This is a genomic window from Mesorhizobium yinganensis, from assembly GCF_040081985.1.
Lineage (GTDB): Bacteria > Pseudomonadota > Alphaproteobacteria > Rhizobiales > Rhizobiaceae > Kumtagia > Kumtagia yinganensis.
The window spans coordinates 1-227662 of sequence record NZ_JBEBMH010000008.1; the positions used below are offsets into that span (position 1 = coordinate 1).

Here is a 227662-nt window from a genome sequence, read left to right on the forward strand (position 1 = left end):
CAGGCCAAGGGCTTTGTCGTGCTGCCGAAACGTTGGGTCGTGGAGCGCAGCTTCGCATGGTTTAACCGCTGTCGGCGCCTGGCCAAGGACTGGGAATGCCTCAACGCAAAGGCGCTTGCCTTCCTCAAACTCGCCTCCATCCGACTTATGATCAGAAGGCTTTGTAATCCATCATAAAGTGTCCGAACTGACTCTTAGGTTCGCTTAGTACATATGCGGACAGGTAGCTATGACCGATGAACGCAAAATGACGCCCCCGCCGGCGAATTGGGCAACTTTGTGGCAGCAAAGGCACACTCGGTTAGCCGGAGGTTAACGCCACGTGCTGGCATCAGGGCTCGGCACCCTCTGCTTTGGTAGGCTTGCCGCTTCGCGCAAATCCTGAAAGGTTGCCGCCCGCAATTACAGCCGGAGAACCCGCCCCATGAAGACACGCGCCGCCGTGGCCGTTGCCGCTGGAAAACCGCTTGAGATCATGGAGGTCGACCTCGAAGGTCCGCGCGAAGGTGAAGTTCTGGTCGAGGTCAAGGCCACAGGCATTTGTCACACCGATGAATTCACCCTGTCTGGCGCTGACCCGGAAGGCCTCTTTCCCGCCATCCTCGGCCACGAGGGTGCCGGCGTCGTGGTGGACATCGGCAAGGGCGTGACCAGTCTGAAGAAGGGCGACCACGTCATTCCGCTCTACACGCCGGAATGCCGGCAATGTCCGTCCTGCCTGTCCCGCAAAACCAATCTGTGCACCGCCATCCGCGCGACCCAGGGCCAGGGCCTGATGCCGGACGGCACCAGCCGCTTCTCGATCGGCAAGGAAAAAATCTTCCATTATATGGGCTGCTCGACCTTCTCCAACTTCACCGTGTTGCCCGAGATCGCGCTGGCCAAGGTCAATCCGGCCGCGCCCTTCGATAAGATTTGCTACATCGGCTGCGGCGTCACCACCGGCATCGGTGCGGTGATCAACACGGCGAATGTCGAAGCCGGCGCAACGGCGGTGGTGTTCGGGCTAGGCGGTATTGGCCTCAACGTCATTCAGGGTCTCAGGCTCGCGGGAGCCGACATGATCATCGGCGTCGACCTGAACAACGACAAGAAGGCCTGGGGCGAACGTTTTGGCATGACGCATTTTGTCAATCCGAAGGAGATCGACGGCGACATCGTCCCCTATCTGGTCAATCTCACCAAGCGCGGCGCCGACCAGATCGGCGGCGCCGATTACACCTTCGACTGCACAGGCAACACCAAGGTGATGCGGCAGGCGCTGGAAGCCTCGCATCGTGGCTGGGGCCAGTCGGTCGTCATAGGCGTCGCAGGCGCCGGTCAGGAGATTTCGACACGGCCGTTCCAGCTTGTCACCGGGCGCGTCTGGAAAGGCACGGCCTTCGGCGGTGCGCGTGGCCGCACCGACGTGCCAAAAATCGTCGACTGGTATATGGACGGCAAGATCGAGATCGACCCGATGATCACCCACACGCTGACGCTGGACGAGATCAACGAGGGTTTTGACCTGATGCATGCCGGTGAGAGCATCAGGAGCGTGGTGGTATACTGAGGCCAGAATGTCGCCCGTCATCTATGTCGATGCCGATGCCTGCCCGGTAAAGGACGAGGTGGTGAAAGTGGCCGAACGGCTTGGCCTCGTCGTCACCTTCGTCTCGAATGGCGGACTCAGACCATCGCGCGATCCGATGATCCGCAATGTCGTCGTGCCTAAATCGGCCGACGCCGCCGACGACTGGATCGTCGACAACGCGCAAGCCAACGACATCGTGGTGACGGCCGACATCCCGCTTGCGGCACGGGCCGTGGGCCAGAACGTGCACGTTTTAGGACCGACCGGAAAGCCGTTCACGCCGGAGAACGTCGGCATGGCGGTGGCGATGCGCGATCTCAAGCAGCATCTTCGGGAAACCGGCGAAAGCAAAGGCTACAATGCCGGTTTCGCGCGCGAGGACCGCTCGCGCTTTCTCGGCGCGCTCGACCAGATCGCGCGACGCGCCATCGCCGCAGCCAAGAGCGCCACATGACCCGGCACAACCGTAACGCTTCGTTCTATATCGCGCTGACGGCTGGGGTGGTCGTCCTCATCGCCCTGCTGCTGATCGCGCCGGCCTATGCCGTCACGGCCGCCGCGAATGTCTTCTTCCTCGCCTATCTCGTGCAAAGCGCTGTCAAGCTCCGGCGCCTAAGCGCCTCCTACCTGCATAAGCATGCGGCACGTGTCGACGTGCCGGAATGGGTGATCTTTGTAGTGACCCTCTTTGCCGTCGCTGTGACGGTCATATCCCTGTTTCGCCTGATCAATGCGGCAGACCACCCGACGGTGCTGCAGCTCGCCCTGGCATTGGCGTCGGTGGCGCTCGGCTGGGTGACAGTGCATACCATGGCCGCCTTCCACTACGCTCACGTCTATTGGGCACCGGTGCACAGACGCTCCGACGGCGTGGCGATGCGGCATGGCGGGCTGGAATTCCCGCAGACGCCCGAGCCATGCGGCTACGAGTTCGTGTATTTTGCTTTCGTCATCGGCATGACGGCGCAAACGTCGGACGTGGTAATAACCAACACCGACATGCGCAAGCTGAACATGCTGCATGCGGTGGTGTCGTTCTTCTTCAACACGGTTCTGGTGGCTGCCGCTGTGAACCTTGCCGTCAGCTTCGGCGGATAAGCGCGCGAACGGTCCGCGTCGGGACGACTGATCCAAAACGGCGACTGCCGACGGAAGGCAGCCTTCCTGAGACACCACCGCGAATACTCGTGTGTGATCAGGCGAACTGTCTCGTGCTGGTGAAACATTCGACCGTTCCACTACGTATTGCCCTTCAGGACACCTGCGCAATGCGCCGGCTGGTCCGAAGGAGCGCAGACCATGACACCGTCACAACACGAATCCACCACGGAGGGGCACGCTGCGGATTCCCAAGAGCCGTCACTGAAACCCGGCAAGGGGCCTCTGATCTACCGGCAATATTTCTGGACCAGGGCATCGCACTGGCTCTGGGCGGTAAGCCTGTTCTTCCTGCTGCTGTCCGGCCTGCAGATATTCAACGCCCACCCGGCGCTTTACCTCGGCGATCAGTCAGGGTTCGGCTTCGACAACGAAGTATTGTCGATGCGCGCCGAAAATACGGCGACGGGGCCCGTCGGCCACACCATCATTCTCGGCCACGCCTTCGATACCTCCGGCCTGCTCGGCCTGTCATGGGAAGACGGACAACCGATGGGACGCGGTTTTCCCGCCTGGGCGACGATCCCCTCCTATCAGGATCTGGCGACCGGCCGCGTCGTGCATTTCTTCTTCGCTTGGATGCTGTCGGCGACACTTATGCTCTGGCTGCTGGGCAGTTTGATCAATGGCCACCTCCGTCGCGATTTGCTCCCCAGCCTGTCCGACTTAAGGAACCTGCCGCGCGACTTCGCCGATCATGTGCGCCTGCGCTTCCATCACGGCCGCGACTACAACACGCTGCAGAAATTCGCCTATGGCGGCGTGCTGTTCCTTCTCTTGCCGTTGATGATCGCCACGGGGCTCGCCATGTCGCCGACCATGAATGCCGCCGTGCCCTGGCTTCCCGAAATCCTCGGCGGACGTCAGACGGCGCGTACCATCCATTTCCTGACCATGCTGCTGCTTGTTGGCTTCTTTATCATCCACATGTTGATGATCCTCGCTGCCGGTCCGTTCAACGAACTGCGTTCGATCGTCACCGGCTGGTATCGGACCGACCCACAAACGTCCGCGGAAGTGCAGACCGAAGGGAGATCATGATCATGAGCACCTTTCGCATCAACCGCCGGAAATTTCTTTCGGCATCGAGCGTGGCGGCTTCGTCAATGCTGCTGTCCGGTTGCGACATTTTCGATGGACTGCCCGCGGGTGGCAACGTCCGCAACGTTCTGGAGAGCGCCAACGACCTGACCTATCGCGTACAGCGGCTCTTTGCTGGCCGCGACGCGCTGGCCCAGGAATTTTCCGAGGCCGACATCCGTCAGCCGCAGCGGCCGAACGGCATCACCGCGCCGGACGATTCGGTCTACAAGGAGCTGCTTTCCAGGAATTTCGCCGACTGGCGCCTTGAAGTCACCGGCCTCGTCGGTAAGCCGCTGTCATTGTCGCGCGACGAACTCCAGAAGATGCCGGCGCGCACCCAGATCACACGCCACGACTGCGTCGAAGGCTGGAGCTGCATCGCCAAGTGGACGGGCACGCCGCTGGCCCTGGTGCTGGACGAAGCGAAGGTAAAACCGCAGGCGCGCTTCGTCGTCTTCCACTGCCTTGATACGATCGAGCGCAGCCTGTCGGGCGACGTCAAATATTACGGCTCGATCGACCTGGTCGACGCGCGGCATCCGCAGACCATCCTGGCCTACGGGCTGAACGACAAGCCGCTCCCTGTCGAGAATGGCGCGCCGCTACGAGTGAGGGTCGAGCGCCAGCTCGGCTACAAGATGCCGAAATACGTCAATCGCATCGAATTGGTGGACAGTTTCGCCGCCATGGGTTTCGGCAAGGGAGGCTATTGGGAGGATCGCGGCTACGATTGGTTTGGTGGCATCTGATGCTATTTTCTTGCCTTTCCAATGGCTTAAACGAAAAGCCCGATCAAACGGTTGTGCATGAAGGCTTGTTGCGACATGCTTGTCCTGCCGCCATCGGATCGAGCGGCGTCAATCAACACAAGACCAAGGAGGTGCGCCGGTTGCCGGAAAGCACAAACATTTTCGACGAAAAGCCCGACTTTGACACGATCGGCGGACGCCTCTCACGCGCTCGCGAATCCGCCGGGCTCGACATCAAGGGCTTAGCATGGCGTCTCGGCGTCGGCGACGAGTCGATCCGGGACTGGGAAACCGATCGGTCCCAGCCTGACGCACGATTGCTTACAAAGATGGCGGGCCTGCTCAACGTCAGCCTGTCATGGATATTGCATGGCGTCGGCACGTCGCCCGACGAGCCCGACGAGCCCGTGCTGATTGAATCCGTCGGCACGCAACTCGACCGGCTCAAGCATCTGAACGTCGAAACCGGGCACCTCATAACGCGGCTTGAAAGCGATCTCGAGCGACTGCGGCAGCCGGTCGCGTTCCTCGACTACGCCCCATAGTCCTCGTTTGAGTTGTGCTCGCGCAGCCCCGACCGGATCGGCCAACATCGATGACTGCTCAGCCGATCGCCTCGCAATAGTGCGTTTGCAAAGGGCGCCTGCGCGGTTGCGCTATCGCCGACGTACCGCTCGACGGGGCAAATCCAAGTAGACGATGAGAGGCGGCGCGAGCCGTCGGAGCACAAACCTTGGCATCACGCAGATGCTCTCACCCTGCCCGAAGGATCGAATCGCCCGTATCGGCCCACGACGCGCCCGCGAACCGATACGGGTCGCAACCGAATCGTCGATCAGGCGACCTTGTCCCCGCGTCCATCGCGCCTGCAATTCCGCTCTTCATCTCGTTCATCGCGGCACACCGCAACGGGCGCGTTGCGCCGGCGACCCGGCCGCTCGACCGCCTCTTTGTCTTGGAAATAACAAACCGGTCTTGAGATTGCGCAAAGGAGGGTGGTTAGCGATCTGTTTCAGCCACGGCCCCTGATGACAAAGGCGGGTCGCTGGGCTAAATACGACTCGTCGGAGGTTCCGCAAGGGCCTCGCCGGTTCGCGGGAGAGAGCAGCGACGCTGCCGCCGAAGGGGAAATCGCCCGAAATCTCTCAGGCAAAAGAACCGCAACCGGTCAAGACACTCTGGAAAGTCGGGGCCGAAAACCCCGCGCCGAAGGTGTAAGCGTCGCCGACAGAGTTCCGGTTGCGCGAGTCTCTCAGGCTTCAGACAGAGGGGCACGGAATGGCCGCTTCAGCGGCCGGATACGTGCGCTCTGGAGAAGCAATGACCGACCTCGGCCAAAAGAAACTTCCGCTCGAAGACATGCATCAGGCGGCCGGCGCGCGCTTCGGCCCGTTCGCCGGCTGGTCGATGCCGCTGCAATATGCCGCCGGCGTGATGAAGGAGCACCTTCACACCCGCGAACATGCCGGCCTGTTCGACATCTCGCACATGAAGTTGTTTACGGTTTCCGGTGCGGGCGCCTCCGCGCTGCTGTCGAAAGCCTGCCCGATCGACGCCGAGGCGCTGACCGAACGGCAATCCAAATACACCTTCTTTCTCACCGAGACCGCCGGCATCATCGACGATCTTATCATCACGAGGCTCGGCCCGACGCGCTTCATGGTCGTCGCCAACGCCGGCAACGCCGCCGAGGACGAGGCGCACCTGACGGCGCTGGCGGAGGATTTCGACTGCAAGGTTACGCCGCTCGACCGCGTTTTCCTGGCGATCCAGGGACCGGAGGCCGAAGCCGTGCTCAAGGCCGCCGGTGTCGACGGCTCGGCCTTCGCCTTCATGACCGGCTTCGAGCCGCGTGAAAACTGGTTCATGAGCCGGTCCGGCTATACCGGCGAGGACGGTTTTGAGATCGGCCTGCCCGAGGCGGATGCACGCAACCTCGTCGCAAAACTGCTCGCGGACGAACGCCTGATCTGGATCGGGCTCGCCGCCCGCGACAGTTTGAGGCTGGAGGCCGGGCTCTGCCTGCACGGTCAGGACATTTCCAAGGACACCGATCCGGTGGCGGCCGGTCTGCTCTGGGCGATCCCGAAGACCCTGCGCACCGAAGGCACCTTCATTGGCGCCGAACCGCTGCACAAGAAGATCGCGCTCGGCGCTGGCGAAAAACGGGTCGGCCTGAAGCCGGACGGCCGCCAGCCGGTGCGAGCCGGCGCCTCGCTCTTCGACGAGACGGGCGCCGCCGTCGGCCGCGTCACCTCCGGCGGCTTCGGCCCTTCGGCCGGCCATCCTGTCGCCATGGGCTACCTCGCCGCCCCGCTCGCCAAATCCGGCGCAAAAGTTTTCGCCGACGTTCGCGGCACAAAAGTGCCGGTCGACGTCCATTCCCTGCCCTTCACCCCACACCGCTATCGCAAAGGATGACCCCCATGCCGCAGATTTTCTACACCGAAGACCATGAATGGATCCGCGTCGAGGGCGACACGGCGACCGTCGGCATCACCGATTACGCGCAGGAACAGCTCGGCGACCTGGTCTTCGTCGAACTGCCGGAGGCCGGCAAGACGGTGAAGAAGGGCGACGTGGCGGTGGTCGTGGAGTCGGTCAAGGCCGCCTCCGACGTCTATGCTCCGGTCGACGGCGAGATCGTCGACGCCAACGGTGCGCTGTCCTCCGAGCCGGCGCTGGTCAATTCGTCCGCCACCGGCGACGGCTGGCTGTGGAAGATGAAGCTCGCCGACAAGGGCCAGCTCGAAGGCCTCATGGACGAGGCCGCCTACAAGAAACACATCGGCTGAGGCATTCACTATGACCCAGAAATCCGAATTCGCGGGCCGGCATATCGGCCCGGGCATCGCCGAGACGCGCGCCATGCTGGCCTCGCTCGGCGTGCCGTCCCTGGAAACGCTGATCTCGCAGACCGTGCCGCAGTCGATTCGGCTCGGCCGGCCGCTCGACTTGCCGGCGCCCGCCACCGAGGCCGAAGCTCTCGCCGAGCTGGCGCAAAAAATGTCGGCCAACGTCGTGCTCAAAAGTTTCGTCGGTCTCGGTTATCACGGCACCCATGTGCCGCCGGTCATCCTGCGCAACCTGTTCGAGAACCCGGCGTGGTACACGGCCTATACGCCCTACCAGGCCGAGATCAGCCAGGGCCGGCTGGAACTGCTGTTCAACTACCAGACACTGGCGGCCGAACTCACCGGACTGCCCGTGGCCTCCGCCTCGCTGCTCGACGAAGCGACCGCACTGGCCGAGGCGGTCGGCATGGCGGTACGCCATCACAAGGACAAGCGCACGAAGATCGCCTTCGCCAACCAGCCGCATCCGCAGACCCGTGACGTCGTCGAGACCCGCGCCGAGCCGCTGGGCTGGGATATCGACGGCGACACGATCGACGACAACACGGCCGCCCTCGTCGTCGCCTGGCCCGACACGTATGGCGTGTTCGGCGACCATTCCGAAAAAATCGCCGAGGCTAAGGCCGCCGGCGCGATCGTCATCTTCGTCGCCGATCCGCTGGCGCTCACCATCATGCAGACGCCGGCCAGCCTTGGCGCCGACATCGCGGTCGGCTCGATGCAGCGTTTCGGCGTGCCGATCGGTTTCGGCGGCCCGCACGCGGCCTATTGCGCCGTATCCAACGCGCTGACCCGGCTGATGCCGGGTCGCCTCGTCGGCCAGTCGGTCGACACCAAGGGCCGGCCCGGCTACCGGCTTGCCTTGCAGACTCGAGAGCAGCACATCCGCCGCGACAAGGCGACCTCCAACATCTGCACCGCGCAGGCGCTGCTGGCCAATATGGCCACCGCCTATGCGATCTGGCACGGGCCGGAAGGTCTTCAGGCCATCGCGAACCGCGTGCATGGGCTGGCCGCGCGGCTCGCCGCTTCGCTGAAGGCTGCAGGCCACACGGTTCTGGGCGACCATCGCTTCGACGCCGTGACGGTGGAGGTGAAGGGCAACGCCAAGGCCCTCGCCAAGTCGGCGCAGAAGGACGGCCGGCTGCTGCGCATGGTCAATGAGGACCTTGTCGGCATCAGTTTCGACGAGACGTCCACGGAAGCCGATCTCGAAGCCATCGCGGCGGTTTTCGGAGCAAAGGCTGAGGCAACCGCCGGACGCGCCCTGCCCGGCGCGCCGCGCCCGCTGAAAGGCTTTTTGACCCAGCCGTTTTTCCACGAGAACCGCTCGGAAACCGAGATGATGCGGTTCCTGCGCAGACTGGCAGACAAGGACCTTGCGCTCGACCGCACCATGATCCCGCTCGGCTCCTGCACCATGAAGCTCAACGCCGCCGCCGAGATGATCCCGGTGTCGTGGCCCAACGTCGCCAATCTGCATCCCTTCGCGCCAAAGGCGCACTCGAAGGGCTACAAGTCGATGACCGACGATCTGGAGCGCTGGCTCTCCGAAATCACCGGCTTTCACGCCGTGTCGCTGCAGCCCAACGCCGGCAGCCAGGGCGAATATGCCGGCCTGCTGGCTATCAGTCGCTATCACGCCTCGCGCGGCGACGCGAACCGCACAGTCTGCCTGATCCCCTCCTCCGCCCACGGCACCAATCCGGCAAGCGCTGCGATGGCCGGCATGGACGTCGTGGTGGTGAAATGCACCGACAGCGGCGACATCGACATGGACGACATGCGCGCCAAGGTGGAGCAGCACAAGGCCAATCTGGCCGCGCTGATGATCACCTATCCCTCGACGCATGGCGTGTTCGAGGAAGGCGTCAAGGACCTGACCAAACTGATCCATGACAATGGCGGGCAGGTCTATCTCGACGGAGCCAACCTCAACGCCCTGGTTGGTCTTGCCCGGCCCGGCGACATCGGCGGCGACGTCTGCCACATGAATCTGCACAAGACCTTTTGCATCCCGCATGGCGGCGGCGGGCCGGGCGTCGGGCCGATCGGCGTGGCGAAACATCTTTCGCCGTTCCTGCCCGGCCATATCGACCACGGATCGACGCATCCGGTCTCGGCGGCACCGTTCGGCAGCGCATCGATCCTGCCGATCACCTGGATGTATATCCGCATGATGGGCAGCATCGGGCTGAAGAACGCCACCGAAATGGCGATCCTCAACGCCAACTACGTCGCCAATCACCTGAAGGAGTTCTTTCCGGTGCTCTATGCCGGCCGCAACGGGCGCGTGGCGCATGAGTGCATTTTGGACACCCGCGTTCTGAAGGACAGCGCCGGCATCGGCGTCGAGGACGTCGCCAAGCGGCTGATCGATTACGGCTTCCACGCGCCGACCATGTCATGGCCGGTCGCCGGCACGCTGATGGTCGAGCCGACTGAATCCGAGCCCAAGGCCGAGCTCGACCGCTTCTGCGACGCGATGATTTCCATCGCCCGGGAAGCGGCAAAAGTGGCGTCGGGCGAATGGCCGAAGACCGACAATCCGCTGGTCAACGCCCCGCATACGTCGGCGGAAGCGCTGGCCGGCGAGTGGGCGCATGCCTATTCGCGGCTGGAGGCGGCCTACCCCGCGGCCGATCCGAACGTCTCGGCGAAATATTGGCCGCCGGTGTCGCGCATCGACAATGTCGCGGGCGACCGCAACCTCGTCTGCTCCTGCCCGCCGCTGGCGGACTATCTCGGCGCGGCGGAGTAGTTCGGCCCAACCCGAAAAACGTTCGCGCGAGTGCGACGTTCAAACGGAAACGCAGGGGACAGTTTACTTTCTTTCGGCAGAAAGGCCGCAGCGGTCCAGACATTGCGCTGGCCGAAAAAAGTAAACTGTCCCCAGCACTTACATCGGCTCGACGGCAAACGGCCAACCGATTTCGGCTTATCGACCAGCCGATACATTCCTCTTGCGTGTCACCTTGCGGCCTCTCCCAAAGGCTGGCATTCCGCGCCGCGCCGCGTAGTATCGCGCGACGCATACCGGGAGGACGCATTGCAGACCAAGAAGATCATCAACGACGGCAACAGGGCCGTCGACGAAATGCTGGAAGGCGTGCTCGCCGCCCATCCGAACCATCTTTTCGCCGTCCCCGGCAGCCCGCGTTCGATCGTCGCCAAGAGCGGCCCGCGCCCCGGCAAAGTCGGCATCGTCATCGGCGGCGGCTCGGGCCACGAGCCGACCTTTTTGGGTTATGTCGGCAAAGGTCTGGCGGATGGCTGCGCGGTGGGCAACGTCTTCGCCTCGCCCCCGCCGGACCCGATCCTCGAATGCGCCAAGGCGGTCAGCGGCGGCGCCGGCGTGCTGTTCCAGTACGGCAACTATGCCGGCGACGTCATGAATTTCGACATGGCCGCCGAGATGGCCGCCATGGACGACATCGAGGTACGCACCGCGCTCACCACCGACGACGTCGCCACCTCCGTCAAGGCGAAGCGGCGCGGCGTCGCGGGCAATTTTTTCGTTTTCAAGGCGAGCGGCGCAGCCGCCGACAAAATGCTTTCGCTCGACGAGGTCGAGCGCATCGCCCGCAAAGCCAACGACCAGACGTTCACCATGGGCGTCGCGCTGGCGCCCTGCTCGCTGCCGCAGACGCGAAAACCGAATTTCGAGATCGGCGGCGACGAGATGGAGATCGGCATGGGCATCCATGGCGAACCCGGCGTCCAGCGCAGCAAGCTGAAAACCGCCGACGAGATCGTCGACGCGATGCTCGACCGCATCTTTTCCGAGATGGCGCCCTCGAAAGGAGACAAGGTCGCCGTGCTGGTCAATTCGCTGGGCTCGACCCCGCCCATGGAACTGTACATCATGAATCGGCGGGTCAAACGGCGGCTGGACGACATCGGCGTCGGCGTGCACGCAACCTGGGTCGGGCCATACTGCACCTCCCTCGAAATGGCCGGCGCCTCGGTGACGCTCCACCGTCTTGACGGCGAGTTGAAGGAGATGCTGGACCATCCCTGCGATTGCGCCATGTTCCGCGCCGGCTGATTTTTTGCTCCTCGGCAATCACAATACGCCTCAGAAATCCGAGATCGTTGCATGACCGAAATTACTTCCGCTTGCCTAGTCGCCATGTTCGAAAAAATCGCCAAGGCGATCGAAGCCGAGAAGGACAGGCTGTGTGCGCTGGACGGCGTGATCGGCGACGCCGATCACGGCATCGCCATGGCGCTGGGTTTTTCCGCCGCCCGCGACGCGGTCACGGCTCTCGACCCCGCAGCCGATCCGACGACGGTGTTCAGCACCGCGGCAAAATCCTTCCTGAACGCCGTCGGCGCCTCCTCCGGCCCGCTTTACGCCACCGCCTTTATGCGCGCCGGCGCTACTGTCAAAGGTAAGCGAGCGCTGACCGACGCCGATTTCGTCGCCGCCTTTCAGGCCATGGCAAAAGGCATCCAGGACCGCGGCAAGGCCGAGCGCGGCGAAAAGACCATGATCGACGCTTGGCTGCCTGCCGCCGATGCCGCAGGCGAACGCTTCGCCGCGGGCGGCGATCTCGGCGCCTCGCTCGCCGCCGCCTTGGAAGCTGCAAGGGCCGGCGCCGACGCGACCAAAAAAATGGTCGCCGCAAAGGGCCGCGCCGAGCGCCTCGGCGAACGCTCGCTGGGTCATATGGATCCGGGGGCTGCCTCGGCAGTTGTGGTGATCGAGGCGATGAGGGAGGCAGCGACCAACTGAATCCCTCCCCCTTGCGGGGAGGGTCGTCGAACAAATTTCGCAAAGCGAAGTTTGCGAGACGGGGTGGGCTCGCCGCAGGCCAGAGTACGTCTTGAACTACCCACCCCCGCGTCAGAAGCCTCGCCTTGCTCAGCTTTCTCCGCGACCCTCCCGCAAGGGGGAGGGTTGAAACCGCGCTACCCGATCGCCGCCGACGCCCGCTTCAAAATGTCGATATACCCCTCCGCCTGCCAGGCGGAGCGCCCGATGAACAATCCGTCGACATGCGGCTGTGCGATCAGTTCGGCGGTGTTGCCCGGATTGACGCTGCCGCCATAAAGCACCGGCGGCGCGTCCGGCATGATCCCACCGGCCACCTGCTTGATCAGCGCCTGCTGCTTGTCCGCATAGTCGGCGCTGGCCGGGATGCCCTTTTCGCCGATCGCCCAGACCGGCTCATAAGCGAACAGGATCTGCGTGGATTTGCCTGCATCATCAAGGAATTGCAGCGCCCCCCTCACCTGCTCCGCCAGCACCTCGTCCGCCCTGCCCGCCTCGCGCTCGGCAAGCGTCTCGCCGACACAGATCAGCGGCACGAGGCCATGCCGCACCGCCGCCGCCGTCTTCAAGCCAACGGTACGGTTCGTCTCGCCAAAATGCTCGCGCCGCTCGCTGTGGCCGAGTTCGATCCAGTCGAGTCCGCAATCCTTGAGCATCGGCGCCGAAATCTCGCCGGTCCAGGCGCCGGCATCTTCCCAATGCATGTTCTGCGCGCCGACCTTGATACGGCTGTCCGCCAGCGCTGCCTTGACCTGCCGGCCCACCGTGAAGGGCGGGATCACGAATGGCTGGATGCGGGCTTCGAAATCCGGAAGGAACACCTTGACCGTTTCGGCAAATTTCAAAGCTTCCGCCAGGGTCTTGTTCATCTTCCAGCTCGTGCCGATGAAATAGGAAGCCAAGGTTTCGTCCTTTCAATCGATTGATACGGATGAATGCAGCAGGAAGCCCGCAAGGGAAACCGCGAACTTCGCCAAAATCGGCAAAAGCACTGTTTTTCCAGCGGATTTTCTTTTAAGGGCTCGGGCGCATCCAGATTTTTTGCCCCAACGTCAGGAGATAGACTGTATGGCCCGGATCACCCTTCGCCAGTTGCTCGACCATGCCGCCGAGCACAGCTACGGCGTGCCTGCCTTCAACATCAACAATATGGAGCAGGCGCTGGCGATTATGGAAGCGGCCGACGCGGTCGACGCACCGGTGATCCTCCAGGCCTCGCGCGGCGCCCGCGCCTACGCCAACGACATCATGCTGAAGCACATGATGGACGCCGTAACCGAAATCTATCCGCACATCCCGGTGTGCGTGCATCTCGACCACGGCAACGAGCCCGGCACCTGCATGACCGCGATCCAGTCGGGTTTCACCTCGGTGATGATGGACGGCTCGCTGAAGGCCGACGGCAAGACGCCGGGTGACTGGGACTACAATGTCGGCGTGACCAAGGCGGTGACCGACATGGCGCATCTCGGCGGCATTTCGGTCGAGGGCGAGCTTGGCGTGCTTGGCTCGCTGGAGACCGGCATGGGCGACAAGGAGGACGGCCACGGCGCCGAGGGCAAGCTCTCCCACGACCAGTTGCTGACCAACCCGGACGAGGCCGTGAAATTCGTCGCCGAAACCAAGGTCGACGCGCTCGCCATCGCAATGGGCACCTCGCATGGCGCCTACAAGTTTTCCCGCAAGCCCGACGGTGCCGTGCTTGCCATGCATGTCATCGAGGAAATCCACAAGAAACTGCCGAACACGCATCTGGTCATGCACGGCTCGTCATCGGTGCCGGAGGATCTTCAGGAGATCATCAATCGCTACGGCGGCAAGATGAAGCCGACCTGGGGCGTGCCGGTGGAAGAGATTCAGCGCGGCATCAAGAACGGCGTGCGCAAGATCAACATCGACACCGACAACCGCATGGCGCTGACCGGGCAGATTCGCAAGGTTCTGAGCGACGACCCGACCGAATTCGACCCGCGCAAGTACCTCAAGCCGGCCATGGCGGCGATGACGAAACTCTGCAAGCAGCGGCTGGAAGAGTTCGGCACGGCCGGCAATGCGCAAAAAATCAAGCCGCTGCCGGTGTCGGATATGGCGAAGCGATACAAGAGCGGCAGCCTCGATCCGAAATTCGGATAGCAAGTCATCACACCGCCCAAAAAGCATCGCCGGTGCGCGCACCGGCGATGCACGACCTCATATCGGCTAACCCCGGCGGTGAAGTTCCGAAACGACCTCGCCGGACACCGCGTCAGTAACGCCGCGGCCTTCGCCAAGGTCTTCCAGCATCCCCCGTCCCCTTTCCAGGTTTCTGACCATCAGGGGTCGGGCTGCAACAATGCTTTCCATGCTATCCCACTCGCCGATCATGCAATAGGAACGATCACCCGTCTTGATGAGCGAAGCGCTGCGCAGGCCGGCAAGGTCCGATCGGTCGACCTCTCTGTTCAGGCGAAGAAATTCTTCCTCGAATTCCGGCCTGACGCGATAACGAACAACATTGAATGCGGTCATATCCTCCCCCCTTGGCTTCAATGTTCCGCAACATCCCGAGCACAATACTCAGTAGATCAGAACAAAAAGACCATAGCACTCATCTGGCACCGGCACACGCCGGTGCCACGACAAATCCAAGGAGAGAGAGTCCCGAAAAGCCGGACGGAGTGGCATACTCCGTCCGAACTCAAGCCTGTTTGGGCGTTACGCGTTCGCGGCCGCAACCGCCCGCTTCGCCATGACAACCACCAGATTGGCGCGGTATTCGGCCGAGGCGTGCAGGTCGCTCATCAGCCCGGCGCTCGGCACGGAGATGCCTTCCAGCGCGGCGGCGTCGAATTTTTTCGCCAGCGCGGCCTCCATCGGCTTCGAACGAAACACGCCGCCCTCGCCTGCGCCCGTCACCGCGACACGCACGCCATCCTTGGTCTTGGCAACGAACACGCCGGTCATGGCGTAGCGCGAGGCCGGGTTTGGGAATTTCGAATACCCAGCTTTTGCCGGCGCGGTGAAGGTCACGCCGGTGACGATCTCCCCGTCCTTCAGCGCTGTCTCGAACAGGCCGGTAAAGAACTTGTCCGCCGAAATCTCACGCTTGTTTGTGACGATATTGGCGGCAAGCGCAACCAGAGCCGCCGGGTAATCCGCCGCCGGATCGTTGTTGGCGATCGAGCCGCCGATCGTGCCGCGATGGCGCACATGCGGGTCGCCGATATGCGCGGCCAGATGGCAGATTGCCGGGCAGACGGATTTCAGCTTGGCGTTGGTGGCTACCTCGGCATGGGTGGTCGCCGCGCCGATGGTGACCGTCTTGCCGGACACGGTGATGCCCTTTAGGTCGGCGATATGTGTCAGGTCGACGAGGTCGGAAGGCGCGGCCAGCCGCGTCTTCATCGCCGGGATCAGCGTCATGCCGCCCGACAGGAATTTCGCCTCGCCCTGCTTTGCCAGTTTCGCCGCATCGGCGACGGACGAGGCGCGGTGGTAGTTGACTTGGTACATGGATTTTCTCCCTGTGGAGGGCAGTAGTGAGTAGGCAGTCGGACTAACCCCGAGCTGTGCCGCCCTCGTTACCTCCCTACTGCCGACTGCCTATTCCCTATTGCCTCAATTCTTCGCCGCCCTTGCCGCCGCCCAGACCTTCTGCGGCGTCGCCGGCATGGCGAGTTCGTTGGTGCCGATCGCGTCGGTGATGGCGTTAATCACCGCCGGCGGCGAGCCGATGGCACCGGCCTCGCCGCAGCCCTTGATGCCCAGCGGGTTGCCCGGACAAGGCGTGTTCGAGGTCGAGACCTTGAAGGACGGCAGATCGTCGGCGCGCGGCATGGTGTAGTCCATGTAGCTTGCCGTGATGAGTTGCCCGCCGGCATCGTAATGCGCGCCTTCGAGCAGCGCCTGGCCGACGCCCTGGGCGATGCCGCCATGCACCTGGCCCTCGACGATCATCGGGTTGATGACGTTGCCGAAATCGTCCGCCGCCACGAACTGGATGATTTTCGTGACGCCCGTATCCGGATCGATCTCGACCTCGCAGATGTAGCAGCCTGCCGGGAAGGTGAAATTGGTCGGATCGTAGAAGGCGCCTTCCTTCAAGCCCGGCTCCATGCCCGAGGGCAGGTTGTGGGCCGTATAGGCGGCAAGCGCCATCTGGAACCAGGGCACGTTCTTGTCGGTGCCAGCCACCTTCAGCGCCCCGTTCTCGATGACGATGTCGGCCTCGTCGGCCTCCATCAGGTGCGCGGCGATCTTCTTTGCCTTGGCCTCGACCTTGTCGAGCGCCTTGACGATCGCCGACATGCCAACGGCCCCGGAGCGCGAGCCGTAGGTGCCCATGCCCATCTGCACCTTGTCGGTGTCGCCATGCACGATCGACACGCTCTCGATCGGCACGCCGAAGCGTTCAGCGACAAGCTGGGCGAATGTAGTCTCATGGCCCTGGCCGTGGCTGTGCGAGCCCGTCAGCACTTCCACTGTACCGACCGCGTTGACGCGGACCTCGGCGCTTTCCCACAGGCCGACGCCGGCGCCAAGCGAACCGACAGCCGCCGAAGGCGCGATGCCGCAGGCCTCGATGTAGCAACTCATGCCGATGCCGCGCAGCAGGCCGTTCTTGGCGGCGGCAGCCTTGCGAGCGGGGAAGCCGGCATAATCGGCGGCCTGCATCGCCGCGTCGAGCGAGGCGGCATAGTCGCCCGCGTCGTAGCACATGATCACTGGCGTCTGATGCGGGAACTGCGTGACGAAGTTCTTGCGGCGAAGCTCGGCCGGGCTGACGCCCAGCTCGCGCGCCGCCGTCTCCATGGTGCGCTCGACCAGATAGGTGGCTTCCGGCCGCCCTGCCCCGCGATAGGCATCGACAGGCGCGGTGTTGGTGTAGACCGTGCGCACGTTGGCGTGGATCGCCGGGATGTTGTACTGGCCGGACAGCAGCGTCGCATAGAGATAGGTCGGCACCGACGACGAGAACAGCGACATGTAAGCGCCGAGATTGGCAATCGTGTCGACCTTGAAGCCGGTGATCCGGTTGTCCTTGTCGAAGGCCATCTGGACTTCGCTGACATGGTCGCGGCCGTGCGCGTCGGTCAGGAAGCTTTCGGTGCGGTCGGCCACCCATTTTACCGGCACGCCGGTTTTCTTCGACGCCCAGAGGCAGACGAGTTCTTCCGGGTAGATGAAGATCTTCGAGCCGAAGCCGCCGCCGACATCCGGCGCGATGACGCGCAGCTTGTTCTCCGGCGCGACATTGTAGAAAGCGCTCATGACGAGGCGCGCCACATGCGGGTTCTGCGAGGTCGTCCAGCAGGTGTAATGGTCCTCGCCTTTGTCGTAATGGCCGAGCGCGGCGCGCGGCTCCATGGCGTTGGGCACCAGCCGGTTGTTGACGATCTTCATCGTCGTGACATGCGCGGCCGCGGCAATCGCGGCGTCCGTCGCCTTGGCGTCGCCGATCTCCCAGTCGTAGATGAGGTTATTGTCGGCCTCGGGATGAAGCTGCGGCGCGCCCTTCTTCAGCGCGTCTACCGCGCTCGAAACCGCCTTCTTCTCCTTGTAGGTGACCTCGACAGCCTCCGCCGCGTCACGCGCCTGACCCTTGGTATCGGCAACCACGATCACCACCGCGTCGCCGACATACCGCACCCGGTCGAACGCCAGCGGCGACCACGCGCCCATCTTCATCGGCGTGCCGTCCTTGGAATGGATCATCCAGCCGCAGATCAGATTGCCGATGCCGTCGGCCTTGAGCTCTTTACCGGTCAACACGCCGATGACACCCGGCATGGCCTTGGCTTTCGAGACGTCGATCTTCTTGATTTCCGCATGCGCGTGCGGGCTGCGCACGAACGCGGCATGCTTCATGCCGGGCACGACCATGTCATCGACATAGCGCCCGTTGCCGGTGATGAAACGTTTGTCTTCCTTGCGCGCAACGCGTGCGCCGATGCCTTCGATACCCATGAGAGTTCCTCCCGAATCTTGGACCAGGCAGTCGGCAATAGGCAGTCGTGAAACGCACCCTTCGGCGCCGAAATCATCCTACTGCCGGCTGCCTACTCACGACTGCCTTCCGTCTCACGCCGCCTTCTTCGCCTTGCCCTTGCCAGCCTTCGACATCGCCTCCGACGCCGCGAGGATCGCCTTGACGATGTTGTGGTAGCCCGTGCAGCGGCAGATGTTGCCTTCCAGCTCGGCGCGCACCGTCGCCTCGTCGAGGCCGTCGGGATGGCGGTTGATCATGTCGGTGGCCGACATGATCATGCCCGGCGTGCAGAAGCCGCATTGCAGCCCATGATGCTCCTTGAAAGCGGCCTGCACTGGATGCAGGTCGGCGCCGTCGGCGAGCCCTTCGATGGTCACCACCGTGGAGCCGGAAGCCTGGGCTGCGAGCATGGTGCAGGACTTGACCGCTTTGCCGTCGACATGAACGACGCATGCGCCACATTGCGAGGTGTCGCAACCGACATGCGTGCCTGTCAGGCCCAGATTTTCCCGCAAGAAATGAACGAGCAGCGTGCGGTCCTCGACGGACGCGCCCACCTTTCGGCCATTCACGGTTAGAGTAACGTCCGACATATTGCCTGCCTCCCTCGGTAGGTATTCTGCGCGGTCGGCTCTCCGGCGTCCCGCGGATCGAACTCATGCGTTCGAGGCGCAAACAACGCGATCCTCGCCGCTCCGGTCGAGAATGCAGCCGCCCCCCGCGAACCGTATATTGTACTTAAGACGATACGGTCCGTTGCCACAGCATTGCAAAACTCCGGCGTCCGGACAAGAATGCATTCGGCACCTGCGTGCACGACACGCAAAACGAAGGGCCGGAGGAAAGGCTGGAGGAGTTGGCGCGAGTCTGCTCAAAGACAAGTTACGGCTGCGGGTTGACTGTGCTCAGCACGGATAGGCCGGATGCGCAGGCGTTCGCCCGGGAAGTGGCCCGCACGGCCGCCACGACGGGCGCCGGTTTCGCCCTGTTCTTCTTCTCGCAAAGCCTTGTGCGCGCAGCGGATCTTTCCGCCGCGATTTCCCGTCACGCGCCGGCACTTCGTCACGCCGGATGCTCGACCGCCGGAGAAATCACGCCGGGCGGTGTCGAGGAAGGCCAGATGCTGGCCATTCTTTTCCCTGCCGAAAGCTTCACCATCGCCAGCGCGATGATTCCCAACCTGTCCGGATCCGGCATGGAATCGATCGCCGCGCAGGTCGGCGCATTGCGGCGCTCGCTTGCCACGCATACCGGCCGGCTGTCGTCCGACAATGCGTTTGCACTCTGTCTCATCGACGGCCTGTCCTTCGCCGAGGAATCGGTAGCGTCGGCAATCCACTGGGGTCTGGATGATATTCCGCTGGTCGGTGGGTCGGCCGGAGACGATTTGCGTTTCCAGGCAACAACGCTGATATCCGACGGCGTCGCCGCCACCGATTGCGCTGTGGTCATCCTGATGGCGACCGATGTGCCGTTCCATGTCTTCAAGACCGAGAATTTCGTGCCGACCAACGAGAAACTGGTGGTCACCGCTTCCGACCCCAACCGCCGGGTCGTCCACGAGTTCAACGCTACGTCAGCTTCCGAGGAGTTCGCGCATGCCGTCGGCGTCATGCCTGACGCGCTGACGCCCATGAGCTTCGCGTCGCATCCGGTTGTCGTGCGTGTCGGCGGCGAATATTACTGCCGCTCGATCCAGAAGCTGAACACCGACGGTTCGCTCTCCTTCTTCTGCGCCATCGACGACGGTATCGTGCTGTCCATCGCCGAGCCGACCGACATGGTCGAATCGACACGTTCGGCACTCGCGGATGTCGGCAACAAGGTCGGCGGCATCGACGTCATTCTGGGTTTCGATTGCGTGCTGCGCCGGCTGGACGCCCGCAACCGCCAGGTGCTGCGGGATATTTCGGACCTTTACCGGACAAACAATCTCATAGGCTTCGGCACCTACGGCGAACAATATCGCACAATGCACCTCAACCAGACGCTGACCGGCATCGCTTTCGGCCACCGCCACGCGGCCGAATAGGAGTCTGCGGCGTGCTTGTGGACGAAATCACCGACATCCAGCGGCTGCGCAAGATCAATGCGGCGTTGATCTCGCGCGTCGAGCGGGCGATGGACCAGCAGGGCAACGCGTTCTCGCTGTTCCAGACCGCGATCAACCTCGAAAGCCGGGTTCGCAACCGCACCGAGGAACTCCGCTCCACCTTGCGGCGGCTGGAGGAATCCAACGTCGATTTGTTCGCTGCCAAGGAAGCCGCGGAACTCGCGAACCTGTCGAAGACGCGCTTCCTCGCCGCCGCCAGCCACGACGTGCTGCAGCCGCTCAACGCCGCCCACCTTTCGGTCTCGGCGCTGTCCGAGTTGCAGACGACCGAGGAAGGCCGCCGGCTGGTCGGCCAGGTCGAGCGTTCGCTGACCACCATCGGCAATCTCTTGCAGACGCTGCTCGACATTTCCAAGCTCGACGCCGGCGTGGTCATGCCTGAGATCGCCGAGATCCCGCTGGACCAACTCTTCTCCTCGATAAAGTCGGATTTCCAGCCGATCGCCGAGCAGAAGGGCCTGAAATTCCGCTTCCGCGCCAGCAACGCGATCGTCCGTTCCGACCGGACCATGCTGCACCGACTGTTGCAGAACATCGTCTCCAACGCCGTCCGCTACACCCGCGCCGGCGGCGTGTTTGTCGGCGCGCGGCGACGCGAGGGAAAGGTAAGGATCGAGATCGCCGACACCGGCTGTGGCATCCCGCAAGATCACCGCGACGCCGTCTTCGAGGAGTTCCACCGGGGTCCAGGCGCGATCGAAAGCGATATTTCGGGCGCCGGCCTCGGGCTCGGCCTGTCGATCGTGCGCAGGATGGCTGACGCGCTCGGCCACCGCATCGGCTTCTCGTCGGTGGTCGGGCGCGGCACGGTCTTCTGGCTGGAGGTGCCGGCGATGGCCGCTCGCCCGCCGGTGATCGTCGAGCCTGCCGCCGACACCAAACGCCCGCGCGGCTACGGCCTGTTCGGTACGAAAGTCTTGCTGGTCGAGAACGATCCCGGCGTCGCCGAAGCGATGATGGCACTGCTACAGCGCTGGCAATGCGCGGTGCGCCCGGCCGCGTCCTCCGACGAGGCGATCCGGGCGCTTGGCGACACCGACTGGGTTCCGGACGTCGTCATCGCCGACCAGCATCTGGAGGGCGGCGACCTTGGCAGCCAAACGATCGGCGAGGTGCGGTCCTATCTCAGACGCGACGTGCCGGCACTGATCATCACGGGCGACGGCTCGTCCGCCCTGGCGCAGACCGCCCGCGCATCAGGCATCGAACTGATGCGCAAGCCGGTCAAGCCGGCGCAATTGCGGGCGCTGCTGGCGCATTTGCTCGCTTAGGGCAGTAGGCAGTAGGCAGTAGGCAGTAGGCAGTAGGAGAAAAATATCGATACCAAGCTCGATAGAAAGACCTCTCTTTACTTTAACTACTGCCTACTGCCCACTCCCTACTGCCTCAAAACCCCTGCTCCCGAAACAAATCCGCATTGTCGAGCTTCGAAACCTCGATGACAGCCTGAGTACGGCTGTAGACGTTGAGCTTGCGCAGGATCTCCGAGACATGCGCCTTCACCGTCGTCTCGCCAACCTGAAGCTCGTAGGCGATCTGCTTGTTGAGCAGTCCCTGCCGCAGCATCTGGAGCACGCGCAATTGCTGGGGCGTCAGCTTTGCCAGACGCCGCACCATGTCGGCGCGGTCGGCGCTCTCCGGTTCTGGCGGACGCTCGCCATAATTCTCAGGAACATAAACGGCACCCTCCATGACGGAGCGAATCGCCGCCGCGAGGTCGTCCTTGCGCACCGATTTCGGAATGAAGCCGGCCGCGCCATAAGATAGCGCCTCCGAAACGATCTTCGGCTCCTCATGCCCCGACACGACGACGACCGGCAGACGTGGATGCCGGGTGCGCAATTGAAGCAGGCCCTCGAACCCATGCACGTCCGGCATGCTGAGATCGAGTAGTGCGAGATCGAAGGCCAGCGGACCTGAGAGCACCTCCAGCGCCTCCGCGATAGACTTCGCCTCGACCGTATCCACATCCGGATAGGCCATGCGAACAGCGCTGTGCAGCGCCTCACGGAACAGCGGATGATCGTCGATGATCAGGAAGCGCGTGACCTCGCTGGTCTGGCTCATGGAGTGGCTTCTCCCTTCGAATTTTTCTTGAATGCCACCTTTTCAGAGTTTGCGGCCTGATCAAGCGGAGAATTTGCCGGCGACGTGTTCAGACGGGGCCATTCGCACTCCATCTTGATGATACGGCGCTGTCGAAGCCGCTCGATTCTTGTTGCCGTGTAGGGCTGCAAGGTCCGGCGCAAGCTGCTGATGTTCCAGTACCAGGCGAAGCAGCGGCACGTACCTGCAAAAAATCTCGCGCAGGAAGTCAGGCGGTGCGGCGCGCCCGCTTTTCGTAAAGCATGACCAGCGTGTCGGCGACCAGCGCCGGCTTGTCCTCGCCCTCGATCTCCATGACGTTGCTGGCTTTCATCAGGTATTGGCCCGGTCCTTTGCCCTCCATCGACAGCAGCGTCGTGCGCAGCCTGACGCGCGCGCCGGCCCTGACCGGCGCCAGGAAGCGCACATGGTCGATGCCGTAGTTGAAGGCGCCTTGCGTATTGTCGGGCAGGATGCGCATGTCCTGGATGAAGAAACCGATGAGCGAGAGCGAGAGATAACCGTGCGCGATGGTTGTCCGCAGCGGGCTTTTTCGGCGCGCCTGCTCGACGTCGACATGGATCCACTGGCGGTCGCCCGTGCATTCGGCAAACTGGTTTATCCGCTCTTGGTCGACCGTGACCCAGTCAGACACCCCTAGTTCCTGGCCGATGAGCCCCCAGAGTTCCTCAAATGTCGGCGCCGTTTCCCGCATTGCGTTGCCTTCGTCCAGTTCGACGCATGTGCTTTTAGCCGGTTGCGCGGCAATCGCAAGATTTGGACGCGGGCCCCGGCGCGCTCCGGCCGGACGGGCTCTAACAAACACCAGAATTGGCAGATCAATTCGCCAGCAACAGGCGCTCGGCGCCGTAAAGGACGAGGCCGGCAAGGCCCCCGATCAGCATGCCGTTGAAACGGATATATTGCAGGTCGCGGCCGATGTTGAGTTCGATCAGACGGGTAAGCTGCGCGAGATCCCAGCGCTTGACCTGGTCGGCGATGAAACCCGAGACGCCGCTCTTCTGGCTTTCGACGAAGGCGGCCAACGACACCACGAACCCCTTGTTCATGTCGGCGCGGATGTCGGGATCGCTCGCAAGATGCCGCCCGACGCTGACGAACATGCCGGCGAGATGCGTGCGGATCGCCGAACGCGGCGCCGCCAGGTCCTTTTCGATGATCGCTCGTACCCCGCCCCAGAGTTCGGCGCCCAGCGACCTCAGTTCCGGCCGGGCCAGCAGGTCGTGTTTCAGCTTTTCGGCGCGCTCGGCATAGTCCGGCGAATTGCGCAGCCGCTCGACGAAACCTTCGACAAAACGGTCGAACTCGCGGCGCAGCGGGTGATCGGGATCGCCCTTCACGTCATCGAGGAAAGTCGCGGCCGAGGCGACGATCTTCTTCAAGAGATAGGCGTCGGCGCGGAACAGGTTGAACAGCGACGGCAGTTCGGCGCGGATCTTTTCACGCAGCGACTCCAGCGTCTTCTCATCGCTGAAGGTCTTGGCCAATGCCCCAGTAAGCTCGTCGAGCAGCTTCTGGTGCCGCCCTTCGGCCGTGACCGCCGCAAGCAGGCCCGCCGCCAGCGGCGCCACCGGCACCTTGTCGACCTGCTCGACGAAGCGGCGCGCCGCGAAGTCCTTGAGGCCGGACTGCTCGATCGCTGTCAGAGTCTGCGGCGCGAGCCGTGCCACGAAGGCGGCAAGGTCGGCGGCGCGCTCGGGGTCGGACAGCCAGTCCGCGACCAGTGCCGCGAAATCCACCTCCTCCAGCTTGTCTTTCACCGGAGCCGGTGCCAAAAAATTCACTTCGATGAAGCGCCCGAGATTATCGGCGATGCGCGCCTGGTTCTCCGGGATGATCGCCGTATGCGGGATCGGAAGTCCAAGCGGCCGCCGGAACAGGGCGACCACCGCATACCAGTCGGCAATGCCGCCAATGGTCGCTGCCTCGGCGAAAGCGGCGACGAAACCCAGCCAGGGCCAGCGCGATTGCAGCAGCCGCGCGGCGACAAGGACCGCCAGGCAAACGCAGAGTGCCGACGTGGCGTAGAACTTTGTCCGCTTCAGCGCCGCCAGCTTCTCCGCTTCCCGCGCTTCGGCCGCCGGCATCTGGATTTCGGCATTGGCGGACATTCCTGATTCACCCTTCTCGAAACCATAACGCCTGACAAACGTCCGCCAGCGAATTCCATATAGGGACCACCAGCTCAAAACCCCGGCACAATCCAGCTTTCTCCCGCGAAAAGCCCTCGGTTCAACCTGAACCCGGTCGAAAAATGACCGACATCAGGCGAACCACTTCAGCGTGGGTAACGGATGGTTGGCGTGCCAAAGGAATACCATGCGGGCGTTCAGACCGCGGAAAGCCTGCGTGGCCTCATCCGAACGATGTCAGGATTGGCCGCTGGCGGCCTCCATCTCGGCAACCCATGCTTAGTTGCACGTGGCACGTCATCGTGCACAGCGGCAGACATCTTGAGGGGAACCGACGGCCCCCGCCAATTGCTCAGCGGGGCGGGCGGCACCTTCCGCTCCTTGACGAAAGCCGTCGCCTTATTGGCTAAGCGTTTGTCTCCCGTCGCAATATCAGATCCGCTGGCGCGGATCGGTCGCGTGGCCGTTTTACCGGATGGTAAGTCGGCTGGATCACGCGCGACGGTGACAGAGGTACAGGCCGATGACTGGCCCCATTGTCGATTTCCATTTTGTGCCAATTGGAACTTTTCAAGCCGCGACTTTTTGAAGCAGAATGGAACAATCCTGCTGACGAAGCAGAATTGCCGATCTGGATGCGCGCAATGAACATTCTTCTCAAACGCATAGTCGACCGGATTGTCAGGGTTGGAAATCTGAAGATCACCGGGCCGGATGGAACGACCACCAGCTTCGGTGACGGCAGCGGGCCGGCGGTCCACATGCATGTCAAAACGCCTCACGCGGAGCGCGCCATCACGCTGCACCCGACGCTGGCGATCGGCGAGACCTTCATGGACGGGGAACTCGATTTCCCGGAAGGCGACGTGCTGGCTTTCCTCAAACTCGTCTACGAGAATATGGGACCGATGGGCGGCAACGATGCGCTGACGCGGGCGATCGAAAGCCTGCGTGTTGCCTTCCGCCGACTGCAGCAGGTCAACACCCACGCTCGGTCGAAGCGCAACGTACAGCGCCACTACGACTTGTCGGGCGACATCTACAAACTCTTTCTCGACGCCGACATGCAGTATTCCTGCGCCTATTTCGAGCGCCCGGACATGACGCTGGAAGAGGCGCAGCTTGCCAAGAAACGCCATATCGCCGCTAAGCTCAGGCTGAAGGCCGGCCATTCGGTGCTCGACATCGGCTCGGGATGGGGCGGGCTCGGGCTCTACATCGCCAAAAATTTCGAGGCGGACGTGCTGGGCGTGACGCTGTCGACCGAGCAACATGCGGTCTCGACAGAGCGGGTGCGGGCCGAAGGGCTCGAGGACCATGTCCATTTCGAGATCCGCGACTATCGCGATCTCAACGAGCGTTTCGACCGCATCGTCTCGGTCGGCATGTTCGAGCATGTCGGCGTCAACCACTACCGCACCTTCTTCGAAAAATGCGCAACGCTGCTGAAGCCCGATGGCGTGATGCTCCTGCATTCCATCGGCCGCTTCGGTCCGCCTTCGGCCACCAACGCCTTCATCCGAAAGCATATTTTCCCAGGCGGATATATTCCGGCGCTGTCGGAGGTGATGCCGGTGATCGAAAAATCCGGCCTGATGGTCGGCGACATCGAGATATTGCGCCTGCACTATGCCGACACGCTGAAGCATTGGCGCGAGCGTTTTATGGTCAACCGTGACAAGGCGAAGGCGATCTATGACGAGCGCTTCTGCCGCATGTGGGAGTTCTACCTCTCAGGTTCCGAGGCCGCCTTCCGCTGGCAGGACCTGATGGTTTTCCAGATCCAGTTGACGCGCAAGAACGACACAGTGCCGGTCACGCGCGGCTATATGGAAAAGTGCGAAAAGGCGCTCGCCATGCACGAGATGGGCCATCGCGAGATGGACCAGCGGGAAAAAAAGCCGAAAAACCGCAGCCGGAAGGTGTCCGATCGGGATTGACGAACAATTATGCCAACGCCCGGATGATCGTCTTGAAACGCTGCGTCAAGTTCGGAAGATGCAATTATTTCATAGGGTTGACGCGAAATAATCGTGAAAGCGGTGCCGCCTGCCTGACGCGCGCCCCTTTTGAGCTGACGCTACGGCTTCATCAACGCAGTTCTGGCTGACCGCATAGGCTTTCGGCCTGACGCAGTTCCATAAATTCCCAGACAGGCGAAACGCCTACGCCCCCGCGACGTAAAGGGGCAATGAACTCGACGAAACACATCCACCCTGTCGCATGGAAACGGCAAAAGGCTGCGGGAGCGAAACGTTGTCCGGGCCAGAAATCAGACAGCACTCAAAGCTCCCGCAGAAAAACCCTCCTGCGCGGAGCTTGGGCCGGATGAACTGCCACGCGCCTTGCGGCTTCAACGAGGCCCACGTACTTCCAAGCATGTGCTGCCGGAGTAACACCATTTTGCGCCTGGAAAAAGGCGAAATCCGTCATTGGCACCTTTTGGCGGGCATGGGCGCCGATCTCCCGGCCGCAACTGGACGCAGCCGCGGGCTTGAGCCTGACGCCGCCCCCTGTCACATAGGGCGTATCACCGGGCAGAGCCTATGACCTATCTGATCTACGCGGCGGCCGCGCTTGCCGAGATTGCCGGTTGCTTCGCATTCTGGGCGTGGTGGCGGCTGGACAAATCGCCACTGTGGCTTGGTCCCGGCCTGCTGTCGCTGGTCTTGTTCGCCTGGCTGCTGACGCTGGTGCAGGCAGACGCGGCCGGCCGCGCCTACGCGGCCTATGGCGGCATCTATATCGCTGCATCGCTGCTGTGGCTTTGGCTTGCCGAAGGCGTGCGTCCGGATCGCTGGGATTTTGCCGGCGCCGCCATCTGCCTGGCGGGCGCCAGCGTCATCCTGTTCGCGCCGCGCGGAGCCTGACGGTGGAATTGCCCACAGCACTCCGCCAGGCAGTCGACCGGCTGCTGGAGCGCACGCCGCTCGCGGACCTGCAGCGGGCTTCCGGAATCCTGTCGGCCCGCTACCGCGCCGAACTGCGCGACGGCCGCCCGCACCTCGACGGCGCGCTTGCGGTGAAAGCCTATCTGGCGACGCGCCTGCCTGCCACCTATGCGGCGGTGCGCGCCACCTTCGCGAGCGTCGCCGACGGCATGCCGGACTTTTCGCCGGCCTCGCTGCTCGACATCGGCGCCGGCCCAGGGACGGCATTTTGGTCGGCGGCTGACTGCTGGCCAAGCTTGAACGCCGCCGTGCTGGTCGAGGCAAGTGCGGCGGCACGGAGTGCCGGGGAGACGCTGGGCCGGGAAAAACCCGCTATGTCCACCCGCTGGCTCGCCGATGACGCAACGCGCGGACTGCCCGATCTCGCGCCCGCCGACCTCGTGACGCTGTGCTACGTACTCGACGAACTCGACCCAGCCCAGCGCGCCGCTCTGGTCGAGCGGCTGTGGGCGCTGACGGCCGGCGTACTGGTGATCGTCGAGCCGGGCACGCCGGCCGGCTGGCAAAGGATTTTGGCCGCACGCGACCGGCTGATCGCCGCCGGCGCGCATCTCGTGGCGCCCTGCCCGCACGAAAACCCTTGCCCGCTCGCGCCGCCCGAATGGTGCCATTTTTCCCGCCGCGTCGCCCGCTCGCGGCTGCATCGGATGGCCAAGGGCGGCGACGTGCCGTGGGAAGACGAAAAATACATTTTCGTCGCCGCCGCGCGGCAGCCCGCGCGGCCGCCACGGGCGCGGGTTATCGCACCGCCGCGCGGCGGCAAAGGGTTGGTGACCTTGAAGCTTTGTCAGGCCGACGGAAGTGCTGCCGAACTCAAGCTGAGCAAGCGCGACGGCGACAATTTCCGCATCGCCCGGCGGCTGGACTGGGGGGATGCCGTGCAGCAGGATTTCGCCGGGAGTAGTTGAGGGCCGAGCGCGCCGCCAGTCGTTGAACAGCGCCACTGATGCGCTGGCCGTGTCTCGAACTGGATGTCTGAGTTGGGTGAATGCGGCCCGGCAGCTTCGAACCTCAGATATCTCTTGGTGGACCTTCAGGTCGGTCCTAGTATCGTCGCGATGTGACCACGGCAGACGCCCAAGATAAACGATGTGGCCTGGAAGAATGGGCCGCTGCCGACCTTGGTTTGATCCATTGGAAAAGACATCCTGCGTCACGTTATGATCGCAAGCCACGCCGCCCTCGACGAGACTTCACGCCGCCTGATGATGGAAATCGGCCCAGCGTGGGGACAGGATATTTTAAAGCACCGAGATATCGTGTTGCGCGCATACGGCCCCGTGCTGGAGTGTGCGCCCAAGGGGGGCATTTCGGTCACTCGCGACATTGCATACGGTCCGCATGCGCGGCAGGTCTTGGACTTGTTTGTGCCTTCAGGCGTGGCCGATGCGCCGGTTGTGGTTTTTGTGCATGGCGGTGTCTTTGTCCGTGGCGACAAGCGAGTGAGCAGCGAAGTCTACGACAATGTACTGTACTGGTTTGCCAGACACGGCTTCATCGGCATCAACATCGAGTATCGCCTGGCACCCGAATCGCAATGGCCAAGCGGAGCCGACGACTTGGGTTTGGCTATAGCTTGGACCCGTGCTGAGGTGGCACGGCACGGCGGAAAACCGGATGCGATCTTCGCCATCGGCCACTCGGCTGGCAGCACCCATGTCGCTACATATGCGTACGACCCGGCGGCAGGCTACTTCGGGCGAGGCCTCGCGGGCATCGTGCTGCTTTCCCCGCGCGTCCGCATCGACATTTCGATGGAGAACCCATTCGCAGCGAACGTGCGTTCGTATTTCGGCGACGACGAATCGGTATACGAGGCGCGCTCCCCGGTAACGCATGCGGCGATCAGTCCGCTACCTGTGATGATTGCGATCGCCGAGTTCGAGAACCCCCTCTTGGATGTCTACGGTTTGGAACTGGCGTATCGCATCGCGGCTGCACGCCGCCGCGCACCGCGTTTCATGCGTCTCACAGGGCATAACCACATTTCTTTGGTGGCGCACTTCAACACGGTCGAGGACACTCTTGGGCGCGAGATCAAGGAATTCACGCGTCGCCTTGTCTGAGACAACGTCTTGATATTCTGGGCTTTGGCAGGTGGGCCGAAGCGAGACGTCGCTCTTAACCGACGACATTTGGCTCGTCGTCGCCAGTGGCCCGGAGGAAGGACTGCGTTCGGGTCGGAGTTACGTACCTGAGACGACTTACTTGAGGTCTGTAGCGGACCGGTAGCTTCCACATTTGATTCTTCGACTACGGGCAGCGGGCGCACGCGCATCATTACCAGCAGCGGTCTGAAATAGACGCCCGACTGTCTAAAAGTGCGATGCGCTCAGGAAAACTTAGCTACTTGACGAAGTTTTCTCTTGCGTCACCGACAGATCGCGCGATAGTTAGCAGCATGGCTAAGCATGATCCGGATCTCTCTCTGCTCTTCCACGCGCTCGCCGATCCCACCCGCCGGTCGATCCTGACCCGGCTCGCCGCGGGGCCTGCACGGGTGACGGATCTGGCTGGCCCCACCGGGCTGCGTCTGCCCACGGTGATGCGGCACCTCTCCGTGCTCGAGGAGGCGGGGTTGATCGCCACGTCCAAGGACGGGCGGATACGCACCTGCGCCATCGTGCCCGAGGCGCTGCAACCGATGCGGACTTGGCTCGACGAGCAGCGGGCCATCTGGGAGGCCCGGCTCGACCGGCTGGACGCTTTTGTGATGAACGTGATGAAGGAACGCGCAAAATGAACCTGAACATGGGCCCAAGAAGCACGATCAATGCGGCGCCGGATAATGGGAGCAACCGCTTTGCAACACTGACCTTTGAAAAGGACGTGGCCGCACCGTTGCCGGTGCTGTGGCAGGCGTGGACGGCTCCCGCCGCGCGGGCAGTGTGGGCCGCGCCCACGTCCTCGGTCACCGTGGAATTCCTGGAGGCCGACACGAGGGTGGGCGGACGCGAAGTCTCGCTCTGCAAAGTGGACGGCCAGCCGGACATACGTTGCGAGGTCGGCTGGCTGGCGTTGCAGCCGGCGGCGCGCAGCGTGAACTACGAAGTGGTCTCGTCCAAGGGCGTGACGAAATCGGCGGCGCTGGTGACGGCGGCTTTCTCAGGCACGGGCGAGCGCAGCCGGCTTGTCGTGACAGTGCAGCTTTCCTCGCTGGCCGAGGATATGGAGGCAGGCTACCGGCAGGGATTTGGCGCAGGCCTCGATAATCTCGCAGGCGCGGCCGAGCGGACGATGGTGCTGCAGCGGGTCATCCGGGCGCCGCGATCCGTCGTCTGGGGCGCGTGGATGAACCCGGAGACGCTGCCGCAGTGGTGGGGGCCGGACGGGTTTTCCTGCCGAACGACGCGGATCGACCTCAGGACAGGCGGCGAATGGGTGTTCGACATGATCGGGCCCGACGGCACGGTCTATCCGAACCATCACCGCTATGGCGAGGTCAGGCCCGAAGAAGGCTTTGGTTATGCGCTGCTGTGGGGTGAGAACGGGCCGAAACATGCCGACGCCTGGGCTTCGTTCGAGGATGAGGACGGGGCGACGAAGGTGACGTTGGGCATGTTGTTCAGCACCGAGGCCGAGTTCCAGGAGGCGAAGGGTTTTGGCGCCGTGGAACTGGGCTTGCAAACCTTGGGCAAACTGGAGCGTTTCATCCTATCCCGCTGAAATGCCGTGACTTCCGTCGGCTTGAGTTGGACTTGTTGAAGAGACCCGCGTTCATGCCGCGTCGCCCGTTAGCGGCTGCACCGACTGGCCAAGAGCGGCCACGTGCCATGGAAAGACGAAAAATACATTTTTTCGTCGCCGCGGCGCGGCAGGCCGTCCGGCCGCCACGGGCGCGGGTCATCGCACCGCCGCGAGGCGGCAAGGGCTTGGTGACACCAAAACTCTGCGAGGCGGACGGCAGTGCCGCCGAGCGCCGGCTCAGCAAGCGCGACGGCGAGCATTTTCGCATCGCCCGGCGGCTGGACTGGGGAGATCCGGTGCAGCAGGATTTCACCGGGAAGAGTTGAGTGCCAAGGGCCGCGCCGTTTAAGGCAACTCGGTCGATTTTTCGGCAGTGCGGCTAACGAGCGAGTTGTTGTTCCCCAACCATAAACGATGGCTTTCGCACTGGCCGTCGTCGGCTGCGCCCGATATTAAATCACTACGAAATCCGCATAGGAAATGGTGGGCCGGCCGGTTAGTACCGCAAACTGAATTAAGACGTTGTCGGCGAAGTTGTAGTAGAATAATTTGCCCGTGTCGGTTTCATAGACGATGCGGTCGTCATAATCACTATTAATCCCGGTCGTGTTTGCCGTGAAGTCGGTAGGGCGTAGTGGGCCGGTGGCCAAATTTTCGAATTCGCTGAGTGCCGATTTGGCCAGTTGGATCGTGTCATCGGTGGCCGCGAAATCGGCGATCGTGACAATATTACCGTTCCAGACTAACGGGTCGGTGAAGAGGAAAACATCCTTGCCGGCGCCGCCGGTGAGCGTGTCCCTGCCGGAGCCTCCATTGAGGGTGTCATTGCCGGAACCTCCGTAGAGGATATCGTTGCCCGCGCCACCGTCGATCCGGTTGTTGACCGCGCTTCCCGAAAGTGTATCGGCGAAGCTCGAGCCGGACAGATATTCGATGGAGGAGAATGTGTCGCCTGCGGCATCACCTGTGTTTATCGTGGGACTGGTGAGGCTCACCTTCACCGCCGCGCCGGCTCCCGCATAGGATGCGACATCGTTGCCGGTGCCGCCGATGAGTTTGTCGGCGCCCACGCCGCCGATCAGCGTATCGTTGCCGTCGCCGCCCGTGATCGTATCGTTGCCAGCGCCGCCGCTGATCCTGTTGTTGAGCGCGTTGCCGGTGAGTGTGTCGGCGAAGTTGGAGCCGGTCAGATTTTCAATGGAGGAGAATGTGTCGCCTGCGGCGTCGCCGGTATTGGTCGCGGGACTGATGAGGCTCACCTTCACCGCCGAACTCGCAACCACATAGGATGCGACATCGCTGCCGTTGCCTCCGATGAGTTTGTCGGCGCCCGCGCCGCCGATCAGCGTATCGTTGCCGTCGCCGCCCGTGATCGTATCGTTGCCAGCGCCGCCGCTGATCCTGTTGTTGAGCACGTTGCCGGTGAGTGTGTCGGCGAAGTTGGAGCCGGTCAGATTTTCAATGGAGGAGAATGTGTCGCCTGCGGCGTCACCAGTATTGGTTGCGGGACTGATGAGGCTCACCCTCACCGCCGAACTCGCAACCACATAGGATGCGATATCGGTGCCGGTGTCGCCGATGAGTTTGTCGGCGCCCGCCCCGCCGATTAGTGTATCGTTGCCCCAGCCGCCGTCGAGAAAATCTTTGCCAGCTCCGCCGTTGAGATTATCATTGTCATAGACGCCGTAGAGCGTATCGTTGCCATCGGCGCCGACAAGCGTGTCGCTACCCTCTTGGCCCTGAAGCCAGTCATCGCCGGTACCGCCATTGATCGTGTCGTTGCCCTCGTAGCCGTCCAGATTGTCGGCTCCCGCTCCGCCGGAGATCCTGTCGTTTCCCGCGAACCCAAAGACGAGGTCTCCAAAGGGCGTGCCTATGATACTGTCGTCGCCGCCGAGCAACAGGCCGAGAAAACCCAGGCTGTTTTGCGCAACCGCGAAATTGGCGGCGGCGGCGGCAGAGACCGCCAGCCCTGTGATCTTCAACGCTGTGTCGCCCCGCTCTACATACTCGAACGAGGTGATTGTGCCGCCCGACAAGACTCTATTCGAGTTATTCGTGACGTAATTAAAGCCGTCCCCCTGAAAGCGCATATAAAAATCATTATCATCGTAATATTTTGCGGACGTTGACGTCAAGGATGTAGATTCGTAGTACCATAGTGCCCCAACATTAAAGGCGTCGACATACTGACTACTGAAGAAACTCAGCCTATTTGTCGTACCACCAGTAACAACGGCCATTGCAGCTTCTCCTAAATATTCTGTGACGAGCTATGAAAAAGTGACTCATCGTGTATCGCAAGCCCGTAGGCGTCCTCAATTTTGCAGGTACAGGAATTGAGCGCTTCACCCTGGGGGGTGAATTCAACGACCGGATGATTTGGCAGCGGACGCTCCTTGCTTTCGCCGCAACCCAACGCACTTTCCAATCCGCTCAGGCTGTTTTATGTTCTCGCGGTCGGGTGCGCGGACATTCCGCTGCAGCGAACTCAGAGTGTTGCGGGCACAATGTTACTGTTGGGGGCTGGAGTTCTGTCTTTGTCTGGAAAGCGGGTGTGGTTTGAGACATGAACCACACGAACCGCGTCGACGATTGTCTGATCGATATGGTATATGCTGCGGTCCTCGGCGAGGCCACGTGGGCCGACTTCTTGGCGGAGTTAAGCAAGGCCCTGCCTGGTGGGCGGACGACACTGTTCTACCACGATGCATCCGAGAGAAAAGGCGCGTGGGAACTGAGCTACGGCTTTGATGAGACGACGCTGTCCGACTACGCGAATTACTATTGCCGCATCAATCCCTGGATGGCCAAGGCGGCGATCAGACAGATCGGACTCGGCGTGGTCGCTGAACAGATGCTGCCAGCCGCTGATTTCCGGAAGACTGAATTCTACAGCGATTTCTACCGTCGGATGGGAGTACATTCAGCCGTCGGCGTAACCATAGTCCGCGAGCGCGGACGCTCGTTCCTGCTATCTACGTTGACCAGCCGGGCCGATCCAGACGAAAACAGAATAGCCGCCGATCGCCTGACGATACTCGCCCCTCACTTGCGCCGGGCATTCAAGCACTTCAGTAGAGACCACACCAGCAAGCAAATAAGCGAGATCGGAGCCCCGCTGTTGGACGCGATCGACATTGGCATGATCGTTGTCGGAGAATACGCAGTCGTTAAGTTCACATCCGGCTCCGTTCAAAGCCTTATCGAACAGGGTAGTTGCGTGAGGCTAACCCGCCTTGGTAGGGCGAAGATCTGTTGTCCGGAGACGGACAGGCTGCTTCAAGCGATGCTCAACCGGACGTATGACGGCTCGGGAGTAGCAAGCGCGATCGTCGGTTCGGTCAAACTCACACTCATACGCGTGAACAAGGACCGTTTCTCTGCCTATTTCGAGGGGCCGACAGTGCTGCTGCTGCTGGAGCCTATTGCGAGCGGTCGACGGCGCCCGACGAATATCAAGCACTTAGCTCTTACCTATGGCCTCACCGCTGCGGAGACGCGGGCGTTGGCGAGTTTGGCAGATGGCAAGAGGGCGAGCGAGATCGCAGAGACCGCCATGCTCTCGCGAGAAACGATCAGAACACAGATTAAGAGCCTCTATGCTAAGATGGGCGTCGCCAGCCAGCTAGACTTGCTGCGAATAGTTGGAAGCTGACAGCGAACATTGCGCACTAAGCGCACGACACCGAAAATCTTTAGTGCGAGTTTATTTTGAATATTCACGGATCGATCCCTTTGTGCTTAGGCTGCGAATTTCCATCATCAGGCCCTTGAGTTGCTTAGCAAATTGTACACGGTGGTTGAGGCGAAGAAGTGTGGTTTGAGGCTGGTCGGCTCTTTGTTTTTAACGTAAACTGAGAAATGCAGTCGGGCATTCAAACCGAACTGTTGTCGATCCTCTCAAGTAATTCCGGCAATTCCCCAAGATGAGAAAGCTCGCGAAAGCGCGGCGCACCGACCGGGGGCTCGACATGCTCGAACACCCAGGTCAGCGGATGCGGGACGAAGACGCCCCAGCTACCGGCGAGGATGGCAGGGACCACGTCGGATTTCAGCGAATTGCCGACCATCATCGCATGGTCCGCGCCGTCGCCGTGGCGGGCGAAGATGCGCTCATAGGTCGACGCCGACTTGTCGCTGACGATTTCGACCGCGTCGAAAAAATCGCCCAGCCCGGACTGCGCCAGTTTTCGTTCCTGGTCGAACAGGTCACCCTTGGTGATCAACACGATGCGGTAGAGGCCCGCCAGCCGCTCGAGCGTCTCGGCGGCGTGCGGCAAGGTCTCGACCGGATGCGATAGCATCTCGCGGCCGGCCTCGAGGATCTGGCCGATCACGGCGGCGGGCACCCTGCCCTCGGTCACCTCAAGCGCGGTCTCGATCATCGACAGCGTAAAACCCTTTATGCCGAAACCGTAATGCGCGAGGTTGCGCCTTTCCGCTTCCAGCAGCCGGGCGAGAAGGTCCTTGGGCTCGGCGTGGTCGGCCAGCAACGCCTGAAACCGCTCCTCTGTCAGCCGGAAGAACTGCTCGTTCTGCCAGAGCGTGTCATCGGCGTCGAAGCCGATCGTCGTCAGCGCGGCCATCTGATCATCCCTGTGCCGGGGATGGCCTATCGTGCCGCCGGCGGCAAGACAACCGGGTTCAGCTTTCCAGCGACGCCTGCCGCGCCTCTTCCAGAATCCAGTCGCGGAACGCGGCGATGCGCGGATCGTCGGCCGCGGCGGTCGGGTAGGCCAGATGATAGGCGAATTCCGGCCTGACCTTGATGCCTAGGTCGAAGGGCCGCACCAGTCGTCCTTCGGACAAGTCGTTGGCGACCATGGAGAAATCGCAGAGCGCCACCACGCTGCCCTCGATCGCCGCCTGGATGACATAGGACGAGGAGGCGAACAGCACGCAGCGGCTGTCGTCGAAATCCTCGACGCCGGCGGCCGCCATCCACATTCGCCAATTCGGCCAGGTGACGCCCTGGCGCGACCATTCGATATGGACCAGCGTGTGGCGCAGCAAGTCGCGCGGCACTTTCAGGGGCGGGCCGGATTTCAGCAGGCGCGGGCTGCAGACCGGAAAGATCACATTGTCGAAAAGCCTATGCGTGGTGACGCCCGGATATTTTCCCATGCCGAAGCGGATCGCGACGTCCACATCGTCGTGATCGAAATCGCGCAGATCGTAGGAGATGTCGAAGCGCAAGTCCATGTCCGGCCATCTTGCCCGGAACCGGTCGAGCCGCGGCACCATCCATTTGGAAGCAAACGTCCCGTCCATGGTAAGCTTGAGGTGCGTCAAGCCGCGCGACAGCTTTTTCGCCCGGGCAACGGCCTTGGCGAGCCCTTCAAGCGCCTCGACCGCCGCCTCGTGAAAAACCGCGCCCGCCTCGGTCAGGCGGATGCTGCGACTGCTGCGGACGAACAGCGCCATGCCGAGTTGATCCTCGGTCTCCTTGATCTGGTGGCTGACCGCAGCCGGCGTCAGTCCTAGCTCCTCGGCCGCGCGCGAAAAATTCAGGTGGCGGCTGGCCGCGTCGAACACCTTCAGCGCACGGGTTCCGGGGATGTGCAGCGTCATGGCATCTTCAAAGGAAATTTATAGATCGAACAAATATTGCTCGTTTTTCGTTTTCGTTTCAACGGCGTATTTTGAGGCTAGATAATAGCCTCTGAAAGGTTTTTGAGATGTCCGCCTTCACCATCGCTGCCAACCGACGCCGGGATACCCGGCTGTCGTCGCTGGCGCTGCGCCTGCTGGAATCCTTGCACGCGGCGATCTCGCGGCATCAGGCGATCGACGAACTGGCCAAGCTGTCCGACCACGACCTGCAAGACGTAGGGCTGGAGCGCCGCGACATCGCCGCGCGGATCGACATGGAAATGAGCCGGATCAGCCTGCGGGCGCTTGGGCGCTAGGAATTTGAGCGAGAGATCGGGTTAAAACACCGTGTGGGCAGCGGACTGCCATCCGGGCGCTCGTCGATCATCCCGACAGGGGCCCCGGCACCTACGAGGAGGTAGGCTGGTGCCGGAGGAGATCTGCCTTTTTCCGGGCGAACTGGGGTTCGGTCGGAGACAACTCGGCAGCTTTTAAGAAGGATGCCTTAGACCGTTCCCTGTCTCCGATCCGCTCAAGGGCGATACCAAGGTTGAAATGCGTCCTAGCAACGTTTGGTGCGATCTCAATGCTCTGGCGGTGCAGATCAACCGCCTCTGTCAAAAGCCCAAGCGTTCCGAAACAACTCGCCAGCGCATGCCGAAAGAGCATGTGTTTCGGCTTCAAGGCCACGGCGGCAGACAAATGCGGCAGCGCCTCGCCGGCTTTTCCGGCCTTTACCAGAGACCAGCCTACAAGGTATTGACAATAATCAGATTGATGAAAAACTGATAGAGCGTTCCTACCGATTGTTGCCGCTGAATTCCAATTTTCTTCTTTCACTTCATAAAAACTTCGAAGAAAAAGCTCAGGAAACTCTTTGTGTTGCAGCAGGCACCCACTCGCAGATAGCTTAGAGAAGGGCTTATTTGAAATAAACTCATTCAAGTGCGTTAGCATAATCCCGATCTCCAGCAAGTATACTGCCACAGCGTGCTCGACATGCCGAAGCGTTGTAATTTTGACGTGGGGCACGTCCGGAATTTTACTCGCACAGTATATGTCTCCCGGCTCCATTTCGCCGTAAAAGAAAAAAGTCGGTGCCGGCGATCTCGCGATATGATTGGACAGGTCGGGATGGATCACCTTGGTCGCGGGATGCATCAGTTTTTTGCTGCGGCTGTGCGGCAGTCTCAGAATGGTTGATGGTGCATAAGCAAGGACACGGGCGCCCAACAACGTACCGTAGAGGGTTGCTCCATACGCCCCCATGGAACTCCCGCATGTGTAGATTTCGGATGCTCCGAGAAATTCCGCCCACTTGCGGATCGTGGCTGCGGTTTCCTCGATGGACGATCCCAACCCAGGCACCCCTGCCTGATAATATTCGTCTCTGGGGCCATTGTTTATGAACAGCCGGTGGCAGTCGAGTTTGTTACCGTTCTTCCAGAAGTCGAATGCTCCCGCCCGGGTGCCCGCGGCGGAAAAAAAGACAATCAGCTTCGACGACGCAGGGTGACTCACGACTTCAAAGGTGTCGCTTTTGAAGGCAGTTGGTGGCCGGCGCGCTACATCCATACTCTCAATCCCCGCTTGTCGAGGACGCAACCTAGCGATGAAGGCCCGCAGCTTCAATGCAAAGCTGATCAGCCCGCAGGCATGGGACGGTAATATGTTTTCTTTTTGTTCCAAAATTCATTTCCGCTAAACTGAGTTTCCGATTCGGGTCAACGGCTAACTTTCCACTGAAAATTTTGGACTGTGAATCCGGTGCATCGAAGCCCGATAGTTCACATTGACTAAACGCGTTCTGGTAACCGGAAGCCAAGCGGGATTTGAGGCAGGACGATATGGCAGAGGCAGCACGCAAATTCGCAACGGCGGAAGCGCCGCTCTATCGCGAGGCGCCGAACAACATCGAGGCGGAGCAGGCGCTGCTCGGGGCGATCCTCGTCAACAACGACGCATTCTACCGCGTCTCGGATTTTCTGAAATCCGCGCATTTTAACGAGCCGCTGCACCGCAAGATCTTCGAAGTAGCCGGCGAACTGATCCGGATGGGCAAGATGGCCAATCCGGTGACCATGAAGACGTTCCTGCCGGCCGACGAAAAGGTCGGCGACATGACCGTCATGCACTATCTGGCGAGGCTGGCGGCGGAGGCAGTGACGATCATCAACGCCTCTGACTACGGCCGTGCCATATACGACCTCGCCACGCGCCGGGCGTTGATCACCGTCGGCGAGGACATGGTCAACATCGCCTATGACGCGCCGGTCGACATGTCGCCGCAGGAGCAGATCGAGGATGCCGAGCGGCGGCTGTTCGAGCTGGCCGAGACCGGCCGCTACGATGGCGGCTTCGAGAGTTTTTCCGACGCCATCAAGACGGCGATCGACATGGCCAGTGCCGCCTACATGCGCGACGGCCACCTGTCCGGTATCGCAACGGGAATGCGCGACCTGGACAATCGGATGGGCGGCCTGCAACCGTCCGACCTCATCGTGCTGGCCGGACGCCCAGGCATGGGCAAGACCTCGCTGGTCACCAACATCGCCTTCAACGTCGCCCACGCCTACGAGCCGGCGCAGCAGGCCGACGGCTCGTTCAAGGCAAAGAATGGCGGCGTGGTCGGCTTCTTCTCCCTGGAAATGTCGTCCGAACAGCTCGCCACCCGTATCATTTCCGAGCAGGCGGAGGTGCCCTCCTCCAAGATTCGCCGCGGCGACCTGACCGAGGCCGATTTCGAAAAACTGGTCAGTTGCACGCAGATGCTGCAGAAAATTCCGCTGTTCATCGATTCGACCGGCGGCATTTCCATCGCCCAGCTCGCGGCGAGGGCGCGGCGGCTGAAACGTCAGCGCGGGCTGGACGTGATCGTCATCGACTACATCCAGTTGATGACCGGATCGTCGAAACGCGCCAGCGAGAACCGCGTGCAGGAGATCACCGAGATCACCACCGGACTGAAAGCGCTTGCCAAGGAACTCGCCGTGCCGATCATCGCGCTGTCGCAGTTGTCTCGCCAGGTGGAAAGCCGCGAGGACAAGCGGCCGCAGCTCTCGGACCTGCGCGAATCCGGCTCGATCGAGCAGGACGCCGACGTGGTTATCTTCGTCTACCGCGAGGAATATTACCTCAAGAACAAGGAACCGAAGCCCGGCACCGACGAATACATCAAATGGGAAGGCGCAATGAACGAGGCGCGCGGCAAGGCCGAGGTGATCGTGGCCAAGCAGCGCCACGGACCCACCGGAACCGTTGGGCTGGGCTTTCAGGGCGAGTTCACGCGCTTTTTCGACCTTGCGGAGGATTCTCATTTGCCGGAGCGGTACGAGTGATCCGCACGATCGATGGGAATTTTCCGCAAATCATGCAATATATGAAAATCATGCAATATATGTAAGACGCATAAGATGCATGAAAGGACGCGGATATGATCAAGGTCAGCTCGGCGGAATTCCAGCGCAACATCGGCCGCTATCAGGATATGGCCATGACGCAGCCGGTTTTCGTCACGCGGAACGGGCGGGAACGCACGGTAACTGTTTCGGTCGAGGAGTATCGTAGGCTCAAGCGGCGGGATCGGCAGGTGCTTCGGCTCGAGGATTTCACCGAAGAGATGATCGCTGCAATAGAGGCCAGCGAGCCGTCGCCGGAAGCCGAAGCCTTCAATCATGAATACAAAGGCTGATTTTGGCGACCCTTCCGAAGCCGATCCCAGGATTGGTCATTCGTTACAGCTATCTATGGGCCAACGAATATGACGTCGGCCGGGAGGAGGGTCGCAAGGACAGGCCTTGCGCCATAATCGTGGCCCTGGAGACCCACGAAGGTGCGACGTCCGTCGTCGTGTTGCCGATATCGCATGCTCCACCCGCCGATGGCACATCCACGATCGAGATCCCATCGGACACCAAACGCCGTCTGGGTCTGGACGACGAGCGCTCCTGGGTTGTTCTTTCCGAAGCCAACCAATTCGTCTGGCCCGGTTTTGACCTGCGTTTCTCAAGACCGGGCGACGCATCGAGCGTCGCCTACGGGGAACTGCCCGCGAATTTCTTCCGCGATCTGCGCGCTGCATTCGTCAAGGCACTTCGCGAGAAACGCATCCGTCTGGTCTCCAGGACGCAATAAACAATGGCCAAATCCCGCGTCCAGTTCATCTGCCAGGCTTGCGGCAACGTCACGTCGCGCTGGGCGGGCAAGTGCGAAGCCTGCGGCGAGTGGAACACGCTGGTCGAGGAAGGTACCGCCGGCGGCATCGGCAGCGGGCCGGCGTCGATGCGCTCGACGCGCAAGGGCCGCGCCGTGGTGCTGACCTCGCTTTCCGGCGAGATCGAGGACGCGCCGCGCATCGCGAGCGGCATTTCCGAACTCGACCGAGCCACCGGAGGCGGTTTTGTCCGTGGATCGGCGCTGCTGGTCGGCGGCGATCCGGGCATCGGCAAGTCGACGCTGCTCACCCAGGCGGCGGCGGCGCTCGCCCGGCAGGGGCACCGAATCGTCTATGTCTCGGGCGAAGAGGCTGTGGCGCAGATCAGGCTGCGCGCCCAGCGCCTCGGCGTGGCAAATTCATCGGTCGAACTCGCCGCCGAGACCAATGTCGAGGACATATTGGCAACGATCGCCGACGGCAAGCGGCCGGACCTGGTGATCCTCGATTCGATCCAGACGCTGTGGACCGACGCCGCCGAATCGGCACCGGGCACCGTCACCCAAGTGCGCGCGGCGGCGCAGACGCTGATCCGCTACGCCAAGTCGACTGGGGCGGCGATCGTGCTGGTCGGCCATGTCACCAAGGAGGGCCAGATCGCAGGCCCGCGCGTCGTCGAGCACATGGTGGACGCCGTGCTCTACTTCGAAGGCGAAGGCGGGCACCACTATCGCATCCTGCGCACGGTGAAGAACCGATTCGGCCCGACCGACGAGATCGGCGTCTTCGAAATGTCCGACAAGGGGCTGCGCGAGGTGTCCAACCCCTCCGAACTCTTCCTCGGCGAACGGCACGCGGCGGCGCCCGGAGCGGCTGTATTTGCCGGGATCGAGGGTACGCGGCCCGTGCTGGTCGAAATCCAGGCGCTGGTCGCTCCTACCTCGCTCGGCACGCCGCGCCGCGCCGTGGTCGGCTGGGACGGGGCGCGGCTGGCCATGGTGCTGGCCGTTCTTGAGGCGCATTGCGGCGTGCGCTTCGGCACGCATGACGTCTATCTGAATGTAGCCGGGGGCTACCGGATTTCGGAGCCGGCCGCCGATCTGGCGGTTGCGGCGGCCCTCGTCTCGTCCCTTACCGGCCTTGCCCTTCCCGCCGATTGCGTCTATTTCGGCGAAATCAGCCTTTCGGGTGCGATCAGGCCGGTTGCGCATGCGCAGCAGCGTCTGAAGGAAGCGGAAAAGCTGGGCTTTGGACAGGCGGTCCTGCCGCGCGGCAGCGAGGAACTGGGCAACGGCACGGGTGCTGCCTCGTTCCAGCCGGCGACGTTGACGGACCTTGTGGTCCGGATTGCCGGTTCGCTCAGGCGCGACGCGGACGACTGATCGGAAGCGGGCGGCGCGACGGGCCATGAAGTGGGGATTGAATGCCGATAACGCTGCTTGACGGAATCCTCGTCGGCTTTACGCTGGTTTCCGCGATGCTCGCCATGGTCCGCGGCTTTTCGCGCGAGGTGCTGTCGATCGTCTCCTGGGCCGCGGCAGCCGCGGCGGCGTATTTCTTCTACAAGCCGGTGCTGCCCTACGTTCAGCCCTATATCGACAACGACCAGATCGCCATGGCTGCCGCCGCCGGCATCGTGTTCGTCGTGGCGCTGATCATCGTCTCTCTGATCACCATGAAGATCGCCGACCTGATCATCGATTCGCGCATTGGGGCGCTCGACCGGACGCTGGGTTTCCTCTACGGCGCGGCGCGTGGCGTTCTGGTCGTCGCCGTGGCGCTGCTTCTGTTCAACTGGCTGGTCGGCAGCCAGCAGCCGCCATCGGTCGCCAACGCCAAGTCGCGGCCGATGCTGGAAAGCATCGGCAAATGGCTTGAAAGCATGTTGCCGGAGAATCCGGAGGGTTCGATCCTCAAGAAGATCGTCCCAGGCGAGGCGGAGCCTGACGCGCAGCAGCCGGACGCGCCCGCCGCTGACGCACCGCCGGCCGAACCGGCACCGGAGGCGCCCCCGGCCGATACGGCGCCCGCCGGGCAGCCGCCGGCGGAGACGCCGCCGGCAAACAATTGACGTGACGGAGCGGGGCCGCGTTCATGCGGCCCTTTCCGTATCAGCGGCCCGTATTCCCATCTCGATCGGCTGGCAGGATATCGCTGTGCCGCTGACTGGCCCTTGCGACGGCAAGGCCTCCAGCTTCTTGTTAAGCTTTCCCTTTGTGCGCTGCGATAAAATGCCAGTGGCATTACCGGGGACGTTGCCCTATATGACGGTTTTCCGACAGCAAGGTGGCGTTCCCCCGATGGCAGACGCATCCAGTTCCCTCGCCGCCGAGGCCGATGATCATTTTCACGATGAGTGCGGCGTGTTCGGTATCCTCGGCAGGCAGGATGCGGCGGCGATCGTCACGCTCGGCCTGCACGCGCTCCAGCATCGCGGCCAGGAAGCGGCGGGCATCGTCTCTTTCGACGGCACGCAATTCCATGTCGAGCGCCATGTCGGCCTGATCGGCGACACCTTCACCAAGCAGTCCGTCATCGACCGCCTGCCCGGAACCCGCGCCATCGGGCATACTCGTTACGCCACCACCGGCGGTTCTGGCCTGCGCAACGTGCAGCCCTTCTTCGCCGAACTCGCCGAGGGCGGGCTGGCCATCGCCCATAACGGCAACATCACCAATGCGATGACCGTGCAGCGGGTGCTGCAGAAGCAGGGTTCGATCTTCTCGTCCACCTCCGACACTGAGACGATCCTGCATCTCGTCGCCACCAGCAAGGAGCGCGACACCAATTCGCGCTTCATCGACGCAATCCGCCAGCTCGAAGGCGCCTTTTCACTAGTGGCGCTGACCGCCAAGAAGATGATCGGCTGCCGCGATCCGCTCGGCATCCGGCCGCTTGTGCTGGGCGACCTCGACGGCGCCTGGATCCTCGCTTCCGAGACCTGCGCGCTGGACATCATCGGCGCGCGTTTCGTGCGCGACCTGAAACCCGGCGAGATGGTGGTCGTCACCTCGAAAGGCATCGAGAGCATTTTTCCGTTCGAGCCGCAGAAATCGCGATTCTGCGTGTTCGAATATGTCTATTTCGCCCGCCCGGATTCTTCCGTGGAAGGCCGTAACGTCTACGACGTGCGGAAACGCATCGGCGCCGAACTGGCGCGCGAGAATCCGGTCGAGGCCGATATCGTCGTACCGGTGCCGGATTCCGGCACGCCGGCCGCGATCGGCTTCAGCCAGGAAGCCGGCATCCCGTTCGAGCTCGGCATCATCCGCAACCATTATGTCGGCCGCACCTTCATCTCGCCGGGCGATTCGATCCGCCATATGGGCGTGAAACTGAAGCACAACGCCAACCGCAAGATGATCGAAGGCAAGCGCGTGGTGCTGGTCGACGATTCGATCGTGCGCGGCACCACCAGCCAGAAGATCGTGCAGATGGTGCGCGACGCCGGTGCCAGGGAAGTGCATATGCGCATCGCCTCCCCGCCGACGCGCGCCTCCTGCTTCTATGGCGTGGACACGCCGGAGAAAGCGAAGCTGCTGGCCTCGCGCATGTCGGTGGAGGAGATGGCGAGTTTCATCCGCGTCGATTCACTCGGCTTCCTGTCGCTGGACGGGCTCTACCGGGCGGTCGGTGAACCCGGCCGCGACAACGACCAGCCGCAATTCTGCGACGCCTGTTTCTCCAACCAGTATCCGACGCGCCTCCTCGACTTCGAAGGCCACGACAATGTGCGGACCTTGTCGCTGCTGGCGACGGGCGGGCAATAATCGATCAAATCGGCGCCGACGTTCGCTGCCGGCGCCGTACGATGCGCAGGCCGACTTACATGGCCATCTTTTCGCATTCCTTGGCCGCTTCCGCGGAAGAGGTGTCGACCATATAGGCCTTGCCGTCAGCGCCAGTCATGATCATGACGCAATGATCCAGCGGCTTCGCCATTTTCATGGCCTGATCCATCATTTTCTGGTCCGACATCATCATCGTGCCCATGTGGCCGTCCGGCATGATGGTCACAACCTCGCCTCCCTGCATCATCTTCATCATGCCCATGGCATCGGTCTTCATGGCGTCCTGCGCAAGGCCGGGCAGCGCGCTCGAAGTGATGAGCAGGAGCGCAAGCGATGTGGTTCTGATCATGGAATTGTCCTCCGGTTGGTCGGCGCTGCGGCAGGCAGGGCCCAACGAGAGGTTCGCTCGGGTTAGTCTGGCGTTACCGGATCACCGAATCGTGAGGCCAGAGTCGGGTTCCGCGTTGAAGCCTTGGTCAGGTGGCCCAAGGCTGCCAGACGCCGAGGCGCGGGACCGTCAAGCGCTCGCCCGGCCCGTGAACCGCCGCGTAGAGCAGGCCGGCCAAGAAGGTAAAATGGTCGACGAAGAAGCCGAATTCCGCCTGGTTGCCTTGCCAATGCGACGGGCCGTGGAAGGCGAAGGCGAGGAAAATCACATAGACGCCGGCCAGTAGCGCGGCTTCCGAGAAGAACGCCCCGGTCAGAAAGGCCAGCACGAGCGCCACTTCGAAGATGGCAGCCAGCCAGGCGAGAAGCAGCGGGAACGGAAAGCCGGCGGCGGCGATGTAGCCTGCGGTGCCTTCCATGCCGGCAAACTTGAACGCGGCCGCCATCGCGAAGACCCCGGCGAAAATCAACCTTGCCACCAGAATTGCTACTGTCCTGCCCATGCGTTCGATCCTTCGATGATGCTGACGAGCCAAGGACGCAGGATGGCACCGCTTTCCGACATGCCTCTTGCAAATTCGCGTCTCGACCTGAACACGGGAGGACGGCTTCAAGGTTCGGGGTTTCGCCTGCCACAGATTCGTCCTATCTGGTGCCGCCTGTCCCGCTCGAACCGGATGCCTGCATGTCCCCTGCCCTCGACCTCTCCGGCCGTATCGCCCTCGTCACCGGCGCCTCGCGCGGCATCGGCTATTTCACCGCGAAACATCTGGCGGCGGCCGGCGCGCATGTGATTGCGGTCGCCCGTTCGGTCGGCGGGCTCGAGGAGCTCGACGACGAGATCAAGGCGGCGGGCGGCCAGGCGACGCTGGTCCCGTTGGACATCACCGACATGCCGGGCATTGATCGCCTGGGAGCGGCCATCCATGAGCGCTGGGGCAAGCTCGACATCCTGGTCGCCAATGCGGCCATCCTCGGCGTCATCTCGCCGATCGGTCATGTCGAGGCAAAGACCTTCGAGAAGGTGATGACGGTCAACGTCACCGCGACGTGGCGGCTGATCCGCTCGGTGGACCCGTTGCTGCGCGCCTCGGATGCCGGCCGCGCGGTGATCCTGACGTCCAGCCTTGCACACAGCGCGCGCGCCTTCTGGGCGCCCTACGCCGCATCGAAGGCGGCGGTCGAGGCGCTGGCACGCTCCTGGGCGCATGAGACGGAAAACATGCCGCTCAGGGTCAATTGCTTCGATCCCGGCGCCACCCGCACCGCCATGCGCGCGCAAGCCGTGCCAGGCGAAGACCCGATGAGCCTGCCCCATCCATCAGATGTGGCGAAAAAGATCCTGCCCCTGACCGGTCCCGGTTTTGCCGGCACCGGTCTGATCTACCAGTCGAAATTCGACAGATTGCTACGCTACAAGAACCCCGAGCCCGTATAGCTTCCGTCTGCGCCAATCCTACCCGCGGTCTGGTGCAGCGCAATGAACGCGACCACCCTTATAGGCTGATGCCGTCTCGACCCGCAATCGCGGTGTCGCTCCGGTGCCTCCATGGCGAATGCAACAATCGTCGATCCTGCAGACCGTGTGCTGCTCGGCATCCTGCTGACCAGCGTCGCCTATGCTCTGTTTTCCGCGCAGGACGCGGCGATCAAGCTCCTGGTGGCCGGCATATCGGTCTGGCAGGTGATGTTTTTCCGCAGCGTCGTCGTGCTGGCCGGCTGCCTGGCCAGCGGGGGCACCCCGCTGTTTCGCGACGCCATCCGTTCACCCATCGTCAAGCCGATGCTGCTGCGCAGCGTGCTCACCTTGTCGGCTTGGCTCTGCTACTACACGGCCGCGAAATATCTGCAGCTCGCCGAGATGACGACCATTTATTTCGCCGCGCCGGTGATCGTCACGACACTCTCCGTCCTCATCCTGGGCGAGCAGGTGCCGCTGCTGCGCTGGGGTTCGGTGTTGCTGGGCTTCATAGGCGTCTTCATCGCCTGCGATCCGGCAAAGCTCGGCATCACAATGCCGATCCTGCTGGTGCTGGCGGCTGCCTTCCTCTGGGCGCTGGCGATCGTGCTTCTGCGCAAGATCGCGCAGCAGGAACGGACGATCGTCCAGCTTGTCCTTAACAATTTGTTCTTCCTGGTCGCAGCCGGTGTGCCGATGGTCTTCGTCTGGCAGACGCCGTCCCTCTACCAGTTCGTGCTGCTGCTTACGGTCGGCGTGCTAGGCGGCGCTGCGCAACTTGCCCTGTTCGATGGCATGAAGCGGGCGGCGGCTTCCGTCATCGCCCCATTCGAATACACGTCGCTGGTCTGGGCGTTCGTTTTCGGCTACCTGATCTGGAACGATGTGCCGCGTCCGGAGGTGTTCGTCGGTGCCGCCATCATCGTTTTCGCAGGCCTGATCGTGATTGGCGGCGAACATTTTCGCAAGCGTGCCTGAATGGAATGGGGCGCCGTCAAAAATATCCGAAAAAATATCTATCGCCGATGGAACAAACCTTCCCAATCAACGTTTGGGGGCAGACGGGCAATCCCCCTTATGCCCACCCCCCGCCCGTCATCCCTTAAAGCCAGCCTCGCGGCTGGCTTTTCTTTTGGGTTGGCGCAGCCTTTTGGCCCGCTCGCGCATTGACGCTGATGACGGATCGACTACCCTTCCGGCGCGGTACCCTGTGAAGGGTGACGGCTCTATGGCGGGTTGGGAGGCGCGGCATGATCCTGACTGGCGTTGTTGTTGGCGTGATCGCCGCCGCTTACATCGCGGCGAGCTTGTCGATTATGGTTCGCCTCGGCGTTTCTTTGCGTCAGGCGCTTCTCTACCTGCCGCTAAAGCTCTTCTACCGCATCGACGATCGGCGTATCCGGCTTGCCCGCGAGGCAGAGACGCCTGTCATCTATGTGGTTACTCACCAGTCACGGCTCGATCCAGCGCTGATGCTGTCGCTGTTGCCGGACGACACGCTGCATATCCTCGATGAGGACTCGGCGAAGGCGATCTGGCTGGAGCCCTGGCGTGAACTGGCAAGGACGATCGCCTTCAATGCCGAGCACGTCTTCGTCAGCCGCAGGCTGGTGCGCGTCCTGAAACGCAAGGGCCGGATCGCGGTCTATCTGCCGGAGAACGTCGAGCCGGACACGCGCGACTTCCGCCTCTATCGCGCCGTCTCGCGGATCGCGCTGCAGGGAGACGCGCGCATCGTGCCGGTGATTATCGACGGATCGCGTCATCTTCCCTTCTCGCTGGTCGACGACGACCAGGCGCCGCGGCGTCTGCTGCCGAAATTACGCATCGGCACGCTCGAACCGCTGACCATCAATGAGATGACGGCGCGCGCCGGCGCGGCGACCACCACCGGTTCCAACGCGCTCTTCGACCGCATGGCAGAAGCGCGTAGCGTCACCGCCTTCTCGCGCCGCACCCTTTTCCAGGCGGTTCGCTCGGCCGCCAGACGCTTCGGCGTCGACCGGCAGATCGTCGAGGACGCGGTCAGCGGCACGCTCACCTACCGGCAATTGCTGATGGCGGCGCGCATCTTCGCCGGCCGCTTTGCCCGCATGACCGCACCCGGCGAGGCAGTTGGGCTGCTTCTGCCAAATTCCAACAGCATCGCCATTTCACTATTGGGTCTGATGTCGGCTGGCCGCACCGCCGCGATGATCAACTATACGGCGGGGCCGGCGAACGTAACCTCGGCGGTGCGCACCGCCTTGATCCGTACCATCATCTCGTCGCGCGCCTTCATCGAGAAGGCCGGACTGGAGGACATCGTCGAGGCCGCGAAGGCCGGCGGGGCGCGGCTGGTCTGGGCGGAAGACATCCGCGACGGCATCACCGGCTTCGACCGGCTGGTGGCTGCATCATGCTGGCAGAGCCCGGTCAGCAGCCAGGACCCCGCCGCGCCGGCCCTGATCATGTTCACCTCCGGCTCCGAAGGCGCGCCGAAGGCGGTGGTGCTGTCGCACCAGAACCTTATCTCCAATGCAATGCAGGTCGAGGCACGGCTGGCCATCGGGCCACGCGACTTCCTGATGAACGTGCTGCCCGTATTCCATTCCTTCGGCCTGCTCGGCGGGCTGATCCTCCCCCTGCTCACCGGCGTGCGCACCCTGCTCTACCCGTCGCCGTTGCACTACAAGCAAATCCCGCAGGTCGCGGCGAAACGCCGTCCGACCATCCTGTTCAGCACCGACACCTTCCTGTCCGCTTATGCCAAGGCGGCGGATGACGACGATTTCGTCAGCCTGCGCTTCGCGGTGGCCGGCGCCGAGCCGTTGCGGGCCGAAACGCGGCGCGTGTGGAAGGAACGCTTCGGCACCCGGTTGCTCGAAGGGTTCGGGCTGACCGAGGCAGCACCTGTGGTCGCCGTGAGTACGGGAACGCATAATCGCGAGGCTTCGGTCGGGCGCCTGCTGCCCGGCGTGCGCGTGCGGCTCGAGCCGGTCGAAGGCATAACCGACGGCGGCCGCCTCTGGATCAGAGGGCCGAACGTCATGATGGGGTACATGTCGGCCGACAAGCCGGGCGTTCTGCGGGAATTGCCCGAAGGCTGGCACGACACCGGCGACATCGTCTCCTTCGACCGCGAAGGCTTCATCACCATACGCGGGCGCGCCAAGCGTTTCGCCAAGATCGCCGGCGAAATGGTGTCGCTCGGCGCGGTGGAAATGTTGGTGCAGTCGCTGTGGCCGGAGCATCGGCACGCGGTCGTCGCGGTGCCGGACAAAAGGCGTGGCGAGCGCATCGTGCTGGTCACCACCGCGGCGGAGGCGGACGCCGCCGCGCTTCGCCGCGCCGGCAAGGAGGCCGGCCTCGCCGAACTGGCGGTGCCCCAAGACATCGTCAAGGCCGATGAAATCCCGATCCTGGGGACCGGTAAGATCGACTATCCGTCGACCCGGCGGCTGGCGATCGACCGGCTGGGTCTCGCGGCCGCCGCCTGAGAGCAATCAGACGGCAGTTTCAGCGGGCGGCGTGGCCGGTTCCTTCGCCGCTTCGACAACCGCCCGGCGCGAATAGGCCCGGATGCTGAACGGCAGGAACAGGAGGTAGGCGACGACGCCGACCGACAGCGTTTCCCAGGTATAGGTGAAAAGCAGCAGAGCGACGAAGACGACACCGAGAATCATCGGCATCACCGTATCGCCGGGCACGCGGAGACGCTTGCCGGACCACACCGGCAGGCGGCTGACCAGCAAGAATGCTACCAGAATGGTGAAGCCCGAGCCGATGAAAGCCGCCATGCGGCTCGGCTCGAATGCACCGACGAAGATCAAATAGACCGGCAGCAGGACGATGACCGCTCCCGCCGGCGCCGGCACGCCGACAAAATATTCGCCCTGCCAGGCCGGACGGGTCTTGTCCTCGTCCAGCACGTTGAATCGTGCCAGCCTCAGCCCGCAGGCAATGGCAAACAACAGCGCCGCGATCCAGCCCGGAGAGCCGGCACGATCGAGCAGGTAAGCATACAGCACGAGCGCCGGAGCGACCCCGAAATTGACGATGTCGGCCAGCGAATCCATCTGCGCGCCGAATTTGGAGGTCGCCTTGAGCATACGGGCGATACGGCCGTCTATGCCGTCGAGGAAGGCGGCGATCAGCACCATCACCACCGCCGTCTCGAAGCGATTCTCGAAGGCCAGCCTGATTCCCGACAGGCCGGCGCAGATCGCCAGCACCGTGATCAGGTTGGGCAGCACCAGCCTGAGCGGGATTTCGCGGATGCGCGGGCCACCATGACCGTGCGGCTCGAAACGCTGGAACGGACCGGGCACCGTCTACGACACCCTGACCAGCGGCGCGGCGGGGTTGCCGCCGAACTCGGCAATGACGGTCTCGCCGCCCACGGCCGTCTGGCCCACGGCGACACGCGGCGTCGCCTCCGGCGGCAGGAAGACGTCGACACGCGAACCGAAGCGGATCAGGCCGAAGCGCTCCCCAATGCCGATGTTTCCGCCCTGTTCGGCCCAGCAGACGATGCGCCGCGCCACCAGGCCGGCGATCTGCACGGCGGCGACCGTTCCGTTCGGGCTGTCGATGACGAGGCCGTTGCGTTCGTTCTCGCTGCTGGCCTTGTCCAGTTCGGCGTTCAGAAATTTTCCCGGGCGGTGCTCGATCTTGGTGATGCGGCCGCGGACGGGCGCGCGATTCACATGGCAGGAGAAGACGTTCATGAACACGGAGATCCGGGTCATCTCGGCGCCGCCGAGACCGAGTTCGCGCGGCGGAACGGCAGGACCCACCGCGGAGACAATGCCATCGGCGGGACTTACGACCAGACGGTCGTCGGCCGGCGTGACACGCTGCGGATCGCGAAAAAAGTAGGCGCACCAGGCAGTCAGGATCAGGCCGAGCCAGAAAAGAGTGGTCGAGAAGATGCCCAGTACCAGCGTCACCACGGCAAAGCCGCCGATGAACGGCCAGCCTTCGCGGTTGATCGGCACGAAGGCGTTCTTGATTGTTTCGACGAGGGACATTGGCATCCGACAGTTTGCTAACGGTGCCGCCTATTTAGGGGATGGGGACGCGGGTGGCAACGCGACTGCGGCCATAAGCACTGTCATAGCTGCGGCACACTGGGTAACTCTCCCTCACCCCACCTCCGGCGTGCGGCGGCGCACGATGACGCCGAGGTCGTCCTCCTGCCGAGCGATGCGCAGGCGTTCCTCCGCCTCGGTCGCCTCGCGCTGGCGCGCCCACATCGAGGCGTAGAGGCCGTCCTTGGCAAGCAGGTCGATGTGATGACCGCGCTCGGCGATCCGGCCGTCTTTCAAGACGATGATCTCGTCGGCGGAAATCACCGTCGACAGGCGGTGGGCGATGACGATGGTGGTGCGACCGCGCGACACCATGTCGAGCGCGGCCTGGATTTCCAGCTCCGTATGCGAATCCAATGCCGAGGTGGCTTCGTCCAGCATCAGGATCGGCGGGGCCTTTAGGATCGTGCGGGCGATCGCCACGCGCTGCTTCTCGCCGCCGGACAGCTTCAGGCCGCGCTCTCCGACCATGGTTTTGTAGCCTTCCGGCTGGTGCGCGATGAAGGGGCCGATCTGGGCGAGGTCTGCAGCCTTGCGGATGTCCTCTTCCGATGCATCGAAACGTCCATAGCGGATGTTGTAGGCGATGGTGTCGTTGAACAGCACCGTGTCCTGCGGAACCATTCCGATGGCACCGCGCAGGCTTTCCTGGGTGAGGTCGCGAATGTCCTGACCGTCGATCGATATCTGCCCAGACTGGATGTCGTAGAATCGGAAGAGCAGACGCGAAATGGTGGATTTTCCCGCGCCGGAGGGGCCGACGATGGCGACGGTCTTGCCGGCAGGCACATCGAAGCTGATGCCCTTCAAAATCTCGCGCTTGGGATCGTAGGAAAAATGCACGTCGCGGAATTCGACGCGGCCCGGACCCACGGCAAGCGGCTTAGCGTCGGGCTTGTCGACGATCTCGGCGGGGACATCCAGCAGGTCGAACATCTGCTCGATGTCGGTCAGGCCCTGCCTGATCTCACGGTAGATGAAGCCGATGAAATTGAGTGGCACCGAAAGTTGCATCAGCATGGCGTTGAGAAAGACGAAGTCGCCGATGGTCTGCGTGCCCGCCTGCACCTCGCGCGCCGACAAAAGCATGATAATCAGCATCCCCGCGCCAAAAATGACGCCCTGGCCGAAATTCAGCCAGCCGAGCGAGGTCCAGGTTTTGGTTGCCGCCGCCTCGTAGCGGGCCATGGAATGATCGAATCGGTTCGCCTCCATGCGCTCGTTGTTGAAATATTTCACCGTCTCGTAGTTGAGCAGCGAGTCGATTGCCTTGGTGTTGGCGTCGGTGTCGCTGTCGTTCATCTCGCGGCGGATGGCGATACGCCAGTCGCTGGCCCACACCGTGAACCAGGTATAGAGCGCCACCGTGACCGCCACGACAGCGACGTAGATCCAGCCATAGGCGACGGCGAAGATGACTGCCGTCAGCGCGAATTCGAGGATAGTCGGCAGCGTGTTCAGAATGGTGAAGCGGACGATGGTCTCGATGCCCTTTACGCCGCGCTCGATGATGCGCGAAAGACCGCCGGTGCGGCGTTCCAGATGGAAGCGCAGCGATAGGTCGTGCATGTGAACGAAGGTCTTGTAGGCGAGCTTGCGAACTGCATACTGGCCGACGCTGGCGAACAGCGCGTCACGCAACTGGTTGAGGCCGACCTGGATCAGGCGCACGAGATTGTAGGCGATCACCAGGGCCGCCGGCACCAGCAGCCAGTCCGGAAGCGGCGGCGTGCGCGCGTGGTCCCCGACCAGCGCGTCGGTCGACCATTTGAAAAAATACGGGACGGCGATAAGGACCAGCTTGGAGACGACGAGATAAACCGTCGCCCAGACGACGCGCATGCGCAGATCGCCGCGCTCGGCCGGCCACATGTAGGGTTTGAGGTTGAGCAGCGTCCTGAGCGTCGAGCCGGACTCCGCCGAGACTGTCTTGTCGGCCAATTTTTTCTTCCCTGTTTCCGCAGCCGTTTCCGCCGCAAGGGGCGGCCGGCGCGGATCGTTGGTACCTATCCCAGACTCATGACACGCGATTCGGTGCAGCCGGCCCGCCGCGATGGGCAGCAGGAGGCGGCGAGCGCCGTGATACGTTTGGCCGTGTCCGACAGGGCCTCATGGTCGAGTTCATATATGGAGCGCTGGCGCTCCTGCCGCACCCGCACCAGTCCGGCCTCGACGAGCACCTTCAGATGCTGCGAAACGGTGGACTGGGCGAGATCGAGGCGCCCGACGACATCCTTGCAACAGCAGCGGTCGGCGTCCGCCAGGTGTTTCAGAATCTCCAGCCGAGCCGGATGGGAGAGCGCACCAAGCCGCACGGCAAGCCGCTCGGCGGACGCAGTATCAGATTGCATTAGGGAGATCGGACATTTTCATCGTCTATCGACGATAGACGATATATCCCGCCAGGGCAATCGCTGAGAGAATCAGATTTCGGTTTTTCACCCGGAGAGACATTGTAAATGGTGCCTGCCGCGGTTTTGTGAAACGAGATTTTGGGGGCTTGCCATGTTGCTGATAACCGGGACGTTCCGCATCCGGCCGGAGAAACTGGCCGAGGCAAGGCCGGTCATGCAAGCCATGATCCTGGCCAGCCGTGCCGAGGACGGATGCCTCGGCTACGCCTACGCCATCGACCTGCTGGATGATGGACTGGTGCATGTCGTCGAACACTGGCGGGACCAAGCGGCGCTCGACGCGCATTTCGCGTCCGCCCACATCGCCCGCTGGCGCGCCACCTGGCCAACGCTCGGCATCACCGACCGGGATTTGACATTGCACGAGGTGAGTGCGTCGAGGGCGACGTGACTGGGAGCCGGGCAAGATCTGGCTCAGGCGTCAGCCATGCCGATGTGCCGGACGCCATCGAGCCAAGGCTGCAATGCCTGACACGACCCCTCTACTGCCGCACCACAGGCGACACCGCCTGTTCGCCAAGCGTGCTCATGTCGGCCTCTTCGCCCTTTTCGGTCTTGCTCGGCACCGAAAAGACCTGCCCGGGATAGATCCGATCGGGGTCATCGATCTGGTGCTGGTTGGCGAGATAGATGGTCGAGTACCGCAGGCCGTGACCGTAGACGCGATGCGAAATGCGCCACAAGGAGTCGCCACGGCGGATGATAACCGATCCGCCGACATTCTGCAGTTTTGGCGACAGCACGTCGGCCTGAGCCGCAGCCGTTTCGGCTCCGCCGGACGGCGCGGGTTGCGTGGCCGCCTGATCGGGGGCGGAGGCGGCGGGCTTGTCGGACGCGCCGCTCGAGGCAGCGTTCGCGGATTTCTGAGCACCTTCGATGCCTGATGGCGCGGAAGCGCTGGCATCGGACGAAGCATCGGCGGAGGCAATATTTGCCGGCGTGCCGGCGGCGAGAGCCGCCGTCTCGGCCTGGACAGGTGTTGCAGCTGCCTTCGGCCGATCCGTCCCCTGCCCGGCCCGCGCTTCGGGCGCGGGATTGCCCAGGCGCGCCTGGGTTCCCGACGCGACCTTGTCGCCCGTGGATTGCTTCACCGACGACTGCGGCTGCGAACCATCAGGTTTGGGTTCGCCCTGCGCGGCCACGGCGGCAACGTTCTCGCCGGCCTCGCGCTCGAAAGGCACCGCGGCGCGGGCAATCACCTTGGCACCGTCCGGTCCGAGAGCGTCGACCCGGATGATATAGTCGCCGACCGGCAGGTCACGCTCGGCTTCTATGAGGAACCGCCCGGCCCCAGACGTCTTTGCATCCCCGAGCAGGATCTCGTTGGCATAGCCGCGCACCACGCGGCCGGGATCGGCAGAACCAGCGACGAAGATGCGACGGCCTTCGATCTCGACGGCGTCGACGGCGACTTTAGGGCCGCCCGCGAGCTGGTCCTGCGAAGCTTTGGCGGGCCCAGGCGTCGTAATCGCCACATCCTGCCCACCGGAGGCCGGCTTTTCACCCACGGACGAGGGCTGCTGATTCGCCACCACCGCCTGAGGTTGATCCGTCGCAGAACCGGCAGCGGCCTGATCGCCGGATGCCGGAGACGTCGTTCCGGCGGCGGCCGTTCCGGAACCGGCAGGCGGCGTGGATGGCTTGGCCTTCGGCTCGGGCACGGTGATCAGTTCGGACGGTTTTCCAGGCTCCTCGACCAGCGCGAGCACCTGGCCGTCCGGCGCATCGGGGATCGAGACCACGGCCGTCTCGGTCGACATGGCAACGACATTGCCGGGCGCGATGGAGCGCAGCACGATCTGGTAGTCGCCCGGCGCGAGCGGCTCGTCGAGCACGATGGCGAAATCGCCCTGCGGACCCGCCATCGCCGAGCCGATGACACGAGAACCGATGATCGCCTCGACCTTGGCGTTCGGGGCTGCATGACCCGCAATGACGATCGAGCCGTCGGCTTCGACACGGACGAGGTCGAAAGCCGGCGCCTCGACTGTCGTCTGCTTGTTCGTCTCGGCCGCGGCCGGTCCGGCGGCCTCGGTCTTCGATGGCGCGGCGGCGGGCGGCAGGGCCGCTTGCTGTTCGGGTGCGGCAGGAGCGGCCGCGGCGGGCAAATCGCTCGATGGTGGCTTCGGGACTTCGACGGCAGGCTTGTCGTCCGTCGGCGTGCTGGATGCCTTGGCCGGCCCCGAGGGTGCATCGGCGGGCGGCAGGGCGGCAAGCTTCTGGTCCGCCGGAGCCGTATCGACGACCGCCGGTTTCCGCTGCGGATCGAACACGCCCGCTACATAGGCGGTTCCGCCGATGGCGGCCGTTCCACCCGCCAGAAACAGCAGTACCTTGACCGGAGTAAGTGCCATCTATCCGTTCGCCCCTTAGCGATCTTCCGATACGCGCAACGCCGGGCTGCCACAGTCATCCGCGAGACGTCCGGCTCGGCGTAGGTTTACGCGTCCCCCTGTCGACTCGCGAGCCGTCTACCGCCCGATACTACCCCTCGGCATGATTCCTTTTTACAGGAACCTTTTGCCACCTAAGCGCGGTCTAGCCTGTTTTGGCGGCAGCGACAAGGAAATGCCCGTTTTCTTCCCTTGACCCAAACGGTCTATACCCTAACCAATCGCATGATGAACACGATTCGATCCGTCTGCGTCTACTGTGGCTCCTCCCCCGGTCGGAGCGACATCTATATGAAGGCCGGCCATGCGCTCGGACGATCGCTCGCCGAATCAGGCCTGCGCCTAGTCTATGGCGGCGGCACTAAGGGGATCATGGGTGCTGTCGCCGAGGGCGCTCTCCGGGCCGGGGGCAAGGTGACCGGAATAATCCCGCGCTTCCTTCTCAACCGGGAAGCGACCGAAGCAAGCCTCGGCAAGTTCGACGACATCGTCGTCACCGAGAACATGCATGAGCGCAAGCACAGGATGTTTGAGGAATCCGACGCCTTTGTGGCGCTGCCGGGCGGCATCGGCACGGTCGAGGAGATCGTCGAGATCATGACCTGGAGCCAGCTCGGCCACCACCGCAAACCGATGGTCTTCGCCAACATCGCCGGCTTCTGGACGCCGATGCTGGCGCTGATCGATCATATGCGCGCCGAGGGTTTCATCCACACCGGCCATCTCGTCCAGCCGCTGGTGATCGACAAGGTCGAGGCGATCGTTCCAGGCATCCTGGTCGAGGCCGCCAATGCCGGCACGCCGAGCGAGGGGGAGAAGGCGGTCATCGAGAAGATGTGAAGGTGGCACCGTCATGGTGCTGACCGGTTCGTTGGTGTAAAGATCAAGGGCTTACGCCTGCGGACGGACCACCATGGACGACATCACGCGAACCGAAAAACTGGCCCCCGAACAGCGCGAAGACCTGCTTTCCGCCGCCACGCCGGACGAGCACGGCCTGTTTTTCGTCTACTATTTCGACGCCAACGGCTTCGCCACGACGGACGTAAGCGCGGCGGCTTGGTCGTGGCGCAGCTATCACATCAGCGATGCGCGCGCCCGCAACGAGATTTCGGCCGAAAGCGCCTTGCCCGAGCCGGTGCGCGAGGCCTTTATGAGCTCCGGCTTCGATTGCCATATCGATCTCGAGGACAATTGGCTCTACGGCGACCTGCCGGACCTGCGCCACGACTATTCCAAGGAAGCGCGCGGCCGCGGGCATTTCCGTTTCGCCTTCGACGAAAAAATGCTGATCGGCGCCAGAAAACAGCCGCTGCGCTCCGTCGACGCCATCCGCAAGATGATCGACAAGCGCGGGCGGCCGTTCCGCCAGCCGGCCGATCTGATCGAGGCGGTGATGAACCAGTCGCTCGACGGCATCAGCGCCGAACTGGCCGAGATCACCGACCAGCTCGATGGCATAGAGGACCGCATCGTCTGCGACGCCTGGCACAATGAGCGGCAGTCGCTCGTCGACGTGCGGCGCAAACTCGTTGTGATCCATCGGCAGATGGCCAGCCTGACCGGCCTGTTCAAACATCTGGACCACGCGCACAGGCTCGACCTGTCCGAGACGCTGACCGATATGACCGCGCGGCTGTCGCACCACGCCTTCATCGTGCATCACGACAGCGAGCAATTGCAGGCGCGCGCCCGATTGCTGCAGGACGAACTGATGGCGAAACTGTCGGCGCAGTCCAACCGGCTGCTCTACATTTTGTCGGTGATGACCGCTGTCCTGCTGCCGATGACAATCATCTCCGGCCTTTTCGGCATGAATGTCGATGGACTGCCCTTCATGGGCTATCACGCAGGCTTCTGGTTGGTGACGGTGCTGTCGCTGTGCGTCGCCGCCGCGACGCTGTATTTCGTGCGCCGGCTGGGCGACGGGATGTAGGAGCACGGCCCTTTTTCTGCTTCACGCCTACACCGCCGCGCGTAAATCCCTGACGATCCTGCCGGCGGCGCGGACTTCCGCCTCATGATTCTCCTCGACCCACGGCTCGGCGATGCCAGCTTCATACCACTCGCGCATCGGCGGAAGATCGAGCAGCAACGCCGGATAGTTTTTCGCCGCGCCGTCGAACGTCAGCCCGTAGGACTGGGCGCGAAAAGCGACAGGGGCGAAGAAGGCATCGACGGCGGTGAATTTTTGCCCGGCCAGGAAAGGCCCGCCAAAACGCTTCAATCCGTCGTTCCAGAGATCGGCGAGGCGGAACAGATCGAATTTCAACGCGTCGGACATCGGCTTCGGCTCGACGCGCACGGCGCAGTTCATCGGGCAGTCGTTGCGCAGCGCGCTGAAGCTCGAATGCATCTCGGCGGACGCTGAGCGGGCCCAGGCCCGCGCGACGGTATCCTCGGGCCAGACGCCAGGATGCCGGTCGGCGAGGTATTCGACGATCGCCAGCGAATCCCACACCGCCCAATCGCCATCGGTCAGGCAGGGCACCCGACCGCTCGGTGAGAACGGCCGATAGAGCTCAAAACTCGGCCCGGTCGGGAACGGCACCTGATGTTCCTCGAAGGGAATATCAAGCATGCGCATTAGCAGCCAGGGCCTGAGCGACCAGGACGAATAGTTCTTGTTGGCGATATGCAGCGTATACATGGGCAACCCCTCAGCGTTGACCGGCGTCCTTGCGTCCAAAAAACATCGAGCCGCTGTAGATGGCAAGCGCCGCCCAGATGAGCACAAACGCCACGGCGGTTTCCGGCGTGAACGGCTCGCGGAAGATGAAGACGGCGATCAGGAATACGATGGTAGGCGCTATATATTGCATAATGCCGATGGTCGACAGTTTTAATAGCTTCGCGCCGTTGGCGTAGAGGATCAGCGGCACGGCGGTGGCGAGCCCGGCCGCCAGCAGCAGCCAGAAATCCAGCGCCGTGCTGGTGCCGAAATGGCCCTCGCCGCGCACCTGCAGATAGATGATGTAGCCGAGCGCGGGCACCGCGAGCAGCAGCACTTCGAGGAAAAAGCCCTGTGCCGGGCCGATCGGCAGCGTCTTCTTGAACAGTGCGTAAAAGCCCCAGCTGATCGCCAGCGCGAGCGACACCCAGGGCAAGCCGCCAGTCTCCCATGTGAGGATGACGACGGCCAGCGCCGCCAGCCCGATCGCCACCATCTGCGCCTTGCTCGGTTTTTCGCCGAGCAGCACAGCCGCGAGAAAAATGCTGAAAAGCGGATTGATGTAGTAGCCGAGCGCCGTCTCCAGCGTACGGCCGTTGCCGATGGCCCAGACGTAGATGCCCCAGTTGAGCGTAATGAGCGCGGCGGTCAGCGAGCCCATTGCCAGCGTGCGCGGCGTGCGCAGCGCGTGCTTGATATCGGCCGTGCGGCCAAGCAGGAAAAGCACCACGCCGGCGATCGGCACCGACCAGATGATGCGGTGGGCGACAACTTCCGCCGCCGGGATGTGGCCGACAGCCTTCATGTAGAAGGGCAGAATGCCCCAGACGAGATAGGCCGAAAGGGCGAACAGGAAGCCGCGGCGGGCATCGCCGTCGGCGGTTGCGTCAATGGACTGCGTGCTCATGGACGGCATATGGGCCAAAGCCGAGCCATCGACCAATGCAAACTTCTGATAGGAGGCGCACTTTCGTTTATGCCAGCGGCTGGCGGTGGAGTTACTCCGCCGCCACCAGCCCTGCCATGTCGCGGTTCTTCATCAGCTTGAAGACGATCGAATCCATCAGCGCCTGGAACGACGCGTCGATGATGTTTTCCGAGACGCCCACCGTCCACCAGCGCGCGCCGGAAGCATCGTGCGACTCGATCAGCACGCGGGTAATCGCCTCGGTGCCGCCATTGAGGATACGCACCTTGAAGTCGGCCAGTTCGAGATCGGCGATCTCGTGCTGAAACTTTCCGAGGTCCTTTCTCAGCGCGATGTCCAGAGCGTTGACCGGGCCGTGGCCCTCCGCCACCGACATGCGCTCCTCGCCGTCGATTGTCACCTTCACGATCGCTTCAGACACGGTCTTAAGCTGGCCATTAGCATCGAAGCGGCGCTCGACCATGCAGCGGAATGATGTGACGCGGAAGAATTCCGGCACCGTGTGCAGCATTCTACGCGCCAGCAGCTCGAAGCTGGCGTCGGCGCCTTCATAGGCATAACCCTCGGCTTCACGCTCCTTGACCACGGCAATGAGCGAATCCAGCCTGGAATCGTCGCGCGGCACGTCGATGCCGCGCCGCTTCAGCTCGGCGATGAAATTCGCCTTGCCGCCCTGGTCCGACACCATGATTTTCCGGCGGTTGCCGACCTTTTCGGGCGGCACGTGTTCGTAGGTCTGCGGCTCCTTGACCAGTGCCGAGGCGTGGATGCCGGCCTTGGTGGCGAAAGCCGAGGAGCCGACATAGGGCGCCTGCGCCTCCGGCGCGCGGTTCAGCAACTCGTCGAAATTACGCGACAGGCGCGAGATGCCGGCCAGCGCCTCGGCCGAAATGCCCGTGTCGAAGCGGTCGGCATAGGCAGGCTTCAGCATCAGCGTCGGGATCAGCGTGACGAGATTGGCGTTGCCGCAGCGCTCGCCGATGCCGTTCAGCGTGCCCTGCACCTGGCGTACGCCGGCCTCGACTGCTGCGAGCGAATTGGCGACCGCCTGTCCGGTATCATCATGGGCGTGGATGCCCAGGTTTTGGCCCGGAATGCCGGCGGCGATCACCTTGCCGACGATCTCCCGGATATCCGACGGCTGCGTGCCGCCATTGGTGTCGCACAGCACCACCCAGCGTGCGCCGGCGTCGAAGGCAGTTCTGGCGCAGGCCAGCGCATAGTCCGGGTTGGCCTTGAACCCGTCGAAGAAATGCTCGCAGTCGACCAGGGCCTCCTTGCCAGCGGCACGCGCCGCCTCGACCGAGGCACGGATGGCGTCGAGGTTTTCGTCGTTGGTGCAGGCGAGCGCCAGGCGCACGTGATAGTCCCAGCTCTTGGCCACGAAGCAGATGGCGTCGCTTTTCGCCTGCAAGAGGGCCGCAAGGCCAGGATCGTTTGACGCCGACACGCCGACACGCTTGGTCATGCCGAAGGCGACAAATTTGGCGCGTTGCGTGCGCTTCTTTGCGAAAACCGCCGTGTCGGTCGGGTTGGCGCCGGGATAGCCGCCCTCGACATAGTCGAGGCCGAACTCGTCCAGCATCGCTGAAATGGCGATCTTGTCCTCGACGGAAAAGTCGATGCCCGGGGTCTGCTGGCCGTCGCGAAGGGTGGTGTCGAAGAGATAGAGGCGAGGTTTCATGGCGCTGCCTTCTCTCCCCCCTTGAGGGGGAGATGGCTGCAAAGCAGCCAGAGGGGGTCGGTCGAGGAAGCGCGCGACACACAGTAACATTGGAGCGCGGCCGCAAGGACCCCACGCGGCCGCTTCGCGGCCACCCTCCCCTCAAGGGGGAGGGAAATCGCGCAGCGTGTCATCACACCTTCCCCGCAAACTTGTCCGTCGCGTAGATCAGCCGATCCAGAATGCCGGGCTCCGACGAAGCGTGCCCTGCCCCCTCCACCAGGAAAAACTCCGCATCCGGCCAACCCTTGTGCAACTGCCATGCATGTTTGGCCGGGCACGGCATGTCGTAGCGGCCATGCACGATGACGCCGGGAATGCCGTTGAGCTTCCCCGCATCACGCAAAAGCTGCCCCTCCTCCAGCCAGCCTGCATGGACGAAATAATGGTTCTCGATGCGCGCGAAGGCGATGGCGTAGTCGACCTCGCCGAACGGGTCGCTGGTCGACGGCTCGGGCAGCAAGGTGATCGTCTCGCCTTCCCACAGGCTCCAGGCAAGAGCGGCCTCGACCTGCTTTTCGCGGTCGGACCCTACGAGCCGTTTGCGGTAGGCGGCCATCATGTCGCCGCGCTCTGCTTGCGGGATCGGGGCGAGGAAGCGCTCCCACTTGTCCGGGAACATCTGCGACACGCCGAACTGATAGTACCAGTCGAGTTCGGCCTTGGTCAGCGTATAGATGCCGCGCACGACGAGTTCGCTGACCCGCTCGGGATGCGCCTCGGCATAGGCGAGCGCGAGCGTCGAGCCCCAGGAGCCGCCGAACACCAGCCATTTGTCGACGCCCATCATTTTGCGCAGGCGCTCGATGTCGTCGACCAGATGCCAGGTGGTGTTGGCCTCCAGCGAGGCGTTGGGCGTCGATTTCCCGCAGCCGCGCTGGTCGAACAGGATGACGTCGTAGAGCGCCGGGTCGAAGAAGCCTCGATATTTCGGCAGGCTGGTGCCGCCCGGCCCGCCATGCAGGAAGACGGCGGGCTTGGCGCCCCTGGTGCCGACGCGCTCCCAGTAAACCATGTGGCCGTCGCCGACATCCATCATGCCGGTCTCGAACGGCTCGATGGCCGGGTAGAATGTACGCAAGGTCATAGCTGCAGTCCGCTTTGAGGCCAGTTTTCTGTTTCGTGGTCGGGATGCTGGAAAGAGATGATCTGCTCCTGCCGCGAATAATAACTCGGGTCTTCATGCACCTTGGCCTCGAAGATCTTTTCCACCCAGGGTAACCGCACGGCATAGTTGACCTGGATCTGAGGGGCGAGGTCGGAGCGGTCGTCGAAGGCGCCGATGGCGATCTCCAGCCCGTCCGGATGGCGATAGGTCAGAGGCGTGCCACAGCGCGGACAGAAGCCGCGGTCGATGTTGATCGACGACTGGAAATAGCTTGGTTCCTCGCGGGTCCACTCCACGCCGTCCTTGGGGGCGGTGACCAGCGCGGAGAAGAACGAGCCGAACTGTTTCTGGCACATGCGGCAATGGCAAATCGACGGGCGGCCGAGTTTCCCGTGGATACGGAAGCGCACCGCGCCGCACTGGCAGCCGCCGGTTCGAACGGTTTCGCTCATGATCTTTGCTCCTGCGGCCAGGTTTCGGTGTCGTGATCGGGGTGCTGATGGTTCGACAGCGCAACCTTCTCGAACCAAGCGGTAGAATTCTCGTCGGCCGGCAACCCCAACAGATCGTCAAGCCAGCCTATCTTGGCGTCCGGGTCGCCCTGGAAACCCGGCTTGACCGCCAACGGATCGTCTAGGCTGCCCAGCGTGACGTTGGGTCCCGTGCCGCCGAGCGTTTCGAAGATCAGCGGCGTGCCGCAGTCGCGGCAGAAGCCCCGCCGCACGAGATCGGACGAATGAAAGTAGGCTATCTCGCCGCGTGTCACCTGTAGCCTACCATTGGGCGCCTTGGCCAGCGGCATGAAATAGTTGCCGGCCGCCTTCTGGCACATGCGGCAATGGCAGATATGCGCATTGGTCAGCCCGCCCTCGACGCGATAGCGGATCGCACCGCACTGGCAGCCGCCGGTGATCGCGCCCGTGCTCACGATTTCTCCTCCGGTGGCCAGATTTCGGTGTCGTGATCAGGGTGTTGGCGGTTGGAGCGGCGGATGGCTACCACCCACTCGGCATCCGGCCCGCCGCCGGTCTCGCCTTCTTCCGGTATGCTGGTCAGTTCGACGAACCATGGCATGCGACCCTGCAACCCGTCCTGCGTCTTCGGCTTATGGCGTTCCGGATGATCGAGCGAGCCGATCGTGATCACCCGATGGCCATAATCGCCGATGTAGCAGAGCGGCGTGCCGCAGGCGGCGCAGAAACCGCGTTGCCCCGATCCGGAACTGCGGAAGGTCGCAGGCTGTCCCCGCGTCCAGGTGATCGAGTCTGTTGGCACCATGATCATCGCCGAAAACAGATTGCCCATTGCTTTCTGGCACATTCGGCAATGGCAGAGGAATGCTTCCTCGCCGGCATCGGCTATGGAGTAACGCACGGCGCCGCACTGGCAGCCGCCGGTGAGTGGAACTGCGCTCATCGTCTGTCCTCCGGTGGCCAAGTCTCCGTGTCGTGGTCGGGGTGCTGGTAGGAAACGAGGTCGGCGAGGAACGGTGCGGAACTGATGTCGGCCATCGTGTCTTCGCCCGGCAGGTCCGGAATGTGGTCGACATAGGGCAGCTTCGCCTCGGTGCCCCACTGGATCGTTGGCGCGATCTCCTCCGGCTTGTCGAAGGCGGCGATCGTCAGCGCAACGCCGTCCGGCGCCTCGTAGGTCAACGGCGTGCCACAATCGCCACAGAAGCCACGGAAGGCAAAATTCGACGACCGGAATTTTTTCGGCTCGCCGCGCGTCCAGGTCAGTTTCGCCTGCCGCACCGACACCAGGGGCAGGTAAAAATTACCCGCCGCCTTCTGGCACATGCGGCAGTGGCAGACCGAGGCGTCGCCCAGCGCGCCCTCGACGCGGAAGCGCACCGCGCCGCACTGGCAGCCGCCGGAATAGAGGGGCACGTTGTCCAGGCTCATCGCCTCAGCCCTTCTCCGGCTCGTATTCGTGGCAGACGGCCTCCATGTTGTTGCCGTCCGGATCGATGACGAAGGCGCCGTAATAATTCGGGTGGTAATGCGGGCGCAGCCCCGGCGCGCCATTGTCCTTGCCGCCGGCGGCAAGCGCCGCGGCGTGAAATCCGTCGACCTCGGCGCGGTTGCGCGCCGTGAAGGCAATGTGCTGACGCTCCTTCCCGCCCTCGCCCTCGCGCAGCCAGAAGGTCGGGCGCTCGCGGCCATAGCCGCCGACCTTGATGCCGCCGGTATATTCGGTCGGTACGACATAAAGCAGCGACGCGCCGAGCGGCGCCATGGCCTTGTCGTAGAAGGATTTGGAGACCTCGAAATTGGAAACGGTGATGCCGGTATGGTCGATCATGGAAAATCCTCCACTGGCCGTTCAGGCTGACGCAGTATCTAGCATTTCTAGGTTTTGTGCTTGAAGCTTTGCGTCCTCGGCCATGAGACCTGCGGCGATGACGATGTGGGTGCAGACTGTGTCGAGGTCGGAGAGGACGTCGCCGTTCCAGAAGCGGAGGATGGTCCAGCCCAGCGCCTCCAGTTTCCCCGTGCGCGCTTCGTCGGCCTTCGCTGTTTCAGCGTCGGCATGCTGGGAGCCGTCGACTTCTATGATCAGTTTTTTGGAAGGGCAGGCAAAATCGACGATGTAGCCAGCGATCGGCATTTGCCGCCGGAAAGGAAGTTCCATCAAACGATGGGCTCGCAACTCATTCCACAGTTTCAGCTCGGCCTCGGTGAGAGCGCGACGCATCTTTCGTGCATTTTTGCGGTTCGCGGGTGGGACGGGGTAGTGGGTCATGGGCGGCTATGCCTCGACCAATCACCCCCCTCTGTCCTGCCGGACATCTCCCCCTCAAGGGGGGAGATTGGCCGGCCGCTTTGGTTTCGCCAATCATCAACGTTGCACGAAAGGCGCGGGGGGCGACGCTGCGAATCTCCCCCCTTGAGGGGGAGATGTCCGGCAGGACAGAGGGGGGTGCTTTCCGCCCCCCTCACCGCTTCACCTCCCAGGTCGTTACGCGCTGGCCGGTGGCGGGGTCCTTGCCGTCCTTCAACTGCACGCCTTCCGCCAGAAGCGCGTCGCGGATGCGGTCTGCCTCCGCCCAGTTCTTCTGCGCTATGAAGGCCAAGCGCTCGGCGATGCGCGCCGAGACCTCGGCCTCGTCCACGCCTGCATGCGACATGTCAAAACCGAGGAACGCAAGGCTGGCCTTCAGCACACTCGCCGCCTCAGACTGCTCGGACGCTTCCGCCGCGAGTTCGTTGAGCACCTGGAACCCAGAATAGGTGCCGAGATCGTCGGCCAGCCGAGACAGGAGTTCGCCGGAGACGGCTGCGTCGGTATCGGTCGCGGTGTCGGCCACGCGCTTCCATTTGCGCAGTGTATTCTCAGCTTCCTCCAGCTTGCGCACGGAGAAATCGATCGGCTCGCGGTAATGCGTCATCAGCATCGCCAGCCGCAACACCTCGCCCGGCCATTTCCGCCCCCCGAACTTTTCCGTATGCAGCAGGTCGTAGATGGTGACGAAATTGCCCTCGCTCTTCGACATCTTCCGGCCTTCGACCTGCAGAAAGCCGTTGTGCAGCCAGTAATTGGCCATCACGGCGGTGCCGTGGGCGCAGCGCGACTGAGCGATCTCGTTCTCGTGGTGGGGGAAGATCAGGTCGAGGCCGCCGCCGTGGATGTCAAAGACCTCGCCGAGATAGGCCGCCGACATGGCGGAGCATTCGATATGCCAGCCCGGGCGCCCCCTGCCCCAAGGGCTATTCCAACCCGGCTCTTCGGGTGAGGAGAGCTTCCAAAGCACGAAGTCGCCAGGACTCTTCTTATGGGCGTCCACGGCGATGCGGGCGCCAGCCTGCTGCTGGTCCAGCGGGCGCTTCGAAAGCTGCCCGTAATCCGGCATGGAGCTGATATCGAACAAGACTTCGCCATTGGCCTCATAAGCATGGCCGCGCGCGATCAGGCCTTGAATCAGCCCGACCATATCGGTCTTGCCGTCGGGGCGCGGCTCAACGAATTCCGTGGCGCGCGGCTCGAAGGTCGGCGGCAGGCAGCCCAGCGCCTTGACGTCGTCGTGGAACTGGTTGGCTGTCTTCTCCGTGACGCGGCGGATCGCCTCGTTCAGCGAGAGTTTTCCGCTTGCAATGTCCTTGCCGAAATCTCGCAAGGCGCGGTCATTGATCTTGTCGTCGACGTCGGTGATGTTGCGCGCATAGGTGACGTGATCGTCGCCATAGAGATGGCGCAGCAACCGGAACAGCACGTCGAATACGATGACCGGCCGCGCGTTGCCGATATGGGCGAAATCGTAGACAGTCGGGCCGCAGACATACATGCGCACATTGCCGGGATCGATCGGGGAGAAATCCTCCTTCGCCCGCGTCAGCGTGTTGTAGATCCGCAAGATTTTGTCCGTCATTGCCCGTCCCGTTCCCTTCGTGCGCGCCTCCGCGATGGGCGCGCCAAACACCAGCCTGCTGGCCGGGGCGTTTTTCGGATCGGAGAGGGATGAACGAAAACGGCCGGACCAGCGAGAGCGCTAGCCGATAATGCAAATGCCGCAAATGGCCAAAGTCGTTTTCATGGCCGCCTTATCGCGCCGAGGCGCCACACGCGTCAAGCGGCGTGATCGCGAAATGAGGCGAACGGTCGTACAATGTTACGACAAAGCCATACGGGCGGCACCTTTTCGTTGCATTTCGCGAGTAGGCTTCTCGTCATAGGGCAGAGTTGGGGTCGGCGGAGTGCCCTGGCAGACGCGGAGATGACGCCGAGCCGATGTCTCCGGACCTGCGAGGCGCTCCGCCGGGCCTAGCCAGACGTGACGAGAAAGCAACACCGACAAGCTTTCCTTAATCATGTCTATACTTAGATGGCTTAATTGTCGGAATATGTAGGAGTCGCGGCCACGGTTTTGTCCAACTTGACAAACAAGTGGCGTCCGCCAAGCAAATGACCAAGGGAACTGAAATGTCTATCCTGAAGAGCGAAGCTGATCGAGCCCGCGCTCAAGCCGCCAACCTGGTGAAGCAGTATCGTGCGATCGGCCCGGCCGCGGTGGCCGGTGCGCTGGCCGCCGCCAAGAAGCGGAAGCCGATGGTGAAGGCCGTCACCGCCAAGGGCTGAGAAGCCGGCGGTTGCGCCTCTTCCCAAGAGGACGAGGCAAAGAACTGATCCTGCGTGCGAGGCCAGGCGAAACCGCGTGGCCATTTGCCGGGACAGGCTGAATTCCGAGTTGCTGAATGTTTGGACCGTGGCAGGCCGAAAGCTTGCCACAGGTGAGCCTGTTCAGAAGAGGCTGAACTGCCCGTCGTCCTTGGGCGGCTTGGGCTTTGGCTCGGGCTTTTTTGGCGCATCGGCTACGGCCGGCGGCAAGTCGGCGACACGCTCCTGGATCTCCGGACCGACATTGGTCACTTTGTTGACCAGGTCGGAAACCGGGATCGCGTCGAACAGTCCAGGTTCCGGTGGCCGCATGATATCGGCCACGTCGCGCGGCTCCAGCCGGCGGCAATCCAGCCATCGGGCAAAATCCTGCGGATGCACGACGACCGGCATACGGTCGTGGATGCCAGCGATATCGGCGCTCGCCGCCGTCGTCAGGATCGCGCCGGTGTCGATCTCCGAACCGTTCGGGTCGGCATAGGTTTCCATCAGGCCGGCGAAAGCAACCATCCCACCGTTGCGCGGCTTCAGGAAGAACGGCCGCTTCTCCCTTCCGATTGTCTTCCATTCGTAGAAACCGCTGGCCGGGATCAGCGCGCGGCGGTGGCGAAGCGCTGCCTTGAAGGTGCCGCGCTCGTCGGCCGTCTCGGAGCGCGCGTTGATCAGCAGCGGCAGGCTTTTGGGGTTTTTCGCCCAGCGCGGGATCAAGCCCCATCGCACCAGAAGCGCGCGCCGATCGGGCAGGTTCGAGCCAGGTTCACGTGCTTCGCCCGCGATCACGATCAGGATCGGCTGCGTCGGCGCGATGTTGTAGCGTGGCGGAAACGGTTCTACGTCCAGCAGGCCCATATAGGCAACGACCTCTTCCCAGGTTGCCATCAAGGTGAATCGTCCGCACATTCGGCCTTCTCCGTTGATCTCATCGCCCGTCTGGGGTGTGTTGGGCTGCCGGACCGAGACTCAGTGACTCTTAGTGTGGGATTCGCTGGAGCCGGCCGCAACCCTATCGCATCGCATCGTCCCTAAGGTGACAGCATGATTGCAGATGATCCGATCCCCGCCGTCTCCGTGGCGCTGGTGCGCGGCGAGCGGGTGCTGCTGGTCAAGCGCGGCATGGCGCCGTCGCGTGGGCTCTATGCCTTTCCCGGCGGGCGGGTGGAGGCGGGCGAGACCCTGGAGGAAGCGGCACGCCGAGAACTGTTCGAGGAGACGGGTTTGCAGGCCGGGCCGCTTCGTCCTGTGACCGAACTTCTGATCGGCGGAGCAAAGGGAGATGCGCCGGTCAGTTTCCGCCTGCAGGTGTTCTCCGGCTCTCACGTCGGCGGAGAGCCTGTAAGCGCCAGCGACGCCGAGGAAGCGGCGTTCTTCACGCTGACCGAGTTGCGGATGCTGCCTCTCACCGGCATGATCGAGGAAATCGCTCAACAGCTTCTCGCAATCCGCTGAAATCGCGAGAAAAGCCGCCGTCGCTCGCCTTGCCCTCGCCAGAATGCCCCATCACAGGACGCTCATGGTGCGACTTTCCTACGTGGTGCTAGCGCTTTCGGCGGCCCTGGCGGCAACGCCGCCAGGGCTGGCGCGCGCCGCCGAAGGCCCCTACGAGGACGGCCTGCTGAGGCTCTCCGAGGTCCTTGGCGCGCTGCATTTCCTGCGCAACCTGTGCGGCGAGAAGGGTGATGCCTGGCGCGCGGAGATGGAAAAGCTGCTCGCCACGGAAAATCCCGATCCGGCCCGGCGGGCGCGTTTCGTCGCGCGTTTCAACCGCGGCTACAGATCCTTCGCGGACAACTATACGAGCTGCACTGCCTCTGCCACCGAAGCGATCGTCCGCTACATGAAGGAAGGCGAGGATCTGGCCCGCGAGATAGCTGTCCGATACGGAAACTAGGAGCCCCTCGACTTTTGACCAATGCAAGCGCGGGGCAAGACGGGAATGTCTCAACAAACCGTCGAATTTTTTCTCAAAATATTGATATTGCTGATTTATCGCCCACGAATAGATACTGTATCGCACGCAGCCGCATTGAAACCACCCAGGGCCGGCGGCGGAATGCGAAGAACAAGACTGCATCAATAGTGATGGTGTGAGACGCCCCTGCCCGCGTGCCCCTGTGCGGCTTGCTGGGGACACCTCTTCGGCCTCTGGGACCGCAACTGATACGGCAGTGCCGGGCACGATTTGAGCACCAACATCAGCAGAAGAAATGAAACTGGTTTCATTTTCATTTCCGCTTGCACATAAGCTCTATTGCAAATAGTTCATAATCTTCGAATGGAGGAGCACGATGTCCGACGATCAGCTACTGCTTCAACTCACCGTAGACATCGTGTCGGCATATGTGACGAACAATCCGATCCCGGCCGCGGCCTTGCCCGGGCTTATCGCGGACATCAACATCGCAATACGAAGCCTGAGCGGACCTCCTCCAGAGCCCGAACCCGTGGAATTGGTTCCGGCGGTTCCAGTCAAGAAGTCGATCACGCCCGATTATCTCATTTCGCTCGAAGACGGCCGCAAGTTCAAATCGCTGAAGCGCCATCTGATGAGTCATTACAGCCTGACCCCGGAGCAATATCGCAAGAAGTGGAACCTCCCGGCCGACTATCCGATGGTGGCGCCCGGCTATGCGGCCCGTCGCTCCGAATTGGCGAAGACGATGGGCCTTGGCCGCAAGGCTGAGCCAGTCCCGAAGAAACGCGGTCGAACGCCCAAGGGCGGCTAGGAAGCCGATTGGAGTTGGGCGGCAGGCATTCTTTCGGGATGGGAGTAGCGCCTGTTGCGGACCATATCATCCGATTGGACGAATTGCAGCGACCGTGCCGGCAGGCTTAAATCGGCAATCATCCGAGCAGCCGCGTTGCGTTTGGGCTCTCCGGTGTAGTCAAATGTTGACATCTCGATACGGGCGGCCTCGCGGCTGCCCGTTTTTTCTTTTCGACCCTTCGGCCGGTCGGGCCTCCATTTGCTAGGTGGCTTACAATTGTGGCGCCGCCGCCACACACCGAAACGAACCGTTAATCCCTCTTTTCGGGGTTAACTTAATTTTTAGTCGTTGGTGTCCTCGCGTTCGCAATTGCGATAGACTGATGATAGGTAATGTCCATGGCATGCGAAATTCGCGGAAGACTGTAAGATTCGACCCAAAAAACGTCGTAATTACAATCTTTTAGTTTTGCGGCCCTGAGACTCGGAGATTTGAATCAGGTTGACCGCTCGCGGTCATGGATTTGAAGGGTGTAGATGTGAGTATCGAGCATAACACGAGTGACATCGATGCGTTGGTACGCGAGGAAAAGCGCCTGACCGCCGTTGAGTGCCACACGGAAGCCTGGGCCGAGGGTATTTCGGCCGGGATCGAGACCGACATCATCGCGGAAGCCGCGCTCGCCACGGCCCTTGGCGAGATTTTCCGCTGCAGCGGCGAGAACGTCACGCTCTCGCTGATCGACCGCATGCGCCAGAGGGTTGTCGCCGGCGACTTCGCACCTTCGCAGTCGCGACATTGAGTCGTCACGCGAATCCCCGATCCATGCTATAGGACTACAGGCGGACGGCGCTTTCGCGGAGATTTTATTGATGAGCTTCCTGGCTGCCCGGAGGGGGCACCCCGCGCCGGCCGCGGATAATTCTCGTATCCGCCGGCCCGTTCTGCTTTGCCTAACCTTCGGCCTGGCGCTTTCGCTGACCGCCGCTCCGGCGCTCGCACTGAGCGAGATCAAGCGCGAGGAACTCCCGGCGCCGACCGCCCCGGCACCGGAAGGCGACGACACCGAAAACTCGGTGCCTCTGCCGGAGTCGTCATCGCCTTCCGCGACCCAGGAGCCCGACGAATCGTTTCCTGCCGATCCTGACGGCACGACCCAGCCCGGCGAGGAGAACGGCCAGCAGTCCGCCCGGCCCGATCCGGATGAGCCGGTGCCCGAAGTGCTCTACGACGTCAGCCAGTTGCCGCCCCCGGTGCAGAAGCTGCGTGACCAGTTGCTCGAAGTCACGAAGAGCGGCGACATCGAGAAGCTGCGGCCGTTGCTCGGCATGGGCGACGACATGACCCAATTGTCGCTGATCGCCATCGAAGGCGATCCGATCGAGTATCTCAAAAGCCTCGCTGGCGACGAGGACGGACAGGAAATCCTGGCGATCCTCGAGGAGGTGCTTTCGGCCGGCTATGTGCATCTGGACGCGGGCAAGCCGGAGGAACTCTACGTCTGGCCATATTTCTTCGCTGTGCCGTTGGACAAGCTGACGGGCCCGCAACGCGTCGAACTGTTCAAGATCGTCACGGCCGGCGATTATGAGGAGATGAAGAATTTCGGTTCCTACATCTTCTACCGCGTCGGCATCACGCCGCAGGGCAAGTGGGCGTTTTTCGTCGCAGGGGAATAGGAGTCCCTATCGGGGCAGCGCTTCGGAAAACCGCACCGGCTGTCCCCTGCCCGGCGATACGATCTCGCCTTCCCACATGATTCGCTGACCACGCACGAAAGTGCCGACCGGCCAACCGGTTACGCGCCTGCCGTCATATGGCGTCCAACCCGCCTTCGACCCGGCCTGGGCGTTGGTTATCGTCTCGGAGCGCTTCAGGTCGACGATGGTAAAGTCGGCATCGTAACCGGCGGCGATACGCCCCTTTCCGGCCATGCCGAACAGCCGATTCGGGCCGTGGCTGGTCAGGTCGACGAAACGCTCCAGCGTCAGCCGCCCGGCGTTCACGTGGTCGAGCATGATCGGCACCAGCGTCTGCACGCCGGTCATGCCCGACGGCGAGGCCGGATAGTGTTTTGCCTTCTCGTCCAGCGTATGCGGTGCGTGGTCGGAGCCGAGCACATCGACCACCCCGTCAGAGATACCAAGCCATACGCCTTCGCGGTGGCGGCGCTCGCGCACCGGCGGGTTCATCTGGATCAACGTGCCCAGCCGCGCATAGTCGTCGGCCGTCAGCGTCAGGTGATGAGGCGTCGCTTCGCAAGTCGCGATGTCCTTGTGACCGCGCAGGAAAGCGATCTCTTCCGCTGTCGAGATGTGTAGGACATGGATACGCGCACGCGCACGCCGCGCCACCGACACCAGTCGTTCCGTGCAGCGCAGCGCCGCGATCTCGTCGCGCCAGACCGGGTGCGAGGACGGGTCTCCGGGTATGCGGAGCCCGGCGCGCTCGCGCAGGCGGAATTCGTCCTCGGAATGGAAGGCGGCACGGCGGCGGGTGTTGTTTAGGATCGAGAACACGCCATCGTCGTCCTCGACCAGCAGGTCTCCGGTCGAAGAGCCCATGAAGACTTTTATCCCGGCCGCGCCGGGCAAGCGTTCGAGTTCACCGACGTCGGCGGCATTGTCGCGCGTGCCGCCGACCCAGAAGGCGAAATCGCAATGCATTCTGGAGGTTGCGCGCGAAACCTTGTCAGCCAATGCAGCTTCGCTGGTGGTCAACGGGTTGGTGTTGGGCATCTCGAACACCGCCGTGACACCACCCAAGACGGCAGCGCGCGAGCCTGTTTCCAGATCTTCCTTGTGCTCCAGGCCTGGCTCGCGGAAATGCACCTGGCTGTCGACCACGCCGGGCAGGATATGCAGGCCGGTGCAGTCGACCGTCTCGCCAGCGGACGCCTGCGACAGGTCGCCAATGGCGGCCACGCGACCAGCGGTCACGCCAATGTCGCGCCGGCCGACGCCGTCATGATTGGCGACCGTGCCTTTTGTCAGGATCAAATCGTAGGTCGCCACCATCTCGTCCGCCACTCTTGTCCGCAGGTTTTTTGGGGCTTACGTAATGGCCCTGCCGATTGCAAGCTTCGAGCCGATTGCATGCCGACTACCCTTCTCGACGATCGCGCGCTGATTTCCGTTTCCGGGCCGGACGCGGAGCATCTGCTGCAGAACATCATCACCACCGATCTCGATCAGCTTGCCGCCGGCGAGGCGAGGCCTGGCGCGCTGCTCACGCCGCAGGGAAAAATCCTGTTCGACTTTTTGATCTCGCGCAAAGGCGAAAATGTGCTGCTCCTCGAGTGCCGTGCCGACATCGCCGACGATTTCGTCCGCCGCCTGATGCTTTACCGGCTGCGCGCCAAAGCCGAAATCAGCAAGCTGCAGCAACAGCTTGTGCGCGTTTGGTGGGAAGACAACTCAAACCCTGCGCAAACCGATACAAATCCCGATGGCGCTTTGCGCGACAGGCGCTTTGCCGAGCCGACAAAAGTCTGGCGCGCCTATGGCGAAGGCCCGGCGGGCGATGCGGACAACCGCGCCAATTGGGAAAGATTTCGCATTGCCAACGGCATAGCCGAAAGCGGCGGGGATTATGCGCTGAACGATGTGTTCCCGCATGACGTGCTGCTGGATCAGAATGGCGGCGTCGGCTTCCGCAAGGGATGTTATGTCGGCCAGGAAGTGGTGTCGCGCATGCAGCACCGCGGCACGGCGCGGCGGCGCGTGCTTGTCGCCACAGCCGAGGCAGACCTGCCGCCGCCAGGCACGGAAATCCTTGCCGGCGGCCGTTCTGTGGGTTCGCTCGGATCGTCCGCCGGCCACTCGGCTATTGCCGTCGTCCGCGTCGACAAGGTGAAGGCGGCAACGGATGCCGGCCTGCCGATCACGGCGGGCGTGGCCGCGCTGTCCCTTGCGATACCGGACTGGGCGACGTTCACCTTCCCGGCGGACGCCTCGGCCGCGGAAGACGCCTGATGGCGGCGGACCGGGCGGGAGCGCCTCCCCGCGCCTGGCAGCGCATGCTGTCGGGCCGGCGGCTCGACCTGCTCGACCCCTCGCCGCTCGATATCGAAATCTCCGACATCGCCCATGGCCTGGCGCGGGTGGCGCGCTGGAACGGCCAGACCTTCGGCGACCACGCATTCTCGGTGGCGCAACATTCGCTGCTGGTGGAGACGATCTTTTGCGTCCAGCAACCGGAGGCCTCGCCCGACCAGCGCCTGGCGACCCTCCTCCACGACGCGCCGGAATATGTCATCGGCGACATGATCTCGCCGTTCAAGGCGGTGGTCGGCGGCGACTACAAAGCGGTCGAGCAGCGGCTCCAACGTGCGATCCATCTCCGGTTCGCGTTGCCGCCGAAACTCGCCGAGAAGACGAAGACGGCGATCAAGCGCGCCGACCAGGTCGCGGCCTATTTCGAGGCGACTGTGCTTGCCGGCTTCGCAACGGCGGAGGCGGTTCGCTATTTCGGCCGGCCGAACGGCATCTCCGCCGACCGGCTCGACCTGGCGCTGCGTCCGGCGAAAACCGTTCAGGCCGCCTTCCTCAAACGCTTCGCGGCGATCGAGAAGGAACGCGCCGCGCGAGCGGTCGAGACGGTCCGAATCCCGACCGAAGCCGGGTGAGCTACTTCGTCTTGGCGTTGAGCCTCGCCTTGATGTGGAACGGTTGCCTCCAGGGGTGCGTGTTCGAACAGTCTTGATCACCGGCCCTGCCGCTCCAGACGGTCCAAAAACCATTGGGTGAGCCGCACCCACACCTCGTCCTTTTCGCCGGTATCCTCGCAGCCATGGTCGAGATTGGGATTGTCGTTGACCTCGATGACGAAGACGCCATCGCGAGTCTCCTTGAGGTCGACGCCGTAGAGCCCGTCGCCGATGCAGCGCGCCGCCTTCACCGCGGTCTCGACGACATGCGGCGGCGCTTCCTTCAGCGTGAAGGTTTTTATGCCGCCCTGGTCCGGCTTGCCGTTGGCCTTGTGATTGACGATCTGCCAGTGTTTTTTCGCCATCAGATAATGGACCGCGAACAGCGGCTGGCCGCCGAGCACGCCGACCCGCCAGTCATACTCCGTCGGGATGAATTTTTGGGCGATCAATAGATCGGAATCCTCCAGCCACTCGATGGCCAGCGTCTTCAACTCCTCGAAGCTTGACGCCTTCTTGACGCCACGCGAGAACGAGCTGTCGGGTATCTTGAGCACCAGCGGGAAACCCAGCGTGTCGGCCGCGAGCTGGAAGTCGGAGGGGCCGGCGATCATCACCGTCGGCGGCACCGGCACCTTGTTGAAGGTCATCAGCTCGTTCAGATAGACTTTGTTGGTGCAGCGGATCATCGACAGCGGGTCGTCGATGACCGGCATGCCCTCCTGTTCGGCGCGGCGGGCGAAACGATAGGTGTGGTTGGAGATCGCCGTCGTCTCGCGGATGAACAGCGCGTCGTAATTGGCGAGCTTCGCGAGATCCCGCTTGGTGATCGGCTCGACCTCGACGCCCATTTTTTCCGCGATGCGCGCCCAGTGGCGCAGCGAGCTGATTTCCGATGGCGGGAGCTGTTCGTTGGGGTCGACCAGCGTGGCGAAACTGTAGCGCGAGGGCGTGCGCGTCTTGGTATCGCGCCATTCGCGGCTGGTGTAGGCCTGCAGGCTGGCAAGGAAGCGCGGCTTCTCCTCCGGCGTCAGGCGGGCCAGCGGATGGAAGCCGATGCGGTGAATGGACGCCCATTGCTGGCTGTCGCGGATCGCTATTTCCAGCGCCGGTGCGCGGAACCAGTCGAACAGCAGCTTTGCGAAACGGTCCCAGGCTTTCGACGGGCCGATGCCGAAGAAGAACGAGACTTTTGGCGGGAAGCCGCCGCCAAGTTCCTTCCGGCATTTGTTGAGCGCCAGTTCCAGTTCGGGAAGCGCGTGCTCGTAGAGTTTGCGCTCCGACAGGTCGATCATCGTCTCGACGGTGGGGATGACCTTGTGGCCGCGCGAACCGGCGAGCAGCGAGGCGTAATAACCCCGGCTCTGGTAGGCGTAGCTGTTGGACAGGTTGATGACCTTCGGCCGCTGCCCGGCAAACAGCGCCGGATGGGCGAGGTAGTCGCGGTTGGTAATGATCTTGTGCGGCGTGTCGACCTGGTCGAGATCGCTGTTGCGGCCGGTGAGGATGACCCAGGTCATCGAGAATTCCGTGTGCGAGGGCGTTGCGGCAAAGGGTCGGATGGTTTTCCAGGCGGCACGACGGCCGTCAACGCGGTCACGGCGGCGTCGTTCCGTGGGTGGCCGTTGGCGGCGACCCATGCAAGGGCTCATGCGCCAAGGGCTTTTCGAAACGCAGGGCTGCCGCGCCGTCGGCGTAATAGTCTGGTTTGCGGCTGAACCGGCGATAGCCGGATTTTTGGTAAAGGCCGATGGCGCGAAGATTGTCCTCCCGCACTTCCAGCCGCATGGTTTTTGCGCCGCGCCGGGCGCTGAGAGTTTCGGCTTCGGCGAGCAGCGCGCGCCCGACGCCGAAGCGGCCCGGCGCGGCGGCGATCGAATAGAGCCGCGCGATTGTGCTGCCGATCCGGAACAGGACGACGCAGCAGCCGGCGACATCGCCAGCTTCTTCGGCGACCAATATTGCAGCCGAGGAGCCTGCCAGAAAGCTTCGCCAGGAGCGCCGGGATATGCGGTCGGCGTCGAACACGGCCTGCTCGACCGCGACGAGGGCGTCGAGGTCCGAGGCGCGGGCCGGGCGAATTTTCAGGGACATCGGGAAGCCGGAAAAACCTCGGTCGCGGAGGGGGAACGCAGGCAGACGATCTGCCGCCAGGACAAGCTTCCGCGCCGGCATCGGAATCGCTTTCGCTCCCCGATTTGGGCTGAATTGTGACGCGAATGAAAAGGGTGAACCGAGCAGTCCGGCCGAGTTCGGCAAGGGACCGGTGGCGGTATTTTCCGACAGTATGGAGCGCCGCCCCAGAGCGGGAAAATCCGCGCCGGCCATCGGTTCGTTTGTTCGTGAGGTGCGTGGCCCCGCCGTCATGACGTGTCGGGGCTATCCAGCGCGTAGACGGCCAGCGCATGGGCGTGCGCCAAAATTTCGTCGATCTCGCGGATATTGCGCGGATGCGCGGCGACCGGATCGTAGCGGGACAGCCGCCCGCCCGGCGGACGCCCGCGCCGCAGCGGCGCGAGGCGGCGGCTGGAGACGGTTCCGCCCCGTGCGGTTGCGGCATCGCGTCGTGCGCGCCAACGGGCGAAGCGTTGCGCCTGCCCCGGCAGGTCGTCGAGCGCGGCGCCGAGCGCTGCAAGGCGCTGGCCGAGACGCACGGCGTCGATCGGGTCGTTCGGCGATGGCGGTGGCGGCAGGGCGTGGTAGGTCGCGCCGAAATCCAGGCCCAATATGCGCGGTGCGGCGTGGGCGGGCACAGCGCGGCGTGGGACGCGGGACAGACGCCGCGGCGGATCGACCAGCGACAGCGAGAAGATGCGCAGGCTCGGCTTGGGACGTTTTTTCGGCCCCTTAGGCAGGAAGGCGCGGGGGCCTCGCTGGAGCGCCGGCTTGGGCTTGGGCGGGCGCAGGGCCGGCAGGGTTACCAACATCCCGCGCGCCGCCGCGATGATCAGGCGCCGCGCGGCAGATTCCGCCGGACGCAGCAGCCGCAGGACGGCAAGATAGAGCTGGCGCGGCAGGCTAAGTGCCGGGGACAGTTTACTTTTTTCGGCCCGCGCCAGCCTTGAAGCGGCGGCGTCTTTCTGCCGAAAGAAAGTAAACTGTCCCCCAGCGCCAACGCCCCCAGCGCCCATCCCCCCGCTCCCCATCCCGGCCATGGCGACGAGCATGGCGAGGATACGCTTCAGCGCCTCCAGGTTTTGCTCGATCGCCGCACGTCCGTCCATGGCCCCGGCTCCTTTCAAATCCGGCGGTGCTATTGTCGCCTGGGTTGGGACGGGCGGGGATAAGTGGTGGGAAAATAATGCCCTCGGATGCTGACCGCGACCAAGCGCAAAGGTCGTGTGAAGGGCAGCAAATGCTTGTGATTGCTGCGTTATTGGGAAGGCCGACAGTTTTCACAGGGGACGCCGCCCCTCAATGCCCTACCAGGCACTTCTCCCCGCAAAACGGGGAGAAGGAGGCTGAGGGGGGCGATTTCGCCAACCGTTGGAATTTTGCGACAGAGAGGTCAGGCGGCAGCATCGCGGTAACTGCTTCTGCAGTATCCAATCTCGCAATGACATGGAATCGAAGCAACCTGGATAAGCCGGACCTTGGTCTGAAAGTCCGATGTCGCCGACGCCGAATGCCGGCATTCGAACCCATTGTAGCCGTCCGGGACGCTTCCGCCACCGACCGAAACCTGCCGCTCGTCCACTTCCGCTAGGCGTCAGAGTTGGGGCCGCAAGCAGTCAGACAGCTTTCGGCATCCAAAATGGCGAAAGCGGCCGTATTCGACACCGGTAGGACCTCGGTCTCACGGCTCAAGGCGGACTGGACGGACCGGTAGATAGCCCCGATGAGACATGGAACACGGGTCCCATCTCCTTGGGTCGTCAGGTGGATTGGGCGGCGCAGAAGCGCGGACACGCCGCCCGCCCATACCCTACACCGACCCGATTTGCTACGGGCCGCTGGGCCGTCAAGCGATCTGAATGCGGCGCGTCACTTGCCCGTTGCTTTCCCAGTAGGTGTGTTTCTTGGCGATCCACGGATCGCTCATTGCCGGTTGGACGTTGCCGCTCGTATCGATCGCGCGTGAGGTGACGGTGTGCTCACCAACTGCAGGATTAGGCCAGTCTATCGACCACATCTGCCAGGCAAACTCCGCCTTGTCGGCTTCGTCGATGGTCGCTGGCATCCACTGTCCATCGTCGATCTTGACCTCTACCCGCTCGATCGGCGCGCCCCACGCGGCTCCGACGATCCGGTAGTCCTTTCCGGCATGAGTCACCCGGGCCGGCGCAGATTTGAGCCGCACCCGACCGACGGAGGTTTCCACCCACACAGTCTCGCCGTTGTGATCTTCCTCGCGAAGCGTAACGTAGTCGCGTCCCATGAATTTGTTCTCGAAGCGCTGGTCGCGCACGTCGATGCGCTTGAGCCATTTCGCATTCGCAATCCCGTACCAGCCCGGCGCTATTAGCCGAAGCGGGAAGCCGTTATCGGGCGGCAGGGGAGTTCCGTTCATCTCGTAGCAAAGGATGTTTTTCGGATCCATGGCTTCGGCGAGCGACATGCTGCGCGCGAAATTCTGCTTGAACTTGACGTCGTCGGCTTTTTTGATCTCGCCTTCGTCGGCGCCCCAGAAGACGACCTCGATGCCGCTGTCGAGGACCTCGGCCTCCTCCAGGATTGGAGCGAGCGGCGTGCCCGCCCAGCGCGCATTGCCTATGCCCCCGTTGAAAAAGGGGAGACCCGTGTTACCCGAACATTCGACCGTGAACGTGACCTCCTGGCGCGGCCGAGACCTGATGTCGGCGAGCGTCAGCGCAGTTGGCTTTTTGACCAGGCCGCCGATTTCGAGCTTCCAAGTGCTTGCGTCAATGACTGGCCGGTTGAAGTGCGCAATTGAGAAAAACTTGTCGTTGGGCGTTATCCAGGAGTCGAGGTCCTCCCATACGAGCTGGTTCTTGATAATCTCCGGAACTGGATTCGGCGGCAGTTGATCGAGCCATTTGACGACTTCCTCGCCGGGGTGGCTTGGAAATGCATAGGCGTGTCGGGTGGAGAGAAAGGCCGCAAGACCCGTAAGGGCCGCACTGCCCTTTGCGATGAATTCTCGACGCTGAAGCTTCTGCATGAAGGCGTCTCCCTACTGCGACCGGCTTGCCGGATGCAAAAATGGGAAAACCGGTCTGCTTGATTTCGGTACCGGGCAACATTTGCCTTATGCCGGCACGAGATGGATTTCAGTCCTGTCCGATGTCAAAGTCAAGGGTTCGGGGAAAGCCGAAATGAGGCCCGACCACGACCTCCAGCATTGTCACCTGCGACGTCTTCTTCCCTGCGACGACAAAGGTGCCCTGAACGGCCGACATCAGGCGCATTGCCGCCAAAGGTCGTAAGCCGGACGAATGGCAGCATTCCCGACGCAGCCGTCCAGAACCTGCCGTTCCGTTTCCCACCCCGAAGCTGATCTTCGTGTCCGAGAATTACGTGGGCGGGTGGAAGTCGACCTTCCTTTTCACGGCTTCGTCGACATCCTCCGGAGCCATCAGGATCGTAACCCTCGACTTCACCATGCCGCTGGCCTGGGCGACAATGGCTGTCGCAGCCATGTCGATGTTGCTCGGCAGATCGAGGATAATAACGAAGTCATCGCTGCCAAAGGCGAAGTAGAACACTTCGAGTTTGCCGCCCATTTCCGCGGCGAGTTGTTCGACCATCGCTCGCCGTTTCGAACCGCCCTCCTTCAGCAATCCTCCGAGACCTTGGTCCGTGTAGGAACCCTGTACGAGATATTTCGGCATGGCGTCTCCTTTTTTCAGTTCGTGGCGACCGAGGGCAGGTTTCAGCTGGCAATTGGAACGCGGAACAAGGTTGTCCGCAAGGGTCCATTGCCACATTCGTTGACATTTCATCGGCCGGCGGCTAATGGCGCCGGCATGATGAAAGCACTGTTCGCCGCCGCGCTGTATTACGCCCCGCTTCCATAGCGGCGGGTGTGCTTTTTTGTTCAACCGCTGCCCAGCCAGCGGTTGAGTTCCAGCAGGACGCCTCTGGCTTCGCAGCCTTGCAGAGGTTCAGTCCATGCCAGACAGAAGCGATACCAGTCCGACAATCGGCATCATAGGCTTCGGCGCCTTCGGGCAGCTCATCGCCCGCCACCTGCGCCCGTATTTCCGGATGTGCGCGCATGACCCCGTCCCCGGCCTCCAGCCGATCGCCGAAGGTCTTGGCGTTGCGCTGACCGGCCTCGATACGGCGGCGCGCTGCCCGGTTGTCGTGCTTGCCACGCCGGTCGGACGGCTGCAGGAGATCGTCGAGGCCGTGGCGCCGCATATAAGGCCGGGCACGCTCGTGCTCGACGTGGGATCGGTGAAGCGCGGCCCGGCTGAGATCATGAAGCGCGGGCTTCCCGAACATGCCGAGATCGTGGCCACGCACCCGCTGTTCGGCCCGCAGAGCGCGCGCAACGGCATCGCGGGATTGAAGATCGCCATATGTCCGATCCGGGGCCGCCGCTGCTTTCGCCTGGCCGCGTTCCTGCGGCATCGATTGCGCCTGGACGTCATCATGACCACGCCCGAGGACCACGATCGCGAGGCGGCGACGGTCCAGGGTCTCACGCATCTCATCGCGAAGGTGTTGGTGCAGATGGAGCCGTTGCCGAAGCGCATGACCACGAAAAGCTTCGATCTGCTGCTGGAGGCGGTGAACATGGTCCGCCACGATGCGCCGGAGGTTTTTCAGGCGATCGAGCGCGCGAACCCCTATTCGTCCGGCGTCCGCAAGCGATTTTTCGAACTGGCGTCAGCGCTGAACGCCGACCTGGCGGATGGCGCCGGGTAGGTGTGCCAAGCGCAGGACTTTCACCGTCAGCTCGCCAGCCCCGCCTTCAACTGGCGCCAGGCGTTGCCGGCGACGGCGTCGAGCACGTCCTTCGGCGCCGAGCTGACGATGGCGCAGCCAAAACCTTCGTCCAGCCAGTAGATGGCTGTGGGGCCGCCGTCGCCCTGCGCGTAAGTACCCTTCGCCTTCGTCTTGGGTTCGGGCGTCAGGTAGATCGACACCTGGTTGCCGTTGGGGTCCTTGTAGACAAGCAGCGCCGCCGCCGCGTGGCCGGCGGGCAGGATACGGCCGCCGAGCAGTTCGAACCCCTGGGCCGACAGGTCGGGCACCACCAGCTTCAGGCCGGTGCGCTTCGACAGCCAGTTTTGCAGATAGTCGCGGTCGTTGCCCTCGACCTCGACCACATGCGACTTGTCGACGGCGTAGGTGACATAGGCGCCGATGGCGCTGTCGGCGAGGCGGTCGGCGGGCGCGGCAGCGTCTTCCAGCGAGCCGGCCCCGGCGAAATAGCCCGCGGCTCCGCCGACGACGAAGATGATGGCCGCCGCCGCGGCCTGCCGCCACCAGGCATTGCCGGCGGCCGGCTGCGCGGGCCTGCCCTCGCCGGTGACGATCGCCGCCAGCCGAGGCGGCACCGGCTCGTCGGCGATGCCGGCAACCGCGTTGCGGACCAGCGCCAGATCGTCCGCATAGCGCGCGGCGCGCGCCTTCACGTCGGGATTGGCGCCGAGCCAGGACTGGTACAGCGCGCGCTCGTCCTCCGGCAGTTCCGCGTCGAGCGCCAGGTGGATGTCGCGGTCGGAAAAGTCGCGCGCGCTCATCGGTCGACCACCCGGATGGCGCGGCGGCGGGCGCCGTCGTCGAGAAGCGCGCGCAGGTCCTCGCGGCCGCGCGCGATGCGCGACATCAGCGTGCCGGCCGGCACGCCCAGAATGGTCGAGGCCTCGGCGTAGGAAAACCCTTCGACCGAGACCATCAGGATCGCGGCGCGGCGCTCGGGGCTGATGGTCTGCAGCGCCTGAAGCACTTCGCGCGAGCCCGCGTCCTCGGTCTGCTCGGCGGGTACGGCCATCGCCTCGAAACCGTCGAGCGGCAGCATGGCGGATTCGCCGCGTCGTTTGTCCTTGCGCATCTGGTCGACGAAGATGTGATGCATGATGGTGAAGAGCCATTTGCGCGGGCTTTCGCCGGTGCGCCAGTTGTCGAGATGGGCCAGCGCGCGCTCAAGACAGTCCTGGACGAGATCGTCCGCCCGGTCGCGGTCACGCAGCAGCGCGCGCGAATAGCGTCGCAGCCGCGGGATCTCCTCCAGGATCGCTCTTCGTCTGTCGTCCATAAGCGACGCTCGCACCGCCCGTTCCGCCGCCGTCAAACCCCAATTCGCGTCTCTGCGCAAGCCCGCGCTTTGGCCGGCGCTTGCCGGACCGGGTGCTGCCATTGGTGTAAACGTTGCGTGGGTGCGGTTTCTTCCTGAATTCCTTGAGGGAATTAGGATTTGCCAGAGAAGGTTCGGGGCTTCAGTCGCGCATCGCAGCCGCAAGCACCTTGAACAAGCGTTCGTCGCCGGACTGGGCGACATTGAAGCGCAGGAAACCGTTGGCGGTGCGCGACAGGCTGAAGGCGTTGCCGGGGGCGAGCACGACGTCCTCCGCCAAGGCGCGGCGGGCGATTTCGGCAGCGTCCATGCCCTCCGGCAGGAAGCACCATAAGAACATGCCGGCGCGCGGCTGGTGCCATGGGAAAATGCCGAGCGCGGCAAGGCGGGCAGTCGTGTCGGCCATGGCGCGGGAGAGGCGCGAGCGCAGCGCCTCCATGTGCTTGCGGTAGCTGCCGTCGCCGAGCAGTTTCAGCACCAGTTCCGACGACAGCCGCCCGCCGCCGAAGCACATGGCAATCTTCAGGTCGGTCAAGCCGTCGATCCAGTCGCGGGGCGCGGCGATGAAGCCGCAGCGCACCGAGGCGGACAGCGTTTTCGAAAAACTGCCGATCTGGACGACCCGGTTCAAGCCGTCGAAGGCGGCCAGCCGCGGCGCCGGGCTCACTTCGAAGTCGGCAAAAATGTCGTCCTCGATGATGGTCAGTGCCGACTGGTCCGCGAGTTTCAGCAGGCGGTGCGCGACGGCGGCGGAAAGCGTCGCGCCCGTCGGGTTCTGGAGCGCCGAATTGGTGATGTAGAGGCGTGGACGGTGCTCGGTGAGCGCCTGCGCGAACAGGGTCATGTCCGGCCCGGTGGGCGTATAGGGAACGCTGACGATGTTGGCGCGGTGCGCCCGCAGCAGCGCGTGGAAATTGAAATAACAGGGGTCGTCGACCAGCACGGTGTCGCCGGGTTCGAGCAGGAAGCGGCAGAGGAGGTCGATTGCCTGCGTGCCCGATTCCGTGAGCACGATCTGGTCGGGCGATGCCTCGACGCCATGCTCGCCCAGACGCCGCGCCAGCAATTGCCGCAGCGGGGCGAGGCCCAGCGGGGTGCCGTAGTCGGTAAGCACCGCGTCGTCGGCCCGCGCAAGCGACCGCAGCGCCCGGCGCAGCCCCTCCTCCGGCATCCATGAGGCTGGCAGCCAGCCGCAGCCGGGCTTCAGCACATCCTCGCCCGCATCCAGCGACTGGCGCGAAATCCACAGCGGATCGACCTCGCGGTCAAGCCGGGGGCCGATCTCGGCCAGCGACAGCGGCGCCAGCGGGCTGGAGACGTAGAAGCCGGAGCCCGGCCGCGAGCGGATGACGCCTTCGGCGGCCAGCCGCTCATAGGCTTCGACGATCGTTGAGGTGGAGACCTGCATCGTTTTGGCGAAGGCGCGGATGGAGGGCAGCTTTGCCTCCGGCGTCAGGCTGCGCGCGGCGATGCGCTGACGGATCGTCGCCATGACGGAACCTACCAGGGTGCCGTCCTTGCCGTCAGGATTGAGGCGATGATCCATCCGTACTGCCGTTGTATCCCTAACAGTTTTGCAGAACTGTAATGCATTGTCTCTGGTGAGGCCAGCCGTCACCGCGCAAGGTGAGTGAGGCAATCGCTTGAAGGAATTACCCCCACCCCTAACCCCTCCCCACAAGGGGCAGGAGGACCGGCTTGCATCTCCGCCGGGCACCAATCGTCGACGGTCTTGCTCGGCATAACGGCCGCAAAGTCCCCTGCCCCTTGTGGGGAGGGGTTAGGGGTGGGGGTAGTTCTTTCATGCGATCGCCCTGACGCATAGAAGCCGAAAGCAGATGGAACACATGGTGGATAGGACAACCGGCGGCTGGATCAGCGGGTTCATCGGCGTGCTGATCTTCAGCGGGTCGCTGCCGGCGACGCGCGTGGCTGTCATGGATTTCGATCCGGTGTTCCTGACCGTGGCGCGCGCGGCCATAGCGGGGCTGCTGGCGGTGGCACTGCTGCTGGCATTCCGCGAAAAGCGCCCGGCGCGCGCCGATCTGGCGTCGCTGGCCATCGTCGCGTTCGGCGTCGTGCTCGGTTTCCCGCTGCTGACGGCGCTGGCGCTGAAGCATGTCACCTCGGCGCATTCCATCGTCTTCATCGGCCTGCTGCCGCTGGCGACGGCGATCTTTGCCGTGCTGCGCGGCGGCGAGCGCCCGCGCCCGGCCTTCTGGCTGTTCTCCTGCCTCGGTAGCGCGCTGGTCGCCGGCTTTGCGCTGTCGCAAGGGGTCACTGCGTCGCCGGTCGGCGACCTGTTGATGCTGGCCGCAGTCATCGTCTGCGGACTGGGCTATGCCGAAGGAGCAAAGCTGTCGCGACGGCTAGGCGGCTGGCAGGTGATCTCCTGGGCGCTGGTGATGTCGCTGCCGGTCATGCTCGTCCTGGCGTTCGGCACCATGCCGCCGTCGCTCACCGGCATCGGCGGGGCGGCGTGGGCGGGGCTCGCCTATGTGTCGCTATTCAGCATGCTGATCGGCTTCATCTTCTGGTATCGCGGGCTGGCGCTGGGCGGCATCGCCGCCGTCGGGCAGTTGCAACTGCTCCAGCCGTTCTTCGGCCTGGCACTGGCGGCGAGCCTGCTCGGCGAACAGGTGAGCGGCGTCATGCTCGTCGTCACCGTCGGCGTTGTGCTCTGCGTCGCGGGAGCGCGGAAGTTCGCGCGGTAGGTCGCGGCCGGTCCACTTGAAAACCCGAAATCGGTTCGCCGGCCGCAGAAAACGCCGGGGACAGTTTACTTAATTCCGCTAGCATCAACTCAGAAGCGCTGCGCCTTTCTACGGAATTAAGTAAACTGTCCCCAGCAGTTCCCCTTCCGTCAACAGTCTCGTGCCGACGAATTTCGGGTTTCCAAGTAGAGCGGGTACTGCACCGGACAGTCCAGTTGAAGGATTTGGCTGCAACCAGCCTTCCGTTCCGAAAGCGATGACCGCCCTCGATATACTTCACGGCACCCTCTCGGCCCCGACGGCCACCGCCAAGGCCGCGTTCTGCGCGCCTCGGCCCAGCAGATTCGCCGCCGAGCGCCAGGCATGGTGCGCGATCCGGTCAAGCTGATCAACGGCCTCGATCCGTGCGAAGGCATCCGCGGCGGCGAGTTGTCCCGACGCAACGGAGGCGAGGGCCTCGGCGCGGTGGCTGCGTTGCAGGTCGTCGAGTTCTGCTACCGCGCCCTGCCCGTCGGCGAGCGCGGCTGCAATCTCGGGCGAAATGCTCCAGCCGATCGGAGCGGCCTGGGCGCTGAGCGCACATTCCGTGGTGATCGAGCGGCCAACGGCCTGGGCGGCGCGCATGGCACGCTCGCCGAGTTCCACGGCGCGACGGTCGAGGGGGCCATCGGCGGCCTGGTGGGAAAACGTGCCATTCGCCAGCACGTCCATCAGGCGCGAGGTATGATCGAGCGCATGCAATATGCTGGTCAAGCGCAGCCGCTCCGCCTCCGTCTCGGGCGGCTCCTTCAATTCGGACAGAAAGTCACGCACTTCCGTGACCGCGACGGCCGCTTCTGTCGTGCCCGGCGCGGCGGTAGCCCCGCCACGGCCCGAAAGCGCGGCTGAGACCGAGACGGCATTTTTCGCAAGCACGTCGGCCAGGACGCGCCGCACGGTTTCGACCGCGATCACCGGACTGGCGAGCGCGCTCGGATCGAGCGCGCGCTGCAGCGGCGTCTGCCTGGACGGCAGCAGCCGCTCGACGACCCGGGTGAACCATTGCGTCGCCGGCAGGAGCACCGCGACGCCGACGACATTATAGGCCGTATGATAGGCCGCAAGCAGCGTCATCCCGTCGACCGACGCGGAAAAACCTTGCATCAGCGAGGCCGTGAACGGGAAGGTGAGGATCGCGATCAGCGCGGCTATGAGCTTGAACAGCACATAGGCGAGCGCGAGGCGTTTGGCCGTCGTGCTGGCGCCGATGGCGGCCAGCGCGGAACTCGTCGCTGTGCCGATGTTCTGGCCGATGATCAGCGCCATGCCCTGCTCCAGGCTCACCGCTCCGGCGAAGAAAGCCGAAATGGTGACGGCGGTCGCTGCGGTCGAGGACTGCATGACCGCCGTCATGGCCAGGCCGATGGAGATCAGCGACATCAACCCGACGAAGCCGGCGCCCCAGCCGACCCCCGGCGCGCCGAGCACCGCCGGCAGGTCGGACGGATGCAGGCTCTCGGCAAGGCCTCCCATGCCCTGCTGCAGCGTCGTCAGGCCATAGAGTACCAGCGCGAAACCGGCGAGCGCGCCGCCCGCCGCCGCGACCCGCCCGCCGCCCAGCAGCTTCGCCAGCGCGCCCACGAAGATCATCGGCAACGCGTAGGCCGAAAGCGAGACACGCACGCCGATCAATGCAATCAACCAGGCCGTACCCGTGGTGCCGACATTGGCACCGAAGACAAGGCCGAGCCCCTGCGGGAAGGTCAGAAGCCCGGCGTTGACGAGACCGATGGTCGTCATCGTCACCGCGCTGGACGACTGCACGAGCAGCGTGACGATGGCGCCCCAGAAGGCTCCGGAGAGCGGCGTGGCCGCCGCGGCGCCCAGCGCGGTGCGCAAGGCCGATCCCGCCAGCGCCTTCAGGCCGTCGGTCATGACGGTCATGCCGAGAAGGAAAAGTCCGACACCGCCGAGAATGGCAATTGCTGTCGACATGCGCGTCTCAGCCCCTCCGCGCCTTAGACCCGAGATGGTTGAGGTTGCGGCGCCGGCGGACCCTAGGCTGTTAGCGTCCCCGCCGCAATCACAACGTCGGAATGGGCCGAGGTATTGAGAAACAGAATTCGGCGGGACGCTGCTGGAACAATAAAGGACGGAGGTGCGGAAATACACTTAAGTTTAACCATCGGGAAAACGCTCGAAATTCCACACTTAAATTGCTTACCCCAACATAGTATCAACCGGTCAAAGCGACTCGAGGCTGAACCCTATGACGATCTACAAATTCGAGCGAGGCTTCGGCTCGCAGGTAATTTCGAACTTCAAATCCGGAGACAAGCTGGATTTTTCAGCATTTCACATCGCCAACTTCGCGCAACTCGACCCCTGGATCATAAGTTCGTATGAAAAGGGCACCGAAGTAGCGTTTTATTACAATGGCGTCCGGGAGTCAGTTTTCATCGATAACTATTCTCTTTCCGAGAACGATTTCATATTCAACGCGTCCAATTCCGATCTACATGTTGATGGAACATCCGGAAACGACATGCTCTTCGGTGGGCTGGGCAACGACACGATCAACGGCGGCGTCGGCATCGATGCAATGAACGGAGGCGCCGGAAACGATACATACTATGTCGACGATGTCGTCGATGACGTATGGGAAAAGGTCGGCGGCGGGTTCGATCATGTGGCAAGGAGCTTGCCGGGAGATTTTAACTTCTACCAACTCGAGCCCGGCGTGGAAGTCGAGAAATTCACGTCCAACAACCTCAACTCAACGAAACATCTGTGGCTGATCGGGAACGAGTTCAGCCAGACCTTGATCGGCACTGCCGGTGAGAACGAACTGGAAGGCGCGGGCGGAGACGATGTTCTCATCGGCTACTCCGGTGCCGACGTCCTCAGTGGGAGCGGCGGGTTCGATATCGCCTCGTATCGCGGCTCCAAGATGGGCGTTGTCGCGTCATTGGCCACCCGCTTGCAAACACCAACGACGCGGCGGGTGACACCTATTACGGCCTGGAAGGTCTTACCGGCTCTTCGTTTGACGACACGCTTGTCGGCGACGATCGGTCGAACACCTTGGACGGCAGCGACGGAAACGACATTCTGGCCGGGGGCCTGGGTCGTGATACGCTTGTCGGCGGAAGCGGCAGCGATACATTCGTATTCGACACCGCGCCCAGCAATTCGGACAACTACGACCGGATCGCCGATTTTTCCGCAGCCGACACGATCCATTTGGATGGGGCAGTTTTCACCGCTTTGCCGGTCGGGACGTTTGCGGCATCAGCTTTCAACATTTTCAACGACGGCCCCAAGGACGCCGACGATCGTATCGTCTACAATTCCTCGACCGGCAATCTCTACTACGATGCCGACGGTTCGGGCACGGCTTTCGGCAACGTTAAGTTTGCCCATCTGGCCGGCGCGCCCGATCTGTCGGCGGACGTCTTTATTTTGATGTGATCACCTTCCAGACGCGCGCGTCGCCCTCTCCTCGCACTTGAGTTTCACCAGAAGAGGTAGGTCATCTATCGCGCTGCCGCCCGTGTCAGCAGCCGCTGATAGAACAATCCGATGCCGATCAGCACGGCGCCCAGCCCGATGAAGGACAAGGCCCGCAGCACGCCTTCCAGTTCCGACATGTCGAACAGGAACACCTTTGCCACGGCGATGGCGATCAGCGCGCCGGAGGCGACGCGCATGACGAAGGAACCGGTGCGCACGCCGGCGACCAGCAGGACCACGCCCATGACCAGCCACAGCGCCGAATAGCTGTAGGTTTCAAGCGGCTCAAGGCCTTTCCAGAGGCCGATAAACTCGCCTTTGAAGATGCGGCGCACCGACAGCGTCGCGTAGGTGAAGGCAAGTGCCGCGGCAGTGACGCCCAGCATCATGCCGTACCATTGCGGGCGGCGGCCGCGCGCGTACCAGCCCAGCACCGCAGCGGCGATGGCCGGCAGCAGGTACGCGAGGAACAGCAGGTTGAACACCGGTATCGCGCCGGTCGATTCGTCGGTGAACAGCGGATTGAGCAGCACGAAATGCTGCAGCACGATCATCGCCACCGACAACACGCCGATCGCCAGCGAGCCGTAGCGCAGCACCGAACTCGGCGCGCGCAGGTCGAGCGAGATCAGGATGCCTCCGGCGGCCAGCGCGATCAGCGAATAGATCGCCTGTTCGGCGAGCGTGATCTCGGCCGTATCAAGAATGCCGCCGTGCATGGCGTGGCGCACCAGCATGGCGATGGTCAGCAGCGCAAAGAAGATCGCCGCCCCCTGCATCGCCAGGCGCGGGCGGCCTCCGGTGGTGCGCCCAAGCTGCCAGGCCGAGAAAGCGAAGGCCAGCGCCGGAATGCCGTAGCCGGGCAGCAGCGCGTTGAGCACCGGCGTCGTGCCGAGCGCGGCGGCGCCGACGATGGTCGGGTCGATCGCCGCCCGGACCAGCACGACGGCGACGGCCGCCACCGACAGCCAGCCGAGCGCCGGCCAGGCGCGCCAGCGGGTTGCGAGCGCGGGCAGCATGGCGGAGGCTCCGACGAGGATGGTCGTCAAGGCCGGGCCGAACCCCATGTGGATGGCGGCAATCAAGGCCGCGCCCGCGCCAGCGAGCAGGAAGGAGACGGCCGGTCCGCCAGCCGATGATGCCGTTTGCTCGGCGCGCGCCACCGTTTCGGCGCCGAAGGCGAGGATGGCGGAAAGCAGCAAGGCGGCAACCGCATAGCGCAAATCGACGTCCGGATGACCCAGCGCCAGCCAGAGCGAGCAAACCACGACGAACGGCACGATTGCCGCGAACGATGCCCAGCTTGCGGCGGCGGCGCGCCGCATGGCGGCCAGCCGCCGTGCCCGCACCACGCCGGCGGCGATGAAGACGGCAGAGAGCAGGACGCCGGGATAGAACAGCACGTCGACGGAGGAAACGAGCGGAAAACCTTCGACGGAGACAGGCTCGCCCATCATTTCGAAATCGAACGAGCCGGCAAAGCCGATGCGCAGGTAGACGAGGCTGACGGCGATGCCGGCACCGAAGAGCAGCGGCAGCGCCTCGGTGCGCCATGCCGCCAGCGCCACCATCAGCACGAGCAGGGTCGTGCCGGCGGCAATGCCGTGCGTCGCCTGGAAGATCGGATCGACCATCAGGGCCGAGGCAGCAAGCGCGACGAAGAAAGCCGGGATCGCGGCGGGGAAGGCGCGGTATCCGGCCCGGCCGGAGGCGTCGGGATCGTTGTCCGGCCACAGGATGGCAAGACTGGCGAGCGTGACGAGGTTGATGAAGAGGACGATGGTCAGGTCGACCGGAGTCATGCCCGCCATGTAGGCCAGGCACCAGAAGCCGGTGCCGAAGAAGGCGGCGGAGGCGAGGAAGCGCCAGCGGCGGATGCGCGCGATGGCGATGGAGGAGACCAGCACGATGGCCAGATAACCGAACAGCGCCCATGGATTGGGCGATTCGGTGGCGACCAGGACCGGCGTGACGAACGAGCCGAGCAGGCCGACACCGGCCAGCACCTGCCCGTGAACGAGGGCCAGCGCCGTGGTGGCGACGCCGACAATGCCGAGCAGCACAAAGGCCGGCGCCGGCCCGATGAAGCCGTATATGCCATGCGCAGCGTAGATCGTGCCGAACAGCGTGAAGGCGCCGACGGCGGTGAGGATAGCCGGGATGTAGGCGCCGGCCGCGCCAGGCACGGGCATATTGAAGCCGGTGCGGCGGATAAATTCGCCGGCCGCCATCAGCACAAGGCCGAACAGGCCGGCCAGCATGAGGCGCGTTCCCGGACCGAACCAGCCCGCCTCGATCGAATAGCGGACGAGGAAGATGCCGCCCAGCGCCAGCGCCACACCGCCAACCCAGACCGCCCAGCGCGTGCCGAGGGCGGTTTCGAGGTCGGGTGTTGCCGGCCTCGTTCGGCGCGGCCCGCCGGCTTCGGTCGTCGGCCCGGCTGCATCTTCAGAGGACGGCCCGGCAGCACGCGCCGATGCCGAGTCGCCCGGCTCGAGCTCACCCGACCCGGCGGCGGCCGAGGCCTTTGAAATACGTTCGGAGAAAGCCCCGGCATCAGCCGGCCTTGGGCGCAAGGCCGCGAGGCCGGGCTCATCGGTTGGCGCGATGTCCTTTTCGCTGGCAGGCTCCGTCGGCGCGGGATCGAGGGTGCCGGCGGAGATCGCTTCAGCGGCCGTCGACGACGAGACCGCTTCCGCCGATGCCGAAGCGGATGCGGCGCTCGCGGAAGCGGCGTCGCCCACGGATGCGGTGGCGGCCGATTTAGCAGCCGCCCTGCCCTCGCCCGGCAACGACAGGATGAAGGAGCGGAGCGCCTTGATCTCGCGCTCCAGCAGGCCGATGCGCGACTGCTGGCGGGTTGCGACGACGATCAGCGCAACCACGCCGATGGCGCTCAGCATGCCGAAAAAACTCTCGAACATCGCGCTCCCTCGCCCGCCGACCCGGCCGTCAGCGCCCGGCCAGGCCGGCGGCGGGGAAGATGGAGCATGTTTCGGTGCCGAAGGCCAGAAGTTTGCCGGCTTCGTCCTTCAGCGTCGCTTCCGACACCGCCAGCGTGCGGCCGCGGTGGACGACGCGGCCCTCGCAAACCACCTCGCCCGTCTTCGGCGTGATCGGTCGCAAAAAGTTCACCTTGAACTCGGCGGTGGTATAGGCCTCGCCCGCCTCCAGCGTGGTGTGAACGGCGCAGGCGAGTGCTGAATCCATGATGGTTGCGGTCCAGCCGCCATGCACCCCGCCGAGCGGATTGAGATGGCGTTCGTTGGGGAGGCCGCGAAACACCGCCCTCCCCGGCTCGACCTCGGTCAGCGTGAAACTCAACGTGCCGGCGATCGGCGGCGCGGGATATTCGCCGGCAATCAGTTTTTGCAGCAACACCAGGCCCGGCTGGCCGGCCAGATCCGCGCGCGGGATCGTGCCCAGGCCCAGTCGTGAAACATGGCCGGGAAACAGTTCGACTTCACTCATGCGGCATGTTCTCCGGGCGCGGCCGCGCCGTTCAGCTTGCGCAGGGCAGCCAGAAAACCGGCACGCGCCTCGGGTTCGGAAATGCCGCGCGGTTCGTAGACGTGCCGCGCCAGGAAGAAGCCGGTCAGCCGGAAGGCGTGGTCGATCGCTACGGGATCGGCGCGGCGGGCGGGCGCGGCGAGGAAATCAGGCAGCACCAGCATTCTTTCGCGCCAGGGTGCGCCCGCGGCGCGCGACACGGCGCGTCCGGACTTCGGCGAGACGTAGACGAGATCGGTACGCACGCCTGTCGCGGCACATTCCGAGAGATCGAGGCCGAAACCCAGTTCCTCCAGCACCATCAGTTCGAACCGCGCCACCAGTTCGCCGGCCAACAGCGGCTCGTCGAGATGGGTTATCAGCACGGCCAGCGTCTCGAACAACGCAGGATGCACGTCGCGCTCCGGCATCAGCCGCAGATGTGCGGCGATGGTTTGTAGGCCGAAGACGGCAGCCGCACTGTCGAACAGGCGTGCAGCGTTCAACTCGATGGCTTCCGCCTGAAACGTTCCCAGATGTTCGTCCAGCCGCGCCCGCCAGACGAGGTCGACGCGGTTTCCGGCCTGCAGCACCGGCTGCTGCTTGCGCGAGCGCCCGCCGCGCACCATGCCGAGATGGCGGCCATGCGAGCGCGTCATCACTTCCAGGATGACGGACGTCTCGCCATGCCGGCGGGTGCCGAGGATAATGCCTTCGTCGCGCCATTCCATGCGGCGGAGCCTTTCACGGAAACAGCGGCGAGATCAAGGAGGGGAATCGAGGAGACGGCGACCCTGCGCAGCCCACCGATTGATCACCGCTTCACCGATTCCACCCGTCCCAAGTCGATCTCACAAGCTCCGAAGTGAATGTTCATCCGCATTTCGACGAAAATACTCGTCCTTCTGACGTAGTCTTGGTACCACCGGGTGGCGGTGCGGCGATAGCAGGTATATAGTGCCCTGGAATACTTTCAGGTCCGGGGAGGTTGTCATGACATCTTGGGAGATCAAGGGACGCGAACTCGTCAATTGCACTTGCGAGTATGGTTGCAACTGCCAATTTAACGCGCTGCCCGACAAAGGCCATTGCTATGCCGCGGCGGGCATTCAGATCGATGAGGGCCATCACGGCGAGACCAGTCTCGACGGTCTCAGGATCGCCGCGATCTTCAAATGGCCCGGCCCGATCCACGAAGGCAACGGCGAATGCATCGCCTTCGTCGACGAGAAGGCGACCGACCGGCAGCGCGAAGCGCTGCTGCGCATCATGTCGGGCCAGGATACCGATCCGTTCGCGACAATGTTCGCCGTCTTCGCTACGACCCTGACCAAGATGAACGAGCCTGTTTTCACCAAGATCGATCTCGAACTCGACATCGACGGCCGCAGGGGCCGCATCTTCGTCAAGGATTATATCGATACGATCGGCGAGCCGATCCGCAACAAGGTGACGGGCGCCGAATCGCGCGCTCAGATCGTGTTGCCGGACGGCTTCGAATATGCCGTCGCCGAGATCGGCAGTGGTTCGAGCAGGACCAGCGGGCCAGTTCAGTTCGACACCAAAGACACTTACGCCCAGTTCGCGCGGCTGCATCTCAACAATCACGGGGTCGTGCGGGCCTGACGCGCCGCATGGACGGCCCCCTCGAACGCCTGCTCAGACGCGACCGTCTCTTCACGGTCGCGGGGTTGGCAGCATTGTGCGTGCTGGCCTGGCTGTATATCGTCACGGGCGCCGGTCTCGGCATGAATGCGTGGGAGATGACGCGGCTCGCGCTGTTCCCCCACCAGCAGGCCGCGGGCGCCGATATGCCAGGGATGGACATGTCGGGGATGGATATGCCCGGCATGGACATGGGCGCGATGGCACCGGAACCGCGAATTTGGGGGCCCGCGATCTGGACGCTGATGATCGCCATGTGGTGGGTCATGATGATCGCCATGATGTCGCCGAGCGCCGCGCCGACCATCCTGCTCTATGCGCGCGTGCACCGCCATGCGCTCGCCGTGCGCCAGAGCCACAACAGGCTCGCGCCCACCGGCGTATTCGTGGCAGGCTATCTTCTGGTCTGGCTGGGGTTTTCCGTCGCGGCGGCTGCTTTGTATTGGCTGCTCGAACGCAGCGGGATCGTCTCCGCGACGACGATGGGTTCGCAGAGCCGCTGGCTTTCGGCCATCGTGCTTATCGGCGCGGGCCTCTATCAGCTCTCGCCGCTCAAGAATGCCTGCCTGTCGCATTGCCGGGCGCCGGCGGCGTTCCTTTCCCGCCATTGGCGTCCCCACGCGCTCGGCGCGCTTCGCCTGGGCGCCCTGCACGGGGCGTTCTGCGTCGGATGCTGCTGGATGCTGATGGCGCTGTTGTTCGTGGGCGGCGTGATGAATCTGGCGTGGATTGCCGCGCTTGCCGTTCTGGTGCTGATTGAAAAGGTGTTTCCCGCCGGCCAGTGGGTTGGACGCGCGGCCGGCATCGCCCTGATCATATGGGGCGGCGCGACGCTCCTGGTGTGAACGGCCGGGCCGTTTCGTTGCCGGCGAGGAAGCATTTGCGCATTCCTCGCACATTCCAAGCGTAGAGACTTTCACTGAAACCAAAGCGAGATCAAGGAGGGGCGCAACTGCGCCAATTTGCGCTGGCGCACTTCGCAGAACCGCGGCTGCTCTGGTAAAGAATTCAACCGCAAAGCTCTGCGAGGGGTCCATGGCTGACTTCACCATTGATCGTGTCGGCTGGCACACTAAAAAGCAGGGCAATACCGAGCCCCGGGAAAAGACGATCCGCCGCTTCTTCGTTTTTGCCGATTTCCTGCAGCGGAATGGCCTGACGGTGTAAGATATTTCTCGGCCAGAGGCCGCTATCGACGATGCATTTGAGATAAGGTCCAGCGATCTAACCCCGGAGGGCCTTTCGCTCACTAAGATGGCTTATGACAAATGGCTGCGGCGTATCGACCGTGGCATGGATCCAAACAAGCTTTCGATTTTCGAGAAGGCGCTGCAGGAACTTCGGAACAGCGGATCGTAACCGTTCACCTCGTCGTGTAGCCGCCGTCGATCGAAAAGATCGCGCCGCTGGTCCAGGCGGCCTTGTCGCTCGCCGATGCACCGCCTATGCAGGCAACGTCCTCCGGTGGTCCGAATGTTCCATCGGCTGCCGGCATCGAAGGCCAAACCGTAGCGATGCTCACTCCGGCAGGCCCGCCTTTCGCAGCGCCACAGCAAACTTCTCCATCAGGTTCGGACGCACGAGGTCCATGCGCACGAAGCTGCCGATCGTCCAGCCGGGCGCCACCTCCAGCAGGCGCGCCGCCGCTTTTTGCGTGGCGTCGAGTTGGCCCAAGCTCGATCGGCCGGCCACAAGGCTGACATGGAGGATGCTAAACCCCGGATTGGCATCGATGGCTTTGGCCGCATAGTCGACGGTCTCTTCGAAACGGTCGGTGAAAAAGCAGCACCAGGCCAGCGCCAGATAAGGATGATAGTTGAGCGGATCGAACGGACTAAGCCGCAATGCCTTCATCGCGTCGCCGCATGCGCGGTCGTAGCGTTCCGAAAACATGTGCACCAAGGCGCTGAACCCGAAGGCCAGGGCCGAGTTCGGGTTCATCTTCAGCGCCCGGTCGAGGGCGCTTATGGCCGTCTCATAGTCGTGGCTGATGTTGGCGTGGACGAACGCGCCGATACAAAGCGCCTGTGGATCGTCCTTGCCGGTTGTGAGCGCGCAGGCCGCGTGCCTCAATGCGGCGGCCCGATCCTCAGGGTCGAATCCGCCTCGCAGGAAACGCTGCTCGTAGGCCCATGCGGCAAGACCATGCACTCCAGCATAGTCGGGATCGAGCCTTAGCGCCTCGTTGAGCAGGCGCAGCGCTTCTTCCCGATCGGCGGGCGTGTTCGCATAGACATAGGGCAGAGCCCGCAGGTACAGATCGTAGGCATCCAGCCGGTCCGGCCGCTTGCGACGCGCCCGCGCGATCTCGGCGCGCCGGATCGTCGGCTCCATCACGCCGACGATGTTCTCGGTCAGCCGGTCCTGAAGGTCGAATATGTCCTCGATCGGCCCCTCGAATTTGTCGGCCCAGACGTGGGTGCCATCCGTTCCCTCGACAAGCTGCCCGGTGATACGCAGGCGGTTCGCAGCCTTGCGCACGCTGCCCTCCAGCACATAGCGGACGCCCAGTTCCTTGGCCACCTGGCGGATGTCCACCATGGTGCCCTTGTAGGCGAAGGTGGAGTTGCGGGCGATGACGAAAATGCCCGGGACCTTCGACAGGCTGGTGATAAGGTCCTCGACGAGACCGTCAGCGAAATACTCCTGCTCTATGTCACCGCTCATGTTGGTGAACGGGAGCACCGCCACAGAGGGCCTGTCCGGAAGCGCAAGGGGCTTGGCCGCCGACGGAGCCTCGCCACCGGCATCGCTGAGGACCACCCGATAGGTGGGAACCGGCTCGGTGATATTCTTGACCTGCTGCTCGCCCATCGACTCGAAGCGGAAAGCTAGCTTTTTCTCGACTTCGCGCGCGACCTTGCCCGAGACGCAGATGCCGCCTCGGTCGGCGAGCTGCTGGAGCCGAGCCGATACGTTCACCCCCTCCCCGTAGCGATCGTCGCCGTCGACGATCACCTCGCCAAGGTTGACGCCGATGCGGACGTGAATGTGTTCATCCTCGGCAAGGCTCGCATTGCGCTCCGCGAGACCACGTTGCAGCGACACGGCGCATTCGACCGCGTCGACGACACTGCCGAATTCGGCGAGCAACCCGTCGCCCATCAGCTTGAATATGCGGCCGTGTCGCTTGTCGATCTCCGGCTCGAACAGTTCTTTCCGGCCAGCAACAAGACGGCGATAGGTCCCCGCCTCGTCGCGCTCCATCAGCGTGGAATAGCCGACCACGTCGGCCGCGAGAATCGCCGCAAGCTTTCGTTCCATGTTACCCCCATCAGGGCAGGACCGCGTACTCCATGCTAGCATACAAAGTAGCGAATTCGGCGAGAACGTATGAGGCAGAAAAAGAAAAAGCCATCGATACGGTCGTGTTCGGGATGAGGGTGACTATTCGAGCAGTAAACCAACCCGGAGTTACAGGCCTCACCCTGCGGTGTAACCGCCGTCGACCGAGAATATCGCGCCGCTGGTCCAGGCGGCCTCGCCGCTCGCCAGATAAACGGCGATGCCGGCAAGGTCTTCGGGTTTTCCGATGCGGCCGAGCGGGTAGCTGCGCTGGACATAGGCGGACAGTTCGGCCTTGGCGGCTTCCGGCAGGTTGTCGACGGTCTTGCGGCGCATCGCCGTGTCGACGGTGCCGGGCGCGATGGCGTTGACGCGGATGCCGCGCGGGCCGAGTTCGAAGGCAAGCGACTTGGTCAGCGAATTCAACGCGCCCTTGGAAAGCGAATAGAGGCTGGAGGGACGGCCGGGAATCATCTTGTGGGCGAAATAGGACGAGATGTTGATGACAGAGCCGCCGGCCGGCAGATGCGGCAGCAGCTTTTGCGTCAGGAAGAACGGCGCGGTAACGTTGAGCGCGAATGAGTTTTCGTACTGCTCAGCCGTCACGGTGTCGAAGGCGACAAGGTAGGCAACGCCTGCGTTGTTGACCAGGATGTCGAGCTTTTCGCCGGAGCGCTCGAACTCGCCGGCGACCGCCTCCACGCCCTCATGGGTGGAAAGGTCGGCCTCAAAAGTATCGGCTCCGCTGATTTGCCGGCGCGCCGCCTGTAGTTTGTCCGAGTCGCGACCGACGATCTGCACCCGCGCGCCCTCACGCCCAAATGCAATGGCGATCGCCAGCCCTATGCCGTCCGATCCGCCGGTGACCAGCGCCCGCTTGCCTGCAAGTCTCATGTCCCCCTCCCCTAAGTGTTTGAGCGTCGGCACATCCTCCTGTGCTGATGCTCAAAGGCGCAAAACGTCAGGTCGGGAATTCCAATCCCATTTCCCGATAACGCTCCGGGTCGTCGCTCCAGTTCTCCCGCACCTTTACGAACAGGAAGAGATGGACCGGCTGTTCCAATATCTCGGACAGGTCCTTGCGCGAGGCCTGGCCGATGGCGCGGATGGTCTCGCCCTTGGCGCCAAGCACGATCTTCTTCTGGCTCTCGCGCTCGATGTAGATGGTCTGCTCGATGCGCACCGAACCGTCCTTCTTCTCTTCCCATTTTTCGGTCTCGACATGGGAGGAGTAGGGAAGCTCCTGGTGCAGGCGCAGGAACAGTTTTTCGCGCGTGATCTCGGCGGCGAGCTGGCGCATCGGCAGGTCGGAAAGCTGGTCTTCCGGGTAATACCAGGGGCCGGCGGGCAGCGAGGCGGCGAGATAGTCGAGAATATCGTCGCAGCCGGTGCCCGTCAGTGCCGAGACCATGAAGGTGCGCTGAAAGGCGACGCGCTCGTTGGCCTCCTTCGCCATGATCAGCAGCGCCTCAGGCTTCACCCGGTCGACCTTGTTGAGGATGAGGATCTTCGGCTGGCCGACATTTTTCAGATTGTCGAGGATCGCCTCGGCGTCGCCACGGATGCCGCGCTCGGCGTCGATCAAAAGCATGACGACGTCGGCGTCCTTGGCGCCGCCCCAGGCGGTGGTGACCATCGCCTCGTCGAGGCGGCGGCGCGGCTTGAAGATTCCGGGCGTGTCGACGAAGACGATCTGAGCCTGCCCATGCGTGGCGATGCCGCGCACGATGGCGCGCGTCGTCTGCACCTTGTGCGTTACGATCGAGACTTTCGCACCGACCAGCCGATTGACCAGGGTCGACTTGCCGGCGTTTGGCGCGCCGATCAGGGCGACGAAGCCCGAGCGGGTATCGATGGATGGTATTTCGCTCATGACGCAGCCTTTTCGCCCGACCACACGCCTTCGCGCAGCAGGAATTCGGTAGCAGCCGCCTCTTCGGCGGCGCGGCGGGACGGTCCGCTGGCGCGGCTCGGCGCGAAGCCGGTCACATTCACCGCGACGGTGAACACCGGTTCGTGGTCCGGTCCCTCCCGTCCCTCGATGCTGTATTCCGGTCGCGCGCCATTCGCCTGCGCCACCCATTCCTGCAATTCGGATTTTGGATTGCGCGGCTTGTCGATGACGCCTCGCGAACGCGGCTCCCAATAGCGCAGGATGAAGGCTTTCGCCGGGTCCATGCCGCCATCGAGATAGATGGCAGCGATCAGCGCCTCGACGGCATCGGACAGATAATTGCCGGCCTTGCCGCCCCTGCCGGCCTTAAGCGCGGCGTCGGCGCGGATCAGCTGATCGAGACCGAGTTCGAGGCCGATGGCGCCGCAGGTGCGGGCATCGACCAGCGCGTTGAAGCGCGGCGCGAGGTCGCCTTCCCGCGCGTCGGGGAACAGGGCGAACAGCATCTCGGCCACGACCAAGCCGAGGACACGGTCGCCAAGGAACTCAAGGCGTTCGTTGTTGGCCTTGGCCCTGACGGCGCTGGAATGGGTCAGCGCGGTCTGCAGCAGGGCCACGTCGCGAAAACTGTGGCCAATGCGGTCGCGCAGTACGATTGCCAGGGCGTCTCCCGTCGGCCGTTTCAGACCCATCGCCCTATCTGACGAAGTTGAAGAGGCGTGTCGGGCGCATCTCGGTCGGCCATTTCCAGATCTCCAGCGGGCTGGCGCCGCCGGCAATCGAGAAGAAGATGATGTTGGCGCGGCCGACAAGGTTTTCCTCGGGAACAAAGCCGACCGACCGGCGGCTGTCGCTGGAATTGTCGCGGTTGTCGCCCATCATGAAATAGTGGCCCGGCGGCACGATGTATTCGCGCGTGTTGTCGTCGATGCCGTTGGGCGTCAGGTCGAGCGTGTCGTAGGAAACCCCGTTCGGCAGCGTCTCGCGGTAGACGTCGATCGGCCGGTCTTCCTCGGTGATATCAGGATTGTCGATTGTGCCGGTCTTCACGCGAGGCACACCCTCGCCGTTGATGAAAAGCTGGCCGTTCCGCATCTGGATGCGGTCGCCGGGCAGGCCGACAACCCGCTTGATGTAGTCGAGCGAGGGATTCGGCGGGAACTTGAACACCACCACGTCGCCGCGCTCCGGAGAACTGCCGAAGATACGGCCGGAAAACAGGTTCGGCGAAAACGGCAACGAATAGCGCGAATAGCCGTAGGCCCATTTGGTGACGAACAGATAGTCGCCCTCGAGCAGCGTGGGACGCATCGAGCCGGAGGGAATCGAGAAAGGCTGGAACAGCAGCGTGCGGATGACGAGGGCGAGGATCAGCGCCTGGATGATGACGTTGACGGTCTCGCCAAGCCCTCCGGATTTTTTCACAGTCTTCTCGGCCACGCTCATGTCGTCCTCGGTCGTCGTCGTTCCCGTATAAGGGCTAGCGCCAAGCGGAGCAACGCCGCGCGGCCGCCTTCAATGCCATAATCATGGCTGTTGTTCGGCGGGTAGTGACTCGATGATCACAAATGCCTGAGCAAGCGGATGATCGTCGGTGATCGTCAGGTGAATCTCGGCGCGATGGCCGTTCGGAAGCATCGATTTCAGGCGCTCCGCCGCCCCACCGGTCAGATGCATGGTCGGCCTGCCGCTGGGCAGGTTGATCACGCCCATGTCGCGCCAGAACACGCCGCGCGCCATGCCCGTACCCAGCGCCTTGGAGCATGCCTCCTTGGCGGCGAAGCGTTTGGCGTAGGTCGCGGCGCGCTCCCGCCTGCTTTCGGCCTTGGCCTGCTCCAGATCGGTGAAGATGCGTTTGACGAAACGCTCGCCATATCGGTCGAGCGAGCTTTCGATGCGGCGGATGTCGATCAGGTCGCTGCCAATGCCGATGATCATGGGCTAGATGTTCCGGCTGCCCGGCTTGATCGCCGGGATCGCCGCGAGCTCCGGCGGCAGATTGTCGGCGGGATAGGCTGGAACCTCGTATTCGGCGAGCGCCACCAGCGGCACGCCGACGTCTGTCTTGCCGGCCGAACGGTCAATGATGCAGGCCGCAGCCAGGACTTCGGCCCCCAGATCATGAAGGCAGGTGATCGTCTCGCGGATCGACAGGCCGGTGGTCACGATGTCCTCGACGATGACGACGCGCGCGCCTTTCTCGATCTCGAAGCGGCGAAGGCGGAATACGCCCTGCTCGCGCTCGACCCAGATGGCCGGCACGCCGAGATGACGGGAGGTCTCGTAGGCAGGGATCAGGCCGCCCACTGCCGGTCCAACGACATAGTCGATGCGGCCCGGCACGGTTTCGCGAATTTTCGCGGCCAGCGCCCGGCAAAGCCGCTCAGTCTTGTCGGCATGCATGAACACCCGCGCCTTCTGCAGGAAGACCGGGCTGCGCAGGCCGGAGGTCAGGATAAAGTGCCCTTCAAGCACCGCCCCTGCCTCGCGGAAGATCGACAAGACTTCGTCCGTGTTCATACGTGCTCCAGACAAGGATCAACCATTGACCCGCTTCGCCTCGCTGACGGCGGGCGATTCCTTCAGTTGCGAAAGCAGCCGGTTGAGGTGCTTCAGGTCCCACACCTCAAGATCGACCTGCATTTCCGTGAAATCCGGCGCGGTGCGCACCATCGACAGCGAATGGATGTTGGCGTCGTTGACCGCCACGATCTGGGCGATCTCGGCGAGGGAACCCGGTGCGTTGATCGCGGTCACGGAGATGCGGGCCGGAAACCGCTCGCGGTTGCTTTCGTCGATGTCCCAACGCACATCGATCCAGCGCTCGGGCTGATCGTCGAAATCGGTCAAAGCCGGCGACTGGATCGGATAGATGGTGATGCCGACGCCCGGCTGCACGATGCCGACGATGCGGTCGCCCGGCACGGCGCCGTCGGGTGCGAAGCGCACCGGCAGGTCACCGCGCACCCCGCGGATCGGCACGGCGCCGCCTTCCTTCTGTTCCTTGCGGTCCTTGCGTGCCGCGCGGCCCGGTATCTGGAACAACATGCCGGCGGCGTTGCGGATCTTTGACCAGCCCTCCTCGCGGCGCGTCGGCAGCGGCGTGGTTATCCGCTCCTCCTTGTAGTCGGGGTGGACGGCGCGCAGCACATCGCCGGAGGCCAGTTCGCCGCGGCCGACGGCGGTCAGCACGTCCTCGACATCCCTGCGGGCGAGCCGCGCCAGGACCGGCTTCAGGCTTTCCTTGGTGTATTCCTTGCCGGCGCGGGCGAAGACACGCTCCAGTATGCGCAGGCCCAGGCCCGAATACTGCTTGCGGATGGCGTTCTTGGTGGCGCGGCGGATCGCCGCCCGCGCCTTGCCGGTGACGGCGATCGATTCCCAGGCGGCGGGCGGCACTTGGCCTTTCGAGCGGATGATCTCGACCTCGTCGCCGTTCTTCAACTCGGTCATCAGCGGCATGATGCGGCCGTTGATCTTGACGCCGACGCAGGAATCCCCGACCTCGGTATGGACAGCGTAGGCGAAGTCGATTGGCGTCGCGCCGCGCGGCAAGGCGATCAGCATGCCTTTCGGCGTGAAGCAGAAGACCTGGTCCTGGAACAGTTCCAGCTTCGTGTTTTCCAGGAACTCCTCGGGATTGTCGCCCTCGGCAAGCTGCTCGATGGTTCGGCGCAGCCAGGCATAGGCGTTGGTCTCTTTGGAGATCGAATGCGCCGCCCCGTTCAGCTTCGTGCGGCCATCCTTGTAGAGCGCGTGCGCCGCCACGCCATAATCGGCGACGGTGTTCATCTCATAGGTACGAATCTGCAGTTCGACGCGCTGGCGCGACGGGCCGACGATCGTCGTGTGGATGGAACGATAGTCGTTCTGCTTCGGCGTCGAGATGTAGTCCTTGAAGCGTCCCGGCACCATCGACCAGGTCGTGTGGATGGCGCCCAGAGCGCGATAGCAGTCCTCGACGGTATCGACGACCACACGGAAGCCGAACAGGTCCGAAAGCTGCTCCAGCGACAGCGCTTTCGATTCCATCTTGCGGAACACCGACCAGGGTTTCTTCTGCCGGCTCTTGACCTTGGCCTTTATCGACCGCTTCTCGAACAGAGCCGACAGTTGCGCCTCGATCCCGGCGACCACGCCGCGGTTGCGCTCGAATATGTCGGTCAGCCGCGCCGTGACCATGCGGTGGGCTTCCGGATTGATGTAGCGGAAGGCGAGTTCCTCGAGTTCCTCGCGCATCCCCTGCATGCCCATGCGGCCGGCCAGCGGCGCATAGATCTCCATCGTCTCCTCGGCGATGCGCAGGCGCTTGCCTTCGGGCACGTGGTCGAGCGTGCGCATATTGTGCAGCCGGTCGGCGAGCTTGACCAAGAGGACGCGGACATCCTCGGAGATTGCCAGCAGCAGCTTTCGCAGGTTCTCGGCCTGCTCGGCTTTCTTGGACACGAGGTCCAGCTTCTTCAGCTTGGTCAGGCCCTCAACCAGCTTGCCGATGTCGGGACCGAAGAGCTGATCGATCTCCTGGCGGGTGGCTGACGTGTCCTCGATCGTGTCGTGCAGCAACGCCACCGCCACCGTCGACTCGTCCAGATGCATGTCGGTCAGGATCGCCGCGACTTCCAGCGGATGCGAGAAATAGGGGTCGCCGGAAGCGCGCTTCTGATGGCCATGCTTCTGCATGGCGTAGACATAGGCCTTGTTGAGCAGCGTCTCGTTAACGTCGGGCTTGTAGCGCTGGACGCGCTCGACAAGCTCATATTGACGCATCATGGCTCAACGTCCGCACCCATCAAAAACATGCGCCGCGTCGAAGACACGGCGCATTCGATAGATAGCCATGATCCGCGGGTCGCGAAAGGCCCGCAGCATAAGCCAAGTCCTAGTAATCGTCGCTTTTTTCCGGGGCGACGAGGCCTTCGATGCCGGCCAGCAATTCCTCTTCCGACATGCGGTCGAAGGCGATGTTGCTGTCGTCGTCCTGCTCGACGATTTCGCCGGCGGCGGCCACCGTCTGGTCGGCGATCTCGGCGCCGTCGCTCTCGGGCTCGTCGACCTCGACATGCTTCTGCAGCGAATGGATCAGGTCTTCCTTGAGGTCGCCAGGCGAAAGTGTCTCGTCGGCGATCTCGCGCAGCGCGATCACCGGGTTCTTGTCGTTGTCGCGCGGCACGGTGATGGCCGCACCCTGACTGATCTGGCGGGCGCGGTGGCCGGCAAGCAGAACGAGCTCGAAGCGGTTGTCGACCTTGTCGATGCAGTCTTCAACGGTTACGCGGGCCATGAACTGCCCCTTTCATACCTGGATGTGATGGAAAGCCGGGGCGCTCCATAACCCGAAAGACGGCAGAAAACAAGCTTTGTGGCAAGCCCCGATCCCGCCGCGCCAACTGGATCAATCACGGCCGGCCGGCTGCGTCATTACATTTTCGTGACCGACCTTGGAAAGCTGGCGGCAAGGCGGTATCTCATTCGCATAGACGATGCGTAGCGGATTTTCTCCGCGAGCCGTATCCGCCGCAAGTTTGCTGCACTACCCGATTGTTTTGACCAAGGACATTCCAGTCATGTTCGACCCGCGCGAAAAAATCGCTCTGTTCATCGATGGCGCAAACCTGTACGCGACCTCCAGATCGCTCGGTTTCGATATCGACTACCGCAAACTCCTCTCATCGTTCCAGAAGCGCGGCTATCTGCTTCGCGCCTATTATTACACCGCGCTGGTCGAGGACCAGGAATACTCTTCGATCCGCCCCCTGATCGACTGGCTGGACTACAACGGCTACAAGGTCGTGACCAAGCCGGCCAAGGAGTTCACCGACTCGACCGGGCGCCGCAAGATCAAGGGCAACATGGATATCGAACTGACCATCGATGCCATGGAACTCGCCGATTATGTCGACCACTACGTGATCTTTTCCGGCGACGGCGATTTCCGCACGCTGGTCGAGGCGCTGCAACGGCGCGGCCGCAAGGTGAGCATCGTCTCGACCATGGCCTCGCAGCCGCCTATGATCTCCGACGATCTGCGCCGGCAGGCGGACCACTTCATCGACCTGATGACGCTGAAGAGCGAAGTCGGGCGCGATCCCTCCGAGCGGCCGGTCCGGCGTACCGAGCCTGCGGCCGCCGAGGACGAATACTGACAGGATCGGCGGTGAACGCCGAGCCGTCGCGCGACTGTCCTCTCTGTCCGCGCCTGCATGATTTCATCGGCCAATGGCGCGCACGCGAGCCCCACTGGTTCAATGCGCCCGTCCCGACCTTCTTGCCGCCGGAAGGCGAGGATGCTGTTCGTCTGCTCATCGTCGGGCTGGCGCCCGGGTTGCGCGGCGCGAATCGCACCGGCCGGCCGTTCACCGGCGACTATGCCGGCGACCTTCTTTATCGCACGCTGATCCGTTTCGGACTGGCGCGGGGCGTCTATCAGGCGCGTCCCGACGACGGGCTGGAACTGGTTGGTACGGCGATCGTCAATGCCGTGCGCTGCGTGCCGCCAGAGAACAAGCCGACGCCGGCGGAAATCAACACCTGCCGCCAATTCCTGTCACCGGCCCTCGCCCGCTTCCCGAATCTGCAAGCCGTACTGTCGCTCGGCGCCATCGCCCACCAATCCACGGTGCGCGCATTCGGCGGACGGGTCGCCGCCTTTCCGTTCAAGCATGGCGCATCAGTCGAGATCGGCGGGGTAAAACTGTTCTCCAGTTACCATTGCTCGCGCTACAACACGAACACCGGCGTGCTGACCGAAGACATGTTCGTCAGCGTGTTCGAACGGATCGCAGAGCATATCCGGGCGTTGGATTGAGGCTGTGCCGGCGACCACGCCGGATCCCAGGCCCCTGATTGCAGACCAAGTCGATGCTTGAACGCAGACCCGTCTCAGGCGCCGCGCGCCGCGGAAGCAATTTGCACCGGCTTTCTCGACTTGCCCCCACCGGGAACCACGACAATGCGCGTGACCTTGCCCTTCTTGAAGGCCGTCAAGAAACGATTGTAGTCCTTGAATGCGACGCAGCCATGCGACTCCGCCCGGCCGCCTCGCAGAAGGTAGGAATGCGCCAGAATCCCGTCGCGGTTGTGCGCCACCTTTCCGTTCGCGGGCAACATCCGCACCGCCTCCACGCCGTGGAAACGCTTCTCGCGCATGACGAGGTTGTAGGTGCCGGGCGGCGTCGCCCCTTTCATCTTGACATGAACATAGCGCGGATCGTCGGCCATGGCTCCGATGCCGGAATGCGCTTCAAGCCTCGAACCGTCCGGCATGTAGACGACCTTGGCGCTGATGTCGTAGACGGCCGTGCCGCCGCCGGCCTTGGGCGTGCCACGAAAACTCTTGAAGATGCCGCCGCCGCGCTCCTTGTCGGGAGCGTCGGGCTTGGCGAAGGCGAACATCGACGGCGCGCCGCGCTGAGACTGCGTCGCCCTGCGTTCTTCGTCATCGCCGCCGCGGGCGTCGCCGACGCGCTTCTTGTCGGAACGACGATCGTCGTCCTTGTTCTTGCCGTCGACGGATCGCTTGACGTCAGCGGGACGCCGATTGTCGTCCGAGCGGCTGGTGTCATCGGGGCGTCTCGAATCGTCGGACCGATTGCCCGAGTCGGCCTTCGGGCGCCGCAGCGGCAGCGGCGTCGCATCCGGCGTGTCCTCGTAGCCCGGCAAGGCGGCGCTGTCCTCGCTGTCGTCTTCAGGCGGGCTCTGCAGGACGAGGCCGTTGTTCTCCAGTACGCTGGCGTCCGACAACGCACCGCTCGCAGCGAATGGCGACGGGTCGGCATAGGCCAGGAGTACCGGGGAATCCGGCTGGACCTCGTCCGCTCCACCGCGCGCGAATCGCTCCAGCACGGGGACGGCCTGGCTCGGCAAGCGGGCGAAGCGCTCCTCGGTGGCCTTAGGCAAGGAAGCGTCCCGCGCCGATGGCGACAGCTTCGCAACCCTGGCCTTGGTCGTTTCCGGCGCCTTGGCGACGAGCCCGGCCCGGGCGAATGCCGCGGCCATCTTTTGCGGCGTCAACGCCGCGCCGGCGACAACCTGATCGAAGCCGCCAGCACGCTTTCTGGGCGCTTCGGCGGAAATTGGCGCGAGCGCGGTGGTCGCAAGGCGCGCGCTTTTCCCGGAAGGGCCGGCATCCGGCATGAGCGAGGCGCGCGCCTGCCGAAGCATGGTTTCCCGTTTGATGGGATCGAGCGAAGCGACCTCCGTCGGCTTGGCGAGCCCCTGCGGCATGAGGTTCGGCGAGGAGGCGAAGGACGACCCGATGGAACTGACACCGGCCAGAACCGTTACCGACCACAATGCCAGTGCTGCGCCTGCACATGGAAGCGCAATCCAGCGAACCATTCGGTTCGGGAGCATGCCCTTCGGACGCAGTCCCTCGGCGTCGCCGCGGAAACGGATTTGTTTACTCACGAACGCCATTACGCACCCGTCTTCTTTGAGCCGGCTTCGCGGCAACAGGCCGCGTAGCCGTTATGATCATCAGTCCGAGGAGTGATCCCCCGGCGCGCCATCGGCACACCTTGCCTGTCGCTCATCGACTCAAAAGATGGACAATGATGGTTAACCAATCCCTTTTCCCAAACACCTTTTCCATGCGGGGCGCATCACAACGATGGCCCACAAACCCCCGGCACCTACAAGAACCCCTTTTCGAATCGATTTGCTGGCCGGTTTTGCCGGGCATGTCAAGCAAACGTGAACGTCGGCGGCCACGAAAAATCATCACGCACCCGCGACGAAAGCGCACGCGCATCAAGCGAAATCGCGGCGAAAATCGTCTGTGTGAAAAACCGGAGAGGCCGAATCAGCAGCACCGGCCGACAGCGCGATGGCCCAAGACGCCGCAGTTCGTCAGCCGCGCTCCTTCAGCAGCCGGCCCTTTTCGCGCGACCAGTCGCGCGCCTTCTCGGTCTCGCGTTTGTCGTGCAATTTCTTGCCGCGCGCCACGCCAAGCAGCAGCTTTGCGCGGCCCCGGTCGTTGAAGTAGATTTTCAGCGGCACCATGGTCATGCCGTCGCGCTCGACGCTCTGCGTCAGCCGCGACATCTGGCGCTTGTTCAAGAGCAGCTTTCGGCGCCGGCGCGGCTCGTGGTTGAACCGGTTGGCCTGAAGGTATTCGGGCAGGTAGGAATTGATCAGCCAGATCTCGCCGCCTTCGTTGGAAGCGTAGGAATCCTGGATGTTCGCCTGCCCCTGGCGCAGCGACTTCACCTCGGTGCCCGTCAGCACAAGACCGGCCTCGACCGTGTCGAGGATCTCGTAGGAGAAACGCGCCTTGCGGTTTTCGGCGACGGTCTTGTTGTTGGGATCGGCTTTTCGGACTTGATTCATCGTGCCATCAAATGATGCGCGGCCTTCAATTGATCAAGCCGGCATGCTTCATCGCCGTCTCGATCTTTTCGGCGGTGCCCTCTTCCACCGTGGTCAGCGGCGAACGCACGACGTTTTCCACCTTGCCCAATCGCGAGAGCGCGTATTTCGCGCCGGCAAGGCCGGGCTCGAGAAAGATCGCCTTGTGCAGCGGCATCAGGCGGTCCTGCAGTTCCAGCGCCCGGTCCTTGTCGTTGGCGAGCGTCGCCTCCTGGAACTCCGAACATAGGCGCGGCGCGACGTTGGACGTGACCGAGATGCAGCCGACGCCGCCATGGGCGTTGAAGCCGAGCGCTGAGGCATCCTCGCCGGAGAGCTGGATGAAATCCTTGCCGCAGGTCAGCCGCTGTTCGGAGACGCGCTCGACCTTTCCGGTCGCGTCCTTGACGCCGGTGATATTCTTGAAGTCGTGGGCAAGCCTGCCCATCGTCTCCGGCGTCATGTCGATCACCGAACGCGGCGGGATGTTGTAGATGATGACCGGCAGTTTCGTCGCCTTGGCGACGGTGGCGAAATGCAGATAGAGACCGCGCTGCGTCGGCTTGTTGTAATAGGGCGTGACCACCAGCACCGCGTCCGCCCCGGCCTTTTCCGCGTATTGGACGAGGCCGACCGCCTCCTCGGTGTTGTTCGATCCGGCGCCGGCTACCACCGGCACACGGCCCTTCGCCGCCTCGACGCAAGCCTTCACCACCTGGCGATGCTCGTCATGCGACAGCGTCGGCGACTCGCCGGTCGTACCGACCGGCACGAGGCCCTTCGTGCCTTCCGCGATCTGCCATTCGACCAGGTCGCGGAACGTTTTCTCGGCCAGCGCCCCGTTCTTGTCGAACGGCGTCACGAGCGCGGTCAACGAACCTCTCAACATCTGGTCATTCTCCTCCGCAACCTGCCGGCTGCATTGCATTTTTCGATTGCGCCGCCTTCTAGAGGAAAGCGGGGCCGCGCACCATAGTCTTGACATGGTGCTGCCGCAAGGATCGGGTGTTGGGACAATCCGAAGGGTTGTTCCAATTTTCCGTTTACAAGCCGTTCACCATCAACACCTAGCATGCCAACACCCGCTCCTCTTTGTACTGGACCAGGACAGGGAAGCCTTATGGGCAGACGCACCCCATGGCATCGCCGGTCGATGTTGCTGGCCGCCGCCGTGGTCGCCCTGCCGGTCATCGCGGTCGCCGCCACGCTCGACGGCCAGACCACGGCCGGCATCCCGATCGCGGTCATCGGCAAGGGCGACCGCATCGGGGGCAACACCAGCGCCCAGTTGAAGGCCGGGCTGGATGCGCTTTCATCCGGCGACGTGCTCGCGGCAAGGGTCATCCGCGACAGCCTGCCCGCTTCCTCGCTCGACTGCCATATCCTCGCCTGGGCCATCGCGCTGAAGGGGGGAAAGCTCGTGCCCAGCGCCGACATAGCGGCGGCTGCCGAGACGCTGCGCAGTTGGCCCGGCGCCGAGGCTTTTCGCCGCAACAGCGAACGGGCGTTGTTGCGCGAAGCACCAGCGCCGCAGATCGTTGTCAAGGCATTCGGTGGAACGCCGCCACGGACAGCGGAGGGCGCCATCATCCTCGCCCGGTCCTACATCGCCCTCGGAGACGTGGATGCAGCCCGGGCCATGCTGTCACCGTTCTGGCGCGGCGAAAAGCTCGACGCCGATGACGAAATCGCCATCATCAAGGAATTCGGCACCATCATTCCTGCCGAAGACCATCGCATCCGCATGGAACGCATGCTTTATGCCGACCGCGCGAATTCGGCCAAGCGCGTCGCCGGCCTGGCCGGCGCCAGGCCGCTTTTCGATGCGTGGGCCGCGGCCGCCAAGGGGGACCGCACGGCCGCCAAGCTGCTCGATGCGGTGCCAGCCGCGCAGCGTGGCGCTGGCTATCTCTTCGCCAAGGCAAAATATCTGCGGCGCACCGACAAATTCGCCGAGGCGGCTGCCGTGATGTTGAAGGCGCCGAAGGATCGCGCCGACCTGATCGACCCCGATGCCTGGTGGATCGAGCGGCGCACGCTGTCGCGTGAACTGGTCGATATGGGCGACATGAAGACCGCCTATCGTATCGCCGCCGCGCATTCGACCGAAAGCGCCGTCAACCAGGCCGACGCGGAGTTTCATGCCGGCTGGTACGCGTTTCGTGGCCTGGGTGACGCCAAAACGGGTGCGCTGCATTTCGCGCGCATTGCCGAGGTCTCGGACGGGCCGATCTCGCTGTCACGCGCCTATTACTGGTTGGGACGGGCCGCCGAAGCCGGCGGGCCAGGCAGTGCTAAGGCGTATTACGAACGGGCCGCCGGCTATGGCACGAGTTTCTATGGCCAGCTTGCCGCGGAAAAAATCGGGCGTGCCGCAATCAACGTCGCGTCTCCTACGCCGAGCGATAGCGACCGCCGCAACTTCGCGCATCGTGAGGCCGTCCAGGCCATCAAGCGGCTGGAGACCGCGGGCTATGCCAATCTCGCCGACACGCTCTATCGCGACCTCGCCGGTCAATTGACCAGTCCGGGCGAACTGGCGTTGCTCGCGGCGATGGCGGAAGATCGCGGCGACCATTATCTCGGCCTCAAGGTCGGCAAGATCGCCGCGGCGCGTGGCCTCGACATCGGCGCCCTGTCGCACCCGGTCGGCGCGATCCCGTCCTCGGCCAATATTTCCGGCTCGGGCAAGGCGCTGGCCTATGCAATTGCCCGGCAGGAAAGCGAGTTCAACGTCGGCGCCGTCTCCGGCGCCGGCGCGCGCGGCCTGCTGCAATTGATGCCGAATACCGCGAAGGACGTTGCCAAAAAGGCCGGCCTCGCCTTCTCGTCGCAGAAACTGACTACCGACGCCGGCTACAATGCAACGCTCGGCGCAGCCTTCCTCGGCGAGCAACTCGGAAAATTCAGCGGCTCCTATGTGCTCACCTTCGCCGGCTACAATGCCGGGCCGGGCCGCGCGCGGGACTGGGTGGCGCGCTACGGCGACCCGCGCGGCAAGGACCTCGATACGGTCGTCGACTGGATCGAGCGCATCCCCTTCGCCGAGACGCGCAGCTACGTCCAGCGCGTGATGGAGAACTACCAGGTCTACAAGATGCGGCTGACCGGATCGTTCGACATCGCCCATGACCTCGTGAATGGCCGCTGATCCATCTCGCATTACACGCCGATTCGGCCCAGCGCTTTCGCGACGGTTTGACCCGGATCACACCGGCCTGTAGCTAATCCAACCGACGAGGCTGGAGACAGGGCATGACGGGTACCGACGGTTTCACGGACTTCTTTTATCCTTCCAAGGACGGATTGCGGCTGCATGCGCGGATCTATGGCCATAGCAACGAAGCCCGGACGCCTGTGGTCTGCCTTCCCGGCTTGACAAGGAATGTCCGGGATTTTCATGAGTTTGCACTGTTTCTCTCAACCCATCCTGAAACACCGCGCAAGGTTGTGGCCTTCGACTATCGCGGACGCGGTGCCTCCGCTTACGACCCCGAGTGGAAGAACTACAACATCGTCACGGAAGCGGACGACGTTCTTGCCGGCCTCGATACGCTCGGCATTCCGCGGGCTGCCTTCATCGGCACGTCGCGCGGCGGGCTGATCATCCACATGCTGGCCGTAATGCGGCTGTCCCTGTTGAAAGCTGCCATCTTCAACGACATCGGGCCGGTCGTCGAGGCGGCCGGCCTTGCGCATATCCGCTCCTATCTCGAAAGCCCCGTGCAGGCCGCGACATTCGCTGAAGTCGAACAAGCGCAGCGCGAGATCCACGGCGCCGATTTCCCTGCGCTTGTGGATGAGGATTGGGTGCGCATGGTAAAGGCCATCTACCGCGACGATAACGGACGGCCTGTTGCCGATTACGATCCCGCGCTGATCAATACAGTGGTGACGCTGGATCTCCGCCAAGCCCTGCCGGCCCTATGGGATCAGTTCGATGCGCTGAACACTATCCCGGTCATGGTGATTCGCGGCGAGAACACGCGACTTCTGTCCACCGAGACGGTCGCGGAGATGAACCGGCGCCATCCGGGCATGGAAGTGATCAGCATCGCCGGGCAAGGGCATCCGCCGATGCTGGAGACCCGCGACCTGCGGGAGCGAATAGCGCGGTTCCTTGGGCAGTTGGAAAAGTCGCCCGACCGATAGCCCCTATCGACTCTTTTTCATCACGAGCACACTTCACGACAATAACGCCTGTCGCCACCTTCAATCCGGCGTGGCCGTTCGAACCTTCCGCAACGAAAAAACCCGGCGGTTGCCCGCCGGGTTTCCTATTGACCGTTGAGGGTCGATCAGAACGTACGCTGGAAGCGCAGGTTGAAGCCCCAGCTATCGTCGGTGTCTTCCTCGGTCTCGCCCTTGCTGTTCTTGTCGGGGCTGTAATAGACGACTTCCGGCGTGATCGTGAAGCCCGGAACCAGATCGTAGGCCACGTTGGCGGCAACCGAGAAGTTCTCGCCGTCGTCATAGCCAACTTCGGCGTTGAACGTCGCCTTCTCGTTGAACTTGATCGCCGTGCCGCCCCAGACGGCCCAGTCGCCAGCCCACTGCGCGTAGTAGTTCTCGTTGTCGAACCCGGCCGAGTCCCAGGCGCCCATCACGAACACCGAAGCGGTGTCGGTGATGTTGACGTCCAAGCGGCCCTTGACCGCGACTTCGTTCTGCCAGCTGTCATAACCGGCGACGAGGCCGATCTTGCCCCAGCCCTGCGTGAACGACAGACCGCCGACCACGAACGGAGCGTAGTCCTGAGTGATGCCGCCAAGCGCCTGGCCATCGGCCCGGACGTCCGAGCTATAGGCGATATCGCTCTGGTCGCCCTGTTCGATCGCGACGCCCGCCGAGAAGCCGTTCGCGCCGGTGTAGGTGTAGGCGATCTGCAGCGTGCCGAACGGACCGTAGGGGACGATACCGTCGTTCATGACGCCCGACGAATAGTCGGTGAAGGTCGAGAAGTAGGAGTCCGTCTTGCCGATGCGGAAGCCGCCGAGCTCGATATAGGCATGCTCGATGCTCATGCCGTCGCTCATGTCATAGCTGTTCGTGTCGTTGCCGGACACCTGGTAGTTGAAGTTGATGGCGGCATAGGAACGCAGCGTGCCGTATTCGGTCTCGCTGCGGGCGTCGGCGCGCAGCTGGAAGCGGACGCGGTTGTTGTAGGTCTCGTCGCCGGCGGCGCTGCGGACGCCATCGTGCGGATCGTCGAGGTAGTCGGAGCCATAATAATCGCCGCCGCGAATGTCGACGCGGACATAACCGCCGATCTTCAGGCAGGTCTCGGTGCCGGGCAGGTAGAAGAAGCCCGAACCATAGACGTCGCAGACCCGCACATATTCGACGGGTTCCGGCTCGGCAACCACGACCGCATCGGCCGCGCGCGCGCCGCTAACTGCGACCAGGGCCGCAGCGGAGCCAAGAAGAAGGCTCTTGATGTTCATTTTCTGACCTCCAGTCAAAAGTTGATAAAAGGGTCTGGGCCTATGTTTGCTGAAGGACAGCGTTCCCTGTCCCATCCCCGAAGTCGAAAAAGACACGATAGCTCGCCCCTCTCTCTGGTTTGAAGATTGCGCATCGCCTCCGTCCGTTCAACCGCGATCGTCGGGACCTCGATACCGCGACGCCGCTATCGTCTGGCCCTGTGACACAAAAGACACGATTTGATAGCCCCTCTAAACGCCTGGTTAACCATCAGGCCCCGGAACATGCGTGGATACAGAGCCGACTTCCGCCCACGGGTTCGAATCAAAGCGCTACCGGACCGACGTCCAACCGAGACACGAATCTCTCCCTTTGGAACGCCGGCATCTTTTTCCCCGCAGCTTTTAGGTGAAGAGTTCCGACGCCCGCCGAGAAACCGCTTGATCACGGGGGTCGCTCGGGCTAGTGGGGCGGCACGGAGAGGTGGCCGAGTGGTCGAAGGCGCGCCCCTGCTAAGGGCGTAGAGGTGAAAGCTTCTCGAGGGTTCGAATCCCTTCCTCTCCGCCAGCCATCCAAATAAAGTCTATGACTTGATCTATAGTTCACACTTTATCAGCCCTGGCCGCGAAGGAAAGTAACTCAGCTTGGCTGGATAAGGTAAGGCTCGTGATACGTCTTACCATTGCACTGCAGCATGAAAATGCGGCTATTATGATTTAGTTAGTGCCAGCTTCCTATTTGCCTGACGACACCGAAGTTATCACACCTCGCAAGATCCTTCGCCTCAGAACAGCGGGTTCCGATCGCGTCGGCGCGTGCGTAAGGAGCTTCGTCCTCGGCAACGGCGTCAGCGCCGAATAGCTCAACACAACCTCATTGAAGGCAAGCCATGCGATCGACCTGACCGGCAATGATTTCGTTCAACTCGTGCACGGCAATGCAGGTGGAACCCAGGATCGACCGTCGAAGCCAATCGTCGGAAACTCGCATGCGACCGGGAAAGGGAGAGCCCGACACCCGCGCTTCCAAAATGGTGACAGCAAAAGGTCGCTTCCCGTAACCGCGGCTTCCGCCTGTGGGCTTCGGCACCAGGGGGGTTTGCGGACGTTTCGTTCGATATGCTAATATTATCCGATGGCGGCGAGGAGGCGCGGACTTGCACCGCTTCTGGAAATTGTTTGGGTATCCGAAGGCAGCGCGTGCAGGCATCCGCCTAGGGCAGCGGCAGTCGAACCCGTCATCGGATGCCGAAATACATCTTGCCGGCTTTCTTAAGCATACCGCTGAGCTGATATCTTTCTACGATGACGAACTGCGACTGACGCAATATGCTTCGAGTCTGCAGCACATCCACAACGGCACCATGGTCCCAGGTGCGAGCGTCGGGGATATCTATCCCGCTTTGGCTGAAGGAGATCCAAGAGACGCACTTGGACGTGTCCTGCGCGACGGTTTGCCGACGACCGTCGAGCTTCAGATGCCAAGGCAGAAATCGAAGAAGGCGCTCGTTTTTCGGACGCCGGACGGTCTGGGCATCATCGAATCGGCGGACACACAATCCGTCATCGTCGAGGAAGCCGAGCACGAAAAACTTTTGCACCTCGCCACGCACGATGTGCTGACAGGTCTTCAGAACAGACGCCAGTTCAGCGAGCGGCTGAACGAGGTGCTGTCGGAGACCGACGGCGTCAGGGAACGCTCGGCGCTGCTGCAGATCGATCTCGACGATTTCAAATCCGTCAACGACACCCTCGGCCACAGCACCGGAGATACGTTGCTGCAGCTCGCTGCGAACAGGATCAGGAGCGCTCTGCGGGACGGCGATTCGGCCTATCGTTATGCGGGCGACGAGTTCGCGGTGATCCAGAGCGGCAAGCAGCAACCGGCGGAAGCCGAAGGGCTTGCGCAGGCGCTGGTTGACGAGTTCAAGGCGCCATTTATCATCAACGACATCCCGCTTTTCGTAGGCGCGAGCATCGGCATCGCCTTCGGTCCGCAGCATGGCGCGGAAAGCGAGGAACTGATGAAGGCCGCGGATATCGCGCTCTATGCGGCAAAGCGCGATGGCCGCGGCTGCGCGCGGGTTTTCAACCGCTCCATGATGATGCTGCTGGAACAGCGCGAGAATCTGAGGCGAAGTCTTCGCGTCGCGCTGGAGCGGCATGAACTCTACCTCGAATACCAGCCGCTTATCCGCCCGCCATCGACGATCGTCGGGTTCGAGGCCCTTCTGCGCTGGCACCATCCCGAAATCGGCCTGATCCCTCCGAACGTCTTCATCCCCATGGCCGAGAACGACGGCCTGATGGAAGAAATCGGCCGCTGGGTGCTCGAGGAAGCCTGCCGCGAGGCCATGACCTGGCCTGCCTCGCTGAACATCGCCGTCAATCTTTCGCCGGCGCAATTTCTCAGCGGCTCGCTCACCGACACCGTCGCTCAGATCCTGGATTCCGTCGGCATGCGGGCCGATCGGCTCGAACTTGAGATAACCGAATCGGTCCTGCTCGAGCAGACGGTCGACAATCTCGACACGCTGAACACACTGAACGTGCTCGGCATCAAGATTTCCCTCGACGATTTCGGCACGCATTACTCGTCGCTGGGATATCTGAAGAACTTCCCTTTCGACACGCTCAAGATCGACCGCTACTTCATCGAAGACCTGTTGACTGATCGAAAAAGCCAGACAATCGTCCGTTCCATCCTGAGTCTGGCGCACGGCCTGGGCATGAGCGTCACAGCGGAAGGGGTCGAGACAGTGGCGCAGTCGCGGTGGCTGGTCGACGAAGGCTGCGATACCCTCCAGGGCAACTTCCTGGGACAGTCGATGAGCGCTGACGCGGTGCAGGATTTCATGGCCCGACCGCAGATGGTGTTACCAAGGCTGGAACAGCAGGGCCGAGGGTAATTTATATGGATTTCCGCTGGCGAACAGGCTTACCATCCGCGCGCGCTTTGCCGAATATCAATTTGCTGTCGTGAATAGACATTCGCAGCATTTCGCCGAATACGATCTGAATCCGAGGAAGCCAAATGCCAACGAAAGCTGCGCGGGATGACATTGCCGATCACGACTTCCGCGCAATGATCCAGATCGACATGCAGATCGCTTCCTTTCATTCCAACTGGACCCATTGCGACTACATAGCGACGTACCTCGCGCGCACCATCAGTCACAACCGGCCCGACTCGGTTCTGTTTTCCAATCTCTTTTCTTCCGCGCTGAACGAGTTGCTGGAGCTCACCTTCCGCACCCGTCACGTCGGCGGCGCCCTCGCCTGCAAGATCTCGCGCCGTGGCGAAACCGACAGGGTGGAACTGACGTTTGCCTGCGGCGAGGAAGAGCGCCAGTTCTTCGAGGAGGCCGTCTCGCGGATCCAGCAGGACGATCGGCCCGGCAGGTATCTGAACTCGCTGTCGGGCGATATCGCCCCCAGCCGCGACATGATGCTGCTCGAACTGGCCGTCAACTATCGCGCAGCCATCAGGCTGCAGGAAGCCGGCGACGACACCATCACTCTGGTCGTCGATCTCCCGCTCGGAGGCATGACACATTGAGCGCGACCACCTTCGGCTCACTGGCGCGATTCAAGGCGCATTTCGACCTGAGCAATCAGGAATTCTCGATCTCGGGCTCCGTGCGGCCCCAGACGATCGACGAGCTCGCGCCAAGCCTGTCCCTGTTGAAAGAGTCCATCGACCGGGTGCGCGGTGTGCTTTACGTGAACGTCAGGCGGCTTGCGCAGATGAACAACATCGCGTTCCACGCCTTTTCGCGGGTGATCATCGACACTTCCCGGATCCGGCCCGATCTCAGATTTGTCATCGTGACCTCGAGCGTGGTCGGCTGGACGACGCGCAAGTTCGCACGTCTCGGTCATATCGAGCCGAACATCGTCGTCGAAGAGTACGACACGGAATTCTACCCCGGACAAACCTTCCTCGAAGAAGGCGGGTTCATTCCGGTCCTGCGCACGCAGACCAAGATGACCTGGCGCCACGAGCGCGCCATCCTCCCACGCCACGGCATGCGCGCGGGTATCATCATGGCTGACATCTGCTGCGGCATTGGCGATTTCGCACTGCTCGTGCAGAAGGAATTCCAGCCTTCTCGAATCGTCGCGCTCGACCATTCCAAGTCGAGCCTCGCCTATGCGCGCCGCGTGGCCCAGGAGTTCGACGTAAAGGGCGTCGAATACACCTATGGCGATGCCTCCGAGATGCTGCTGGAGGACGACCAGTTCGACCTCGTGACCTGTCGGCACTCGCTGCAGATATTCGACCGGCCGGCCCTGATCCTGAAGGAGATGTACCGTATTTGCAAACCTGGCGGGCGCGTGTACGTCACCAACGAGAAAATCTCGCAATGCCTGGGCGAACCGCGCGGCGAATCAATCGAATGGACTTATGACGAGCTTGCCAAGTTGTTTGCCCATTTCAAAATGGACCTGGAATTTGGCCCCAAAAGCCGCCATTACCTGATGGATGCTGGTTTCGATGATGTTCGCGCCGAATCCTTCATGGTGACCAATCTCGACGGCGATCCGCAGGATTTTGCAGACGTTATCCAGGCCTGGGAGGATACTTTTGCCGGAGAGATGTCCGGCAAGCGCGGCGACAGCCCTGAATTCATCGAGCGGTTCCGCAAGGGCTTTCAGGATCATATCTTTGCAGCGCTTCACCCCAAGGGATATGCTGGCTGGCCGGTCTGGGTCGCATCGGGGCGCAAACCCCTATGAGCCCAGTGGAAGAAGCCACATCGCGCTTCGGGCTTCGTTCGTTCCGAGCGAAGTTCCTGCTGGTTGTCGGCAGTGCGGTGCTGTTCGACCTGCTGGTCAGCGGCGGCCTGGCGCTATGGAACGTGAATCGGCTGTCGCGGGACGCGACGGAGCAGGTGGGGCTCGGCCTGACCAAGGCGACCAGCGAATATCTTCAGAACTATATCGCCACCACCGCCGAAAGAACCGACCTGCTGATCGACCAGGTCCACACCGAAATGGACATTCTCGCCGGATCGACGCAGGCGCTCATCGATCATCCCGAGGTTCAGGCAGCATTGGGCGAGGCAATCGAACGCGATCCCTCGTTCTCCACTCCGCTCACATACAATCCGGCCGGCGACTGGTGGCAGAACGAACCTGGAGAGGCTTCTGTTGTTACCGTGTGGGGCTATCTGCTCAATGCGACCAGAAATCTGCCTCCCAACGTTGCGGCCATCGTCAGTGACAGCACGGCCTTCAACATTTTTGGCCCTGCCGTTCAGAACAGCGGCACGCGCAAGCTGCAGGTCTACTTCCTCGGGCCGAAAAGCGCTCCGATCCTGCGCTTGACCCCCTACACCAATCAGGGCGTCACGTTCGATCGCGTCTACCCCGGTCACAATAAAACGAACTGGTGGGATTTCTTCTTTCCCCAGCTTTACGAGGATTGGCAGGGCTGGCTCAAGGACCCTTCGAGCAAGCCGGTCGACGACGAGATCACCACGCTCTCGCCCTACATGGACGGTGTCACCGGCAAGATAATCGTCAGTTTCATGCGTCCCGTGTGGACCAGAGACCGAAAGGACCTGGCCGGCGTCATCGGCGCCGACCTGACGCTCGACCAGGTGGCCGATATCGTCCAGAGCGTGAAGATCGCGGACACCGGCTTCGCCTTTCTTGCAATGTCGAACGGCAATGTTCTCGCCGTCACGCCGGCCGGCGAGAAGACGCTCGGCATCGGCAACACCAGCCCATCCGTATTCGACCGGTCCCTGCGCAAGAGCAGCCAGGCGGCTATCGCTTCGCTTCCTCTCGACCAGGCCAATGATGGCGCAATCCAGACTATCACGCTCGACTATGAGGGCGAAAAGCACAACTACATTGTTGTTCTAAAGCAGCTCAAACCGACGAACATGTGGAGTGCCGGGCCGATTACGAAGGAAACGATGACAGTCGGCATCGTGGTGCCTGAGCGAGAGATCTATGCCACTCTCATCGCTACCCAGAACAGCATCTCGCAGGCAACAAACCGCATCCTGCTCTACCAACTGGCAGCGATCTGCGTTGCGCTGCTGATCGTCTTCGCCGCGGTGTTCGGCCTGTCCAAGCGCATAACCGCCGGCCTCAGCGCCCTGGCTTCCGCCGCGCGTAGGCTGCAGTCCAAGGACTATTCCGTCCGGGTCGACATCCCCACGAAGGACGAGGTCGGCGAGGTTGGCGTGGCCTTCAACAAGATGGCGGAGGAAATCAGCTTTCACACGGAAAACCTGGAGCAAATGGTCGAGGACCGGACCCAGGATCTTGAGGACGCCAATAAGAAGATCTCGACCCTCAACGAGAAGCTGCGGAGCGAGAACATCCGGCTCGGGGCGGAACTCGATGTTGCACGTCACATCCAGATGATGGTGCTGCCCAAGGCCCGCGAACTCGCAGCCATTCCTGGTGTCGAGATCGCCGCCTATATGCGCCCGGCCGACGAGGTGGGGGGCGACTATTACGACGTGCTGCAGCAGGATGGTGGAAGGCTGAAGATCGGCATCGGCGACGTCACCGGGCACGGCCTTGAAAGCGGCGTGCTGATGCTGATGGTTCAGTCCGTGGCCCGCGCCTTGCAGGAAACCGGCGAGGAAGACCCATTGCAGTTCCTCGAACGGCTCAATCGCGCAATCTTCAAGAATCTCGAGCGCACAAACTCCGACAAGCACCTCTCATTAGCCTTCCTCGATTATGAGGATGAACAACTGACCCTCTCGGGACAGCATGAAGAGGTGCTGGTCATGCGCGAAGGCGGCGACGTGGAACGCATCGACACGATCGATCTCGGCCTGCCCATCGGGCTTGAGCAGGACATTTCGCCCTTTGTCGCAACCCGCAATATCCCCTTTGCCAGCGGCGACGTCGTCGTCCTTCACACCGACGGCGTGACCGAGGCCGAGAATCCGCGCGGCGAGTTGTTCGGGCTGGATCGCCTCTGCGAAAGCGCCCGCCAGCGCTACGGCGCCAGCGCCGAGGAGATGAAGACAGGGATCGTGGAAGACTTGATGGCACACATCGGCACCCGCAAAATTCACGACGACATCACGCTCGTCGTCATGAGACACAGGTGAGCAATGGCCACTCTGTTTGGACCCGCGGATATTGCAATCGGAATGAAGGACAGCGTCAGCCGCGTGCGGCTGTTCGACGGACCGCTGGACTTGAGGTGGCATCACTGCGCGACGACGTCGGATTTCATCGCCGATCTCTTCTCCCTGCCCTTTCATGCGTCGCGCAACGACTACCGGGAGGTTCGTCACAACATCGGCTACCTCGTCAACGAACTCATCGAGAACGCGGTGAAGTTCCGCGAGCCCGGCGAGATCATGGTCGAGGCGTCGATGGATACAGAGAACTTCAAGGTCAAAGTATCGAACGTCGTTGCCGACGCCACCGCCGCGACTTTTCAGGAACTGCTTTCGGAGATAACGATCGGCGATCCCGGCGATATGCTGATCAGCCGCATCGAGGCCAATGCCGCGGACCCGGATGACACCGGATCGGGTCTGGGCCTGCTGACACTGATGAGCGACTACGGCGTACGTCTTGCCTGGATATTCAGCCCCGTGGATGAGGGCGACCGAGTCCATCTCGAGACATTCGCTACCATCTCGATTTCACAGTCTCACTAAGCCTGTGGAGATTCCGGCCGGGGCGAGCCGAATTGGTGGTGTTCGAGAGCCGAAGCGCAGTGTACATCCCCGTACATCAGCGTCGGAAGCGTGGAGAGGCGTCATTGGTGGGCATCCTCGCTTGAGTATCAAAAGCTGAAGGTCGTACGAGCGCATTCAGGAAAGAACGAAGCCGCACATGGAAATCAAAACGGACGACTACCGTGTCTGGACCGAGGGCAACGATGTCCATTTCGACGGATCCATGCGCCTCTCCGGCACGGAGGCCTACGCGCCGATCATGGCGCTGATGACCCGCATCCTGGCGTCCAAGCCGCCCTCCATGACGCTCGACCTGACCGACCTGGAATTCCTGAACTCCTCGGGCATCAATCTGCTGGCAAAATTCACCATCGAGGTCCGCAAACAGTCCGACGTGAGGCTCGTCGTGCGGGGGAGCTCGGAAATTCCGTGGCAGACCAAGTCCCTGCCGAATTTGAAGAAACTCCATCCGGCGGTGTCGCTGGAGATCGACTGACCGCGCGGTCGAACACCTGCCTCCCAGATCGCCAAGGAAAGGGCCGCACCGACGATCGACGTGATGGCGCTTCCCGCTCTGGCGCTACCTGCGGGAGAGGAAGCGGGATGTCCAATCGAGGACGACGCTCCCCAGCCTGGAAATTCGTTGCGTCGCCAGATGTCAAAGCATGTCGCCATGCGTATAATTTGCAAATTTTATTCGTCTTTTACTTGCGAATATTACGGCGGCAAGCATTGAATCGGATCACGGGGACGGATATGGACGGCGCCGGAGGTCGACATGAAACGCGCCACGATGACCGACGTCGCCCGGCTTGCCGGCGTTTCGCAGGGCACCGTCTCGATCGTGCTCAACGATGTGGCGAACGCGCGCATCGCCAAGGCCACCCGCGAGCGGATCGTCGAGGCGGCGCGCAGCCTGGGTTACTCCAAGGGCCTTCGGCACAGCGCCGGCGCCGCTCCGACCCGCATCATCGGACTGCTCATCGACGAGATCGCCTCTACCCCGTTTTTCCCACCCTTCGTTGAAGGAGCTCAGGCCGAAGCGGACGAAGCCGACTGCGTCATCTCGATGTTCCGGACGCGCCGGGATGCCGCCAGCGAAGCGGTCGCGATCGAGGTGCTGAAGACCCCGCGCCTTGCCGGCATCATCTATGCGACGCTGATCCGGCAGGTCGTAGAATTGCCCAAGAGCCTGCAAGGCATTCCGACCGTGCTGCTCAACTGCTCCAATGCCAAGGCGGGAGAGCTCTCGATCGTTCCGGCCGATGTCGCCGGCGCCTACGCGGCGACGGAAGTTCTTCTGAAAGCAGGTCACCGGCGCGTCGCGCATCTGACGGACCACCCGATGGTGGTTGCCGGCCCGGACCGCGAGGCCGGCTATCGGCAGGCATTGACCAACTGGGACATCGTCATCGACAGGAGCCTGATAAAATCCACCCCCTGGTCGCTCCGTCAGGGCCGCGAGCAAACCCACAGCCTGCTGGCGCTCCCCAATCCGCCGACGGGCATTTTCTGCTTCAATGACCGCATAGCCGCCGGCGCTTACGAAGCCATCAAGGAACGCGGTTTGCGTATCCCTGAGGATGTCTCCGTCGTCGGCTATGACAACGAACTCACCCTTGCCGAGCGCCTGGATCCGCCGCTGACGTCCATGCTGCTGCCCCATGAGGAGATGGGGAGGCAGGCGGTTCAGATGTTGCTTGACTATGAGAATGTGATGGCATCGAACCAGTTACCGCGCCTGCGCAAGGTCGAATGTCCCCTGATCATGCGCTTGTCCGTCGCTCCTCCACCCTCATAGTCTAAAGGGTTGCCCACGTTTGAGAATCGTTGGCTTGGCCGGTTTCCCGTTTGGCATTCTACAAGTGGCCGAGGCTGAAGGAGCGGGCAACGATCGGCAGCCCTGCCTGACTCCGCGCAGCCTCTCATCTTCTTGAACCACCCCTGTGATCACGTTGCGCTGTCGCTGGATGCATTCATCGTCACCATCTTCACAATTGGTTCGGGCAACACCCTGTCGACATTTGTCCGGGGCAAGATGCGTACCGCGCTGGCTCGTCGATCAATGCCATCGCCACCGTCATCCTGGTGATCACCATAGGCTGCGCAGCGCTTGCGCTGAGGATCACGCGTTACCGGGGCTGATCCCTTAAGCGGCTTCCGCCGCCTTGCAGCCGATAAGCCGGCGCAGCGCCTCGACCGCCTTTTCCGTCTCCTCCGCCGACAGCACCTCGGCGTCGAAGAGTTTCATGCTGCGCAGGCCTTCCATCGCCAGAAACAGGATCAGCGCCGTCGATTCCTCGCCGGCGTCCGCCTTCAGCCGGTCGAGCATCTGCCGCTTGAAGACCGTAATCGGCACCATCATTTCCGGATGCTGGACGATGGCGGCGAGTACCCCCGAGGCCGGCGGCGTCTTTCGCGCGCAGTCGACCATCGAGATTTCCAGATAGGCGCGCAGGATATCGGCCGGTCCGCCTGTCAGACAGGGATAGCCCGCCAACTCCTCCTCGAAATGTCGCAGATGATCCTCGACGATCGCCTTCAACAACTCGGCCTTCGAAGGAAAGTGGTACAGCAGCCCGCCCTTTGAAACGCCGGCCCGTGCCGCGACCGCGTCGAGCGAGAGGTTCGCCGGACCCACGTCGCGGGCGATATCGGCCGCCGCCGCCAGAATTTTCGCGCGGGCGGTCGGCCGCGCCGGAACGTCCAGCCGCTGTCTGGTGACCAAATCCATTGGCGTTTCCCTTCCCGCTTTTCCAGCGGGATTGTCAGTTGACATTACCGTCCAGACGGTACAGTAATCCTCGCCGAACTTCAAGCGATCGTCTCTGGCGCCATCGTGCTCTTCGCGACCTTGGACCCAGACGGCCTTCCAATACCGGTAATCCTATGATCCTCCGCTTCATCATCGCGTTCGTCCTGCTTGTGTTCGTCTGCGGCGGCATCGTCGGCTTCAACATGATGCGCGACCAGGGCATCAAGGACTATTTCGCCAACATGCCGCGCCCGACGCTCACGGTGTCCGCCGAGGAGGTGAAGCCGATGACCTGGACGCCCGGCATCGAGGCGCTGGGCACCGTGGCCGCAGCGCAAGGCGTCGACCTCAGCGTCGAGACCACCGGCATCGTCAAGACCATCCTGTTCAAGGCGAACCAGCATGTCGACGACAACCAAGTGCTGGTGCAGCTTGACGACGCCGTGGAGCGCGCCGACCTCGAAGCCCAGAAGGCGACGGCTTCGCTCGGCAAGCTGGCGCTCGACCGCGCCACCGCGCTGCAGAAGCGCGGCGTTGGCTCTGACGTGGCGGCCGACGCGGCGGCGGCCGCCGCCGCGACGGCGACCGCCAATGTCGCAAAGCTGCAGGCCGTGCTCGACCAGAAGCAGTTGCGGGCGCCCTTTGCCGGCACAGTCGGCATTCCGAAGATCGACGTCGGCCAATACCTGCAGCCCGGCACCATCGTCGCAACATTGCAGGACCTCGACACGATGCGCGCCGACTTCACCGTGCCGGAACAGCGGCTTGCCGACCTCAAGATCGGCCAGCCCGTGCGGCTCGGTACCGACCAGGACAAATGGGATTTTTCCGGAAAGGTCACCGGCATCGACCCAAAGGTCGACCCGGCGACGCGCCTCGTGACGGTGCGCGCCGAGGTTTCCAACCCGGACGGAAAACTCAGCCCCGGCCAGTTCGTGCAGGTGCAGGTGCAGCTTCCGGAAGAGAAGGACGTGATCGCGGTCGTGCAGACCGCCGTGGTGACCAGCCTCTATGGCGACTACGTCTACGTCGTTCAGTCGCCGGACGCGAAGAAGGAAGAGCCCAAGCCGGCGGCCGGCGACGAGCCGAAGGTCAGCCAGGCCGAGGAAGAGCCGGTTCCCTCCGGCGCCGCCATGGCTGCCGAGCCGAAGCCTGAACCCGCACAAAATCTCGTGGCCCGGCAGGTATTCGTCAAGCTCGGCCGCCGCGCCGAAGGCCTGGTCGAGATCAAATCCGGGCTCTCAGCCGGCGACATCGTGGTCACCGCCGGCCAGAACCGGCTCTACGGCGGTGTCGCGGTCACCGTCGACAAAACCATCACGCCCGATCAGAAGACGGCCGCGCAATGAGTATTTCCGATCTCTTCATCCGCCGGCCGGTCCTTTCGACCGTTCTGGCCTGCATGATCCTGCTGCTCGGATTCCAGGGCATCTTCAGCCTGTCGATCCGCCAGTATCCAAAGGTCGACGAAACCGTGATCACGGTAACGACCGCCTATCCCGGCGCCAGCGCGGACCTGATCCAGGGCTTCATTTCGGCGCCGATCGCGCGCGCCGTCGCGTCCACCGAGAACATCGACTACGTCACGTCCTCCAGCCGCCAGTCGTCGAGCACGGTGACGGTGCAGATGAAGCTCGGTTCCAATCCGGACGTGGCGCTCACCGAGGTCCTGTCCAAGGTGCAGGGCGTGCGCGGCACCTTGCCGGAAGAGGCCAAGGATCCGGTGATCGTCAAGGGCACCGGCCAGCAGTTCGCGATGATGTACATCTCGATGCAGAATCCGAACATGACGCCGGAACAGCTCACCGAATACATCGAGCGCGTCATCCGGCCGCGCATGTCGACGGTGGAAGGTGTCGCCGACGTTCAAATCTTTGGCGCCGCCGACTATTCGATGCGCGTCTGGATCGATCCGATCCGGCTGGCGGCGCGCGGCGTGACGGCGGCCGACGTGCTGACGGCCATCAACAACTCCAACTTCCTGTCGGCGCCGGGCAATGCCGAGAACGAATATGTCGTCTCCTCGATCACCGTGCGCTCGACGCTGCAGACGCCCGAGGCCTTCGGCGCGCTGCCGCTGCGCTCGACCGACGGCAATGTGGTGCGGCTGCGGGACGTGGCGCGCGTCGAATTGGCTGCGGAAAACACCGATGCGCGGGTGACGTTCAACGGCCAGCCCGGCACCTTTCTGGCCATCTTCCCGACGCCCGCCGCCAATCCGCTGACCACGGCGGCGGCGATCCACAAGATCATCCCAACCATCCAGGATACGTTGCCGCTAGGGATGACGATCCAGATCGTCTACGATTCGACCGAACAGATCGGCGCCTCCATCGACGAGGTGTTCAAGACCATCGGCGAAGCGGTGGCAATCGTCGTGGTGGTCATCCTGTTGTTCCTCGGTTCGTTCCGCTCCGTGCTGATGCCGATCGTCACGATCCCGCTGGCGCTGATCGGCGTCTGTTTCCTGCTCTACACGGTCGGCTACTCCATCAACCTGTTGTCGCTCCTAGCCATGGTTCTGGCGATCGGTCTTGTCGTCGACGACGCCATCGTGGTGGTGGAGAACATCCACCGGCACATGGAGGAAGACCACATGTCCGCCATGCAGGCGGCCTTCAACGGCATGCGGGAAATTTCATCGGCCATTGTCGCCATGACGATAACCCTGGCCGCCGTGTTCGCGCCGCTTGCCTTCACCGGCGGCCTGACCGGTTCGCTGTTTCGCGAATTCGCGGTGACGCTGGCTGGCGCGGTGGTGCTTTCCGGCATCGTGGCCATGACCATCACGCCGATGATGTCGGCGCGCCTGCTCAAGGCCGGCGCCCCCGGCCGTTTCCAGCGAATTATCGACGCCGTGTTCAGCCGGGTCGAACGGGTATACGGAAGGCTGGTCGCCGGTTCGCTCAAATACCGGCCGGTGACGCTGATGATCGTGATTGCGCTGGTCGCGGTCACCGGCTTCATGTTCACCAAGACATCCAGCGAACTGGCGCCTGAGGAAGACCAAGGCTTTCTGCTGTCGCTGGTGACGGCACCGCGCTATGCCACGTCGGACTACACTGAGCGCTATGTCCAGCAGATCAACGACCTGGTGAAGGATATTCCGGAAAACCGGGCGTTGTTTTCGGCGGTTGCCTTCGGTGGCGCGACAAACAGCGCCTTCGTCGGCTTCGCCTTCAAGGATTGGGCTGAGCGCACCCGCAGTTCCAAGGAACTGCAGGCGGATATTACGGGTCGCCTTGGCAAGGTTGCCGGCGTGCAGGCATTTGTCTTTGCGCCGCCGACTCTGCCGGGCTCCGGCGGCGGCCTGCCGATCACCATGGTGGTACGCTCGACCGGTGATGCCGGTCAGGTGTTCGAGGCGGCGGAAGAAATCAAGAACAAGGCACAGGCGTCCGGCCGCTTCATCGTCGTCCAGAACTCGATGGCCTTCGACGCGCCGGAGGTGACCGTGACGATCGACCGCGACCGCGCCGCGGCACTCGACTTGCCGATCGCCGACATAGGTCGCACGCTGACGCTGCTGGTCGGCGGCGCCGAAGTGGCGCAGTTCGACCGCGATTCCAACAGCTACGACATCATCCCGCAGGTGCCGCGGGAGTTCCGCGACAATCCGGAAAAGCTCAGCGGCTATTTCGTGCGCAGCGCGACTGGCGTGATGGTGCCGCTGTCGGCGGTGGTGAAGATTTCCACCAATGCTTCGCCGGCGGCGATCGAGCAGTTCAACCAGCTCAACTCCGCGACCATCTCGGCGCTGCCGCTGCCCGGCGTCACCACCGGCGACGGGCTGAAGGTGATCGAGGACATTGCCAAGCAGACCCTGACCGATACCTTCTTCATCGACTATTCCGGCCAGTCGCGGCAGGAGAAGGAGCAGGGCAACACCATCCTGATCGCCTTCGCAGCGGCGGTGCTGGTCATCTATCTGGTACTTGCCGCGCAGTTCGAAAGTTTTCGCGATCCGCTGATCATCATGATGTCAGTGCCGCTGTCGATCTTCGGCGCCATCGTGCCGCTCAATCTCGGCCTCGGCACGCTCAACATCTACACGCAGGTCGGGCTGATCACGCTGATCGGGCTGATCACCAAACACGGCATCCTTCTGGTCGAATTCGCCAACCAGCAGCGCGAGGAACATGGCCTGTCGCGCCGCGACGCCATCATCGCCTCGGCAAAGGTCCGCCTGCGGCCGATCCTGATGACCACGGCGGCAATGGCGCTCGGCGTCGTGCCGCTGATCACTTCCAGCGGCGCGGGTGCTGCGGCGCGCTATTCGATGGGTCTGGTGATCTTTACCGGCATCCTCATCGGCACGCTGTTCACGCTGTTCGTGGTGCCGATGTTCTACACCTACATCGCCCGCAAGGAGCTTGCCCCGAAGGCGGAGATGCCGGTGGCGCCCCCGGCGCATGGTGCTCCGGCGCCGGTGCATTGAGAATAGGGCGGCTCTCGGGCCGCCCTTTTCGTGTAGGCGGGAAGAAATCAGGATAAATTCCCCGCGCGCCATTTCGTTTTCTGCTATGCGCTGCTCGCCGGCCACGCCGGCAAACCAACCGCCAGCAGAGACACCCGCATGACCTTGCGCCCGAAACAGGCACCGATCGTCGCCGCACTGCCCGTCACCGTGCCGTTTGTCGGGCCGGAGGCCCAGCAGCGCGCGAGTGGGCGCGCCTTTCGCGCGCGCATCGGCGCCAATGAGAGCAGTTTCGGCCCGGCGCCGTCTGTCATCCGAAAAATGCAGGAGGTGGCGGCGGATCAGTGGATGTATTGCGACCCCGACAATTTCGATCTGAAGGCAGCGCTTTCAAAGCTTCTCGGCGTCGGCATCGAGAATGTGGTCGTCGGCGAAGGCATAGACGGCCTGCTCAACCTCGCCGTGCGCATCTTCGTGGCGCCAGGCGATACGGTCGTCACATCGCTCGGCGCCTATCCGACCTTCAACTTCCATGTCGACGGATTTGGCGGGCGTCTCGTGAAGGTTCCCTACCGCAACAACAAGGAGAGCCTCGACGACCTGCTCGACACCGTGCGGCGCGAGAACGCAGTCATGGTCTATCTCTCCAACCCCGACAACCCGATGGGCACCTGGTGGGAGGCTGAAGAGATCACCCGCTTCGCCGAGGCGCTGCCGCAGACCACCGTCTTCATCCTTGACGAAGCCTATGGCGAGGTCGGCCCGACCTCGGCGCAGCCGCCGATCCGCATCGACCGCCCGAACTACATCTGCTTCCGGACCTTCTCGAAAGCCTATGGCCTTGCCGGCATACGCTGCGGCTACGCCATCGGCGAGAGCGGAGTGATCGCCGACTTCGAGAAGGTGCGCAACCACTATGGCACGAGCCGCATGGCGCAGATCGCCGGTGAGGCCGCGTTGGCGGATCAGGCCTATCTCGCCGAGGTAAAGCGCAAGGTGGCAGCCGGCCGCGACCGCATCTCAGACATCGCGCGCGAAAACGGCCTGTCGCCGATCCCGTCGGCGACCAATTTCGTGACCATCGACTGCGGCGCGGACGGCGCCTTCGCGCTGAAAGTCATGCAGAACCTGCTTGCCCGCGACGTCTTCATCCGCAAGCCGATGGTGCCGGTACTAGACCGCTGCATCCGCGTCAGCGTCGGCCTCGACCACGAACTCGACATCTTCGCCGAGGAATTGCCCGGCGCGCTGGCCAAGGCGCGGGGTTAAGGCGGAGCAAGCCCCACACGACCTGGCCGGGTAGCCCCTCCGCCTTTAAGACGGTTGCGGGTCGCGCCTGCCTGCAGCACCATCCAAGAAATCTCACTTGACCGCGCGCGGCGCACTAACGAGCGCGGCATCCCCCATCAGGCGGTCCAGATGCATACGGATGTGGGCCGCCTCCGCCGCGGTGTTGGCCAGCGCAATGGCACGGTCGAAGGCGATGCGGGCTTCTTCCGTCCGGCCAAGCTGCATCAGGAGGTTGCCCTTGACGCCGAAGAAATAGAAATAACCGGAGAGTTTGCCCGCCAGCGGCTCGATCAGGTCCAGCGCCGCGGCCGGACCAGCCGTCTTCGACACCGCAACTGCCCGGTTGAGCGTGATGACTGGCGACGGCTGGAGAGCTTCAAGCGAACGATAGAGCAACTCGATCTGCGGCCAGTCCGTATCCTCGGGCCGCGCGGCACGTGCATGCAGCGCGGCAATCGCCGCCTGTACCTGATAGGCGCCGGGACGGCGATGGCGCATCGCCTTGTCAATCAACGCCAGGCCCTCCGAGATGAGCGGCCGTTTCCACTGCGTGCGGTCCTGGTCGTCGAGCAGGATGGCGTTGCCCTCCCCGTCGAAGCGTGCGTCGGCGCGGGCATGCTGCAGCAGCATCAGCGCCACCAGCCCCATGATCTCGGGTTCGGTCGGGAAAAGCCTGAGCAGCAGCCGGCCGAGCCGGATGGCCTCCTCACAGAGCGGCGCCCGTGCCTGGCGCTCGTTGACGCCGGCCGAATAACCCTCGTTGAAGATGAGGTAGACCATGGCCGCCACGGCCGCGAGCCGCTGCGACCGCTCGACCGCGCCTGGTGTTTCGAACGGCACGCCGGCAGCCCCGACCTTGCCCTTGGCGCGGGTGATGCGCTGCTCCATCGCCGCTTCCGAAACGAGGAAAGCGCGCGCAATTTGCTTGACCGTCAGGCCGGAGACGATGCGCAGCGCCAGCGCGATCTGCTGGGTGGACGGCAGATCGGGATGGCAGCAAATAAACAGCAGCCGCAAAATGTCGTCGCGGTAGTCGGCCCCATCCAGCCGCTCGACCGCCACCGCCTCGGCGTCGCCGAGATCCGACAATTTGTCCTCGTCGGGCAGTTCGGTCTGCTTCTTGGCGCGCCGCACCGCATCGACCGCGGCATTGCGGCCGACGAAGATCAGCCAGGCGGTGGGATCGCGCGGCGGGCCGTTCTTCGGCCAGGTGCGCAGTGCCCGCAGGCACGCCTCCTGATACGCCTCCTCGGCGGTGTCCAGATCGCGGAAATAGCGCAGCAGCGCGCTCACCGCCTGAGGCCGTGCGGACGATAATGCGGCCTCGATCCAGACCTGTTCCGTCATTTCTTGACCCCGTTCTCGGCAAAATAGCCGACCGGCCGCACTTCATAGGAGCCGACGCCCGGGTTAGCCGCCGCGAGATCACGAGCAACATCCAGGACCTCATCGAGGGAATCGGCGTCGATCAGGTAGAAGCCGAGAAGCTGCTCTTTGGTCTCCGCGAAAGGACCGTCGATGACGATCGGTTCATCCCTCGTCTTGCGCAGCGTCGTCGCGGCGGTTGTCGGCAGGAGCCGTGCCACCGGTCCCAGCCGGCCTTCCCCGAGAAGCTTGTCCTGGACCTTCAGGAGACGGCCCATGACGGCGGCGTCCTCCTCCTTCGACCAGGCTGAGGTGATCGATTCATCGTTGTAGCAAAGCACGGCGTAGAGCATTTTTCTTCCTTCGCTTCGAGGACGCACGGGTGACCGCACCTCCGACAGATGGCCGTGAAAATAATGCAGCAGCCCTGACAAACCAACCGGCACACCAGATGCTCCCGGCACACCGGACGAAAAGGCGCCGAACCGTTTGTTAATGACGCGCCGTTTAAGTTAACGCCGATCCTTCCAATCGGTCCGCCTGGCCCGTCTGGACATCGCGCGAGCCGGTTGCCGGAGCTGTCCATATGAAGCCAGAGCCACGACCCGGGCAGACGCCGCAAGGCAGTGTCACGGGCGTTGTGATCCTGGGCGGCGCGCATGGAACGCTGGCGCTCGCCCGCAGCCTCGGCGCGAAGGATGTCCCGGTCTGGCTGGTCAGCCAAGACACTCCCCTGCCCGGCTGGTCGCGGCGCGTCCGGCGGAAATTCGACTGGCCCGGCCCCGGCGACCCGAACGCCATCGGTTTCCTGCTCGACCTCGCGGCGAAGCACGGCCTGACGGGCGCGCTGCTGATCCCCGGCGGCGACGGCGAGGTGCGGCTCGTCTCGCAGTCGATCGAAGCGTTATCACTCGCCTATAAGATCATGTTGCCGGCCTGGGACCGGCTGAAATGGGTCTGCGAGAAGCCGCTGCTCTACCGGCGCGCCGCGGAATTGTCGCTCGATTTTCCGCCGACCTACAGGTTCGGTTCGATCGATGAGGCGGAGCGCGCGGCGATCCGCTTTCCGGTGGTTCTGAAACCCAATATGGGCGGCGGCGACAGCGAACTGGCGCGTGCCAAGGTGATCCGGGCGGACGACCGCGCCTCTTTCGACCCGGTCTTGCAGCGCGCCGCCAGCGAAATAGGCGTTGATAATGTTGTGGTCCAGGAACTCATACCGGGCGGCGGCGAAGGCCAGTTCTCCTATTCCGCGCTGTGGCACGACGGCAAACCGGTAGCAGAATTCACGGCACGGCGCGGCCGGCAGTATCCTGTCGATTTCGGCTATACCAGCACCTTCGTGGAGGTCGTGAACCGGCCGGATGCGGTTGACGCGGCGCGCCGGCTGCTCGTCTCGATCCGGTATGAAGGCCTGGTCGAGATCGAGTTCAAACGCGACCAGCGCGACGGCGTCCTGCGGCTGCTCGACGTCAACCCTCGGCCATGGTCGTGGTTCGGGCTCGCTTCAGCGGCCGGAATCGACCTTGGAGCAATGGTCTGGGAGATTGCCAACGGCCGCGATGCTGGCCGGCAGACGATGCCCCGATCCGGAACGTCCTGGATGTACCTTGTCCGCGACATGGTATCGGCAGCCATCCTCATCTCGCGCGGCAGACTCGGTGTCGGCGAATATCTGCGATCCTTCATCACCGTGCGGGCCTGGGCCACCTTCGCGCTCAGCGACCCGCTTCCGGGTCTGCTCGACATTCCGGTGACCGCCTGGCGGGTGCTGACGCGGCGCGTCCTTCGGCTTTCCGCTCACGAACAAAGCGGACAGGCCGGCAGCAACCTGCGCAACCAATGAGTTTCCGGTTGCCATGAAAGCCGCCCTCAAGCACGCCATCATCCGCACCGGCCTCGAAGCCATCGCTGCCTCGCGTGCCGGGTCGCTCTGGCCGCAGGCGGGCGGGCGCGGCGTGATCTTCACGCTGCATCACGTCCGGCCCGAAAGCGCCGAGAGCTTCGTGCCGAACGCGCTGCTGTCGGTCACCCCGGAATTCCTCGACCAGGCCATAGCCGCGTCCAAGGAAAGCGGCCTGGTGCCTGTCGCGCTGGAGGATCTGCCGCACCTGCTCGCTGATCCGGACGACAAGCGCCGTTTCGTCGCCTTCACGCTGGACGACGGCTATCGGAACAACGCCGAATTCGCCGCGCCGGTGTTCCGCAAGCACAAGGTGCCTTACACGATCTTCATCACCGAAGGTTTCGTCGAACGTACACGGTCGCTGTGGTGGGAGGTCGCGGAGGCGCTGCTGCGAAGAGCATCTTCCATTCGCCTGGATACCGGCACGGGCTCGGAAGAACTGCCGCTTGCGACGCCGGGGCAGAAAAACGCTGCCTTCGAACGCCTATCCCGCCTCATCCAGTCCATCGAGGAAGACACCGCGGTCGCGCAGATCGAACGGCTTGCCTCAGCGCATGGCATCGATCCGCTCGGCGTCACGGACCGATTGATCATGAGCAACGACGAGTTGCGGCGGTTGGCCGCCGATCCGCTGGCGCGCTTCGGCGCCCATACGCTCACCCACGTCAACCTGCGGCGCGTGGACGATGCGCGGCTGCGTTCGGAGCTTACGGGTTCGATCGATGCCGTTGAAAATAATGTGGGTTACCGGCCGAACGCCTTCGCCTATCCCTACGGCTATCCGAGCGCGGTCGGCGACCGCGAGATCAAGGCAGCGGCTGAAGCCGGTTTATCGATTGCGGTCACCACGCAGCCCGGGGTCCTCGCCCCATCCAACCTGGACCGACCGACCGCATTCCACCGCGTTTCGCTGAACGGGCTCTTTCAGAAGAAGCGCTACGTCAAGGCGTTGATCTCGGGCATCCCTTTCAGGCTGATGTAGCCGCTTCGCTCCATCGGCAGCCTCCGGCTCGTACCACCCATCACGCAGCAGGCCTGTCCTCGCCGCCGTCAGGCCGATAGCGGAAAACCGCGTAGTCGATCCTGCGCACTGCATCCAGAAAGCCCGGCATGGGCGGAGTCGGCAATTGTTCGAAGGCGTTGCTGGCGAGGATCGCAGGCTTTGCCCAGTCGATCGCCGCATGGCTCGAACTGCCGTAGACGACGTGACAGGCTCGGCCATTCTCCCGCAACGACGCCACCAGATTGCTGATTACGATGTCGAAGACCCGCTTCGAGAACGGATTGTAGAAGTAGACGACCAGCGGCGTCGGCGGAAATTTGTAAGCCGCCGCGTCCGCCTCGACAACTTCAATGTCGCGGCATTTCTGCCCGGGGTCATGGAACGCCGTGATATTCCGCTTGGCGATCTCGACCAGTTCATGCGCGAACTCGACGCCAACGATCTTGGCGAAAGGATAACGCGAGGCAAGCAGCAGGGTGCGCGACTTACCGGCGCCGATGTCGATGAAGGTCCGGTCCCCGAGGTCCGCCGCCAGGCTGCGCATGATGAAATCGAACGTCCTCGGCGACGTGCAGAGGCATTCGTTGCCCTGATCGCGGTTCGTACCGACAACATTCAAACCGGCAAGCTGGATCGAACCCGCCGTGTCGACGCCGTGATCGCGGTCCCAATTGCGGGCAAGACGATCGGCCACCAGATGCCTTACATTGCGCGTGACGAAGCCGGCGCTGGCGGCCAGCCCGTGGCGGCGCACCAGCCGGAACGGCTCCAGCGGTCCACGCTCGCGCAGGATGCCGATCGCGCGGGCCAGCCGGCCGGCTGAACGATCCTGAACGCCGTCGCGGTCGAGGCGTCCGGTGTCGAGTTCTGGCATAATCCGCTCCGCGTGTTGCTCGACGCAAGGGGAAAGAACGCCCACTTCGCCATGACACTTGTCGTGAGTTTCATGGCAGACTGCAATTGTGAAGCTGCACAATTCGTAAACGAGCGAGGACGAATGCAAGGCAAGGTCCGATCTCACAAAATGTTGTAGCCAAGCCGGAAAAGAGCAGTCGCGTGTTCACTTGAATAAATTGAACGTTCGTTTTATTATTTCCACTAGGAGGCTCCCTTGGCGCGAACCATCGGATCAGACGGGGAAAAGACAGAAGCGGCGATCCGCGAGGCGGCCGTCAGCCTGATCGCGCGCTACGGCTATGAGGCCGTCTCCATGCGCCAGCTCGCCGCCGAGGTGGGCGTACAGGCCGCGGCGCTCTATCGCTATTTTCCGACGAAGGAAGACCTGCTGTTCACGCTGATGCGCGAGCATATGGAAGGGCTGATCGCTAGTTGGGAGAACGCCCGCCCCGACGACGGTGGTGCGGCAGACGAACTTTCGGCCTTCGTTGCCAACCATATCGGTTTCCACGTCACGCGCCGGCATTCAACCCATGTCTCCAACATGGAGCTTCGCAGCCTTTCGCACGAAAACCTAACATACATCCTCAAGCTGCGTGCAGGGTATGAAAAGGACCTGCGCCGCATCCTGCGCGACGGGGCGGAAGACGGCTCCTTCCGCATCGGCGACGCTGCGCTGACGGCGATGGCGATCATCCAGATGATCACCGGCGTCATCGTCTGGTTCCGGCCGGACGAGCGACTTTCGGTCGAAGAAGTGACCAGAAACTATCTTACCATGACCATGCGCCTGGTCGGCGCCAGCGAGACCGTCGAGGGAGGCAGGAGGAAAGAATATGTACACGCAAACGCTGAATTTCGCGCTGGGTGAGGATGTCGACGCGTTGCGCGACCTCGTGCGCCGCTTCGCGCAGGACAAGATTGCGCCGCTGGCCGGCGAGATCGACCGGACCAACGATTTCCCGATGGACCTCTGGCCCACGTTCGGCGAGCTCGGCCTGCTCGGCGTCACCGCCGACCCGGATTTCGGCGGCTCCGGCATGACCTATCTCGCCCATGTCGTCGCCATGGAGGAGATTTCGCGCGCCTCCGCCTCGGTCGGCCTCTCCTACGGCGCGCATTCCAACCTCTGCATCAACCAGCTCAACCGCTGGGGCACGCCCGAGCAGAAGGCAAAATACCTGCCAGGCCTATGCGCCGGGACGACGGTCGGTGCCCTCGCGATGTCGGAGACGGGCGCCGGCTCGGACGTTGTGTCGATGAAGCTGCGCGCCGACAAGCACAACGACCGCTACGTGCTCAACGGCAACAAGATGTGGATCACCAACGGGCCAGATGCCGGAACGCTGCTGGTCTACGCCAAGACTGAGCCAACCATGGGCTCGCGCGGCATAACCGCCTTCATCATTGAGCGCGGCATGAGGGGCTTTTCGGTCGCCCAGAAGCTGGACAAGCTCGGCATGCGCGGCTCTAATACCGGCGAACTGGTGTTCCAGGACGTCGACGTGCCGTTCGAGAATGTCGTTCACCAGCATGGCCGCGGCGTCGAGGTTCTAATGTCCGGCCTGGACTACGAGCGCGTTGTGCTGGCCGGCGGGCCGCTCGGCATCATGGCCGCCTGCCTCGACGTGGTCATGCCCTATGTGCGCGACCGCCGCCAGTTCGGCCAGGCGATCGGCGATTTCCAGTTGGTGCAGGGCAAGCTCGCCGATATGTATGCGACGCTGAATGCCTGCCGCGCCTATGTCTATGCGGTCGCCGCCGCCTGCGACCGCAAAGAGACAACGCGCAAAGACGCCGCCGGCTGCATTTTGTACGCCTCCGAACACGCCACGCGCATGGCGCTCGACGCCATCCAGTTGCTCGGCGGCAACGGCTACATGAACGAATTCCCCGCCGGCCGCCTCCTGCGCGACGCAAAGCTGTATGAGATCGGGGCCGGTACCAGCGAGATCCGGCGCTGGCTGATCGGGCGGGAGATGATGGCGGAGGAAGGCTGATCATGGCTCTCCCGCGCGCCAAAAATCTTCGGCGCGCGGGATCATTCACGGTAGCAACACCCCGCGCGACTTGGCCCATCGCGTGAGGATTTTCAGCTCGTCCGGGCGGGCGAGCCGGTTCCGGAAGCCGCGCACCTGAACAGCCCGATTTCGCGGGTCGAGTTCGATGGTGAGCAGACGTTCGACCTTACCGAGGGCGCACCGCCGCAGCACCCAGATCGAGGCGTTGCCGGCGATGCACTTGGACGCATAGGACGACACGCAGTGATGCATCGCCCGGCTTTCCGCCACGAGATCCTCGGCGTGCTTCAACTGCCGCACGACGAACCGTTCGTTTCGGCACGCCGCCTCCTTCTCGGAGGGCTGCCACTCCCAGTCGGCGAGCTGCGACCCCGGCCAGACCTCGCCCTGAGAGGCCGGCCCGCCAGCCCGCGCGATCCGTCCAGCGGCGCGGCGGCGCGTCGCCTCGATCCGCTCGATGGCGGCGATGTCGCGATGCCACTGCTCCATCAGCCGCCGCATCGACACCAGCGTGCGGCCCTTCAGGCTGTAGGCGCGGTTCCGCCGATAGGCGTCGGCGAGGTAGTCGCTGAGATCGTCGATCTCCTCGATGCTTACCGGGTTCGCGCAGAAAAACCGCGCCACTTCCCGCCAGAAGCCAAATTCCGAACGTGGCCTACGCCCCACCTTCGACCTGGCGACGCGCAGCGCGATGCCGGGATCGTCGGTGTAGGTGCGGGCGATCGCCTGCCACAACGCCTCGTCGAAGCTGAGGTCACCGGGCGAATTGAGGAACCAGTGGACTTCCCTACGCGAAAGCCACTCGCCCGCCCCCGCCTTGTAGAGCGAGCCACCGCCGGCGACCGCGACGTACCAGCGCTTGCGCAGCCGGATCTCGTCATCACGAAGCCCATCGCAATCAAGCCAGACTGCTTCGAGATGTGCCGGAACCACGTATCGCGCAAACAGATGCCGCGCCGCCGCCAACCGCAGTCGCGCCGGATCGCGCGTCTTCAGTTGCGGGCGCCAGACCCACGTATCGCGGATGATTTCGCTTTCGAAACCGCGCTTGGCTTCGCGCAACGCCGTCTCGAAATTCGGAGCCGGCCGCGCGACAGCGCTGACGCGCCGCAGCGTCGCCTCATAGGCTTCAATACGCTGGCGCTCGGCCTCCTGCCGGCGCCGTATCGTGGAACGGGCCATTGTCGTTCAACCCCGGAAGAATGCAGCCAGCCGAACGCAATTCGAGCGTCGGCACGGAACGTGTCGATCTCGGATGGCGAGGCATGACGGTCTCCTTTCCGTTTGAACGGGCGGGCTCTCTAGGCCCGAGTGATTGCCGTTGCAAGCGATTTCTGCCGCTGGGGAGGACAATGGCCAAACCGTGGCGTCGATGTACCACATGATGGCGCTAGCCGTTTCCTGCTTAGGGCTGCTAAACAGCAAGGAATGCGCAAGGGAGGAAGCCACCGGATGCCAGCGATAAAATCCCAAATCTCCCCCTCCTCCGACGCCTTTCGCAACAATGCCGAGCGCATGAAAGCGCTGGTCGCCGACATCGCCGCCAAGGCCGAGACCGTGCAGCGCGGCGGCTCGGAGGAAGCGCGCAAGCGTCACACGTCGCGCGGAAAGCTGTTGCCGCGCGAGCGGCTGGCGCAGTTGCTCGATGCCGGCTCGCCCTTTCTGGAGATTGGCCAGTTCGCCGCCTGGGACATGTATGACGACGCCATTTCGGCCGCCGGCATGATCGCTGGCATCGGCCGGGTCGAGGGCCGCGAGGTCATGGTCGTTGTCAACGACGCCACGGTGAAGGGCGGCACCTATTATCCGCTTACCGTGAAAAAGCACCTGCGCGCCCAGGAGATCGCACGGGAAAACAATCTGCCCTGCATCTACCTGGTCGATTCGGGCGGCGCCAATTTGCCCAACCAGGACGAGGTGTTTCCCGACCGGGAGCATTTCGGCCGCATTTTTTTCAACCAGGCGACCATGTCGGCGGCGGGAATCCCGCAGATCGCCTGCGTCATGGGCTCCTGCACGGCGGGCGGCGCCTATGTGCCGGCCATGTCGGACGAATCCATCATCGTCCGGAACCAGGGCACCATCTTCCTCGGCGGCCCGCCGCTGGTGAAGGCCGCCACCGGCGAGGATGTCTCGGCCGAAGATCTCGGCGGCGCCGAGGTGCATGCAAGGCTGTCGGGCGTCGCCGACCATCTGGCTCAGGACGACGAACACGCGCTGGCGATCGCTCGCCGCATCGTGAAAAACCTCAACCGCACCAAGAGCGTAAGCCTCGCCTTACGCGATCCATCCCCACCGCTTCACGATCCGCACGAACTTTACGGCATTATCCCGGAAGACACGCGAAAACCCTATGACGTGCGCGAGGTGATCGCCCGCATCGTCGACGGCTCGGAACTTGACGAGTTCAAGCAGAACTACGGCACGACACTGGTCACCGGCTTCGCCCACATTTTCGGCATGCCGGTCGGCATCCTGGCAAACAATGGCGTACTGTTTTCGGAAAGCGCTGTTAAGGGCGCGCATTTCATCGAACTGTGCTGCCAGCGAAAGATCCCGCTGGTGTTTTTGCAGAACATCACCGGTTTCATGGTTGGCCGCAAATACGAGGGCGGCGGCATCGCCAAGGACGGCGCGAAACTGGTGACGGCTGTCGCCACGGCGCAGGTGCCGAAGGTGACGATGATCATCGGCGGCTCGTTCGGCGCCGGCAATTACGGCATGTGCGGCCGCGCCTATTCGCCCCGCTTCCTGTGGATGTGGCCCAACGCCCGCATCTCGGTCATGGGCGGCGAACAGGCGGCGACCGTGCTGTCACTGGTCAAGCGCGAGGGGTTTGAGCGCAAGGGCCAAAACTGGAGCGCCGCCGAAGAAGAAAAATTCCGCGCGCCGATCCTCGAAAAATATGAGCGCGAGGGCCACCCGCTCTATTCATCTGCCCGCCTGTGGGACGACGGGATCATCGACCCGGCAAGGTCGCGCGAGGTGCTGGCGCTGAGCCTCTCCGCCGCGCTCAACGCGCCGATGGAGGATACGAAGTTCGGCGTGTTCAGGATGTGATGGGGGCACCGCGCGCAACGACCGTCTCGGCACAATTGCATAAAATCCAACGCCCCATCTCCACGATTTGTTAAACATCGCGCCACTTCGGTGGGGACGGACGCGCAAAGCCATTCGTTGGTAGTCGGGAGACGGTTCAGGCTCAATGGGTACAACCCACGGGAGAACCGACATGCCGTTCCAGATCCGCTCGCTTCGCTTCGTTCACGGCGGCATCCAATTTATCGAGTTCGACGAAGACATAGTGTGCTCGCTCGTCGGGCTGTCGGCGTTCTCCCTGAGTTACGGTCCTGGCGTCGACCACCACGTCGAGACGATGAGCGTCTCGATCAAAGTGACGCCCGTGGGGACCAGGCAGTTGTTTGTCGAGGCGATACCGGTCCTTTCCGACGACAGCGGCAACCGCCAGGGCGATGGCAGCTATGTCTGCGTTTCCGTCCTAGCCTGGGTCGGCGAGGCGCCGTCGGTCGGCTCGGTTTCGATGCCTCCGCCAATCACGCTCAACAACAGCGAAAGCGTCGATCTGGACGAATATCCGCGGATCGCGGCGCTCTCTGGCTTCGACCTGAGCTACGGCGACAGCGATCATCATCTGTTGGGGGCAGACGCCACCGTTTTCCCCTCCGGGTCCGCCATTTTAGCCATGGCGCAAATGGCGGACGGGGACGGCAACTTCGCGTCGACCGCCGAGATTTCCGCCGTGGTCATGGAGTATATCGGCTCCTCCGACCTCATCGTCATCAAATCGGTCAGCCTCGACGATGAAGGTCCCCAGACCATTGACATGGGCGTGCCGCTGGCCCAGGTGGGCGTCTTCATGTCCGGCTTCAAGGCGACCTACAGCGGTACGAATCATGCCGTACAGACGTTCGGAGCCGGGCCGAACATCTTCGCGATCGACCATAAGAACAGGACCAGGGTGAACACGTCCGGCATATGGTCCTTTGTCTGGGACGATTCGGGAAATCAAGGCCACGGCCCCTGCGATCTCCTTATCGTCGGCATTCCGGCCTCGGATTGACGCCACGACGGAACACTCGCAACGCATGTCCATCAGCCTTTGCGCCACCCGCGGGCGCCGGAAACAAGTTCTGCCCCCAACGTTTGCGCGGCGACACAATCCGGATACAGAATATCGATAGTTCCACATCAAGAATTGCATGCTTACACTTTTCCTTGCAACTTCGCATGTCTCAGGTGAGGACGGCTGCTTAACCCCGCGCGGCAGCCGTCCCACACGCTGACGGACATCGCCGGTTGTCTTAGGGCCGCCGGCGGGCAGGACATTGGAGCGGTCCATGGAATTCGTCACGCTGATCCACACACGCTGGCCGAAGGACGAGTTCATCTACGAACACAGCGGCAATGGCGAAATCCTCGACGAGGTGGACAATCTCAGCGACGACGAGCGCAAGGTGCTTTATCGCACGCCCGGCCGCGCCATCACCCTGCCGGCAAACCGGAAACGCTACAGCGGCATGTGGGGCACGATGATGATGGTCATCGGCGGCCCGATCCATTGCGCCCAGTTCGACCAGCCGGTGCCGGCGGACATGCTGTGCGGCGGCAGGCAGGTCGAGTTCAACATCAACAGCCGAAGGGTCTATGTCGCGACATTCGGCGATGTCGCGTCGACAAAGCTGTTCACCACGGTCGAGCGCTACCGCACCGATGACGGGCGAGTGGACGAGTGGGACATCGGTTTCGTGCGGCTGATGCGCCGCGGCAAACCTTACGGCCTGCGCGTCGAGCGCAACAACAAGGCGGTCAAGGAACTGCGAACCGGCCATGACGGAATCTGCCTGCGAGTGCTCGGCGGCTCGAGCCTGCAGCAGCAGGCGATCCTCATCCACGAGGCACCGAATGTCGGGTGGGTGACCGGATGCATCGGGCCGAGGCCGCATGGCAATCGCGAGGTCTTCAGGAACGAGGCGGGTAACCCGTCCGATCAGGCGGTGCGCGAGATCATCCGCGAGGTCGACCGCCGGGGCGGCAAGGGGCAGCTTTATGTCCTGCGAGGCTGAGAGCAACTCGTCGGAAGTCACTTGGCCGGTTAGAGCCACGGCTTTTGCGGCTTCGTCACTATCGCCACTGCACAATGTCAAAGATGCCGTCTGTGCCCCGGACCGGAATTAGGTGATCCTGACTCCGTCAAAACCCCGAAACACGGAGTACAATCATGAAACGCTATGTGATCGAACGCGATATCCCAGGTGTGGGCAGCCTCAGCGGCGAACAGCTCAAGGGTGCCGCCGCCACATCCAACGAGGCCCTGGCAAAGCTTGCCGGCAAGGCGCAGTGGGAAAAGTCGTTCGTCGTCGATGACAAGACCTTCTGCATCTACATCGCCGAGAACGAGGATGCGGTGCGCGAGCACGCCGCGCTAAGCGGCTTTCCGGCCAACAAGATCACCGAGGTGCGGACCATCATCGATCCGATGACCGCCAGTTGATCAAGACGCGCCGCCGGCCTCATGGGCGGGCGGCGCAATTCGTCGCCGCAGCCGCAGGAGAAGCCTGACCATGAACGTTTTTGACAAGGCAGCCGCGGGCCAGTTCTGCTGGATCGATCTGGCGGCGAGAGATGCCGAGGCAGCGGAGACCTTTTACGGCCAGTTGTTTGGCTGGACGGCCCGTCCGCAGCCGGCGAATGGCGGCAGTTTTACCCGCCTCCAGCTTGGCGGGACCGACGTCGGCTCGATGTACCAGCTTGGCCGAAAGCACCTCGAACACGGAGTGCCGTCGCATTGGACGCCTTACGTCCAGATCCACAGCGTGGAGGCGGCAATGGCCCGGGCGGTGGGCCTCGGCGCCGAACCGATCGTCCGCCCCTTCGAGGTCTCGCGCATGGCACGGATCGCGGTGGTCCTCGATCCGGCTGGGGCGCCGGTTGGACTGTGGGAGCCGCTGGCGACGGCCAAGGGAGGCGAAAGTGCTAGAAACTGAAAGCGTCTTGGCCGACCGGCCGCGGAGCGAAGGCGCCCTTATCGACGTCACCGTCGTCCTTCTCGACGAAGGGCACGCCTCGACGGCTATCGCGCCGATCGAGGTTTTTCACGCAGCCGGCAGGCTTTGGGAATGGCTTCACGGCGAGAGCGAGGGGCCGCGATTCAGGGTGCGGAGCGCTTCGATCGACGGCGGCAGCGTGAGCGTCTTTGGCTCCCTGCGGATGACTCCGGAACTCGCCATCGAAGACGTCGAGCATACCGACATCATCCTCGTCTCCACCTCTGGCTGGGACCTCCAGGAGCGTATCTCCAAGAATACCCCGCTACTTCCTTGGCTGCGCAAATGGCATGAGCGCGGCGCCTATATCTGCGCCACCTGTACGGCTGTCGCCTTCCTCGCCGAATCCGGACTTCTCGACGGCCGGCAGGCGACCACCCACTGGGGCGTCGCCGAACAATTGCGCGAGCGCTATCCCAATGTCGACTGGCGACCCGAACAGTTCGTGACCGAGGACAGCCGCGTGTTTTGCAGCGGCGGCGTCTATGCCTCGATCGATCTTAGCCTCTATCTGGTCGAAAAATTCTGCGGCCACGAGATCGCGCTGCAATGCGCGAAGTCGCTTCTGATCAGCATGCCGCGCGCCCGGCAGTCCGGATATTCTTCACTGCTGTTTTCGCGCCCGCATGCCGACGAGAAGATCAGGCAGGTCCAGGATTTCCTGCACCAGAACTTCGAGCGCGACGCCCCGATCGATGCACTTGCCGGGCGTATCGGCATGGGGCCACGGAACTTCATCCGCCGGTTCAAGGCCGCGACCGGTTATCTGCCCGGCGCCTACCATCAGATGCTCAGGATAGAAGCCGCCAAGCAGATGCTGGAATATGGCGCGCTGTCGATCCAGGAGGTCTGCACCAAGACCGGCTATGACGACCTGGCCTTCTTCCGCGGCCTGTTCAAGCGCTACACGGGCATGACGCCTGTCGAGTACCGGACTCGCTTTGCCGAGATGAACTTTGCGCGCGGCGAACTGGTCTCCGGACGGCCCGCGGCATGAAGTATGGGCGGCAGGGCCTGCCACGCCTGTGAAATCGCCGGCGGGCGGCTGCCCGTTCGCTGGCCGCCCTTGGTCACAGGCCGCGGCGGCCCGTGACCAATCGCCATGGCTGGCTGTAAGCCAGCCGACCAACAATCAAACGATGAAATCGCTCGCGTCCAGCACGTGGCGGCCGATCAACACGATCTGGAATTCGGCGGCGGCATCGTTGTCGACGTTGCCGGCGATGACCGTATCGCCGGCCGAGTTATACGCATAGCGCAGTTCACCGGGGCTGTTCGAGATGAATCCGTCCCTGCCGATGAAGACGAAGGCCTGATTGCCGGTCCAGGTCAGGTCGGCGTCGATCTTCGACAAATCGATCAGATCGTCATAGCCAAAACCGTCATTGACCTGAAAATCGGTGATCACGTCGCGGCCGGAGGCGCTGGTCATCTCCGAGACGCTGACGAAACGGAAGATGTCGTCACCCGAGCCGCCCGACATCAGGTCGCTGCCGAGCCCGCCCCAGATCTGGTCGTTGCCGCTTTCACCGAAGATATCGTCGTCGCCGAGCCCGCCCAAAAGCTTGTCGCTGCCGCCATTGCCGTCGATCGTGTCATGACCGCGACCGCCGAACAGCACGTCGGCGGAACTCGAACCGCTGAGGTTGCGTGCGGCCGTGGCGGTGTCGAGCACGAAGTCGGCGGTTATGAATTCACCGCGGGTGACGTCCGCGATCTCGATCACATGGTTCACACCACCGGCATAGGCATTGAGGATCGAGCCGCCGTCGGCGGTGTTGCCCAAAAGCGCCTGGACCTGGGTGAAATCGGATACACCCCAGGCGCGCAAGTCGATCCGGTCGTTGCCCAGTTCGAAGTCGGCGATGTAGTCGTCGCTCAATCCGGTCGAGCGCGCGCTGGTGCGGAACCAGTCGTCGCCGGAGCCGCCATAAAGCGTGTTGATGCCGCTGTCGCCGAAAATGTCGTCGTCGCCCGAGCCACCGTAGAGCGTATCGTTGCCGGCTCGGCCTGAGATCAGGTCGTGGCCTTCATAACCGTAGATCTTGTCGTTGCCGCCGTAGCCGTAGATTTCATCGCCCGCGGACGTGCCGGGGATGGTCTCGCTGCTGTTGGTGCCTTTGATCAGTGCCATAAACGAATCTCCTTATCCCCGCGGGGAGGGTCGTACAGGCAACTTAGTGAACCTAAAATGAACGCGCCGGCGATCGGTTGTCGACTGCGAAGAGGGCGACAAGGCCGAGGCGCGGCGAACTCGGAACAGATGTTGGGGAGGTCGCGCTGGCTATTCGTAGGCCGCCGGCCGGCGCTACGTCTGCAACTCAGCCGCGAGGCGCTCGATATAAAAAGAAACAATCTCGCCGGTCCGCTCCAGCGGATTGAGCCCATCCGAGCCCTTCACCAGCATTGCCGAGAGCGTACTTTCGGAAGGCGTGTCGGGACCGAGCGCGATCACATCCGAAATCACACCGCACTGGATCGACCGCATCGCCCTGCCCTCGCTGTTCACTCGAGCAGCCGCATAGAGATGCGCCGAATCGAGATTGACGATGTCGCAGCCCTCGCGGATGACGCCTTCCAGCATCGCGTCGTCCTCGCGGTAGATGGCGTCCCCGGTTGCCGCCCGCACAGGCGTCATCGCCGCCTTGGCCGGCCACAGCGACAGCACAGCCTCCCGCAGCGAGCGGTCGGCTACAATCACTTTTTCGCGGCTGTAGTGCGGCGTTGTGCCGTCGGCGGCGAAGGCGTCCTCGACGAGATAGAAATCGCCCATCGCCAAGCCCTTGGTGCCGAGCCCGCCCGCCAGTCCGTAGGCTAGAATCGTGTCGATGCCGTAAAAGGCCAATTCCTCCACGGTCGCTGACGAGACCGGACCGCCATAGACATGGGCCAGAGACAGGAAGCGCTGTCCCTCATGGGTGAGGATGCGCACGCTGTCCGGCGAGACATGGATGAAATGCTGGTCATCCACCCGTTGCGGACTGTAGCGGTCGAGCGCTGCCGGAGGCGGGCAATAGCCGACCAGCGCCACCCGGATATCGCCGAACACGTCGGCGGGAAAACGCTTCCCGACGAGGCTGCGCGGCGTCAGATGCGGCTGCTTGACCATCACAATCCTCGGTTGATATCTAGCCACGGGGCACGATTCGCCGCTACGGATTTCCTATAGTGTCGAACGGGGTTTGGGCAAAAATGAAAATACGCAATGTCCTGAAATTACAGATGTCGCTAGTCGCCGTCCTGCTTATCGCCGCCGGTCCGGCGCTCACGGCGGAATCGCTGGCGGGAAAAGTCGGCACGAAACGCTCCAGCGTCTATTTTCCACAAGGCATGGAAGGCGGCTGCCAGAAAGCCTACAAAGACTATATCGCTGCGGCCGGGCATTCAGCCTATGCTTCTACGATGAACGGTCCAGGCATCTACAATTTCGTGTGCGGTGCCCGCACAAATGTCGGCTCGCAGGCAGCAGCCGAAAAGGCCGCAGTTGCAGACTGCGAGGCCGGACGCAAAAAATACAAAATCAAATTCCTCGGCGGATGTAAGGTCGTCGTATCCAAATAGCGGACCGGACGAGCCTACTGCAAACGCGGCTTGCGCAGGAAACTGCTGCGGCTGGCCGACTTGATGCGCAGCCACATGTCGCGCTTGCCGCGCACGATGCGGACAGGAATTTCGGTTCCCGCCGGCCCGCTGTTCCACACTTTCCGATAGAAATCGGCCAGCCCCGCGACCTCCTGGTCGCGCACGTCGGAGATGATGTCACCCTCGCGCAAGCCGGCAGCCGATGCCGGGCCACGGCCGTCCACGTCGACCACCACCACCTTGTCGTCGCGCTCGTTCGAGTAGATGCCGAGCCACGGCCGCGGCGGCCTGTTGATCTGGCCATACTTGAGCAGGTCGTCCAGCACCGGCCGCAAAAGGTTGATCGGCACGACCATGTTGATGTCCTGTACCGATGTCCCGTCAGCCATCTGCAGCAGCAGCGAACCGATGCCGAGCAGCTTTCCATCCGCATCGATCAACCCTGCGCCGCCCCACAAGGGATGGGCCGGCGCGGTGAAGATCGCCTCGTCCAGCAGATATTCCCAGTAGCCGGCGAATTCATGCTTGCTGACGATGTTGGCTCGGACGAACCGTCCGCCGCCACCACCGGCAAGAACGACGGGATCGCCTACCTTGGCGGCTGCAGAGTTGCCGAGTTCGAGAGCCGGCAGGTCGAGCGCGCCCAGCGCCTGCACCAGCCCGAAGCCGGTCTCCTGATCGTAGGCCAGTGCATGGGCCGGAACGATGCGACCATCCGCTTTCGTCAGCCAGACGTCCGCCGCTTCGGTAATCAGATAGCCGATCGTAAGCACAAGCCCGTCTTCGCGAATGACGACACCGCTCCCCGCTCGCTGCGTTCCCAGAACCGAAGCGGTGAAAGCGTCCTCAGGCACCGAGGCCTGCAATGTCACGATCGAGCGCAGGGTATGTTCGAGATCCAAGCTCTTTTCCTTGGTCATGGGCGGCTCCCGCATGCGCTTCGGCGATGGCAGCAGTAGGGCCGAACGGCCCGTCGGAAGGATGTCTTTTCATAGGTAAGGCATCGACGCCGCAGTGCAAGGAGATGGGGCGGCCGAGCCGACGGCTTTCTAACCTTGTGAAGCCATTCCGCAATGCACAATCCATCTCGCAATTGCAAATCACCTATTTGGTGATTGGCATCTTGAAACCTCTCAAATCACCTATTACGTGATTGTAGAGGAGCAAAGACGATGAAGATGGAATGAAAATAGCGAGTTACGAGTTGATGCCCGACCGGGACGCCGCACGAGACATCGAGCGGACGTTCGAGGCCTACGGGCGGATGCGCGCCATATTGGACGAGATGACGCCTGCTCATCCGAAGGACACCTTCGAACTGCAGCGGCTCGCCTATGAGCGCATCCGCCTGGAGACCGGCTTGCCGTCGCGGCTCGCCACCAACGGCATTCGCGAATACGCCGCCGGCACCTGGTCGCTGGACCGCATGCCGCTCGACGAGAAGCTGATGTCGTTCAAGGGGGTCGACCGCGTGTCGCTGGCCTCGCTCGACGGACGTGTGGTGGTGCCATTCCTGATGACCGGATACGGCGACGCCTTCGAGAAACAGGCACTGGCGCATCTGATCCGGTCGAACGGCTCCTATTCGCTATCCGTGCCGCTTTCGCGTGAACTGCAAACCAAGGAGATCGAAGCCATGCAGACCGAAACAATCCCCGGTCGTGTGTCCCGCCTCGCGGCCGGACTCGTCGCGACCGTCATAGACGGCCTCGAGCGCAGGGCTCCCGAGGCGGTGGCCGAACAGGCGATCCGCGACATCGACAAGGCGCTGGACGAGCTGAAATCCGGCCTCGCCGCGGCGGTCGCCGAACAAAAGCGCTATTCGATGCAGAAGAACGCCCTGATCGAGGAGCGCGACGGGCTGGACGCCAACATCCGCCTCGCCATCGGCGAGGGCCGCGAGGATCTCGCCCGCGCCGGAATCGGCCGGCAGGACGATATCGACGCGCAGGTGGAATCCATCGACCGGCTGATCGCCGATGTGGAATTGCGCATCTCCGACTCGCGCTCGGCGCTGAATGCCGCAAGTGCGGCGCGGCGCGAGGCGGCGGAACGCGTCAGGATCGCCCGGCGCGCCAATGAGCGCAGCCCAGGTGCGGCGCCAGCCGCAAGCGCCCGCCCCTCGCCGGAGGACAAGATCGCCGCCGCGCTCGGCGCGGTCGAGCGCCTCACCGACCTTCCCGCCGGAAAACCGCGCGACGAGGACCTCGCCGAACTGGAAGCCTTCGGCCGCAAGCGGCGCATCGATGACCGCCTGGCGGCGCTGCGCGACGAGATCAAGCGAAAGGAGTAATCGATGCTGCAGGGTTTCGCCGACGCGCCTGCTTTGTATCTCTACCCGCTGCTCGCGGGCCTGCTTCTGGGCGTCGTCCAGATCGTGGTCTACTTCGCCGGCAGCGTGTCGCTCGGGGATTCGCTCGCCGATCTGCTCGACGGCACCAGCGTCGGCGAACTCTTCGACTGGCTCAACCTTGGCCGCGTGCCGGTCTCCATCATCGGCATGCTGCTGCTGGTCACCTTCGGGGCGGTCGGCATCCTGCTGTCTGACACCCTGCCGCTCGTCCCGAACTGGGCGTACGCCTTCGCCGCCGCACCGGCCGCCGTCGGCGTCACCAAACTGGTGGGCAACGGGCTGGCCCGGCTGATCCCGCAGGACGAGAGCTACGCGGTCAATCTCGGCGACCTCGTCGGCCGCAGGGGCGTGGTGACGCTCGGCCCGCTGGACGACGGGCACCCCGGCAACGTCCGGGTGCGCGACGGCCATGGCGAGTTGCATACGATCCGGGCGCGCCCCGCCGACCAGGGCACGATCATCGACAAGGGCGCGGAAGTCGTCGTCGTCTCGGGCGGCGATGGTCCGGGCCGGGTCTTCCTGGTGATGCCGTTCGGCGCCGGTAGCTGAACGGCCCTTCAATAACACGCGGGGCAATCGGCAACGGCCCCGCGTGCTTCTGGCACGTCTCTGACGAATACATCTTGGGCATGAGAGGAGTGATACTGTGGACGGCATCATTCAGTTTCTGATCTGGGCGGGCATTGTCGTGGTGGTCATCGCCGCGATCGGCTTCACCTTCGGCAGGCTCTACCATCGCGCCGAGCGCGACGAGGCGTTCGTGCGCACCGGCGTCGGCGGCCGGCGCGTCGTCAAGGACGGCGGCGCAGTGATCCTGCCGATCGTGCATGCGCTGGCGCGCGTCAAACTCAACACGGTCAAGCTGGTCGTCGACCGCCGCCGCGAGGACGCCTTCATCACCTCGGACCGCATGCGCGTCGACATCCGCGCCGAGTTCTACGTGCGCGTCGACGGCACCGACGACGGCATCGGCCTCGCGGCGCAGACGCTGGGCGACCGCGTCAACGACCCCAAGGCGATCCAGGACCTCGTCGAGGCGAAACTGGTCGACGCGCTCCGCTCGGTGGCGGCCCGCAACACGCTCGACCAGTTGCACGAGAGCCGCTCCGACTTCGTCAAGGCGGTGCAGGAGGCGGTCGAGACCGACCTGCGCTCCAACGGCCTCGAGCTGGAATCGGTCAGCCTTACCGGCCTCGACCAGACGCCGAAGGAATTCTTCAATGAGACCAACGCCTTCGACGCGGTGGGCCTGGCAAAACTCACCACCATCACCGAGCAGCGGCGCAAGGAGCGCAACGACATCACCCGCCAGACGGAGGTCGCCATCGCCGAGCAGGATCTCACCGCCGCACGCCAGAAATTCGCGCTGAAGCGCCAGGAGGAAGAGGCCCGCCTCGACCAGCAGCGCGACGTCGCCAACAAGGAGGCCCTCACCCGGTCGGAAAAGGCCAAAGCCGAGGAAGACGCCAAACTTGCGGAGCAAAGCGCGCAGATCGACCGCGAGCGCAACATCGCAGAGCGTGCCGCCGCCGCCAACAAGGCCAAGGAGGAAGCACGCATCAATTCCGAGCGCGACGTCGAGCTCAGCCGCCAGGACAAGGCGGTCGCCATCGCCATCAAGAGCGAGGAAACCTCACGGGCCGAGGCCAAGGCGCGCGAGGCCCAGGCGCTCACCGTCGCGGCCGAGGAAAAGGTGCAGACGGCGCGCGAGCGCGAGATCGCCGAGCGTAGCCGCCAGATCGCGGTTCTGCAGGCGCAGGAACAGGCGGAATCGGAGGCGGTGACTGTGACGGTCGGCGCCAATGCCGAGCGCAGCGCGGCGGAGGACCGGGCCGAGGCCGTTCTGGTCGAGGCGCGTGCCGAAGCCGAGGCCATGAAGGTTCGCGCCGAGGGCATCAAGGTCGAGGGCGAGGCGCAGGCCGCTACCATCCGCGCCCGCAACGAGGCCAACAACATGCTGTCGCAGCGGCTCATCGAGTTCGAGCTGACGCAGGCGCGCATCCGCATGCTGCCGGAAGCCTTCAAGGCGTTGATGGAGCCGGCAAGCCGCATCGAGAGCATCCGCGTCTTCGACACGGCGGGCTTTTCCGCCGGCCGCTCGGGTGGCGAAAGCGACGGCCGCTCAGGCCCGAGCGACCTCGCCGACCAGTTGCTGCGCTTCACCGGCAACAAGCCGCTGGTCGATGCCATGCTGGCGGCGGCGGGCGTCCAGGGCGCCGGCGGTTCGCTGAAGAACGTCGTCTTGGCGGCCACTCCGCCCGCGCCGGCAACGAAGACGCTGTCGGAGACTCTATCCGAAACTTTGACCGAGAGGCTGGCCGAGGACGATTGACGCCTTGGCCCTGCCGGAAAGTGCCGCCCGCTGCGCGGGCGGCACTTCGCGCTTCTGGCAACACGCCAAACAGCATCGACCGGGCGGCATATCCTCAAAGCGGCACGACGTGCCCCTCCGAAAGCGTCACACGGCGATCCATGCGCTGAGCAAGATCATGGTTGTGGGTGGCGATCAGCGCGGCGAGGCCGGACTGCCTCACCAGAGCCGACAGCGCGTCGAAGACGTAGGACGCGGTGACAGGGTCCAGATTGCCGGTCGGTTCGTCGGCAAGCAGCACCAGCGGCGCGTTGGCGACGGCGCGGGCAATCGCCACGCGTTGTTGCTCACCGCCGGAGAGTTCGGCCGGTCGATGCTCGCCGCGCTTTGCGATCTGCATGTAGTCGAGCAATTGCATGGCGCGGGTGCGCGCCTCCGAGGCCGATAGACCCTTCACCAGTTGCGGCATCATGATGTTCTCCACCGCCGAGAACTCCGGCAGCAGGTGATGGAACTGGTAAACGAAGCCGATGTCATTGCGGCGGATCGCGGTGCGTTCCTGATCCGAGAGCCGCCCGCAGGCGCGGCCGGCAAGGATGACGTCGCCGGCGTCCGGACGCTCCAGCAGGCCGGCCGTATGCAGCAGCGTTGACTTGCCCGTGCCGGACGGGGCCACCAGCGCCACCATCTCACCGCGGCTCAGCGCAAAGTCGGCGCCGTTCAGGATGGTCAGCTTGCGCTGCCCCTGCACATAGTGGCGTTCGACCGCCTTAAGTTCGATGATGGTGTCAGCCATTATTCGTACCGCAGCGCTTCGACCGGATCGAGCCGAGCGGCGCGCCAGGCCGGAAAGATCGTCGCCAGGAAGGAGAGAACCAGCGCCATGGCGATGACGGAAGCGGTCTCGCCGACATCCATGCGGGCCGGAAGCTGGCTGAGGAAATAAAGCTCCGGATTGAACAGTACCGTACCGGAGAGCCAGGAAAAGAACTGGCGGATCGATTCGACATTGAGGCAGACCACGATCCCCAATGCCACGCCGGCCAGCGTGCCGGCGACGCCTATCGCCGCCCCGGTCATCAGGAAGATACGCAGGATGGCACCTTGCGTCGCCCCCATGGTGCGAAGGATGGCGATGTCTCGTCCCTTGTCCTTCACCAGCATGATCAGACCCGAGATGATGTTCAGCGCCGCGACCAGCACGATCAGCGTCAGGATCATGAACATGACGTTGCGCTCGACCTGAAGGGCCGAGAAGAAGGTCTGGTTCCGCTGCCGCCAGTCCGCCAGATAGACCGGTCTCTGCGCCGCCTCCTCGATCGCCGGCCTAAGTGCGTCGACATTGTCGGGATTGTCGACGAAAATCTCGATCGTCTGCGCCTGGTTCTCCATATTGAAATAGAGCTGCGCTTCGCCGAGCGGCATGAAGACGATCGAAGAATCGTATTCCGACATGCCGACCTCGAACACCGCCGTCACCGGAAAGGTTTTTACACGCGGCGTGGTGCCAAACGGCGTGGCATCGCCTTCCGGCGAGACGAGCGTGATGGTGTCGCCGAGGACGAGCCCAAGATTCTCTGCCATGCGGGCGCCGATCGCCACGCCTTCACTGGTGTCGAAACCGACAAGCGAGCCTTGGCGAATGTTGTTGGCCACCAGCGATATCTTGCCGAGATCCTCGCCGCGAATGCCACGCACCAGCGCGCCGGTTCCGGGTCCAGCCGAGCCCGTCGAAAGCACCTGCCCATCGATCATCGGAATGGCATATTTCACGCCCCCGACGCCATTGATGCGCTTGGCGATGGCATCGTAATCGTCGAGCGGCAGGTCGACCGGCGACAGGATGAGGTGGCCGTTGATGCCGAGGATTCTTGTCAGCAACTCGGCGCGAAAACCGTTCATGACAGCCATGACGATGATCAGCGCCGCGACGCCCAGCATGATGCCGAAGAACGAGATCAGCGCGATGACCGAGACCACGGCTTCCTTGCGCTGCGGCCGCAGATAGCGCCAGGCCACCATGCGCTCGAACATCGAGAACGGCCCTGCTCCGGCTGGTCTGGCGGCCGCCGTATTCGCCGTCATGCGGCCGCACCCGAAAAGCGTTTTGCGACATCGGCAAGCGGGATCGTCACACGCTCGCCGGTGGAGCGGTTCTTGATCTCAGCCTCGCCCGCGGCCACGCCGCGCGGCCCTACGATCACCTGCCACGGCAGGCCGATCAGGTCGGCGGACGCGAATTTTCCGCCCGGCCGCTGGTCGGTGTCGTCGTAGAGCACGTCGCGGCCGGCCGCCGTCAGCGCCTCATAGAGTTCGCCGCAGGCCCGGTCGCAATCAGCATCGCCCGCCTTCATGTTGATCAGCCCGATATCGAAGGGCGCGACCGATTCGGGCCAGATAATGCCGTTCTCGTCATGGCTGGCCTCGATAATCGCGGCGATCAGGCGCGACGGGCCGATGCCGTACGAGCCCATCGAGACGAAATGATCTTTACCGTCGGGTCCTGCCACCTTGGCGCCCATCGGCTTCGAATATTTCTCGCCGAAATGAAAGATATGGCCGACCTCGATCCCGCGCGCCGACAGCCGCTCGCCTTCCGGGATTCTTTCCCATCTAGCTTCGTCATGCATCTCGTCGGTGGCGGCGTAGGGCGTCGTCCATTCCCGCACGATGCCGCCGATCTCGGCGTCGTCCGTGAAGTCGACGTTTTCCGCCGGCACCGGCAAATCCAGAAAATCCTTGTGACAGAACACCTGGCTCTCGCCGGTATCGGCCAGGATGATGAATTCGTGGCTGAGATCGCCGCCGATCGGCCCGGTATCGGCCCGCATCGGGATGGCCTTCAGCCCCATTCGCGTGAATGTTCTGAGATAGGATACGAACATGCGATTGTACGCAGCCTTGGCGCCATCGAAGTCGAGATCGAAGGAATAGGCGTCCTTCATCAGGAACTCTCTGCTACGCATGACCCCGAAGCGGGGGCGCACCTCGTCACGGTACTTCCACTGGATGTGGTAGAGGTTGAGCGGCAGGTCCTTGTATGACTTGACGTAGGACCGGAAGATCTCCGTAACCACCTCCTCGTTGGTGGGGCCGTAGAGCATGTCACGATCCTGGCGGTCCTTTATGCGCAGCATCTCCTTGCCGTAATCGTCATAACGGCCGCTCTCGCGCCACAACTCGGCCGACTGGATGGTCGGCATCAGGATTTCCAGGGCCCCGGCGCGGTCCTGTTCCTCGCGGACAATCCGGCAGACCTTATCGAGCACGCGCTTGCCCAGCGGCAGCCACGAGAAACTGCCTTGCCCCTGCTGGCGGATCATGCCGGCGCGCAACATCAGCCTATGCGAAACAATTTCGGCCTCGCGGGGCGTCTCTTTGAGGATCGGCAGGAAGTAGCGCGACAACCGCATGAAGGGGTCCGTTGATGCAGGAAACGACGCCGGAATCGGCGGCAGGAAGGAGCGTCCTGCATGGGCTTCATAGCGATTTCATGACGGGATGAAAACCCGGACACGGATACGCCGGATGCGGCGAGCGGACCTGTCGGTTTTTCGTGCAGCCGCTGCCATTCAGTTGTGCAGTGCAGCACATCAAACGCTGTTTCCCGACAAAATTTTCCGTGACAATTTGTCTGGGCTTAGTCTAAGGTGCAGCCTCATAAAGAGAGGGCGATAAGCAAATCGCCTTGTTACGCGGTCAAGTCTTGGGAGGATGCGATCTAGGCGCGAGAAATTGCTGCCGCCGGTTACCGGAAAACAGATCGGACGCGTTAAAATTGCAAGGCCTTGTGCCTTGCATTTTTTTTGTGCAGATTTTTGAGTTGCCGTAGCGAAAGGCAGTATTACTTGAAATCTGGTACGACACGCGGAATATCGTCTATTCCGAGCCCGAAGTAACGGGTGAGCAGTACCAGGATCCCGAAGACAACAAGCGACACGACGGTCGTCCAGATCACGGCGCGCAGCATATGCGCCCCACCCGGTGCGCTGGAGTGAGTGCCGGGAACGACGACACCGTCGTCATCCTGGGTTTTCAGGCCCACCGGCAGCACCGCGAAAAGCACAGTCCACCAGATGATGAGAAAGACGGCCGCGGCGGAGATATAAGTCATTTAGCCGGCTTTCTATTCACGCTTGTTCGAGTTCGACCAGCGTGCCCTGGAAATCCTTGGGATGAAGGAACAGCACCGGCTTGCCATGGGCGCCGATCTTCGGATTGCCGTCGCCCAGCACGCGCGAGCCCGATGCCTTCAGCCGGTCGCGCGCGGCAAGAATGTCGTCCACTTCGTAGCAGACGTGATGCATGCCGCCGGACGGATTTTTCGCAAGAAACGTGGCGATCGGCGAAGTCTCGCCCAGCGGCTCCAAGAGTTCGATCTTGGTATTGCCGGTGTCGATGAAGACGACGGTGACGCCATGCTCCGGCAGCGCTTGCGGCTCGGTGACTTTGGCTCCCAGCGTGTCGCGGTAGGTGGCGCTCGCCGCAGCGAGGTCCGGGACAGCGATGGCGACGTGGTTCAGGCGGCCGAGCATTGGGGGGTTCCTTGGAAAGCGTGGGTAACCGTCAGGCGGGCAGTCGGGAATAGGCAGTCGGCAGTAGGGAAAGCGAAAAAAGGCGGCGGCTGACGACAATCCTACTTTGACAATACCGTTACTCCTACTGCCGACTGCCTATTCCCGACTGCCTTACTTCGTGACAAACACCGTCACCAGCGGCTTCTTGCCCCAGGCTTCGTTGGCGGAGGCGCGCACGGCGCGGCGCACCGCCTCCTGCACGAGATCGAGGTCTTTTCGGCGCGCGCGGGGGATGGAGTCCACCGCGCCGATTGCCGCATCGAGCATGAGTTCTTCCAGTTCCTCGCCCGCCGCATCCACCTTGGCGACGCCGATGGCGACGATGTCCGGATCGCCGGACAGCTCATATTTGTCGTCGAGCACGACATTGACCGCCACATGGCCGGCGAAGGACAGTTTGCGGCGCTCGCGGATGCCCATGGCCTCGTCGTCGCCGATCAGCCGCCCGTCCTTGTAGAACTTTCCGAACGGCACCTTGTCGATGATCTCGGCCGCACCCGGCGCCAGCCGGATCACGTCGCCGTCGCGCACCTGTGCGACTTCCGGGATGCCGGACGCGGCCATCACCGAACCCTGCGCGACCAAATGCGCCGCCTCGCCGTGGACCGGGATACCGATCCTCGGCTTCGTCCATTCATACATGCGTCTGAGTTCGGCGCGGCGCGGATGGCCCGAAACATGGACCAGCGCGTCATTGTCCTCGACGATCTTGATGCCCTGGTCGATTAGCTGGTTCTTGATCTCGAGGATCGCCTTCTCGTTGCCGGGAATGGTGCGGGACGAGAAGATGACAACGTCGCCCGGCGACAGTGCGACCGTCTTCATCTCGTCGCGGGCGAGCTTTGCGAGGGCGGCACGCGACTCGCCCTGGCTGCCGGTGCAAATGACGACAAGATTCTCGCGCGGGATGAACCCGTAATCCTCCTCGTCGATGAATTCGGGCAGGCCGTCCATATAGCCGAGTTCGCTGGCGACGTTGACCACCCGCTTCAGCGAGCGGCCAAGCAGCAGGCATTGCCGGCCGCAATCGCGCGCCGCTTCGGCAATCGAGCGGATGCGGCCAACATTCGACGAGAAGGTGGTGACCGCGACCCGGCCGGGCGCCGCCTCGATGACGCCGCGCAGCCCCTGCCCCACCGCCTGCTCGGAGGGCGAATCGCCATCGCGCAAGGCATTGGTGGAATCGCAGATGAGCGCCAGCACGCCGGCCGCGCCGAGTTCGCGAAAGCGCGCCTCATTGGTCAGCGGGCCGATCTCCGGCGCCGGGTCGATCTTCCAGTCGGCGGTGTGGACAACGGTGCCGAGCGGCGTGGTGATGGCGAGCGACACCGGCTCGGGGATCGAATGGGTGACGGCCACCGCCTCGACGCCGAACGGGCCGACGGAAAATTTTTCGCCGGCGCGAAAGATGTTGATCGGGATTTTTGGGCCGCCGCCGTCCGACTGACGTTTTGCCTCTAGCAAGCCGGAGGTGAACGGCGTCATCCACACGGGAACCTTGAGTTTCGGCCAGAGGTCGAGCAACGCGCCGTAGTGGTCCTCGTGCGCGTGGGTGATGACGATGCCGCGCAGTCTTTCCACACGCTCCTCGATATAGCGGATATCCGGCAGCACAAGGTCGACGCCCGGCAGCGTCGCGTCGGGAAAGGTCACGCCGACATCGACAACCAGCCATTCACGCGCATCGGCGGGTCCGAAACCGTAGAGGGCGAAGTTCATGCCGATCTCGCCGACCCCGCCCAGCGGAGCGAAGACGAGTTCGGGACCTGAATATTTTGCCATGTCTACCTCTTGCCGGGTACTGCCGGGGACAGTTTACTTTCTTTCCGCGGAAAAGCCGAAGCGCTTCAATGCGGGCGCGGGCGGAAAACGTAGACTGTCCTCCTCTGCAAACTCACGCCGCGCCGGCCGATGCCACCGCGCCAAAATGCACATCACCCGCGGCAATGGCGATCCTGCTGCCGCCGTCCTCGCGGATGACGAAGCGGCAATCCTCGTCGATGGTCTCGAAAATGCCGCGCACGATGCGGCCTTCGGCACGCACGGCAACTTCGCCGCCGAGCCCCGCTGCCCGCTCAAGCCAGCGCTGTCGGATACGGGCGAGCCCCCTGCCCTCGTTCCATTGGCGCATCGTCTCGCTCCAGGCGTCGGCGAGCGCCAGAAACAGCGTCGCGGCATCGCAGGTGGCACCGAGCGCCCGCAGCGAGGTGGCGGGATAGGGCACATCCTCCGGATAAGCCGCGACATTGACACCTATGCCGATAGCCACCGCTGCCCTGTCGTCCGAAATCATCGTCGATTCCAGCAGAATGCCGGCCATCTTCGCGCCACTGGCAAGCACGTCGTTCGGCCATTTCAGCTCGAAGCGAGTGCCGCGCCCACCGCTGCCGCCGTCCGGGGCGACCGCCACGCTGATGCCCGGCGCAACTGCGTCCAACGCATCGGAAAGCGCAAGGCCGGCAACAAAGCCGAGCGTCGCGGCACGCTGCAAATCGTGGCCGGAGACAAGCAGGAGCGTCGCGGCAAGGTTGCCCTCGGGCGTCGCCCAGGGGCGACCACGCCGGCCACGCCCGCTTTCCTGCCGGCTGGCGACCACCCAGAGTTTTCCCGGATCGCCGGCGCGGGCATGCCCAATCGCCAGAACGTTGGTGGAACCTACGGTGTCATGCGCATCCAGCCGGTAGCCGTCGGCTATTGCGGTCGGAGGAAGCTGGAATCCCATTCCTCTAAAAGAACGACTTCGCGGCGGCTTCGGCCATAGTGCCGATCGGCCCACCGATCAGCACGTAGAACAAGACGAAGGCACCCGACAGGCCGAGCACCAGCCGGAGTTCCCCGGCCATCGGCAGGAAGCCGCCAACCGGCTCGTCGAACCACATGATCTTGATGATGCGCAGGTAGTAATAGGCACCCACAACGGAAGCCAGCACGCCGATGATGGCCAAGGTATAGAGGTTTGCGTTAACGGCTGCGAGGAAGACGTACCACTTGGCCCAGAAGCCGGCGAGCGGCGGAATGCCGGCCAGCGAGAACATCAGGATCGTCATGATCGTAGCCATGGCGGGATTGGTCGACGACAAACCCGCGAGATCGCCGATCTGCTCGACATTGCCGTCCTTGCGCCGCATGGCGAGGATGAATGCAAAGGTGCCGAGCGTCATGACGAGGTAGATCAGCATGTAGATGGCAACGCCGCGCGCGCCGGCTTCCGAATTCGCGGCAAGGCCGACCAGCGCGAAGCCCATATGGCCGATCGACGAATAGGCCATCAGCCGCTTGATGTTCTTCTGGCCGATCGCCGCCACTGAGCCCAGCACCATCGAGGCGATGGCGATGAAAACGATGATCTGCTGCCAGTCCGGCGCAATCGGTTCGAATGCGCCCATGGTGACGCGCACCAGCAGCGCCATCGCGGCCATTTTCGGCGCGGCTGCGAAGAAGGCGGTCACCGGCGTCGGCGCGCCCTCATAGACGTCGGGCGTCCACATATGGAAAGGCACGGCGGAAATCTTGAAGGCCAGGCCCGCCAGCACGAAGACCAGGCCGAAGACCAGCCCGAGCTGCCGCCCACCTTCGCCGAGGGCAGCCGCGATCTCGGCGAAGCCCGTGTTGCCGGTGTAGCCATAGACGAGGCTGATGCCGTAGAGCAGCATGCCGGACGACAGCGCGCCGAGCACGAAATATTTCAGGCCGGCCTCGGTCGAACGCACGCTGTCGCGGTTGATGGCCGCGACCACGTAAAGCGCCAGCGATTGCAGCTCGAGCCCAAGATAGAGCGCGATCATGCTGTTGGCAGACACCATCAGCAGCATGCCGAGGGTCGCCAGCATGATGAGCACCGGATATTCGAACTTGTCGAATTTTTCCGCCTTGGCGAAGCCCACCGACATGATCAGGGTGACGATCGATCCGAGCAGAGTCAGCACCTTCATGAAGCGTGCGAAGGAATCGCTGATGAAACTGCCGCCGAAGGCCGAGCCGTCGCCGGTGAACAGCAGCAGCCAGGCACCGGCGGCGATCAGTATGGCAACCGCAAGACCCGTGACAGTGGTGTTGGCGCGTTCCCCGGAATAGACGCCGACCATGAGCAGCGCCAGCGCGCCGAGCGCAACGATAAGTTCCGGCGCGGCGAGCGAGAGACTAAGCGAAAGATCTGGCGTCATCTGCCTGTCCCTGTCAGTGCGCGGCCGGTTCCGCCGCGGCGGCCGGTTCGGCGGCGGCCGTCTGCGCGCCCGCCTCGATGGATGCGGAAACCTGGCTGACCAGGGCCTTCACCGAGGCCGCGGTCGCATCGAAGACCGGCGCCGGATAGACACCGAAGAAGATGGTGAGCACCACCAACGGATAAATGATCGCCTTCTCGCGCGTCGAAAGGTCCAGCAGGCCCTTCAGGCTTTCCTTGGAGAGGACGCCGTAGATCACCCGACGGTAGAGCCAGAGCGCATAGGCGGCCGACAGCACCACGCCGGTCGTCGCGAACAGAGCCACCCAGGTATTCACCTGGAAGACGCCGAGCAGCGTGAGGAATTCGCCGATGAAGCCGCTGGTACCCGGCAGGCCGACATTGGCCATGGTGAAGATCAGGAACACCACGGCGTATTTCGGCATGTTGTTGACCAGCCCGCCATAGGCGGCGATCTCGCGGGTGTGCATGCGGTCGTAGATGACGCCGACGCAGAGGAACAGCGCGCCGGAGACCAGGCCATGCGACAGCATCTGGAACAGCGAACCCTGGATGCCCTCCTGGTTCATCGCGAAGATGCCCATGGTCACGTAGCCCATATGGGCGACCGACGAATAGGCGATCAGCTTCTTCATATCCTCCTGCATCAGCGCCACCAGCGAGGTGTAGATGATGGCCACCACAGAGAGGGTGAAGACAAAGGGCGCGAAATATTCGGACGCGAGCGGGAACATCGGCAGCGAGAAGCGCAGGAAGCCGTATCCGCCCATCTTCAAAAGGATCGCGGCCAGGATCACCGAACCCGCCGTCGGCGCCTCCACGTGCGCGTCGGGCAGCCAGGTGTGCACCGGCCACATCGGCATCTTCACCGCGAAGGAGGCGAAGAAGGCCAACCATAGCCATGTCTGCATGTTGGCGGGGAAGTCATGCGTCAGAAGTGTCGGGATGTCCGTTGTGCCAGCCTGCCAGTACATTGCCATGATGGCGAGCAGCATCAGCACCGAGCCGAGCAGCGTGTAGAGGAAGAATTTGAAAGAGGCATAGACGCGCCGCTTGCCGCCCCAAACGCCAATGATGATGAACATCGGGATCAGGCCGGCCTCGAAGAACACGTAGAACAGCACGAGATCCAGCGCGCAGAACACGCCGATCATCAGCGTTTCGAGCAGCAGGAACGCGATCATGTATTCCTTGACGCGCTTCTGCACCGACTCCCAGGAAGCCAGTATGCAGAGCGGCATAAGGAAGGTGGTCAGGATGACGAACAGCATCGAGATGCCGTCCACGCCCATGTGGTAGGAGATACCGCCGCCCAGCCAGTCCCGCTTTTCGACAAACTGGAAGCCTGGGTTCGAATTGTCGAAACCCGACCAGATGAACAGCGACACCAGGAAGGTCAGGCTGGTCGTCCATAGCGTCACGTTGCGGATATTGCGACGTGCCGTCTCGCCCTCGTCGCGGATGAACAGCACGAGCAGCACGCCGACCAGCGGCAGTATGGTGACCAGCGTCAGGATTGGCATGCCGGTCATTAGAAGCTGCTCCCGAGCATCATCCAGGTAACGAGCGCGGCGACGCCGATCAGCATCACGAAGGCATAGTGATAGAGGTAGCCGGTCTGCAGCTTGACCGCCTGGTTGGTGAGGTCGACGATGCGCGCCGACACGCCGTCAGGCCCGAGCCCGTCGATGACGGCGCCGTCGCCCTTCTTCCAAAGGAAGTAGCCGAGTCGCTTCGCGGGCTGCACGAACAGGAAGTCGTAGAGTTCGTCGAAATACCACTTGTTGAGCAGGAACTGGTAGAGGCCGCGATGGCGCTCCGCCAGCTTCCTGGGTGCGTCCAGGTCGCGGATGTAGAACTGCCAGGCGACCAGGAAGCCGGCGACCATCGCGATGAACGGCGAAAGCTTTGCCCAAGCCGGCACCTCGTGGATGGCGTGCAGGATGTGGTTATCCGGCAGCGTATAGAGCGCCGTCTTCCAGAACGCCTCGTAACCTTCGCCGATGAAGTAGTCGTGGAAGAACAGGCCGGCGAACAACGCGCCGGCGGCCAGCACATAAAGCGGGTACAGCATTACGTTCGGCGATTCATGCACATGGTGCATGACGTCGGCGGTGGCGCGCGGGGTGCCGTGGAAGGTCATGAAGATCAGCCGCCACGAATAGAAGCTGGTGAAGATCGCGGCCACCACCAGCAGGGTGAACGCGACTCCGGCGAAGGCATTGTGGCCGGCGAAGGCGCCCTCGATGATGGCGTCCTTGGAGAAGAAGCCGGCCGTGCCGATGATGGTGAAGGGAATGCCGACGCCGGTCAGCGCCAGCGTGCCGACGATCATCATCCAGTAGGTCTTCGGGATCAGCTTTCGCAGGCCGCCCATCTTGCGCATGTCCTGTTCGTCGGACACGGCGTGGATGACCGAGCCGGAGCCGAGGAACAGCAGCGCCTTGAAGAAGGCGTGCGTGAACAGGTGGAAGATGGCGGCGGAATAGAAGCCCATGCCGAGCGCCACGAACATGTAGCCGAGCTGCGAGCAGGTCGAATAGGCGATGACGCGCTTGATGTCGTTCTGCACCAGACCGACGGTGGCGGCGAAGAAAGCAGTGATCGCGCCGATGATCGTGACGACGAGCAGCGCGGTCTGCGAATGCTCGAACAGCGGCGAAAGCCTGGCCAGCATGAACACGCCGGCGGTCACCATGGTCGCCGCGTGGATCAGCGCCGACACAGGTGTCGGGCCTTCCATGGCGTCCGGCAGCCAGGTGTGCAGCGGCACCTGCGCCGACTTGCCCATGGCGCCCATGAACAGCAGCAGGCAGATGACGGTCAGCGCGGCATATTTGTCGAGGTGGTAGCCGAGGAAGGTCATTACCGTCTCGCCGGCTGGCGCGGCTGCGACATCCGCGCCAGGTTCTCCAGCGGCGGCGGATGCCGTTTCGGTCGCGGCGGGGGCGGCCTGCTCGGCGCCAGGTGTTGCCTCGGTGCCGACGGGCGCGGCCTCATGGCCGGCCTCGGCGGTGGCAGTGCCATGCCCTTCGCCGGTCGTCGCCTCACCGTGCACGGCGGCCGGCGCGTAATTGGCGGCGGCATTGGTGAAGATCGTGTCGAACGACACCGAGCCGAACAGCAGGAACACGCCGAAGATGCCGAGCGCGAAGCCGAAATCGCCGACGCGGTTGACGACGAAGGCCTTGATGGCCGCCGCGTTGGCCGACGGCTTCTTGTACCAGAATCCGATCAGCAAATAGGAGGCGAGACCGACGCCTTCCCAGCCGAAGAACATCTGGACGAGGTTGTCCGACGTCACCAGCATAAGCATGGCGAAGGTAAACAGGCTGAGATAGGCGAAAAAGCGCGGCCGGTGCGGGTCGTGGTGCATGTAGCCGATAGAGTAGATGTGGACCAGAGCCGACACGGTGTTGACCACCACCAGCATCACCACCGTCAGCGTATCGATGCGCAGCGCCCAGTCGGCCTGCAGGCTGCCCGAATCGATAAAGCGCAGCACCGGCACGGTGAAGGTCTCGACATCGCCGAAGCCGACGGTGAAGAAGGCGACCCAAGACAGCACCGCCGACACCACCAGCAGGCCGGAGGTGATGTATTCCGAGGTCTTGGCACCCAGCGAATTGCCGAACAGCCCGACGATCAGGAAGCCGATTAGGGGGAGGAAGACGATGGCCTGGTACATAGAAAAACCTTCGCTCAGCCCTTCATCATGTTGACGTCTTCGACCGCGATCGAGCCGCGGTTGCGGAAGAAGACGACGAGAATTGCCAAGCCGATCGCCGCCTCGGCGGCGGCCACCGTCAGCACGAACAGCGCGAACACCTGGCCGACGAGGTCGCCCAGCGCCGCCGAAAAGGCGACGAAATTGATGTTGACCGCGAGCAGGATGAGCTCGACCGACATCAGGATGACGATGACGTTCTTGCGGTTCAGAAAGATGCCGAACACGCCGAGCGTGAACAGAACAGCCGAAACGGTCAGAAAATGCGCGATACCGACTTGCATGGTCAGATGCCCTTCCCCGTCTCGACCTTCTTGATTTCGACGGCCGTGGCCGGCGTGCGCGCCACCTGCCGCGAGATGTTCTGGCGCTTGACGCCAACCTTGTGGCGCAGCGTGAGCACGATCGCGCCGATCATCGCCACCAGCAGGATCAGGCCCGCGATCTGGAAATAGTAGATGTAATCCGTGTAGAGGATATCGCCGAGCGCCGCCGTATTGTGCCTCGTCAGCACGTCGGGCGTGGGCATTGCGACGGAGGTCGCGAGGTCGGGGACGAAGGCGTAGCCGCCAAGCACGACGATCAGTTCCGCCGCCAGGATGATGCCGACCAGCGCGCCGATCGGCGCATATTGCAGCGCGCCGCTCTTCAACTCGGCGAAGTCGACGTCGAGCATCATGACGACGAACAGGAACAGCACCGCGACCGCGCCGACATAGACGACGAGCAAGATCATCGCCAGGAACTCGGCGCCGGTGAGCAGAAAGAGCGCGGCGGCGTTGAAGAAGGTGAGGATGAGATAGAGCACCGAATGCACGGGGTTGCGCGCGGAAATGACCATGAACGCCGCGGCAACCGCGACGAAGGCGAAGAGGTAGAAGAAGATCGCCTCTAGTCCGTTGAGCATTGGGTTCCCCCGGGTTCAAGTCCACGATTCCGCCCTGCCTCCGGCCGCGAAATCGCGTGTTCCTTAGACGAGCCGTTGCGGCCCGTCCATGTTTGCGCTGGGGACAGTTTACTTAATTCCGCTCTCGCCCGCTCGCCGAACGCAGCGCCCGAAGGCGGAATTAAACAAACTGTCCCCGGTTTCTGCCCGCCTACCGATACGGCGCGTCCAGATCGATGTTGCGCGCGATCTCGCGCTCCCACCGGTCGCCGTTGGCGAGCAGCTTGTCCTTGTCGTAATAGAGTTCCTCGCGCGTTTCCGTCGCAAACTCGAAATTCGGCCCCTCGACGATCGCATCGACCGGGCAGGCCTCCTGGCAGAAGCCGCAATAGATGCACTTCACCATGTCGATGTCGTAACGCACCGTGCGGCGCGTGCCGTCGTTGCGGCGCGGGCCGGCCTCGATGGTGATGGCTTGCGCCGGGCAGATCGCCTCGCAGAGCTTGCAGGCGATGCAGCGTTCCTCGCCGTTGGGATAACGACGCAGCGCGTGCTCGCCGCGAAAACGCGGGCTAACCGGCCCCTTCTCGAAGGGGTAGTTCAGCGTCGGCTTCGGCGCGAAGAACTGGCGCATCGACAGGAAGAAGGCGCCGACAAACTCCTTCAGAAGCAGGCCTTTGGCGGCTTGAGCTAAGGCTGACATCTCATTCTCCAGCAAACAGCGGGCCGACGAACCAGCCCACCAGCGGCATCAGCACGAACTGGCTGAGGCCGGTAACATTCAGAACCTTCTTCGTCTCCGGCAGATCGACCCGCGTGGCGAGAAGCCGCAGCAGATAATAATCCGCCGCTGCGATCACGAGACCCACAAGCGCGCCGATCAGCGAAGCCGACATCACGCCAACCCCGTGATCTTCAGGAAGGCGGCGACGATGACGACCATCGCCAGCGAGATCGGCAAGAACACCTTCCAGCCCAGGCGCATCAACTGGTCGTAGCGGTAGCGCGGCACGAACGCCTTCACCATGGCGAACATGAAGAACACCAGGCAGACCTTGAGCACGAACCAGATGACGCCCGGCACCCAGGTGAAGGGCGCAAAGTCGAAGGGCGGCAGCCACCCGCCGAGGAACAGCACGGTGGTCAGCGCACACATCAGCACGATGGCAACGTATTCGCCGAGGAAGAACAGCAGGAACGGCGTCGACGAATATTCGATCATGTGGCCGGCGACGAGTTCCGATTCGGCCTCGACAAGGTCGAACGGCGGCCGGTTGGTCTCAGCCAGCGCCGAGATGAAGAACACGACGAACATCGGGAACAACGCCAGCCAGTGCCAGTCGAGGAAAGTGTTGGGCAGACCGATCATCGTGCCGATGCCATCCTTCTGCGACAGCACGATGTCGGAAAGGTTGAGCGAGCCGACGCAGAGCAGCACGGTGACGATGACGAAGCCGATGGAAACCTCGTAGGACACCATCTGCGCGGCCGAGCGCAGCGCGCCGAGGAACGGATATTTCGAGTTCGACGCCCAGCCGCCCATGATGACGCCGTAGACTTCCAGCGACGAGATGGCGAAGACGTAGAGGATGCCGACATTGATGTTGGCGATGGCCCAGCCGTCGCTGATCGGGATCACCGCCCATGTGGCCAGCGCAAGTGCTGCCGACACCACCGGGGCCAGCAGAAAAATACCCTTGTTGGCGCCGGACGGGATGACCGGCTCCTTGAACACGAATTTCAAAAGGTCGGCGAAGGACTGCAGCAGCCCCCAGGGACCGACAACGTTCGGGCCGCGGCGAAGCTGCACCGCCGCCCAGATTTTCCGGTCGGCATAGAGAAGATAAGCCACGAAGATCAGCAGGACGACCAGCAGCACGACCGACTTGATCAGGATGATCAGCGCGGGCAGCACGTAGATTGTGAGGAAGGATTCCATCGGGCTTGCCTATTCCGCTGCCTGCTTGAAGCCGCCCTTGGCGAGCGCCGAGCATTCCGCCATCACGGCCGAAGCCCGGGCGATCGGGTTGGTCAGATAAAAATCCTCGACCGGCGACACGAACGCCGCCTTGCCGAGCGCGCCGCCGAGCTTCGCCGCATTCGCCACGTCTTCGGCGCTGCCCGCAAAAATCTCGTCGATCTCGGCCAGATGCGGATGCGCCGCGTGCAGTTTCGCCCGGAGCTGCGCCAGCGAATCGAAGGGCAGCTTCTTGCCGAGCACATCGGAGAGCGCGCGCAGGATCGCCCAGTCTTCGCGGGCGTCGCCCGGCGCGAAACCGGCGCGGCTCGTCTGTTGCACGCGGCCCTCGGTGTTGACGTAGGTGCCCGATTTTTCGGTGTAGGCGGCAGCCGGCAGGATGACGTCGGCGCGGTGTGCGCCCTTGTCGCCATGCGTGCCGATATAGACGACGAAGGCGCTGCCGGCTTTCGACAGGTCGACTTCATCGGCACCCAGCAGGAACAGAACGTCCGTGCCGCTGAGCATGCCTGCCACATCCTTGCCGCCCTCGCCCGGCACGAAGCCGATGTCGAGGCCGCCGACACGCGCCGCCGCGTTGTGCAGCACCGCAAAGCCGTTCCAGCTCTCGGCGATCGCGCCGACGGAGGTTGCAAGTTGCGCGGCCAGCGCGAGGACCGCCGCGCCGTCGCCTCGCGACAATGCGCCCTGCCCGACGATGATCAGCGGGTGTTTGGCGTTCTTCAGCACCTCGAAGAACTTTCCGTTGCCGGCGGCGAGATCCTTCAGCGTGTCGGGGCCGGCGCCGAGCACTTCATGCGGATAGCGCAGGTCGACCGCTTCGCCGATGACGGCGACCGGGAACGGTCCGGCCATGCGCGAGCGCTTGCGGATGCGGGCGTTCAGCACCGATGCCTCGTAGCGCGGGTTTGCGCCGATGATCAGCACGGCGTCGGCCTGCTCGATGCCTTCGATGGTCGGGTTGAAGATATAGCTGCCGCGCCCGAGCGACGGGTCGAGTGCGGCACCGTCCTGCCGGCAGTCGATGTTCTTCGAGCCCAGCGATTCGGCCAGCAGTTTCAGCGCATACATCTCCTCGACAGCTGCGAGGTCGCCGGCAATCGCGCCGATCCTGTCGCCGCTGGTCTTGGCAACGGCGGCCTTGATCGCCGAAAAAGCTTCGGGCCAGGTGGCGGCGGCGAGCTTGCCGTTGCGACGCACATAGGGCCGGTCGAGGCGCTGCGTGCGCAAGCCATCCCAGATGAAGCGGCTCTTGTCGGAAATCCACTCCTCGTTCACCTGCTCGTTGACGCGCGGCATGATGCGCATCACCTCGCGGCCGCGGCTATCGACGCGGATGGCCGAGCCGACCGCGTCCATGACGTCGATCGATTCGGTCTTGGTCAGTTCCCAGGGCCGCGCCGTGAAAGCGAAGGGTTTCGAGGTCAGCGCGCCGACCGGGCAGAGGTCGATGACGTTGCCCTGCAGTTCAGAAGTCATCGCCTGTTCGAGATAGGTGGTGATCTCGGCGTCCTCGCCGCGGCCGATCAGGCCAAGCTCGGAAATACCGGCCACCTCGGTGGTGAAGCGGACGCACCGCGTACAGTGGATACAGCGGTTCATGATCGTCTTGACCAGCGGGCCGATATATTTGTCCTCGACCGCGCGCTTGTTCTCCTTGTAACGCGAGGAGTCCACGCCGAAGGCCATGGCCTGGTCCTGCAGGTCGCACTCGCCACCCTGGTCGCAGATCGGGCAGTCGAGCGGATGGTTGATGAGCAGGAACTCCATCACGCCTTCCCTGGCCTTCTTGACCATCGGCGTGTTGGTGAACATCTCCGGCAATTCGCCGTTCGGACCGGGGCGCAGGTCGCGCACGCCCATGGCGCAGCTCGCCTGGGGCTTGGGCGGTCCGCCCTTCACCTCGATCAGGCACATGCGGCAGTTGCCGGCGATCGACAGCCGCTCGTGGAAGCAGAAGCGCGGCACTTCCGCGCCCGCTTCCTCCGCCGCCTGCAGCAGCGTGTAGTGGTCGGGTACCTCGATCTCTTTCCCGTCGACCTTGAGCTTTGCCATTATCTGTCCCCGGCGGTGTTCGCCGCTTCATACGCCTTGAAAAGATCGCTGACCTTGACGCCGTCGATCGTCATGCCCGCGAGCAGCGCGTTCTCTATCTTCACATTGCTCATGTTCACATTGCTGAAATGCGCGCCCGAAAGGTTGGCGTCGGCGACGCGCACATTGCTCAGCAATACCTTCTCGAATGCCGCCGCCGAGAGGTTGGCGTTGTGGAAATGGCTGTTCGACAGGTTCGCGTCGTCAAAACGGGAATTCGCCACCGAGGCGTTCTTCACGTCGAGCACGTCGCGTTTGTCGTGAACCTCCATCGCCTTACCTTCCGTCACTGCTTCGCGCCGGCCAGCGCCGCCGCCTGACCGATCCAGCCGTCGCGGTCGATCCGGCCCTTGAAGCCGAGCGTATCGTCAACCCAGGCGACTTCCGATGCGCCCCAGCCGGCTATCTGCGCATAGGTCCAGATACCGAGGCCATTCAGCACCTGCTCCAGCTTTGGGCCGACACCGGAGATCGCCTTCAAATCGTCCGGCGCGTCAGGTTTTTCCGTCGGGGTCGGCTTGCTTGGCGACACAGGCGAAGTTTCAGCGACAACAGGCGGAAGCTCCGTGACAGCCGGCGGAGCGTCCGGCAAAGCCAGCGCCGTCTTCGACTGCGCGGCCGCTGTTTCAGCCACCTCGGGTGCATCCACGACTTGAGGAGCCTCGGCCGCCAGAGGCGCGGCCTCGTCGACGATCGGCTCGGCCTTCTCGATCCGTGCTTCGGCTTCAGTCACCAGTTGCTCAATAGCAACGACCGGCTGAATTTCCGTAGACGGAGCAACTGACTTTGCAGCCTTTCGGCCGCCAGCCCGGGCGGGCTTCGGCTCGGCTTCGGGAACAGCTTCCGCCTTAGGAGGCGTTTCGACGATGCGCAGACCCTTTTCCGCCTTTTGGGCAACCAGCTTTGACGGTCCGACATCGCTGACCGCCGGCGCGGCACCGACCTCTGCGATCAGCGACGATGCGGCAGCCTTGGCGCGCTTTTGAGGCGTCCGCGCCGCGTCGCGGAACTCGTCCGCGGAGACATATTCGTCAAAGGCGAAGGAGAACATGCGTTGCGAGGTAACTGTCGCACCCGACAGCACGCCGAACCATGCGCCGGCAGCTTGGCTCGCAAAGCCGATGCCAAGCGCCGACATCGCTGCCACGCCGGCGAGCGGATGCGCCATCAGATTGATGGTACCGGCGAACTCGGCCGGCATCAGCGCTTTCGTCTCCTTCATCATTTCGTCCAGCATCGCCCCGCTCGGCATCAGTTCGTCAGGAATGGAAAACATCGACATCGGCTTGCTCCTTCGGTTCCGGATTTCGCCCGTCTCGCTGTCCCTCAGTGTTTCCGCCTTGGCCGTCTTTTTCTCGTCAAATCAATGCGATCGTTCGATCGGTTCGCTCCGCATCTCTCCTATTCCGCCGCGACCAGCACCGGCTCGGCGCGATGCGCGTTGCGGGTAAACTCGTCGATGCGCCGCTCGATCTCCGGGCGGAAGTTGCGGATCAGGCCCTGGATCGGCCAAGCGGCCGCGTCACCCAGCGCGCAGATCGTGTGGCCCTCGATCTGCTTGGTGACGTCGAGCAGCATGTCGATCTCGCGCTTCTGCGCCTCGCCGCGCACCAGCCGCTCCATCACCCGCCACATCCAGCCCGTGCCCTCGCGGCATGGCGTGCACTGGCCACAGCTCTCATGCTTGAAGAAATAGGCGAGCCGCGCGATCGCCTTCACGATATCCGTCGACTTGTCCATGACGATGACGGCCGCCGTGCCGAAGGACGACTTCTTCTCGCGCATGCCGTCGAAATCCATGATGGCATCGGCCATGTCCTCGCCCTTGATCACCGGGCAGGACGCGCCCCCGGGAATGACGGCCAGCAGATTGTCCCAGCCGCCGCGCACGCCGCCGCCATGCTTTTCCACCAGTTCGCGGAAGGTGATGCCCATCGCCTCCTCGACCGTGCACGGCGTGTTCACATGCCCGACCAGCATGAACAGTTTCGTGCCTACATTGTTTGCCCGGCCGATCGACGAGAACCATGCCGCGCCGCGCCGCAAAATGGTCGGCGCCACGGCGATCGACTCAACGTTGTTTACGGTGGTCGGGCAACCGTAGAGGCCCATATTCGCGGGGAAAGGCGGCTTGAGACGCGGCTGGCCCTTCTTGCCCTCGAGGCTTTCTAGCAGGGCCGTCTCCTCGCCGCAGATATAGGCGCCGGCGCCGTGGTGCACGTAGATCTCGAAATCGTAGCCGTTCTTGTTGTTCTTGCCGATCAGGCCGGCATCATAAGCTTCGTCGATGGCGCGCTGCAGCGCCTCGCGCTCGCGGATGAACTCGCCACGCACATAGATGTAGGCGGCGATCGCGCCCATGGCGAAGCCGGCCAGCAGGCAGCCTTCGACCAGCGTGTGCGGATCGTGGCGAAGAATGTCGCGGTCCTTGCACGTACCGGGTTCCGATTCATCGGCGTTGACGACGAGGTAGCTCGGGCGGCCGTCGCTCTGCTTGGGCATGAACGACCATTTCAGCCCTGTCGGGAAGCCCGCGCCGCCGCGCCCGCGCAGCCCTGACGCCTTCATCTCGTTGACGATCCAGTCGCGGCCCTTGTCGATGATCGCCTTGGTGCCGTCCCAGGCGCCGCGCGACATCGCGCCTTTCAGCGACCGGTCGAATTGCCCGTAGATGTTGGTGAAGATGCGGTCTTTGTCCTGAAGCATTTTTCGTCCCTCAGACCGGCTTCTTGCCGAAGACGCGGATGTATTCGGCGACGCCGCCCTTGGCCAGCGCCTTGGCCTGCTTCACCCAGTCTTCACGCTCGATGCGACCGTGGAACGACAGGTAACCGTCGACCCACTCGCGCTCCGCCTTCTTCCACGACGCCACCTGCGCGTAGGTGTAGATGCCGAGCGAATGCAAAATGCCTTCGATCTTCGGGCCGACGCCTGAGATCAACTGAAGATCGTCAACGGCAGCCGGCTTCTCGATGCCCGCCGGACGGTTCTTGTCCTCCAGCGAAGGTTTCGCCGAACCAGCCTTGGCTTTCGGCGCGGCGCTTCCCTGCTTCGCCTCGGGAGCCTTGAATGCTGCGGCAGGCTCGCTGCGCGGTGTGCGCGCGCTGCGTTGCTTCTCGGTCTTCTCCACAGCCGGCGAAGCCTGGTTGGCGTTGGCAACCGAATGTGCGGGCGCGGCAACACTCGCCGCCTTCTCGCCGTTGACGCTCGCCTTCTCCGGTGAGGGCGTCTTCAGCGCGGGGCTGGTTTCCGGCGCGTCGGTCTTCGGCTTGGCCGCCTGCGATGGCGGCACCGTCGCGGCATCGGCGACCGGCGCGGCCGCGGCAGCCTTGGCTGCCGCTTCCCGAGCCTCGCGGTCGCGGGTCGTCTTCAGGACTGCCACTTCGTCGTTCAGGCTGGAAAAGCCCGAAATCGGCGCGGAATAGACGCGCTCGACCTGCGGCCCGGGCTTGACGCTGTCGCCCTTGCCGCTTTCGAATGCATCGATGATCTCGGCCAAACGTTCCGGCGTCAGATCCTCGTAGGTATCCTTGAACACCATCACCATCGGCGCATTCACGCAGGCGCCGAGGCATTCGACTTCCTCCCAGGACAGCGTGCCGTTGTCGTTCAGGTGGAACTGGTCGTGATGGATTTTCGAGCGGCAGACATCCATCAGCTCTTCCGCGCCGCGCAGCATGCAGGGCGTCGTTCCGCAGACCTGAATGTGGGCCTTCGAACCCACAGGCTTCAGCTGGAACTGCGTGTAGAAAGTCGCGACTTCCAGCACGCGGATCAGCGGCATTTCGAGCATCTGGCTGACGTGCTCGATGGCCGCCTTGCTTACCCAGCCTTCCTGGTCCTGCGCCAGCATCAGCAGCGGGATGACCGCCGACTGCTGCCGGCCTTCCGGATATTTTTTGATCCACGTCCTGGCCTCGTCAGTCATCGCCTCGTTGAAGGCGAAAGTGGCGGGCTGGACGCTGGCTTCTGCGAGACGGCGGACGGACATTCAGACAAACCTCAACGCACGGGCTTGCAATATTGCGTAACGATTTCAGCCGATTGTGGTGTCTCAGCCACGAAGCACATCATCAGCTTGTCGTCGTCGTTCTCCAAGAGGAGACCGGGACCGGCATTGGACGGGAAAACGCCGACCACCTCGTAGCCCTGCTTGAGCAGGGTTTCGACCGTAGGCTTGTCCTGCGCGATGGCTGGCACGGCGAGCAGCGAAAGGGCGGCAGCCAATAGCAGCGTTCTCACCTGTCCACCTCCCCGAACACGATGTCGAGCGAGCCCAGAATGGCAGACACGTCGGCCAGCATGTGGCCGCGGCAGAGGAAATCCATCGCCTGCAGATGCGCGAAGCCGGGGGCGCGGAGCTTGCAGCGATACGGCTTGTTGGTGCCGTCGGAGACCAGATAGACGCCGAACTCGCCCTTCGGCGCCTCCACCGCCGCATACACCTCGCCGGCCGGCACGTGATAGCCTTCCGTATAGAGCTTGAAATGGTGGATCAGCGCTTCCATGGAGCGCTTCATGGCCGGCCGCTTCGGCGGCACGACCTTGCCGTCGGTATTCGACACAGGTCCGTTGCTATCCTTGCCCAGTAGCCGGTCGACACACTGGCGCATGATTCTTGCCGACTGCCGCATCTCCTCCATGCGGATCACCTGGCGGTCGTAGTTGTCACCATTCTTGCCGACCGGAATGTCGAATTCCATCTCCGGATAACATTCGTAGGGCTGGCTTTTGCGCAGGTCCCAGGCGGCACCCGAGCCGCGCACCATCACGCCTGAAAAACCCCAGGCCCAGGCGTCGTCGAGCGACACGACGCCGATATCGACATTGCGCTGCTTGAAGATGCGGTTCTCGATGAACAGTTCCGTGAGATCATCCACCGTCTTCAGGAACGGATCGATCCACTTGCCGATATCCTCGACCAGCTTTTGCGGCAGGTCCTGGTGCACGCCGCCTGGCCGGAAATAGGCGGCATGCATGCGTGCGCCGCAGGCCCGCTCGTAGAACACCATGAGCTTCTCGCGCTCTTCGAAACCCCAAAGCGGCGGGGTGAGCGCTCCGACATCCATCGCCTGCGTGGTGACGTTGAGCAGATGCGACAGGATGCGGCCGATCTCGGAATAGAGCACGCGGATCAACTGGCCACGGATGGGCACCTCGATGCCGAGCAGACGCTCGACGGCAAGCGCGAAGGCGTGCTCCTGGTTCATCGGCGCGACATAGTCGAGGCGGTCGAAATACGGTACGGCCTGAAGATAGGTCTTAGCCTCGATCAGCTTTTCGGTGCCGCGATGCAGCAGGCCGATATGCGGATCGACGCGGTCGACCACTTCGCCGTCGAGTTCGAGCACGAGGCGCAAAACACCATGCGCTGCAGGGTGTTGAGGCCCGAAGTTAATGTTAAAATTGCGTACCGACGTTTCGGCCATAATACGCCTCAGTTCGTCTTGGCTTTTTCGTCACCCGGCAGCACGTAGTCCGTGCCTTCCCATGGCGACATGAAGTCGAAATTGCGGAATTCCTGCTTGAGCTCCACCGGCTCGTAGACGACGCGTTTCGCCTCGTCGTCGTAGCGCACCTCGACGAAACCCGTCAGCGGAAAGTCCTTGCGCAGCGGATGCCCTTCGAAACCGTAATCGGTGAGGATGCGGCGCAGGTCCGGATGGTCGGAGAACAGGATGCCGTAGAGATCGTAGGCCTCGCGCTCGAACCAGTCGGCGCCGGGATAGACGGCGGTGGCCGACGGCACCATCGTCTCCTCGTCGGCCTGCACCTTGACGCGGATGCGCAGGTTCTGACGCGGCGACAGGAGGTGATAGACCACGTCAAACCGTTTTGCCCGCGACGGATAATCTGCGCCGCAGATATCGATGACCGACACGAATTGGCACTGCACATCGTTCTTCAGGAACGACAGCACCTCGACGATGTTCGCCGCCTCGACCGACAGCGTCAACTCGCCATAGGCGACGATGGCCTTGTCCAGCCGTCCACCCAGCTTCTCCGACAAATAGGCCGAGAGATCGTTAAGCGCTTCGCTCATTCGGATCACCGTTCGATCGTGCCGGTGCGGCGGATCTTCTTCTGCAGCAACAAAATGCCGTAGAGCAACGCTTCCGCCGTCGGCGGGCAGCCCGGCACGTAGATGTCGACCGGCACCACGCGGTCGCAGCCGCGCACCACCGAATAGGAATAGTGATAATAGCCGCCGCCATTGGCACAGGAGCCCATGGAGATGACGTAGCGTGGCTCAGGCATCTGGTCGTAAACCTTGCGGAGCGCCGGCGCCATCTTGTTGGTCAGCGTGCCTGCGACGATCATCACGTCCGACTGGCGTGGGCTCGCGCGCGGCGCGATGCCGAAGCGCTCGGCGTCGTAGCGCGGCATGGAGATGTGCATCATCTCGACCGCGCAGCAGGCCAGGCCGAAGGTCATCCACATCAGTGAGCCGGTGCGCGCCCAGGTGATCAGCGCCTCGGACGAGGTGACGATGAAACCTTTGTCGGACAACTCATTGTTGAGCTCGCCGAAGAAAACGTCGTCGGAACCTACCGGCTTGCCGGTGTTCGGATCGATGATGCCCTTCGGCCTTGGCGCGACGAGCGTTGCGGAAGCGTCGTTCAATCCCATTCCAACGCTCCTTTTTTCCACTCATAGACGAAGCCGATGGTCAGCACGGCCAGGAAAATCATCATCGACCAGAAGCCGAGCATGCCGATCTGGCCGAACGAAACCGCCCATGGAAACAGGAAGGCCACTTCGAGGTCGAAGATGATGAACAGGATCGACACCAGATAGAAGCGAATGTCGAACTTCATGCGCGCATCGTCGAACGAATTGAATCCGCACTCATAGGCCGACAGCTTCTCCGGGTCGGGGTTGCGGTGGGCGACCAGATAGGGCGCAACCACCAGCGCGACCGGGATGGCGATCGACACGGCGAGAAATATGACGACGGGAAGATAGGAACTGAGTAGTCCGTCCATGCTCCGGCCTTCCGTTTGCGATCCTGACTGGTCCGATCATAGCACGGAACGGGAGGCTGGGACCGCGACAGTCTGACCCGATCGGCCAGCGCCCGAAAACCTTGCTGCGATGCGGCGAGGGTTAGCGCAGGCAGTGGGGCGAAGCAAGCCGAACCTTGGCGAATTCGCGGCATGTATCAACCACATATGCTGTCAGGATGATGACGCGGGCCGGTGGACGAATGGCGAAGCGCCCGTCCATATGGTGCAGCGCCGAAAAAAGCTCCGACAAACACCAACAAACACCGCCGGAATGCAGATGAAGGAAAAGATCTCTCTTGCTCTTGCCCGCCGTGTCGCCATTGCCGCGCAGGGCCTTGCCGACCCGCGTCCGGAAGGGCCGATCACACGCCGGCATTTGACAAAAACGCTCGACCGGCTGGGCCTGCTGCAGATGGATTCCGTCAGCGCGGTGGTGCGCGCGCATTATATGCCGCTGTTCTCCCGCCTAGGCCCGTACCCGATGGCGCTGCTCGACGACGCCGCAGCACCAGGCAGGAAACGCATGCTGTTCGAATACTGGGCGCACGAGGCTTCGCTGCTGCCGCTGGAAAGCTGGCCGCTGATGCGCTGGCGCATGGAGCGGGCGAACGCCAATGACGACATGGAGATCTACAAGGGCCTTGCCCGCTGGGCCGACGACAAGATGCCGTTCATCGAGGAGGTTTTGCAGGAGGTCAAGGCGCGCGGCCCGATCGCCGCCTCCGACATCGACGGCGCCAAGGGCAAGGGCGGCTGGTGGGGCTGGAGCGATGAAAAGCACGCCTTCGAATGGCTGTTCTGGGCGGGCCGGATAACCACCGCCTCGCGCCGCGGTTTCGAGCGGCTCTATGACCTGCCCGAGCGCGTGCTGCCCAAGGAAGTCTTCGACCGCCCCGACATTCCGGCGGCCGAAGCGCATCGCGAATTGCTGCTGAGGTCGGCCCGCGCGCTCGGCATCGCCACCTATGGCGACCTGCGCGACTATTATCGCCTGTCGCCCGGGGATGTGAAGGGCCGCCTGGAGGAACTGGTCGAATCGGGCGACCTGCTTCCGGTCTCGGTCGAGGGCTGGAAAAACCCGGCCTATCTCCATTCAGGTACCCGGCTGCCGCGAAAGGTCGAGGCGCGCGCCCTGCTGGCGCCGTTCGATCCGCTGGTGTGGGAGCGCGCCCGCTCCGAACGGCTGTTCGATTTCCACTACCGCATCGAGATTTATACGCCGGCCGAGAAGCGGCAGTTCGGTTATTACGTGCTGCCCTTCCTGCTCGGCGACACCATTGTCGGGCGTGTCGACATGAAAGCTGATCGCCCGGCCGACGTGCTGCGCGTTCTGGCGGCCTACGCCCAACCGGGAGCACCGCCGAACGCGGCCGAGGAACTGGCGGCGGAAATAGAGCTGATGCGCGGCTGGCTGGGGCTGGAGCGGACCGAGATCACGCCGGCGGGCGAACTTGGCCCGGCGCTACGCGACATCCATGGTCGCGCGGCTGCGTTGACAGGCTCGGCCACGGGGGCCTAAATCATGGCCGACGGTCCCTTCCCCGCAACGGGAAGGGCTAAGAGGGAACGCGGTGCGGGTTTGGGCCCAACTCCGCGGCTGTCCCCGCAACTGTAAGCGGTTAGCCCGCGCCGAAGGCCACTGGATGAAAAATCCGGGAAGGCGGCGCGAGGCGCAGGAGCCGCGAGCCAGGAGACCTGCCGTCAGCCTAGAAATCCAAAAGTCCGGCGGGTGACCCGGACGAGGAGTATCGTTTGGACCAGACCGCCTTCTTCCCGGCGACGACTGCCGAGCCATCCGCCGATACCGGCGTGACGCTGGTCGTCTGCTCATCCTGCCGCGACGCGACCGGTTCCGACGCCCGCCCACGTCCCGGCGAAATTCTTGGCGACCGCGTGCGCGAGATCGCGCATGGCGAAGGCATTGCCGTGCGCCAGTTGGAATGCCTCGGCAACTGCAAGCGCCGCCTCAGCGCCGCAATGCTGCGCGACAACTGCTGGAGCTACGTGTTCGGCGACCTCACCGTCGACAACGCGTCCAACCTCGTTGCCGGCGCAAAACTGTTCGCCACCTCGCAGGACGGCCTGCTGCCCTGGCGCGGCCGCCCCGACTGCCTGAAACGCGGGCTTGTCGCCCGCATCCCGCCCGCTTCGTTGCTCAAGGACCTTTCATGACCACTTCGCTTGCCCGAACACCCTGCACCGTCGTCACCGGCTTCCTCGGCGCCGGCAAGACGACGATGATCCGCCACATCCTCGAAAACGCCGGCGGCCGGCGGCTGGCGCTGATTGTCAACGAGTTCGGCGATGTCGGCATCGACGGCGAAATCCTGAAGGGTTGCGGCGTCGACGCCTGCCCGGAGGAAAACATCATCGAACTCGCCAATGGCTGCCTGTGCTGCACCGTGGCCGACGATTTCGTGCCGGCGCTCGACCAGATCCTCGCCAAGGAGCCGAAGGTCGACCACATCATCATCGAGACTTCCGGGCTGGCCCTGCCAAAACCGCTGGTGCAGGCGTTCCAATGGCCGACGGTGAAGAGCCGCGTGACCGTCGACGGCGTAGTTGCGGTCGTCGATGGCCCGGCGCTCGCCGCCGGAAAAGTCGCCAACGACATGGAGGCGCTTGCCGCCCAGCGTGCCGCGGACTCCACTCTCGACCACGATGATCCGGTCGAGGAAGTGTTCGAGGATCAGGTCGCCTGCGCCGATCTGGTGATCCTGTCCAAGAGCGACCTGATGAACACCGAGGCGGCGAGCAAGGCCAAAAGCCTGATCGACGAACATCTTTCGCGCGCCGTGAAGGTGGTGCCGACGGCGCAGGGCCGCGTCGATCCTTCCGTGCTGCTCGGGCTTGGGCTCGCCGTCGAGGACGACATCGAGAACAGAAAGACCCATCACGACGGCGAACTCGACCACGAACACGACGATTTCGATTCCTTTATCGTCGAGTTGCCGAAGGTTGCGGACGCCGAGGAGTTGGCTCGGCGCATTTCGGCCGCCGCCGAGAGCGAGAATGTGCTGCGCATGAAGGGTTTTATTGCGGTCGACAACAAGCCGATGCGGCTTCTGGTGCAGGCCGTCGGCCCGCGCGTCAACCACTATTACGACCGCCCCTGGACCGCAGACGACGACCGCCGCTCGCGGCTGGTGGTGATCGGATTGAAGGGGCTCAACCGGGCGAAGGTCGAAAAGATACTCGTCGGATAGCGCGAAGCCTATGCACATCCTGCCCACAACATCCGCTTCGCTCGACGATCTCGTCGAGCCGGTCGACCTTGACCAATCGCCGGCGGATATCGCGGCGCTGTCCTTCACCGACAGCGACCTGGCTGCGATCGCCTCGGCCTGGCGGCGGGGTGGCGACGCGCTGCCGTCGATGCGGCTCGCCCCGCTGCGCGACCTGCGCCACCCGATGTCGGTCGACCTCTGGATCGAGAAGGCCGCGTCACACGCAAAAGTCATCCTGGTGCGCATCCTCGGCGGCTATGACTGGTGGCGCTACGGCTGCGACCAGCTTGCAGCGCTGGCCCGCGCCAAAAACATCGGGCTGGCGATGCTGCCCGGCGAATGCCGCGAGCAGGACGAGCGGCTGGTCGAGAGCTCAACGCTGCCGCGCGCCGAACTCGACGCACTCTTGGCGCTGTTTCGCGAAGGCGGGCCGGGCAACATGGACGTGCTGGTTCGCCGGCTTGTAGGACTGGCGCGTGGCGAGGAGACTGCTGCTGCGCCGGTCGTTTTACCGAGAGCGGGATTCTACTTTCTCAGAGGGGAGCTCGCCAGGCGCACCGCTCTCTCCCCTCTTGAGGGGGAGATGTCGGCGAAGCCGACAGAGGGGGTTGGTAAAGGAAGCGCTCGGCATAGGGAAACGCCGAGCACTGCAGAGCGGACCCCACCCGGCCCTTCGGGCCGTCCTTCGGCCCCCCTCAAGGGGGAGGGAAACCCCGTCGTCCCCATCCTGTTCTACCGTTCGATGCTGCTCGCCGACGACGTCGCCCCTATCGACGCTCTCTGCGCGGCGCTTTCGGCAAAAAACATCCGGCCGGTGCCGATCTTCGTCTCCAGCCTGAAGGACGCCGAATCCGTCGCCTTCGTCGAAACGGCAATCGCTGACCTGAAACCCGCGGCAATCATCACCGCCACCGCTTTCGCGGTCGGCGCGGAACCGGGCGCCGACACGCTGTTCGACCGCGCCGGCGTGCCGGTGTTCCAGGTGATCGTCGCCACCACCCGCCGCGAGGCTTGGGAGAAGAATCCGCGCGGCCTCGCGCCCGCCGACCTCGCCATGCATGTTGTCATGCCGGAACTCGACGGCCGCGTTCTCGCCGGAGCAATCTCATTCAAGGCGCCAAGCGCGGCCAACCAGGAGCTGGGTTTCACCGCGCAGACGAACACGCCGGAACCAGACCGCGTCGAGCAGGTCGCGGCGCGCATTGCAGCATTCCTGCGGCTTGCCGACACGCCGCGCGAAAACCGGCGTCTCGCCATCATCATCCCCGACTATCCTTCGGCGCCAGGCCGCACCGGCTACGCCGTCGGCCTCGACGTGCCGGCCAGCGTGCTCGCAATGCTGCGCGACGTGAAGGACGCCGGATATTGTGTTGATTCGATTCCCGAATCGCCACGCGCGATGCTGGATCTGTTGGAGCGCGGTGGCCATAGCCTGACGCTGGACGAATATCGGCGGATGGCGGATGGTTTGCCGGCCGGGGCGATGGCTGCGGTCGAGGCTGCGTGGGGCGATGCGGCGGAGGATGCAGTTGTGATTGACGGCGGCTCGCGCTCTATGTCGCCCCCCTCTGTCCTGCTGGGCATCTCCCCCACAAGGGGGGAGATTGCGCTGGCCGCTTTGGTTTCGCCAATCACCCACGTTGCAGAAGAGGCTGCGTCGCCGACACTGCCAATCTCCCCCCTCGTGGGGGAGATGTCCGGCAGGACAGAGGGGGGCACTGCAGGGCGCCAACATTACCTGGATGCCTCTAGCGTTGGGTCTTTCCCCTTCCGCGCCGCGCGTTTCGGCAACGTCACCGTCGCCCTTGCCCCGGATCGCGGCCGCTCAGCCGACCGCCGCGCGGACTATCATGACGCGGCGCTGCCGCCGCGCCACGCGCTGTTGGCCTTCGGCCTGTGGCTGCGCGAATCGCTCGGCGTCCACGCACTGATCCATGTCGGCGCCCACGGCACGCTGGAATGGCTGCCGGGAAAAACCGTGGCCCTGAGCCAGAACTGCTTCCCCGAAATCGTCACCGGCGCCCTGCCCGTCGTCTATCCCTTCATCGTCAGCAATCCGGGCGAGGCGGCGCAGGCCAAGCGCCGTATAGCCGCGGTGACGCTCGGCCATCTGCCGCCGCCAATGACCAGCGCTGGCCTCGACGCGGAAAAACAAAAGCTGGAGCGGCTGGTCGACGAATATGCGCAGGCCGATGGTCTCGACCGCCGCCGCCGCGACCGGCTGGCGAAACTGATCGTCGAGACCGCGTCGAAATCCGGCCTCGCCGCCGAGGCCGGCGTGGCGAATACCGACGCCCCGGACGAGGCGCTCCGCCGCATCGACGCCTGGCTCTGCGACCTCAAAGATTTTGCCGTCAAGGACGGACTGCATATTTACGGCCGCCCCGCTTCCGGCGAGACGGACCAGCTACGCATTGCCAGCGCCCAGGCAGAGCGCGAAAACCTGCTCGCCGCGCTCGGCGGCCGCCATGTCCGCGCCGGGCCGGCCGGCGCGCCGGCGCGCGGCCGCACCGACGTGCTGCCCACCGGCCGCAACCTCTTCACCGCCGATCCGCGCACCATGCCGATGCCGACCGCCTTCGATCTCGGCAAGGCGGCCGCCGAGGAGGTGCTGCGCCGCTATCTGCAGGATCACGGAGACTGGCCGCGCGCATTGGTTCTCGACCTGTGGGGCAGCGCCTCGCTGCGCACCGGCGGCGAGGAGATCGCCCAGGGCCTTGCGCTGATGGGCTGCCGTCCGCAATGGGACGCCGCCACCGGCCGCGTCACCGGCATCGAGGTGTTGCCGCCGGCCCTGCTGGGCCGCCCCCGCATCGACGTCACGTGGCGGATTTCCGGCCTGTTCCGCGACATGTTCCCGACGCAGATCGCGCTGATGGACGCCGCCGCGCGTGCCGTCTCCGCTTGCCACGAGGATGTCGCCGACAATCCGCTCGCCGCCGAGACGCGAGCCGCCGGCAAGACGCCCGCCCGCATCTTTGGCTCCTCGCCGGGCACCTACGGTTCCGGTGTCGAGGACGTTCTTTCGCGCGGCGACTGGAACGCGCGGGAAGAAATCGGAAGGGCCTATCTCGAAAGCGCCTCGCACGCTTTTGGCGGCGCCGAGGGCGAAGCGGTAGCAGCCCCCGGCGACTTCGCCGGCCGCCTCGCTGAGGCCGACCTGCTGGTCCACACCGGCGACGACGCGACCCGCGACATTCTCGAAGGCTCGGCCGATGTGGCCTTCATCGGCGGCTTTTCGGCGGCACTTGCGGCGCTCGGAAAGAACGCCGACGTGATCGTGCTCGACACGACCGATCCGGCAAGACCCCGGCCACGCTCGGTGACCGAAGCCGTGACCCGCGTCGTGCGGGCACGTGCGACAAACCCGATCTTCATCGAGGGCCAGATGCGGCACGGGCCGCGCGGCGCCTCCGAATTCGCCGAGACGGTCGATCGGCTTGTCGGTTTTGCCGAAACCACCAACGCTATCCCAGGCACGCTGATCGAGGCCGTACACGACGCCTATCTCGGCGATCCGCGCGTCCGCGATTTCCTGCTGCGCGAAAATCCGTCCGCTGCCCGCTTCATCGCCGAGCGTTTTGCCGCCGCGCGCCGGCGCGGCCTCTGGCATCCGCTCCGAAACTCGGTCGACGACGATCTTGCCGCGCTGATGGCGGAAGCCGCACCGCAGGCCGCGGAATGAACGCCCCTCTCAAACGTGGCGCCTGCCCGGCACTTTCGGCGCCGATGTTGACCGGCGACGGCCTGCTGATCCGGCTTTCGCCCGCTTCCGGAGGATTTTCGCCGAAGCAGTTGATCGGACTCTGTGAATCGGCTGCGCGCCATGGCAACGGCATCGTCGAGGTGACAGCCCGCGGCAGTTGCCAGTTCCGTGGATTTTCGCCCGCCTCGGCCGAGTGCTTTGCGCAAGACTGCGACGCGCTTGACATTGTCGTGCGCACCGGCGTGCCCGTGGAAACCAGCCCAATTTCCGGCATGGACCCGTTGGAAATAGGCGACGCGGGGGGCTTGGCAGAACGCATTCGTTCCGGCATCGATGCGCAGGGGCTGACCGGCAGGCTCGGGCCAAAAGTGTCGGTGGTGATCGATGGCGATGGACAGGTTTCGTTGGATTCCCTGGCGGCGGATGTCCGGCTGGTGGCCAGTCGCTACGGCGATGCGGTGCTTTGGCAAGTGGGTCTCGGCGGCGACGCGGAAACGGCGACGCAGCTTGGCTGGTATGATGACGATGGAGCGGTCGACGCCGCGCTGTCGGTGCTCGCGGATATAGCAGGACAGGGCCACGACGCGAGGGCAAGGGACATAGCACCCAGCCTGACCCTTAGCGGTCCGCCTTCCTTGATACCCCCCTCTGTCCTGCCGGACATCTCCCCCTCAAGGGGGGAGATTGATAGCTGTGACGCTGCCGCATCTCCTGCAACGTCAGCGATTAGCGAAACCAGATCGGCCAGCGCAATCTCCCCCCTTGAGGGGGAGATGTCCGGCAGGACAGAGGGGGGTGCGAAGGATTGCAACCTGATTGAGGCCAGTCGCATCTCGCAACCCTCCGGAACGTGGCATTTGGATTCTGGGTTCCACGTCCTTGGCCTGAAAGGCACCCGCCAGGCCCTGCCAATCTCCATGCCCTTCGGCCACATCGATGCAGCTGTTCTCATCGACCTCGCACGCCATGCAGAAGCGCTCGGCGTGATCGACATCCGCCCTGCTCCGCATCGCACGCTTCTCCTGATTTGCTGTTCCTTCGAAGCCACGAAGACACTGCGCGAACAGGCGCAAAAACGCGGCTACGTGACCGATCCGTCCGACATCCGCATGACCATCGCCGCTTGTCCCGGCGCGCCCGCCTGCGCATCTGGAAAAATCGCAGCCCGCGACATCGCGGAGGAAGTGGCCCGGTCGCTGCCCCCCAACGGACACGACCTCACCATTCACATCTCCGGCTGCGAAAAGGGCTGCGCCCGGCAAGCGCCGTCCGACATTACGCTCGTCGGCGGCGAAAAAGGCGCGGGGCTTGTCGTTGGCGGAACACCGCGCCAAGTCCCCCTCGCCTACAGGTCGGCTGGTGGATTGGCCAAGGCAATCACGGCGGTCGCCGAAAAGCTGCAAGGCTACCCACCGAGCGCCGGGACAAAGGCCGCCGGCAAGCCGCCAAAAACCCTTTCATCCGCGCAACTGGCATGCTTGAAGGCCGCATTCGAACAGGACGGACCATGACGGCCTACGACTACATCCGCGACGGCGACGCCATCTACGAAAAATCCTTTGCGATCATCCGCGCCGAGGCTGATCTCTCGCGTTTTTCGGAGGCCGAGGCGGATGTCGCGATCCGCATGATCCATGCCTGCGGCCAGGTCGAGGCAGCGCGCCAGTTCGTGTTCAGCGAGAATTTCGTCGCGGCGGCCCGCGCAGCGCTTGCTGCCGGCGCGCCGATCTTTTGCGATGCCGAGATGGTGGCGCATGGCGTCACCCGCGCCCGGCTGCCGGCCGGCAACGAGGTGCTCTGCACCTTGCGCGACCCGCGCACGCCGGGGCTCGCGAAGGAAATCGGCAACACCCGTTCCGCCGCCGCAATCAAGCTGTGGGGCGAGCGTATGGCGGGCTCGGTCGTCGCCATCGGCAACGCGCCCACCGCCTTGTACTATCTGCTGGAATTGCTGCGTGACGGAGCGCCGAAACCGGCCGCGATCATCGGCATGCCGGTCGGCTTCGTCGGCGCTGCCGAATCCAAGGACGCGCTGGCCGAGAATTCCTATGGCGTACCCTTCGCCATCGTGCGCGGGCGGCTGGGCGGCAGCGCCATGACCGCCGCCTGCCTCAACGCGGTTGCGAGGGCCGGCCTGTGACCGCGCAACCCAAAGGCCGGCTGATCGGCGTCGGCACCGGTCCGGGCGATCCGGAACTGCTGACGCTGAAAGCGGTGCGCGCGCTGGGCGAGGCCGATGTGCTGGCGCATTTCGCCAAGCGCGGCAACAACGGCAATGCGCGCGCCATCGTCGAGGGCCGGCTGAAGCCGTACATCATCGAACTGCCGCTGCATTATCCCGTCACCACCGAGATCGCCAAAGACCACGACGACTACAAGGCACGGATTCTCACCTTCTACGAGGAATCGGCGGCGGCCGTCGCGGAACATCTCGACGCCGGCCGCACGGTAGCAGTGCTCTCCGAGGGCGACCCGCTGTTCTACGGCTCCTACATGCATCTGCATGTGCGCCTGGCGCATCTCTATCCGACAGAGGTCGTTCCCGGCGTCACCGCCATGTCCGGCTGCTGGTCGGCAACCGCCCAGCCCATCGTTCAGGGCGACGACGTGCTCACCGTGTTGCCCGGAACCATGAGCGAGTTCGAACTGGCCCGCCGGCTGGCCGACACGGACGCGGCGGTGATCATGAAGGTCGGCCGCAACCTGCCGAAAATCCGCCGCGCGCTGCAATCCACCGGCAGGATGGAGCGCGCCTATTACGTCGAGCGCGGCACGATGGCGAACGGCGCGGCGATGCGGCTCGCCGACAAGCCCGACGACACCGCACCTTATTTCTCGATCGTTCTCGTGCCCGGCTGGCTCGGCCGCCCCGGCAGCGTTACCGCCTCCGGAGTGGTGCTTTGAGCGGCCGCCTATTCGTCGTCGGGCTCGGGCCGGGCAATCCGGACCAAGTCACGCCACAAGCCAGCGCGGCTGTGGCCGGTGCAAGATTCTTCTACGGCTACAAGCCATATTTAGACCGCCTCGACCTGCGCCCGGATCAGCTTCGCATCGCCTCGGACAACCGCGAGGAGCTTTCGCGGGCTGAAGCAGCACTCACCAAGGCGGCCGAAGGCGAGACAGTCGCGGTGGTTTCCGGCGGCGATCCCGGCGTATTCGCCATGGCGGCCGCCGTCTGCGAGGCGATCGAAGCCGGACCAAAGGCTTGGCGCGACATCGACATCGAAATTGTGCCCGGCGTGACGGCGATGCTGGCTGTCGCCGCCCGCATCGGCGCGCCGCTCGGCCACGATTTCTGCGCCATCTCGCTTTCGGACAATCTGAAACCGTGGGACGTGGTGGAGCGCCGGCTTATCGCGGCGGCCGAAGCGGGTTTCGTCATCGCCCTCTACAACCCAATCAGCAAGGCGCGGCCGTGGCAATTGGGCAAGGCATTCGAGCGCCTACGTGCCGTCTTACCCGCTGAAACTCTTGTGATTTTCGGCCGCGCCGCCGGCCGGACGGACGAGCGCATCGAGATTTTTGCCTTGGGCGAGGCCAACGCCGAAAAGGCCGACATGGCGACCTGTGTCATCATCGGCTCGCGCGAGACCCGGGCAATCGAACGTGGCGACAGGTCCCCCTTGGTCTACACCCCGCGCTCGCTGGCAAGCCAATGATCGATCGCGGCAATCGTGGCGGAGACAGTGTCGGCCGTTTCAACGGCGGGCAGGACCGGACGGCGAAACAGGATGACCTCAATCCCGAGCGCCCGCGCCGCTGCGATCTTGCCGTAAGTGGCTGTACCTCCACTGTTTTTCGCGACGACGGCATCGATACGGCGCTCGACCAGCAGCGCTCCTTCCGCATCCTCGGCAAAAGGCCCGCGCGCCAGAATGTAGGTCGCATTCGGCACGGCAAGCGGCGGCTCGACCGGATCGACACTGCGGATCAGGTAGGAATGCTGCGGCGCGGTTTCGAAGGGGCCAAGCTCCTGCCGGCCGAGCGCCAGGAGCACCTTTCGCGGATGGGATCCGAGTGCCGCGACCGCAGCCTCCGCATCGGCCACCAGCGTCCACCGGTCGTAGGGCTGGCGTCGCCAGGGCGGGCGGCGAAGCGCCAGGATTTTTACGCCGGCCTGTTCGGCGGCCTGCGCGGCATTCGCGGAGATACGCGCCGCGTAGGGATGCGTGGCATCGATCAGCAAGGAGATCTCTTGCTCTTTCAGATAGTTGACAAGGCCGTCGACACCACCGAACCCGCCGCTGCGAACCGGCACGGGGTGATCGACCGGATTTGCCGTGCGGCCGGCAAGCGACAGCGTGATTTCGAACGCGTCGCGATCGGCCAGCCCTTCGGCCAGTTGCCGGGCTTCGGTGGTGCCGCCGAGAATCAGAATGCGGTGGGTCATGATGGCCGCTAAGCAGACCATGGCGGCGGGACGATGGCTATCCGTTATCGGCATCGGCGAGGATGGGCTGGACGGGCTTGGCGCGGAGGCAAGGCGGCGGATATCCGAAGCCGAAATCGTGTTCGGCGGCAAGCGGCACTTGGCGCTGGCAGCGGCGGAAATAAAAGGCGAATCAAAGATTTGGCCGTCGCCCTTCGACTCGCAGTTGCGCGAGGTGCTTGCCTTGCGAGGCCGAAAAATCTGCGTGCTGGCCTCGGGCGATCCGTTCCTGCACGGTGTCGGCGCGACGCTTGCGAACTATGTGCCGACCTCGGAAATGCAAACGATTCCAGCGCCTTCCGCCTTTTCGCTGGCGGCGAGCCGGCTCGGTTGGGCACTGCCGGACGTCGAGACCGTTTCGCTGCACGGCAAGGCGATCTCGCTGATCCGGCCGCTGCTGCATCCCGGCACCCGCATCCTGGCGCTCACATCCGATTCCAATGCACCCGGAAAGATCGCCAACTATCTGACGGAACTGGGTTTTGGACCGTCGCTACTCACCGTCCTCGAAGCGCTGGGCGGCCCTGACGAGCAGCTGCAGACGATGCGCGCCCACGCCGTCAAGTCCGAAAAATTCAATCCACTCAACGTGTTGGCCGTCGAGGTGGCTTCCGAAGCGGCAAATGAGCTGACGCCACTGTCTCCCGGACTTGCCGAAAGCCTGTTCGAGCATGACGGCCAGATCACCAAACGCGAAATCCGCGCCGTGACGATTTCGTCGCTGGCGCCCCTGCGCGGCGAACTGCTCTGGGACATCGGAGCCGGCTCAGGCTCGATCGCCATCGAGTGGATGCTGCGGCATCCTTCGATGCGGGCCATCGCGATCGAGGCGGCGGAAGAGCGGGCCGACCGCATCCGCCTCAATGCGGACACGCTGGGCGTGCCGGGACTGGTGGTCGTCAAAGGCACCGCTCCCGAGGCGTTGGCGGGATTGCAGCCACCGGACGCGATTTTTGTCGGCGGCGGCGGCAGCGAAACCGGCGTCATGGACGCGGCGCTCGATGCGCTTAAGCCTGGCGGGCGGCTTGTTGCCAATGCGGTGACGCTGGAGATGGAGGCGATGCTGATCGCAAAGCAAGCGACGCTGGGCGGCGAGTTGATCCGGATCGCGGTTTCGCGGTCAGCCCCGGTGGGGACCATGACCGGCTGGCGGCCGGCTATGCCGGTGACCCAATGGATCTGGCGCAAACCATGATCGTCGCGGGCATCGGCTGCAAATCCGGCGTCAGCGAGGAAGAAGTGCTGGCCGCGATTCGCGCGGCCCTTGGCGCGCATGACCTCGAAGCCGAAGAACTCGAAGCGCTGGCGGTGCCGGAGCAGAAGACCGGCGAGCCGGCAATCCATGCCGCCGCGCAGGCCCTGGGGCTGGTGGTGCTGGTGATCGGCCGGACGGAGTTGGCGAATGCAGGCGATCGGACGGTGACCCGCTCGAACCGCTCGCTGGAGGCGACTGGCGCCCCTTCGGCATCGGAAGCGGCCGCGCTCGCTGCCATCGGACCGAAGGGAAAATTGCTGGGGCCGCGCGTCGCGGTGGGACCGGTCACCTGCGCGCTGGCGAGCGACGAGGTTTTGCCATGACGGTGCATTTCATCGGCGCAGGCCCTGGCGCGGCCGACCTGATCACGGTGCGCGGCCGCGACCTGATCGCGCGCTGCCCGGTCTGCCTCTATGCCGGCTCGATCGTCGCAAAGGAAATGCTCGGCTGGTGCCCGGCAGGCACAAGGCTGGTCGACACGGCGCCGATGTCACTGGACGAGATCGAGCAGGAATATGTCGCCGCTCAGGCTGCCGGACAGGACGTGGCGCGGCTGCATTCCGGCGACCTTTCGGTGTGGAGCGCGGTGGCCGAGCAAATCCGCCGGCTGGAAAAACACGGCATCGACTACACGCTGACGCCCGGCGTGCCATCCTTCGCCGCCGCTGCCGCGAGCCTCGGGCGCGAACTGACCATCCCCGAAGTGGCGCAGAGCCTGGTGCTGACGCGCGTTTCCGGTCGGGCCTCGCCAATGCCGCCGGGGGAGACGCTGGCCGCCTTCGGCGCGACCGGCGCGACGCTGGCGATCCATCTCGCCATCCATGCCATCGACCGGGTCGTCGACGAACTTGCGCCGCTCTACGGGTCGGACTGCCCCGTGGCGATCGTCTTCCATGCGTCGCGGCCGGACGAGCGGATCGTACGTGGGACGCTGGCGACGATTGCCGGGCTGCTTGCGGCGGAGCCGATCGAACGCACGGCGGTGATTTTTGTCGGGCGCTCGCTGGTTGCCGAAGGGTTTCGCGAGAGTTCGCTTTATGACCCGGTGTATCAGCGGCGATTCAGGGGGCGGGAGTGATGTCGCTTCTTTCAAGCCCAAACCGTGACGGGTGGCACTCCTTCGCACCCCCCTCTGTCCTGCCGGACATCTCCCCCTCAAGGGGGGAGATCGGCAGCTTCGCTCTCCTCGCCATTCCTGCGAGGTTGACGACTGGCGAAAGCCAAGCGGCCGGCTCAATCTGCCCCCTTGAGGGGGAGATGCCCGGCAGGACAGAGGGGGGTGCGAAGAAACGCGACGTTGACCGGCACCTACCCCACCTTCACCGACCTAAACCCCTTCCGCCCCCGCAATCCGCCGTCGCGGTCAAAGACCAGAATCTCCAGTTCGACGTCGGCGCCCTTCAGCGCCGGCGCGGCGGTGCGCCACGCGGCCTCGGCCACGGCATCGCCGATAGCCACGCCTGCCGCCTGCGCAATGGAGAACGCTTCGGCAACGGTATTGGCCTTCTTCACCGCCTCCGCCAGTTCGTGCGAACCGCCGGCGCCCATGACCAGCGCCGCCAGCGCGTCGAGATCGGCGGCGCCGCGCTTGGAATGCACGTCGAGCATGCCTTGCGCGAGTTTTGTCATCTTGGCGACGCCGCCGGCGATGGTGACGCGCGGCACGGGATGGGCGCGCACATATTTCAGCATGCCGCCGACGAAATCGCCCATGTCGATCAGCGCCACCTCGTGCAGGCCGTGGAGCTTCTGCACGGCTGCCTCGGAGGCATTGCCGGTGGAGCCGGCGATGTGCGTCAGGCCCATGGCGCGGGCGACGTCGATGCCGCGATGGATGGAATGAATCCAGGCCGAGCACGAATAGGGAATGACGATGCCCGTCGTGCCCAGAATCGAGATGCCGTGGAGAATGCCGAGGCGTGGGTTGAGTGTCCTTTGCGCCAGCGCCGCACCGTCGGGCACCGATATCTCGACCTCGATGTCGGCGCCCTCGCCCGCCACCTCGTGCACCGAATCGGTGATCATCTTGCGCGGCATGGGGTTGATCGCCGGCTCGCCGACGGGGACCGGCAGGCCTGGCCTTGTGACGAGGCCCACACCCTCTCCGCGCCGAAAAGTAACGCCGGAGCCCGGCGCACCAAGCCGCACTGTCGCCTTGACCAGCGCGCCATGGGTAACGTCGGGGTCGTCGCCGGCATCCTTGACGATACCGGCCGTCGCCTCGCCATTGCCGGTCTGGTTGACGGCGAGCGCGAAGGCGACGCGCTGGCCGCCGGGCAGGCCGATCTCCACCGGGTCCGGAAATTCGCCGGTGAGCAGCGCGGCGCTCGCCGCCTTCGCGGCGGCGGCGGCGCAGGCGCCCGTCGTCCAGCCTCGTCGCAGTGGTCGGTCTTCAGTCTCCATCATGTCGTCTATAGGCTTGCGAAGGGCGGGCGTCATGAGCGAAAGCGGCATCCATGAGCATCGCCGACGCCATCGCCCGCCTCGATTTTCGCCCGCCCGCCTTCCGGCCGGGCCATGTCTGGTTGGCCGGCGCCGGGCCGGGCGACGCCGGCTGCCTGACGCTGGACGTGCTTTCGGCGCTGGCCGAGGCCGACTGCGTCGTTTACGACGCACTGGTGTCCGAGGCCGTGCTGGCCGCAGCCGGCAAGGCTGAACGATACTTCGCCGGAAAGCGCGGCGGCAAGCCTTCTACCGAGCAGGAGGACATCACCCGGCGGCTGATCGCGCTGGCGCGCGAGGGCAAACGTGTGCTGCGGCTGAAGGGCGGCGACCCCTATATGTTCGGGCGCGGCGGCGAGGAAGCGCTGGCGCTGGCGAAGGCCGGCATCCCGTTCCGCGTGCTGCCGGGGCTGACCTCGGCGCTGGCGGGGCTCGCCGGGGCGTCGATCCCGGCCACCATGCGCGGCATCAACAAGGCCGTGGTGCTGGCCACCGGCCACGCCGCCGGCACCGATGAAGACCTCGACTGGGCCGCGCTGGCAAAGACCGGGCAGCCGATCGTCGTCTATATGGGATTGAAAAACCTGCCGCTGATCGCGCCGGCGCTCGTTGCCGGCGGTCTGGCGGCGGACACACCGGCCGCCGTGATCGAGCACGCGACCACGCCGCGCGAGCGCGTGGTGGTGGCTACGCTGGGCACTCTGGCCAACGAGGCCGAGACAGCGGGCATCGCCGCGCCGGCGCTTATCGTCATCGGCGGCATCGTTTCGATGCGGGCGGAGTTGCGGGGATGACCGCGCGCGGCATCATCGTCGGGGCGCCGCGCTCTGGCTCGGGCAAGACCAGCGTCACCATCGGCCTGCTGCGCGCGCTGAAGCGGCGGGGTTTTGCCGTGCGCGGCGCGAAGTCGGGGCCGGACTACATCGATCCGGCTTTCCACGAAGCAGCGACCGGACGGGCCGGCGTCAATCTCGATTCCTGGGCGATGCCTCCTGCCCTCATCGATCGATTGCTGGGGGAATCGAGCGAGCACGCCGACATCGTCGTGGTGGAGAGCGCCATGGGCCTCTTCGACGGCATCGTGTCGGCGGAAAACCGCTCCGGCTCGGCGGCCGACTTGGCGCGTCGTTTCGGCCTGCCGGTGCTGCTGGTGCTCGACGTGTCCGGCCAATCGCAAACGGCAGCGGCCGTGGCGAAGGGTTTTGCCATCTACGATCCGGCAGTAAGCATCGCCGGCGTGGTGCTTAACCGGGTCGGCAGCGAGCGGCACCGCAAACTGGCGACCGAGGCGATCGAGGCGGTTGGCCTCCCCGTGGTCGGCTCCGTGATGCGAGACCCGTCCATGACGCTTCCCGAACGCCATCTCGGGCTGGTGCAGGCGAGCGAACATGCGGACCTCGACGCTCATATCGACCGGCTGGCCGACGTGATGGAACGCTCGCTGGATCTCGATCGGATCGTAGGGATGGCGGCGAGCCTTGGTGATGTCACGCCGAGTTCCATCAAACCCAGTGAATCAACTGTCATCGCCCTCCACCCACCCGGCCAGCGCATCGCGCTGGCGAAGGACGCGGCGTTCACCTTCCTCTATCCGCATCTGATCGCCGAGTGGCGGAACGCCGGTGCGGAGATCGTTCCGTTCTCGCCGCTGGCCGACGAGGCGCCGGACCAAAGCTGCAACGTCTGCTGGCTCCCGGGCGGCTATCCGGAACTGCAGGCCGGCCGGCTGGCGGCGGCCAATAGTTTCCGTAACGGCATGCGGCGCTTTGCCGAGACGCGGGCCGTGCATGGCGAGTGCGGCGGCTTCATGGTGCTGGGCGAGCGACTGGAGGACGCGGACGGCGTGACGCACAACATGCTCGGTCTTCTCGGTCATTCGACGAGCTTTGCCAGGCGCAAAATGAATCTCGGCTACCGGCAGGCGACGCTGCTGGCCGACTGCCCGATCGGCAAGGTGGGCGACACGGTGCGCGGCCACGAGTTCCATTACGCCTCGCTTGTCGAGGCGGGGCCGGACGCGCCGCTGGCCGAGATCGCCGATGGCCAAGGGGTGGCGCTTGGCGCTTTCGGCGGCCGGCGCGGATCGGTGAGCGGCACGTTTTTCCATGCGATCGCGAGGGCGCGTTAGTGGCCACTTCGCGCGACAGCCTGGCGGACCGGCTGGCATGACTTCCTCAAACAACATCTTCCGCGACGTCGGCTTCTGCATCCTGTTCTTCACACGGCTGCCGCTTCCGGAACTCCCCCTCGCCGACCGGAAACTCTCCGAGGCGATCTGGGCCGCGCCGGTAGCCGGATGGGTTGTGGCGCTGATCGGCGGCGTTGTTTTCTGGATGGCGAACGGGCTCGGCGTACCGGCGGGGCCGGCGGCGGCGCTGACGCTGGCAGCGACGATGCTTGCCACCGGATGCCTGCACGAAGACGGGCTTTCGGACACGGCGGACGGATTCGGCGGCGGCAGGACTCGCGAGCGAATCCTCGAAATCATGCGTGACAGCCGCATCGGAGCGTTCGGGGCATGCGCGCTGGCGCTGTCGATCCTGCTGCGCTGGAGCGTGTTGACGGCGTTGGCGGCGGACCCAGCGGATGCGGCAACGGGAACGAACGGGCCCGCGTATGACGCCTCGACCGTCGTGTTTGTTACTTTGCTTGCGGCCCATGGTGCTTCGCGCGCGCTGCTGCCTATATTTCTGCGGCTGTTGCCCCCGGCGCGCACCGACGGCTTGTCGGCGGGCGCCGGAACCGTCGACCAGGCGACGGCCGGCGCGGCACTTGCGCTGGGGTTGCTGTCGCTGCTGGCGCTCGGTCTTTCCGTAGCCATCGTCTCCGCGGTCGTGCTGGCCGCGGCGTTCTCCGCCTTCCGCGCGCTCTGCCTGAACAAGATCGGCGGGCAGACCGGCGACACCGCCGGCGCCCTTCAGCAGACCGCCGAAATCCTTGTTCTGCTCGTTGCGTCAGCCGTTTTCTGACCCGTTTCCGAAAGGGGAATCTCCATGAATTTCGCATCCCTCGAAGCCTTGCGCGCCGCTTGCCAGGACCTGCCGACCGGCGATCCGAAGGCGGCCGAAGCTGTCGCACGCCGCCAGGACACGCTGACAAAACCGCAGGGAAGCCTGGGCCGGCTGGAAACGCTGGTCGCCTGGCTGGCGCGCTGGCAGGGCTGCGAGGTGCCGAAACTCGACAAGGTCAAGGTGATCGTCTTCGCCGGCTCGCATGGCGTCACCGCGCAGGGCGTGTCCGCCTTCCCGCCGGAGGTGACCGCGCAGATGGTGGGCAACTTCGCCGCGGGCGGCGCCGCTATCAACCAGCTCGCGAAGATGGCCGGGGCCGAACTAGACATCATCCCGCTCGACATCGAGCGTCCGACCGCCGATTTCACCCTGGCGCCGGCCATGGACGAGCAGCAGTTTCTTGCCGCGATCGGCACCGGCTACGATGCGGTCGAGGACGGCACGGACCTGCTCTGCTTCGGCGAGATGGGCATCGGCAACACGACCGCCGCCGCGGCCATCGCCTCAGCACTGTTCGGCGGCGTCGACCAATGGGTGGGGCGCGGCACCGGCGTTGACGACGCGGGGCTGGGCCGCAAGACGGCGGCGATCGAGGTGGCGATGAAGCTGCACGGAGCGGTGCTGCACGACCCGCTGAAGGCTGCGGCGGCGGTCGGCGGGCGCGAACTCGCGGCAATCATGGGCGCTACGCTCGCCGCTCGCCATAAGGGCATTCCCGTGCTGCTCGACGGCTTCGTCTGCACGGCGGCGGTGGCGCCGATGGTGCGGCTGCATTCGCACGGGCTGGATCACGCGGTCGCGGCGCATGTGTCGGCCGAATCCGGACATCGCGGCCTGCTCACGGCGATGAATCTGAAGCCGCTTCTCGACCTCGGCATGCGGCTCGGCGAAGGGTCCGGCGCATGTCTGGCCGTCAACATCCTGCGTTCGGCGCTTGCCTGCCACACGGGCATGGCGAGTTTCGCGGATGCCGGCGTGTCGGAGAAGGCGGCGACTTAGCGCTTGCGGGAACCTTCGCCGTCGGTGCCGCGTTGGTGGGTGATTGACCCTCACCGCGCAAGGACATGATGATGGCTTCCACCTTCTCGAAATTCCGCGACGACATGACCGAAGAACTCGAAGACCAGGTGGCGCGGCTGCAGAAGGAAGTCAAAGTGCTGCGCAAGGCGCTGGGAAAGCGCGGCGCGGCCGCCTACGACGACACGCGCGAGACAGCGTCGGATATTTACGACGAGATTGCCGCTCGGGTCGGCGACGCCATGCCGATGATCCAGAAGCAATCGCGCGTGGTGAAGCGCGCGGCCAGCGACCACCCGCTGACGACGGCTGTGGTAGGCCTGGCGGTCGTCGGACTGGTGGTGGGCCTGCTGTCGCGCCGGTAGACCGATTCAGAATCAGAAATAGCACTGCGGGCCTTTGCCCTTGGCGTAGGCGCTGCGTTCGCCGCACTGCTTGCCGTTGAGCATCAGATCGTAGGGACATTGGCAGTCGCCCTCCTGCGGAGCGCGGGCCGGACGCAGGGCGCCCCACATCGACTTGTCCTCCGGCAGCGAGATGGGCACGGCGGCGGGTATCGCCTCCGGCTCTTCGACGGCGGCTTGCGCCGGTTCCGGATCGGGCGCGACGTTTTCCTTGGGCCGTGGCGCTAAGGCGATTTCGGGCGCAGGCGCGGCCTGCGGTGCCGGTCTGGGAACGACAGCCACCGCCGGCGTCGGTTTTGCCGAATCGGCGGGCTGCGCGACGGAACCGGGACCAACCCTCAGATAATCGCCATGCACCCAGCCGACCATGCCGTCGACCGAGACTTTTCGCCACTTGCCCTCGGTGACGCTCGCCTCGACCGTCTGCCCGCCCTTGAGCGTCGCCACGACGGCGCTGGTGGTGCTGGCTTCCTTGCGCAGGCGCACCTTCTCCGTGGTTCGCAGCGTCTCGGAGCGGGCGGCAACCGGCCTTTCCGGGCGCGGGATCGAGGCGGTGATGATTTCCGACGGTTTCGGCATGGGAGCGGCAGCAAGCGACGGCGCGGGCTCGGACTTCTTCTTCTCGACCGAAGCCTGCTCGTCGCGCTGGCGCTGCCAGTGCTCGCGCTTCGGCGGCTCCTGGGTCATCGCCCATACGCCGGCTGCCACCGCGCCGAGGACGAGCCATCGCAATCGCGGAAGCTTCATCATGGAGCTTACCGAGAATTTCGAACGGGACTTTGCTTTTGCCGGTTTCTTGGCCATGCGTTCATCATGAACGCAATGACTTAAGGCTTGGTTTACCACGATCGCCGGTTGCCGCTGGACCAGCCTTTCACGGCAGCTAGCCGTTGCAAGGGGCGGCGATGACTGCCAAACGGCCCGCCATGGCGACGCAATCGAACCTCAAGGCGGCATTCTGGATGGGATGCTCGCTGGCCTGCATGATCCTGATGACCTGGGCCGGCCGCGAGACGACCAAGCAGCTCGACGTCTTCCAGGTCATGGAAATGCGTTCGCTGATCGGGCTTGTCATGCTTTATCCGCTCGTGCATCTGGCCGGCGGGTTTCGGGCCATGTCGACACGGCGGCCCTTGCAGCATATCGGCCGCAACATCGCGCACTATACCGGCCAGTTCTCATGGCTGGTGGCGCTGACGATGATCCCGCTGGCGCAACTCATTGCCATCGAATTCACCACGCCCATCTGGACGGCGCTACTCGCCATGGCGTTCCTTGGCGAGCGCATGACCACACCGAAAACCGTCGCCGTGGCGCTCGGCCTGATCGGCGTCATCGTGATCGTGCGGCCGGGGGTCGGCAATCTCGAAGCGGGCCACATGATCGTGCTGGGCGCCGCCGTGGCCTTCGGCGTCTCGATGACCATGACCAAGTCGCTGACGCGTACCGAATCGGTGGTCAGGATCATCTTCTGGATGCTGGTGATTCAATCGGTGATCGGCCTGGTGCCGGCGATTCTCGTCTGGCGCACGCCGAGCGTCGATATCTGGCCATGGATCTTGGTCATCGCCTTCGGCGGCTCATACGCGCACTACTGCATGGCGCAGGCGTTGTCGCACGCCGATGCAACCGTAGTCACGCCCATGGATTTCCTGCGCGTTCCGGCCACCGCGGCGCTCGGCTATTTCGCCTACGCGGAGAAGATCGACCTGTTCACGGTGCTGGGAACCATGCTCATCCTGTCGGGCAACCTCGTCAACCTCGCCATAAGGCGCAAGGCAGCGGAGCCGGTGGAGGTTCCTTAGTTCATGCTTAGTGCATGAACGGCGAAGCACGGTGCGCAGGATGGACTGGTCGGGGCAGGATGTCGGCAGGTGCAGGCGGATTTGGGTCTTCATCTCGACCACCCGCGCGGCGACCTTGATGAGGCGCAATCGCAGCGTGTCGAATTGAGCGCCGGCGAAGCCGAGCGATGGCTGATGCTCGGTCGATAGACTAGAGGATGAATGGTTACGTCTTAAAGGTGCCCGTCGATCTTTGAAGCTATCTGGTCGGTGTGCAGCCGCAAAACTATGGTCCTTTCGCAACGGCATCTGGACGGGTGGATTGATTCTAGCGGCACTTTCATGCACCACCAAATGCTCCTCCCCGCATCAGGCTCAGGTTTTAGGCTCGCGGCTATAATCGCCGCTGATCTAGGTCGAGCAGCAGCGGAAAGGACAGAGCTTCCAGAATCATCCGACGTCGATCACTCCCATGGTGCACCGCCATGGAGTTGATAGAGTATGGGTTGGGGAAAATAGGCAGTTTTCTCTACGGCACCTATTATGTGAACATTCATCAAACGGCGCTTGGGTTCGCCATCTATTTGGCTCTGGTCTTGGCAGTCTTCGCCGTTGAACTCGTCTATGTCGACTACGGCAAGTCCGGTTTTCGTCGTATATTCTTTGCACGAAGCAAATCGACGATTACCGACATTGTATTTTTTGTCCTTCAGACCACTGGAATGATCGCGCTATTCGCCGCCTTTTCATCTCTGGGCCTATCTTATTTCATCACGAAGTCAGCCCAGGGTCTCACTCCTCTGAATCTCGGAAATTACCTGCCGGGATGGGCGCATGTCATCCTGTTTCTGGTCTTGTCCGACTTCCTTTGTTACTGGCAGCACCGACTTATGCATTGGTCGCCGGCACTGTGGCGCTTGCATGAGTTCCATCACGCTGCCGAGGAATTCAATGCGTTGACCGCGCATCGCGAGCATCCGCTTGAGAAGGCAATCAGCATGGTGGTATTGCTCGCTCCAGCGTTGGTGATTGGCCTGCCGACTGGTGAATTCACCACGGTCCTGCTGATTTTCGGAGCAGTCGGATTTGTCAAGCACAGTGCCATTCCCTGGCATGGTCGGTTTGGGAAATATGTCATTCAGTCAGCACGCGATCACTCTGTTCACCATTCGAAGCTAAGCGAGCACCGTAATCGGAACTTTGCCAATTATTTCCCGATTTGGGACCACATGTTCGCGACCTACTACGACGGTGCTGTGATCGAAGTCGAACTTGGTCTAGACAGGGCTTACTTCAATCGGAGCGATCCCGTGCGCGAAAGTATCGCAACCGAGATCCGCTTTGTCCGACGAGCATTGAAAGGCATGAAGACACAAGTTGTGCATATCAGACGACAGCTCTGAGTGTCCGTCCGGTAACTTCATGATGAATTACAGAGCCTTCTGAATTAGCCCTATCCGTGCGCTTGCAGCGCAGCCCGCACCCGCTCGACACCGTTGATGATAACCGCCTCCATCGCATCGCGCGCGCCGTCGACGTCGCGGCGACGGATGGCGTCGACGATGCTGCTATGCGTCGACTGCGCCTTCTGAATCTCGCGCGGGTCGGCGCTGGGCGATGACAGCTTGAAGACGCCGACGAGGGCGGCCTCGATCAGGCTGCCGACCGAACGCATGAACGGGTTGCGCGAGGCCTCAGCCACCGCGAGATGAAAGCGGAGATCGGCCATGGCGTGGGATTCGGCGGTGTGGTCGGCCTCGCCCATGTCCGTGGCCAGCCGCTCCAGCGCGGCAATATCGTCCGCGGTCGCATGCCGGGCGGCGAGCCCCGCGGCATAGGGCTCGAAGGCCAGCCTAATCTCGCTGAGGTGGACGAGGAAGGCTTCGTCGATGCCCGCCTCGAAATGCCAGTTTAGGATATCGGGGTCGAACAGGCTCCAGCTATCGCGGCTGGTGACTTTCGTGCCGATGCGGGCGCGCGGCACGATCAGGCCTTTTGCCGCCAGCGTCTTCAGCGCCTCGCGCAGCACCGTGCGCGAAACGCCGAAGCGGGCCATCAGTTCGGTATCGCCCGGCAGTGTGTCGCCGGTGGGGATGATGCCGGAAACGATGTCGCGGCCGAGCGAATCGACGATGTGCGCGTGGTTGGTGCGCAGCCTCTGGCCGGAGATCACCGTCTGCAGCAGCCCCATCGTCGATCTTATCGAGCCTCCATTAGCGCTTTCTCGAACAGCCCTCAGTGATTGTCACGCGGAATACCCATCGTCTGGGCGATGCGCTGGTATTTCACCGCCGGCTCAAGCACAGCACCGGTTTCCATCTGGCTGACCATGGAGCGCTGGATTTCCTGCCAGGGCGACTGGTGGGCCGGATATTTGTAGCCGCCATTGGCCTCGAGTTCCGTGCGGCGGCTTTTCAGTTCCTCGTCGGAGACAAGAATATCGGCCGTGCCCTTGCCGAGATCGATGCGGACACGGTCACCGGTCTTCAATATTGCGAGACCGCCGCCCGCTGCCGCTTCCGGCGAGGCGTTGAGGATCGAGGGCGAACCCGACGTGCCGGACTGGCGGCCGTCGCCGATGCAAGCGAGCGCCTTGATGCCGCGCTTGATCAGGTAGTCGGGCGCACGCATGTTGACGACCTCGGCAGCGCCGGGATAGCCGATCGGGCCGGCGCCGCGCATGAACAGCACCGTATGTTCGTCAATGCCGAGATCGGGATTGTCGATGCGGGCGTGATAGTCCTCCGGCCCGTCGAACACCACGGCCGGCCCCTCGAACGCATTCGGGTCCTTGGGGTTGGACAGATAGCGGTCGCGGAATTCCGGCGAGATGCCGCTGAGCTTCATGATCGCCGAGTTGAACAGATTGCCGCGCAGCACGCGGAATCCGGCATGTTCCTTGAGCGGCTTGTCGATCGTGCGGATGACCCTTTCGTCCATGATCTTGGCGTTGCGGCAATTCTCGCCCATCGTCTTGCCGTTGACGGTGAGTGCGTTCTCGTTGATCAGGCCCTTGCTCATCAACTGGTTGACGACGGCCGGAACGCCGCCGGCGTGGTGATAGTCCTCGCCGAGATATTCGCCTGTCGGCTGCAGGTTCACCAGCAGCGGGATGTCCTCGCCATAGGTCTGCCAGTCGTCGATGGTGAGTTCGACACCGACATGGCGAGCGAGGCCGTTGAGATGGATCGGCGCGTTGGTCGAGCCGCCGATCGCCGAATTGACGCGGATGGCGTTGATAAAGGCCTCGCGGGTCAGGATGTCGGAGGGTTTCAGGTCCTCGTTGACCATTTCGACGGCGCGCTTGCCCGTGAGATAGGCCATTTCCTGACGGTCGCGGTGCGGTGCCGGGATGGCGGCCGAGCCGGGAAGCTGCATGCCCAGCGCCTCGGCCAGCGAGTTCATCGTCGTCGCCGTGCCCATGGTGTTGCAGTAGCCGGTGGACGGCGCCGAGGACGCGACCAGCGCGACGAAGCCTGCATAGTCGAGTTCGCCGGCGGCCAGCATCTCGCGCGCCTTCCACACGATGGTGCCGGAGCCGGTCCGCTCGCCGCGGAACCAGCCATTGAGCATCGGACCGACGGAGAGCGCGATGGCCGGGATGTTGACGGTTGCCGCCGCCATCAGGCAGGCCGGCGTGGTCTTGTCGCAGCCGATGGTGAGCACGACGCCGTCGAGCGGGTAGCCGTAGAGCACCTCGACCAGGCCGAGATAGGCGAGGTTGCGGTCGAGCGCGGCGGTCGGACGTTTTCCCGTCTCCTGGATCGGATGGACGGGGAACTCGAAAGCGATGCCGCCGGCCTCGCGAATACCCTCGCGCACGCGCTTGGCGAGATCGAGATGGTGGCGGTTGCAGGGCGACAGGTCTGAACCGGTCTGCGCGATACCGATGATCGGCCGGCCCGATTGAAATTCCTCCTGGCTGATGCCGAAATTCATGTAGCGCTCGAGGTAAAGCGCCGTCATGTCCGGATTTCCGGGATTGTCGAACCACGCCTGCGACCTGCGCGTCAGCTTGGCCCCGTTCCAGCTATAGTTGCTACTTCCGTTTCCTGGCTTGCTCATCTGCTTGCTTCCTGATCGTTTCCCGATGGTTTTCTTCAGTCTTCGAAAGGATCTGTGAAATCGTGCCGGCCGACCATGAAGGCGTCGGCCACATGGCGCAGCGGACGAAGGTCGACATCGCTTTCGCGCTTGGCGATCAATTCGGCGAAGCGTCGGTAGATGTCGGCATATTCGACGTCTCCCTCGTCCACGACCAATTCGCCCCTAATAAACAGTTTTGCGCCGCCGGATTGCAGCAACAACTCGCCTTCGTCGGTGACGACGCGGATGTCCCAAGTCTGCGGGCCGGTCTGGCGCCAGTCGAAGGTGGCGCTTACGCGGTCCGCCCCGGCGCTGTCGGCGAAGACGAGGTCGGCGGCGATCGGCTGGGCGCGGTTCTTTGGAAAAAGCAGCGTCGCCGATGTCAGGAAGATCGGCATCGGCAGGATTTCCGTGACGATCGACAGCGCGTTGATACCGGGATCGAACACACCGAACCCACCCGGCTCCCAGATCCATGCCTGGCCCGGATGCCATTTGCGCACGTCTTCCTTCCAGTCGACACGCAGCGAACGGACGGTACGGCTGGCGAGCCAGGCCTTCGCCTTGGCGACACCCGCGGCGTGGCGCGAATGCCAGGTGGCGAACAGCGAAACCTTTTCAGCCTTCGCCGAGGCAATCAGGTCGTCCAGTTCGGAGACGGTGGCGCCGGGCGGCTTTTCCAGCAGGACGTGTTTTCCGGCGGCGAGCGCCTTCACGGCTGCGGCATGGCGCGGACCGGGCGGCATGCACAGCGCCACGGCGTCGAGGTCTTTCACGCCCCCCAGCAGCGATTCAATGTCCGGAAAACTCGGAATACCGTCGACGCTGCCGTGGCGGGAGGCGGTAGCGACCAGTTCGAAATCGCGGTTGCCACGGATCGACGGCACATGCTGGTCGCGCGCGATCTTGCCGACGCCGACGATGGCGATGCGGATGGGAGCCATGGGAAACTCCTAAAGCGCCTTCACCGAAAAGCCGGCTGCCTTGTCGGTGGCGAGCGGATTGCGCAGCGGCAACGAAAAAGGTTTCGCCTCGATCTCGAACACGTCGCCATCCTGCGGCTTGATGCCGTCCGAGAAGGACAGCGTCGCCGTGCCGAAGAAATGCACATGCACGTCGCCGGGGCGGCGGAACAGATCGTATTTGAAATGATGGTGCTCGAGATTGGCGATGGTGTGGGACATGTTGTCCTCGCCCGACAGGAAGGGCTTTTCCCAAATCACCTTTCCATCACGGCGAATGCGTGAAAAGCCTTCGACATGGCCGGGCAGCGGACCAGTCAGCAGTTCCGGGCCGATCGAGGCGGGGCGCAGCTTGGAATGCGCCAGCCACAGATAGTTGTGGCGCTCGGTGATGTGGTCGGAAAACTCGTTGCCGAGCGAATAGCCGATGCGGAACGGCGTGCCATCCGGGCCGATGATGTAGATGGCGGCGATCTCCGGTTCCTCGCCGCCGTCCTGGGCGAAGGCAGGGGACACGAGCGGAGCTTCCGGGGCGATCACACTGGAGCCGTCGCCTTTGAAAAACCACTCGGGCTGCGCGCCGATCTCGCCGGGTTTCGGCTTGCCGCCCTGGACGCCCTCAAGGAACATGCGCATCGAATCGGTCGGCTTTTCCGCCGATGTCGCCGCCTTGTGCATCTTGTCGCGGCCCTCGGCCGAGCCGAGATGGGTGAGACCTGTACCGGCAAGCATCAGGTGCGACGGATCGGGATGGTCGATCGGCGCAAGCACCCTGCCCTCGGCCAGCGCGGCGGCCAGATCGACGTCGGGCCCTGCTGGTAGCCCCGCCACGGTCGCGTCAAGGCTCTTGCCGTCGGCGATGGCGCGCTGCGCCAGATCGTAGGTGGAGGATATTCCGCCCACCAGTTTTGCCGCGCCGCTGTCGTCGACCGCCGCGACGCGCCGTTCGCCGTCATGGATGAGTTGAACCAGTCTGAGTGCCATATCTGCTGACCGGCGGTGGGCCGGCTCCTCCCTGGAAAATATCGGTGCTGAGTTATAAAGTCATATAGTACGACTTTTCAGCGCTGTATAGCGGCAACGATTTGGCGCATGACCTCAAATCGTGCCCTGGCCGATCTCGCCGATGATGTAGCGGTAGAGCGATGCGGCGGCCGGAGAAAGTTCGCGATTGCGCATCTTGATCAGGCTGTACGGCTGGACGTCAATCTCGAACTCCACCGGCAGGGTGTCGATCGCACCGGCAAGGCCGTTCTCGCCGCCGATGAAGCGCGCTACCTCGACCGAGACAGGCGCAATGGCGTCGGACTGCGCGACCATGACAAGCGTCAGCAGCAGGGACCCGGTGCTGAGCATGCGTTCCGGCAAGGGCACGTTTCGGGAAAGAAATATCCTTTCCATGGTTCGCCTCAGCAGCGAGCCGGCCGGCTGGAACACCCAGTCGTAGTCCGCCAGCCGTTCGGCCGGTACCATGCCGCATCCGGCCAGCGGATGGCCACGCCGCACGATCAGGCAAGCGCGCTCCACGCCGATCTCGCGGCTCTCGAACAGCCGCGGGTTGAGATCGTCGGGGATGCGCGCGATGATGAAATCGTGGCGCGAGGCGAGCAATTCGCGCGCCAGCACGGCGCTGGTCTCGACCTGGATATTGACCTCCAGCCTCGGGTTCTTCTCGCGCATCTTGCGGATTGCCGGCACGGCAAGCTCGATCGCCGGCGCCGTGACGGCTCCAAGGAAGACGGAACCGCCCTTGCCCAGCCTGAGATCGGAAATCTCGCGATCGACCTCACGCAGTTCAAGCAGTATCGCGCGTGCCCGCCGCGCCAGCACCTGGCCGTAGGGCGTGAGACCGACGCCGCGCGACAGGCGTTCGCAAAGCGCCACCTTTAGGATCCCTTCCATCTCCGAGATCATGCGCGAGGCGGCCGGCTGCGACATCCCGAGCATCTGGGCGGCCGCGCTCACCTGCCCATGGTCGTCAAGCGCAACGATCATGCGCATGTGCGCGAGCTTCAGGCCACTGCGCAGCAGCGTGTCTGCGCTTGAACCGGCGTTTTCGAACCTTTCCTCTAAACCTAAATCGGTTCGCATGGCAGACATCGCAAAAATCCTTCCTGCCGCAGCGGCAGCAACTACTATACCAAGTTTGTTATATTGCCCGTCGTAGTTTTAATTTGACAGTTATATCGATTTGAGAACAGGGTCGGATCGTTTCGGGACTTGACCTCGGCGGCGCGAGAGATTGCGGGCGTTGGGGTGCCCGGACGGCGGGAGGAATAAGCAGAAAAACAACAAAGCCCGTATGGGCCGGCTTAGTGACCGGGCGACCGCGCAAGGCGCCTCGAATATTCCTAAAGGGAGAAACCACAGTGAACTTTACCAGAAGAACCATTCTTGCCGTCACCGCGGCGGGCTTCGCCGCCTGTTCCGCGCTGTCCATGCCGGCTTTCGCACAGGACAAGGGCCTCGTCGGCGTGCTTATGCCCACGAAGACGTCGCAGCGCTGGATCAATGACGGCGACGCCGTCAAGTCGCAGCTCGAGGCTCTCGGCTACACCGTCGACCTGCAGTACGCGCAGGACGACATCCCGAACCAGCTCAGCCAGTTGGAGAACGAAATCACCAAGGGGCCGAAGGCGCTGATCATCGCTTCGATCGACGGCACCACGCTGTCGGACGCCTTGCAGAAGGCCGCCGACGCCGGCGTCGTCGTCGTCGCCTATGACCGCCTGATCAAGAAGACCCCGAATGTCGACTACTACACCACCTTCGACAATTTCGGCGTCGGCGTCATCCAGGCCAATTCGCTCGTCAAGGGCCTCAAGGAGCGCTTCCCCGACACCAAGCCGTGGAACGTCGAGCTGTTCGGCGGCTCGCCGGACGACAACAACGCCTTCTTCTTCTATGACGGCGCCATGAGCGTGCTGCAGCCGCTGATCGACGACGGCTCCATTAAGATCAAATCCGGCCAGACCGGCATGGACAAGGTCGGCACGCTGCGCTGGCTGGCCGCCACTGCCCAGGCCCGCATGGACAACCTGCTCTCCGCCAATTATTCGGACGGCAGCCGCGTGGACGGCGTGCTGGCCCCTTACGACGGCCTGTCGCGCGGCATCATCGCTTCGCTGCGCGCCGTCGGCTATGGCACCGCCGACCAGCCCTGGCCGATCGTGACCGGCCAGGACGCCGAGACCGCTTCGGTCAAGGCGATCATCGCCGGCGAGCAGTATTCGACCGTGTTCAAGGACACCCGCGAACTCGCCAAGGCGACCGTCGAGCTGACCGACAAGGTTCTCTCGGGCGGCAAGCCGGAAGGCCTCGACGAGAAGACCTACAACAACGACGTCAAGGTCGTCCCTTCGATCCTGCTGACGCCGCACGAGGTCGACAAGTCGAACTACCAGGCGCTGGTGGTCGACTCCGGCTACATCAAGGCCGACGAACTGAAGTAATCGCAGTCGCAACGTTTGGGGGTTCCGCACCATTTGCGGGACCCCTTTTCGTTGACCCGCGGCCCCGGTATTGTCTGCGACGACCGTGCGCCTGTCCGGAGGCGCGAAGGGGCGATCTCGAAACTTGATCGAGCATCGGAATGATCCGGAAGCCGGATCCCGTTTCCGGTTCGATGCTTGGAGGAGTGGTATTCCTGATGGCCTCGACGATTTTGGAGATGCGCGACATCACCAAGACGTTCCCCGGCGTGAAGGCGCTGTCGAACGTCAACCTCGTCGTCGAGGAAGGTGAAATCCACGCCGTGGTCGGCGAGAACGGCGCCGGCAAATCGACCCTGATGAAGGTGCTCTCGGGCGTCTATCCCACAGGCACCTATGACGGCACGATCATTTATCGCGGGCAGGATTGCCATTTCAAGGGCATCCACGACAGCGAACATCTGGGCATCGTCATCATCCACCAGGAGCTCGCGCTGGTGCCGATGCTGTCGATCACCGAAAACATCTTCCTGGGCAACGAACATGCCACTTACGGCGTCATCGACTGGAACGCCAACGAGACGCGCACGCGCGCGCTGCTGAAGAAGGTCGGGCTGAGCGAGGACCCGAACACACTCATTACCAATATCGGCACCGGCAAGCAGCAACTCGTCGAAATAGCCAAGGCGCTGAGCAAGGAAGTCAAGCTGCTCATCCTCGACGAACCGACCGCCAGCCTGTCGGAGAAGGACAGCCAGGCGCTGCTCGACCTGCTGCTCGAATTCAAGCGGCAGGGCATCACCTCGATCCTGATCTCGCACAAGCTCAACGAGATAAACCGCGTCGCCGACAAGGTGACCGTGATCCGCGACGGCCAGACCATCGAGACGCTTGCCAGGAAGGACATCAGCGAGGACCGCATCATAACCTCGATGGTCGGCCGTTCGCTCGATGATCGCTATCCGCCTCGCGAGCCCAATATCGGCGAGACGGTCTTCGAGGTGAAGAACTGGTCGGTCTACCACCCGATCCATGTCGAGCGGCAGGTGATCAAGGGCATCGATATCAACGTTCGCAAAGGCGAGGTGGTCGGCATTGCGGGACTGATGGGCGCCGGGCGCACCGAGTTCGCCATGAGCCTGTTCGGCCGCTCCTACGGAAACCGCATCACCGGCCAGGTGCTGCTCAAGGGCAAGACGATCGACGTCTCTACGGTCAGCCGGGCCGTCGAACACGGCATCGCCTATGTCACCGAGGACCGCAAAACCTACGGGCTTAACCTGATCGACCACATCAAGCACAACGTCACGCTGGCCAATCTCGGCGGCGTGTCGAGCAATGCGGTGATCGACGATCTGCGCGAACTCGCCGTCGCCAACGAATACCGCAAGAAGACCAACATCCGCGCCTCCAGCGTCTACCAGATGACCGGCAACCTTTCGGGCGGCAACCAGCAGAAGGTAGTGCTTTCGAAGTGGCTGTTCGCCAATCCCGAACTGCTGATCCTCGACGAACCGACGCGCGGCATCGACGTCGGCGCCAAATACGAGATCTACACGATCATCGCGCGGCTTGCCTCGGAAGGTAAGGCAATCCTCGTCATCTCGTCCGAGATGCCCGAACTGCTTGGCATCACGGACCGCATCTACGTCATGAATGAAGGCCGCATCGTCGGCGAGATGCCCGCAAGCGAAGCGAGCCAGGAAAAGATCATGCGCGCAATCGTTCGGGGAGAAGGAAAACCATCGTGACGACAGACACCTCGCCCGCGCCCCAGAGTGGCGTCGCCTCGGACGTGCAACAGCAGCGCGTCGCCGTTTCGGCCCTCGTCACCAACCTTCGCGACTACGGCCTCGTGCTGGCGCTGATCGCCATCATGATCTTCTTCCAGTTCACCACGTCCGGAACGCTGTTCAAGCCGGTGAACCTCAGCAATCTGGTGCAGCAGAACAGCTTCATCATCGTGATGGCGCTCGGCATGCTGCTGGTCATCGTCTCGGGCCACATCGACCTCAGCGTCGGTTCGGTCGCCGGCTTCATCGGCGCGCTCGCGGCCATGATGATGGTGATCTGGCCTCTCGGATTCCTCAGCAACCCGCTCGTCGTGTCGATCGTCTGCCTGATCGTCGGCGCGGCCATCGGCGCGGCGCAAGGCTACTGGATCGCCTATCACCGCATTCCGAGTTTCATCGTGACCCTTGCGGGCATGCTGATCTTCCGTGGCATCTGCCAGGCGCTTCTGGGCGGCGGATCGTCGGTCGGGCCGCTTCCCGACGGCTTCAAGGCGCTGAGTTCCGGCTTCATTCCCGACCTGATCGGTACGCTGACGCTGGTTCCTCCGACCGTCAACGCCGCCGGCAAGACGATCGTCGGCAGCGGTCTTTCGCTCCACATGACCACCATCGTAATCGGCATCGTCGGGGTGCTGGCTTATATATATTTCGGCCTCAAGGCGCGCCGGACGCGGGAGCGCCACGGCTATCAGGCCGAACCCTTCACGCTGTTCACCGTCAAGACGCTGGTGATCAGCGCCCTGATATTGTTCCTCGTCTACCAGTTCGCGACCTATCGCGGCCTGCCGATCGTGCTGGTGGTGATGGGCCTGTTGATCGCGCTGTTCATGTTCGTCACCAAACGCATGACCATCGGCCGCCGCATCTATGCGATGGGCGGCAACGCCAAGGCGGCGCAACTGTCCGGCATCAACACCGAGCGGCTGACGCTTTTCGTGTTCATCAACATGGGCGTGCTCTCAGCCCTTGGCGGCCTGATCATCGCCGCGCGGCTCGGCCAGGCCGTGCCGGCCGCCGGCCTCGGCAGCGAGCTCGACGTCATCGCCGCCGTGTTCATCGGCGGCGCCTCGGCGATGGGCGGCGTCGGCCAGGTGATGGGCGCCGTGGTCGGCGGTTTCATCATGGGCGTCATGAACAACGGCATGTCGATCATGGGCGTCAATGTCGACTGGCAGCAGGTGGTGAAGGGCCTGGTCCTGCTCGGCGCGGTCGTCTTCGACGTCTACAACAAGAAGAAGGGCTGACGCGCGGAAGCCGGGCGTCGGCAGCTCATTCGGCGCTGGGTGCTGTCCCTAATGCTTGGTCGAGCAGGGCCGCCAGCCGGTATCCGCCCTGCTTCAGCCTCTGACGCACGATCGGCCAGTTGTCGCCGAGATAGGCTTTTGGGAGCCAAGGCAGCACATCGCGGCGGCCGGTCTGCAAACGCGCGTCCGTGAAAATCGTGTCGCGCGCGATGTCCCTGCCCTCCAGAGCCCAGTCGGCCGGCGTCGAACCGGTGTCCGGGACTGTGGCATCGGCCTCGACAACAGCGACCAGCGTTTGCCAATCCTTTCCCAGGCTGTCGATGATCGCGTCGTCCCAGACGTCGTGAAGCCTTGTCACCGAACCGTCGAGCGCCACCGCCCTTGCCCCGGTATCGGCGCTGGCGTGGAGCGGCTGGTGAAGGTCGCCGACGAGATGGATGAGATATTTGAGCGCGGTCACCCGTGCCGTCGTAGGGTTGGAGCGATCGGCCAGCACCGCAGAGTACCTGTCGATCGCCGCGACGACGCAACGGCCGGTCTTGCAGACTTTTGCCGGGTCATAGCCTGAATGGTCGAGCGGCAGGCGCACGACATGCGACGGCTGGTCGGGAATGCGCAATGCTTTGATCAGGTCTGCCCATAGCGACACATCAGCCATGCTTTTCGCGCCTTCCGTAGCGAGCAGCGCGTCGACCTCGGCGCGCGCCGCCGGCGACAGATGGCGCTCGGCGATCTCGGCAACGATGGCGTGGCCGGCACGCCCCCATGCCTGCGCCTGAAGCGGCACGGCGCAAATCAGCGTCAGAGCAAGCAGAATTGCCTTCATGCCGCGAAGATAACGCCGATCATGGCGGATATCAGCCGGCTCGTCAGGCAAGCGGAGGGGCCGGCAATCAGGAAAGGGTTTCGATGATCTCTGCGGCAGTCAGCAGATCGGAATATTTCTGGCCCATGTCGAAAAGGTTCGCATGATGCGGCCCCAGCGCCCGGTCGCCGACACAGTCCGTAGCAACGACGGTGCGGAAATTCAGGCTCATGGCGTCGATGACACTCGCCCGCACGCAGCCGCTCGTTGTGCAGCCGGTGACGACAAGCGTGTCCACGCCACGACGGAACAGATTTGCCTGAAGCGACGTGCCGAAGAAGGCGGACGCCTGCGTCTTACGCACCACGACCTCGCCCGGTAGCGGCGCCAGCGCATCGACGACCTGGCTGGCATGGGCGCTTTCGTGGAGCGTTTGCAGCCGCGGCAGTTTCTCGGACCACAGGCTCGCATCGGAGCCGTCCTGCGCATAGACGATGCGGGTGAAGACGACGGGGAGGCCGCGGCTCCGGAAAAAATCGAGCAGCGGACGGGTTGCAATCACAGCCTCGGCGATATTGCCGCCGCCGAGGATGTCGGGATCGTGAAAGCCGTTGACGAAATCGATGACCATCAGCGCCGGCGATTTTCCAAAACCGGTCCTGCCGCCGAACTGCTGGCGGGCATAGACGTCCTTGTCATCCGAATTCGCCATCCCTTCCCTCCTTGCACCGCTAGCGGACAACCGCCCCGGAAAACGTCACGCCGCCCAGCCAACGACGCTCAGCGGATGCCGGCGAAATAATTCAGCGACCGGCGCAGATCCTCGCCCTCATAGCCCCGGCCGATAACGACGATGGTGTCGTCCTCGCGGGCGTCGTCCTGCTCCGGCAGGATTTCCGGCGACTGCACGATCTTTCGCACACTCTGCAAAAGCAGCCGTCCCGCCGGCGTGCGCACCACGCCCTTGACGCGCATCACCTGGTCGCCGCGTGCGTGAAGCAGCGCCGACAGCCAGACGCCGAACGCCGTCCAGTCGACCGTCTCGTCCAGCGTCAGCCGCGTGGTGAAGATCGGCGCGGCAGCTTCGCCCGATAGATCCGGCAGGTCGACCGGCGCCGCGCCCGCGCTTTCCGGGGGCGGCACGTCAGAACCGTTGATCGCGCCGCCGAGCGCCGCACCCGGATTGAGGCGCTGCAAGGTGGCGGCGAGCCGAGCGATTGCGTCCGGCTCGGCGGCGTCGAGCTTGGTGACAATGAGCCGGTCGGCGATTTCGGCCTGCCGGCGCCCGAGCGGCTCGGAGGCCAGTTGCGACAGGCCATGCAAACCATCGACCGTGACCACGATCTCGCTGACGACGATATGATGGATGAGCACGGGGTCGGCGCGGATGGCCTCGACGATAGCGCCCGGGTCGGCCAGCCCGCTGGTTTCCAGCACGATGCGTTGCAGCCTGCTCTCGTTCGAATGCGAGCGGCTGCGCTCGTCGCACAGGCGCCGCAGGGCCGCGATGAGGTCGGCCCCTCCAACGCAACAGGCGCAGCCGCCGGCGAGCACGGTCAATGCCGAAGACTTCGTCAGGAGCGCATCGTCGACGGGGGTCTCCGCCGCCTCGTTGACGATCACATGCGCGTCCCGAAAAAGGCCGTAGTGCAACTGGTGGCGCAGCCATGTCGTCTTGCCGGAGCCTAGAAAACCGCCCAGCACGGTGAGACGCATGCGGGTCTCGGCAGAATCCACCGTCACGCCGCCTCGCGGCTGCCGCCGGCGCCGAGGAAACGCTGGTCGAGCGGGTCGACCGGCCTGCCGATCATCCGCTCCGCTTCGATCCAGAACTCTTCCAGGTTCTGGACGATCACTTCCTGGCCGGACAGGTTGGAAAGCTGGATGCCGGGGATGATCGCGCCGTCATGAGCGCTCAGCCCGTAGAACGGCAGCACCGACTTCAGCACCTGCGAACGGCGGAAACGCGCGCGCAGCCGCTCGCCCGGACCGGCCGCACCCGCCTCGGTCCAGTGCCCCGGCGCGGCGGGATTTCCGCAATTCGCGCACATCTTTTCGTTTCTCCTTGATGGGAAGAGAGGCCACCGTGCCACCCTCCCCTCTGATCGACGGCCGTCAGATGACTTCCGGCCGCGCCTTGCCAGCGAACGGAAAACGCTTGCGGAAATCCTCGGCGATCTCCTCAAAAGTCATCCATTTCACGCCGTCATGGCCGTTAATGTATTCGATCAGGCGCTCGAGCATCAACAGCACCTGCGGCCGGCCGCTGACATCCGGATGGATGGTGAAGGGGAACACGCCGTAGTCCATCTCGCGATAGACCCAGTCGAACTGGTCGCGCCACATGCTCTCGATGTCGCGCGGGTTCATGAATCCGTGGCTGTTCGGCACCTTCTTCATGAACATCATCGGCGGCAGGTCGTCGACATACCAATTGGCACCGATTTCGACGAGGTCGATCTCCTTGCCGTGCTTGAGCGGATGCATCCACTCCTCGGCCTTCTTTGAATAGTCGATAACGTTCCAGCTATCGCCGACACGGGCATAGAAGGGCTGGAAGTCGCGATAGCCCTGGCTGTGGTCGTACTTGAACCCGTACTTCTGCAGCAGCGCGGCGGTCGAGGCCGACATTTCCCACCATGGCGCGACGTAGCCGCGCGGCTTCTTTCCGGAGAGTTTTTCGATCAGGTCGACCGACTTCGCCAGAACCGCCTCTTCCTGGGTCGGCGTCATGGCGATCGGGTTCTCGTGCAGATAGCCATGCGCGCCAATCTCGTGGCCCTCGTCGACGATGCGTTTCACCTGATCGGGAAACGTCTCGATCGAATGGCCTGGGATGAAGAAGCTGGTCTTGAGCTTGTATTTTTTGAACAAATTGAGGAGCCGGATGTTGCCGACCTCGCTGGCAAAAATGCCGCGCTGGATGTCCGAAGGCGAGTCGCCGCCGCCATACGAGCCGATCTGGCCGGCAACCGAATCGATGTCGGTGCCGAATGCGCAGATGATTTCTTTTTTCGCCATCTTCAGTCTCCCATACTGGCTGCTTCAGCAGCACGTCCAATCTCTTGTTCCGGTGCGGATAGGATCACGGGCGCATTGAAAAATCCAGATTTTTCTTTATCCCTGATAAGGGCTTAGGTTCCAAAACCCAAAGATTGAAATGAATCTAATATCAATTGATGCGGGATTCATATCGCCGATAAAACTGACCATCCGGGAGGAGAAAAATAGCATGAAACTCGTCATCGACATCGCCGGAATGGCATTCGACGCCCGCTTCGAGACGGAAAAGGCGCAGAAAACCTGCGCCGCCTTCGCGAGCCGCCTGCCCTTCGACGGCAGGATTGTGCATGTGCGCTGGAGCGGCGAGGCTGTCTGGATTCCGCTCGGCGATCTCGATTTCGGCATCGGCTACGAAAACCATACCAGCTATCCTGCGCCCGGCCAGATCCTGCTATATCCCGGCGGCATTTCCGAGACGGAGATACTGCTTGCCTATGGCGGCGTGCAATTCGCCTCGAAGATGGGGCAACTCGCCGGCAATCATTTCATCACACTGACTTCGGGACTGGAACGCCTTCCGGAGATCGGCAGGCTGGCGCTGTGGGAAGGCGCGCAGCCGATCCGTTTCAGGCCGGCGTAGACCAGCGCGGGCAGCCGGGGTGCTGCTCTCAGCGCCGCGCCGCCAGCCACGCCGCATAGGAGCGAAGACCTTCCTCCAGCGAAATACGCGGCCGATAGCCCAGATCGCGTTGGGCCGCCGAAATATCGAACCGCGCCTGCACGTCGTCGACCGGATCGGCGCCGTCGCCCAGCGTGATATCGGCCTGCGGCAGCACGGCCTTCACCGTCCGCGCCACTTCGGACAGCGTAATGTAGCCACCACCGGTGATGGTATAGCTGCGGCGCGGCAGCTTTTTTGCGTCGAGCGCCAGCACCAGCGCCGCGGCGACATCGTCGACATGCACATACTGTCGATAGAAATCGCGCCCGAACGGGAAATGCGTGGTCCGGCCGGCCTGCGCATCGAGGATCATCGAGCGGATCGCGCAATCGGTCGTGCGGCCTGGCCCGTAGACCCAGGCCGGCCTGATGCTGACGCCGTCGAGACCATGCTGGAGCGCATAGCCGTCGAGCAGATGTTCACCGGCCGCCTTGCTCGCACCGTAAACGCTGGTGGGTCTCAGCGGCACATCCTCCGGCACGAGATCGAGCCCGGCCGGCGTGTTGCCGTAGGCGCTGACCGATGAGCAGCAGACCACGCGCCGCATCTTTCGCACCCGCGCCAGTTCCAGGAGGTTCGCCGTACCGACGACGTTGGACTGGACGATCAGATACGGATTGTCCCGGGCCACCATAGGCCCTGAGATCGCGCCGCAGTGGACGATCGCAGTCGCGTTCGCGGCGAATTCGTAAAGCCGGTGTATCTCGCTGAGATCGCAAGCAAGGATCTCCTCGCCGCCGATTCGATCGATCGCGATGACATCGTCGCCGCGCTCGCGCAACATGCGGTGAACGGCGCGGCCGATGAGGCCGGACGCGCCGGTAAGCAGGATCGTTTCGGTCATTTCATTCCCATTGCAGGGGGGAGGCGGGCGGCAGGAATCGCCCGCCCAGAAAAATCACACGCCGATTGGCATGTGCTCGGCCGACCGCGTGACGGCGCGCGGCGCGGTGAGTTCCTTCCAGGTCGACAGCGCGCGATTGACCTCCGGGAACGCCGGACGCTTCACCAGCTTTCCGCGACCGGGCTGCGGCTGCGAGTTCTGGCCGTACGACCACACCACGTCGCCGCGCGACAGCGTGTAGCGAGCTTGGCCGTTCACCTTGACGCCCTCGAACACGTTGTAGTCGATGATCGACTTCTGGTTTGCGGCCGAAATCGTCTTCGACAGTTTCGGATCCCAGACCACCAGATCGGCATCCGAACCAGGCAGGATCGCACCCTTTTGCGGATAGATGTTGAGGATGCGGGCAATGTTGGTCGAGGTGACGGCGACGAACTCGTTCTGCGTCAGCCGGCCGGTCTCCACGCCCTTGGTCCACAACACCGACAGCCGATCCTCGAGACCGCCCGTGCCGTTCGGGATTTTTGTGAAATTGCCGAGGCCGGTCCGCTTCTGCGCCGTGGTGAAGGCGCAATGGTCCGTGGCGACGACCTGTAGCGAGCCGGCCGCGAGGCCCGCCCACAGCGAATCCTGGTGGCTCTTGTCGCGGAACGGCGGGCTCATCACGCGCTGCGCGGCATAGTCCCACTGCTTGTTGAAATATTCCGTCTCGTCGAGCGTCAGGTGCTGGATCAGCGGTTCGCCATAGACGCGCATGCCCTTCTGGCGGGCGCGGCGGATCGCTTCATGCGCCTGTTCGGAGGACGTGTGCACGATGTAGACCGGCACGCCGGCTGCGTCGGCGATCATGATGGCACGGTTGGTGGCCTCGCCTTCGACCTCGGGCGGACGCGAATAGGCATGGGCCTCCGGCCCGGTATTGCCCTCGTTCATGTATTTCTGCTGGAGCGCGGCGACGATGTCGCCGTTTTCGGCATGCACCAGCGGCAGCGCACCAAGTGCGGCGCAGCGCTGGAACGAGGCGAACATCTCGTCGTCGTTCACCATCAGCGCGCCCTTGTAGGCCATGAAATGCTTGAAGGTGTTGATGCCGCGCTCGATCACCTTCGGCATCTCGTCGAAATGTTTCTTCGACCAGCCATTGACGCACATATGCAGCGAATAGTCGGACGATGCCTGGCGTTTCGCCTTGGCTTCCCAATCGTCGAGAGCGGCGATCATGCCGGCCTCGCCGGGGATGACGAAGTCGACCACCAATGTGGTGCCGCCCGACAGCGCGGCAAAAGTGCCGCTTTCCCAGGTCTCGGCGGCGGTGGTGCCCATGAACGGCATTTCGAGATGGGTATGCGGGTCGATGCCGCCCGGCATGATATAGGCGCCCTCGGCATCAATCACCTTGTCGCCCTTCAGATCCTTGCCGATGGCCGAGATCGTCTCGCCCTCGATCAGAATATCCGCCTCATAGGTGCGATCCGCGGCAACGATCGTTCCGCCCTTGATCACTGTCGACATCAAGCTTCTCCTCTTTCTGCGGTCATGCGACCGATCCCGTTGTTTCCCGGCGCTTCATTCCTCGGGCGGCGGAACCGCCCCCTTGCGCTCGACAATCAGCCTATAGGCTTCCGGCTCGCGATGCTTGGCAAAATTGAAGATGGTCTCGCGATAACGCTTGCCGAGGTCGAGGTCGCAGCGCGCCGCGATGATCTCGTCTTCCAGAGACACGGCCTGTGCCACGATCTCGCCCGACGGCGCGATGATGGCGCTCTGGCCGACCATGTTCGATCCTTCCTCCACGCCGCATTTGGCCGTGCCGATCACCCAAGTGGCGTTCTGGTAGGCGCCGGCCTGCATCGAAAGATGGTTGTGGAACTGCGTAAGGCTGTCGATGTCGGCGTGCCCGGTGTGGTTGTACGGCGTGTTGTAGCCAAGCATGACCATCTCGACCTGCTGAAGGCCCATGACGCGGTAGGTTTCGGGCCAGCGCCGGTCGTTGCAGATGCACATGCCCATGACGCCGCCAAAGCCGCGCCAGACCCGGAAGCCGAGATTGCCCGGCTCGAAATAGCGCTTCTCCAGATGCTGGTGGTCACGCGGCTGCGGCTCGGAAAAACCAGGCAGGTGCACTTTCCGGTATTTGCCGATGATGGCGCCCGAGCGGTCGACAAGGATGGAGGTATTGAAGCGGCGCTTGCGGCCTTCTTCCATCACCAGTTCGGCGAAGCCGAGATAGAAGCCGACGCCCAGCTTCTTCGCCTCGTCGAACAGCGGCTGGGTTTCCGGCCCCGGCATCTCTTTTTCGTAGAAGGAGTCGAGCTCTGCTTCGTCCTCGATCAGCCAGCGCGGGAAGAAGGTGGTGAGTGCGAGCTCGGTGAAGACGACAAGTTCGGCCCCCCTGCCCTTGGCCTCGCGCATCAGCGCGACCAGTCTCTTGACCGTATCCTTGCGGGTCTCCGATCGGGAGATCGGTCCCATCTGTGCTGCCGCTGTGTGAACGATGCGCGCCATCTCTCAGCCTCCCTGTTCCGGCTTGACGCTCCGCCCGGCGACGAAGCGATGGATTTCAGTGTGGTCGGCGGCCTTGCCGAGCGTGGCCGAGGCCTCCGCCCATAGCGTGGCAGCATCGCGCGCGCCCTCTGCGTCCACGCCGAGTTGTTCGGAAAGGTCGGCTGCAGTGCGCAGATCCTTGGCCATCAGCGCCATCGAGAATCCCGACGCGAACGTGCGCGACAGGATGAAGGGCTTCAACTTGAGTTCGGTCGAATTGTTCTTGCCGGTCGAGACGTTGAGCACATCGACCAGAACGTTTGGATCGACGCCGAATTTTTCCGCGATCAGCACCGCCTCGCATGCGGCGACGAGGCCGGCGGCGGAGACGTAATTGTTGAGCGCCTTGACGGCATGGCCGGAACCCGGCGCGCCCGTTGCTATGATGGTGCTGCCCATGGCGGACAGCACCGGCCGGGCGCGCTCGATCTGCGCAGGATCGCCACCCGCCATGATCGCTAGCGTGCCCGACACGGCGCGCTTTACGCCACCGGAAACAGGCGCATCGACGAGGAAGACTTCCCTTGCCGACAGTTCCTCTGCAAGCTGGCGGGTCTCCATGGGCGCCGACGAACTCATGTCGATGACAAGGGAGCCCGGTGCTAGCGCCAGTGCCGCGCCTCCCGAGCCGAGAAGCGCGTCGCGAACGATGCTTCCGTTAGGCAGCATGGTGATGACGATCGTGGTTCCCTGCGCGGCCGTTCGAGCCGATGCGCAAACGATGCCGCCCGCCGCCGCAAAAGCCGCCAGCGCCTGTTCGGAAAGGTCACTGCCGCGCACGGAAAAACCGGCCGCCACCAGCCGCGAGGCCATCGGCAGGCCCATCATGCCAAGACCGATGAATGCGATCGGCCCCGGGTCGGCGGCGGGGTCAGTCAATGCCCATCTCCTTGAAAACCTCCTTGGCGATACGGAAACTGTCGAGCGCCGCCGGCACGCCGCAATAGACGCCGATCTGCAGGAAGATTTCCTTCAGCTCATCCTTGGTTAGCCCGTTATTGATCGCCCCGCGAACGTGAAGCTTCAGTTCGTGCGGCCGGTTGAGCGCAGCGATCATGCCGAGATTGAGCACCGAGCGCGTGCGTCTGTCGATACCCGGCCGGTTCCATATCTCGTCCCAGCACCATTCTGTGGTGAGTTGCTGCATGGCCCAGTTGAAGTCGTCCGCCTGCTCGAGCGAGCGATCGACATACTCCGAGCCAAGCACGGCGCGGCGCGTCTTCAGTCCGCGCTCGAATTTTTCCGACCTGGGTTTGCTGTCCGTCATCGCCAAAACTCCCGGTTGTCAATCATATCCCGCCCGCTTCCCGCACCACGCGCTCGATTCCCAATGCGTAGCCGAGAAGCCGCGTGTCGTCCCAATGCGGCGCAGAGACGAGGAAACTGGTCGGCAGGCCTTCGCCGTCGCGGCCGTTGGGCAGCGCCACACCGCAAAGGTCGAGCACATTGGTGACCGCGGTGTTTCGCAACGTCCTGAGATTGACCTTGTGGAAAAGATCGTCGTCTGCGTCCAGGGGTGCCACTTCCGGCGCCGTGATGACCGTTGTCGGCATGACGATCAGCGCGCCGGCGAGTTCTTTGGCGACCATAGGAATGAAACGCTGCCGGCCGCGCTGGATCGACAGGACGTCGCGTGCCGACATCTTCTTGCCGCCGAGCATGCGGAAGAGCACGCGGCGATCGATCCGCCGGCCTTGCTCGCCGTCGGCAATCTCATTGTATTCGGTATAGGCCTCGGCTGCGATCAGCGTGCCGAACTCGGCAGTCATATCGACCACGCGATCGAGCGCCTCGATCCGGTGCCGGCGGATCGTCACGCCGGCCCTCGCCAGCGCCTCAAGCGATCGTTCGTAATGCTCCAGCACGGCGGGCTGAGCATCTTCGGTGACGACATTGGTCGGCGCGACCAGCGTCAGCGAACGCAGATCGGTCCGCCGCACCGGCGACACCGCCTCGCCGCGCAGGAACATGTCGACCAGAACACAGTCCTCGACCGAGCGCGCGAGCGGCCCGATCGTGTCGTAGGTTGTGGCGAGAGGGATCAAGCCAGTCTTGTCGATGCGACCGGTGCTGGTCTTGTAGCCGACCGTGCCGTTGAAGGAGGCCGGCACGCGCACCGAGCCGCCCGTGTCGGAGCCGAGCGCGCAGGGTACGAGGCGTGCCGCGACCGCCGCGCCCGAACCCGAGGACGAGCCCCCGGGCGACCGCGGTGTGGCGCGGTCGTTGGGGTTGAGCGCCGTGCCGAAATGCGGATTGAGGCCGAGGCCGGAATAGGCAAACTCGGTCATGTTGAGTTTTCCGACCGTCACCATGCCGGCCGCCGCTACACTCGCCACGCAGGGCATGTCGGCGGTCTTGGGCAGCGTATCGCGGAACAGGGCGGAGCCCGCCGTCGTCGGCGTGCCGGCTACGTCGAAAATATCCTTCCAGGCGATCGGCACCCCATCCAGGGGCGACAGCGGATTGCCATCGCCGTAGCGGGTTTCGGCCTTGCGCGCTTCGTCGAGCGCCCTTTCGGGCGTCACGGTGATGAAGATGTTGTCAGCCTTCGCCTTTGCGATGCGGTCGAGCAGGCATTCGGTGACGGCTACGGGACCGGCCTCACCGCTCCGGTAGGCCAGCGCGATGCCGGCGGCGGTGCGGTTGGCGATGCTATCGATATCGGACACGTCCTGCTCCCTGTTTGCGGCGACCGCATCGCCGGCAATAGACTTCCGCCGCCGCGCGCCTCCGCACAGCGTCGTGTCCGACACCTCCGCGCCGGACAGGTTTCCGTTTGCATCTCCGCGCGACATGGCTGCCATTCGGCATCAGACGCGCAACGAACCTCCTCCATGCGAAGCTACAACTCCGCATGCCTGCCGCCCGCATGCAGGTGGCAAACCATCGTTCTGCCCAGGAGCCGGCGGGATCGCCGCGGCGATCAGGACCGGCCTTCGGTAATCAGGCCGCGGCGGTAGCCCGCCGCGAGCGCTCCTTAATGACCTGCATCCAGATAAGGGTCGCCGGCAGCGCCCGTATCGACCTTGCCCAGGATGTGGACGTCCTCAGTCTTCCAGCTCGCCACGACAGGATCGCCGCGGTCCACCGGTTCGGCGAAATAGTCACGATCCGAGACATTGGCGACGAACACCTGGCCGGCGACGTCGAGGGTCACCTTAACGTAGCTGCCTTGGTACTCGGTGGCCGAAACCACGCCCCATACCGAATTGACCGCATTGGAGGCCCCATCGCCGTTGCGTCTCCGTAGCGCCACGCGGTCACGACGCACGGCGACCGACAGCTCCGATTTCGGCTTCTCGCCATTGGCCATGGTCTCGAATTGCGAGCCGTCGGCCGCCTTCAGCCTGATCGTGCCGGGCGCGCCGCCCTCGATCACCGATCCAGTCAGCACGTTCTGCCCACCCATGAATCGCGCCACATAGGGCGTCGCCGGCCGGTCGAAGATGACATTGGCAGTGTCGGCCTGGTCGATGCGGCCCGTATCCATAACGACGACCATGTCGGCCAGCGCAATGGCTTCCGGCTGGGTATGGGTGACGTGGACGAAGGTGATGCCGAGTTCGTTCTGCAGGCTTTTCAACTCGCCGCGCATCCTGAGCCGCAGGAACTCGTCCAGCGCCGACAGCGGCTCGTCGAGCAGCAGCACCTTCGGGTTGGTGATCAGCGAGCGCGCCAGCGCCACGCGCTGCTGCTGGCCGCCGGAGAGCTGCGCCGGCATGCGGTCCTTGAGGTGGTCGAGTTGCACGCGCTGCAGCATCTCCAGCGCGCGCGCGCGCCGCTCCTCCTTACCGACGCCACGCATCTTCAGGTAGAAGGCGACGTTGTCCTGGATGGTCAGGTGCGGGAACAGCGCGTAGCTCTGGAACATCATCGCCGTGCCGCGCTCGACCGGCGGTTTTCCCACAACCATGTCGCTGCCGATGTAGATTTCGCCGGATGTCGGCGTCTCATGGCCGGCAATCATGCGCAGGATCGTGGTCTTGCCGCAGCCGGACGGGCCGAGCAGGCAGCAGTAGGAGCCATGCGGGATGGTCAGGTTGATATCCTTGACCGCGTAGGAATTGCCGAACTGCTTGGTGACATTGACCAGGCGAATATCGCCAGATCCATGCGCCACGCCGCTCTTGCCAGGTGAATTCGCCATACTTGTTATTTTCCGCGGGAACGTCTGCGTTGAATGAGGATGATCGAGGACAGCGCCAGCGCGATCACGGCGAAGGAGACGACTGTGGTCACGGTGCCAAGCGCATAAAGCGCGGGCGACGTGACGTTGGTGGTCATCGTCCAGATTTCGAGCGGCAACGTGTTCTTGGTGCCGACGGTGAGCCAGCTTCGCGGGAACTCGTCATAGGACAGCGTGAAGCCGAAGAGCGCCACCGCGATCATGCCCGGGAAGACGATCGGCACCACGACCTCCTTGACCGTCTGCCAGCGCGAGGCGCCGAGATCATGCGCGGCCTCCTCGTAGGACGGGTTGAGCCGCCCGAGCACCGCGAACATGATCAGCAGCCCGAAAGGCAGCGCCCAGGACAGATGCGCGCCCAGCGCCGAGCCGTACCATGTCGCCGACAGGCCGAGATAACGGAAGGTGACGAGGATGCCGATCGACAGCACCAGGCCGGGCACGATCAGGCTCGCGATTGCCATATAGAAGATCGCGGTCGACCCGCGGAACCGCTTGCGGAAGGCGAAGCCCGCCGTCACAGAGATAAGCACCGTCAGGAACATGACGAGGATCGCCAGCGGCAAGGACCGGTTGAAGGCGCCGGCCACGTCACCGGTGCGGCGCGGGCTGAACAGTTCGTCGAACCACATGAAGCCGGGATCGCGCAGCGGGAAGACCAGCGAAGCGGACGGGCCTTGGAACGACAGGATGAGGACCGCGATCATCGGCCCGTACAGGAAGATGACGAACAGCGTGAACAGCAATGCCAGGACGTAGAACGTCCAGGGGCGCGGGCCGTAGGAAGGTGAGGCGCCGGACATCAGCGTACGAGCTCCTTGCGCACGTCGACTAGCCTGAAGATGGCCGATGCGATCAGCAGCACCACGATCAGCAGGATGACAGCATTTGCCGCCGCGCGCGGATAGTTGAGGAACTGCAGGTCGTTGAAGATGCCCGACGTGGCCGACCCCGACAGGCCGCCGCTCATCACGGTGACGACGAAGAAGTCGCCCATGACCAGCGTGACGACGAACAGAGCGCCAAGCGCGATGCCGGTCTTGCAGAGCGGCAGGACGACGTTCCACACCACGCCCCAGCGCGTGGCGCCGGCGTCGACGGCGGCTTCTAGCAGCGACTTGTCGATGCGCGCCATCGAATTGAAGATCGGCACGATCATGAACAGCGTGAACAGATGGACATAGGCCACCACGACCGAGAAATCCGAATAGAGCAGCCATTGCAGCGGCTGGTCGATGACGCCCATCTTGAGCAGGGCGCTGTTGATCAGGCCCTCGGTGCCGAGCACCGGCCGCCAGGAAATCATGCGGATAATGTTGGAGGTCCAGAACGGCACCGTGCAGACCAGGAACAGGCCGATCGCCGTCAGCAGGTTGCGGACGTGGAAGACCAGGAAATACGCGATCCAGAAGCCGAGCACGAAAGTGATGACCAGCACGATCAGCGTGAATTTGAGCGTCGAGAGATAGAGTGTCCAGGTCGTCGGATTGGTGAACAGGTCGATATAATTCTTCAGCGTGAAGTCCGGCACGATGCCGACCAGCATCTGGTAGCGGAAGAAGCTGACCACCACGACGAGTGCGACGGGAATCGCGAAGAAGAAGAAAAGCACCAGCGTAAGCGGCGCGACCTGAAGATAGGTCGTGAGCGAGGCTTTGCTGGCGGATGGCGTAGGCGTCATTCCAGAACCCGGTTGTTGCGGCAGTTTCCTTCTCCCCGTTCACGGGGAGAAGGTGGCCCGAAGGGCCGGATGAGGGGCAGCGGCAAATGTCGAACGGTTGCCCCGCCCTCATCTGCCTGCCGGCCCGGCCCTCCGCCTACGCTTCGGGCGTTCGTCGCTCGAAAAGCCAAATCGTTGGCTTTTCGTCCGCTGCGCTGATCGCTCCTCACCCCGTAGACGGGAGAAGACAGCTACACGATCAAGCTGCGTTGAACTCGTTCCACTTGGCATAGAGGAACTCGGCCTGGTCCATCAGGTTGTTCCACACCGCCACCTTGGAGAAGCGCTCCTCGTAGGAGCCGCCGTCGCGAACCTCGCCGGCCGAGTTGGTCTTCTCGCCGGTCGGGCTGGTGATGTCGGCGGTGGCCGCCTTGCCTTCGTAGAAGAAGCCACGCTCGTTCTCGGTGAGCGCTGCCATCGCGGTCTGGACATTGGCGCTGTAGTAGCCCTGCTTGGCGATGAAGCCGCCGACCCAGCCGGAATTGTACCAGTTGAGGTATTCATAGGCGGCGTCCTTCTTGATGCCGTCGAGATGGGCCATAAGCGCGAGGCCGTTGCCCCAGCCGCGATAGCCTTCCTTGAGCGGCTGGTAGACGCATTTGACGCCCTGTGTCTTGACGGCCGTCACCGCCGGCGACCACATCGACTGGATCACCACCTCGCCGGCCGCCATCAGGTTCACGCTTTCGTCGAACGTGTTCCACAGCGCCCGGAAATGGCCCGCCTTCTTTAGTTCGATGAGGCGCGCGATGGTCTTGGTGAGTTCTTCCTGGGTTGGGTTGCCCTTGTCGCCGAAGGTCATCTCGCCGGCCCCTTCCATGGCCATCATGGCGTCCATGATGCCGTTGGTCGGGATGTTCTGGATAGCCGCCTTGCCCTTGAAGTCGGGCGAGAACAGGTCGGCCCAGGTGGTGATGTCGCGGCCCACCAGGTCGGGGCGGATGCCCAGCGTGTCGGCGTTGTAGACGCTCGGCACGAAGGTGGCGAAGCCGGTCTTGCCCGAAGCGAAGGTCGTGGCGTCGACTGCATCCCGGTACATGAACTCGAACGGCGCATCGCCCTGGCGCGAGACCTCTTTCCCGGCGAACGTACCCTCGGTGTAGAGCGGGGTGAGCTGCGCCCAGTCCTTGATCTTGGCGACCTCGACTGCCTGCGTGACGCCCTGCGGCACCGCCACCTTGGTCTGCCAGATCTCCATGTCGGCGATGTCGATCGACTTCGGATCGTTGACCATGCGGTTGAGCAAGCCCGGATGGTCGACCACCGACATCTCGATCTTGAAGCCCAGGTCCTTGCTCGCCTGGTTGGCAATGTCGATGATGGTCGAATAGGACATGCCGGTGTGCACCAGCGTCACGTCCTTGATGTTCTGCGCCCAGATCGTCGGGAAGCCGGTGATGACGCCCGATCCGGCAGCCGCGCCTGCAAGCGCCGCGCCGCCCTTCAGCACCGAGCGGCGAGAGATATTCTTGTTCGGAATTCCGCCTGTCTTTTTCATGTCAAGTCTCCCATTGAAGATGTCTGTATGCGTTGAACGTCGCCGCTTCCGTGCCGATTGTTACCGGTCTTTTGTTCGGGGCCGATAGGCCAGCGCGGTTCCGAAGGTGATGCACGTACCGTCTTTCTTCCACTATCCCCCGCGGAGGTTTTTCCGGCAAATCAAAATACGGCCCACTGCCGGAGACTGATTTGCCGACTTATGAGCGCGCCAGTTCCGCGCGCAGCTTGCGGGTGGCCTCCGCGTCGAGTGCCCACCCGTATCCGTCATCGACCTCGCTAAGGATCACGCCATAATCGTCGCGGGCGTGCTCGGCAGTAATGAAGCCGTCCAGCACGTCGTCCAGGACCTTATCCGCATCGCGCTCCAGCGGATCGCCATACCCGCCGCCGGTCGGCGAATAGTAAGTGACGATATCGCCTTCCTCTGTACGGAAGCCGGAGAATTTCGCCGGCTGGTAGCTTACCTTGCCGGTGTGGATGTTCCTGATCTCGACCTTGCTGCAGGCGCCCTCCCTGCCGCCGAATATGCCCCAGGGCGCGTCCTCGTTGCGGTCGCTCTCATGCGTCATGAAACCCGGGCTGAGGTAGCGCTGGGACTTGACCACCCCTGCCCCGCCGCGGAATTTCCCGGCGCCGGGCGGTGCGTCGTCGCGGACCTCGTAGCGGTCGCAGATCAGCGGCAGGTGCATGCCGAGGTCTTCCAGCGGATTGTTGCGCGTGTTGCGCATCAGTTCCTCGACCGTGTCCGGGCCGTCCGACAGCGGCCGCCCGCCCATCGCCGCCTCGTTGACCTCCAGAAACACCCAGTAGTCGCCATTCGGCCGCACGCCGGAGTAGGAGGCGAAAGACAGCACCGCCGCGTTTCCGGCTGTACATTTGTCCGGCAACACCGGCGCCAGCGCCTTGATGATCAGGTCGCAGAGCCGCTGGATCTGGCTGAAACGGGCTTCGGCTGCCGCGGGCGCGATCGGGTTGAAGATGGAGCCCAGCGGCGAGGTGACCTTGACCGGCCTGAACGAGCCCTCGTTCTGCGGGATGTATTCCTCATGTGTGTAGGTATCCAGCAGCAGCGCCCGGAAGGCGAAGAAGCAAGCGACCTTGGTCGAGCCGTCAAACGGCACGTTGAAGGCGGTCGGCACCTGCGGCGACGATCCCGTCGTATCGACCTCGACGCCGTCGCCGCGCACCTTGACCGTGACCTTCAGCGGCAACGTCACGCCACGGTTGCGGCCGTCATCGTCCAGAAAACCTTCGGCGACATAATCGCCGTCCGGGATTTTCGCGATTTCCCGGCGCAGCATCGTCTCGGTGTAATCCATCAACTGTTTCGTCGCCTGGATCACAGTGTCCTTGCCATAGGTGGTCAGCAGCTCCTCGAAGCGTCGCACGCCGAGTTCCGCCGAGGCTATTTGCGCCTCTAGGTCACCCATCACCAGCCCCGGCACGCGGGTATTGCCGCGGATGAAATTCCACAGCGATTCATTGCGCACGCCCTGATCGTAGAGCTTCAACCCGTTAAGCAGCATGCCTTCGGCGAACACGTCGGGAATGTCGATGACGAGACCGGGCGTCGCCGCACCGATGTCGACATGGTGCGCCGTGTTGGCGGAGAAACCGACGAGTTCGCCGCCATGGAACACCGGCATGACGATTCCGATGTCCGGCGAATGGCTGGCGCCGAAATAGGGATGGTTGTGGATGACGCAGTCGCCCGGCTTCCAGGCGTCAAGCGGGATCGTCTTCTCGATGCCGCGCAGATAGCCCGGCAGCGATCCGATATGCATCGGCGTGGAATCGCTCTCGCACAGCGTGTTGTAGTCGCGGTCGAACAGGCCGGCGCCGAGATCCTGGCTTTCGCGGATGATCGACGAATAGCTCATGCGGTAGAGCACGTTTCCCATCTGCTCGGCGATGGAGTGCAACGCGCCGCCGATGACCTGCAGGCTGATGGGATCGACTTCTTTCACCATACCCGCGTCCCCGTGCTTTCAGAATAAACGGACGTGGAAGTACCCCCACCCCTAACCCCTCCCCACAAGGGGGAGGGGAACGTCGCTGCATACGCTCCATGAGCCACCCCTCGAAGATTTGGGTGGGAAGCGCCGACATGATCCCCCTCCCCCTTGTGGGGAGGGGTTAGGGGTGGGGGTAAAAGGCCGAGCAAAGGTTTCACAGGCGCCATCCGCTCAAGCCTTCGCGACCAGCATGTCGCCATGGCTCATCACCGTGGCGATGTAGCCGGGCGGCACCAGCGTGGTCGAATTGTGCTGCACGATCAGCGCCGGGCCGCTCACCGTGTCGTCGGCAAGCAGCTTTTCGCGCTGGTAGCGCGGCGTGTCCGCCGCCTGGCCGTCGTCGAACACGGTAGTGCGGCGGTAGAGCACGGCATCCGCCGGGTCGGCGCGCCCGCCTTTCGCCAGTTTCGGCGGCTGCAGCGTGTCGACCTCCACCGTGGCAATGACACGCAGCGTGATAATCTCGCAGGATTGCTCGCGGAAAGCATGGCCATAGACCTGGCGGTGCGCCTGGTAGAAATTCTCGTTGATGACCGCCGCCGACGCCGCGTCCAGCGCACCGTTCGGCATGTCGGCGCGCAGCTCGAAACCCTGGCCGACATAACGGCATTCCGCG

At 63.5% G+C, this 227662-nt stretch carries 216 protein-coding genes, 1 tRNA gene, 2 pseudogenes and 2 riboswitches (1 of these 221 cut by a window edge); of the genes and pseudogenes, 102 read left to right on the forward strand and 117 right to left on the reverse strand.

Annotation, left to right across the window (positions count from 1 at the left end; genetic code table 11):
- The 12 genes from ABMA59_RS16195 to dhaL all read left to right on the forward strand — a co-directional run.
- A partial coding sequence (locus ABMA59_RS16195; protein WP_349006645.1) for a transposase occupies positions 1–177 on the forward strand: 177 nt, incomplete at its 5' end.
- 247 nt (positions 178–424) lie between these two features.
- The gene (locus ABMA59_RS16200) at positions 425–1552 is read left to right on the forward strand and encodes an S-(hydroxymethyl)glutathione dehydrogenase/class III alcohol dehydrogenase (RefSeq protein WP_349006412.1); all 1128 of its coding nucleotides are present in this window, start codon (positions 425–427) and stop codon (positions 1550–1552) included.
- A gap of 7 nt (positions 1553–1559) precedes the next feature.
- Positions 1560–2027: a YaiI/YqxD family protein gene (locus ABMA59_RS16205; RefSeq protein ID WP_349006413.1), complete on the forward strand. Its 468-nt coding sequence runs from the start codon at positions 1560–1562 to the stop codon at positions 2025–2027.
- Entirely contained in the window at positions 2024–2671 is a 648-nt protein-coding gene (locus tag ABMA59_RS16210; RefSeq protein ID WP_349006414.1) for a DUF1345 domain-containing protein, read from the forward strand. The genes ABMA59_RS16205 and ABMA59_RS16210 overlap by 4 nt, the downstream gene beginning before the upstream one ends.
- A gap of 201 nt (positions 2672–2872) precedes the next feature.
- Positions 2873–3772 (forward strand): cytochrome b/b6 domain-containing protein, encoded by a 900-nt coding sequence (locus ABMA59_RS16215; RefSeq protein WP_349006415.1) that lies wholly within the window; start codon positions 2873–2875, stop codon positions 3770–3772.
- Positions 3773–3774: 2 nt separating this feature from the next.
- The gene (locus ABMA59_RS16220) at positions 3775–4563 is read left to right on the forward strand and encodes a molybdopterin-binding protein (protein WP_349006416.1); all 789 of its coding nucleotides are present in this window, start codon (positions 3775–3777) and stop codon (positions 4561–4563) included.
- Positions 4545–5108: a helix-turn-helix domain-containing protein gene (locus ABMA59_RS16225; RefSeq protein WP_349006417.1), complete on the forward strand. Its 564-nt coding sequence runs from the start codon at positions 4545–4547 to the stop codon at positions 5106–5108. Before ABMA59_RS16220 ends, ABMA59_RS16225 begins: the two co-directional genes overlap by 19 nt.
- Positions 5109–5648: 540 nt before the next feature.
- Positions 5649–5734, forward strand: a riboswitch (glycine riboswitch).
- Between the two features lie 149 nt (positions 5735–5883).
- Entirely contained in the window at positions 5884–6984 is a 1101-nt protein-coding gene (gene gcvT / locus ABMA59_RS16230) for a glycine cleavage system aminomethyltransferase GcvT (RefSeq protein ID WP_349006418.1), read from the forward strand.
- Positions 6985–6989: 5 nt separating this feature from the next.
- Positions 6990–7358 carry a glycine cleavage system protein GcvH gene (gene gcvH, locus ABMA59_RS16235; protein WP_349006419.1) on the forward strand — a complete coding sequence of 123 codons (369 nt, stop codon included), beginning with the start codon at positions 6990–6992 and terminating at the stop codon, positions 7356–7358.
- A gap of 10 nt (positions 7359–7368) precedes the next feature.
- Positions 7369–10179 (forward strand): aminomethyl-transferring glycine dehydrogenase, encoded by a 2811-nt coding sequence (gene gcvP, locus ABMA59_RS16240; RefSeq protein WP_349006420.1) that lies wholly within the window; start codon positions 7369–7371, stop codon positions 10177–10179.
- A 288-nt stretch (positions 10180–10467) separates the two neighbouring features.
- Positions 10468–11466, forward strand: a complete 999-nt coding sequence (locus tag ABMA59_RS16245) for a dihydroxyacetone kinase subunit DhaK (RefSeq protein WP_349006421.1) — start codon at positions 10468–10470, stop codon at positions 11464–11466.
- 51 nt (positions 11467–11517) lie between these two features.
- Positions 11518–12156, forward strand: a complete 639-nt coding sequence (dhaL, locus tag ABMA59_RS16250) for a dihydroxyacetone kinase subunit DhaL (RefSeq protein WP_349006422.1) — start codon at positions 11518–11520, stop codon at positions 12154–12156.
- A 176-nt stretch (positions 12157–12332) separates the two neighbouring features.
- On the opposite strand, the gene ABMA59_RS16255 is transcribed toward dhaL, so the two are convergent.
- The gene (locus ABMA59_RS16255) at positions 12333–13097 is read right to left on the reverse strand and encodes a triose-phosphate isomerase (RefSeq protein WP_349006423.1); all 765 of its coding nucleotides are present in this window, start codon (positions 13095–13097) and stop codon (positions 12333–12335) included.
- A 166-nt stretch (positions 13098–13263) separates the two neighbouring features.
- Here ABMA59_RS16255 and fba point away from each other — a divergent pair, with 166 nt between their 5' ends.
- On the forward strand, positions 13264–14328 hold the full coding sequence (fba, locus tag ABMA59_RS16260) for a class II fructose-bisphosphate aldolase (protein ID WP_349006424.1): 1065 nt from the start codon (positions 13264–13266) through the stop codon (positions 14326–14328).
- A gap of 66 nt (positions 14329–14394) precedes the next feature.
- Here the strand turns inward: fba and ABMA59_RS16265 are convergent, their stop codons facing one another.
- From ABMA59_RS16265 to ABMA59_RS16280, 4 genes are all read right to left on the reverse strand, one after another.
- Positions 14395–14703 carry an antibiotic biosynthesis monooxygenase gene (locus tag ABMA59_RS16265; protein WP_349006425.1) on the reverse strand — a complete coding sequence of 103 codons (309 nt, stop codon included), beginning with the start codon at positions 14701–14703 and terminating at the stop codon, positions 14395–14397.
- Positions 14704–14889: 186 nt separating this feature from the next.
- A complete protein-coding gene (locus ABMA59_RS16270) occupies positions 14890–15687 on the reverse strand; it encodes an FAD binding domain-containing protein (RefSeq protein ID WP_349006426.1) in 798 nt (265 codons plus the stop codon).
- A 105-nt stretch (positions 15688–15792) separates the two neighbouring features.
- The gene (locus ABMA59_RS16275; RefSeq protein WP_349006427.1) at positions 15793–18141 is read right to left on the reverse strand and encodes a xanthine dehydrogenase family protein molybdopterin-binding subunit; all 2349 of its coding nucleotides are present in this window, start codon (positions 18139–18141) and stop codon (positions 15793–15795) included.
- 114 nt (positions 18142–18255) lie between these two features.
- A complete protein-coding gene (locus ABMA59_RS16280) occupies positions 18256–18756 on the reverse strand; it encodes a (2Fe-2S)-binding protein (protein WP_349006428.1) in 501 nt (166 codons plus the stop codon).
- Between the two features lie 218 nt (positions 18757–18974).
- Between ABMA59_RS16280 and ABMA59_RS16285 the strand changes: the two genes are divergently transcribed.
- Both ABMA59_RS16285 and ABMA59_RS16290 read left to right on the forward strand, forming a co-directional pair.
- Positions 18975–20195 (forward strand): FIST N-terminal domain-containing protein, encoded by a 1221-nt coding sequence (locus ABMA59_RS16285; protein WP_349006429.1) that lies wholly within the window; start codon positions 18975–18977, stop codon positions 20193–20195.
- An 11-nt stretch (positions 20196–20206) separates the two neighbouring features.
- Positions 20207–21547 (forward strand): ATP-binding response regulator, encoded by a 1341-nt coding sequence (locus ABMA59_RS16290; protein WP_349006430.1) that lies wholly within the window; start codon positions 20207–20209, stop codon positions 21545–21547.
- 115 nt (positions 21548–21662) lie between these two features.
- Here the strand turns inward: ABMA59_RS16290 and ABMA59_RS16295 are convergent, their stop codons facing one another.
- The 3 genes from ABMA59_RS16295 to ABMA59_RS16305 form a co-directional block, all read right to left on the reverse strand.
- Positions 21663–22343 carry a response regulator gene (locus tag ABMA59_RS16295; protein WP_349006431.1) on the reverse strand — a complete coding sequence of 227 codons (681 nt, stop codon included), beginning with the start codon at positions 22341–22343 and terminating at the stop codon, positions 21663–21665.
- Positions 22344–22590: 247 nt separating this feature from the next.
- The gene (locus ABMA59_RS16300; RefSeq protein WP_349006432.1) at positions 22591–23076 is read right to left on the reverse strand and encodes a MaoC family dehydratase; all 486 of its coding nucleotides are present in this window, start codon (positions 23074–23076) and stop codon (positions 22591–22593) included.
- Positions 23077–23200: 124 nt separating this feature from the next.
- Positions 23201–24493 (reverse strand): DUF445 domain-containing protein, encoded by a 1293-nt coding sequence (locus ABMA59_RS16305; protein WP_349006433.1) that lies wholly within the window; start codon positions 24491–24493, stop codon positions 23201–23203.
- Between the two features lie 665 nt (positions 24494–25158).
- Between ABMA59_RS16305 and ABMA59_RS16310 the strand changes: the two genes are divergently transcribed.
- From ABMA59_RS16310 to ABMA59_RS16340, 7 genes are all read left to right on the forward strand, one after another.
- Positions 25159–26454, forward strand: coding sequence for a cyclopropane fatty acid synthase (locus ABMA59_RS16310; RefSeq protein ID WP_349006434.1), 1296 nt, complete (start codon positions 25159–25161; stop codon positions 26452–26454).
- A gap of 606 nt (positions 26455–27060) precedes the next feature.
- Positions 27061–27384 (forward strand): YnfA family protein, encoded by a 324-nt coding sequence (locus ABMA59_RS16315; RefSeq protein ID WP_349006435.1) that lies wholly within the window; start codon positions 27061–27063, stop codon positions 27382–27384.
- Positions 27385–27386: 2 nt separating this feature from the next.
- Positions 27387–28373, forward strand: coding sequence for a small ribosomal subunit Rsm22 family protein (locus tag ABMA59_RS16320; RefSeq protein ID WP_349006436.1), 987 nt, complete (start codon positions 27387–27389; stop codon positions 28371–28373).
- A 252-nt stretch (positions 28374–28625) separates the two neighbouring features.
- Complete coding sequence (locus ABMA59_RS16325) at positions 28626–29531, forward strand: alpha/beta hydrolase (protein ID WP_349006437.1); 906 nt, start codon at positions 28626–28628, stop codon at positions 29529–29531.
- 335 nt (positions 29532–29866) lie between these two features.
- Entirely contained in the window at positions 29867–30208 is a 342-nt protein-coding gene (locus ABMA59_RS16330) for an ArsR/SmtB family transcription factor (RefSeq protein WP_349006438.1), read from the forward strand.
- Positions 30205–31131: an SRPBCC family protein gene (locus tag ABMA59_RS16335; protein WP_349006439.1), complete on the forward strand. Its 927-nt coding sequence runs from the start codon at positions 30205–30207 to the stop codon at positions 31129–31131. The genes ABMA59_RS16330 and ABMA59_RS16335 overlap by 4 nt, the downstream gene beginning before the upstream one ends.
- Before the next feature lie 107 nt (positions 31132–31238).
- The gene (locus ABMA59_RS16340) at positions 31239–31478 is read left to right on the forward strand and encodes a small ribosomal subunit Rsm22 family protein (RefSeq protein WP_349006440.1); all 240 of its coding nucleotides are present in this window, start codon (positions 31239–31241) and stop codon (positions 31476–31478) included.
- Between the two features lie 126 nt (positions 31479–31604).
- Here ABMA59_RS16340 and ABMA59_RS16345 read toward each other — a convergent pair whose 3' ends face one another.
- A complete protein-coding gene (locus tag ABMA59_RS16345) occupies positions 31605–33395 on the reverse strand; it encodes a calcium-binding protein (RefSeq protein ID WP_349006441.1) in 1791 nt (596 codons plus the stop codon).
- 326 nt (positions 33396–33721) lie between these two features.
- Between ABMA59_RS16345 and ABMA59_RS16350 the strand changes: the two genes are divergently transcribed.
- On the forward strand, positions 33722–34810 hold the full coding sequence (locus ABMA59_RS16350) for a helix-turn-helix transcriptional regulator (RefSeq protein ID WP_349006442.1): 1089 nt from the start codon (positions 33722–33724) through the stop codon (positions 34808–34810).
- A 220-nt stretch (positions 34811–35030) separates the two neighbouring features.
- Here ABMA59_RS16350 and ABMA59_RS16355 read toward each other — a convergent pair whose 3' ends face one another.
- Both ABMA59_RS16355 and gcvA read right to left on the reverse strand, forming a co-directional pair.
- A complete protein-coding gene (locus ABMA59_RS16355; RefSeq protein ID WP_349006443.1) occupies positions 35031–35741 on the reverse strand; it encodes an HAD family hydrolase in 711 nt (236 codons plus the stop codon).
- A gap of 58 nt (positions 35742–35799) precedes the next feature.
- A complete protein-coding gene (gene gcvA / locus ABMA59_RS16360) occupies positions 35800–36726 on the reverse strand; it encodes a transcriptional regulator GcvA (protein WP_349006444.1) in 927 nt (308 codons plus the stop codon).
- Between the two features lie 107 nt (positions 36727–36833).
- On the opposite strand from gcvA, the gene ABMA59_RS16365 reads away from it, so the two are divergent.
- The gene (locus tag ABMA59_RS16365; protein WP_349006445.1) at positions 36834–37064 is read left to right on the forward strand and encodes a YjiS-like domain-containing protein; all 231 of its coding nucleotides are present in this window, start codon (positions 36834–36836) and stop codon (positions 37062–37064) included.
- Positions 37065–37155: 91 nt separating this feature from the next.
- On the opposite strand, the gene ABMA59_RS16370 is transcribed toward ABMA59_RS16365, so the two are convergent.
- Positions 37156–38436, reverse strand: coding sequence for a tetratricopeptide repeat protein (locus ABMA59_RS16370; protein WP_349006446.1), 1281 nt, complete (start codon positions 38434–38436; stop codon positions 37156–37158).
- A gap of 158 nt (positions 38437–38594) precedes the next feature.
- Between ABMA59_RS16370 and ABMA59_RS16375 the strand changes: the two genes are divergently transcribed.
- From ABMA59_RS16375 to purF, 6 genes are all read left to right on the forward strand, one after another.
- Positions 38595–40085, forward strand: a complete 1491-nt coding sequence (locus ABMA59_RS16375; RefSeq protein ID WP_349006447.1) for a replicative DNA helicase — start codon at positions 38595–38597, stop codon at positions 40083–40085.
- A gap of 95 nt (positions 40086–40180) precedes the next feature.
- Positions 40181–40438, forward strand: coding sequence for a type II toxin-antitoxin system Phd/YefM family antitoxin (locus tag ABMA59_RS16380; protein ID WP_349006448.1), 258 nt, complete (start codon positions 40181–40183; stop codon positions 40436–40438).
- A 119-nt stretch (positions 40439–40557) separates the two neighbouring features.
- A complete protein-coding gene (locus tag ABMA59_RS16385) occupies positions 40558–40881 on the forward strand; it encodes a hypothetical protein (RefSeq protein WP_349006449.1) in 324 nt (107 codons plus the stop codon).
- 3 nt (positions 40882–40884) lie between these two features.
- Positions 40885–42282, forward strand: a complete 1398-nt coding sequence (radA, locus tag ABMA59_RS16390) for a DNA repair protein RadA (protein WP_349006450.1) — start codon at positions 40885–40887, stop codon at positions 42280–42282.
- A gap of 41 nt (positions 42283–42323) precedes the next feature.
- On the forward strand, positions 42324–42971 hold the full coding sequence (locus tag ABMA59_RS16395) for a CvpA family protein (RefSeq protein WP_349006451.1): 648 nt from the start codon (positions 42324–42326) through the stop codon (positions 42969–42971).
- 229 nt (positions 42972–43200) lie between these two features.
- Positions 43201–44670 (forward strand): amidophosphoribosyltransferase, encoded by a 1470-nt coding sequence (purF, locus tag ABMA59_RS16400; RefSeq protein ID WP_349006452.1) that lies wholly within the window; start codon positions 43201–43203, stop codon positions 44668–44670.
- Between the two features lie 55 nt (positions 44671–44725).
- Here the strand turns inward: purF and ABMA59_RS16405 are convergent, their stop codons facing one another.
- Both ABMA59_RS16405 and ABMA59_RS16410 read right to left on the reverse strand, forming a co-directional pair.
- The gene (locus ABMA59_RS16405; RefSeq protein ID WP_349006453.1) at positions 44726–45040 is read right to left on the reverse strand and encodes a hypothetical protein; all 315 of its coding nucleotides are present in this window, start codon (positions 45038–45040) and stop codon (positions 44726–44728) included.
- A gap of 127 nt (positions 45041–45167) precedes the next feature.
- On the reverse strand, positions 45168–45581 hold the full coding sequence (locus ABMA59_RS16410) for a DoxX family protein (RefSeq protein WP_349006454.1): 414 nt from the start codon (positions 45579–45581) through the stop codon (positions 45168–45170).
- Positions 45582–45763: 182 nt separating this feature from the next.
- On the opposite strand from ABMA59_RS16410, the gene ABMA59_RS16415 reads away from it, so the two are divergent.
- The 3 genes from ABMA59_RS16415 to ABMA59_RS16425 all read left to right on the forward strand — a co-directional run bounded on the left by ABMA59_RS16415 (position 45764) and on the right by ABMA59_RS16425 (position 50016).
- Positions 45764–46516: an SDR family NAD(P)-dependent oxidoreductase gene (locus ABMA59_RS16415; protein ID WP_349006455.1), complete on the forward strand. Its 753-nt coding sequence runs from the start codon at positions 45764–45766 to the stop codon at positions 46514–46516.
- 111 nt (positions 46517–46627) lie between these two features.
- A complete protein-coding gene (locus ABMA59_RS16420; protein ID WP_349006456.1) occupies positions 46628–47515 on the forward strand; it encodes a DMT family transporter in 888 nt (295 codons plus the stop codon).
- Between the two features lie 272 nt (positions 47516–47787).
- Positions 47788–50016, forward strand: a complete 2229-nt coding sequence (locus ABMA59_RS16425; RefSeq protein ID WP_349006457.1) for an AMP-binding protein — start codon at positions 47788–47790, stop codon at positions 50014–50016.
- 6 nt (positions 50017–50022) lie between these two features.
- On the opposite strand, the gene pssA is transcribed toward ABMA59_RS16425, so the two are convergent.
- The 4 genes from pssA to ABMA59_RS16445 form a co-directional block, all read right to left on the reverse strand.
- Entirely contained in the window at positions 50023–50847 is an 825-nt protein-coding gene (pssA, locus tag ABMA59_RS16430; protein WP_349006458.1) for a CDP-diacylglycerol--serine O-phosphatidyltransferase, read from the reverse strand.
- A 3-nt stretch (positions 50848–50850) separates the two neighbouring features.
- Entirely contained in the window at positions 50851–51549 is a 699-nt protein-coding gene (locus ABMA59_RS16435) for a phosphatidylserine decarboxylase (RefSeq protein ID WP_349006459.1), read from the reverse strand.
- A gap of 114 nt (positions 51550–51663) precedes the next feature.
- Positions 51664–53550 (reverse strand): ABCB family ABC transporter ATP-binding protein/permease, encoded by a 1887-nt coding sequence (locus ABMA59_RS16440; protein ID WP_349006460.1) that lies wholly within the window; start codon positions 53548–53550, stop codon positions 51664–51666.
- 65 nt (positions 53551–53615) lie between these two features.
- Positions 53616–53960: an ArsR/SmtB family transcription factor gene (locus ABMA59_RS16445; protein WP_349006461.1), complete on the reverse strand. Its 345-nt coding sequence runs from the start codon at positions 53958–53960 to the stop codon at positions 53616–53618.
- A 154-nt stretch (positions 53961–54114) separates the two neighbouring features.
- On the opposite strand from ABMA59_RS16445, the gene ABMA59_RS16450 reads away from it, so the two are divergent.
- On the forward strand, positions 54115–54414 hold the full coding sequence (locus ABMA59_RS16450; RefSeq protein WP_349006462.1) for a putative quinol monooxygenase: 300 nt from the start codon (positions 54115–54117) through the stop codon (positions 54412–54414).
- Between the two features lie 91 nt (positions 54415–54505).
- Here ABMA59_RS16450 and ABMA59_RS16455 read toward each other — a convergent pair whose 3' ends face one another.
- Entirely contained in the window at positions 54506–56377 is a 1872-nt protein-coding gene (locus ABMA59_RS16455; RefSeq protein ID WP_349006463.1) for a LysM peptidoglycan-binding domain-containing protein, read from the reverse strand.
- Positions 56378–56644: 267 nt separating this feature from the next.
- Between ABMA59_RS16455 and ABMA59_RS16460 the strand changes: the two genes are divergently transcribed.
- Both ABMA59_RS16460 and ABMA59_RS16465 read left to right on the forward strand, forming a co-directional pair.
- Entirely contained in the window at positions 56645–57256 is a 612-nt protein-coding gene (locus ABMA59_RS16460) for an LOG family protein (protein ID WP_349006464.1), read from the forward strand.
- Positions 57257–57329: 73 nt separating this feature from the next.
- Positions 57330–58352 carry a CorA family divalent cation transporter gene (locus tag ABMA59_RS16465; protein ID WP_349006465.1) on the forward strand — a complete coding sequence of 341 codons (1023 nt, stop codon included), beginning with the start codon at positions 57330–57332 and terminating at the stop codon, positions 58350–58352.
- A gap of 27 nt (positions 58353–58379) precedes the next feature.
- On the opposite strand, the gene ABMA59_RS16470 is transcribed toward ABMA59_RS16465, so the two are convergent.
- The 11 genes from ABMA59_RS16470 to cysS form a co-directional block, all read right to left on the reverse strand.
- A complete protein-coding gene (locus ABMA59_RS16470) occupies positions 58380–59066 on the reverse strand; it encodes a glutathione S-transferase family protein (protein ID WP_349006466.1) in 687 nt (228 codons plus the stop codon).
- A gap of 10 nt (positions 59067–59076) precedes the next feature.
- The gene (gene rarD / locus ABMA59_RS16475; RefSeq protein ID WP_349006467.1) at positions 59077–59994 is read right to left on the reverse strand and encodes an EamA family transporter RarD; all 918 of its coding nucleotides are present in this window, start codon (positions 59992–59994) and stop codon (positions 59077–59079) included.
- Positions 59995–60085: 91 nt separating this feature from the next.
- Positions 60086–61699: a citramalate synthase gene (gene cimA, locus ABMA59_RS16480; RefSeq protein WP_349006468.1), complete on the reverse strand. Its 1614-nt coding sequence runs from the start codon at positions 61697–61699 to the stop codon at positions 60086–60088.
- 172 nt (positions 61700–61871) lie between these two features.
- Entirely contained in the window at positions 61872–62825 is a 954-nt protein-coding gene (pip, locus tag ABMA59_RS16485; protein WP_349006469.1) for a prolyl aminopeptidase, read from the reverse strand.
- Positions 62822–63298, reverse strand: a complete 477-nt coding sequence (locus tag ABMA59_RS16490) for a GFA family protein (protein ID WP_349006470.1) — start codon at positions 63296–63298, stop codon at positions 62822–62824. Before ABMA59_RS16490 ends, pip begins: the two co-directional genes overlap by 4 nt.
- Positions 63295–63777 carry a GFA family protein gene (locus tag ABMA59_RS16495; protein ID WP_425475932.1) on the reverse strand — a complete coding sequence of 161 codons (483 nt, stop codon included), beginning with the start codon at positions 63775–63777 and terminating at the stop codon, positions 63295–63297. The genes ABMA59_RS16490 and ABMA59_RS16495 overlap by 4 nt, the downstream gene beginning before the upstream one ends.
- A complete protein-coding gene (locus tag ABMA59_RS16500) occupies positions 63771–64262 on the reverse strand; it encodes a GFA family protein (RefSeq protein ID WP_349006472.1) in 492 nt (163 codons plus the stop codon). Before ABMA59_RS16500 ends, ABMA59_RS16495 begins: the two co-directional genes overlap by 7 nt.
- On the reverse strand, positions 64259–64750 hold the full coding sequence (locus ABMA59_RS16505) for a GFA family protein (RefSeq protein WP_349006473.1): 492 nt from the start codon (positions 64748–64750) through the stop codon (positions 64259–64261). The genes ABMA59_RS16500 and ABMA59_RS16505 overlap by 4 nt, the downstream gene beginning before the upstream one ends.
- A 4-nt stretch (positions 64751–64754) precedes the next feature.
- Positions 64755–65150, reverse strand: coding sequence for a VOC family protein (locus ABMA59_RS16510; protein WP_349006474.1), 396 nt, complete (start codon positions 65148–65150; stop codon positions 64755–64757).
- 21 nt (positions 65151–65171) lie between these two features.
- Positions 65172–65591 carry an endonuclease domain-containing protein gene (locus tag ABMA59_RS16515; protein WP_349006475.1) on the reverse strand — a complete coding sequence of 140 codons (420 nt, stop codon included), beginning with the start codon at positions 65589–65591 and terminating at the stop codon, positions 65172–65174.
- 193 nt (positions 65592–65784) lie between these two features.
- On the reverse strand, positions 65785–67215 hold the full coding sequence (cysS, locus tag ABMA59_RS16520; protein ID WP_349006476.1) for a cysteine--tRNA ligase: 1431 nt from the start codon (positions 67213–67215) through the stop codon (positions 65785–65787).
- A gap of 551 nt (positions 67216–67766) precedes the next feature.
- Between cysS and ABMA59_RS16525 the strand changes: the two genes are divergently transcribed.
- Positions 67767–67922: a transcriptional regulator gene (locus ABMA59_RS16525; RefSeq protein WP_349006477.1), complete on the forward strand. Its 156-nt coding sequence runs from the start codon at positions 67767–67769 to the stop codon at positions 67920–67922.
- A gap of 162 nt (positions 67923–68084) precedes the next feature.
- Here ABMA59_RS16525 and ABMA59_RS16530 read toward each other — a convergent pair whose 3' ends face one another.
- Complete coding sequence (locus tag ABMA59_RS16530; protein WP_349006478.1) at positions 68085–68861, reverse strand: SOS response-associated peptidase; 777 nt, start codon at positions 68859–68861, stop codon at positions 68085–68087.
- 135 nt (positions 68862–68996) lie between these two features.
- On the opposite strand from ABMA59_RS16530, the gene ABMA59_RS16535 reads away from it, so the two are divergent.
- The 5 genes from ABMA59_RS16535 (at position 68997) to ABMA59_RS16555 (ending at position 72345) form a co-directional block, all read left to right on the forward strand.
- On the forward strand, positions 68997–69407 hold the full coding sequence (locus ABMA59_RS16535; RefSeq protein ID WP_349006479.1) for an NUDIX hydrolase: 411 nt from the start codon (positions 68997–68999) through the stop codon (positions 69405–69407).
- Positions 69408–69471: 64 nt separating this feature from the next.
- On the forward strand, positions 69472–69849 hold the full coding sequence (locus tag ABMA59_RS16540) for a TIGR02301 family protein (protein WP_349006480.1): 378 nt from the start codon (positions 69472–69474) through the stop codon (positions 69847–69849).
- 397 nt (positions 69850–70246) lie between these two features.
- Positions 70247–70684, forward strand: coding sequence for a Ros/MucR family transcriptional regulator (locus ABMA59_RS16545; RefSeq protein ID WP_349006481.1), 438 nt, complete (start codon positions 70247–70249; stop codon positions 70682–70684).
- Positions 70685–71210: 526 nt separating this feature from the next.
- A complete protein-coding gene (locus ABMA59_RS16550; RefSeq protein ID WP_349006646.1) occupies positions 71211–71468 on the forward strand; it encodes a hypothetical protein in 258 nt (85 codons plus the stop codon).
- Between the two features lie 70 nt (positions 71469–71538).
- Positions 71539–72345: a hypothetical protein gene (locus ABMA59_RS16555; protein WP_349006482.1), complete on the forward strand. Its 807-nt coding sequence runs from the start codon at positions 71539–71541 to the stop codon at positions 72343–72345.
- A 6-nt stretch (positions 72346–72351) separates the two neighbouring features.
- On the opposite strand, the gene ABMA59_RS16560 is transcribed toward ABMA59_RS16555, so the two are convergent.
- Positions 72352–73683, reverse strand: a complete 1332-nt coding sequence (locus tag ABMA59_RS16560) for a dihydroorotase (RefSeq protein ID WP_349006647.1) — start codon at positions 73681–73683, stop codon at positions 72352–72354.
- 78 nt (positions 73684–73761) lie between these two features.
- Between ABMA59_RS16560 and ygfZ the strand changes: the two genes are divergently transcribed.
- Both ygfZ and ABMA59_RS16570 read left to right on the forward strand, forming a co-directional pair.
- Positions 73762–74640, forward strand: coding sequence for a CAF17-like 4Fe-4S cluster assembly/insertion protein YgfZ (gene ygfZ, locus ABMA59_RS16565; protein WP_349006483.1), 879 nt, complete (start codon positions 73762–73764; stop codon positions 74638–74640).
- A complete protein-coding gene (locus ABMA59_RS16570) occupies positions 74640–75293 on the forward strand; it encodes a YfbR-like 5'-deoxynucleotidase (RefSeq protein WP_349006484.1) in 654 nt (217 codons plus the stop codon). The genes ygfZ and ABMA59_RS16570 overlap by 1 nt, the downstream gene beginning before the upstream one ends.
- A gap of 77 nt (positions 75294–75370) precedes the next feature.
- Here ABMA59_RS16570 and ABMA59_RS16575 read toward each other — a convergent pair whose 3' ends face one another.
- From ABMA59_RS16575 to ABMA59_RS16595, 5 genes are all read right to left on the reverse strand, one after another.
- Entirely contained in the window at positions 75371–76834 is a 1464-nt protein-coding gene (locus tag ABMA59_RS16575; RefSeq protein ID WP_349006485.1) for a RimK family protein, read from the reverse strand.
- Between the two features lie 76 nt (positions 76835–76910).
- The gene (locus ABMA59_RS16580; protein WP_349006486.1) at positions 76911–77408 is read right to left on the reverse strand and encodes a GNAT family N-acetyltransferase; all 498 of its coding nucleotides are present in this window, start codon (positions 77406–77408) and stop codon (positions 76911–76913) included.
- Positions 77409–77677: 269 nt separating this feature from the next.
- Positions 77678–78538 (reverse strand): hypothetical protein, encoded by an 861-nt coding sequence (locus ABMA59_RS16585; RefSeq protein WP_349006487.1) that lies wholly within the window; start codon positions 78536–78538, stop codon positions 77678–77680.
- 737 nt (positions 78539–79275) lie between these two features.
- Positions 79276–80436 carry a sulfite oxidase gene (locus ABMA59_RS16590; protein WP_349006488.1) on the reverse strand — a complete coding sequence of 387 codons (1161 nt, stop codon included), beginning with the start codon at positions 80434–80436 and terminating at the stop codon, positions 79276–79278.
- Between the two features lie 352 nt (positions 80437–80788).
- On the reverse strand, positions 80789–81316 hold the full coding sequence (locus ABMA59_RS16595; protein ID WP_349006489.1) for a GYD domain-containing protein: 528 nt from the start codon (positions 81314–81316) through the stop codon (positions 80789–80791).
- 70 nt (positions 81317–81386) lie between these two features.
- Between ABMA59_RS16595 and ABMA59_RS16600 the strand changes: the two genes are divergently transcribed.
- A complete protein-coding gene (locus ABMA59_RS16600; protein WP_349006490.1) occupies positions 81387–82148 on the forward strand; it encodes a prephenate dehydrogenase/arogenate dehydrogenase family protein in 762 nt (253 codons plus the stop codon).
- 26 nt (positions 82149–82174) lie between these two features.
- On the opposite strand, the gene ABMA59_RS16605 is transcribed toward ABMA59_RS16600, so the two are convergent.
- From ABMA59_RS16605 to ABMA59_RS16615, 3 genes are all read right to left on the reverse strand, one after another.
- Positions 82175–82969, reverse strand: a complete 795-nt coding sequence (locus ABMA59_RS16605; protein WP_349006491.1) for an anti-sigma factor family protein — start codon at positions 82967–82969, stop codon at positions 82175–82177.
- Positions 82966–83484 (reverse strand): sigma-70 family RNA polymerase sigma factor, encoded by a 519-nt coding sequence (locus ABMA59_RS16610; RefSeq protein WP_349006492.1) that lies wholly within the window; start codon positions 83482–83484, stop codon positions 82966–82968. The genes ABMA59_RS16605 and ABMA59_RS16610 overlap by 4 nt, the downstream gene beginning before the upstream one ends.
- A 181-nt stretch (positions 83485–83665) precedes the next feature.
- A complete protein-coding gene (locus ABMA59_RS16615) occupies positions 83666–85069 on the reverse strand; it encodes an aminotransferase-like domain-containing protein (protein WP_349006493.1) in 1404 nt (467 codons plus the stop codon).
- Positions 85070–85373: 304 nt separating this feature from the next.
- On the opposite strand from ABMA59_RS16615, the gene ABMA59_RS16620 reads away from it, so the two are divergent.
- A complete protein-coding gene (locus ABMA59_RS16620; RefSeq protein ID WP_349006494.1) occupies positions 85374–86237 on the forward strand; it encodes a DMT family transporter in 864 nt (287 codons plus the stop codon).
- Positions 86238–86513: 276 nt separating this feature from the next.
- On the opposite strand, the gene ABMA59_RS16625 is transcribed toward ABMA59_RS16620, so the two are convergent.
- Positions 86514–88211, reverse strand: a complete 1698-nt coding sequence (locus ABMA59_RS16625) for a Na/Pi cotransporter family protein (RefSeq protein ID WP_349006495.1) — start codon at positions 88209–88211, stop codon at positions 86514–86516.
- Positions 88212–88485: 274 nt separating this feature from the next.
- Here ABMA59_RS16625 and ABMA59_RS37230 point away from each other — a divergent pair.
- Positions 88486–89133 (forward strand): annotated as a pseudogene (locus ABMA59_RS37230) (hypothetical protein); the annotation flags it as partial.
- 167 nt (positions 89134–89300) lie between these two features.
- Positions 89301–89687, forward strand: coding sequence for a calcium-binding protein (locus ABMA59_RS37235; RefSeq protein WP_425475933.1), 387 nt, complete (start codon positions 89301–89303; stop codon positions 89685–89687).
- A gap of 65 nt (positions 89688–89752) precedes the next feature.
- Here the strand turns inward: ABMA59_RS37235 and ABMA59_RS16635 are convergent, their stop codons facing one another.
- From ABMA59_RS16635 to recO, 3 genes are read right to left on the reverse strand one after another with little or no spacing between them, the layout of a single operon-like run.
- Positions 89753–92653: a DUF2339 domain-containing protein gene (locus tag ABMA59_RS16635; protein WP_349006497.1), complete on the reverse strand. Its 2901-nt coding sequence runs from the start codon at positions 92651–92653 to the stop codon at positions 89753–89755.
- A gap of 28 nt (positions 92654–92681) precedes the next feature.
- The gene (locus ABMA59_RS16640) at positions 92682–93200 is read right to left on the reverse strand and encodes a PaaI family thioesterase (RefSeq protein ID WP_349006498.1); all 519 of its coding nucleotides are present in this window, start codon (positions 93198–93200) and stop codon (positions 92682–92684) included.
- Complete coding sequence (gene recO / locus ABMA59_RS16645; protein ID WP_349006499.1) at positions 93197–93949, reverse strand: DNA repair protein RecO; 753 nt, start codon at positions 93947–93949, stop codon at positions 93197–93199. The genes ABMA59_RS16640 and recO overlap by 4 nt, the downstream gene beginning before the upstream one ends.
- Positions 93950–94211: 262 nt before the next feature.
- Between recO and ABMA59_RS16650 the strand changes: the two genes are divergently transcribed.
- The 3 genes from ABMA59_RS16650 to ABMA59_RS16660 all read left to right on the forward strand — a co-directional run bounded on the left by ABMA59_RS16650 (position 94212) and on the right by ABMA59_RS16660 (position 96050).
- A complete protein-coding gene (locus ABMA59_RS16650) occupies positions 94212–94844 on the forward strand; it encodes a DUF1326 domain-containing protein (RefSeq protein ID WP_349006500.1) in 633 nt (210 codons plus the stop codon).
- 8 nt (positions 94845–94852) lie between these two features.
- Positions 94853–95728 carry a DUF2182 domain-containing protein gene (locus ABMA59_RS16655; RefSeq protein WP_349006501.1) on the forward strand — a complete coding sequence of 292 codons (876 nt, stop codon included), beginning with the start codon at positions 94853–94855 and terminating at the stop codon, positions 95726–95728.
- 190 nt (positions 95729–95918) lie between these two features.
- A complete protein-coding gene (locus ABMA59_RS16660; RefSeq protein WP_349006502.1) occupies positions 95919–96050 on the forward strand; it encodes a hypothetical protein in 132 nt (43 codons plus the stop codon).
- A 196-nt stretch (positions 96051–96246) separates the two neighbouring features.
- On the opposite strand, the gene ABMA59_RS16665 is transcribed toward ABMA59_RS16660, so the two are convergent.
- The 10 genes from ABMA59_RS16665 to rpoZ all read right to left on the reverse strand — a co-directional run bounded on the left by ABMA59_RS16665 (position 96247) and on the right by rpoZ (position 105343).
- Entirely contained in the window at positions 96247–96405 is a 159-nt protein-coding gene (locus tag ABMA59_RS16665; RefSeq protein WP_349006503.1) for a hypothetical protein, read from the reverse strand.
- A complete protein-coding gene (locus ABMA59_RS16670; RefSeq protein WP_349006504.1) occupies positions 96402–98147 on the reverse strand; it encodes an adenylate/guanylate cyclase domain-containing protein in 1746 nt (581 codons plus the stop codon). The genes ABMA59_RS16665 and ABMA59_RS16670 overlap by 4 nt, the downstream gene beginning before the upstream one ends.
- A 159-nt stretch (positions 98148–98306) precedes the next feature.
- On the reverse strand, positions 98307–99062 hold the full coding sequence (locus tag ABMA59_RS16675) for an SDR family NAD(P)-dependent oxidoreductase (RefSeq protein WP_349006505.1): 756 nt from the start codon (positions 99060–99062) through the stop codon (positions 98307–98309).
- Positions 99063–99129: 67 nt separating this feature from the next.
- Positions 99130–100041, reverse strand: a complete 912-nt coding sequence (gene era, locus ABMA59_RS16680; RefSeq protein ID WP_349006506.1) for a GTPase Era — start codon at positions 100039–100041, stop codon at positions 99130–99132.
- Positions 100038–100754 (reverse strand): ribonuclease III, encoded by a 717-nt coding sequence (gene rnc, locus ABMA59_RS16685; protein ID WP_349006507.1) that lies wholly within the window; start codon positions 100752–100754, stop codon positions 100038–100040. The genes era and rnc overlap by 4 nt, the downstream gene beginning before the upstream one ends.
- A gap of 4 nt (positions 100755–100758) precedes the next feature.
- Complete coding sequence (gene lepB / locus ABMA59_RS16690) at positions 100759–101508, reverse strand: signal peptidase I (protein ID WP_349006508.1); 750 nt, start codon at positions 101506–101508, stop codon at positions 100759–100761.
- A gap of 81 nt (positions 101509–101589) precedes the next feature.
- Positions 101590–102000, reverse strand: coding sequence for a holo-ACP synthase (acpS, locus tag ABMA59_RS16695; protein ID WP_349006509.1), 411 nt, complete (start codon positions 101998–102000; stop codon positions 101590–101592).
- 3 nt (positions 102001–102003) lie between these two features.
- The gene (gene pyrE / locus ABMA59_RS16700; protein ID WP_349006510.1) at positions 102004–102582 is read right to left on the reverse strand and encodes an orotate phosphoribosyltransferase; all 579 of its coding nucleotides are present in this window, start codon (positions 102580–102582) and stop codon (positions 102004–102006) included.
- A gap of 18 nt (positions 102583–102600) precedes the next feature.
- Positions 102601–104832 carry a RelA/SpoT family protein gene (locus tag ABMA59_RS16705; RefSeq protein WP_349006511.1) on the reverse strand — a complete coding sequence of 744 codons (2232 nt, stop codon included), beginning with the start codon at positions 104830–104832 and terminating at the stop codon, positions 102601–102603.
- 109 nt (positions 104833–104941) lie between these two features.
- On the reverse strand, positions 104942–105343 hold the full coding sequence (gene rpoZ / locus ABMA59_RS16710) for a DNA-directed RNA polymerase subunit omega (protein WP_349006512.1): 402 nt from the start codon (positions 105341–105343) through the stop codon (positions 104942–104944).
- 283 nt (positions 105344–105626) lie between these two features.
- On the opposite strand from rpoZ, the gene ABMA59_RS16715 reads away from it, so the two are divergent.
- Both ABMA59_RS16715 and ABMA59_RS16720 read left to right on the forward strand, forming a co-directional pair.
- Complete coding sequence (locus tag ABMA59_RS16715; protein ID WP_349006513.1) at positions 105627–106205, forward strand: LabA-like NYN domain-containing protein; 579 nt, start codon at positions 105627–105629, stop codon at positions 106203–106205.
- A gap of 11 nt (positions 106206–106216) precedes the next feature.
- Positions 106217–106867 (forward strand): uracil-DNA glycosylase, encoded by a 651-nt coding sequence (locus tag ABMA59_RS16720; RefSeq protein WP_349006514.1) that lies wholly within the window; start codon positions 106217–106219, stop codon positions 106865–106867.
- Positions 106868–106941: 74 nt separating this feature from the next.
- On the opposite strand, the gene ABMA59_RS16725 is transcribed toward ABMA59_RS16720, so the two are convergent.
- The 3 genes from ABMA59_RS16725 to dapA all read right to left on the reverse strand — a co-directional run bounded on the left by ABMA59_RS16725 (position 106942) and on the right by dapA (position 110296).
- Complete coding sequence (locus tag ABMA59_RS16725) at positions 106942–108477, reverse strand: tlde1 domain-containing protein (protein ID WP_349006515.1); 1536 nt, start codon at positions 108475–108477, stop codon at positions 106942–106944.
- Positions 108478–108909: 432 nt separating this feature from the next.
- Positions 108910–109389 carry an SsrA-binding protein SmpB gene (smpB, locus tag ABMA59_RS16730; protein WP_349006516.1) on the reverse strand — a complete coding sequence of 160 codons (480 nt, stop codon included), beginning with the start codon at positions 109387–109389 and terminating at the stop codon, positions 108910–108912.
- 25 nt (positions 109390–109414) lie between these two features.
- Positions 109415–110296: a 4-hydroxy-tetrahydrodipicolinate synthase gene (dapA, locus tag ABMA59_RS16735; protein WP_349006517.1), complete on the reverse strand. Its 882-nt coding sequence runs from the start codon at positions 110294–110296 to the stop codon at positions 109415–109417.
- A 231-nt stretch (positions 110297–110527) separates the two neighbouring features.
- Between dapA and ABMA59_RS16740 the strand changes: the two genes are divergently transcribed.
- Together ABMA59_RS16740 and ABMA59_RS16745 are read left to right on the forward strand one after the other, a co-directional pair.
- Positions 110528–112558 (forward strand): lytic transglycosylase domain-containing protein, encoded by a 2031-nt coding sequence (locus tag ABMA59_RS16740; protein WP_349006518.1) that lies wholly within the window; start codon positions 110528–110530, stop codon positions 112556–112558.
- 104 nt (positions 112559–112662) lie between these two features.
- Positions 112663–113559, forward strand: coding sequence for an alpha/beta fold hydrolase (locus ABMA59_RS16745; protein ID WP_349006519.1), 897 nt, complete (start codon positions 112663–112665; stop codon positions 113557–113559).
- 146 nt (positions 113560–113705) lie between these two features.
- Here ABMA59_RS16745 and ABMA59_RS16750 read toward each other — a convergent pair whose 3' ends face one another.
- Positions 113706–114851, reverse strand: a complete 1146-nt coding sequence (locus ABMA59_RS16750; protein WP_349006520.1) for a porin — start codon at positions 114849–114851, stop codon at positions 113706–113708.
- A gap of 457 nt (positions 114852–115308) precedes the next feature.
- On the opposite strand from ABMA59_RS16750, the gene ABMA59_RS16755 reads away from it, so the two are divergent.
- The 8 genes from ABMA59_RS16755 to ABMA59_RS16790 all read left to right on the forward strand — a co-directional run bounded on the left by ABMA59_RS16755 (position 115309) and on the right by ABMA59_RS16790 (position 124301).
- Positions 115309–115398 (forward strand) — tRNA-Ser (locus ABMA59_RS16755).
- A gap of 910 nt (positions 115399–116308) precedes the next feature.
- Positions 116309–117739: a putative bifunctional diguanylate cyclase/phosphodiesterase gene (locus ABMA59_RS16760; RefSeq protein ID WP_349006521.1), complete on the forward strand. Its 1431-nt coding sequence runs from the start codon at positions 116309–116311 to the stop codon at positions 117737–117739.
- 176 nt (positions 117740–117915) lie between these two features.
- Entirely contained in the window at positions 117916–118389 is a 474-nt protein-coding gene (locus ABMA59_RS16765) for a ubiquinone biosynthesis methyltransferase UbiE (protein ID WP_349006522.1), read from the forward strand.
- On the forward strand, positions 118386–119570 hold the full coding sequence (locus ABMA59_RS16770) for a class I SAM-dependent methyltransferase (RefSeq protein ID WP_425475927.1): 1185 nt from the start codon (positions 118386–118388) through the stop codon (positions 119568–119570). Before ABMA59_RS16765 ends, ABMA59_RS16770 begins: the two co-directional genes overlap by 4 nt.
- Entirely contained in the window at positions 119567–121918 is a 2352-nt protein-coding gene (locus ABMA59_RS16775) for a SpoIIE family protein phosphatase (RefSeq protein WP_349006524.1), read from the forward strand. Before ABMA59_RS16770 ends, ABMA59_RS16775 begins: the two co-directional genes overlap by 4 nt.
- 3 nt (positions 121919–121921) lie before the next feature.
- Positions 121922–122479, forward strand: coding sequence for a slr1658 superfamily regulator (locus ABMA59_RS16780; protein WP_349006525.1), 558 nt, complete (start codon positions 121922–121924; stop codon positions 122477–122479).
- A 178-nt stretch (positions 122480–122657) separates the two neighbouring features.
- Entirely contained in the window at positions 122658–122996 is a 339-nt protein-coding gene (locus ABMA59_RS16785; RefSeq protein ID WP_349006526.1) for a slr1659 superfamily regulator, read from the forward strand.
- Between the two features lie 282 nt (positions 122997–123278).
- Positions 123279–124301, forward strand: a complete 1023-nt coding sequence (locus ABMA59_RS16790; RefSeq protein ID WP_349006527.1) for a LacI family DNA-binding transcriptional regulator — start codon at positions 123279–123281, stop codon at positions 124299–124301.
- Between the two features lie 348 nt (positions 124302–124649).
- Here ABMA59_RS16790 and ABMA59_RS16795 read toward each other — a convergent pair whose 3' ends face one another.
- Positions 124650–125234, reverse strand: a complete 585-nt coding sequence (locus ABMA59_RS16795; protein ID WP_349006528.1) for a TetR/AcrR family transcriptional regulator — start codon at positions 125232–125234, stop codon at positions 124650–124652.
- A 155-nt stretch (positions 125235–125389) separates the two neighbouring features.
- On the opposite strand from ABMA59_RS16795, the gene ABMA59_RS16800 reads away from it, so the two are divergent.
- The 3 genes from ABMA59_RS16800 to ABMA59_RS16810 all read left to right on the forward strand — a co-directional run bounded on the left by ABMA59_RS16800 (position 125390) and on the right by ABMA59_RS16810 (position 130941).
- Positions 125390–126604 (forward strand): efflux RND transporter periplasmic adaptor subunit, encoded by a 1215-nt coding sequence (locus tag ABMA59_RS16800; protein ID WP_349006529.1) that lies wholly within the window; start codon positions 125390–125392, stop codon positions 126602–126604.
- Positions 126601–129693, forward strand: coding sequence for an efflux RND transporter permease subunit (locus ABMA59_RS16805; RefSeq protein ID WP_349006530.1), 3093 nt, complete (start codon positions 126601–126603; stop codon positions 129691–129693). The genes ABMA59_RS16800 and ABMA59_RS16805 overlap by 4 nt, the downstream gene beginning before the upstream one ends.
- Positions 129694–129831: 138 nt before the next feature.
- Positions 129832–130941 (forward strand): pyridoxal phosphate-dependent aminotransferase, encoded by a 1110-nt coding sequence (locus ABMA59_RS16810; protein WP_349006531.1) that lies wholly within the window; start codon positions 129832–129834, stop codon positions 130939–130941.
- A 93-nt stretch (positions 130942–131034) separates the two neighbouring features.
- On the opposite strand, the gene ABMA59_RS16815 is transcribed toward ABMA59_RS16810, so the two are convergent.
- A complete protein-coding gene (locus ABMA59_RS16815) occupies positions 131035–132309 on the reverse strand; it encodes an RNA polymerase sigma factor (protein WP_349006532.1) in 1275 nt (424 codons plus the stop codon).
- The gene (locus tag ABMA59_RS16820; protein ID WP_349006533.1) at positions 132306–132680 is read right to left on the reverse strand and encodes a YciI family protein; all 375 of its coding nucleotides are present in this window, start codon (positions 132678–132680) and stop codon (positions 132306–132308) included. The genes ABMA59_RS16815 and ABMA59_RS16820 overlap by 4 nt, the downstream gene beginning before the upstream one ends.
- 233 nt (positions 132681–132913) lie before the next feature.
- On the opposite strand from ABMA59_RS16820, the gene ABMA59_RS16825 reads away from it, so the two are divergent.
- Both ABMA59_RS16825 and ABMA59_RS16830 read left to right on the forward strand, forming a co-directional pair.
- The gene (locus ABMA59_RS16825) at positions 132914–134173 is read left to right on the forward strand and encodes a carboxylate--amine ligase (protein ID WP_349006534.1); all 1260 of its coding nucleotides are present in this window, start codon (positions 132914–132916) and stop codon (positions 134171–134173) included.
- 13 nt (positions 134174–134186) lie between these two features.
- Positions 134187–135215: a polysaccharide deacetylase family protein gene (locus ABMA59_RS16830; protein WP_349006535.1), complete on the forward strand. Its 1029-nt coding sequence runs from the start codon at positions 134187–134189 to the stop codon at positions 135213–135215.
- A 40-nt stretch (positions 135216–135255) separates the two neighbouring features.
- Here ABMA59_RS16830 and ABMA59_RS16835 read toward each other — a convergent pair whose 3' ends face one another.
- Complete coding sequence (locus tag ABMA59_RS16835) at positions 135256–136110, reverse strand: class I SAM-dependent methyltransferase (RefSeq protein WP_349006536.1); 855 nt, start codon at positions 136108–136110, stop codon at positions 135256–135258.
- A gap of 237 nt (positions 136111–136347) precedes the next feature.
- Here ABMA59_RS16835 and ABMA59_RS16840 point away from each other — a divergent pair, with 237 nt between their 5' ends.
- Together ABMA59_RS16840 and ABMA59_RS16845 are read left to right on the forward strand one after the other, a co-directional pair.
- A complete protein-coding gene (locus ABMA59_RS16840) occupies positions 136348–137004 on the forward strand; it encodes a TetR/AcrR family transcriptional regulator (RefSeq protein WP_349006537.1) in 657 nt (218 codons plus the stop codon).
- Entirely contained in the window at positions 136970–138133 is a 1164-nt protein-coding gene (locus tag ABMA59_RS16845; RefSeq protein ID WP_349006538.1) for an isovaleryl-CoA dehydrogenase, read from the forward strand. Before ABMA59_RS16840 ends, ABMA59_RS16845 begins: the two co-directional genes overlap by 35 nt.
- Positions 138134–138178: 45 nt before the next feature.
- Here ABMA59_RS16845 and ABMA59_RS16850 read toward each other — a convergent pair whose 3' ends face one another.
- Complete coding sequence (locus ABMA59_RS16850; protein WP_349006539.1) at positions 138179–139336, reverse strand: PcfJ domain-containing protein; 1158 nt, start codon at positions 139334–139336, stop codon at positions 138179–138181.
- A gap of 270 nt (positions 139337–139606) precedes the next feature.
- On the opposite strand from ABMA59_RS16850, the gene ABMA59_RS16855 reads away from it, so the two are divergent.
- The 6 genes from ABMA59_RS16855 to ABMA59_RS16880 all read left to right on the forward strand — a co-directional run bounded on the left by ABMA59_RS16855 (position 139607) and on the right by ABMA59_RS16880 (position 145216).
- The gene (locus tag ABMA59_RS16855; protein WP_349006540.1) at positions 139607–141214 is read left to right on the forward strand and encodes a carboxyl transferase domain-containing protein; all 1608 of its coding nucleotides are present in this window, start codon (positions 139607–139609) and stop codon (positions 141212–141214) included.
- Positions 141215–141386: 172 nt separating this feature from the next.
- On the forward strand, positions 141387–142235 hold the full coding sequence (locus ABMA59_RS16860; protein ID WP_349006541.1) for a hypothetical protein: 849 nt from the start codon (positions 141387–141389) through the stop codon (positions 142233–142235).
- Positions 142236–142512: 277 nt separating this feature from the next.
- On the forward strand, positions 142513–143238 hold the full coding sequence (locus ABMA59_RS16865; protein ID WP_349006542.1) for a hypothetical protein: 726 nt from the start codon (positions 142513–142515) through the stop codon (positions 143236–143238).
- Positions 143239–143393: 155 nt separating this feature from the next.
- Complete coding sequence (locus ABMA59_RS16870; protein ID WP_349006543.1) at positions 143394–143666, forward strand: DUF4242 domain-containing protein; 273 nt, start codon at positions 143394–143396, stop codon at positions 143664–143666.
- 70 nt (positions 143667–143736) lie between these two features.
- On the forward strand, positions 143737–144159 hold the full coding sequence (locus ABMA59_RS16875) for a VOC family protein (RefSeq protein ID WP_349006544.1): 423 nt from the start codon (positions 143737–143739) through the stop codon (positions 144157–144159).
- Positions 144146–145216 (forward strand): GlxA family transcriptional regulator, encoded by a 1071-nt coding sequence (locus ABMA59_RS16880; protein ID WP_349006545.1) that lies wholly within the window; start codon positions 144146–144148, stop codon positions 145214–145216. The genes ABMA59_RS16875 and ABMA59_RS16880 overlap by 14 nt, the downstream gene beginning before the upstream one ends.
- A 135-nt stretch (positions 145217–145351) precedes the next feature.
- Here the strand turns inward: ABMA59_RS16880 and ABMA59_RS16885 are convergent, their stop codons facing one another.
- Positions 145352–146353, reverse strand: a complete 1002-nt coding sequence (locus tag ABMA59_RS16885) for a calcium-binding protein (protein WP_349006546.1) — start codon at positions 146351–146353, stop codon at positions 145352–145354.
- 174 nt (positions 146354–146527) lie between these two features.
- Positions 146528–147328 (reverse strand): phosphorylase family protein, encoded by an 801-nt coding sequence (locus ABMA59_RS16890; RefSeq protein WP_349006547.1) that lies wholly within the window; start codon positions 147326–147328, stop codon positions 146528–146530.
- Between the two features lie 59 nt (positions 147329–147387).
- Here ABMA59_RS16890 and ABMA59_RS16895 point away from each other — a divergent pair, with 59 nt between their 5' ends.
- Positions 147388–147780, forward strand: a complete 393-nt coding sequence (locus ABMA59_RS16895; protein WP_349006548.1) for a hypothetical protein — start codon at positions 147388–147390, stop codon at positions 147778–147780.
- Between the two features lie 14 nt (positions 147781–147794).
- Here ABMA59_RS16895 and ABMA59_RS16900 read toward each other — a convergent pair whose 3' ends face one another.
- Complete coding sequence (locus ABMA59_RS16900) at positions 147795–148703, reverse strand: S1C family serine protease (protein WP_349006648.1); 909 nt, start codon at positions 148701–148703, stop codon at positions 147795–147797.
- 281 nt (positions 148704–148984) lie between these two features.
- Between ABMA59_RS16900 and ABMA59_RS16905 the strand changes: the two genes are divergently transcribed.
- The 3 genes from ABMA59_RS16905 to ABMA59_RS16915 all read left to right on the forward strand — a co-directional run bounded on the left by ABMA59_RS16905 (position 148985) and on the right by ABMA59_RS16915 (position 152486).
- Positions 148985–150094: a PspA/IM30 family protein gene (locus ABMA59_RS16905; RefSeq protein ID WP_349006549.1), complete on the forward strand. Its 1110-nt coding sequence runs from the start codon at positions 148985–148987 to the stop codon at positions 150092–150094.
- 3 nt (positions 150095–150097) lie between these two features.
- The gene (locus ABMA59_RS16910; protein ID WP_349006550.1) at positions 150098–150703 is read left to right on the forward strand and encodes an OB-fold-containig protein; all 606 of its coding nucleotides are present in this window, start codon (positions 150098–150100) and stop codon (positions 150701–150703) included.
- Between the two features lie 97 nt (positions 150704–150800).
- A complete protein-coding gene (locus ABMA59_RS16915) occupies positions 150801–152486 on the forward strand; it encodes a flotillin domain-containing protein (RefSeq protein WP_349006551.1) in 1686 nt (561 codons plus the stop codon).
- Between the two features lie 94 nt (positions 152487–152580).
- On the opposite strand, the gene ABMA59_RS16920 is transcribed toward ABMA59_RS16915, so the two are convergent.
- The 25 genes from ABMA59_RS16920 to ABMA59_RS17040 all read right to left on the reverse strand — a co-directional run bounded on the left by ABMA59_RS16920 (position 152581) and on the right by ABMA59_RS17040 (position 176896).
- On the reverse strand, positions 152581–153261 hold the full coding sequence (locus tag ABMA59_RS16920; protein WP_349006552.1) for an ABC transporter ATP-binding protein: 681 nt from the start codon (positions 153259–153261) through the stop codon (positions 152581–152583).
- Positions 153261–154550: a lipoprotein-releasing ABC transporter permease subunit gene (locus ABMA59_RS16925; protein ID WP_349006553.1), complete on the reverse strand. Its 1290-nt coding sequence runs from the start codon at positions 154548–154550 to the stop codon at positions 153261–153263. Before ABMA59_RS16925 ends, ABMA59_RS16920 begins: the two co-directional genes overlap by 1 nt.
- On the reverse strand, positions 154547–155878 hold the full coding sequence (gene proS, locus ABMA59_RS16930; protein WP_349006554.1) for a proline--tRNA ligase: 1332 nt from the start codon (positions 155876–155878) through the stop codon (positions 154547–154549). Before proS ends, ABMA59_RS16925 begins: the two co-directional genes overlap by 4 nt.
- A 431-nt stretch (positions 155879–156309) precedes the next feature.
- The gene (locus tag ABMA59_RS16935; RefSeq protein WP_349006555.1) at positions 156310–156579 is read right to left on the reverse strand and encodes a DUF1467 family protein; all 270 of its coding nucleotides are present in this window, start codon (positions 156577–156579) and stop codon (positions 156310–156312) included.
- Between the two features lie 16 nt (positions 156580–156595).
- On the reverse strand, positions 156596–157000 hold the full coding sequence (gene mce, locus ABMA59_RS16940) for a methylmalonyl-CoA epimerase (protein ID WP_349006556.1): 405 nt from the start codon (positions 156998–157000) through the stop codon (positions 156596–156598).
- A gap of 153 nt (positions 157001–157153) precedes the next feature.
- A complete protein-coding gene (locus tag ABMA59_RS16945; protein ID WP_349006557.1) occupies positions 157154–158824 on the reverse strand; it encodes a ribonuclease J in 1671 nt (556 codons plus the stop codon).
- A 112-nt stretch (positions 158825–158936) separates the two neighbouring features.
- Positions 158937–159764: a biotin--[acetyl-CoA-carboxylase] ligase gene (locus tag ABMA59_RS16950; protein ID WP_349006558.1), complete on the reverse strand. Its 828-nt coding sequence runs from the start codon at positions 159762–159764 to the stop codon at positions 158937–158939.
- Positions 159765–159768: 4 nt separating this feature from the next.
- A complete protein-coding gene (nuoN, locus tag ABMA59_RS16955) occupies positions 159769–161205 on the reverse strand; it encodes an NADH-quinone oxidoreductase subunit NuoN (protein ID WP_349006559.1) in 1437 nt (478 codons plus the stop codon).
- Positions 161206–161218: 13 nt separating this feature from the next.
- Positions 161219–162757, reverse strand: coding sequence for an NADH-quinone oxidoreductase subunit M (locus tag ABMA59_RS16960; protein WP_349006560.1), 1539 nt, complete (start codon positions 162755–162757; stop codon positions 161219–161221).
- Positions 162757–164913, reverse strand: a complete 2157-nt coding sequence (nuoL, locus tag ABMA59_RS16965) for an NADH-quinone oxidoreductase subunit L (RefSeq protein WP_349006561.1) — start codon at positions 164911–164913, stop codon at positions 162757–162759. The genes ABMA59_RS16960 and nuoL overlap by 1 nt, the downstream gene beginning before the upstream one ends.
- A 14-nt stretch (positions 164914–164927) precedes the next feature.
- Positions 164928–165236: an NADH-quinone oxidoreductase subunit NuoK gene (nuoK, locus tag ABMA59_RS16970; protein WP_349006562.1), complete on the reverse strand. Its 309-nt coding sequence runs from the start codon at positions 165234–165236 to the stop codon at positions 164928–164930.
- Positions 165237–165238: 2 nt separating this feature from the next.
- Positions 165239–165859 carry an NADH-quinone oxidoreductase subunit J gene (locus tag ABMA59_RS16975; protein ID WP_349006563.1) on the reverse strand — a complete coding sequence of 207 codons (621 nt, stop codon included), beginning with the start codon at positions 165857–165859 and terminating at the stop codon, positions 165239–165241.
- Positions 165860–166049: 190 nt separating this feature from the next.
- Positions 166050–166541 carry an NADH-quinone oxidoreductase subunit NuoI gene (gene nuoI, locus ABMA59_RS16980; RefSeq protein WP_349006564.1) on the reverse strand — a complete coding sequence of 164 codons (492 nt, stop codon included), beginning with the start codon at positions 166539–166541 and terminating at the stop codon, positions 166050–166052.
- A 1-nt stretch (position 166542) separates the two neighbouring features.
- The gene (locus ABMA59_RS16985; RefSeq protein ID WP_349006566.1) at positions 166543–166734 is read right to left on the reverse strand and encodes a hypothetical protein; all 192 of its coding nucleotides are present in this window, start codon (positions 166732–166734) and stop codon (positions 166543–166545) included.
- Positions 166734–167777 carry an NADH-quinone oxidoreductase subunit NuoH gene (nuoH, locus tag ABMA59_RS16990; RefSeq protein ID WP_349006567.1) on the reverse strand — a complete coding sequence of 348 codons (1044 nt, stop codon included), beginning with the start codon at positions 167775–167777 and terminating at the stop codon, positions 166734–166736. The genes ABMA59_RS16985 and nuoH overlap by 1 nt, the downstream gene beginning before the upstream one ends.
- 9 nt (positions 167778–167786) lie before the next feature.
- Positions 167787–169871 (reverse strand): NADH-quinone oxidoreductase subunit NuoG, encoded by a 2085-nt coding sequence (gene nuoG, locus ABMA59_RS16995; RefSeq protein ID WP_349006568.1) that lies wholly within the window; start codon positions 169869–169871, stop codon positions 167787–167789.
- A complete protein-coding gene (locus ABMA59_RS17000; RefSeq protein ID WP_349006569.1) occupies positions 169871–170182 on the reverse strand; it encodes a pentapeptide repeat-containing protein in 312 nt (103 codons plus the stop codon). Before ABMA59_RS17000 ends, nuoG begins: the two co-directional genes overlap by 1 nt.
- Before the next feature lie 14 nt (positions 170183–170196).
- A complete protein-coding gene (locus ABMA59_RS17005; RefSeq protein WP_349006570.1) occupies positions 170197–171192 on the reverse strand; it encodes an NADH-quinone oxidoreductase subunit E in 996 nt (331 codons plus the stop codon).
- A gap of 119 nt (positions 171193–171311) precedes the next feature.
- Entirely contained in the window at positions 171312–172616 is a 1305-nt protein-coding gene (gene nuoF / locus ABMA59_RS17010; protein WP_349006571.1) for an NADH-quinone oxidoreductase subunit NuoF, read from the reverse strand.
- A 10-nt stretch (positions 172617–172626) separates the two neighbouring features.
- Positions 172627–173901, reverse strand: coding sequence for an NADH-quinone oxidoreductase subunit E (locus ABMA59_RS17015; RefSeq protein ID WP_349006572.1), 1275 nt, complete (start codon positions 173899–173901; stop codon positions 172627–172629).
- 11 nt (positions 173902–173912) lie between these two features.
- Positions 173913–174152 (reverse strand): hypothetical protein, encoded by a 240-nt coding sequence (locus tag ABMA59_RS17020; RefSeq protein ID WP_349006573.1) that lies wholly within the window; start codon positions 174150–174152, stop codon positions 173913–173915.
- On the reverse strand, positions 174149–175339 hold the full coding sequence (locus tag ABMA59_RS17025) for an NADH-quinone oxidoreductase subunit D (protein WP_349006574.1): 1191 nt from the start codon (positions 175337–175339) through the stop codon (positions 174149–174151). The genes ABMA59_RS17020 and ABMA59_RS17025 overlap by 4 nt, the downstream gene beginning before the upstream one ends.
- An 8-nt stretch (positions 175340–175347) precedes the next feature.
- Positions 175348–175953, reverse strand: coding sequence for an NADH-quinone oxidoreductase subunit C (locus ABMA59_RS17030; protein ID WP_349006575.1), 606 nt, complete (start codon positions 175951–175953; stop codon positions 175348–175350).
- A gap of 5 nt (positions 175954–175958) precedes the next feature.
- The gene (locus tag ABMA59_RS17035) at positions 175959–176540 is read right to left on the reverse strand and encodes a NuoB/complex I 20 kDa subunit family protein (RefSeq protein WP_308056703.1); all 582 of its coding nucleotides are present in this window, start codon (positions 176538–176540) and stop codon (positions 175959–175961) included.
- Complete coding sequence (locus ABMA59_RS17040) at positions 176531–176896, reverse strand: NADH-quinone oxidoreductase subunit A (RefSeq protein ID WP_349006576.1); 366 nt, start codon at positions 176894–176896, stop codon at positions 176531–176533. The genes ABMA59_RS17035 and ABMA59_RS17040 overlap by 10 nt, the downstream gene beginning before the upstream one ends.
- Before the next feature lie 298 nt (positions 176897–177194).
- On the opposite strand from ABMA59_RS17040, the gene ABMA59_RS17045 reads away from it, so the two are divergent.
- The 8 genes from ABMA59_RS17045 (at position 177195) to ABMA59_RS17080 (ending at position 187509) form a co-directional block, all read left to right on the forward strand.
- Entirely contained in the window at positions 177195–178436 is a 1242-nt protein-coding gene (locus ABMA59_RS17045; protein WP_349006577.1) for a winged helix-turn-helix domain-containing protein, read from the forward strand.
- Positions 178431–178634: riboswitch (cobalamin riboswitch) on the forward strand. Its footprint overlaps the gene before it by 6 nt.
- Before the next feature lie 35 nt (positions 178635–178669).
- Positions 178670–179089 (forward strand): DUF1636 family protein, encoded by a 420-nt coding sequence (locus ABMA59_RS17050; RefSeq protein WP_349006578.1) that lies wholly within the window; start codon positions 178670–178672, stop codon positions 179087–179089.
- Entirely contained in the window at positions 179086–180123 is a 1038-nt protein-coding gene (gene cobW, locus ABMA59_RS17055) for a cobalamin biosynthesis protein CobW (RefSeq protein ID WP_349006579.1), read from the forward strand. Before ABMA59_RS17050 ends, cobW begins: the two co-directional genes overlap by 4 nt.
- 10 nt (positions 180124–180133) lie before the next feature.
- Positions 180134–183829, forward strand: a complete 3696-nt coding sequence (locus ABMA59_RS17060) for a cobaltochelatase subunit CobN (protein WP_349006580.1) — start codon at positions 180134–180136, stop codon at positions 183827–183829.
- A 44-nt stretch (positions 183830–183873) separates the two neighbouring features.
- Positions 183874–185361 (forward strand): precorrin-3B synthase, encoded by a 1488-nt coding sequence (gene cobG / locus ABMA59_RS17065; protein ID WP_425475928.1) that lies wholly within the window; start codon positions 183874–183876, stop codon positions 185359–185361.
- Entirely contained in the window at positions 185358–185990 is a 633-nt protein-coding gene (locus ABMA59_RS17070; RefSeq protein ID WP_349006582.1) for a precorrin-8X methylmutase, read from the forward strand. The genes cobG and ABMA59_RS17070 overlap by 4 nt, the downstream gene beginning before the upstream one ends.
- The gene (locus ABMA59_RS17075; RefSeq protein ID WP_349006583.1) at positions 185987–186754 is read left to right on the forward strand and encodes a precorrin-2 C(20)-methyltransferase; all 768 of its coding nucleotides are present in this window, start codon (positions 185987–185989) and stop codon (positions 186752–186754) included. Before ABMA59_RS17070 ends, ABMA59_RS17075 begins: the two co-directional genes overlap by 4 nt.
- Complete coding sequence (locus ABMA59_RS17080) at positions 186751–187509, forward strand: precorrin-3B C(17)-methyltransferase (protein ID WP_349006584.1); 759 nt, start codon at positions 186751–186753, stop codon at positions 187507–187509. The genes ABMA59_RS17075 and ABMA59_RS17080 overlap by 4 nt, the downstream gene beginning before the upstream one ends.
- Here the strand turns inward: ABMA59_RS17080 and ABMA59_RS17085 are convergent.
- Positions 187479–188240, reverse strand: a complete 762-nt coding sequence (locus tag ABMA59_RS17085; RefSeq protein WP_349006585.1) for a cobalt-precorrin-6A reductase — start codon at positions 188238–188240, stop codon at positions 187479–187481. The two genes, ABMA59_RS17080 and ABMA59_RS17085, sit on opposite strands and share 31 nt — an antisense overlap.
- Here ABMA59_RS17085 and cbiE point away from each other — a divergent pair.
- The 3 genes from cbiE to cobM are packed head-to-tail and all read left to right on the forward strand — an operon-like array spanning position 188227 to position 190612.
- Positions 188227–189474, forward strand: coding sequence for a precorrin-6y C5,15-methyltransferase (decarboxylating) subunit CbiE (gene cbiE / locus ABMA59_RS17090; RefSeq protein ID WP_349006586.1), 1248 nt, complete (start codon positions 188227–188229; stop codon positions 189472–189474). The two genes, ABMA59_RS17085 and cbiE, sit on opposite strands and share 14 nt — an antisense overlap.
- Positions 189453–189857 (forward strand): cobalamin biosynthesis protein, encoded by a 405-nt coding sequence (locus ABMA59_RS17095; protein ID WP_349006587.1) that lies wholly within the window; start codon positions 189453–189455, stop codon positions 189855–189857. The genes cbiE and ABMA59_RS17095 overlap by 22 nt, the downstream gene beginning before the upstream one ends.
- On the forward strand, positions 189854–190612 hold the full coding sequence (gene cobM, locus ABMA59_RS17100; protein ID WP_349006588.1) for a precorrin-4 C(11)-methyltransferase: 759 nt from the start codon (positions 189854–189856) through the stop codon (positions 190610–190612). Before ABMA59_RS17095 ends, cobM begins: the two co-directional genes overlap by 4 nt.
- A gap of 230 nt (positions 190613–190842) precedes the next feature.
- Here the strand turns inward: cobM and ABMA59_RS17105 are convergent, their stop codons facing one another.
- Complete coding sequence (locus ABMA59_RS17105; protein WP_349006649.1) at positions 190843–191937, reverse strand: cobalt-precorrin-5B (C(1))-methyltransferase; 1095 nt, start codon at positions 191935–191937, stop codon at positions 190843–190845.
- A 53-nt stretch (positions 191938–191990) separates the two neighbouring features.
- On the opposite strand from ABMA59_RS17105, the gene cobA reads away from it, so the two are divergent.
- From cobA to ABMA59_RS17130, 5 genes are all read left to right on the forward strand, one after another.
- Positions 191991–192770 (forward strand): uroporphyrinogen-III C-methyltransferase, encoded by a 780-nt coding sequence (gene cobA / locus ABMA59_RS17110; protein ID WP_349006589.1) that lies wholly within the window; start codon positions 191991–191993, stop codon positions 192768–192770.
- Complete coding sequence (locus ABMA59_RS17115; protein ID WP_349006590.1) at positions 192767–194104, forward strand: cobyrinic acid a,c-diamide synthase CobB; 1338 nt, start codon at positions 192767–192769, stop codon at positions 194102–194104. The genes cobA and ABMA59_RS17115 overlap by 4 nt, the downstream gene beginning before the upstream one ends.
- Positions 194105–194141: 37 nt before the next feature.
- Positions 194142–194945, forward strand: coding sequence for an adenosylcobinamide-GDP ribazoletransferase (locus ABMA59_RS17120; protein WP_349006591.1), 804 nt, complete (start codon positions 194142–194144; stop codon positions 194943–194945).
- A 24-nt stretch (positions 194946–194969) separates the two neighbouring features.
- Positions 194970–195986, forward strand: coding sequence for a nicotinate-nucleotide--dimethylbenzimidazole phosphoribosyltransferase (gene cobT, locus ABMA59_RS17125; protein WP_349006592.1), 1017 nt, complete (start codon positions 194970–194972; stop codon positions 195984–195986).
- Positions 195987–196057: 71 nt separating this feature from the next.
- Entirely contained in the window at positions 196058–196369 is a 312-nt protein-coding gene (locus tag ABMA59_RS17130; protein WP_349006593.1) for a hypothetical protein, read from the forward strand.
- A 12-nt stretch (positions 196370–196381) separates the two neighbouring features.
- Here the strand turns inward: ABMA59_RS17130 and ABMA59_RS17135 are convergent, their stop codons facing one another.
- Complete coding sequence (locus ABMA59_RS17135) at positions 196382–197212, reverse strand: SH3 domain-containing protein (protein ID WP_349006594.1); 831 nt, start codon at positions 197210–197212, stop codon at positions 196382–196384.
- A gap of 101 nt (positions 197213–197313) precedes the next feature.
- Between ABMA59_RS17135 and ABMA59_RS17140 the strand changes: the two genes are divergently transcribed.
- Positions 197314–198213, forward strand: a complete 900-nt coding sequence (locus ABMA59_RS17140; protein ID WP_425475929.1) for a DMT family transporter — start codon at positions 197314–197316, stop codon at positions 198211–198213.
- 18 nt (positions 198214–198231) lie between these two features.
- Here the strand turns inward: ABMA59_RS17140 and ABMA59_RS17145 are convergent.
- Positions 198232–198360 (reverse strand): annotated as a pseudogene (locus tag ABMA59_RS17145) (transposase); the annotation flags it as partial.
- Between the two features lie 317 nt (positions 198361–198677).
- Between ABMA59_RS17145 and ABMA59_RS17150 the strand changes: the two are divergent.
- Positions 198678–199595: a sterol desaturase family protein gene (locus tag ABMA59_RS17150; RefSeq protein ID WP_349006595.1), complete on the forward strand. Its 918-nt coding sequence runs from the start codon at positions 198678–198680 to the stop codon at positions 199593–199595.
- 50 nt (positions 199596–199645) lie between these two features.
- On the opposite strand, the gene ABMA59_RS17155 is transcribed toward ABMA59_RS17150, so the two are convergent.
- The 5 genes from ABMA59_RS17155 to ABMA59_RS17175 form a co-directional block, all read right to left on the reverse strand.
- Complete coding sequence (locus ABMA59_RS17155) at positions 199646–200383, reverse strand: FadR/GntR family transcriptional regulator (protein WP_349006596.1); 738 nt, start codon at positions 200381–200383, stop codon at positions 199646–199648.
- 44 nt (positions 200384–200427) lie between these two features.
- Positions 200428–202257: an IlvD/Edd family dehydratase gene (locus ABMA59_RS17160; protein WP_349006597.1), complete on the reverse strand. Its 1830-nt coding sequence runs from the start codon at positions 202255–202257 to the stop codon at positions 200428–200430.
- 35 nt (positions 202258–202292) lie between these two features.
- Positions 202293–203222: a Gfo/Idh/MocA family protein gene (locus ABMA59_RS17165; RefSeq protein WP_349006598.1), complete on the reverse strand. Its 930-nt coding sequence runs from the start codon at positions 203220–203222 to the stop codon at positions 202293–202295.
- A 9-nt stretch (positions 203223–203231) separates the two neighbouring features.
- Positions 203232–204224, reverse strand: coding sequence for an AraD1 family protein (araD1, locus tag ABMA59_RS17170; RefSeq protein ID WP_349006599.1), 993 nt, complete (start codon positions 204222–204224; stop codon positions 203232–203234).
- Between the two features lie 114 nt (positions 204225–204338).
- Positions 204339–205340: a LysR family transcriptional regulator gene (locus tag ABMA59_RS17175; protein WP_425475930.1), complete on the reverse strand. Its 1002-nt coding sequence runs from the start codon at positions 205338–205340 to the stop codon at positions 204339–204341.
- A 338-nt stretch (positions 205341–205678) separates the two neighbouring features.
- On the opposite strand from ABMA59_RS17175, the gene chvE reads away from it, so the two are divergent.
- The 3 genes from chvE (at position 205679) to mmsB (ending at position 209708) form a co-directional block, all read left to right on the forward strand.
- Complete coding sequence (chvE, locus tag ABMA59_RS17180; RefSeq protein ID WP_349006652.1) at positions 205679–206692, forward strand: multiple monosaccharide ABC transporter substrate-binding protein; 1014 nt, start codon at positions 205679–205681, stop codon at positions 206690–206692.
- Between the two features lie 197 nt (positions 206693–206889).
- Positions 206890–208422, forward strand: coding sequence for a multiple monosaccharide ABC transporter ATP-binding protein (gene mmsA, locus ABMA59_RS17185; protein ID WP_349006653.1), 1533 nt, complete (start codon positions 206890–206892; stop codon positions 208420–208422).
- Entirely contained in the window at positions 208419–209708 is a 1290-nt protein-coding gene (mmsB, locus tag ABMA59_RS17190; protein ID WP_349006600.1) for a multiple monosaccharide ABC transporter permease, read from the forward strand. Before mmsA ends, mmsB begins: the two co-directional genes overlap by 4 nt.
- Before the next feature lie 25 nt (positions 209709–209733).
- Here mmsB and ABMA59_RS17195 read toward each other — a convergent pair whose 3' ends face one another.
- The 5 genes from ABMA59_RS17195 to ABMA59_RS17215 all read right to left on the reverse strand — a co-directional run bounded on the left by ABMA59_RS17195 (position 209734) and on the right by ABMA59_RS17215 (position 213534).
- Positions 209734–210534, reverse strand: coding sequence for a S1/P1 nuclease (locus tag ABMA59_RS17195; protein WP_349006601.1), 801 nt, complete (start codon positions 210532–210534; stop codon positions 209734–209736).
- A 67-nt stretch (positions 210535–210601) separates the two neighbouring features.
- Positions 210602–211225, reverse strand: a complete 624-nt coding sequence (locus tag ABMA59_RS17200; RefSeq protein ID WP_349006602.1) for an isochorismatase family protein — start codon at positions 211223–211225, stop codon at positions 210602–210604.
- Positions 211226–211293: 68 nt separating this feature from the next.
- Positions 211294–212256 carry a CobW family GTP-binding protein gene (locus ABMA59_RS17205; RefSeq protein ID WP_349006603.1) on the reverse strand — a complete coding sequence of 321 codons (963 nt, stop codon included), beginning with the start codon at positions 212254–212256 and terminating at the stop codon, positions 211294–211296.
- Positions 212253–212564, reverse strand: coding sequence for a hypothetical protein (locus tag ABMA59_RS17210; protein WP_349006604.1), 312 nt, complete (start codon positions 212562–212564; stop codon positions 212253–212255). The genes ABMA59_RS17205 and ABMA59_RS17210 overlap by 4 nt, the downstream gene beginning before the upstream one ends.
- 64 nt (positions 212565–212628) lie before the next feature.
- Positions 212629–213534 (reverse strand): polysaccharide deacetylase family protein, encoded by a 906-nt coding sequence (locus tag ABMA59_RS17215; protein WP_308056566.1) that lies wholly within the window; start codon positions 213532–213534, stop codon positions 212629–212631.
- 211 nt (positions 213535–213745) lie between these two features.
- On the opposite strand from ABMA59_RS17215, the gene ABMA59_RS17220 reads away from it, so the two are divergent.
- A complete protein-coding gene (locus ABMA59_RS17220; RefSeq protein ID WP_349006605.1) occupies positions 213746–214156 on the forward strand; it encodes a DUF3830 family protein in 411 nt (136 codons plus the stop codon).
- Between the two features lie 28 nt (positions 214157–214184).
- Here ABMA59_RS17220 and ABMA59_RS17225 read toward each other — a convergent pair whose 3' ends face one another.
- The 12 genes from ABMA59_RS17225 to ABMA59_RS17280 all read right to left on the reverse strand — a co-directional run.
- Positions 214185–215081 carry an NAD-dependent epimerase/dehydratase family protein gene (locus tag ABMA59_RS17225; RefSeq protein ID WP_349006606.1) on the reverse strand — a complete coding sequence of 299 codons (897 nt, stop codon included), beginning with the start codon at positions 215079–215081 and terminating at the stop codon, positions 214185–214187.
- Between the two features lie 54 nt (positions 215082–215135).
- Positions 215136–216593 carry a dihydropyrimidinase gene (gene hydA, locus ABMA59_RS17230; protein ID WP_349006607.1) on the reverse strand — a complete coding sequence of 486 codons (1458 nt, stop codon included), beginning with the start codon at positions 216591–216593 and terminating at the stop codon, positions 215136–215138.
- Between the two features lie 54 nt (positions 216594–216647).
- Positions 216648–217586, reverse strand: coding sequence for an N-carbamoyl-D-amino-acid hydrolase (locus ABMA59_RS17235; protein WP_349006608.1), 939 nt, complete (start codon positions 217584–217586; stop codon positions 216648–216650).
- 3 nt (positions 217587–217589) lie between these two features.
- Positions 217590–218504 (reverse strand): NAD(P)-dependent oxidoreductase, encoded by a 915-nt coding sequence (locus ABMA59_RS17240; protein ID WP_349006609.1) that lies wholly within the window; start codon positions 218502–218504, stop codon positions 217590–217592.
- The gene (locus ABMA59_RS17245) at positions 218497–218892 is read right to left on the reverse strand and encodes a carboxymuconolactone decarboxylase family protein (protein ID WP_349006610.1); all 396 of its coding nucleotides are present in this window, start codon (positions 218890–218892) and stop codon (positions 218497–218499) included. The genes ABMA59_RS17240 and ABMA59_RS17245 overlap by 8 nt, the downstream gene beginning before the upstream one ends.
- 22 nt (positions 218893–218914) lie before the next feature.
- Positions 218915–220420 carry an amidase family protein gene (locus tag ABMA59_RS17250; protein ID WP_349006611.1) on the reverse strand — a complete coding sequence of 502 codons (1506 nt, stop codon included), beginning with the start codon at positions 220418–220420 and terminating at the stop codon, positions 218915–218917.
- Positions 220421–220602: 182 nt separating this feature from the next.
- Positions 220603–221772 (reverse strand): ABC transporter ATP-binding protein, encoded by a 1170-nt coding sequence (locus ABMA59_RS17255; RefSeq protein ID WP_349006612.1) that lies wholly within the window; start codon positions 221770–221772, stop codon positions 220603–220605.
- Positions 221773–221777: 5 nt separating this feature from the next.
- Positions 221778–222614, reverse strand: a complete 837-nt coding sequence (locus tag ABMA59_RS17260; protein WP_349006613.1) for an ABC transporter permease — start codon at positions 222612–222614, stop codon at positions 221778–221780.
- Positions 222614–223492 carry an ABC transporter permease gene (locus tag ABMA59_RS17265; protein ID WP_349006614.1) on the reverse strand — a complete coding sequence of 293 codons (879 nt, stop codon included), beginning with the start codon at positions 223490–223492 and terminating at the stop codon, positions 222614–222616. The genes ABMA59_RS17260 and ABMA59_RS17265 overlap by 1 nt, the downstream gene beginning before the upstream one ends.
- 238 nt (positions 223493–223730) lie before the next feature.
- On the reverse strand, positions 223731–225029 hold the full coding sequence (locus ABMA59_RS17270) for an ABC transporter substrate-binding protein (protein ID WP_349006615.1): 1299 nt from the start codon (positions 225027–225029) through the stop codon (positions 223731–223733).
- A 199-nt stretch (positions 225030–225228) separates the two neighbouring features.
- On the reverse strand, positions 225229–227001 hold the full coding sequence (locus ABMA59_RS17275; protein WP_349006616.1) for a hydantoinase B/oxoprolinase family protein: 1773 nt from the start codon (positions 226999–227001) through the stop codon (positions 225229–225231).
- Between the two features lie 216 nt (positions 227002–227217).
- Positions 227218–227662 carry the end of a hydantoinase/oxoprolinase family protein gene (locus ABMA59_RS17280; RefSeq protein ID WP_349006617.1) on the reverse strand. The gene runs 1643 nt beyond the window's last position, so 445 of the gene's 2088 nt are visible here — the last part of the coding sequence; the start codon falls outside the window, past its right edge — the gene reads right to left on this strand; the stop codon is at positions 227218–227220.

Bases quoted from the DNA above. Each gene is read 5' to 3' on its own strand.
- ABMA59_RS16200 (WP_349006412.1), top strand. From the start codon at position 425: ATGAAGACACGCGCCGCCGTGGCCGTTGCCGCTGGAAAACCGCTTGAG.
- ABMA59_RS16205 (WP_349006413.1), top strand. From the start codon at position 1,560: ATGTCGCCCGTCATCTATGTCGATGCCGATGCCTGCCCGGTAAAGGAC.
- ABMA59_RS16210 (WP_349006414.1), top strand. From the start codon at position 2,024: ATGACCCGGCACAACCGTAACGCTTCGTTCTATATCGCGCTGACGGCT.
- ABMA59_RS16215 (WP_349006415.1), top strand. From the start codon at position 2,873: ATGACACCGTCACAACACGAATCCACCACGGAGGGGCACGCTGCGGAT.
- ABMA59_RS16220 (WP_349006416.1), top strand. From the start codon at position 3,775: ATGAGCACCTTTCGCATCAACCGCCGGAAATTTCTTTCGGCATCGAGC.
- gcvT (WP_349006418.1), top strand. From the start codon at position 5,884: ATGACCGACCTCGGCCAAAAGAAACTTCCGCTCGAAGACATGCATCAG.
- gcvH (WP_349006419.1), top strand. From the start codon at position 6,990: ATGCCGCAGATTTTCTACACCGAAGACCATGAATGGATCCGCGTCGAG.
- gcvP (WP_349006420.1), top strand. From the start codon at position 7,369: ATGACCCAGAAATCCGAATTCGCGGGCCGGCATATCGGCCCGGGCATC.
- dhaL (WP_349006422.1), top strand. From the start codon at position 11,518: ATGACCGAAATTACTTCCGCTTGCCTAGTCGCCATGTTCGAAAAAATC.
- fba (WP_349006424.1), top strand. From the start codon at position 13,264: ATGGCCCGGATCACCCTTCGCCAGTTGCTCGACCATGCCGCCGAGCAC.
- ABMA59_RS16265 (WP_349006425.1), bottom strand. From the start codon at position 14,703: ATGACCGCATTCAATGTTGTTCGTTATCGCGTCAGGCCGGAATTCGAG.
- ABMA59_RS16270 (WP_349006426.1), bottom strand. From the start codon at position 15,687: ATGTACCAAGTCAACTACCACCGCGCCTCGTCCGTCGCCGATGCGGCG.
- ABMA59_RS16275 (WP_349006427.1), bottom strand. From the start codon at position 18,141: ATGGGTATCGAAGGCATCGGCGCACGCGTTGCGCGCAAGGAAGACAAA.
- ABMA59_RS16280 (WP_349006428.1), bottom strand. From the start codon at position 18,756: ATGTCGGACGTTACTCTAACCGTGAATGGCCGAAAGGTGGGCGCGTCC.
- ABMA59_RS16295 (WP_349006431.1), bottom strand. From the start codon at position 22,343: ATGAGCCAGACCAGCGAGGTCACGCGCTTCCTGATCATCGACGATCAT.
- ABMA59_RS16300 (WP_349006432.1), bottom strand. From the start codon at position 23,076: ATGCGGGAAACGGCGCCGACATTTGAGGAACTCTGGGGGCTCATCGGC.
- ABMA59_RS16305 (WP_349006433.1), bottom strand. From the start codon at position 24,493: ATGTCCGCCAATGCCGAAATCCAGATGCCGGCGGCCGAAGCGCGGGAA.
- ABMA59_RS16310 (WP_349006434.1), top strand. From the start codon at position 25,159: ATGAACATTCTTCTCAAACGCATAGTCGACCGGATTGTCAGGGTTGGA.
- ABMA59_RS16315 (WP_349006435.1), top strand. From the start codon at position 27,061: ATGACCTATCTGATCTACGCGGCGGCCGCGCTTGCCGAGATTGCCGGT.
- ABMA59_RS16325 (WP_349006437.1), top strand. From the start codon at position 28,626: ATGATCGCAAGCCACGCCGCCCTCGACGAGACTTCACGCCGCCTGATG.
- ABMA59_RS16330 (WP_349006438.1), top strand. From the start codon at position 29,867: ATGGCTAAGCATGATCCGGATCTCTCTCTGCTCTTCCACGCGCTCGCC.
- ABMA59_RS16335 (WP_349006439.1), top strand. From the start codon at position 30,205: ATGAACCTGAACATGGGCCCAAGAAGCACGATCAATGCGGCGCCGGAT.
- ABMA59_RS16340 (WP_349006440.1), top strand. From the start codon at position 31,239: ATGGAAAGACGAAAAATACATTTTTTCGTCGCCGCGGCGCGGCAGGCC.
- ABMA59_RS16345 (WP_349006441.1), bottom strand. From the start codon at position 33,395: ATGGCCGTTGTTACTGGTGGTACGACAAATAGGCTGAGTTTCTTCAGT.
- ABMA59_RS16350 (WP_349006442.1), top strand. From the start codon at position 33,722: ATGAACCACACGAACCGCGTCGACGATTGTCTGATCGATATGGTATAT.
- ABMA59_RS16355 (WP_349006443.1), bottom strand. From the start codon at position 35,741: ATGGCCGCGCTGACGACGATCGGCTTCGACGCCGATGACACGCTCTGG.
- gcvA (WP_349006444.1), bottom strand. From the start codon at position 36,726: ATGACGCTGCACATCCCCGGAACCCGTGCGCTGAAGGTGTTCGACGCG.
- ABMA59_RS16365 (WP_349006445.1), top strand. From the start codon at position 36,834: ATGTCCGCCTTCACCATCGCTGCCAACCGACGCCGGGATACCCGGCTG.
- ABMA59_RS16375 (WP_349006447.1), top strand. From the start codon at position 38,595: ATGGCAGAGGCAGCACGCAAATTCGCAACGGCGGAAGCGCCGCTCTAT.
- ABMA59_RS16380 (WP_349006448.1), top strand. From the start codon at position 40,181: ATGATCAAGGTCAGCTCGGCGGAATTCCAGCGCAACATCGGCCGCTAT.
- radA (WP_349006450.1), top strand. From the start codon at position 40,885: ATGGCCAAATCCCGCGTCCAGTTCATCTGCCAGGCTTGCGGCAACGTC.
- ABMA59_RS16395 (WP_349006451.1), top strand. From the start codon at position 42,324: ATGCCGATAACGCTGCTTGACGGAATCCTCGTCGGCTTTACGCTGGTT.
- purF (WP_349006452.1), top strand. From the start codon at position 43,201: ATGGCAGACGCATCCAGTTCCCTCGCCGCCGAGGCCGATGATCATTTT.
- ABMA59_RS16405 (WP_349006453.1), bottom strand. From the start codon at position 45,040: ATGATCAGAACCACATCGCTTGCGCTCCTGCTCATCACTTCGAGCGCG.
- ABMA59_RS16410 (WP_349006454.1), bottom strand. From the start codon at position 45,581: ATGGGCAGGACAGTAGCAATTCTGGTGGCAAGGTTGATTTTCGCCGGG.
- ABMA59_RS16415 (WP_349006455.1), top strand. From the start codon at position 45,764: ATGTCCCCTGCCCTCGACCTCTCCGGCCGTATCGCCCTCGTCACCGGC.
- ABMA59_RS16420 (WP_349006456.1), top strand. From the start codon at position 46,628: ATGGCGAATGCAACAATCGTCGATCCTGCAGACCGTGTGCTGCTCGGC.
- ABMA59_RS16425 (WP_349006457.1), top strand. From the start codon at position 47,788: ATGATCCTGACTGGCGTTGTTGTTGGCGTGATCGCCGCCGCTTACATC.
- ABMA59_RS16435 (WP_349006459.1), bottom strand. From the start codon at position 51,549: ATGTCCCTCGTCGAAACAATCAAGAACGCCTTCGTGCCGATCAACCGC.
- ABMA59_RS16445 (WP_349006461.1), bottom strand. From the start codon at position 53,960: ATGCAATCTGATACTGCGTCCGCCGAGCGGCTTGCCGTGCGGCTTGGT.
- ABMA59_RS16450 (WP_349006462.1), top strand. From the start codon at position 54,115: ATGTTGCTGATAACCGGGACGTTCCGCATCCGGCCGGAGAAACTGGCC.
- ABMA59_RS16455 (WP_349006463.1), bottom strand. From the start codon at position 56,377: ATGGCACTTACTCCGGTCAAGGTACTGCTGTTTCTGGCGGGTGGAACG.
- ABMA59_RS16460 (WP_349006464.1), top strand. From the start codon at position 56,645: ATGAACACGATTCGATCCGTCTGCGTCTACTGTGGCTCCTCCCCCGGT.
- ABMA59_RS16465 (WP_349006465.1), top strand. From the start codon at position 57,330: ATGGACGACATCACGCGAACCGAAAAACTGGCCCCCGAACAGCGCGAA.
- ABMA59_RS16470 (WP_349006466.1), bottom strand. From the start codon at position 59,066: ATGTATACGCTGCATATCGCCAACAAGAACTATTCGTCCTGGTCGCTC.
- rarD (WP_349006467.1), bottom strand. From the start codon at position 59,994: ATGAGCACGCAGTCCATTGACGCAACCGCCGACGGCGATGCCCGCCGC.
- cimA (WP_349006468.1), bottom strand. From the start codon at position 61,699: ATGAAACCTCGCCTCTATCTCTTCGACACCACCCTTCGCGACGGCCAG.
- pip (WP_349006469.1), bottom strand. From the start codon at position 62,825: ATGACCTTGCGTACATTCTACCCGGCCATCGAGCCGTTCGAGACCGGC.
- ABMA59_RS16490 (WP_349006470.1), bottom strand. From the start codon at position 63,298: ATGAGCGAAACCGTTCGAACCGGCGGCTGCCAGTGCGGCGCGGTGCGC.
- ABMA59_RS16500 (WP_349006472.1), bottom strand. From the start codon at position 64,262: ATGAGCGCAGTTCCACTCACCGGCGGCTGCCAGTGCGGCGCCGTGCGT.
- ABMA59_RS16505 (WP_349006473.1), bottom strand. From the start codon at position 64,750: ATGAGCCTGGACAACGTGCCCCTCTATTCCGGCGGCTGCCAGTGCGGC.
- ABMA59_RS16510 (WP_349006474.1), bottom strand. From the start codon at position 65,150: ATGATCGACCATACCGGCATCACCGTTTCCAATTTCGAGGTCTCCAAA.
- ABMA59_RS16515 (WP_349006475.1), bottom strand. From the start codon at position 65,591: ATGACCCACTACCCCGTCCCACCCGCGAACCGCAAAAATGCACGAAAG.
- cysS (WP_349006476.1), bottom strand. From the start codon at position 67,215: ATGACGGACAAAATCTTGCGGATCTACAACACGCTGACGCGGGCGAAG.
- ABMA59_RS16525 (WP_349006477.1), top strand. From the start codon at position 67,767: ATGTCTATCCTGAAGAGCGAAGCTGATCGAGCCCGCGCTCAAGCCGCC.
- ABMA59_RS16530 (WP_349006478.1), bottom strand. From the start codon at position 68,861: ATGTGCGGACGATTCACCTTGATGGCAACCTGGGAAGAGGTCGTTGCC.
- ABMA59_RS16535 (WP_349006479.1), top strand. From the start codon at position 68,997: ATGATTGCAGATGATCCGATCCCCGCCGTCTCCGTGGCGCTGGTGCGC.
- ABMA59_RS16540 (WP_349006480.1), top strand. From the start codon at position 69,472: ATGGTGCGACTTTCCTACGTGGTGCTAGCGCTTTCGGCGGCCCTGGCG.
- ABMA59_RS16545 (WP_349006481.1), top strand. From the start codon at position 70,247: ATGTCCGACGATCAGCTACTGCTTCAACTCACCGTAGACATCGTGTCG.
- ABMA59_RS16555 (WP_349006482.1), top strand. From the start codon at position 71,539: ATGAGCTTCCTGGCTGCCCGGAGGGGGCACCCCGCGCCGGCCGCGGAT.
- ABMA59_RS16560 (WP_349006647.1), bottom strand. From the start codon at position 73,683: ATGGTGGCGACCTACGATTTGATCCTGACAAAAGGCACGGTCGCCAAT.
- ygfZ (WP_349006483.1), top strand. From the start codon at position 73,762: ATGCCGACTACCCTTCTCGACGATCGCGCGCTGATTTCCGTTTCCGGG.
- ABMA59_RS16570 (WP_349006484.1), top strand. From the start codon at position 74,640: ATGGCGGCGGACCGGGCGGGAGCGCCTCCCCGCGCCTGGCAGCGCATG.
- ABMA59_RS16575 (WP_349006485.1), bottom strand. From the start codon at position 76,834: ATGACCTGGGTCATCCTCACCGGCCGCAACAGCGATCTCGACCAGGTC.
- ABMA59_RS16580 (WP_349006486.1), bottom strand. From the start codon at position 77,408: ATGTCCCTGAAAATTCGCCCGGCCCGCGCCTCGGACCTCGACGCCCTC.
- ABMA59_RS16585 (WP_349006487.1), bottom strand. From the start codon at position 78,538: ATGGACGGACGTGCGGCGATCGAGCAAAACCTGGAGGCGCTGAAGCGT.
- ABMA59_RS16590 (WP_349006488.1), bottom strand. From the start codon at position 80,436: ATGCAGAAGCTTCAGCGTCGAGAATTCATCGCAAAGGGCAGTGCGGCC.
- ABMA59_RS16600 (WP_349006490.1), top strand. From the start codon at position 81,387: ATGCCAGACAGAAGCGATACCAGTCCGACAATCGGCATCATAGGCTTC.
- ABMA59_RS16605 (WP_349006491.1), bottom strand. From the start codon at position 82,969: ATGAGCGCGCGCGACTTTTCCGACCGCGACATCCACCTGGCGCTCGAC.
- ABMA59_RS16610 (WP_349006492.1), bottom strand. From the start codon at position 83,484: ATGGACGACAGACGAAGAGCGATCCTGGAGGAGATCCCGCGGCTGCGA.
- ABMA59_RS16615 (WP_349006493.1), bottom strand. From the start codon at position 85,069: ATGGATCATCGCCTCAATCCTGACGGCAAGGACGGCACCCTGGTAGGT.
- ABMA59_RS16625 (WP_349006495.1), bottom strand. From the start codon at position 88,211: ATGTCGACAGCAATTGCCATTCTCGGCGGTGTCGGACTTTTCCTTCTC.
- ABMA59_RS16635 (WP_349006497.1), bottom strand. From the start codon at position 92,653: ATGTTCGAGAGTTTTTTCGGCATGCTGAGCGCCATCGGCGTGGTTGCG.
- ABMA59_RS16640 (WP_349006498.1), bottom strand. From the start codon at position 93,200: ATGAGTGAAGTCGAACTGTTTCCCGGCCATGTTTCACGACTGGGCCTG.
- recO (WP_349006499.1), bottom strand. From the start codon at position 93,949: ATGGAATGGCGCGACGAAGGCATTATCCTCGGCACCCGCCGGCATGGC.
- ABMA59_RS16650 (WP_349006500.1), top strand. From the start codon at position 94,212: ATGACATCTTGGGAGATCAAGGGACGCGAACTCGTCAATTGCACTTGC.
- ABMA59_RS16655 (WP_349006501.1), top strand. From the start codon at position 94,853: ATGGACGGCCCCCTCGAACGCCTGCTCAGACGCGACCGTCTCTTCACG.
- ABMA59_RS16660 (WP_349006502.1), top strand. From the start codon at position 95,919: ATGGCTGACTTCACCATTGATCGTGTCGGCTGGCACACTAAAAAGCAG.
- ABMA59_RS16670 (WP_349006504.1), bottom strand. From the start codon at position 98,147: ATGGAACGAAAGCTTGCGGCGATTCTCGCGGCCGACGTGGTCGGCTAT.
- ABMA59_RS16675 (WP_349006505.1), bottom strand. From the start codon at position 99,062: ATGAGACTTGCAGGCAAGCGGGCGCTGGTCACCGGCGGATCGGACGGC.
- era (WP_349006506.1), bottom strand. From the start codon at position 100,041: ATGAGCGAAATACCATCCATCGATACCCGCTCGGGCTTCGTCGCCCTG.
- rnc (WP_349006507.1), bottom strand. From the start codon at position 100,754: ATGGGTCTGAAACGGCCGACGGGAGACGCCCTGGCAATCGTACTGCGC.
- lepB (WP_349006508.1), bottom strand. From the start codon at position 101,508: ATGAGCGTGGCCGAGAAGACTGTGAAAAAATCCGGAGGGCTTGGCGAG.
- acpS (WP_349006509.1), bottom strand. From the start codon at position 102,000: ATGATCATCGGCATTGGCAGCGACCTGATCGACATCCGCCGCATCGAA.
- pyrE (WP_349006510.1), bottom strand. From the start codon at position 102,582: ATGAACACGGACGAAGTCTTGTCGATCTTCCGCGAGGCAGGGGCGGTG.
- ABMA59_RS16705 (WP_349006511.1), bottom strand. From the start codon at position 104,832: ATGATGCGTCAATATGAGCTTGTCGAGCGCGTCCAGCGCTACAAGCCC.
- rpoZ (WP_349006512.1), bottom strand. From the start codon at position 105,343: ATGGCCCGCGTAACCGTTGAAGACTGCATCGACAAGGTCGACAACCGC.
- ABMA59_RS16715 (WP_349006513.1), top strand. From the start codon at position 105,627: ATGTTCGACCCGCGCGAAAAAATCGCTCTGTTCATCGATGGCGCAAAC.
- ABMA59_RS16725 (WP_349006515.1), bottom strand. From the start codon at position 108,477: ATGGCGTTCGTGAGTAAACAAATCCGTTTCCGCGGCGACGCCGAGGGA.
- smpB (WP_349006516.1), bottom strand. From the start codon at position 109,389: ATGAATCAAGTCCGAAAAGCCGATCCCAACAACAAGACCGTCGCCGAA.
- dapA (WP_349006517.1), bottom strand. From the start codon at position 110,296: ATGTTGAGAGGTTCGTTGACCGCGCTCGTGACGCCGTTCGACAAGAAC.
- ABMA59_RS16740 (WP_349006518.1), top strand. From the start codon at position 110,528: ATGGGCAGACGCACCCCATGGCATCGCCGGTCGATGTTGCTGGCCGCC.
- ABMA59_RS16745 (WP_349006519.1), top strand. From the start codon at position 112,663: ATGACGGGTACCGACGGTTTCACGGACTTCTTTTATCCTTCCAAGGAC.
- ABMA59_RS16750 (WP_349006520.1), bottom strand. From the start codon at position 114,851: ATGAACATCAAGAGCCTTCTTCTTGGCTCCGCTGCGGCCCTGGTCGCA.
- ABMA59_RS16760 (WP_349006521.1), top strand. From the start codon at position 116,309: ATGCCAAGGCAGAAATCGAAGAAGGCGCTCGTTTTTCGGACGCCGGAC.
- ABMA59_RS16765 (WP_349006522.1), top strand. From the start codon at position 117,916: ATGATCCAGATCGACATGCAGATCGCTTCCTTTCATTCCAACTGGACC.
- ABMA59_RS16775 (WP_349006524.1), top strand. From the start codon at position 119,567: ATGAGCCCAGTGGAAGAAGCCACATCGCGCTTCGGGCTTCGTTCGTTC.
- ABMA59_RS16780 (WP_349006525.1), top strand. From the start codon at position 121,922: ATGGCCACTCTGTTTGGACCCGCGGATATTGCAATCGGAATGAAGGAC.
- ABMA59_RS16785 (WP_349006526.1), top strand. From the start codon at position 122,658: ATGGAAATCAAAACGGACGACTACCGTGTCTGGACCGAGGGCAACGAT.
- ABMA59_RS16790 (WP_349006527.1), top strand. From the start codon at position 123,279: ATGAAACGCGCCACGATGACCGACGTCGCCCGGCTTGCCGGCGTTTCG.
- ABMA59_RS16795 (WP_349006528.1), bottom strand. From the start codon at position 125,234: ATGGATTTGGTCACCAGACAGCGGCTGGACGTTCCGGCGCGGCCGACC.
- ABMA59_RS16800 (WP_349006529.1), top strand. From the start codon at position 125,390: ATGATCCTCCGCTTCATCATCGCGTTCGTCCTGCTTGTGTTCGTCTGC.
- ABMA59_RS16805 (WP_349006530.1), top strand. From the start codon at position 126,601: ATGAGTATTTCCGATCTCTTCATCCGCCGGCCGGTCCTTTCGACCGTT.
- ABMA59_RS16810 (WP_349006531.1), top strand. From the start codon at position 129,832: ATGACCTTGCGCCCGAAACAGGCACCGATCGTCGCCGCACTGCCCGTC.
- ABMA59_RS16815 (WP_349006532.1), bottom strand. From the start codon at position 132,309: ATGACGGAACAGGTCTGGATCGAGGCCGCATTATCGTCCGCACGGCCT.
- ABMA59_RS16820 (WP_349006533.1), bottom strand. From the start codon at position 132,680: ATGCTCTACGCCGTGCTTTGCTACAACGATGAATCGATCACCTCAGCC.
- ABMA59_RS16825 (WP_349006534.1), top strand. From the start codon at position 132,914: ATGAAGCCAGAGCCACGACCCGGGCAGACGCCGCAAGGCAGTGTCACG.
- ABMA59_RS16830 (WP_349006535.1), top strand. From the start codon at position 134,187: ATGAAAGCCGCCCTCAAGCACGCCATCATCCGCACCGGCCTCGAAGCC.
- ABMA59_RS16835 (WP_349006536.1), bottom strand. From the start codon at position 136,110: ATGCCAGAACTCGACACCGGACGCCTCGACCGCGACGGCGTTCAGGAT.
- ABMA59_RS16845 (WP_349006538.1), top strand. From the start codon at position 136,970: ATGTACACGCAAACGCTGAATTTCGCGCTGGGTGAGGATGTCGACGCG.
- ABMA59_RS16850 (WP_349006539.1), bottom strand. From the start codon at position 139,336: ATGGCCCGTTCCACGATACGGCGCCGGCAGGAGGCCGAGCGCCAGCGT.
- ABMA59_RS16855 (WP_349006540.1), top strand. From the start codon at position 139,607: ATGCCAGCGATAAAATCCCAAATCTCCCCCTCCTCCGACGCCTTTCGC.
- ABMA59_RS16860 (WP_349006541.1), top strand. From the start codon at position 141,387: ATGCCGTTCCAGATCCGCTCGCTTCGCTTCGTTCACGGCGGCATCCAA.
- ABMA59_RS16865 (WP_349006542.1), top strand. From the start codon at position 142,513: ATGGAATTCGTCACGCTGATCCACACACGCTGGCCGAAGGACGAGTTC.
- ABMA59_RS16870 (WP_349006543.1), top strand. From the start codon at position 143,394: ATGAAACGCTATGTGATCGAACGCGATATCCCAGGTGTGGGCAGCCTC.
- ABMA59_RS16875 (WP_349006544.1), top strand. From the start codon at position 143,737: ATGAACGTTTTTGACAAGGCAGCCGCGGGCCAGTTCTGCTGGATCGAT.
- ABMA59_RS16885 (WP_349006546.1), bottom strand. From the start codon at position 146,353: ATGGCACTGATCAAAGGCACCAACAGCAGCGAGACCATCCCCGGCACG.
- ABMA59_RS16890 (WP_349006547.1), bottom strand. From the start codon at position 147,328: ATGGTCAAGCAGCCGCATCTGACGCCGCGCAGCCTCGTCGGGAAGCGT.
- ABMA59_RS16905 (WP_349006549.1), top strand. From the start codon at position 148,985: ATGAAAATAGCGAGTTACGAGTTGATGCCCGACCGGGACGCCGCACGA.
- ABMA59_RS16910 (WP_349006550.1), top strand. From the start codon at position 150,098: ATGCTGCAGGGTTTCGCCGACGCGCCTGCTTTGTATCTCTACCCGCTG.
- ABMA59_RS16920 (WP_349006552.1), bottom strand. From the start codon at position 153,261: ATGGCTGACACCATCATCGAACTTAAGGCGGTCGAACGCCACTATGTG.
- ABMA59_RS16925 (WP_349006553.1), bottom strand. From the start codon at position 154,550: ATGACGGCGAATACGGCGGCCGCCAGACCAGCCGGAGCAGGGCCGTTC.
- proS (WP_349006554.1), bottom strand. From the start codon at position 155,878: ATGCGGTTGTCGCGCTACTTCCTGCCGATCCTCAAAGAGACGCCCCGC.
- ABMA59_RS16935 (WP_349006555.1), bottom strand. From the start codon at position 156,579: ATGACTTATATCTCCGCCGCGGCCGTCTTTCTCATCATCTGGTGGACT.
- mce (WP_349006556.1), bottom strand. From the start codon at position 157,000: ATGCTCGGCCGCCTGAACCACGTCGCCATCGCTGTCCCGGACCTCGCT.
- ABMA59_RS16945 (WP_349006557.1), bottom strand. From the start codon at position 158,824: ATGGCAAAATATTCAGGTCCCGAACTCGTCTTCGCTCCGCTGGGCGGG.
- ABMA59_RS16950 (WP_349006558.1), bottom strand. From the start codon at position 159,764: ATGGGATTCCAGCTTCCTCCGACCGCAATAGCCGACGGCTACCGGCTG.
- nuoN (WP_349006559.1), bottom strand. From the start codon at position 161,205: ATGACGCCAGATCTTTCGCTTAGTCTCTCGCTCGCCGCGCCGGAACTT.
- ABMA59_RS16960 (WP_349006560.1), bottom strand. From the start codon at position 162,757: ATGACCGGCATGCCAATCCTGACGCTGGTCACCATACTGCCGCTGGTC.
- nuoL (WP_349006561.1), bottom strand. From the start codon at position 164,913: ATGTACCAGGCCATCGTCTTCCTCCCCCTAATCGGCTTCCTGATCGTC.
- nuoK (WP_349006562.1), bottom strand. From the start codon at position 165,236: ATGCAAGTCGGTATCGCGCATTTTCTGACCGTTTCGGCTGTTCTGTTC.
- ABMA59_RS16975 (WP_349006563.1), bottom strand. From the start codon at position 165,859: ATGCTCAACGGACTAGAGGCGATCTTCTTCTACCTCTTCGCCTTCGTC.
- nuoI (WP_349006564.1), bottom strand. From the start codon at position 166,541: ATGTCAGCCTTAGCTCAAGCCGCCAAAGGCCTGCTTCTGAAGGAGTTT.
- ABMA59_RS16985 (WP_349006566.1), bottom strand. From the start codon at position 166,734: ATGTCGGCTTCGCTGATCGGCGCGCTTGTGGGTCTCGTGATCGCAGCG.
- nuoH (WP_349006567.1), bottom strand. From the start codon at position 167,777: ATGGAATCCTTCCTCACAATCTACGTGCTGCCCGCGCTGATCATCCTG.
- nuoG (WP_349006568.1), bottom strand. From the start codon at position 169,871: ATGGCAAAGCTCAAGGTCGACGGGAAAGAGATCGAGGTACCCGACCAC.
- ABMA59_RS17000 (WP_349006569.1), bottom strand. From the start codon at position 170,182: ATGGAGGTTCACGACAAACGCGACGTGCTCGACGTGAAGAACGCCTCG.
- ABMA59_RS17005 (WP_349006570.1), bottom strand. From the start codon at position 171,192: ATGTCGATGTTTTCCATTCCTGACGAACTGATGCCGAGCGGGGCGATG.
- nuoF (WP_349006571.1), bottom strand. From the start codon at position 172,616: ATGCTTCAGGACAAAGACCGCATCTTCACCAACATCTACGGGCAATTC.
- ABMA59_RS17015 (WP_349006572.1), bottom strand. From the start codon at position 173,901: ATGTCCGTCCGCCGTCTCGCAGAAGCCAGCGTCCAGCCCGCCACTTTC.
- ABMA59_RS17025 (WP_349006574.1), bottom strand. From the start codon at position 175,339: ATGGCCGAAACGTCGGTACGCAATTTTAACATTAACTTCGGGCCTCAA.
- ABMA59_RS17030 (WP_349006575.1), bottom strand. From the start codon at position 175,953: ATGAGCGAAGCGCTTAACGATCTCTCGGCCTATTTGTCGGAGAAGCTG.
- ABMA59_RS17035 (WP_308056703.1), bottom strand. From the start codon at position 176,540: ATGGGATTGAACGACGCTTCCGCAACGCTCGTCGCGCCAAGGCCGAAG.
- ABMA59_RS17040 (WP_349006576.1), bottom strand. From the start codon at position 176,896: ATGGACGGACTACTCAGTTCCTATCTTCCCGTCGTCATATTTCTCGCC.
- ABMA59_RS17045 (WP_349006577.1), top strand. From the start codon at position 177,195: ATGAAGGAAAAGATCTCTCTTGCTCTTGCCCGCCGTGTCGCCATTGCC.
- cobW (WP_349006579.1), top strand. From the start codon at position 179,086: ATGACCACTTCGCTTGCCCGAACACCCTGCACCGTCGTCACCGGCTTC.
- ABMA59_RS17060 (WP_349006580.1), top strand. From the start codon at position 180,134: ATGCACATCCTGCCCACAACATCCGCTTCGCTCGACGATCTCGTCGAG.
- cobG (WP_425475928.1), top strand. From the start codon at position 183,874: ATGTTGACCGGCGACGGCCTGCTGATCCGGCTTTCGCCCGCTTCCGGA.
- ABMA59_RS17070 (WP_349006582.1), top strand. From the start codon at position 185,358: ATGACGGCCTACGACTACATCCGCGACGGCGACGCCATCTACGAAAAA.
- cbiE (WP_349006586.1), top strand. From the start codon at position 188,227: ATGCGGTGGGTCATGATGGCCGCTAAGCAGACCATGGCGGCGGGACGA.
- ABMA59_RS17085 (WP_349006585.1), bottom strand. From the start codon at position 188,240: ATGACCCACCGCATTCTGATTCTCGGCGGCACCACCGAAGCCCGGCAA.
- ABMA59_RS17095 (WP_349006587.1), top strand. From the start codon at position 189,453: ATGGATCTGGCGCAAACCATGATCGTCGCGGGCATCGGCTGCAAATCC.
- cobM (WP_349006588.1), top strand. From the start codon at position 189,854: ATGACGGTGCATTTCATCGGCGCAGGCCCTGGCGCGGCCGACCTGATC.
- ABMA59_RS17105 (WP_349006649.1), bottom strand. From the start codon at position 191,937: ATGGAGACTGAAGACCGACCACTGCGACGAGGCTGGACGACGGGCGCC.
- cobA (WP_349006589.1), top strand. From the start codon at position 191,991: ATGAGCATCGCCGACGCCATCGCCCGCCTCGATTTTCGCCCGCCCGCC.
- ABMA59_RS17115 (WP_349006590.1), top strand. From the start codon at position 192,767: ATGACCGCGCGCGGCATCATCGTCGGGGCGCCGCGCTCTGGCTCGGGC.
- ABMA59_RS17120 (WP_349006591.1), top strand. From the start codon at position 194,142: ATGACTTCCTCAAACAACATCTTCCGCGACGTCGGCTTCTGCATCCTG.
- cobT (WP_349006592.1), top strand. From the start codon at position 194,970: ATGAATTTCGCATCCCTCGAAGCCTTGCGCGCCGCTTGCCAGGACCTG.
- ABMA59_RS17130 (WP_349006593.1), top strand. From the start codon at position 196,058: ATGGCTTCCACCTTCTCGAAATTCCGCGACGACATGACCGAAGAACTC.
- ABMA59_RS17135 (WP_349006594.1), bottom strand. From the start codon at position 197,212: ATGGCCAAGAAACCGGCAAAAGCAAAGTCCCGTTCGAAATTCTCGGTA.
- ABMA59_RS17140 (WP_425475929.1), top strand. From the start codon at position 197,314: ATGACTGCCAAACGGCCCGCCATGGCGACGCAATCGAACCTCAAGGCG.
- ABMA59_RS17150 (WP_349006595.1), top strand. From the start codon at position 198,678: ATGGAGTTGATAGAGTATGGGTTGGGGAAAATAGGCAGTTTTCTCTAC.
- ABMA59_RS17155 (WP_349006596.1), bottom strand. From the start codon at position 200,383: ATGGGGCTGCTGCAGACGGTGATCTCCGGCCAGAGGCTGCGCACCAAC.
- ABMA59_RS17160 (WP_349006597.1), bottom strand. From the start codon at position 202,257: ATGAGCAAGCCAGGAAACGGAAGTAGCAACTATAGCTGGAACGGGGCC.
- ABMA59_RS17165 (WP_349006598.1), bottom strand. From the start codon at position 203,222: ATGGCTCCCATCCGCATCGCCATCGTCGGCGTCGGCAAGATCGCGCGC.
- araD1 (WP_349006599.1), bottom strand. From the start codon at position 204,224: ATGGCACTCAGACTGGTTCAACTCATCCATGACGGCGAACGGCGCGTC.
- ABMA59_RS17175 (WP_425475930.1), bottom strand. From the start codon at position 205,340: ATGTCTGCCATGCGAACCGATTTAGGTTTAGAGGAAAGGTTCGAAAAC.
- chvE (WP_349006652.1), top strand. From the start codon at position 205,679: ATGCCGGCTTTCGCACAGGACAAGGGCCTCGTCGGCGTGCTTATGCCC.
- mmsA (WP_349006653.1), top strand. From the start codon at position 206,890: ATGGCCTCGACGATTTTGGAGATGCGCGACATCACCAAGACGTTCCCC.
- ABMA59_RS17195 (WP_349006601.1), bottom strand. From the start codon at position 210,534: ATGAAGGCAATTCTGCTTGCTCTGACGCTGATTTGCGCCGTGCCGCTT.
- ABMA59_RS17200 (WP_349006602.1), bottom strand. From the start codon at position 211,225: ATGGCGAATTCGGATGACAAGGACGTCTATGCCCGCCAGCAGTTCGGC.
- ABMA59_RS17210 (WP_349006604.1), bottom strand. From the start codon at position 212,564: ATGTGCGCGAATTGCGGAAATCCCGCCGCGCCGGGGCACTGGACCGAG.
- ABMA59_RS17215 (WP_308056566.1), bottom strand. From the start codon at position 213,534: ATGGCGAAAAAAGAAATCATCTGCGCATTCGGCACCGACATCGATTCG.
- ABMA59_RS17220 (WP_349006605.1), top strand. From the start codon at position 213,746: ATGAAACTCGTCATCGACATCGCCGGAATGGCATTCGACGCCCGCTTC.
- ABMA59_RS17225 (WP_349006606.1), bottom strand. From the start codon at position 215,081: ATGACCGAAACGATCCTGCTTACCGGCGCGTCCGGCCTCATCGGCCGC.
- hydA (WP_349006607.1), bottom strand. From the start codon at position 216,593: ATGTCGACAGTGATCAAGGGCGGAACGATCGTTGCCGCGGATCGCACC.
- ABMA59_RS17235 (WP_349006608.1), bottom strand. From the start codon at position 217,586: ATGGCGCGCATCGTTCACACAGCGGCAGCACAGATGGGACCGATCTCC.
- ABMA59_RS17245 (WP_349006610.1), bottom strand. From the start codon at position 218,892: ATGACGGACAGCAAACCCAGGTCGGAAAAATTCGAGCGCGGACTGAAG.
- ABMA59_RS17250 (WP_349006611.1), bottom strand. From the start codon at position 220,420: ATGTCGCGCGGAGATGCAAACGGAAACCTGTCCGGCGCGGAGGTGTCG.
- ABMA59_RS17255 (WP_349006612.1), bottom strand. From the start codon at position 221,772: ATGGCGAATTCACCTGGCAAGAGCGGCGTGGCGCATGGATCTGGCGAT.
- ABMA59_RS17260 (WP_349006613.1), bottom strand. From the start codon at position 222,614: ATGTCCGGCGCCTCACCTTCCTACGGCCCGCGCCCCTGGACGTTCTAC.
- ABMA59_RS17265 (WP_349006614.1), bottom strand. From the start codon at position 223,492: ATGACGCCTACGCCATCCGCCAGCAAAGCCTCGCTCACGACCTATCTT.
- ABMA59_RS17270 (WP_349006615.1), bottom strand. From the start codon at position 225,029: ATGAAAAAGACAGGCGGAATTCCGAACAAGAATATCTCTCGCCGCTCG.
- ABMA59_RS17275 (WP_349006616.1), bottom strand. From the start codon at position 227,001: ATGGTGAAAGAAGTCGATCCCATCAGCCTGCAGGTCATCGGCGGCGCG.